194 protein-coding genes and 2 pseudogenes (2 of these 196 running past the window's edge) are annotated in these 230686 nt (G+C 69.4%); 76 read left to right on the top strand and 120 right to left on the bottom strand.

The annotated features are described in order from the left end of the window. Both C2U31_RS20175 and C2U31_RS20170 read right to left on the bottom strand, forming a co-directional pair. Positions 1-749, bottom strand: the 5' portion of a protein-coding gene (locus tag C2U31_RS20175) for a nickel/cobalt efflux transporter (protein WP_103274407.1). The gene continues 397 nt to the left of window position 1, outside the view; 749 of the gene's 1146 nt are visible here — the first part of the coding sequence; the start codon lies at positions 747-749; its stop codon lies beyond the left edge, outside the window. A 14-nt stretch (positions 750-763) separates the two neighbouring features. Further along, positions 764-1051 (bottom strand): metal-sensing transcriptional repressor, encoded by a 288-nt coding sequence (locus tag C2U31_RS20170; protein WP_304562600.1) that lies wholly within the window; start codon positions 1049-1051, stop codon positions 764-766. 150 nt (positions 1052-1201) lie between these two features. Here C2U31_RS20170 and rpiB point away from each other — a divergent pair, with 150 nt between their 5' ends. Continuing rightward, positions 1202-1639 (top strand): ribose 5-phosphate isomerase B, encoded by a 438-nt coding sequence (gene rpiB, locus C2U31_RS20165; protein ID WP_103274406.1) that lies wholly within the window; start codon positions 1202-1204, stop codon positions 1637-1639. 282 nt (positions 1640-1921) lie between these two features. On the opposite strand, the gene C2U31_RS20160 is transcribed toward rpiB, so the two are convergent. Genes C2U31_RS20160 through C2U31_RS20145 form a run of 4 tightly spaced genes read right to left on the bottom strand, consistent with a single transcriptional unit; the run spans position 1922 to position 6983 of the window. Beyond that, positions 1922-3094, bottom strand: coding sequence for an iron-containing alcohol dehydrogenase (locus C2U31_RS20160; protein ID WP_103274405.1), 1173 nt, complete (start codon positions 3092-3094; stop codon positions 1922-1924). Positions 3095-3105: 11 nt separating this feature from the next. After that, complete coding sequence (locus C2U31_RS20155; protein ID WP_103274404.1) at positions 3106-4113, bottom strand: alpha/beta hydrolase; 1008 nt, start codon at positions 4111-4113, stop codon at positions 3106-3108. Further along, positions 4110-5585 carry an NAD(P)/FAD-dependent oxidoreductase gene (locus tag C2U31_RS20150; protein ID WP_103274403.1) on the bottom strand — a complete coding sequence of 492 codons (1476 nt, stop codon included), beginning with the start codon at positions 5583-5585 and terminating at the stop codon, positions 4110-4112. Before C2U31_RS20150 ends, C2U31_RS20155 begins: the two co-directional genes overlap by 4 nt. Before the next feature lie 21 nt (positions 5586-5606). After that, on the bottom strand, positions 5607-6983 hold the full coding sequence (locus tag C2U31_RS20145; RefSeq protein ID WP_103274402.1) for an MFS transporter: 1377 nt from the start codon (positions 6981-6983) through the stop codon (positions 5607-5609). 194 nt (positions 6984-7177) lie between these two features. On the opposite strand from C2U31_RS20145, the gene C2U31_RS20140 reads away from it, so the two are divergent. Then, positions 7178-8119: a helix-turn-helix domain-containing protein gene (locus tag C2U31_RS20140; protein WP_103274401.1), complete on the top strand. Its 942-nt coding sequence runs from the start codon at positions 7178-7180 to the stop codon at positions 8117-8119. A gap of 75 nt (positions 8120-8194) precedes the next feature. On the opposite strand, the gene C2U31_RS20135 is transcribed toward C2U31_RS20140, so the two are convergent. After that, positions 8195-8806, bottom strand: a complete 612-nt coding sequence (locus C2U31_RS20135; protein WP_103274400.1) for a glutathione S-transferase — start codon at positions 8804-8806, stop codon at positions 8195-8197. Positions 8807-9551: 745 nt separating this feature from the next. On the opposite strand from C2U31_RS20135, the gene C2U31_RS20130 reads away from it, so the two are divergent. From C2U31_RS20130 to C2U31_RS20060, 15 genes are read left to right on the top strand one after another with little or no spacing between them, the layout of a single operon-like run. Further along, positions 9552-10262, top strand: a complete 711-nt coding sequence (locus C2U31_RS20130) for a hypothetical protein (protein WP_158658417.1) — start codon at positions 9552-9554, stop codon at positions 10260-10262. Positions 10263-10267: 5 nt separating this feature from the next. Then, positions 10268-11956 (top strand): hypothetical protein, encoded by a 1689-nt coding sequence (locus C2U31_RS20125; RefSeq protein ID WP_103274398.1) that lies wholly within the window; start codon positions 10268-10270, stop codon positions 11954-11956. Beyond that, a complete protein-coding gene (locus C2U31_RS20120; protein ID WP_103274397.1) occupies positions 11937-12893 on the top strand; it encodes a class 1 isoprenoid biosynthesis enzyme in 957 nt (318 codons plus the stop codon). Before C2U31_RS20125 ends, C2U31_RS20120 begins: the two co-directional genes overlap by 20 nt. Positions 12894-12908: 15 nt before the next feature. Then, positions 12909-16058 carry an SAM-dependent methyltransferase gene (locus C2U31_RS20115; RefSeq protein ID WP_103274396.1) on the top strand — a complete coding sequence of 1050 codons (3150 nt, stop codon included), beginning with the start codon at positions 12909-12911 and terminating at the stop codon, positions 16056-16058. Positions 16059-16100: 42 nt separating this feature from the next. Further along, positions 16101-16436: a hypothetical protein gene (locus C2U31_RS20110; RefSeq protein WP_158658416.1), complete on the top strand. Its 336-nt coding sequence runs from the start codon at positions 16101-16103 to the stop codon at positions 16434-16436. Continuing rightward, the gene (locus tag C2U31_RS20105; RefSeq protein ID WP_103274394.1) at positions 16433-17236 is read left to right on the top strand and encodes a cupin-like domain-containing protein; all 804 of its coding nucleotides are present in this window, start codon (positions 16433-16435) and stop codon (positions 17234-17236) included. Before C2U31_RS20110 ends, C2U31_RS20105 begins: the two co-directional genes overlap by 4 nt. Further along, complete coding sequence (locus tag C2U31_RS20100) at positions 17233-19263, top strand: AMP-binding protein (RefSeq protein WP_158658415.1); 2031 nt, start codon at positions 17233-17235, stop codon at positions 19261-19263. The genes C2U31_RS20105 and C2U31_RS20100 overlap by 4 nt, the downstream gene beginning before the upstream one ends. Then, the gene (locus C2U31_RS30820; protein WP_199770860.1) at positions 19260-22067 is read left to right on the top strand and encodes a phospholipase D-like domain-containing protein; all 2808 of its coding nucleotides are present in this window, start codon (positions 19260-19262) and stop codon (positions 22065-22067) included. The genes C2U31_RS20100 and C2U31_RS30820 overlap by 4 nt, the downstream gene beginning before the upstream one ends. A 24-nt stretch (positions 22068-22091) precedes the next feature. Then, positions 22092-25292, top strand: a complete 3201-nt coding sequence (locus C2U31_RS20090) for a PQQ-binding-like beta-propeller repeat protein (protein WP_158658414.1) — start codon at positions 22092-22094, stop codon at positions 25290-25292. After that, on the top strand, positions 25279-27117 hold the full coding sequence (locus C2U31_RS20085; RefSeq protein ID WP_158658413.1) for a carbamoyltransferase C-terminal domain-containing protein: 1839 nt from the start codon (positions 25279-25281) through the stop codon (positions 27115-27117). The genes C2U31_RS20090 and C2U31_RS20085 overlap by 14 nt, the downstream gene beginning before the upstream one ends. After that, on the top strand, positions 27114-27791 hold the full coding sequence (locus tag C2U31_RS20080; protein ID WP_158658412.1) for a glycosyltransferase family 25 protein: 678 nt from the start codon (positions 27114-27116) through the stop codon (positions 27789-27791). The genes C2U31_RS20085 and C2U31_RS20080 overlap by 4 nt, the downstream gene beginning before the upstream one ends. Continuing rightward, on the top strand, positions 27788-28312 hold the full coding sequence (locus C2U31_RS20075; protein WP_103274389.1) for a hypothetical protein: 525 nt from the start codon (positions 27788-27790) through the stop codon (positions 28310-28312). The genes C2U31_RS20080 and C2U31_RS20075 overlap by 4 nt, the downstream gene beginning before the upstream one ends. Then, positions 28309-29517 (top strand): cytochrome P450, encoded by a 1209-nt coding sequence (locus C2U31_RS20070; RefSeq protein ID WP_103274388.1) that lies wholly within the window; start codon positions 28309-28311, stop codon positions 29515-29517. Before C2U31_RS20075 ends, C2U31_RS20070 begins: the two co-directional genes overlap by 4 nt. Then, positions 29514-30515 (top strand): hypothetical protein, encoded by a 1002-nt coding sequence (locus tag C2U31_RS20065; RefSeq protein ID WP_103274387.1) that lies wholly within the window; start codon positions 29514-29516, stop codon positions 30513-30515. Before C2U31_RS20070 ends, C2U31_RS20065 begins: the two co-directional genes overlap by 4 nt. Beyond that, a complete protein-coding gene (locus C2U31_RS20060) occupies positions 30515-31024 on the top strand; it encodes a hypothetical protein (protein WP_103274386.1) in 510 nt (169 codons plus the stop codon). Before C2U31_RS20065 ends, C2U31_RS20060 begins: the two co-directional genes overlap by 1 nt. Before the next feature lie 52 nt (positions 31025-31076). On the opposite strand, the gene C2U31_RS20055 is transcribed toward C2U31_RS20060, so the two are convergent. Then, positions 31077-31421: an antibiotic biosynthesis monooxygenase gene (locus tag C2U31_RS20055; protein WP_103274385.1), complete on the bottom strand. Its 345-nt coding sequence runs from the start codon at positions 31419-31421 to the stop codon at positions 31077-31079. 103 nt (positions 31422-31524) lie between these two features. Next, entirely contained in the window at positions 31525-32160 is a 636-nt protein-coding gene (locus tag C2U31_RS20050) for a glutathione S-transferase family protein (protein ID WP_103274384.1), read from the bottom strand. A gap of 105 nt (positions 32161-32265) precedes the next feature. Here C2U31_RS20050 and C2U31_RS20045 point away from each other — a divergent pair, with 105 nt between their 5' ends. Further along, a complete protein-coding gene (locus C2U31_RS20045) occupies positions 32266-33303 on the top strand; it encodes a pyruvate dehydrogenase (protein ID WP_103274383.1) in 1038 nt (345 codons plus the stop codon). 55 nt (positions 33304-33358) lie between these two features. Here C2U31_RS20045 and C2U31_RS20040 read toward each other — a convergent pair whose 3' ends face one another. The 10 genes from C2U31_RS20040 to C2U31_RS19995 form a co-directional block, all read right to left on the bottom strand. After that, positions 33359-34339, bottom strand: a complete 981-nt coding sequence (locus tag C2U31_RS20040; protein ID WP_103274382.1) for a tripartite tricarboxylate transporter substrate binding protein — start codon at positions 34337-34339, stop codon at positions 33359-33361. Positions 34340-34428: 89 nt separating this feature from the next. After that, positions 34429-35229, bottom strand: a complete 801-nt coding sequence (gene hpaH / locus C2U31_RS20035) for a 2-oxo-hept-4-ene-1,7-dioate hydratase (protein ID WP_103274381.1) — start codon at positions 35227-35229, stop codon at positions 34429-34431. An 82-nt stretch (positions 35230-35311) separates the two neighbouring features. Beyond that, positions 35312-35725, bottom strand: coding sequence for a nuclear transport factor 2 family protein (locus tag C2U31_RS20030; RefSeq protein WP_103274380.1), 414 nt, complete (start codon positions 35723-35725; stop codon positions 35312-35314). A gap of 32 nt (positions 35726-35757) precedes the next feature. Continuing rightward, positions 35758-36984, bottom strand: a complete 1227-nt coding sequence (locus C2U31_RS20025) for an NAD(P)/FAD-dependent oxidoreductase (RefSeq protein ID WP_103274379.1) — start codon at positions 36982-36984, stop codon at positions 35758-35760. Continuing rightward, positions 36981-37301: a non-heme iron oxygenase ferredoxin subunit gene (locus C2U31_RS20020; protein WP_103274378.1), complete on the bottom strand. Its 321-nt coding sequence runs from the start codon at positions 37299-37301 to the stop codon at positions 36981-36983. The genes C2U31_RS20025 and C2U31_RS20020 overlap by 4 nt, the downstream gene beginning before the upstream one ends. Positions 37302-37303: 2 nt before the next feature. Beyond that, on the bottom strand, positions 37304-38575 hold the full coding sequence (locus C2U31_RS20015) for an aromatic ring-hydroxylating dioxygenase subunit alpha (RefSeq protein ID WP_103274377.1): 1272 nt from the start codon (positions 38573-38575) through the stop codon (positions 37304-37306). Between the two features lie 22 nt (positions 38576-38597). Beyond that, positions 38598-39089: an aromatic-ring-hydroxylating dioxygenase subunit beta gene (locus tag C2U31_RS20010; RefSeq protein WP_103274376.1), complete on the bottom strand. Its 492-nt coding sequence runs from the start codon at positions 39087-39089 to the stop codon at positions 38598-38600. A gap of 40 nt (positions 39090-39129) precedes the next feature. Next, the gene (locus C2U31_RS20005) at positions 39130-40230 is read right to left on the bottom strand and encodes a cupin domain-containing protein (RefSeq protein ID WP_103274375.1); all 1101 of its coding nucleotides are present in this window, start codon (positions 40228-40230) and stop codon (positions 39130-39132) included. Positions 40231-40285: 55 nt separating this feature from the next. Then, positions 40286-41284, bottom strand: a complete 999-nt coding sequence (locus tag C2U31_RS20000; RefSeq protein ID WP_103274374.1) for an ornithine cyclodeaminase family protein — start codon at positions 41282-41284, stop codon at positions 40286-40288. Then, on the bottom strand, positions 41277-42152 hold the full coding sequence (locus C2U31_RS19995; protein ID WP_103274373.1) for a fumarylacetoacetate hydrolase family protein: 876 nt from the start codon (positions 42150-42152) through the stop codon (positions 41277-41279). Before C2U31_RS19995 ends, C2U31_RS20000 begins: the two co-directional genes overlap by 8 nt. A gap of 210 nt (positions 42153-42362) precedes the next feature. Here C2U31_RS19995 and C2U31_RS19990 point away from each other — a divergent pair, with 210 nt between their 5' ends. Further along, entirely contained in the window at positions 42363-43094 is a 732-nt protein-coding gene (locus C2U31_RS19990) for a GntR family transcriptional regulator (protein ID WP_103274372.1), read from the top strand. A gap of 30 nt (positions 43095-43124) precedes the next feature. Here C2U31_RS19990 and galE read toward each other — a convergent pair whose 3' ends face one another. Together galE and C2U31_RS19980 are read right to left on the bottom strand one after the other, a co-directional pair. Beyond that, a complete protein-coding gene (gene galE, locus C2U31_RS19985) occupies positions 43125-44153 on the bottom strand; it encodes a UDP-glucose 4-epimerase GalE (protein WP_103274371.1) in 1029 nt (342 codons plus the stop codon). A gap of 239 nt (positions 44154-44392) precedes the next feature. Further along, entirely contained in the window at positions 44393-45325 is a 933-nt protein-coding gene (locus C2U31_RS19980) for an AraC family transcriptional regulator (protein ID WP_103274370.1), read from the bottom strand. 153 nt (positions 45326-45478) lie between these two features. Between C2U31_RS19980 and C2U31_RS19975 the strand changes: the two genes are divergently transcribed. Further along, positions 45479-46549 (top strand): MBL fold metallo-hydrolase, encoded by a 1071-nt coding sequence (locus tag C2U31_RS19975; RefSeq protein WP_103276471.1) that lies wholly within the window; start codon positions 45479-45481, stop codon positions 46547-46549. A gap of 57 nt (positions 46550-46606) precedes the next feature. Here the strand turns inward: C2U31_RS19975 and ilvA are convergent, their stop codons facing one another. Then, on the bottom strand, positions 46607-48229 hold the full coding sequence (gene ilvA, locus C2U31_RS19970) for a threonine ammonia-lyase, biosynthetic (protein WP_103274369.1): 1623 nt from the start codon (positions 48227-48229) through the stop codon (positions 46607-46609). Between the two features lie 406 nt (positions 48230-48635). On the opposite strand from ilvA, the gene C2U31_RS19965 reads away from it, so the two are divergent. Both C2U31_RS19965 and C2U31_RS19960 read left to right on the top strand, forming a co-directional pair. Further along, positions 48636-50864, top strand: coding sequence for an NADP-dependent isocitrate dehydrogenase (locus tag C2U31_RS19965; protein ID WP_103274368.1), 2229 nt, complete (start codon positions 48636-48638; stop codon positions 50862-50864). Between the two features lie 352 nt (positions 50865-51216). Beyond that, positions 51217-52590, top strand: a complete 1374-nt coding sequence (locus C2U31_RS19960; protein ID WP_199770859.1) for an MATE family efflux transporter — start codon at positions 51217-51219, stop codon at positions 52588-52590. An 18-nt stretch (positions 52591-52608) separates the two neighbouring features. Here the strand turns inward: C2U31_RS19960 and C2U31_RS19955 are convergent, their stop codons facing one another. The 3 genes from C2U31_RS19955 to C2U31_RS19945 form a co-directional block, all read right to left on the bottom strand. Then, positions 52609-53244, bottom strand: a complete 636-nt coding sequence (locus tag C2U31_RS19955; RefSeq protein WP_103274367.1) for a VTT domain-containing protein — start codon at positions 53242-53244, stop codon at positions 52609-52611. A 315-nt stretch (positions 53245-53559) separates the two neighbouring features. Beyond that, entirely contained in the window at positions 53560-54360 is an 801-nt protein-coding gene (locus C2U31_RS19950; RefSeq protein WP_103274366.1) for an ABC transporter permease, read from the bottom strand. Further along, positions 54351-54965 (bottom strand): ATP-binding cassette domain-containing protein, encoded by a 615-nt coding sequence (locus C2U31_RS19945; protein ID WP_103274365.1) that lies wholly within the window; start codon positions 54963-54965, stop codon positions 54351-54353. The genes C2U31_RS19950 and C2U31_RS19945 overlap by 10 nt, the downstream gene beginning before the upstream one ends. Before the next feature lie 473 nt (positions 54966-55438). On the opposite strand from C2U31_RS19945, the gene C2U31_RS19940 reads away from it, so the two are divergent. The 13 genes from C2U31_RS19940 to C2U31_RS19880 all read left to right on the top strand — a co-directional run bounded on the left by C2U31_RS19940 (position 55439) and on the right by C2U31_RS19880 (position 71833). Next, positions 55439-56839 (top strand): lysine N(6)-hydroxylase/L-ornithine N(5)-oxygenase family protein, encoded by a 1401-nt coding sequence (locus tag C2U31_RS19940; RefSeq protein WP_103274364.1) that lies wholly within the window; start codon positions 55439-55441, stop codon positions 56837-56839. Between the two features lie 17 nt (positions 56840-56856). Then, positions 56857-57462: a GNAT family N-acetyltransferase gene (locus C2U31_RS19935; protein ID WP_103274363.1), complete on the top strand. Its 606-nt coding sequence runs from the start codon at positions 56857-56859 to the stop codon at positions 57460-57462. After that, positions 57459-59315, top strand: a complete 1857-nt coding sequence (locus C2U31_RS19930) for an IucA/IucC family siderophore biosynthesis protein (RefSeq protein ID WP_103274362.1) — start codon at positions 57459-57461, stop codon at positions 59313-59315. The genes C2U31_RS19935 and C2U31_RS19930 overlap by 4 nt, the downstream gene beginning before the upstream one ends. Before the next feature lie 10 nt (positions 59316-59325). Beyond that, positions 59326-60156, top strand: a complete 831-nt coding sequence (locus C2U31_RS19925; RefSeq protein ID WP_103274361.1) for a siderophore ferric iron reductase — start codon at positions 59326-59328, stop codon at positions 60154-60156. Between the two features lie 32 nt (positions 60157-60188). Beyond that, entirely contained in the window at positions 60189-61352 is a 1164-nt protein-coding gene (locus tag C2U31_RS19920; RefSeq protein ID WP_103274360.1) for an aromatic ring-hydroxylating dioxygenase subunit alpha, read from the top strand. 159 nt (positions 61353-61511) lie between these two features. Continuing rightward, on the top strand, positions 61512-62642 hold the full coding sequence (locus C2U31_RS19915; RefSeq protein WP_103274359.1) for a WD40 repeat domain-containing protein: 1131 nt from the start codon (positions 61512-61514) through the stop codon (positions 62640-62642). 259 nt (positions 62643-62901) lie between these two features. After that, entirely contained in the window at positions 62902-63879 is a 978-nt protein-coding gene (locus tag C2U31_RS19910; RefSeq protein WP_103274358.1) for a helix-turn-helix transcriptional regulator, read from the top strand. A 219-nt stretch (positions 63880-64098) separates the two neighbouring features. Beyond that, positions 64099-65286 carry a multidrug effflux MFS transporter gene (locus C2U31_RS19905; protein WP_369869791.1) on the top strand — a complete coding sequence of 396 codons (1188 nt, stop codon included), beginning with the start codon at positions 64099-64101 and terminating at the stop codon, positions 65284-65286. Positions 65287-65498: 212 nt separating this feature from the next. Beyond that, complete coding sequence (locus C2U31_RS19900) at positions 65499-67724, top strand: TonB-dependent siderophore receptor (protein WP_103274356.1); 2226 nt, start codon at positions 65499-65501, stop codon at positions 67722-67724. Between the two features lie 21 nt (positions 67725-67745). Beyond that, complete coding sequence (locus tag C2U31_RS19895; protein ID WP_103274355.1) at positions 67746-68840, top strand: ABC transporter substrate-binding protein; 1095 nt, start codon at positions 67746-67748, stop codon at positions 68838-68840. Positions 68841-68919: 79 nt separating this feature from the next. Continuing rightward, entirely contained in the window at positions 68920-69909 is a 990-nt protein-coding gene (locus C2U31_RS19890) for an iron ABC transporter permease (RefSeq protein WP_103274354.1), read from the top strand. Continuing rightward, the gene (locus tag C2U31_RS19885; RefSeq protein WP_199770858.1) at positions 69906-70985 is read left to right on the top strand and encodes an iron chelate uptake ABC transporter family permease subunit; all 1080 of its coding nucleotides are present in this window, start codon (positions 69906-69908) and stop codon (positions 70983-70985) included. Before C2U31_RS19890 ends, C2U31_RS19885 begins: the two co-directional genes overlap by 4 nt. Next, entirely contained in the window at positions 70982-71833 is an 852-nt protein-coding gene (locus C2U31_RS19880) for an ABC transporter ATP-binding protein (protein ID WP_199770857.1), read from the top strand. The genes C2U31_RS19885 and C2U31_RS19880 overlap by 4 nt, the downstream gene beginning before the upstream one ends. Before the next feature lie 9 nt (positions 71834-71842). On the opposite strand, the gene C2U31_RS19875 is transcribed toward C2U31_RS19880, so the two are convergent. The 3 genes from C2U31_RS19875 to C2U31_RS19865 form a co-directional block, all read right to left on the bottom strand. Further along, on the bottom strand, positions 71843-72496 hold the full coding sequence (locus tag C2U31_RS19875; protein WP_103274351.1) for a hypothetical protein: 654 nt from the start codon (positions 72494-72496) through the stop codon (positions 71843-71845). A 423-nt stretch (positions 72497-72919) separates the two neighbouring features. Beyond that, on the bottom strand, positions 72920-73798 hold the full coding sequence (locus tag C2U31_RS19870; protein WP_103276469.1) for a TauD/TfdA family dioxygenase: 879 nt from the start codon (positions 73796-73798) through the stop codon (positions 72920-72922). 17 nt (positions 73799-73815) lie between these two features. Next, complete coding sequence (locus tag C2U31_RS19865) at positions 73816-74784, bottom strand: tripartite tricarboxylate transporter substrate binding protein (RefSeq protein ID WP_103274350.1); 969 nt, start codon at positions 74782-74784, stop codon at positions 73816-73818. A 91-nt stretch (positions 74785-74875) separates the two neighbouring features. On the opposite strand from C2U31_RS19865, the gene C2U31_RS19860 reads away from it, so the two are divergent. The 3 genes from C2U31_RS19860 to C2U31_RS19850 all read left to right on the top strand — a co-directional run bounded on the left by C2U31_RS19860 (position 74876) and on the right by C2U31_RS19850 (position 76663). Then, positions 74876-75523, top strand: a complete 648-nt coding sequence (locus tag C2U31_RS19860) for an IclR family transcriptional regulator (protein WP_103274349.1) — start codon at positions 74876-74878, stop codon at positions 75521-75523. A gap of 115 nt (positions 75524-75638) precedes the next feature. After that, positions 75639-76124, top strand: a complete 486-nt coding sequence (locus C2U31_RS19855) for a hypothetical protein (RefSeq protein WP_103274348.1) — start codon at positions 75639-75641, stop codon at positions 76122-76124. A gap of 2 nt (positions 76125-76126) precedes the next feature. Then, entirely contained in the window at positions 76127-76663 is a 537-nt protein-coding gene (locus C2U31_RS19850; protein ID WP_103274347.1) for a hypothetical protein, read from the top strand. Between the two features lie 20 nt (positions 76664-76683). Here the strand turns inward: C2U31_RS19850 and C2U31_RS19845 are convergent, their stop codons facing one another. The 11 genes from C2U31_RS19845 to C2U31_RS19795 form a co-directional block, all read right to left on the bottom strand. Then, positions 76684-77436 carry an amino acid ABC transporter ATP-binding protein gene (locus C2U31_RS19845; protein WP_103276468.1) on the bottom strand — a complete coding sequence of 251 codons (753 nt, stop codon included), beginning with the start codon at positions 77434-77436 and terminating at the stop codon, positions 76684-76686. Positions 77437-77455: 19 nt separating this feature from the next. Next, positions 77456-78109: an amino acid ABC transporter permease gene (locus C2U31_RS19840; RefSeq protein ID WP_103274346.1), complete on the bottom strand. Its 654-nt coding sequence runs from the start codon at positions 78107-78109 to the stop codon at positions 77456-77458. A 112-nt stretch (positions 78110-78221) separates the two neighbouring features. Next, entirely contained in the window at positions 78222-79013 is a 792-nt protein-coding gene (locus C2U31_RS19835) for an amino acid ABC transporter substrate-binding protein (RefSeq protein ID WP_103274345.1), read from the bottom strand. A gap of 137 nt (positions 79014-79150) precedes the next feature. After that, positions 79151-80218, bottom strand: coding sequence for a nitronate monooxygenase family protein (locus tag C2U31_RS19830; RefSeq protein ID WP_103274344.1), 1068 nt, complete (start codon positions 80216-80218; stop codon positions 79151-79153). A gap of 243 nt (positions 80219-80461) precedes the next feature. Beyond that, positions 80462-80668, bottom strand: coding sequence for a hypothetical protein (locus C2U31_RS19825; RefSeq protein ID WP_158658411.1), 207 nt, complete (start codon positions 80666-80668; stop codon positions 80462-80464). A gap of 220 nt (positions 80669-80888) precedes the next feature. Further along, positions 80889-82409 carry an MDR family MFS transporter gene (locus tag C2U31_RS19820; RefSeq protein WP_158658410.1) on the bottom strand — a complete coding sequence of 507 codons (1521 nt, stop codon included), beginning with the start codon at positions 82407-82409 and terminating at the stop codon, positions 80889-80891. A gap of 10 nt (positions 82410-82419) precedes the next feature. Continuing rightward, a complete protein-coding gene (locus tag C2U31_RS19815; protein ID WP_103274341.1) occupies positions 82420-82956 on the bottom strand; it encodes a cupin domain-containing protein in 537 nt (178 codons plus the stop codon). After that, positions 82937-83620 (bottom strand): maleylacetoacetate isomerase, encoded by a 684-nt coding sequence (maiA, locus tag C2U31_RS19810; RefSeq protein ID WP_369869679.1) that lies wholly within the window; start codon positions 83618-83620, stop codon positions 82937-82939. Before maiA ends, C2U31_RS19815 begins: the two co-directional genes overlap by 20 nt. A gap of 31 nt (positions 83621-83651) precedes the next feature. Beyond that, positions 83652-85547 (bottom strand): FAD/NAD(P)-binding protein, encoded by a 1896-nt coding sequence (locus tag C2U31_RS19805; protein ID WP_103274339.1) that lies wholly within the window; start codon positions 85545-85547, stop codon positions 83652-83654. Further along, a complete protein-coding gene (locus tag C2U31_RS19800; RefSeq protein WP_103274338.1) occupies positions 85547-86440 on the bottom strand; it encodes an N-acyl homoserine lactonase family protein in 894 nt (297 codons plus the stop codon). Before C2U31_RS19800 ends, C2U31_RS19805 begins: the two co-directional genes overlap by 1 nt. Beyond that, positions 86437-87867: a KamA family radical SAM protein gene (locus tag C2U31_RS19795; RefSeq protein WP_233772430.1), complete on the bottom strand. Its 1431-nt coding sequence runs from the start codon at positions 87865-87867 to the stop codon at positions 86437-86439. The genes C2U31_RS19800 and C2U31_RS19795 overlap by 4 nt, the downstream gene beginning before the upstream one ends. Positions 87868-87981: 114 nt before the next feature. On the opposite strand from C2U31_RS19795, the gene C2U31_RS19790 reads away from it, so the two are divergent. Together C2U31_RS19790 and C2U31_RS19785 are read left to right on the top strand one after the other, a co-directional pair. Further along, the gene (locus tag C2U31_RS19790) at positions 87982-88836 is read left to right on the top strand and encodes a LysR family transcriptional regulator (RefSeq protein WP_103274337.1); all 855 of its coding nucleotides are present in this window, start codon (positions 87982-87984) and stop codon (positions 88834-88836) included. 144 nt (positions 88837-88980) lie between these two features. After that, positions 88981-90006: a hypothetical protein gene (locus tag C2U31_RS19785; RefSeq protein ID WP_103274336.1), complete on the top strand. Its 1026-nt coding sequence runs from the start codon at positions 88981-88983 to the stop codon at positions 90004-90006. Between the two features lie 27 nt (positions 90007-90033). On the opposite strand, the gene C2U31_RS19780 is transcribed toward C2U31_RS19785, so the two are convergent. Then, positions 90034-90564, bottom strand: coding sequence for a CbrC family protein (locus C2U31_RS19780; protein ID WP_103274335.1), 531 nt, complete (start codon positions 90562-90564; stop codon positions 90034-90036). Positions 90565-90686: 122 nt separating this feature from the next. Here C2U31_RS19780 and C2U31_RS19775 point away from each other — a divergent pair, with 122 nt between their 5' ends. Continuing rightward, positions 90687-91547 (top strand): TlpA disulfide reductase family protein, encoded by an 861-nt coding sequence (locus C2U31_RS19775; RefSeq protein WP_103274334.1) that lies wholly within the window; start codon positions 90687-90689, stop codon positions 91545-91547. Between the two features lie 108 nt (positions 91548-91655). Here the strand turns inward: C2U31_RS19775 and C2U31_RS19770 are convergent, their stop codons facing one another. The 5 genes and pseudogenes from C2U31_RS19770 to C2U31_RS19750 form a co-directional block, all read right to left on the bottom strand. Then, positions 91656-93101 (bottom strand): DUF6138 family protein, encoded by a 1446-nt coding sequence (locus C2U31_RS19770; protein WP_103274333.1) that lies wholly within the window; start codon positions 93099-93101, stop codon positions 91656-91658. Between the two features lie 63 nt (positions 93102-93164). Next, on the bottom strand, positions 93165-93479 hold the full coding sequence (locus tag C2U31_RS19765; RefSeq protein ID WP_103274332.1) for a hypothetical protein: 315 nt from the start codon (positions 93477-93479) through the stop codon (positions 93165-93167). Further along, the gene (locus C2U31_RS19760) at positions 93476-94576 is read right to left on the bottom strand and encodes a thiolase family protein (RefSeq protein ID WP_103276466.1); all 1101 of its coding nucleotides are present in this window, start codon (positions 94574-94576) and stop codon (positions 93476-93478) included. The genes C2U31_RS19765 and C2U31_RS19760 overlap by 4 nt, the downstream gene beginning before the upstream one ends. Positions 94577-94662: 86 nt before the next feature. Then, positions 94663-95676: pseudogene (locus C2U31_RS19755) on the bottom strand (MFS transporter); the annotation flags it as partial. A 45-nt stretch (positions 95677-95721) separates the two neighbouring features. Then, on the bottom strand, positions 95722-97296 hold the full coding sequence (locus tag C2U31_RS19750; RefSeq protein WP_103274331.1) for an ATP-dependent acyl-CoA ligase: 1575 nt from the start codon (positions 97294-97296) through the stop codon (positions 95722-95724). A 136-nt stretch (positions 97297-97432) separates the two neighbouring features. Here C2U31_RS19750 and C2U31_RS19745 point away from each other — a divergent pair, with 136 nt between their 5' ends. Both C2U31_RS19745 and C2U31_RS19740 read left to right on the top strand, forming a co-directional pair. Beyond that, a complete protein-coding gene (locus C2U31_RS19745) occupies positions 97433-98353 on the top strand; it encodes a LysR family transcriptional regulator (protein WP_233772428.1) in 921 nt (306 codons plus the stop codon). Between the two features lie 101 nt (positions 98354-98454). Next, on the top strand, positions 98455-99357 hold the full coding sequence (locus C2U31_RS19740; RefSeq protein ID WP_103274330.1) for an MBL fold metallo-hydrolase: 903 nt from the start codon (positions 98455-98457) through the stop codon (positions 99355-99357). Positions 99358-99534: 177 nt separating this feature from the next. Here the strand turns inward: C2U31_RS19740 and C2U31_RS19735 are convergent, their stop codons facing one another. Then, positions 99535-99879, bottom strand: coding sequence for a DNA-binding protein (locus C2U31_RS19735; protein WP_103274329.1), 345 nt, complete (start codon positions 99877-99879; stop codon positions 99535-99537). Between the two features lie 134 nt (positions 99880-100013). Continuing rightward, a complete protein-coding gene (argC, locus tag C2U31_RS19730) occupies positions 100014-100943 on the bottom strand; it encodes an N-acetyl-gamma-glutamyl-phosphate reductase (protein WP_103274328.1) in 930 nt (309 codons plus the stop codon). 177 nt (positions 100944-101120) lie between these two features. Between argC and C2U31_RS19725 the strand changes: the two genes are divergently transcribed. The 7 genes from C2U31_RS19725 (at position 101121) to C2U31_RS19695 (ending at position 108446) form a co-directional block, all read left to right on the top strand. Next, a complete protein-coding gene (locus C2U31_RS19725; RefSeq protein ID WP_103274327.1) occupies positions 101121-102017 on the top strand; it encodes a LysR family transcriptional regulator in 897 nt (298 codons plus the stop codon). A 74-nt stretch (positions 102018-102091) separates the two neighbouring features. Further along, positions 102092-103228 carry an HPP family protein gene (locus tag C2U31_RS19720; protein WP_103274326.1) on the top strand — a complete coding sequence of 379 codons (1137 nt, stop codon included), beginning with the start codon at positions 102092-102094 and terminating at the stop codon, positions 103226-103228. Between the two features lie 86 nt (positions 103229-103314). Then, entirely contained in the window at positions 103315-104763 is a 1449-nt protein-coding gene (locus C2U31_RS19715; RefSeq protein WP_103274325.1) for a sensor histidine kinase, read from the top strand. After that, positions 104760-105401, top strand: coding sequence for a response regulator transcription factor (locus tag C2U31_RS19710; RefSeq protein WP_103274324.1), 642 nt, complete (start codon positions 104760-104762; stop codon positions 105399-105401). Before C2U31_RS19715 ends, C2U31_RS19710 begins: the two co-directional genes overlap by 4 nt. 582 nt (positions 105402-105983) lie before the next feature. After that, on the top strand, positions 105984-107021 hold the full coding sequence (locus C2U31_RS19705) for a cytochrome P450 (protein WP_158658409.1): 1038 nt from the start codon (positions 105984-105986) through the stop codon (positions 107019-107021). 16 nt (positions 107022-107037) lie between these two features. Then, on the top strand, positions 107038-107784 hold the full coding sequence (locus C2U31_RS19700) for a trans-aconitate 2-methyltransferase (protein WP_103274322.1): 747 nt from the start codon (positions 107038-107040) through the stop codon (positions 107782-107784). A 170-nt stretch (positions 107785-107954) separates the two neighbouring features. Continuing rightward, positions 107955-108446 carry a heme-binding protein gene (locus tag C2U31_RS19695; RefSeq protein ID WP_103274321.1) on the top strand — a complete coding sequence of 164 codons (492 nt, stop codon included), beginning with the start codon at positions 107955-107957 and terminating at the stop codon, positions 108444-108446. Here C2U31_RS19695 and C2U31_RS19690 read toward each other — a convergent pair. The 3 genes from C2U31_RS19690 to C2U31_RS19680 all read right to left on the bottom strand — a co-directional run bounded on the left by C2U31_RS19690 (position 108439) and on the right by C2U31_RS19680 (position 111824). Further along, positions 108439-109611 carry a YeeE/YedE family protein gene (locus tag C2U31_RS19690; RefSeq protein ID WP_103274320.1) on the bottom strand — a complete coding sequence of 391 codons (1173 nt, stop codon included), beginning with the start codon at positions 109609-109611 and terminating at the stop codon, positions 108439-108441. The two genes, C2U31_RS19695 and C2U31_RS19690, sit on opposite strands and share 8 nt — an antisense overlap. Continuing rightward, on the bottom strand, positions 109611-110537 hold the full coding sequence (locus tag C2U31_RS19685) for a sulfurtransferase (RefSeq protein WP_103274319.1): 927 nt from the start codon (positions 110535-110537) through the stop codon (positions 109611-109613). The genes C2U31_RS19690 and C2U31_RS19685 overlap by 1 nt, the downstream gene beginning before the upstream one ends. A gap of 96 nt (positions 110538-110633) precedes the next feature. Beyond that, a complete protein-coding gene (locus C2U31_RS19680) occupies positions 110634-111824 on the bottom strand; it encodes an MFS transporter (RefSeq protein ID WP_103274318.1) in 1191 nt (396 codons plus the stop codon). 146 nt (positions 111825-111970) lie between these two features. Here C2U31_RS19680 and C2U31_RS19675 point away from each other — a divergent pair, with 146 nt between their 5' ends. The 3 genes from C2U31_RS19675 to C2U31_RS19665 all read left to right on the top strand — a co-directional run bounded on the left by C2U31_RS19675 (position 111971) and on the right by C2U31_RS19665 (position 116138). Continuing rightward, positions 111971-112858: a LysR family transcriptional regulator gene (locus tag C2U31_RS19675; RefSeq protein WP_103274317.1), complete on the top strand. Its 888-nt coding sequence runs from the start codon at positions 111971-111973 to the stop codon at positions 112856-112858. Positions 112859-112969: 111 nt separating this feature from the next. Further along, the gene (locus C2U31_RS19670; protein WP_103274316.1) at positions 112970-113935 is read left to right on the top strand and encodes a helix-turn-helix domain-containing GNAT family N-acetyltransferase; all 966 of its coding nucleotides are present in this window, start codon (positions 112970-112972) and stop codon (positions 113933-113935) included. 106 nt (positions 113936-114041) lie between these two features. Then, positions 114042-116138, top strand: coding sequence for a PhoX family phosphatase (locus C2U31_RS19665; protein ID WP_103274315.1), 2097 nt, complete (start codon positions 114042-114044; stop codon positions 116136-116138). Positions 116139-116240: 102 nt separating this feature from the next. Here C2U31_RS19665 and C2U31_RS19660 read toward each other — a convergent pair whose 3' ends face one another. Next, the gene (locus C2U31_RS19660) at positions 116241-117134 is read right to left on the bottom strand and encodes an alpha/beta fold hydrolase (protein WP_103274314.1); all 894 of its coding nucleotides are present in this window, start codon (positions 117132-117134) and stop codon (positions 116241-116243) included. Between the two features lie 10 nt (positions 117135-117144). Beyond that, positions 117145-117792: a pyroglutamyl-peptidase I gene (gene pcp, locus C2U31_RS19655; protein WP_103274313.1), complete on the bottom strand. Its 648-nt coding sequence runs from the start codon at positions 117790-117792 to the stop codon at positions 117145-117147. Between the two features lie 138 nt (positions 117793-117930). Between pcp and C2U31_RS19650 the strand changes: the two genes are divergently transcribed. Continuing rightward, complete coding sequence (locus C2U31_RS19650) at positions 117931-118857, top strand: LysR family transcriptional regulator (RefSeq protein ID WP_103274312.1); 927 nt, start codon at positions 117931-117933, stop codon at positions 118855-118857. A 22-nt stretch (positions 118858-118879) separates the two neighbouring features. Here the strand turns inward: C2U31_RS19650 and C2U31_RS19645 are convergent, their stop codons facing one another. Together C2U31_RS19645 and C2U31_RS19640 are read right to left on the bottom strand one after the other, a co-directional pair. Next, positions 118880-119758: a hypothetical protein gene (locus tag C2U31_RS19645; protein WP_103274311.1), complete on the bottom strand. Its 879-nt coding sequence runs from the start codon at positions 119756-119758 to the stop codon at positions 118880-118882. Between the two features lie 60 nt (positions 119759-119818). Further along, positions 119819-120676 (bottom strand): hypothetical protein, encoded by an 858-nt coding sequence (locus tag C2U31_RS19640; protein ID WP_103274310.1) that lies wholly within the window; start codon positions 120674-120676, stop codon positions 119819-119821. A 139-nt stretch (positions 120677-120815) separates the two neighbouring features. Between C2U31_RS19640 and C2U31_RS19635 the strand changes: the two genes are divergently transcribed. Beyond that, positions 120816-121229: a hypothetical protein gene (locus C2U31_RS19635; protein WP_103274309.1), complete on the top strand. Its 414-nt coding sequence runs from the start codon at positions 120816-120818 to the stop codon at positions 121227-121229. 27 nt (positions 121230-121256) lie between these two features. Here the strand turns inward: C2U31_RS19635 and C2U31_RS19630 are convergent, their stop codons facing one another. From C2U31_RS19630 to C2U31_RS19595, 8 genes are all read right to left on the bottom strand, one after another. Then, positions 121257-122042, bottom strand: coding sequence for an SRPBCC family protein (locus tag C2U31_RS19630; protein ID WP_199770856.1), 786 nt, complete (start codon positions 122040-122042; stop codon positions 121257-121259). Continuing rightward, the gene (locus tag C2U31_RS19625; RefSeq protein ID WP_233772426.1) at positions 122042-124411 is read right to left on the bottom strand and encodes a xanthine dehydrogenase family protein molybdopterin-binding subunit; all 2370 of its coding nucleotides are present in this window, start codon (positions 124409-124411) and stop codon (positions 122042-122044) included. The genes C2U31_RS19630 and C2U31_RS19625 overlap by 1 nt, the downstream gene beginning before the upstream one ends. Continuing rightward, entirely contained in the window at positions 124408-124911 is a 504-nt protein-coding gene (locus C2U31_RS19620) for a (2Fe-2S)-binding protein (RefSeq protein WP_103274308.1), read from the bottom strand. The genes C2U31_RS19625 and C2U31_RS19620 overlap by 4 nt, the downstream gene beginning before the upstream one ends. Then, positions 124908-125789: a xanthine dehydrogenase family protein subunit M gene (locus C2U31_RS19615; protein WP_103274307.1), complete on the bottom strand. Its 882-nt coding sequence runs from the start codon at positions 125787-125789 to the stop codon at positions 124908-124910. The genes C2U31_RS19620 and C2U31_RS19615 overlap by 4 nt, the downstream gene beginning before the upstream one ends. Positions 125790-125795: 6 nt before the next feature. Beyond that, positions 125796-126791 carry a 4,5-dihydroxyphthalate decarboxylase gene (locus C2U31_RS19610; RefSeq protein WP_103274306.1) on the bottom strand — a complete coding sequence of 332 codons (996 nt, stop codon included), beginning with the start codon at positions 126789-126791 and terminating at the stop codon, positions 125796-125798. A 114-nt stretch (positions 126792-126905) separates the two neighbouring features. Continuing rightward, positions 126906-128234: an MFS transporter gene (locus C2U31_RS19605; RefSeq protein WP_103274305.1), complete on the bottom strand. Its 1329-nt coding sequence runs from the start codon at positions 128232-128234 to the stop codon at positions 126906-126908. A 94-nt stretch (positions 128235-128328) separates the two neighbouring features. Next, on the bottom strand, positions 128329-128892 hold the full coding sequence (locus C2U31_RS19600) for a 3-phenylpropionate/cinnamic acid dioxygenase subunit beta (RefSeq protein WP_103274304.1): 564 nt from the start codon (positions 128890-128892) through the stop codon (positions 128329-128331). Next, a complete protein-coding gene (locus C2U31_RS19595; protein WP_103274303.1) occupies positions 128877-130220 on the bottom strand; it encodes an aromatic ring-hydroxylating dioxygenase subunit alpha in 1344 nt (447 codons plus the stop codon). Before C2U31_RS19595 ends, C2U31_RS19600 begins: the two co-directional genes overlap by 16 nt. 324 nt (positions 130221-130544) lie before the next feature. Here C2U31_RS19595 and C2U31_RS19590 point away from each other — a divergent pair, with 324 nt between their 5' ends. The 3 genes from C2U31_RS19590 to C2U31_RS19580 are packed head-to-tail and all read left to right on the top strand — an operon-like array spanning position 130545 to position 133438. Beyond that, a complete protein-coding gene (locus C2U31_RS19590; RefSeq protein WP_103274302.1) occupies positions 130545-131498 on the top strand; it encodes a PDR/VanB family oxidoreductase in 954 nt (317 codons plus the stop codon). A gap of 39 nt (positions 131499-131537) precedes the next feature. Beyond that, complete coding sequence (locus C2U31_RS19585) at positions 131538-132428, top strand: alpha/beta fold hydrolase (protein ID WP_158658408.1); 891 nt, start codon at positions 131538-131540, stop codon at positions 132426-132428. A gap of 14 nt (positions 132429-132442) precedes the next feature. Further along, positions 132443-133438 carry a VOC family protein gene (locus C2U31_RS19580; protein WP_103274300.1) on the top strand — a complete coding sequence of 332 codons (996 nt, stop codon included), beginning with the start codon at positions 132443-132445 and terminating at the stop codon, positions 133436-133438. 48 nt (positions 133439-133486) lie between these two features. On the opposite strand, the gene hcaB is transcribed toward C2U31_RS19580, so the two are convergent. The 4 genes from hcaB to C2U31_RS19560 all read right to left on the bottom strand — a co-directional run bounded on the left by hcaB (position 133487) and on the right by C2U31_RS19560 (position 138606). Further along, positions 133487-134302: a 3-(cis-5,6-dihydroxycyclohexa-1,3-dien-1-yl)propanoate dehydrogenase gene (gene hcaB, locus C2U31_RS19575; protein WP_103276462.1), complete on the bottom strand. Its 816-nt coding sequence runs from the start codon at positions 134300-134302 to the stop codon at positions 133487-133489. A 181-nt stretch (positions 134303-134483) separates the two neighbouring features. Next, entirely contained in the window at positions 134484-135398 is a 915-nt protein-coding gene (locus C2U31_RS19570) for a LysR family transcriptional regulator (protein ID WP_103274299.1), read from the bottom strand. Positions 135399-135543: 145 nt separating this feature from the next. After that, positions 135544-136356 carry a 2-keto-4-pentenoate hydratase gene (locus tag C2U31_RS19565; RefSeq protein WP_233772425.1) on the bottom strand — a complete coding sequence of 271 codons (813 nt, stop codon included), beginning with the start codon at positions 136354-136356 and terminating at the stop codon, positions 135544-135546. Between the two features lie 150 nt (positions 136357-136506). After that, entirely contained in the window at positions 136507-138606 is a 2100-nt protein-coding gene (locus tag C2U31_RS19560; RefSeq protein ID WP_233772424.1) for a TonB-dependent siderophore receptor, read from the bottom strand. A gap of 431 nt (positions 138607-139037) precedes the next feature. On the opposite strand from C2U31_RS19560, the gene C2U31_RS19555 reads away from it, so the two are divergent. Then, entirely contained in the window at positions 139038-140213 is a 1176-nt protein-coding gene (locus C2U31_RS19555; RefSeq protein WP_103274297.1) for a hypothetical protein, read from the top strand. Positions 140214-140324: 111 nt separating this feature from the next. On the opposite strand, the gene C2U31_RS19550 is transcribed toward C2U31_RS19555, so the two are convergent. The 7 genes from C2U31_RS19550 to C2U31_RS19520 form a co-directional block, all read right to left on the bottom strand. Further along, positions 140325-141023 (bottom strand): class I SAM-dependent methyltransferase, encoded by a 699-nt coding sequence (locus C2U31_RS19550; protein ID WP_103274296.1) that lies wholly within the window; start codon positions 141021-141023, stop codon positions 140325-140327. Positions 141024-141581: 558 nt separating this feature from the next. Next, positions 141582-154136, bottom strand: coding sequence for a filamentous hemagglutinin family protein (locus C2U31_RS19545; RefSeq protein ID WP_103274295.1), 12555 nt, complete (start codon positions 154134-154136; stop codon positions 141582-141584). A 209-nt stretch (positions 154137-154345) separates the two neighbouring features. Further along, positions 154346-155296 (bottom strand): FecR domain-containing protein, encoded by a 951-nt coding sequence (locus tag C2U31_RS19540; RefSeq protein ID WP_103274294.1) that lies wholly within the window; start codon positions 155294-155296, stop codon positions 154346-154348. Between the two features lie 2 nt (positions 155297-155298). Then, positions 155299-155817 (bottom strand): RNA polymerase sigma factor, encoded by a 519-nt coding sequence (locus tag C2U31_RS19535; protein WP_103274293.1) that lies wholly within the window; start codon positions 155815-155817, stop codon positions 155299-155301. Positions 155818-155857: 40 nt separating this feature from the next. Continuing rightward, positions 155858-156505 carry an STN domain-containing protein gene (locus tag C2U31_RS19530; protein WP_158658407.1) on the bottom strand — a complete coding sequence of 216 codons (648 nt, stop codon included), beginning with the start codon at positions 156503-156505 and terminating at the stop codon, positions 155858-155860. 155 nt (positions 156506-156660) lie between these two features. After that, positions 156661-156990 (bottom strand): SH3 domain-containing protein, encoded by a 330-nt coding sequence (locus C2U31_RS30605; protein ID WP_158658406.1) that lies wholly within the window; start codon positions 156988-156990, stop codon positions 156661-156663. Positions 156991-157066: 76 nt separating this feature from the next. Further along, a complete protein-coding gene (locus C2U31_RS19520; RefSeq protein WP_103274290.1) occupies positions 157067-158470 on the bottom strand; it encodes a hypothetical protein in 1404 nt (467 codons plus the stop codon). Between the two features lie 181 nt (positions 158471-158651). Between C2U31_RS19520 and C2U31_RS19515 the strand changes: the two genes are divergently transcribed. Next, the gene (locus C2U31_RS19515) at positions 158652-159128 is read left to right on the top strand and encodes a DUF2946 family protein (protein WP_158658405.1); all 477 of its coding nucleotides are present in this window, start codon (positions 158652-158654) and stop codon (positions 159126-159128) included. A gap of 129 nt (positions 159129-159257) precedes the next feature. Next, positions 159258-161339 (top strand): TonB-dependent copper receptor, encoded by a 2082-nt coding sequence (locus C2U31_RS19510; RefSeq protein ID WP_103274288.1) that lies wholly within the window; start codon positions 159258-159260, stop codon positions 161337-161339. Positions 161340-161535: 196 nt separating this feature from the next. Here the strand turns inward: C2U31_RS19510 and C2U31_RS19505 are convergent, their stop codons facing one another. From C2U31_RS19505 to C2U31_RS19480, 6 genes are all read right to left on the bottom strand, one after another. Then, entirely contained in the window at positions 161536-163065 is a 1530-nt protein-coding gene (locus C2U31_RS19505; RefSeq protein ID WP_103274287.1) for a hypothetical protein, read from the bottom strand. A gap of 108 nt (positions 163066-163173) precedes the next feature. Further along, positions 163174-164022 carry an ABC transporter permease gene (locus C2U31_RS19500; RefSeq protein ID WP_199770854.1) on the bottom strand — a complete coding sequence of 283 codons (849 nt, stop codon included), beginning with the start codon at positions 164020-164022 and terminating at the stop codon, positions 163174-163176. Then, complete coding sequence (locus tag C2U31_RS19495) at positions 164019-165209, bottom strand: ABC transporter substrate-binding protein (RefSeq protein WP_103274286.1); 1191 nt, start codon at positions 165207-165209, stop codon at positions 164019-164021. Before C2U31_RS19495 ends, C2U31_RS19500 begins: the two co-directional genes overlap by 4 nt. A gap of 34 nt (positions 165210-165243) precedes the next feature. Next, the gene (locus tag C2U31_RS19490; protein ID WP_233772423.1) at positions 165244-166059 is read right to left on the bottom strand and encodes an ABC transporter ATP-binding protein; all 816 of its coding nucleotides are present in this window, start codon (positions 166057-166059) and stop codon (positions 165244-165246) included. Further along, the gene (locus tag C2U31_RS19485; protein WP_103274284.1) at positions 166056-167186 is read right to left on the bottom strand and encodes an acyl-CoA dehydrogenase family protein; all 1131 of its coding nucleotides are present in this window, start codon (positions 167184-167186) and stop codon (positions 166056-166058) included. The genes C2U31_RS19490 and C2U31_RS19485 overlap by 4 nt, the downstream gene beginning before the upstream one ends. Continuing rightward, entirely contained in the window at positions 167183-167740 is a 558-nt protein-coding gene (locus C2U31_RS19480; RefSeq protein ID WP_103274283.1) for a carboxymuconolactone decarboxylase family protein, read from the bottom strand. The genes C2U31_RS19485 and C2U31_RS19480 overlap by 4 nt, the downstream gene beginning before the upstream one ends. Before the next feature lie 198 nt (positions 167741-167938). Here C2U31_RS19480 and C2U31_RS19475 point away from each other — a divergent pair, with 198 nt between their 5' ends. Further along, entirely contained in the window at positions 167939-168847 is a 909-nt protein-coding gene (locus C2U31_RS19475; RefSeq protein ID WP_233772422.1) for an AraC family transcriptional regulator, read from the top strand. A gap of 24 nt (positions 168848-168871) precedes the next feature. Here the strand turns inward: C2U31_RS19475 and C2U31_RS19470 are convergent, their stop codons facing one another. The 3 genes from C2U31_RS19470 to C2U31_RS19460 form a co-directional block, all read right to left on the bottom strand. Continuing rightward, positions 168872-169696, bottom strand: coding sequence for an alpha/beta fold hydrolase (locus C2U31_RS19470; RefSeq protein ID WP_103276459.1), 825 nt, complete (start codon positions 169694-169696; stop codon positions 168872-168874). Between the two features lie 11 nt (positions 169697-169707). Further along, a complete protein-coding gene (locus C2U31_RS19465) occupies positions 169708-171003 on the bottom strand; it encodes an O-acetylhomoserine aminocarboxypropyltransferase/cysteine synthase family protein (RefSeq protein ID WP_103274281.1) in 1296 nt (431 codons plus the stop codon). Positions 171004-171207: 204 nt separating this feature from the next. After that, on the bottom strand, positions 171208-172344 hold the full coding sequence (locus C2U31_RS19460; RefSeq protein WP_103274280.1) for an aminotransferase class V-fold PLP-dependent enzyme: 1137 nt from the start codon (positions 172342-172344) through the stop codon (positions 171208-171210). A 211-nt stretch (positions 172345-172555) separates the two neighbouring features. Here C2U31_RS19460 and C2U31_RS19455 point away from each other — a divergent pair, with 211 nt between their 5' ends. After that, positions 172556-173599, top strand: coding sequence for an amino acid ABC transporter substrate-binding protein (locus tag C2U31_RS19455; protein WP_199770853.1), 1044 nt, complete (start codon positions 172556-172558; stop codon positions 173597-173599). A 55-nt stretch (positions 173600-173654) separates the two neighbouring features. Next, positions 173655-175853 (top strand): ABC transporter permease subunit, encoded by a 2199-nt coding sequence (locus C2U31_RS19450; protein WP_103274279.1) that lies wholly within the window; start codon positions 173655-173657, stop codon positions 175851-175853. Positions 175854-175863: 10 nt separating this feature from the next. Here C2U31_RS19450 and C2U31_RS19445 read toward each other — a convergent pair whose 3' ends face one another. The 16 genes from C2U31_RS19445 to C2U31_RS19370 all read right to left on the bottom strand — a co-directional run bounded on the left by C2U31_RS19445 (position 175864) and on the right by C2U31_RS19370 (position 194555). Next, positions 175864-176580 carry an SDR family oxidoreductase gene (locus C2U31_RS19445; protein ID WP_103274278.1) on the bottom strand — a complete coding sequence of 239 codons (717 nt, stop codon included), beginning with the start codon at positions 176578-176580 and terminating at the stop codon, positions 175864-175866. Positions 176581-176685: 105 nt separating this feature from the next. Continuing rightward, entirely contained in the window at positions 176686-177129 is a 444-nt protein-coding gene (locus C2U31_RS19440; RefSeq protein ID WP_103274277.1) for an SCP2 domain-containing protein, read from the bottom strand. Beyond that, positions 177126-178022: a U32 family peptidase gene (locus tag C2U31_RS19435; RefSeq protein ID WP_103274276.1), complete on the bottom strand. Its 897-nt coding sequence runs from the start codon at positions 178020-178022 to the stop codon at positions 177126-177128. The genes C2U31_RS19440 and C2U31_RS19435 overlap by 4 nt, the downstream gene beginning before the upstream one ends. Beyond that, the gene (locus C2U31_RS19430; protein ID WP_103274275.1) at positions 178019-179035 is read right to left on the bottom strand and encodes a peptidase U32 family protein; all 1017 of its coding nucleotides are present in this window, start codon (positions 179033-179035) and stop codon (positions 178019-178021) included. The genes C2U31_RS19435 and C2U31_RS19430 overlap by 4 nt, the downstream gene beginning before the upstream one ends. Positions 179036-179144: 109 nt before the next feature. Next, complete coding sequence (locus tag C2U31_RS19425; RefSeq protein WP_103274274.1) at positions 179145-179807, bottom strand: response regulator transcription factor; 663 nt, start codon at positions 179805-179807, stop codon at positions 179145-179147. A 168-nt stretch (positions 179808-179975) separates the two neighbouring features. Then, a complete protein-coding gene (locus C2U31_RS19420) occupies positions 179976-181913 on the bottom strand; it encodes a type IV pili methyl-accepting chemotaxis transducer N-terminal domain-containing protein (RefSeq protein WP_103274273.1) in 1938 nt (645 codons plus the stop codon). 92 nt (positions 181914-182005) lie between these two features. Continuing rightward, positions 182006-182527 carry a molybdopterin-guanine dinucleotide biosynthesis protein B gene (gene mobB, locus C2U31_RS19415; RefSeq protein ID WP_103274272.1) on the bottom strand — a complete coding sequence of 174 codons (522 nt, stop codon included), beginning with the start codon at positions 182525-182527 and terminating at the stop codon, positions 182006-182008. Next, positions 182524-183183: a carbonic anhydrase gene (locus C2U31_RS19410; RefSeq protein ID WP_103274271.1), complete on the bottom strand. Its 660-nt coding sequence runs from the start codon at positions 183181-183183 to the stop codon at positions 182524-182526. The genes mobB and C2U31_RS19410 overlap by 4 nt, the downstream gene beginning before the upstream one ends. 1 nt (position 183184) lies before the next feature. Further along, positions 183185-184273: a GTP 3',8-cyclase MoaA gene (moaA, locus tag C2U31_RS19405; protein ID WP_103274270.1), complete on the bottom strand. Its 1089-nt coding sequence runs from the start codon at positions 184271-184273 to the stop codon at positions 183185-183187. Next, positions 184270-185034 carry a peptidylprolyl isomerase gene (locus C2U31_RS19400; RefSeq protein WP_103274269.1) on the bottom strand — a complete coding sequence of 255 codons (765 nt, stop codon included), beginning with the start codon at positions 185032-185034 and terminating at the stop codon, positions 184270-184272. Before C2U31_RS19400 ends, moaA begins: the two co-directional genes overlap by 4 nt. 30 nt (positions 185035-185064) lie before the next feature. Next, positions 185065-185748 carry a respiratory nitrate reductase subunit gamma gene (gene narI, locus C2U31_RS19395; RefSeq protein ID WP_103274268.1) on the bottom strand — a complete coding sequence of 228 codons (684 nt, stop codon included), beginning with the start codon at positions 185746-185748 and terminating at the stop codon, positions 185065-185067. A 21-nt stretch (positions 185749-185769) separates the two neighbouring features. Further along, the gene (gene narJ / locus C2U31_RS19390; protein WP_103274267.1) at positions 185770-186417 is read right to left on the bottom strand and encodes a nitrate reductase molybdenum cofactor assembly chaperone; all 648 of its coding nucleotides are present in this window, start codon (positions 186415-186417) and stop codon (positions 185770-185772) included. A gap of 15 nt (positions 186418-186432) precedes the next feature. Continuing rightward, positions 186433-187998 (bottom strand): nitrate reductase subunit beta, encoded by a 1566-nt coding sequence (narH, locus tag C2U31_RS19385; protein WP_103274266.1) that lies wholly within the window; start codon positions 187996-187998, stop codon positions 186433-186435. Beyond that, positions 187995-191735 (bottom strand): nitrate reductase subunit alpha, encoded by a 3741-nt coding sequence (locus C2U31_RS19380; protein WP_103274265.1) that lies wholly within the window; start codon positions 191733-191735, stop codon positions 187995-187997. The genes narH and C2U31_RS19380 overlap by 4 nt, the downstream gene beginning before the upstream one ends. Positions 191736-191879: 144 nt before the next feature. Next, on the bottom strand, positions 191880-193265 hold the full coding sequence (locus tag C2U31_RS19375) for a NarK family nitrate/nitrite MFS transporter (protein ID WP_103274264.1): 1386 nt from the start codon (positions 193263-193265) through the stop codon (positions 191880-191882). Between the two features lie 24 nt (positions 193266-193289). Further along, positions 193290-194555, bottom strand: a complete 1266-nt coding sequence (locus tag C2U31_RS19370) for a nitrate/nitrite transporter (RefSeq protein ID WP_369869677.1) — start codon at positions 194553-194555, stop codon at positions 193290-193292. 264 nt (positions 194556-194819) lie between these two features. Between C2U31_RS19370 and C2U31_RS19365 the strand changes: the two genes are divergently transcribed. Next, entirely contained in the window at positions 194820-196067 is a 1248-nt protein-coding gene (locus tag C2U31_RS19365; protein ID WP_103276457.1) for an NnrS family protein, read from the top strand. An 85-nt stretch (positions 196068-196152) separates the two neighbouring features. Here C2U31_RS19365 and C2U31_RS19360 read toward each other — a convergent pair whose 3' ends face one another. Then, positions 196153-197403, bottom strand: coding sequence for an FAD-dependent oxidoreductase (locus C2U31_RS19360; RefSeq protein ID WP_103274262.1), 1251 nt, complete (start codon positions 197401-197403; stop codon positions 196153-196155). A gap of 116 nt (positions 197404-197519) precedes the next feature. Here C2U31_RS19360 and C2U31_RS19355 point away from each other — a divergent pair, with 116 nt between their 5' ends. Continuing rightward, the gene (locus C2U31_RS19355; protein ID WP_103274261.1) at positions 197520-198437 is read left to right on the top strand and encodes a LysR family transcriptional regulator; all 918 of its coding nucleotides are present in this window, start codon (positions 197520-197522) and stop codon (positions 198435-198437) included. Positions 198438-198485: 48 nt separating this feature from the next. Here the strand turns inward: C2U31_RS19355 and C2U31_RS19350 are convergent, their stop codons facing one another. Both C2U31_RS19350 and C2U31_RS19345 read right to left on the bottom strand, forming a co-directional pair. Then, entirely contained in the window at positions 198486-198848 is a 363-nt protein-coding gene (locus tag C2U31_RS19350; protein WP_103274260.1) for a hypothetical protein, read from the bottom strand. Positions 198849-199037: 189 nt separating this feature from the next. Next, positions 199038-199823 carry an SDR family NAD(P)-dependent oxidoreductase gene (locus C2U31_RS19345; RefSeq protein ID WP_103274259.1) on the bottom strand — a complete coding sequence of 262 codons (786 nt, stop codon included), beginning with the start codon at positions 199821-199823 and terminating at the stop codon, positions 199038-199040. 92 nt (positions 199824-199915) lie between these two features. Between C2U31_RS19345 and C2U31_RS19340 the strand changes: the two genes are divergently transcribed. Further along, a complete protein-coding gene (locus C2U31_RS19340) occupies positions 199916-200782 on the top strand; it encodes a LysR family transcriptional regulator (RefSeq protein ID WP_103274258.1) in 867 nt (288 codons plus the stop codon). Between the two features lie 14 nt (positions 200783-200796). Here C2U31_RS19340 and C2U31_RS19335 read toward each other — a convergent pair whose 3' ends face one another. Next, the gene (locus C2U31_RS19335; RefSeq protein ID WP_103274257.1) at positions 200797-202170 is read right to left on the bottom strand and encodes an MBL fold metallo-hydrolase RNA specificity domain-containing protein; all 1374 of its coding nucleotides are present in this window, start codon (positions 202168-202170) and stop codon (positions 200797-200799) included. Positions 202171-202354: 184 nt separating this feature from the next. Between C2U31_RS19335 and C2U31_RS19330 the strand changes: the two genes are divergently transcribed. The 6 genes from C2U31_RS19330 to C2U31_RS19305 all read left to right on the top strand — a co-directional run bounded on the left by C2U31_RS19330 (position 202355) and on the right by C2U31_RS19305 (position 206715). Then, entirely contained in the window at positions 202355-202822 is a 468-nt protein-coding gene (locus tag C2U31_RS19330; RefSeq protein WP_233772421.1) for a CBS domain-containing protein, read from the top strand. Further along, the gene (locus C2U31_RS19325) at positions 202819-203340 is read left to right on the top strand and encodes a flavodoxin family protein (RefSeq protein ID WP_103274255.1); all 522 of its coding nucleotides are present in this window, start codon (positions 202819-202821) and stop codon (positions 203338-203340) included. Before C2U31_RS19330 ends, C2U31_RS19325 begins: the two co-directional genes overlap by 4 nt. A 163-nt stretch (positions 203341-203503) precedes the next feature. Continuing rightward, positions 203504-204601, top strand: a complete 1098-nt coding sequence (locus C2U31_RS19320) for a PAS domain-containing sensor histidine kinase (protein ID WP_103274254.1) — start codon at positions 203504-203506, stop codon at positions 204599-204601. After that, a complete protein-coding gene (locus C2U31_RS19315) occupies positions 204598-205251 on the top strand; it encodes a response regulator transcription factor (protein ID WP_103274253.1) in 654 nt (217 codons plus the stop codon). Before C2U31_RS19320 ends, C2U31_RS19315 begins: the two co-directional genes overlap by 4 nt. 162 nt (positions 205252-205413) lie before the next feature. Beyond that, on the top strand, positions 205414-206148 hold the full coding sequence (locus C2U31_RS19310) for a helix-turn-helix domain-containing protein (RefSeq protein ID WP_103274252.1): 735 nt from the start codon (positions 205414-205416) through the stop codon (positions 206146-206148). Between the two features lie 138 nt (positions 206149-206286). Further along, a complete protein-coding gene (locus C2U31_RS19305; protein ID WP_103274251.1) occupies positions 206287-206715 on the top strand; it encodes a hypothetical protein in 429 nt (142 codons plus the stop codon). Here C2U31_RS19305 and C2U31_RS19300 read toward each other — a convergent pair. Beyond that, on the bottom strand, positions 206700-207920 hold the full coding sequence (locus tag C2U31_RS19300; protein WP_199770852.1) for an MgtC/SapB family protein: 1221 nt from the start codon (positions 207918-207920) through the stop codon (positions 206700-206702). The two genes, C2U31_RS19305 and C2U31_RS19300, sit on opposite strands and share 16 nt — an antisense overlap. A gap of 196 nt (positions 207921-208116) precedes the next feature. Between C2U31_RS19300 and C2U31_RS19295 the strand changes: the two genes are divergently transcribed. Then, complete coding sequence (locus C2U31_RS19295; RefSeq protein ID WP_103274249.1) at positions 208117-208575, top strand: universal stress protein; 459 nt, start codon at positions 208117-208119, stop codon at positions 208573-208575. Positions 208576-208617: 42 nt separating this feature from the next. Here the strand turns inward: C2U31_RS19295 and mnmH are convergent, their stop codons facing one another. From mnmH to C2U31_RS19215, 16 genes and pseudogenes are all read right to left on the bottom strand, one after another. Beyond that, positions 208618-209730, bottom strand: coding sequence for a tRNA 2-selenouridine(34) synthase MnmH (gene mnmH, locus C2U31_RS19290; protein ID WP_103274248.1), 1113 nt, complete (start codon positions 209728-209730; stop codon positions 208618-208620). Positions 209731-209860: 130 nt separating this feature from the next. Continuing rightward, a complete protein-coding gene (locus tag C2U31_RS19285) occupies positions 209861-210718 on the bottom strand; it encodes an oxaloacetate decarboxylase (RefSeq protein ID WP_103274247.1) in 858 nt (285 codons plus the stop codon). 67 nt (positions 210719-210785) lie between these two features. Continuing rightward, positions 210786-212183, bottom strand: coding sequence for an FAD-dependent oxidoreductase (locus tag C2U31_RS19280; protein WP_103274246.1), 1398 nt, complete (start codon positions 212181-212183; stop codon positions 210786-210788). Then, positions 212180-212799: pseudogene (locus tag C2U31_RS19275) on the bottom strand (cysteine hydrolase family protein). The gene C2U31_RS19280 and the pseudogene C2U31_RS19275 overlap by 4 nt, the downstream one beginning before the upstream one ends. Positions 212800-212863: 64 nt before the next feature. Then, entirely contained in the window at positions 212864-214912 is a 2049-nt protein-coding gene (locus tag C2U31_RS19270) for a hydantoinase/oxoprolinase family protein (RefSeq protein ID WP_103274245.1), read from the bottom strand. A 2-nt stretch (positions 214913-214914) separates the two neighbouring features. Continuing rightward, the gene (locus tag C2U31_RS19265) at positions 214915-216594 is read right to left on the bottom strand and encodes a hydantoinase B/oxoprolinase family protein (RefSeq protein ID WP_103274244.1); all 1680 of its coding nucleotides are present in this window, start codon (positions 216592-216594) and stop codon (positions 214915-214917) included. Positions 216595-216612: 18 nt separating this feature from the next. Beyond that, the gene (locus C2U31_RS19260) at positions 216613-217143 is read right to left on the bottom strand and encodes a 3-isopropylmalate dehydratase (RefSeq protein ID WP_103274243.1); all 531 of its coding nucleotides are present in this window, start codon (positions 217141-217143) and stop codon (positions 216613-216615) included. Further along, positions 217140-218468 (bottom strand): 3-isopropylmalate dehydratase large subunit, encoded by a 1329-nt coding sequence (locus C2U31_RS19255; RefSeq protein WP_103274242.1) that lies wholly within the window; start codon positions 218466-218468, stop codon positions 217140-217142. Before C2U31_RS19255 ends, C2U31_RS19260 begins: the two co-directional genes overlap by 4 nt. Before the next feature lie 2 nt (positions 218469-218470). After that, positions 218471-219181: an ABC transporter ATP-binding protein gene (locus C2U31_RS19250; protein ID WP_103274241.1), complete on the bottom strand. Its 711-nt coding sequence runs from the start codon at positions 219179-219181 to the stop codon at positions 218471-218473. Further along, positions 219178-219942, bottom strand: a complete 765-nt coding sequence (locus C2U31_RS19245; RefSeq protein ID WP_103274240.1) for an ABC transporter ATP-binding protein — start codon at positions 219940-219942, stop codon at positions 219178-219180. The genes C2U31_RS19250 and C2U31_RS19245 overlap by 4 nt, the downstream gene beginning before the upstream one ends. Before the next feature lies 1 nt (position 219943). After that, positions 219944-220930: a branched-chain amino acid ABC transporter permease gene (locus C2U31_RS19240; RefSeq protein ID WP_103274239.1), complete on the bottom strand. Its 987-nt coding sequence runs from the start codon at positions 220928-220930 to the stop codon at positions 219944-219946. Beyond that, positions 220927-221802, bottom strand: a complete 876-nt coding sequence (locus tag C2U31_RS19235; RefSeq protein WP_103274238.1) for a branched-chain amino acid ABC transporter permease — start codon at positions 221800-221802, stop codon at positions 220927-220929. The genes C2U31_RS19240 and C2U31_RS19235 overlap by 4 nt, the downstream gene beginning before the upstream one ends. Before the next feature lie 4 nt (positions 221803-221806). Further along, positions 221807-223012, bottom strand: a complete 1206-nt coding sequence (locus C2U31_RS19230; RefSeq protein WP_103274237.1) for an ABC transporter substrate-binding protein — start codon at positions 223010-223012, stop codon at positions 221807-221809. Positions 223013-223032: 20 nt separating this feature from the next. Further along, positions 223033-223830, bottom strand: a complete 798-nt coding sequence (locus C2U31_RS19225; RefSeq protein WP_103274236.1) for a GntR family transcriptional regulator — start codon at positions 223828-223830, stop codon at positions 223033-223035. Positions 223831-223980: 150 nt separating this feature from the next. After that, positions 223981-225327, bottom strand: a complete 1347-nt coding sequence (locus tag C2U31_RS19220; protein ID WP_103276456.1) for an amino acid permease — start codon at positions 225325-225327, stop codon at positions 223981-223983. Positions 225328-225648: 321 nt separating this feature from the next. Further along, complete coding sequence (locus C2U31_RS19215; protein ID WP_103276455.1) at positions 225649-227067, bottom strand: PLP-dependent aminotransferase family protein; 1419 nt, start codon at positions 227065-227067, stop codon at positions 225649-225651. Positions 227068-227253: 186 nt separating this feature from the next. Here C2U31_RS19215 and C2U31_RS19210 point away from each other — a divergent pair, with 186 nt between their 5' ends. Together C2U31_RS19210 and C2U31_RS19205 are read left to right on the top strand one after the other, a co-directional pair. Beyond that, positions 227254-228906 (top strand): ABC transporter substrate-binding protein, encoded by a 1653-nt coding sequence (locus tag C2U31_RS19210; RefSeq protein ID WP_103274235.1) that lies wholly within the window; start codon positions 227254-227256, stop codon positions 228904-228906. 86 nt (positions 228907-228992) lie between these two features. Next, positions 228993-230471 carry a M81 family metallopeptidase gene (locus C2U31_RS19205; RefSeq protein ID WP_103274234.1) on the top strand — a complete coding sequence of 493 codons (1479 nt, stop codon included), beginning with the start codon at positions 228993-228995 and terminating at the stop codon, positions 230469-230471. An 18-nt stretch (positions 230472-230489) separates the two neighbouring features. On the opposite strand, the gene C2U31_RS19200 is transcribed toward C2U31_RS19205, so the two are convergent. Further along, positions 230490-230686: the end of a LysR family transcriptional regulator gene (locus tag C2U31_RS19200; protein ID WP_103274233.1), read on the bottom strand. The gene runs 715 nt beyond the window's last position; the window shows 197 of its 912 coding nt (coding positions 716-912); its start codon lies off the right edge, out of view; the stop codon is at positions 230490-230492.

The raw sequence follows: 230686 nt of genomic DNA, 5'->3' as shown, positions 1-230686 counted from the left end.
ACATCCAATCCGCGCAACGGTTCGTGAATGTGATCGTGCTGGTGGTTATCTGGCTCCAGGAACGCGACGTCATAGCTGTGGACGCGGCCACCGTGAGTCAACGCCAGGCGTGCAATGAACTCATGAGGTTCCGGTACCTGTTCCAGTGACTCCAGGTAGCCATCCTTCTGCACGAACAGGAACACCTGCTGACGGCCATCGGTTCGTTCGGTTGTCAGCGTCACATCCTCTGCCTGACAGTGACTCCCTCGCAGGTTGGTCAGACGCCACCGAGGAGGTACGCCGTCCTCGAACACTTCGAGGGCGACGCGGCCGTGCCCGGTGTCGACCTCGTATCGCTCCAGACCGTGGGTGTGCCCGTCGTGCTCATGATTGTGATGGGAGTGGTCGTGCGCGTCGCCATGCTGTTCCCGCCAGGTTCGCCAGAACATCCAGGCCGCGATCAGCACGATGACCGCGCCCGAGGCCAGCTGGAAGTAAGGCTCCAACGCCTCGGCAGCCACGCCTCGCCATAAATACATGCCGCCCAGTCCGATGCCCCACACGATCAGCGTGTGCGAAATGGTCGCGGTGACGCCCAGCAGCACGGCCTGCCACACCGTCCCCCGGATCGCGACGATGAAGGCGGCCATCATCGTCTTGGAATGGCCGGGCTCCAGGCCGTGCAGGGCGCCCAGCAGGATGGCGCTGGGAATGAAGAGCCAGGCGTGCGATGCACCCTGGGCAAGCAGCTTGGCAAACGACAACATGGGAGAAATGGCCCCTAGAGGTACTTGGTGATCTCTTTGAATTCGTCGATGGTGCGCTGCTTGTCCACGTCCAGATCGCCCACGGCGTCTTGCAGGCAATGATCGATGTGGTCCTGGATCAGGATCTTCTTGGCCTGCGAGATTGCCTTTTCGACGGCATGCAGCTGTTGGGCCAGATCAAGGCAGGGACGATGCGCTTCCATCATCTGCAGGATGCTGCCCAGATGGCCTTGTGCCCGCTTGAGTCGCTTGGCGACGGCATCGTGATGGTGGTGGGGATTGGTTTTTTCCATGTCGCGCATCATATCCCCCCCGGGGGGATATGAACAGGAAGGCCATGAGGCTGGCATGGGATCGGAGCCTGGGATGCACCAGCGGCGAGCCGGCTGGAACGGGCACGCCACAATACAATCCACGCTCCAGAAGACACCACTGAACCAGCGAGACCAGTCATGCAGATCGCCATTGCGTCCGACCACGCCGGATACGAACTGAAGGAACAGCTCAAGAGCGCATTTGGCGACATCGATTGGCTGGATCTGGGCACGGATGGCGAAGCGTCGGTGGACTATCCCGATTTCGGCTTTGCCATGGGCGAGGCGATCACTGGGCGGAGAGCCGCGCAGGGCATCGTCATCTGCGGATCCGGCATCGGCATTTCCATTGCCGCCAACCGGTATCCGGCGGTGCGGGCGGCCTTGTGCACGGACGCCACCATGGCGCGCCTGAGCCGCCAGCACAACGACGCGAACGTGCTGGCGCTGGGCAGCAGGATCGTCGGGCTCGAGGTCGCGTGCGATTGCGTCCGGGCATTCCGGGATACGCCATTCGAAGGCGGACGCCATCAAAGACGGGCGGACAAGCTGGGAAGCGTGAATAAAGCGGATTGAAGCGGCGCCAGCCCGACGGGGAACACGGGGACTAAGCCGGCAAAGCGCGGCTGCAGGGAGGCACTGCCCGGAATCCGCATAATTCGTACTTTACATAATACACATTATGCGCATTACGGGTATAAACAATAGAGACGGGATCCTGTCAGCGTTCCACGCTTTCGACCCGCGATCCAAACGCTGTCTCCATCTCCCTACGGATTCGCCGCCCGGATCCCCGGCGAGCCAGGATCCGCCGCCCGACCAACGCCAAGGAATCCACAATCGCTCGTCCCGTGCCGGCTACCCGCCGACCGGCTCGAACGCCGCCGCATAGATCGCCAGCGCATCGGCTTCGGTCACTTCCCGAGGATTGTTCACCAGCAATCGCGTCTGCCGCATGGCATCGCTGGCCATCCGCGCCAGATCTCCCCGCTTGACGCCGACCTCGCCCAGGCTGCGCGGAATCCCCGTGTCGACAGCCAGCCGTTCAAAATAGCCGACCAAGGCAGCCGTCCTGGCCTCGTCGCTGCCCGTCACGCCCGGAACCACTACCTCGGCGATTTCGGCATAGCGCCTGCTGGCGGCCGGCGCGTTGAATTTCAGCACGGGCGCCAGCACCAGCGCGTTCGACAACCCATGCGGAACATGGAAAATGCCGCCGATGGGATATGCCAGCGCATGCACGGCCGCGACCGGCGAATTGGCGAAGGCCTGGCCGGCGAACATGGCGCCCAGCAGCATGGCGCTGCGCGCTTCTTTATTGCCGCCGTCCCGGCACGCGGTCAGGATATGGCGGGACAGCAGCTCCAGCGCCTTGATGGCCAGCATGTCCGACACCGGGTTCTTCAGATGCGCCGAGGTGTAGGCCTCGATGGCATGCACCATGGCGTCGATGCCGGTATAGGCCGTGGCGGCGCCGGGCAGTCCCAGGGTCAGTTCCGCGTCCAGAATCGCCAGATCGGCGTACAGCTGCGGCGCGACCACGCCCATCTTGGTGGTTTCCCCGGTCGTCACGATGGATACCGCCGTCACTTCCGAACCGGTGCCGGCGGTCGTCGGCATCTGCACCAGAGGCAGGCGCTGGCCGGATACTTTCCCGACGCCATACATGTCCGCCAAGGGCTGCTGGCCCGCTAGCAGCACGGCCAACAGCTTGGCCACGTCCATGGACGAGCCGCCGCCCAGGCCCAGCACCACCTCCGCGTCTGCCTGGCGGGCGCGCTCGGCGGCGTCCAGCACGACGGATTCCAGAGGATCGGCGACCACGTCGTCGATCACGGTCACCTGCCAGCCATGCCTGGCCAGGTCGGCCAGGGCCGGCGCCAGGAGGCCGCTCTTGTGCAGGAAGCCATCGGTGACGACGCACAGCCGGACCTGCGCCGGATACTGCTTGCGCAGCAAGGCGCCGAGCTGGCGCGCCGCGCCGAATTCCGAAATGATGGTCGGGACAGTCTGGAATTGGAAAGCGTTCATAGGACGATGCATCAGGAGTTATGCAGCAAGGTTTCACGCAGGAACGCGGCGGCCCGGATCAGCATGACGCGCCCGGTATCGATACGGCCCGCCGACGTGATGATGCCATGCGCGTGCGCTGGCAGGTGGTGATGTTCGACACGCGCGCCGGCCGCGATGGCTCGCGCGGCGTAGGCCACGCCCTCGTCCGCCAGGGGATCCAGCCCGCAACTCAGCAGGAACAGGGAAGCGTTGGACGGGCGCGGCGCCAGGAGTGGAGAAAGAAGCGGAGAAAAAAGCGAGGGAAAACGCGCGTCGTCCAAGGAAGTACCCGGTCGCAGGTAGTGGTCGCGGAACCAGTGCATCGAGTTGGCGGTCAGTGGGAATCCGGCGACGATGCGTTGGTACGAAGCCGTCTCGCCACGCAGATCGGTCACGGGATAGAACAGCACCTGCGCCCGGACGATGCAAGCCCGAGGCAACAGAACCTGCGTGTTCGCCAGGACCGCGGCCAGGTTGCCGCCGGCGCTGTCGCCCGCCAGGCCCAGCCGCGAAACATCCACGTCCAGGCTCGCGGCATGATCGACCAGCCAGCGCAACGCGGCGGCGCAATCGTCCAGCGGTGTTGGAAACGGATGCTCGGGCGCCAGACGATAGTCGACGGCGTACACCGCGGCTCCGCTTTCCCTGGCCAGCGTCCGGCAGATGGCATCGTGCGTGTCCAGGTTGCCGATCACCCAGCCTCCGCCGTGCATGAACAGCACTGCCGGCGGCTTGCCCGATGCGTCGCGGCGATACTCACGCACGCGCAGGGTCGCGCCTGGAACCGGCACCTCATGATCGCGGACGACGGCGCAATCGGCGCGCGGCAGGCCATTGGCCTCGCAGCCGCGCAGGTAGTTGTCCCGCGCGGTGGCCAAGGGCACGTCCTGAAAAGAAATCTCGCCGCTTTCCCGATAGGCCTGGATCAGGTCCCGCGCATCCGGGGCGATCGAGGATAGCGGGACGCGCTCGACGTCCTGCTTGCGCCGTTCGCTCATCGCGCCGTCTCCGCGCGCAGCCACAGATAGTCGTCCGCGTTCCAGCGCACGGCCGCCTGGTACTGATCAGCGGTCCCGGACCAGTTGTTGATGACCTTGCCCGCCGCGTTCTTGTACCAGCTGGAGCAGTTGGCGGAAAACGCCGACGTGGTCATGTCCGCCTGCAAGCGCTCGTTGTAGCGGGCGTACACCGGCGGCTTGACGCTCAGCGCCGCGCCCTGCTCCTGCCCTGCCCTCAGCGCCTCGACGATGTAGCGCTGCTGGATTTCCAGCATGGTGATGATCGAGTTGTGATTCAGATTGGTGTTGGGCCCGTAGATCAGGAACATGTTCGGGAAATCCGGCACGGCCATGCCCAGATAGGCGGCCGCGCCCTCTTCCCACGCCTGCGACAGGTTCGCGCCCGCCGCGCCCAGCACGGCCAGATCGCCATGAAAAGCCTGGCTGGCGAAGCCAGTGCCGAACACCACCGCGTCGAACGGCAGCTCCTCGCCATCGGCCGTCACGATGCCTTGCGCGTAGAAGCGCTTGATGGGCCGCGTTTCCAGCGTCACGTTGGGCCGCGTCAGCGCGGGGTAGAAATCGTCGGAGCGCAGGATGCGCTTGCAGCCCAGCTCGTAGTCCGGCGTCAGCTTGGCGCGCAGCTGCGGGTCGGCCACCTGCGCCGCCAGGTGCGCCTTGGCGACGTCGACGCCCTGCCGCTGTTCGTCGGTGCCCATCTGCGTACGGCGAAAGCCGTTTTCGCGGAACGCATGCAGATGCCGGCGCGACGCCTCAAAGGTGGCCGGATCGGCCTCGTAGGCATCCAACTGCTCCTGCGTGAAGGCCTGCTGATTGCGTGGCATGATCCAGTTCGCCGAACGCTGGAACACCGTCAGGTGCGCCACTTCTGGCGCGATCTCGGGCACGTACTGCACCGCCGACGCGGCATTTCCGACGGAGGCCACGCGCTTGCCGCGCAGTTCGACGGCGCCATTCCAGCGCGCGGAATGGAAGCTCGCGCCCCGATAGGTTTCCAGGCCGGGGAAGGCGGGAATCGACGGTTGGTTCAGCTGCCCCCACGCCGGCACGAAGTACGTGGCCGTGTAGCGTTCCCCTCCGCGCGTCTCGAAGCGCCACAGGCGGCTCTCGCCATCCCAGCGGGCCTCGGTGATCTCGTGATTCAGGCGCAGATGCGCGCGCAGGCCATAGGCGTCGGCCAGCCGGTGCATATAGCCCAGCAGCTCTTCCCGCCCCGCGTACATGCGGCTGACGCGCAGGTGCGGAAAGAACGAATAACAATAGAGGTGGGCTTCGGTGTCGCAGGCCGCGCCCGGATAATTGTTGTCCAGCCAGACGCCGCCGATATCGCCGGAGCGCTCCAGGATGACGAAATCCTCGTCGCCGTTGCGCGCCAGCTGGGCGCCCATGCCCAGGCCGCCGAAGCCGGCGCCGAGGATCAGCGTGCGGAAATGCGTAATGCGTTCACTCATGATGCTTCTACTCCAGTCGAATCAGGCGCCGTGACGGTCCTGGTGGGCGCGGTCCACCTCGTGCAGGGACACATTGCGGGTTTCCGACAGCACGGCCAGCGCCAGCAGGGACAGCACCACGGTGCCGGCCAGATAGGTCACGATGGGTCCGGTGCCGCCGTAGTCGCGCAGCAACAGGGTCGCGACCAGCGGCGCGATCGAACCGGCCACGATGGTCGCGATCTGGTAGCAGAACGATGCGCCGGCATAGCGCATCGAGGTCGGGAAGATCTCCGAGAAGTACGCCGCCTGCGGGCCGTAGCAGAGCGCCTGGAAGAACAGCCCCATGCAGATGACGCCTAGGATATGAACGTTCGAGCCCGAATCCAGGCCAGGGAAATACAGGAACGCCCAGACCAGCAAGCCGGCATAACCCAGCGCGATGCAGGCCTTGCGCCCGATGCGGTCGGACAGGTAGCCGCCGAACAGCATCGAGAAGAACTGGAAGATGTTCGCGATGAACATGATGAACATCACCGTCTGCGACGGCAGCTTGGCATGCACGGTGAGATAGGTGATGGAGAACACCACGATCACGTAATAGACCGTGTTCTCGCCCACCCGCAGCAGGATGCTGAAGAAGGTCTTGCCCGGATAGGCGGCCAGCGCGTCCTTGAGCGAGGCCGCCTTCTTGCGCGCCTCTTTCTGCCGGCGATAGGATTCCACGAAAATCGGCGCGTCCTCCACCGAACGGCGAATGTAATAGCCGACGAAAACGATGATCCCGGACAGCCAGAAGGCCACGCGCCAGCCCCAATCCAGGAAGGCCTCCTTGGACAGCAGCGAGGACAGGCCGAACAGCACGATCGAGGCCAGCACATTGCCGATGCAGGCCGCCGATTGCGGATAGCTGGCCCAATAGCCGCGCCGGTCGGGCGGCGAGTGTTCGGCGATCAGCAGCACCGCCCCGCCCCACTCCCCGCCCACGGCGAAGCCCTGGATGAAGCGCAGCAATACCAGCAGCGCCGGCGCCGCGAAGCCGATGGCCTGGAACCCGGGCAGGCATCCCATCAGGAAGGTGGAAGACCCCACCAGCAGCAAGCTGAATTGCAGCAGCTTCTTGCGGCCCAGCCGGTCGCCGAAATGGCCGAAGACGATGCCGCCCAGCGGCCGGGCGATGAAGCCGACGGCATAGGTCGCGAACGCGGCGATGATGGCGCTCAGGGGGCTGTCGACCTTGGGGAAGAACAGCGGCCCGAACACCAGGGTGCTGGCCACGCCGTAGATGAAGAACTCATACCACTCCGCGACCGTCCCGGCCATCGAGGCGGCCACGACTTTCTTGATTTCACTGTTGCCTGATTGCTGCGCGGTAATCCCGCCCGCCGGGGCGACGCCCGCGCTATTGCTGATGGCCATGCCGACCTCCTCCTGGTAACCGATTTCTTGTCTGTCTTGGGGAAAGCGCGAGCATCAAGCTTGATCGCGCTCAAGACATATGGAATAAAATCCACATAGGAGACGGGAGCGTATCGCCGGCCCCAGAGCCGAGTCTTGCATCAACGCGCAAGCGACTTGCGCCAGGCTGCAAAGACATCCTCCAGGAGAGACATATGCAGTTGGTTTTCGATGCCCGGCAGCATGCGCTGCCGCAACGGCGCGAGTTATGGCAGACGGCGCTGTGCAGCGCCTACATCGCGCTGGATGCGGAACTGCCGGGCACCAACGACTACCAGGGCAGCCTGAGCAAGGATGATTTCGGTCCGGTGTCGATCACCGACATCCGGCTGTCGCAACACGTGATCCGCCGGCGCAGGCAGCATCTGGCCCAGCTCGACAAGGACTGCTACTACCTGCAGATCCTGCAGAAAGGCCACGCGCAGCTCGTCCAGGGCAGGCACGAACTGCCGTCGAATCAGGCGGTCGCCGCGATGTTCTATTCCGGCGAGCCCTACGACCTGCAATGCCTGGCCGACATCCGCGCGCTCTATCTGGAGATCCCGCGTGAAAGCCTGAAAAGCCGCCTGGCGCGGCAGGATTTCCCCATCGCGGGCAACGTCGGCATCGGCAGCGGCGTCGGCAAGCTGGCCGCGCAGCTATGCGTCAACCTGGCGGCGGAAAGCCGCGCCATCACGCATGCCGACAAGGCCCGGCTGGGCGGCGAACTGCTCAACATCGTGGCGCTGGCGCTGGACCGCGACCCGGGTCCGGATACGGATGGCGACCCGCATCGGCAGGCGCGGCTGAGCCTGATCCAGTCCTGGATCGAGCAGCATCTGTCCGACCCTGAACTGTCGCTCGAAGCGATCGCCCGGCATCACAACATCTCGGTGCGCCTGCTGCATCATCTGTTCCGCCAGGAAGGTGAATCGCCCGCGGAATGGATCTGGAGCCGGCGGCTGCAGAAATGCCATGACCTGATCCGCTCGCCGCAGGAAATGCACCGCTCGATCACGGACATCGCCTACTCGCTGGGTTTCAGCAGCTCTTCGCATTTCAGCAATGCGTTCAAGGCCAGGTTCGGCATGCGGCCCAGCGAGGCGCGGCGCGGCTAGGTCGAGCCGGGCGAGCCGTCCCGCCACGGCCTCATGGAAAATGGGCAGCCTGCCGGCGCGGCCGTCGTTCAAGCGCTAATCGTGCGGAAATGCCTGGAACACGGGCAAGGCTTCCGCTTGTGCCGACAGCTGCGCCAGTCCGGGATGGTTCCGGGCCTGGATGGCTCCTGGCAACAAGGCCTGCGTGAACCGCCACGCCACCGCCGCCGTCACGGCGAACTGGCCAACCTTCTTCAAGGGCAGCGTCGGCGTCCATGTCTTGTGCAAGGCGGTCTCGAGCGTCGCGTAGGCCGCGTCCAACTGGCCCTGCACACGGGCCACCCAGGGCTCGTGCTGCTTCTGCGCCGGACGCAGATTTCGTTCATAGACGATCTGCACCGTCTTCTCGCAAGCCGCCAATGCCAGCCCGATGACGGCCGTGGCCTGGCGCCGCTGCGCCAGGGAATCCGGCATCAGCGTGCGTCCGCTGGCATGCTCCGCATAGTCGATGATGAGCGTGGAATCCATCAGTACCGTGCCATCGTCCAACACCAGCGTGGGCGCCTTGACAACCGGATTGATGGCCTTGAATTCGTCGAAGGCGCTGAAGACGGATAGCGGCTGATGATCGAAATCGACGCCGAGCAGACGCAGCGATATGGCGGTGCGCCGTACATAGGGGGAATCCAGCATGCCGATGAGCTTCACGTTTTCTCCGAATGGTTGACAGCCTGGGGCGCCCCTGTGAATGGGCGGACGGCATCATCGCATATCAGCGTCGCGACGCGCCAGGTCTCAGCGTATTCCCACCTCCCCTTGCCTGCCTGAATGCGGAAACCCGATTATCTCGGCGCGCGTCCGCATATCCGATTTCATTCCAATTCATTGAAAATCCATAAATCGAAAACTCCTAAGATCACATCCTCGCGGCGCAATGCGGCCAAGGTATCGGTACGTGCATATACTCGCCAGATTGCGAATCGTCGGGCTGACCTATATTTTCAAAGCATGTATATGCCAATAATTGCGCCCGCCCGCCGACGACCGAGGGACATGCGTTTCCTCTTGCTGCCCGGGACATTGCACGGGAATGTCAACGCGCCGAAGCGCACTCTGCTCTTCCGCCACATGACAGCAAGAATGCATGACTCAAATAATGGGCCATCCCGGCGCTGCACTCATGACAAAGCCTGGCCGATATAAATCGGCAATAAATCCGAAATACAGAAAACATATAAATGTCTACAGTCGCCTTTCCGTGATTCAGGGCATTCCCTAGCCGCCGATTATTTTCTCTTGCTAAATATTTTTCTTGCGAGCATTATCGGTGCCTCGTCGCAAATTCAGGCCATTATTCGATTGCTTCGGTATATAAAACCGAACGCTGTCCATTATTGCGCCCGACGTGCCCGTGACGATTCCAGAAGTCTCCCGCTTTCAAAAGAGCATGCCGATGAACGATACAAATTCGCAATCGACAGTGGGCCTCTTGAATGTCGATGCCGCCTCGGAACAGGATGATCGCTGGCTGTCCGGCTTGATGCGCGGGTGGACGCGCGCCATTGAGTTGCGCGACTGGAACGGGTTCAAACAGATGCTGAACCTGGACGAAATCTACTATTTCGGCCAGCCGACGCCGCTGGAAGATGCCGTACAGACGCTGCAGAACCAGTTCAAGAACGCCTGCGACATCGAAATCAACCAGCGCCAGATCGGCAACAAGATCCTGCGCGACGGCAGCCGTCGCATGTCCTTCGCCCTGGATCTGTACTGGACCGCGCTACCGGACTGGCAGGAACGCCAGGAGCACATCGTCGTGCATGCCGTCCTGCGCGCCAGCCGCGCCACCTGGGTGGCCGAGCAGCTCGTCATCGACCGCAACCTGGATGTCGACGGGAATGCGCCGGTCGCGCGCGCCACCGCGCCCGGAGACATCCCGGAACCCATCAGCCCCCAGGCCGGACAGGCGCAATCCCAAGGGCACGGCGGCCCCGCGCTGGAAGCCGCCGTGGACGCGAAAGCGCTCTATTTCGTCAACCCGGACACTCGCCAGGCCGAGGCCGCCGCGCCCTCGCATCCGCCACCAGCGGGCAAATCACGTCACGTCGTGTACATGCCCGTCATCATCGACGGCGAAACACTGCAGGCCATCCTCGGATCCTGACCGCCATGCGCACCGCCACGGCCGCGCCGCATTGCGATGCCATCCATGCGGCGCATATCGCGCGCGTGACCGTCGAGACACTGGTCGGCCGCCCGCTCAGCCACGCCAACACCCCGTTCGTCGACGCCTGCCTGCGCAATCTCGGCATGCTGGCCGACCGGCTGGATGGCTTACGGGGCTCGCTGGCTGCGCCGCATGGCGCGCAGGCCGCCGACCTGGCGCGGCAGCTGCGGGCGGTGGCGCTCGCGCCGGGGCAGGACGCGATCCACGCCTGCGGGCACTACATACGCGAGTCCTTTGGCCTGTATGCCGGATTGATGCGCGTGGACCGGCCCCGCACCGATGCCCCTGCCGATCCGCTGCGCGGCATGCGCCCGCGCGCGATCGTCGTGGCCATCGGCCCGGGCCTGGGCATCGGCGACGAGATCAAGCTGCGGCCGCTTTTGCAGCGGCTGGAGCGGCACTTCGCCGTTCCGGCGGATGCGATGCACGTCTTTTCGTACTGCCCGGCCATCTGGCGCACCCTGCAGGGCGACTGGCGGACAGGCGATCTCGGCAGTCAGCCCATGGCGGCGTTCGATCGCCTTACGGCCTTGCGCGACGCCCATCCCGTGGCCGGCCAGGTGCTGATGGTCTTCTGCAACTTCCTGCGCCGCAACGGACTGCGCACCATGCTGCCCTACGAGGACTGGCACGACGTGCTGGACATCTCGGTCGGCTCGGGCGAGATCTCCATCCACCGTCACGGACAGCGATCGGAGATGCACTGGTGCGGCATGGACCTGGATCATCCTTGCCTGAGCCGTGCGCTGCATCGGATGGGCAGCCACATCCTGCCGCGCGGCGATGCGCCGCTGTCCACGGCCGCGCCCTCGCCGGCCCGCCGGCCCTGGACGCGCGGCGCGCCTTTCCGAATGTTGATCAGTCCGTTCACGTCCAAGCGCTCGCCGCACACCGCCCACGACTGGGCCGAATGCGTTGCCGCCATGGCGCGCGCGCTGCCCGGACGGCGTCCGGTGCGCTGCACGGTGCTGCCCGGCCTGACGGCGGAGTGCCGCTCGCATGCGCAGGACATTGCCCGCCTGGTCAGCTATCGCCTGAACGGCCGTGGCCACGCCGAGCTTGCCCATCCCGACGGCCTGATGCTGACCGCGGACAACGCCATGGGCTACGTCGCCGGCGAACTGGCCAGGTCCGACCTGCTGCTCGGCATCGACACGTATACCGCCCACTTGGCGGCCGAGACAGGCACGCCCTCCATCGCCCTGTGCCTGGAACACAACCCGCGCTTCTGGGCGCCCTCCCCCTGGACGTTCTGGTTCAACCTCCAGACCGGGCCACAAAGCGTGATGCAGGCGGCCCGCGCCGTCACTCGCTTGCTGGATCCCGAAGCCCGCGCCGGCCTGCCCTTCGCCGGACTGGCGCACGCCGCGTCCACGCTGGCGCAATCCGGTGGCCTCGGCGCCGCCAACACGGTGGCGTTGCTGGATCAGGCTTGGCAGGCCCTGCCGCACGGCGTGCAACGCGCGCTCGAACGGCTGGACGACCGCTATTCCTGGCCGTATCGGCGGCCGCGCTTGCAGGATCACAACTCGCCGCACGAAAGGGACCTGCTGTCGCGTTCCAATTTCCTCAGGCTGCTCGGCCTGGCGGCCCCCTCTCTGTGGAGCAACAATGATCACGCTGCCCATTGATCTGCTGGACGCGACGGTGCGCACGCGCGCGGCCACGCATGCCGAGCGTCACGGCGCGGGATTGCGGGATTTCCGCCTGCGCGTCGAGGCCCAGTTCCAGGTGGAAGTGGCGCGCACGCGCCAGGCGTTCTCGGCCGATGCCACACGCGCCGGCGCCGCCGCCTTCGTCCAGCATCTGGGCGGGTACGTCGGCTGGCTGGGATGGTCGAGCTGGTGCGCCAGCCATCTGGCCATGCCGTTGGGACTGAGCGGCGACGCCGACACGCGCCGCCTCGCGGCTGCCATGCTGGTCTATGCCGGCCCACGGGTCATGGACGACGCGCTGGACAACCACCACACCTATAAGGGCAAGCGCACCACCCTGGTCGGCGCGCTGGCCCAGAGCCACCCTCAGCTCGACGACGGCCAGCGCCGCGCCTATGCCATGCTGGCAGGCACCTGGATCATGCTGGCGGGCATCGAGCGCCTGCATCGCCATGCGGGAGAAGCGGCCGCGTTGACCACGCTCAGGATCTGCGAGCGGATTCCGCCCGGCATCCTGCTGGAGGGAATGGGTTCGGGTCAGGCCAACCTGGCCGAATACCAGGAAATCCTGCAGATGAAGTCGATCTGGTACGACGAGATCCTGTACCGCAACCTGCTGGACCCCTGCCCGACGCCGCTGCGCACGACCGTGCTTCAGGCCACCGCGCACCTGTCCCGGCTGGCCCAGTACCTGAACGACATCGTCGACCATGACGCCGACTCGTCCGCCGGCCAGCCGAACCTGTGCACCTGGGTCTGCACGCCCGACGACATCCTGGATATCTGCGCGCAGGAAGTGTCGGCCATTCTGGCGCTGATGGAAGACCTGCCCGAGGAGGTTGGCGACGCATTGGCCGCCTCGTTGAACGATACCCATCGCGCCGCGCTACGCCTGAACGAAACCCAACCCTAGTCTCGGGAGCCGAGCATGTCCCTTGGATATCCTACCCGCAGCGAAGCCGATTCCGCGTGGATGGAACTGGCCCACCAGATCTATGCCGACATTCCCTCATTGAGCGACACCGCCGCCCGCGAACCGGCGACGGCGACCGGCGAGCTCACCATCATCGGATCCGGCATCGGCGTCATGGGCTTTACCCGCGACGCCGAGCAATACATCGACGACGCCGACCACGTGGTCTTCTGCGTGGCGGATCCCGCGACACAGGTCTGGCTGCGCGACCGGCGTCCCGACGCCATCGATCTATTCGCGCTCTACGACGACCGCAAGCCGCGCTATCACACCTACATGCAGATGACCGAGGCCATGCTGTACCACGTGCGGCGTGGCAGGCGCGTGGCCGCGGTGTTCTATGGCCACCCGGGCATCTTCGTGCTGTCGACGCACCGCGCCGTGGCGATCGCGCGGCGCGAAGGGCATCGCGCGCAGTTGCGGCCCGGCGTCTCGGCGCTGGACTGGCTCTGCGCCGACCTGGGGATCGACCCCGCCTACCCCGGCATGCAGACCTTCGAGGCCACCGACATGCTGTTGCGCCGGCGCGCCATCGACCCCGGCTCGCACGTGGTCCTGTGGCAGGTCGGCCTGATCGCCGAGATGGGATTTCGCCGCCGCGGCTTTCACAATCGCCGCTTCGACTATCTGGTCGAGTATCTGCGCGGCTACTACAAGCCCGATCACAAGATCGTGCACTACATCGCGTCCCGCTATCCGACCCTGCCGCCGGTAATCGAGCGCTACACACTGGACGAGCTCCTGAATCCGGAGGTTCACGCCCTGATCACCGGCATCTCCACGTTCTATGTTCCGCCGGCGCAGGCGCGCGCCGTGGACGTGGACTTTGCCCGCGAAGTCGGCCTGATCCAGCCAGGCCAGCATGTCGGCAAGCCGCGCCTGTCGCGCCCGCTGGACCGCTACGGCCCGCGCGAAATGCGCGCCATCGCGGCGCTCAAGGACTTCCGCCCGCCGGCCGACTATCACTTCCAGACCGACACGGCAGCGGCCCGCTTCCTGCTGGCCCTGTCCGAACAGCCCGAACTGCGCCGGCGCTTCGAGGCCAATCCGGAGCACGCCCTGGCCTCGTTTCCCGGTCTCAGCGCGGAAGAACGCAAGCAGCTGGCCAGCCGCCGCACCGCGCGCACCCAGCGGGCCGCGCGCGGCGCCGCCGTCAGCATCTCCCCCGGCGAGCAGTTCGTGATCGACCTGGAGACCAAGCCCGCCGTCGCCAACCAATGGATGCAACTGCTGAACACGGCCGTCAAGGCCAGTCCCAAGAACTGGCAGCCGGTCGAGGACTGGCTGTCGCAGAATTACCAGGGCCTGGCCCTGTCCGATGTGTCCGACGCGGTCGCCAGCACCCAGGCCTGGCTGCTGCTGATGTGGAACGGCGTCTACGCGACCAGCGGCAACCAGCCCCAGGCCTTGTTCGTGATGGCCGGCGCGCCGGGAGACGGCGTGGACACCAGCACCGTGACCAGCGGCACGGTCTATCTCAATGCCTCGCCGCTGTTCAAGGTGTCGTTCTCCGGCGGCCAGCTGACCTTCAGCCAGAAGGACGGCAATCCCTGCAATGGCTCGCTGACCTTCGCCAATCCGGGCGCCTCCACGCCGCAATCGGTGTCTGGCATGCTCTGGCAGGACAGCCAGGGCAAGCCCGCGTCGAACAACTTCACGGCCACGCTGCAACCGCTGCCCAGCAATCCGCTGTCTGTCTGGACGGGCGAGTACACCACCGTGTACACGGACAATCAACAGGCGGGGCCTGGGGTCGCGGTCTTTCTGCCGTCCACGGCCAATCCGTCTCCGGCACTCTACATCGACGGCCAGGAGATCAGCGGCACCACCTTCGTCAACCCGACCATCACGTGGTCGGGAGGACAGCTCAGCTTCGCGCTGAACGCCAGCACCACCGGCGCCCTGACCGTGAGCGGCAACATTGCCGGACGCCCCATCACCGGCAACACGGTGGCCAGCAGCGCGACGGGCTTCGCGGGCCAGTACGCGACCCAGCTCGTGGTGTCCGTCAAGGGCGCGAACGTATGGCAGCCGTTCTATCAGCTGGGTTTCACGGCGCCGGCCAGCGGTTCCACGACCTGCACGGCCTGGCTTGGCGCGCAGTCCTTCACCGCCCAGTTCTCCAACCGCCAGCTGACCTGGAGCAACGGCCCCTCGCAGATCCCGAACGGCCAGCTGTCGCTATCGGTGAACGCGCTGACCAATGCCGCCTGCTTTGTCGGGGTTACCTGGGCCAACGGCGCCACCAAGCCCACGTCGCCGAACTTCCAGGGCATCGCCTCGGCCAATTCCCCGGCCAACTTCGTCGGCAACTACAACACCACGCTGGACCAGCAGCCTGCACAGGTCCTGAGCATCGGCGGCGATCCCAATAGCATCCAGGTGACCTACGGCTCGGAGAAAGTGACCTACAGCTTCTTCACGGGTCAGTTGAGCGGCACCACGCCCAGCGGCTTGAAGCTGAACGCCGTATTCAAGTACGTGACCCAGGGATCGCACACCCCGCCGCAGTACGTCACGGCCTTCACCGGCACGCAGACCGTCAACAGCGCCCAGCACCAATGGGACTCCAGCCAGCTCAGCAACGACGCCCAGCAATGGCTGGGTACGTACAGCACGTTCCTGGTCGACGCCGGCAACGGCAGTCTGACCGCGGGCGGGCCGACGCTGACGCTCTCGGGGACCGCCAGCGCCTTCACCGTGCAGATCACCGTGAACGGGTCCACCACGACGCTGCAGAATCCGAAGTACCAGACCACCGGCAACACGCTGTACTGGTCGGGGGAGAACGTCAGCGGCGACAGCAGCTACAACAACGGCGCCATCTCGTTCTACCTCGATCCGCGCAAGCAGCAGCGCGCCTTCAAGGGAATCTTCTACGCCAACAAGCCCGCGCCGACCGCGATCAACTGGTATGGCACGCCCGCGGGCAACACCCCCAACCCGCCCTCGCCCGGCTTCCCGTGGTGGGGCTACCTGCTGATCGGCCTGGGCATCGGCGCCCTGGGCGTGGGCGGACTGTTGCTGTGGCGCGCCCGGGTGAGCGGCTACCAGCGGCTCGCGACCGACGACAGCATCGAAATGTGGGAAAAGAAATGCCAATGACGCCCGCCCGCCCCTAATCTGACTCATAGCCCGGACACTGACATGGCGAACACTCGACTGTTGGAAGGCGGTACCTGCCAGGACCTGGAAGACGATTTCGACGAACAATCCGAAGAATTCGACAATGCCTCGGACGATGCCAGCCTGAACAATCCAGAGGAGCTGGACATCGGCGACGATGTCGAGATTCCCGACGATCCCAACGTGGACGTCGACGTGGACGCCGATGTCGAGGCGGACATCGAGACCGAGGTCGACGTCGATGTCGACGTCGATGTCACGCTCGAAATGTTCCTGGAGGAGGATCTGGAACGCACCGAACCCGGCATCGACTTCGTGACCGGCGCGGAGGGACTCGACGGGGACGAACGTCCATGAGCGCCTATCCGGCCAAGATCCAGCGGCTGATGCGGACCTGGCGGGGCCCCTTCGACAGGGTCGAGATCCTGGAGCGCGCGCATACGCCGGACGAGGACATTCTCGCGCACTTCAACGGCGCGGCCCGGCCCGTCGTGGTGCGCGGCTACCTGGCCGGCACCCCGCTGGACGGCATCACCTTCGAGGACGTGCGGGCCAGGGCGGGCGCGCTCATGCTCGACCCGCGCTGGAAGCCCTCGCACATCTACAACACCATCGACAGCAGCGCCAATGACGCGCGGATCAGCCTGGACGACTATCTCGCCGCCGCTGTCCTGGGCGAGACGGTGCGCCAGGATCTCTATGTCCGATTCCGGAACCTGCGGGTGCCGCTGGAGTTCCGCAACGCGCTGGGCTTGCTGCGGCCGGCCTTCCTGCGTCCGCACGAGGTGCACCTGCCCTGCATCTGGATGGGCGCGGCGGGCTCGTGCTCCAACCTGCACACCGACCCGCAGGACAATTTCGTGCTGTGCGTCATCGGCCACAAGCGCTTCTGGCTGCATCCGCCCAGCGCGCTGCCGGACATCCAGGCCGAATCGGTGATGGGCAGCGCGTTCCTGCGCAGTCCGCTTGATCCCCGCGAGGCCGGCCATCCGGTGCCCACCGTGGCCCTGGATCTGTACCCCGGCGACCTGCTGCTCTTGCCCATGGGCTGGGCCCACTTCGTCGAATGCCTGGCGCCTGCCTTTACCTACAACTACTGGCTCGACCCGCGCGAAACGCCGTTCTTCGAGCGAGCCAGCACCGGGACGCGGCAATGAACCCAACACAGTCGCTGGACGCCCTGCTGGACTGGCGCGCAGAGAACCAACCCGATCTGCCCGCATTCGCCTTCATGGACAGCCGGCTCGACATCGTCGACACCGACAGCTACGCCACCCTGGCCCTCGCGGCCAGCCGGGTCGCCGCCGCCTTGCGCGCCGCTGGCGTGGCGCCGGGTGCGCCGGTGATCCTGGCCTGCGCGCCGGGCCTGGATTTCGTCCGCGCGTTCTACGGCATCCTGCGCGCCGGCGCGGTGGCGCTGCCCACGCAGCCGCCGACCGAGAAGAACGCCATCGCCAGGCTGGAGCACGTGGCCGCCGGCAGCGCGGCCACCTGGGGCATCGCCACCCGGGCGACGCTGGCCACGCGGGATCCGGCACTGCAGCCGGCATCGCTGCGCTGGCTGGCGGTGGAGGATTGCCTGGCCGGCCCGCCCGATGCCGGCCCGTCCGGCAACCGGCCGGACGCCATCGCGATCCATCAATACAGTTCCGGCACGGTCGGCGTGCCGCATGGCGTGCGGATTTCCCATCGCAACCTGTTGCACAACAGCGAGCTGATCCGTCGCGCGTTCGTGCATACCTCCAAGCAGCGCGGACTGGTCTGGCTGCCGCCCTATCACGACATGGGCCTGATCGGCGGCATCGTGCAGCCGCTGTACGCCGGCTTTCGCACGACGCTGATGGCGCCGCGCACTTTCCTGCGCTCGCCGCTGAACTGGCTGCGCGCGATCACGATGACCGGCGCGACCACCTCGGGCGGCCCCAACTTCGCCTACGAGTCCTGCCTGGCGGCCTCCGACGACGAGATCGAGCGCGCGAACCTGGACCTGAGCCGCTGGCTGGTCGCCTTCAATGGTGCGGAAACCGTCAACCCGGCCACGCTGCGGCAGTTCGCCACCCGGTTCCGCCGCTTTGGCTTCCGCATGGCGTCCTTCACCAGCTGCTACGGCCTGGCTGAGGCGACCCTGATCGTTTCGGCCAGCAGCCATCTGCACAAGCCGTCCCTGCTGGACGTGGACCGCAACGCGCTGGCCGCCGGCCAGATCCGGCTGACGACCAAAGCCGACCGCGAACACCGCAGGTTGGTCGGACTGGGCACGCCCTTGCAGGCGGTGCGCGTCATCAAGCAGGATGGCAGCGAGGCGTCGCCCTATGACGTGGGCGAGATATGGGTGGCCGGCGACAGCGTCGCCGAACCCGTGGGCGACGAGGATTCCGCCTTCCACGCACAGTTGCCGGACGATCCGGCCCAGTACGTCAGAACGGGCGACCTGGGCTTCGTCTACAAGGGCGAACTCTATGTGGTGGGCCGCAGCAAGGCCATCGTCATCGTTCGCGGCCGCAATCATCACGCCGAGGACATGGAAGCCAGCTGCCGGGCGCTGGAGCCGGCACTGGCGCAGATGGGCGCGGCCGCCTTCGGCGACGACGAGGCCGGCATCGCGGTGGTGCTGGAAGTCCCCCGCCGGCATCCCGACATGCCGGGCCTGCTGGAACGGGTTCGCGGCGCGCTGGCCGAGCAGCACGGCATCGCCGTCGACGAGGTCGTGCTGGTGCGCGAACGCAGCCTGGCGCGCACGCCCAGCGGCAAGATCCGGCGCAGCGCCGTGGCGGCCGCGCACCGGGCCGGACGCCTGAGCCCGCTGTCGTCCTGGCGCGCGCACTGCCAGGAAACGTCGCGCACCCGCCCGCCCCTGCCTGCCATGCCGGCCCTCGCCAGCCTGCCGCGCGAGACGGCCCTGGCGCAGATCCGCGACTGGCTGGCCGCGCTGCTGGCCGCGGAACTGAACATGCAGAAGGCGGACATCAATCCGGACACCCATTTCGGCGTGTACGGGCTGGATTCGTTCGCCGCGGTCAACCTCGCCATGCACATCGGGGATCAATCCCGCGTCGATCTGGAGGCCACCTTGTTCTGGGACTATCCCAATTGCACGATGCTGTCCGAGTTCCTGGTGGACCCGGCGCGGTTGGGGGCCGCCGAGCTGGCCGACGCCGCCCTGGCGACGGGAGCCGAGGCATGACGGCCCCCATCAATGTTCTGGCCATCGGCGACAACCGGGGCAACCTGGCGTTCGCCGACAGCGCCACCGGCGCCGTCCTGGGCACGGTCACACTGTCGCGCGGATACCTGTCCGCGCCCGGACTCGCCTGGAACGGCATACTCTACGCCGGGGAAAGCACCACCCAGTCGACGACGCTGCTGCACGCTTACGACCCCGCCGTTTCGCCGGTCGCCGACGGCTGGGCCAACACCGTATCGGTGAGCGGCAGCGTGGATGCCACGCCGGTGGTCATGGACGGCGTCCTGTGGTTCGCCACCAGCCAGGGCAACCTGATCAGCGTCAGCAGCCCGCAAAGCGCGTCGCCCGTGCTGGGCACGCCTGTCTATGTCTGCGGCAGCACGGCGCCGGGCAAGGTGTCGGCCCTGCTGTCGACGGGAGACCATCGCACGCTGGTGCTGGTCACCGCCAAGGGTCTGTTCGGCGCGGCCGTATCCGGCACGACGGCAACGGTGCTGTGGTCCACCCTGGGCGGGGTGGACCTGACGGTCGTGGCTCCCGCGCTGCTTGGCAACCAGCTGTTCGTGGCTTCGGGGTCGACGCTGTATGAGGTGACACTGGCGCCCAACGGCATACAAGCGCCCAAGGCCATCGAAGCCGAAGCCGCCATCGGCGTGCTGATCCCGTTGGACCAGGACCGCCTGCTGATGGGTAGCGTGAATGGCGCATACGTGCTGCTTGATACCGTAAATGAACAGAGCCTGGGCCGCTTCACCCTGTCCAGCAGCGCGGGCGCGGTGCCGTGGACGCGAGAACTCGGCCACAGCCTGCTGTCGTTCGCGACCAATGGCACGCTCACGCTCAATACGGTCAGTGTCGATCCCGACGGCACGCTGGACCCGACCCTGGCGTGGCACATGACCAGTCTCTCCAGCTTCATATCGCCACCCGTGCGGATTGGCGGGCTGGTCGCCGGCATAGGGACGGACGGCAAGCTCTACACCTACGATCTGCAGTCGCAAAACACGGTGCTGTCCGGCGCGGCCGTGCTGGCCAGCGGCGCTTCCTCGGCCGCGATGACCGCCATGGAAGTGATCCAGCGACCGAACAGCGCCAGCGTGACTTTCCTGCTCGACGGCGAAGAGTACTTCCCGACGATGCGCAACGTCTTGATCGCGGTGCTCAACGGGTCCTTCGCCACGCCGGCCAGCCTGCCCGCCGATGTCTCGTTCGAGGGCCTGATCAAGGCCATCGGCAGCGCCGGCCACAACGCCTACGTCATGATGTGGAACACATCCATCGCGTATGCGATGACCGACATCGGCAACTGGGCCAACACACAGATCGCCACGACGCTGGGCGCGGTGCTCTTCCAGAAGCTGTTCGATACCAACGGCGCATTCAAGGGCGACCATCGCCTGAACGCCCAGACCGCGCTGGGTCTCAAGGGGGCATCGAATGTGTCCGTCTACCTGGAAAACTACCAGGCGCAATGGCCGAACTGGTATCCCCTGCCTGCCGAACTCGGCTCGAACCACCAGAAGATCGTGATCGCCAGCGTCAACGGCACGCGCATCGCCCTGGTATCCGGCTTTAATACGATCACGCCCTCGTACTACGACAGCAAGGCCCACACCATGCTGGACCAGAGCGGCAACTACGACGGCGCCAGCTGGCACGATACCGGCCTGGCCCTGACCGGCCCCGCCGTCGATCTGATCGAAGCCGAATTCGACCGCCGCTGGTCCAAGGCCAACAGCAAGCCCGCGCCGTCCGGCAATACCTATGTCAAGGTGGCCAACTGGATGATCGCGCGCAACTCCATCATCGGCCCGGCCGGCACCCCGCCGCCGTATGTCTCGCCGCTGCCCTCGACCCCGCAGGTGCCCGCGCAAGTGGCCATCACCTGCAACGAACGGATGGACTTGAGCGGTTCGGCCTCCAAGCTCCAGGCGCTGCTGACGGACGTGCACCAAATCCTGGATCAGCTGATCGTCAACATCAACAAGGCCACGTCCTACATCTACTTCGAGAACTTCACCTTCACGTCCTCCGAGATCGTGGCGGCGCTGGCGGCCAGGCTGATCTCCCAGCCGGCCAGCTTCCGCGTCATCGTCATGGTGCCTCATCCGACCGTGAGCGAGTACCGCGACGACTTCACAATCGAACAGGGACAGTTGAAACTGATCCGCTATGCCTATGCCGCGCTGAAGCTCGCTTCGCAGGACTGGGACTACTACGCGCTGCAGGCCGGCGACATCATCACGAGTCAGGACACCACCTCGCTGAACTTCGATCCGCGCGGCATCGAATACACCACCGTGACCTTCACCAAAGGCGGGACAACGCGCCGGGTATGGATACACGAGGTCTGGAACATCCACGACAGCGCGACGCAACCGCAGGTCTGTTTCTGCTCCCCGGCGCGCTACTTCGCCACACCGCCGTCCGACACGGGCAAGGCGCTCCAGGGCCAGCCGGCCAACTACCGCGGCATCTACGTCCATTCCAAGCTCGCCCTGTTCGATGACCGCGTCGCGGTGGTGGGCAGCGCCAATTTCTCGCCCCGCAGCCTGCGCATGGACGGCGAAATGAGCGTCTTCATCAATGATTCCGCGACCGCCCTGGGCATCCGCCAGCGCCTGTTCCAGCACTGGGGCATGACGACGCCCTCGGCCTGGTGGAACGACGCCAACAGCTATGCGACAACCACGACGAACAGCGTTGGCGTGCTGCCGCTGCGCTACAGCGCGCTGCCCCAGAAGCCGGTCAGCTACACCTGGTCGTTCCTGACGACCTTTGTCGACCCCTCCCAATTCCTATGAGCCCCGCCGCTTGAAGGAGCGCCCGTGCCAATCGCATTCATCGGTGGGACTACGCGGCAGCAAGCCGTGCTGAATGCCGCGGCGGCCTTGCTGACCGACGCGCTGGGCTCGGCCACGACCTTGCCCGCCTCGCCCGCCTTGCAGGCCCTGTTCGGCGCCGGCACGTCGCCGGCCACCGTCAATGGCAACTACGCCGCCGTGCTCGCCCGGATCGGCACGTTGACCATCACTTTTGACCTGACCAAGCCGCTGTCGGTGCAGATGATGGACGGCATCTGCATGCAGATCGTCAATTCCACCACCACGACCGACACCGCCCAGGTCCTGGACGCCTGCTGGCAGCAGGTGTATCTGGATTCCGCGTCCGGCACCATCGCGCTGGCGGCATCGTTGATGCATGAGTTGGGCGTGGCATATGCCGGACTGCTCGATTTCGAGGGATCCTCCAGCCTGTCGGGCGCCCAGGCCCTGGCGGCCAGCGATCCGGCATCCGCCTCGGTCAGCGCGATGAACTACGTACAGGCGCTGTACCCGCTGCTGGAACTGCCGCCGCCACCGCCAGCCCCCGGCGGCATCGCGATCCCGACCGTCGGCACGCTGCTGAACTTCTATCAGACGGTCGACGGCAGCGTGCTCCCGGGCATGGCTCCGCTGGTGCAATCTCCGGTGACCGCGCCACCGCTGGGATACGGCCGCCTGGCGATGTTCGGCGAAAGCGGCGCGCAGATGTCCGCGCTGCATGCCTACGATACCTACCAGGGCCAGGACCTGTGGACCTACAGCGCGCCCATCGTCAGCGGCCCGGTGGACGCGACGCCGGTCGCCACCGGCAACACGGTGTGGTTCTGCACCGGCCAGGGAAACCTGGTCTCGGTGGACATGACCACCCCCGCCACGCCCGGGGTCCAGTCCGCGCTCACCTTCATGAACGCCGCCTCGCAATCGAAGGTGACCGCCACCCTGCTGGGCAGCGATGGCGCCACGCTGTACGCGGTATCCAGCATGGGCGTCTATGCGCTGACGCTGGGTTCGCAACCCGCCATCAAGTGGAGCGCGCGCACCAGCACCGACTTCTCCGCGTGCGGCGCCACGCTCGCCGCCGGCCTGCCGTTGGCCGCGGCCGGCAGCACGCTCTACGGCTTCAACGCCGACGGCTCCAGCTGGACGCTCGCGCGGCCCGCCGCCGTCACCCTGCTGGCCAGCCCCGGATCCGGACAGGCGCTGCTCAATGGCCAGGGCGACAGCTTCGACGTGGTGGATACCGCCACCAAGGCCGTCGCCGCCAATGTGGTCCCCCCCGGCATCACGGGCATCGATTTCTCCAAAGTGCTACTGGTGGGCGACCGGCTCGTCGTGCCCGCGCGCTCGGGCCAGCTGGCGGTGTATGCCTGGACCTTCATCGACCTGCCCGGCACCTGGTGGCAGTGCTGGTCCGTGACCTTGTCGCAGCCGCTCTCGGCCACGCCGACGCTGTGGGGCACGACGCTGATGGTGCAGGACGGCGCGGGCAATCTGTCGGCCTTCGATCTGTACACGGGCGCGCGGCGCTGGCGGCAGACCGGCACCGCGACCGCCAGCGCCGCCCTGGGCGCCAGCGCGATGGTGAACGAAGCCGACGCGGCGCTCTATCCCCAGGGCAATTTTGCCGGCACGCCCGCGCTGGTCAGCGCCCTGCCCTCGCCCCTGCCCGCCATCGCCAGCGCCATGCCCGGGCCGTCCGGCTCCTACGCGCTGCCCAGCGCCTCGGGCACGACCGGCGGCGAGATCTACCTGCCCAGCGCCGCGCTGGCCTTGTCCCCGGCGCCGACCGCGATCGCCGGCTGGGGACCGGACCAGGTCGGCGCCCTGCTGACCCAGCAAAGCCTGCCCTACAACGGCGTGACCACGCGCGCCTGGGTCAGGGCCGCCACAATCAACTGCCTGGGCACCTGGTTCGTGCGCGACAGCGCCAACGCCGTGTTTGGTCCCAACGTGGCGATGATCGACTTCAACGGCAGCTCGCTGCCGCTGGCCTCCAGCGTGACGGCGGTGGTGGCCGTCGGCGGCAATGGCTCGCCCGTGCCCGCGGGCGTGCAGACCGCCCTGGCCATGTCCGGTTCCACCGCCCAGGACACTTTCCAGCTCTATCCGGGCGATCTGGACTTCACCGAACGGGTCAACATCAACGCCGCCACGCTGGCCCAGGCCCAGGCCACGCTGGGCACGATCGTGCGCAGCCGGGGGATGACGACGCCCAATGTCCCCGGCATCCTGGCGCAGCTGGTCGAGCTGAAGTTCGGCATCTACCCCTATCCATTCCAGGCCACGGGCAGCAGCGACGTCGGCCCCAAGGGCGCGCCCATCGCCTGGACTCCGGCCCAGATCACGGCCGGCCAGATCACGGGCACGCGCACGGACACCGGGCAGTCCGCCACCATCGCCTGGGCCGACGCCAGCAGCAATCCGGGCTGGATCAAGTTCGACTGGATCTTCTCGAACCCGTCTCAGCAGATCGTGATGAACACCAGCAACGTGCTCGACCCGACCTGGCAGGATCCGGTGGGCAACATCACCACCATGGACGGCGCCCAGGACGCCTTCCTCCAGGAGATCTACCTGGACACCCGCCAGGAATCGCTGGTCGCGAGCCTGTACGCCGCGATCGGCGCCGACCTGCGCGCGTACTACCTGGCGCAGCTGGCGCTGGAAGTGAAGAAGTTCGGCACGCCGGGCAAGGCCAAGTACAACCTGGGCAAGGTCGCCAAGCGCCTCTACAACCTGACCCGCATGTCCGGACGGCTGCTGGACGCCGTCTATCTGCAAAGCCTGTTCTCGGCGCCGATCGCGCTGGTCTACCAGATATGGAGCCGCATCAAGGGCGTGGGCGAGGCCGCCACCGAAACCTCCATTCCGGTGGCTCAGATCAGCGCCCAGACCCAGGCACTGCTGACGGCCTTGCAGGCGCAGCAGGGCCTGGACGCCACCTCCAGGCAACAAGTCGCGACAGACCTGCAAGCCATCATCACGGCGCTGGCCGCCAATCCGCTGCCTTCCAATTTCGGCGCCTTGATCGACAAATGCCAGCTTGACTGCCTGACCTGGGTCAATTCGGTCTTCAACTCCATGCTGCGGGCCAATGCCGGCCTGCAGGCCTACATCGATTCGCTGGTGGCCCAGAGCGTCACCGCCGGCGACGTCGCCCGCAGCCATCCACGCATCTACGAGGGTCCCGATGACTGGTCCTGAAACCACGCCCGATACGCCCCGGCACAGCGCGGCAAACGTGCTGGGCCTTTGCTCCACCGGCCATGGCGCCGCCGCGGCCCTGGTCTCCGCCCGCCACGGGGTGCGCGCCCTGACGCTGGACCGCTACACCGGCTGCAAGCATTCGCTGCTGTTCAGCCGGCGCGAGCTGACCGACATCCACAGCGGCGAGTCCGACGTGGACCACGCCATCCGCGACGCGCTCGACTATTCATTCAACGGCTTTCCGCCGTCATTCATCTCCGAGGACGCGCTGCTGCCATTCGTGCGCCACCTGCTCGGCGGCCTGCCGCTGGGGCCGGAGGACATCGACATGATCGTCACCGCCGACTGCCACTTCGCCTTCAACTGGGGACGCGTCGGCACGCTGCTGGAATGCCTGTTCCCCAATGCCGAGGTCGTGCGCGGCCTGGAACACCACCAGATCCATCAATGGCAGGCTTACCTGCCCAGTCCGTTCGAGCGCGCCGCCGTGCTGACCGCCGACGAGAGCGGCGAGGATCTGGGGCGCATGGACGAATCGCGGATCGCCATGACCCTGAGCCATGCGCATGGCCTGAGGATGGAGGTCTTGCAGGAACACCTGCATCCCGGTAGCAGCCCCGGACTGCTGTACGCCGAATTCTCGCGCCATCTGGGGTTCTACGCGGGCGACGAAGGCAAGACCATGGGCCTGGCTTCCTATGGCCGCGACACGCTCTACCGCAAGCTGCGGCCGGCGCTCGGGCTGCACGAGGACGGCTCGTTCTCCTTCCCGCCGGCGGCCGAATACCTGCCCCAGGTCGCGCGCTACGCGCCACGCCGCGAGGATGGCGCGCTGCTGCCCGGACATGCCGACATCGCTTTCGCGATCCAGCGCATGATCGAGGAGATCATGCTCAACGCGGCCGGCGCGCTGCGCCGCCGCCTGCCGGACGTGGACGCCATCTGCCTGGCCGGCGGCGTGGCGCTGAACAGCTGCGCGAATCAGCGCATCGCCGACGAGGCGGGGTTTCGCCAGCTCTACATCGCGCCCAACCCCGGCGACAACGGCCATGCGCTGGCCTGCGCGCTGTATGGCGCCCAGATCCTGGCGGGACATCCGCGCGCGCCGGTGGCCACCGACTACCTCGGCCCGCCCGCCGAGACTTCGCAGGCGCTGGAACGCACGCTGGCCGACCACGGCATCTCGACGCGCCAGGCCAGCGCGCAAGACATCGCGGCCCTGCTGGCCGAGGGCCGCATCCTGGGTCTGTTCCAGCATGGTTCAGAGCACGGGCCGCGCGCCCTGGGCAATCGCAGCATCCTGGCCGACCCGCGCAGCCCGGCCATGACCCATATCGTGAACGCCCGCATCAAGCATCGCGAACTGTTCCGGCCGTTCGCCCCGGTGGTCCTCTACGAGCAGGCGCGGCAATGGTTTGACCTGGGCGAGGCCGGCGATGACGAAAGCCCGTTCATGCTGCGCGTGTTCCCCGTCCGGGAAGCGCTGCGGGACCAGCTCGGCGCCATCACGCACGTGGATGGCACCGCGCGCGTGCAGACGCTGCGCCGTGAACACAATCCGTGGCTGTACGAGATCATCGAGGCGTTCGGCGCGCTCACCGGCGTGCCGGTGCTGCTGAACACGTCGTTCAATCTGGCGGGCAAGCCCATCGTCGAGACCGCCGCCGACGCGATCGAATGCTATCGGTCCTGCGGCATGGATGGCCTGCTGCTCGGGCAGCGGCTGACGCTCAAGCCGCAAGCCACGGCCCACCCGGATCCGCAGGCGTCCGAGGAATTCGACGAGCTGCAGCGGCTGGTGTCGCACCTGAGAGCCGCATGATGGCGGGCCATTTGGGGCTGCCCTGCGGCGTCTATTGCATCAGCCTGCCGCGCAGCGGTGCGCGCCGCCGGCATATGGAAAGGCAATTCGGCCGCCTGGGCTGGCCGGCGACCTTCGTCGACGCGGTGGAAGGCGCGGATCTCGACCTCGACGCCATGCGAGGCGCCGGCGAGCTGCATCCGCAGAATGAAGGACTGTCCGGCCCCATGTCGCACGCGGAAGTGGGCTGCGCGCTGTCCCATGCCCACGTCTGGCGCATGCTGTGCCAGTCCGACCGGCGCTATGGACTGGTGTGCGAAGACGACCTCGTGCTGCCGCCCTCGCTGGATCTGTGGACGCTGCTGCGCGGGCTTCCTGGCGATGGCGACCTAGTCTACCTGCATTATCTCAACGACGAGACGCTGGCCTCGATCCGGCCCGCCTTCAATCCCGAGCGGGACACGCCCGTTCGCCGGGCTGGCGCCCTGTCGGTCTACGAGGCCTGGTCCTGTGGCGGCGCCAGTTGCTATCTGGTGACCCAGCGCGGCGCCCGCAAGCTGCTGGAACATCTGCGCGGCATGCGCTATCCCAGCGACGGCTTGCTGGCCAGGCTGACCGCCAGCGGCCAGCTGCGCGCCTACGCGCTCTGGCCACGGCCGGTGGCCATCCACCCCTTCGAGTCAACCATCCGATGACGACCCTGGACGCCCCGGTGGCCCACGTGGGCAGCGATGCGCTGTCGCCACAATTGCGCGCGCTCGCCGCCCGCCTGGTGGGCGCCGCGCCCACCGACATGACCGACGTGGTCCGCTCCCTGCGCGCGCAGGCGCCGGTGCCCGCCGCGCGGGCCTTCCGCTGCCGGCTGGAACCGCAACTGTGGCGCGATATCGGCGCCCTGGCGAGCGGACAGACCCGCGCCACGGCGCTGGCCCTGGTCGACCTCGCCAGGGCCATGCTGGCGCTGGACCCGCACGCCCGAGAACGCACGCGCACCTACAGCCGGCGCTGGCGCATCCAATCCTCGGAAGACCTGCGCGCCATGCTCGCGCGCATCGACAGCGTGGCGGAAGCGGCGATCTACCTGGCCAGCTTCAAGCCCCGCGGGCTGATCGTCACGCTGCCGTTCGGACTGGCCGCCGAGATCCTGCTGCGGGCGCACGGCGAACGGCCGCGCGACGATGGCGCCCTGCTCGACTGGCTGGAGAACGGATCATGAATGACATGCGCTTCAACCCCTTTGCCAAGGATTTCTCGGCCGCGCCCTATGCCCACTACCGGGACTTGCGCGAGCAGGATCCCGTGCACAGGAGCGCCATGGGCATCTGGGTGCTGACCCGCTATGCGGAAGTCAGCCAGGTCTTGCGCGATCCTTCATACAGCTCGGAAGTCTCGCGCTGGCCCGGTTTTGCCCAGCGCTACCGCTCGCGCCCCGGCGTGGCGTGGCTGCTCACGCACTCCGTGCTGAACCGCGACGAGCCGGATCACAAGCCGCTGCGGCGGGCCATCATCCAGGCGTTCAGCCCGGCCAGCGAAGGACGCCTGGCGCGGATGATCGATGACATCCTGGACCAGCGGCTGAACGCGCTGGACGGCGACCAGGATTTCGATGCCGTCGGCGACTTCGCGCTGCCCGTGCCCGTCAGCACGGTCTGCCGCGTATTCGATGTCGCCTCCGCCGACCAGGCCCGGGTCAAGGCCTGGTCCAACCAGGTGGCCTCCTTGATCGAACCGCTGCCCGCGGCCCCGGTGCTCGGTGATGCCGCGGCCGGCATCGCCGCGTTCAAGGAATATCTGCGCGAGAAAATGGAATGCCCCGAGGATGCCGGACTGGCGGGCGATCTGATGCGTTCCATGCAGGAGCATCCCGTCGGGCTCGAGGACGCGCTGGCCAATCTGGTGCTTATGTTCCCCGCCGGACATGAGACCACCGTCAATCTCATCGGCAACGGCCTGCTGTTGCTGCTGCGCCATCCCGAGCAGCGACGCCTGCTGCGGGAGCAGCCCGATCTCTGGCCCAAGGCCATCGAGGAAATATTGCGTGTCGAATCGCCCCAGCAGATCGCCTGGCGGGTGGCGACGCAGGACCACGAACTGGCGGGCAAGCGGATTGCCGCCGGCGACCAGCTCATGCTGGTGCTGGGCGCGGCCAACCGGGATCCCGAGGTCTTCGAGGATCCCGAGCGCTTCGACATCACCCGCACGAACAACAGGCACGTGGCCTTCGGCCTGGGACGCCATGCCTGCCTGGGCGGCTGGTTTGCCCGCATGCAGGGCCAGCGCGCGCTGCAGGCCATCGTCGCGCGCTTTCCCCGCCTGTCGCTGGCGGGCGCGCCGCTCTGGCATCCCACGGTCAGCTTCCACGGTCTGCGGCATCTGCCGGTGACGCAGACTCCCGCCTTCCCCAACGGAGGACAGCAATGAAGCGCTTGCGCGTGCTCATCATGACCGGCTTCGAAACCCTGACCGGCTTCATGCTGCCCATGGAACACCGCTCCATCGTCTGGGGGCTGGACGAGCAGAACATCGAATGGCACCTGTACAACCCATGGAACCCGCTGCCCCGGCTCGACCGCTATGACGCGATGTACGTCTCGGTCTACCGATACTACAACCGCAACTATGTCTACTACGGCGCGCGCCGGGAAGCGGAACTGCTGGCCCGCGGCTTTCCCGTCATAGGCACTGTCGAGAACGCGCACAGCCTGCATTCCTTCTACCTGAGCCGCTGGGCCGATGCCGGCATCGAATGCGCGAAGTACCAGCATTTCTCGGCCTTCGAGGACATCACCGACCTGACGTACCCGCTGGTGCTGCGGCGCGACGGCATGCATCGGGGGTCGGGCATGTATCTGGCGCGCACGCCCGAGGACGCGCAGCGCACCATCGAGACCCAGCGCCGGCTCGCCCTGCAGACCTATCCGGACGCGAAGGGCATGCTGCCCCTGAATCTCGCCATCGAGTTCGTCGAGACCGAGCGCTCCGGGCTCTACTTCCACAAATTCCGCAGCTATGTCGTGGACGATGAGGTGATTCCCGCCCACTTCATGCGCTCGATATCCGCCTTCGTCAACTACAAGGATGCGGCCCTGTGGGCGCAGACCTGCTCGATGGACGAGGTGTTCCGCCTGGAGGGCGAGCCGCATCCGGAACGCGTGTTGGCGGCGGCCCGGGCGGTGGGCCTGGACATCATCGCGCTGGACTACAGCCGCCTGCCCGACGGGCGCTACGTCTTCTGGGAAGGCAATCGGGTGCGCGCGACCGCCGGCGACTCGCACGTGGCCTGGCTGGGCATCCGCGACACCGACATGCGCTACGGTGCCTCGGTCGCCCGCCTCATCCGGCGCCGTGCCCGCCAAGCCGACCCGGCCAGGCCGGCCGTGCCGTTCGCACAACCGGCCGCCGCCAGCTTCCTGCGCTGATGGACACGCCGCCGCCGGAGGCGCTGGCTCTGTTGCGCGAACTGCGCGGCGCCTTCATCCACGGTGACTGGACGGCCTTGCGCGCCACGTTCGCGCATGCGCAGTTCAGCATCAAGGGCAGCGCGACCACGGTCGAATCGTTCCAGCGCTTCCTGCATGTCCGCCGGTTCGTGCTGACGGATCTGGTGCTGGAACGCGTGCTGGACCTGCGGGCGCGGGACGACGCGCTGGTCCTGACCGGCCGCTACGCCCTGATCGGACAACGCGGCACGCAAGCCAGCCGCGACGGCATCATTTGCGACGCCACCCTGTCGCTGGCCCGCAGCGGCGCCCTATGGCTGGTGACCAGCCTGCATGCGGTCTGTCCGCCCGAACGCGCCCTCTGGCACAACCGGCCGAATGCCGAAGCCCCCATCGACTACGCCGACGCGTCGGCCAGCGATGGCGATGCCCTGGCCGCCCAGGGCATCGTGGCCGGCTGCCCGTGGCGCTGGCGGGCGGATGCATGATGCTCAGTGCGCCTCGCGCCCGCCAGCCCTGGGGCGCTCAAGCCGCACGAGGTCATGCCCCGGGCAGCACCAGGTCATCCACGCGATAGGTATGGAATTCGCTCGTGGACACCTCGTCGAGCCGGCGGAATTTCTCCAGGAATACCGGATCGGAAAAGAACTCGTCCACCTTGTTCGCGCCGGAAATGGCCTCGATGTTGACCACGGTCTTGCCGTCGGTGCTCTTGGACAGATTGCTCCACAGGAAGCCCTGCTTGGTGCGGGCGACGTAGTGCACCACGTCCTGGATGGCGCTGAAGGCTTGCTCCTGCTTGCCGGGATGGGCATGGATGACGTTGACGATGAAGACGGTGGGCTGGGGGCCGGCAACGAAGGCGGCGACGTGCGGGGATGTCATGGTCTGGGTTCCTTAGGGGTGATGACGGACGGCAGTGTGCGCCCGGGAACCCGTTGGAAAAAGCAGCCGGCGGGCGCAACATTGCGGACAGTTCCGTCCTCAATCACCCGCCCTGGTTTGCCCTCACCGCCGCCTGGACCGCCGGCCTGGCCTCGATGGCCTCCAGCCACCGGCCCACGTGCTCGAACGGCGCGATGTCCAGCTGCAGCTCCTCAGCCGATCTCAGCCATGAAAAGGCGGCGATGTCCGCGATCGAGTAATCCGGTGTGGCCAGATGGCGCGATTCGCCCAGCCGCCGGTCCACCACGTCCAGCAGGCGCAGCGACTCCTTGCGGTAGCGCTCGATCGCCTCTTCGTTGCCGCTTTTGGAGCCATGCAGGAACCACCAGAGCTGCCCCAGCATGGGGCCGATGCCGCCGATCTGGAAATGCAGCCATTGCTGCACCGCCAGCTGTCCGGCCAGCGTGTCCGGCTGCAGATGGCCGGTCTTGTTGCTCAGGTACGAAAGAATCGCGCCCGATTCGAACACCGTCAGCCCGGCCTCGTGGTCGACGATGGCGGGAATCTTGCCGTTCGGGTTGATCTTCAGGTATTCGGGCCGCTTTTGCTCGCCCGCGCCCAGGTCCACGGGATGACGCTGGTGTGCCAGGCCCGCCTCATGCAGGTAGATGCCGACCTTCAGGCCGTTGGGCGTATTGGCCGTGTAGAAGGTGATGGGATGTCGGTTTTCGGCTGCCATGGCGCGCTCCGGTTTGATTGCGTGAAATACTTGCCGCTACAATAGTTGCAAATGCAATTCTAATCAAAGCACGCACCGCCGTGTGCATCCGCCGAGCAAACACACATGTCCAGCCACACGCACAATGGGCCCCGACCTTCGGCCAGCACCCGCGCCGCCGCACAGGCGTGCCTGGCGCGCATGGCCGCCCGCCGTTCCGGCGCGGCGCATCAAGCACGGGAGTCGCCGGCCGCGATGGCTCGGGGACTGGCGCGCACGCTGCTCGCGGAAGCCGGGGACGCCAGCCACCTGTCGCTGGTCAAGGGCCCCGGCGCGGACGATGTGCCCGACGCGGGCCTCGCGGCGGCCTGGCCGCTGCGCTTCGGCGGCGCGGAGCCAGGCCATGAAAAACCGCTGCTGTATTTTTTGCGCGCCAGCGCCGCCAGCGCGCTGCGCGCGGCCTGCTGGGAAACGCAGGATCGCGGCATCATCCTGAACCTGGCGGAAACCACGCCGTCGCGCTGGACCAAGGGCGTGATGCCCGATGTGCCGGTCTGGCTCAATGCCTACCTGCCCTGCACGCCGTATGACCCGGCATCGGCCGACGAGGCCCGCGCGATCCTGCGGGGCGCGCTGCAAGCCCTGTATGTGGATGGTGACGCCGGCTGCTGCTACCTGACGCTGCATGGCGATGACGCGGGCGCGGATCCGCTCAGCGAGCCGGACGCGCAAGCCGCTTGGCGCGGGATGTACCGCATCGGCCCGGCGTCGGCCGACGCGCGGATCCGGCTGTGCGGCGCGGGCAAGGCCTTGTCGCGCGTGATCCAGGCGGCCGGGTGGCTGCGCCGTGACTGGGGCATAGACAGCGAGATCTGGAGCTGCCCCAGCTATACGCGCCTGGCGCGCGACGCCGGCGCCGCCGACCGCTGGAACGGGCTCAACCCCCTGATGACGCCCCGGACCTCGCATCTGGACGCCTGCCTGAACGGCGATGCGCGCCCCGTGCTCGCGGTCACGGACTACCACCAGCCCATCGCCGGCCAGATCGGCGCCCATGTGCGGGCGCCTTTCGTGGCGGTGGGCGCCGACTCGCAGGCCCGCGAGCATGCCAGGCCCGCCGACGCGCAGTGGCTCGTCGCCATGGCGCTGCGGATGCTGGGCTGATCCGGTCGCGCAGTGCGCAGGCGGTCCGCTTGCGCACCGCCTGCCCTGGCCCCGCTCAGTCGATCGACGCGCCGGCGGTCTTCACCACCTTGCCCAGCCGCTCGTATTCCTCGGCGCCGAAGTCCTTCAGGCCGGCCCGCGTGGTCGGCGACGGAATGGCGCCGCGCGATTCCAGCATCTTGCGCACCTCGGGCTTCTGCAGCACCTGGTTGAGGGCGGCGTTGAGCTTGTCCAGCACGGCGACCGGCGTGCCCTTGGGCGCGTACAGGCCGTCCCAGGCGTAGAACTCGTAGCCTTTCACGCCCGCCTCGCTGACGGTGGGAATGTCCGGATTGGACGCCACCCGTTCCGGCGTGGTCACACCCAGCGCGCGCAGCTTGCCGGCGGCGATCTGGCCCGAGACGTTGGGCATCACGTCGATCATGAACGAGATGCGGCCGCCCAGCAGGTCGGTCATGGCCGCGCCGCCGCCCTTGTACGGGATGTGCATGACCTTGATGCCCGCCATCTGGTTGAGCAGTTCACAGGCCAGGTGCGACGAGGTGCCGTTGCCGGCCGAGCCGCAGGTCAGTTCGCCCGGACGCGACTTGGCGTAGGCGATCAGCTGCTCCAGGGTCTTGAAGCGTTCATCGGCGCTGTTCACCACCAGGGCCGCGGCGATGATGGTGAAGCGCGACACCGGCTCGAAGTCGCCCGGCGCGTAGCCAGGACTCTTGTAAAGCCAGTGATTGGTGGCCTGCGTGCCGTTGGTGCCATATGCCAGCGTGTAGCCGTCGGGATTGGCGCGCGCGGCGATGGACGTGCCGATATTGCCGCCGGCGCCCGGCCGGTTTTCCACGATGATGGTCTGGCCCAGCTCGCGTCCCAGCGGTTCGGCCATCAGCCGCGCCAGCGTGTCGCCGCCGCCGCCGGCCGCGAAGGGCACCACCAGGGTGATGGCGTGGGTGGGCCAGGCCGGCTCGGCCTGGGCCGTACAGAACGCCAGCGACGCGCAGGCGGCGGCGACCGTTCCGATCAAGCTCTTGTAGGGTTTCAAGTTTGTCTCCTGTTCAATGGTAGCGCGCGCCCTGTGTAGTGGATATGTGGCGCGCGGGTTGCTGCGGGTATTCCTGGATCCGGCTTTCCTCAGACGAAACGGCAGCTGACGGCGCCCAGCGCGCCGTAGTCGACGTGGAAGGTGTCGCCGCGCTCGGCGTAGACCGGCCGCGTGAAGGAGCCGCTCAGGATGATCTGCCCGGCCTCCAGCGCCACATCGTGCTCGGCCAGCTTGTTGGCCAGCCAGACCACGCCGTTGGCCGGATGATTCAGCACGCCGGCCGCCAGGCCGGTCTCTTCGATCACGGCGTTGCGCGACATCATGGCGCCGACCCAGCGCAGGTCGGTGTCGCCGACCCGCACAGGGCGGCCGCCCATGACCACGCCGGCGTTGGCCGCGTTGTCGGCGATGGTGTCGAAGACCTTGCGCAGGCGCTTGGTGTCGGGATCGATCTGGTGCGAGCGCGCGTCGATGATTTCCAGCGCGGGAATCACGTAGCGCACGGCGTCCAGCACGTCGAACAGCGTCACGTCCGGCCCTTGCAGGCGGCGCTCCAGGATAAAGGCCAGTTCCACCTCGACGCGCGGCACGATGTAGCGGTCGCGCGGGATCTCGGCGCCGTCGCCGTACAGCATGTCGTCCAGCAGCGCGCCGTAGTCCGGCTCGTCGATCTGCGACGACAGCTGCATGGCGCGCGAGGTCAGGCCGATCTTGTGGCCGACCAGCCGCCGGCCCGCCGCGATCTTGGAGGCCACCCATTCACGCTGGATGGCGTAGGCGTCGGCGATGGTGATGTCGGGATGGTCCAGCGACAGCTGGCGCACCTGGCTGCGGCCGCGCTCGGCCTGGTCCAGGCGCTGCGCCAGCGCCTTGATGGTGGCGGAATCCATGGAAGGTTCTCCGGGATGATTGGAATTCGGGGGCTGTGATTCGATAGCTGCGATTCAGTGCCTGAGGCTCGACATCCGGCGCTCATTCGGGCGGCAGATGGCGGCGGCTGCGCTTGTCCTGCAGCCGCCAGCCCTGCGCGGTGGCCACCAGCGTGTCCTGGCATTCGCGGATCGCGACCAGCCGTGGCGCCCCGCCCTGCTCCGTCGGCCGGCTCTCATAGGCGGTCAGGAAATAGGCGACCGTGGCCCGCGATCCGTCCAGCGTGGCCAGCCGCAGATTGGTCACGACATGGCAGGTGGCGCGATCCGGCGCGCGGCCATTGAGCGCGTCCAGGATCTGCTCGCGGCCGGACAGCAGCCGTCCTTGCCGTTCCCAGCAGCCGTCTTCGGTCATCAGCGCGGCGGCGGCTTCGTGCCGGCGCGTGTCCAGCGCATGGAAAAACGCCAGCACGGTTTCTTCGCAGGCGGCCTTGGTAAGCAGGTGTTCAAGTTCCATTGCATGCTCCTTGCCCGGTTCCGGGGTCGCCATCATCCGATCTGGGCGCTGGCCAGCGGCGCATCGGACCGGCGCAGCAGCGCCGGATCCAGCACCGCGCCCTGCGCGATCCATTTACGCAGCTGGCGCAGTTCGCGCGCCGCGTTCACTGTCACGCCCGCCACGGCGCGGCCTTCCGCATCCAGCGCCACCGACAGCAGCGCGCGGGCATCCGCCTGCGGCCGCAGCACCTCGCTGGCCGCCAGCGCCGGAAAGCCGACGATCTGCACCATGGCGTCGTATTGCTCCGACCAGACCGCGCCGGTCGGCCGATACGCTTCGCCCAGGCCCAGCGCCGACAGCGCCGCCGCCGTGCCCTGATCCTGCGCGTTCTGCCAGGACTCCAGCCGCAAGCGGCCGCCGCCGGGCCGCGCGGACACGGCCACATCGCCGGCCGCGTATACGTCCGGTGCCGACGTGCGGCAACGCTCGTCCACCAGCACGCCGCGATCGCAGGCAATGCCGGCGTCGCGCGCCAGCGCATCGTTGGGCGTGAGGCCCACGCCCAGCACGATCGCGTCGGCGGCGATCGAGGAGCCATCCGCCAGCTCCGCCACGGGCCGGCCGTCGGCCGATCCGCCCACGGCGCGCAGGCCGGCGTTCAGCCGCAGCGCCACGCCGTTGGCCGCGTGCAGCGTCGCCAGATGCGCCGACACGCCCGGCTGCACGCTGCGCGCGCACAGCCGCGCCTCGCGCTCCAGCACCGTGACCTTGCTGCCGGACTGGCGCGCCGTGGCGGCAACCTCCAGCCCGATCCAGCCGCCGCCCACGATCAGCACATGCCGGTCGGGGCCCAGCCGGGCGCGCAGCCGTTCGGCGTCGGCCCGCGTGCGCAGCACATGCACGCCGTCATGGTCCACGCCCGGCAGCGCCGGCACCGTGGGCCGGCCGCCGGTGCAGAGGATCAGCTTGTCGTAGGCCAGCGCCCGCCCGTCCGACGTATCGACCCGCTTGTCCGCCAGACGCAGCCGCAGCGCCGCGACGCCGGACTCGAACTCGATGCCCATCGACTCCAGCTTGCGCGCGGCGAACAGCTCGGTGCTTTCCGCCAGGGCCTGGCCGGACAGCACCGCCTTGCTCAGCGGCGGCCGTTCGTAGGGCGCGTGCGGCTCGTCGCCCAGCAGCACGATGCGGCCGTCGTAGCCGCGGTCGCGCAGCGTGGTGGCGGCCCAGCCGCCCGCCTGGCCGGCGCCGACGATGACGATGGCGCCGGCGTTCACGCGGCTTCCGCCTTCAGGTAGATGACATCGCCGTCCACCTTCACCTCGTAGCGGCGCAGGTCGGTCGTGACGGGCGGGCATTTCGGCTTGCCGCTGCGGATGTCGAACACGCCCTGGTGCAGCGGGCATTCGATGGTGCCGTCCTCGAGGTAGCCGTCGGCCAGGCTGGCGTTGCCATGCGGGCAGCGGTCCTGCGTGGCGCAGATCTCGCCTTGCAAGTCATAGAGACAGACACCCTCGCCGTCCAGCACGACGCGCAGGGTATTGGTGTCGGGCGAGATATCGCCCACTTGGGCCACGCGTTTCCAGGTTTCCATGCTCACAGCCCCATCGCCTTGCGGTAGTAGTCGTAGAACGAACGGATCAGCACCTCGGTCACCATGTAGTCGGCCGGCTCGGTGTCGCGGCCGCCCATTTCGACGATGCCGCGCGCTTCCGGGTAGCCGGTGACGCCGATCTGCACCTGGTTCAGCATCTCGCTGTCGTCCATGGACACGAAGCCGGCCGGCCCCAGCAGGTTGGCGTGCTTCAGGCGCAGGCGCGTCATTTCCTCGTCGTCGTCCTCGTAGCCGTAGTAGGTGAACACCAGCTCGTGCTCGGTGGGGCTGCGCGGAATGACGTGGCGCGTCTTGAGCGAATTGGCCTGGATGCCGAACTGCGCCGCCGGGAACACCCAGGCGCCGCCGACGCGTCCGCGATTGAACTCGGCGCGCGGCGTGACCGTCTCCAGGTCCAGCAGCTCCAGGTCCTCGCGGAAGCGGCTCATCTCGGTGGTGGCCTCGGTCTTCTTCTTGCCTTCGTTGTGCGACACCATCACGCTGTGCGCGCCGCCGCCGGTCGGAATGCACTCGGACTTGGAATCCGCGCGCCACAGGCCGAAGGTGATGTAGAAGGTGTGCAGCAGGGTCGCGTGGTACGGATCCTTCAGGTTCTCCAGGTACATCTTCCAGTTGCTGGGGATCAGCTGGCGGCTGTAGCCCAGCAGCTTGAGCGGCTTGCCCGGCAGCATGTGATCGATCTCCGCCAGCACTTCCGGACCGCAGTAGTCCTCGAAGCTGGGCGCGTCCTCGGCGAAGGTGGCCCAGACCGAGCCGCCGCGATTGACGCTGCGCAGCTTGCGGATGCCGTTCTGCTTGGGATCGAAGTCGCGCGGCATGCCGCCCTTGCCCAGCGCGCCGCGCCGGAACGGCACGCCCTGCAGATTGCCTTCCAGGTCATAGTTCCATTGGTGGTACGGGCAGGTGAAATCGGCCACCTTGCCGGTGTTCTGCCAGCAGATCTGCGCGCCGCGATGGGCGCAGCGGTTCTCCAGCACGTGGATATCACCGTTTTCACCGCGCACCATGATGACGGGACGGTTGCCGATCCAGTTGCGCTTGAAGCAGCCGGTCTCGGGCACTTCGCATTCCAGGCCCACGTAGTTCCAGGTCTTGCCGCCGAAGAACACGTCCATCTCCTTCTGGAAGATGGCCGGATCGGTGTAGACCCAGTTGGGGATGCGCGTATAGCCTTCCTTGGGCCAGCGGCGCTCGATATGGACGGGGGCCGCGGCGGGCGCTTCTTGCCGCGTGGCGGCGTCGGGACAGGTCATGACGGATTTCCTTGCGGCGGATTCAGATGGGGACGATGAGCGAGGTGCGCACGCGGTAGTTGTCGTAGACGCAGTCGCGGCGGCTGAACGCCAGCCCCTGCGGCGTCACGCGCAGCTCGTCCAGGTAGCGGCCGACCATGTTCAGCGTGGGCTCGCGGTCGGACAGCGACTCCATCACCGCGAAATTGGCCTGCGCGACGATGCGGTCGCCATCGACCTCGGTCACGCGCACGCCGCTGATGAAGTGGCGCAGCGCGCGCGGCTCGAACATGGTGGTCTCGCGCAGCGCGGTGACCCGGTCGCGCACCATGTTCTTGTTCATGCAATAGATCAGCCCCAGCGGCAGGCCGGCGTCGTGGTTCTCGCGCGAGAGCACGCGGTAATGGCAGTCCTCGGTGAAGAAGTCGGGCCATTGCTCCAGCCGGTCCTCGTCCAGGCAGTGGGCGTAGTCTTCATAGAAATCCCGCAGGCGCGCGCGCAGCGCCGGGGCGTCGGAAAGCTCGGTCAGGGTCATGTCGGATCCAGGGTTCATGTCGGTGTCGGCGCGGCGGCGCTCAGGACGCGGCGGCCAGCTGCGCGCGGTTGCTCTCGAAGCCGCTCTGGCTGCCCAGCGCCAGGATGGGCTCCTGCATGCGCTCCTGCCAGATCAGCGATTCCATGGCGATCTGCAGCGGATGGTCCTGCACGGTCAGCGCGGACGTGGTCTCGGTGCCGGAATGGTGCGAGTGCATGGCCCAGCCCGGCGCCGACAGGATCAGGTCGCCGGCCTTCCAGTCCAGCCGTTCGCCGCTGACCTTGCTGTAGCCGTTGCCGCGCAGGTAGTAGTTGATGGCCGACGAGCTGTGGCGATGCGGCACGTGATGGTTGTCCGGCGGCGAGGACGAAATGGTGGCGAAGAAGCTGTGCGTGGTGCCGATGCGCCGCTCGGTGGCCGGGTTGTAGAGCACGAACAGGCGTCGGCCGTTGTAGCCGCGCGCGATGTCTTCCACCGTCGGCAGGTGACGCGAGACCTCGGCCCAGGGCCAGTGCAGCGCCTTGGATTCCAGCACGTCGATATCGATCAGCCACTCATAGCCCATCAGCCAGGCGCCTTCCGGCGTGATCTGCTCGCGCAGCGCCAGGTCGCGCGAGCGCGCGGCGCCCGGAGCGCGGGCCGGCACCGGCTTGGTGTTGGCGTCGGCCGGCGGCACGTCGCCCTCGAATTCCTCGACGTAATGGATCTCCAGCTTTTCCAGCAGCGGCGCGTTGGAGTACGACAGGCGCACCCACGGTTCCTTGCCTTCGTTGCGGTAGGAATGCACCTGCATGGCGGGCGTGTTCCAGACGTCCCACCGGCCGGCGCGGATATCGCGGCCCGCCACGGTGGCCACGCCCTCGCCGCTGATGCAGATCTCCAGCATGTTGGAGTTCTTGCGCAGGTTCCAGGTGCGCTCGCCGGGGTTGACCACGTTGATGGTCACGTCGGTTCCCGGCGCCAGGCCCAGGCCGGGCGCGCGCGCGTTCGGATGCACGATGAGGGAGGCGCGGCGGCCGTTGTCCGGCTTGGGCGCGTCGATCAGGCGGGCGATTTCCAGGTCGATCGCCTCCTTGGGGATCACGATGGACGGCCACTTGTCCTGTTCGCGGGGCGCGGCCCCGCTGACGTCGATGAACATGCTTGTCTCCTGTTGCCGCCGGCGCTCGCGCCGGCTGTCTCATTGAATGTTGGTGTCAGCCCTGCGCCAGCAGCAGGTTCTCGCGGGTCTGCGGCGGCAGCGCCACGCCCAGGCCGCGCGCCAGCGCCTGCTCGTACACCACCGTGGCCATCGCCAGGTCGGACAGGCCCATGCCCATGCCCTTGAACAGCGTCAGCCGCGCATCCGGGGCGCGCGTTTCGCCGGCCGCCAGCACATCGCTCAGCCGCGACACGCCGGGCCAGGACGGCGCATCGACGCCGTAGCGCTCGCGCAGCTCGCGCGAACCGCGCCTGGCGTTCTCCAGGTCGTCGACCACCACGCGGTCGGCGCGTTCGAACACGTCCTGCGCGAACTCGGCCTTGGCCGGCAAGATCGCGCCCACCGCGTTCAGGTGGCGGCAGTCGGCCAGCTGGGCCGCATCCACGAAGGGTTCGACGGCGCGCGTGATCAGGGTCACGATCTCGGCATCGGCCAGCGCGTGCGCCAGCGTGGGGGACTCCTCGATCTCGAAGGCGTATCGGGCCGAGGCCGCCGCGACGAAGGCGCGGCGCTTTTCCGCCGTGGGGCTGTACACGCGCACCCGCCGCAGTTCGCGCACTTCGGCCAGCGCCGCCAGCTGCGTCACGGCCTGCGGTCCGGTGCCGATCAGCGCGGCGCGGCTGGCGTCTTGCGGCGCCAGGGCGCGGGTGGCCACGCCGCTGATCGCGGCGGTGCGCAGCATGCCCAGCGCGCGCGCCTCGATCACCGCGCGCAGGAATCCGGTGCGGGCGTCGAACAGGCTGAACACCGAGCCGCCGCCCGCCTTGGTATGGACCCAGGTCTTGAAGCCGGCGTAGCCGCCCTCGCCCGTCTGTACCGAGCCCAGCGCGTGCATCGAACTGCCATCGCCCCAGGTCGCCAGCGCCTTGGGCAGGTTGCGGGCCTCGTCGCGGCCCTGGGCCACCAGCATGCCGTGCAGCGCGTCGATGGCGCGGCGCATGTCCAGCACCGAGACCACGTCGCGTTCCGTCAGGTACAGCAGCGCATCAGCCATGCGCGTCTCCTTGTTCTTGATGTGCCGGGGCGGGTTCGTCCGCCACCCGGTTGACCAGCGTGCCCACGCCTGGAATGTCCACTTCCAGCGTGTCGCCCACGGCCATGAAGCGCGGCGGCTTGCGGCTGGAGCCCACGCCCTCCGGCGTGCCGGTGGCGATCACGTCGCCCGGCGACAGGGGGGTGAAGGCGCTGACGTAGGCGATCAGCTCGGCGATGGGAAAAATCAGGTCCGAGACCTCGCCCTGTTGCAGGGTCTCGCCGTTCAGCCGCGTCATCACCCGCAAGCGCGCCGGGTCGCCGATCTCGTCGGCGGTGACCAGCCAGGGGCCCAGCGCGCCGCTGCGCTCGAAGTTCTTGCCGGGCGTGACCTGGGCGTTGTGCTTCTGGAAGTCACGCACCGAGTTCTCGGCCATGCAGGTGTAGCCGGCCACGTGCGACAGCGCGTCGCGCGCCGCGATGTGGCGCCCTGCCCGGCCAATGACCACGGCCAGCTCGCCTTCATAGTCGTAGCGGTCGGAGGCGCGCGGCTTCCACATGTCTTGGCCGTGGCCGACGAAGCTGTCGGCGTAGCGGATGAACAGCGAGGGATGCGCCGGCAGCTCGCGGCCGGCCTCCAGCACGTGGCGGCCATAGTTCAGGCCCACGCACAGAATCTTGCGCGGGTTGGGCACGGGCGGCAGCCATTGCAGGCCCGCCAGGGGCGTACAGGGCATGCCGGCGCGGTCGGCCTCCCGGGCGATGCGCCCGGCGCCGTCCTCCAGCGCGGTCCGCAAGTCGGGCCACACGCCGGACAGGTCAACGACCTCCTCGCCGCGCACCACGCCCCAGGCCTGGCGGCCCCTCTGCTCGAAGCTCATCAGCTTCATCTTGTCTCCTGTCGGTTCGGACTGAAGGCATGCATCCGTACCCGGTTTTGCATGCAATCCTGGCTTTTTCTGACGCCCATTCGTTGTTTTTATAAATTATTGCATGCAATTTTGAGAAATCGCAAGGGCAGATCAGATATTTATCGACAGATTGCATGCAATTTCGCGGGTACACTGAATCCTTCCCCGACCACCCCAGGACCTTGCCGCATGGCCGCACAGATCGACAAAGTCATTTCCGAACTCCGCGACATGGTGCTGTCCGGCGCCCTGCAGCCCGGCGAGCGCGTGGTGGAGCTGCAGTTCTCGGCGCGGCTGGGCGTATCGCGCACGCCGCTGCGCATCGCGCTGACCGAGCTGGAAAAGGAAGGCCTGCTGGAACGGCTGCCGTCGCGCGGCTTTCGCGTGCGCGCCTTCACGGTGGACGAGATCGGCGACGCGGTGGACGTGCGCGGCGTGCTGGAAGGCATGGCCGCGCGGCTGCTGGCCGAGCGCGGCGCCCCGCCCGAGGTGCTGGCGCAGTTGGAGCAGGCGGTGGAAGAAGGCCGCCAGCTGCTGGCGCCGGCGCGGCTGGATCCGAACACCACGGTGGACGCGCGCGCATGGGGCCAGATCAACCGGCGCTTTCACGAAATCCTGTGCGAGGCCGCCGGCAACCGCGCGCTGCTGTCGGCGCTGGAACACAACAACAAGACGCCGCTGGCCGGCCCGGCCGCGCTGACGCTGCCGTCCACCCCCTCATTGCTGGAAACGCCCTTCGTGCTGCGCGCCCAGGCCGACCACGAAGACCTGCTGCGCGCCATCACCCGGCGCGAGGCGGTGCGCGCCGAGAACCTGATGCGCGAGCACGCCTACCGCAGCCGCGAGAACAAGCGCGTGCTGCTGGAATCGTTTCGCGGCGCGCTGGCCGCGCGGCCGCTGCTGGCGGACGCCAGCGCTTGAGATGAGCGTCCGGCTCGCGTCCCGGCTGGGCTACGCGGACCGATAGCCCGCCGGATTGCGGCTCTGCCAGCGCCAGGCATCCTCGCACATGCGGTCAAGATCAAGACTGGCCTCCCAACCCAGCAAGGCGCGGGCCAGTCCGGTCGCGGCATAGTAGACCGCCACATCGCCGGAACGGCGCTCCGTGAATTCATAGGGCACCTGCCGGCCGCTGGCGCGCTCGAACGCGGCGATGACCTCCAGCACGCTGTACCCGCGTCCGGTGCCCAGGTTGACCGTGAAGCCGCTCGGCCCGCGCTTGAGGGCCGCCAGCGCCGCGATATGACCGCGCGCCAGATCGACCACATGGACGTAATCGCGCACGCCGGTGCCGTCCGGCGTCGGCCAGTCGCGCCCGAACACGCGCAGCAAGGGCAGGCGTCCCGACGCCACGCGGGCCACGAAAGGCATCAGGTTGTTGGGAATGCCCGACGGATCTTCACCGATCAGGCCGCTCTCGTGCGCCCCCACCGGATTGAAATACCGTAGCGTGGCAATGCGCCAGGCCGGGTCGGACGCGGCCAGATCGGCCAGGATCCGCTCGCCGGCAAGCTTGGTCTGCGCATAGGGGTTGGTTGCCGAAAGCGGCGCGGTCTCGTCCAGCGGCACCGTGGCCGGATCGCCATACACCGTCGCGGACGAACTGAACACCAAGGTCTTGACCTGCCGCGTCCGCATGACCTCAAGCAGATTCAGCAGGCTGATCAGATTGTTGCGATAGTAGGCCAGCGGCGTGCGGACGGAATCGCCCACGGCCTTGTGCGCCGCGAAATGGATGACGCCGTCTATGCGATGCGCGTCGAACAGCTGCTCCAGCGTTTCAAGGGAACAGGCGTCGCCGCGCACGAAGGCCAGCTCGCCGCCGGCGATGCGGCGTATGCGCGCGATCGCTTCCGGATGGCTGTTGATCAGGCTGTCCAACGCCACGACCCGGTAGCCTTGCGCCAGCAGTTCCACGCAGGTATGCGAACCGATGAAGCCAGCGCCGCCGGTGACAAGAATCGTCTCGGTCCCAACCATGAGTCTGCTCCATGAGTGGATGCCCCATGCAGGACATCGCCCTTTCTTGGCCGGCAACCCGGTCAAGCCAGATGAAGCGATTATTGGCGCCGGACCAGGACGCCGAAAAGCCGCCAAAAGTAGCGGTTCCCGACCCATGCCCTAGGCCTGATGGACGATGCCTGGATCCTTCGCGCTAGGCCGTCCGGCTGACATGCGATGACGCCATCGGACGCCGGCAAGCCGCTACATGCGCACCCTCAGACCGTCAGCGGCAGCGCCCCGCCCCCGCGCCGGTACTGCGACGGCGCGCACAGCATGGCGCGCTTGAACGCCGTGCTGAAGGCGCTTTCGGATTCATAGCCCAGCGAAAACGCGATGGCGGAAATGCTCTCGTCGCCGCTGCGCAGCCGTTCGGCCGCCGTGTGCATGCGCCAGCGCGTCAGGTAGTTCATCACCGTGGTTCCCGCCAGCGCCTTGAAGCGCTGCGCGAAGACCGTGCGCGACACGCCGGCGACGCGGGCCAGCGCCTCCAGCGTCCAGCCGCGTCCCGGTTCGGCGTGGATGGCGCCCAGCGCCGCGCCGATCCTGGGATCCGCCAGCGCCGACAGCCAGCCCGCCGGTGCGCCGCAAGACAGCGCGCCCAGGTGGATGCGCAGGATCTGCACCAGCATCAGATGGACCAGATGGGTCGATACCAGCGCGCCGCCGGGACCCGGACTACGCAACTCCGAGGCCAGCTGCTCCAGCGCCCAGCGCAGCACGGCTGCCTGCGGCGAAGCGCCCGGCACTTTGATCAGGGGCGGCAAGGCGTCGAACAGCAGCGCCGCGTGATGGCTGTCGAAGTTCACCTTGCCGCTGACCAGGAACTGCTCGCCGCCGCCGTTGTGGACGGCGATGCCGTCGCGCACCACGGCTTCCAAGAGATGGGAGGGGTCGTCCGGCGCGAGCGCCAGGTCCGACGCCATCACGAAGCGGCATCCCCGGTTCACCAGGAAGCAGTCGCCCTCGTCGAAACGGATCGGCGCGTCCTGCCCCGCCACCCTGCCCCAGCACGATCCGCGCAGGGCGGCGGCGAACTTGATGCCGTCGTGCGCAGGAAAAGCGAACGACCACTCGCCCGCCACGTCGAAACCCGCGTAAAGCTGGCTTTGCGGTTTGAGCAGAGAAAGCACGTCTGACAAAGGATCCAAGACAGATTCCGTACGATCAACAAAGAAATAACGACTTTAAAGCATGGATCGTTCCCCATCCAGCCCTTAAGCTCTGGGCAATCCGGGGCGATCCGCCGGCCGCCCAGGCCGCCGGCCCGCCGCCCCGCCCTGTATACGGAGTTGATGGTCTCGATGCGCAATCCCTTTTCCTGTGCCGCCACCGGCGACTACGCCAGCTCGCCACAAGCCAGCGGCGGCCGCTTCCGCAACGCCACGCCCAAGCCCACCAAGGCGCCGGCGTCCAGCGCCCGAATCATGTGGGATTTCTTCTTCAACAAGCCGGCCAACACCACGCCGCCCGCGCCGGTGCCCGTGCACCCGCTGACGCGCGAGGCGCTGCGCCTGGCGCCGGACCGCAGTCTGTACCGGCTGGGTCATTCGACGGTGTTGCTGCGGCTGCGCGGCGGCTGGTGGCTGACCGATCCGGTGTTCAGCGAGCGCGCCTCGCCGGTGCAGTTCCTGGGACCGAAGCGCTTTCATGCCCCGCCGATTTCCCTGGCCGAGCTGCCGCCGCTACGCGGCGTGATCCTGTCGCACGATCACTACGACCACCTCGACCGCCGCGCCATCAAGGCGCTGGCGAGCAAGACCGAGGTATTCCTGTCGCCGCTGGGCGTGGGCGACCGCCTGGCCGCCTGGGGTGTGTCGGCGGACCGGATCCGCCAGTTCGATTGGTGGCAAGACGTCGAAATCGACGGCCTGCGCCTGACGGCCACGCCGGCCCAGCATTTTTCCGGACGCAGCCTCGCCGACAGCAATCGCACGTTGTGGTCGTCCTGGGTGATCGAGGACGACGAGCTGCGCGTCTTCTTCAGCGGCGACAGCGGCTATTTCGACGGCTTCGCCGAAATCGGCCGGCGCTTCGGTCCCTTCGACCTGACCCTGATGGAAACCGGCGCCTACGATCCGCAGTGGCCCTACGTGCACATGCAGCCGACCGAAACCGTGCAGGCCCACCAGGATCTGCGCGGCCGCTGGCTGCTGCCGATCCACAACGGCACTTTCGATCTGGCGATGCACGCCTGGGATGATCCGTTCCAGCAGGTGGTGGCGCTGGCCGCGCCGCGCGGCATCCAGGTCACCACGCCGATGATGGGCGAACGCATCGACATCGCCGCGCCGCACGCGGGCCAGCGCTGGTGGCGGCAGCCGCATGCCGCGGGCGCCGGCCAGCAACCGCGCATGGGCGATTCGCGCGCCTAGCGCCCCCTCTCTCCCCCGCGCGATCCGGACCGCCACGCCATGGCGGTCCGCCCGTTTTCAGGCCAGGAATTGCCGGTAGGCCGGGTTGTCGGTTTCCTCGGAATGGGCGTAGCCCAGTTGCGCCAGGAAGGCGTCCAGCGCCGTCGCGTCCGCCGGCGGCGCCTGGATGCCGACCAGGGCCGAGCTGAAATCCACGCCCTGGTTGCGGTAGTGGAACAGGCTGATGTTCCAGTTCGGCGCCATGGCCGACAGGAATTTCATCAACGCGCCCGGACGCTCCGGGAACTCGAAACGGAACAGACGCTCGCCCGCCGCCAGCGGCGAGCGGCCGCCGACCATGTAGCGGATGTGCTGCTTGGACAGCTCGTCGTGGCTCAGATCGCGCACGTCGAAGCCTTCGTCCTGCAGGGACCGCGAGATGTCGGCGGCCTCGCCCCGCCGCGCGATCTGCACGCCGACGAAGATATGGGCGCGGCGCTCGTCGGCGATGCGGTAGTTGAACTCGGTGACGTTGCGCTGCCCGATCACGGCGCAGAAGCGGCGGAAGCTGCCGCGCTCTTCCGGCAGCGTGACGGCGAAGGCCGCCTCGCGCGCCTCGCCCACGTCGGCGCGGTCGGCCACGAAGCGCATGCGATCGAAGTTCATGTTGGCGCCCGAGGTGATGGCCACCAGCGACCGGCCGCTCAGCCCTTCCCGCTCCACATAGCGCTTCAGGCCCGCCAGCGCCAGCGCGCCGGCCGGCTCCAGCACGCTGCGCGTTTCCAGGAACACGTCCTTGATGGCGGCGCAGACCGCATCGGTGTCCACCAGGATCACCTCGTCCAGGTACTCGCGGCACAGGCGGAAGGTTTCCTCGCCCACCAGCTTGACGGCGGTGCCGTCCGAGAACAGACCGACCTCGGCCAGATTCACCCGCTCGCCCGCGCGCAGCGATTGCGCCATGGCGCAGGAATCCTCGGTCTGCACGCCGACCACGCGCACCGCCGGATTGACGGCCTTGACGTAGGTGGACACGCCCGCCGCCAGGCTGCCGCCGCCGATGGGCACGAACACCACGTCGGGCGCCGACGGCATCTGGCGCAGGATCTCCATGCCCACCGTGCCCTGGCCGGCGATCACGTAGGGATCGTCGAAGGCCGGGATGAAGGTCAGCGCCTGCCGCCGCGCCAGCGTCTGCGCGTGGGCGTAGGCGTCGCTGTAGGAATCGCCGGCCAGCACCACCTCCACCGTCGGCCCGCCGTGGGCGCGCACCGCGTCCACCTTCACCTGCGGCGCGGTCTGCGGCACCACGATGGTGGCGCGCACGCCCAGCCGGGCGGCCGAGATCGCCACGCCCTGGGCGTGGTTGCCGGCCGACGCCGTGATCACGCCCCGGTCCAGCGCGGCCTGCGGCGTGTTGCGCATCTTGTTGTAGGCGCCGCGCACCTTGAACGAGAACACCGGCTGGTTGTCCTCGCGCTTCAGGTACACCGCGTTGCCCAGCCGGGCCGACAGGCCGCGCGCCGGTTCCAGCTCGGTTTCGCGGGCGATGTCATAGACGCGGGCGGACAGGATCTGGCGCAGATAGTCCAGCTGCGAGGGCTGGCCCTGGGCGAATCCGGCCGCGCCGGACGGGGCGGCGAGATCGGCGGAAACGGAGGAAAAAGCGGGGGAAACGGTGGCGGTCGGCGTGTCTGGCATGCGGGTTCTCTGTGTTTGCCCGGAACGGCGGACACAAAAAACCCGCCTGTCTGGGCGGGTGGCTGTGACTGAATGCGGTCGCTGGCTAACCCACCATTTCGGGAATGATGGAAATAATAATCAGCGAGATGCTGGCGACGCGTGCATTCATGGGACGTACTTTCCGCCAAGCCCGACCGTTTGTCAAATGGACGCCCGGCGCCCGCGCCGCTGTCCTCCGAGCCTGCCACGGTATTACAATGTTCGATTAGTGACTGCGGCACCCACCTGGACGGTCGAGCAACTTGACCGTGACAAAGGCCGGGCGGCAGCCATGTTTGGCCACTCTCGACAACACTACCGGCTAGCGCCGCACAGCATGCCCAGGTCCGCGCCCAGCGCGAGGCGCCGGGCAGATTCAAGGATCATGTCTCTTACTCCGAAGATTATCTATACCTTTACCGATGAAGCTCCGGCGCTGGCGACCCGTTCGCTGCTGCCCATCGTCCAGGCCTTCGCCAAGTCCGCCGGCATCACCGTCGAAACGCGCGACATCTCGCTGGCCGGCCGCATCATCGCCGTCTTCCCCGACTATCTTGAAGAAAGCCAGAAGCTGGGCGACGCCCTGGCCGAACTGGGCGCGCTGGCCGTCAAGCCGGAAGCCAACATCATCAAGCTGCCGAACATCAGCGCCTCGATGCCGCAGCTGAAGGCCGCCATCAAGGAACTGCAGGCCCAGGGCTACAAGCTGCCCGACTACCCGGATTCGCCCGCCAACGACACCGAGCGCGACGTCAAGGCGCGCTACGACAAGGTCAAGGGCAGCGCCGTCAACCCGGTGCTGCGCGAAGGCAACTCCGACCGCCGCGCGCCGCTGTCGGTCAAGAACTACGCCCGCAAGCACCCCCACAAGATGGGCGCCTGGGCAGCCGACTCCAAGTCGCACGTGTCCCACATGAATGAAGGCGACTTCTACGGCACCGAGAAGTCGGCCCTGATCGCCGAAGCCGGCGACCTGAAGATCGAGCTGGCCGCCGCCGACGGCGCCGTCACCGTGCTCAAGGACAAGACCCCGGTCAAGGCCGGCGAGATCATCGACGCCGCCGTCATGTCCGTCGCCAAGCTGAAGTCCTTCCTGCAGGCGCAGGTGGACGACGCCCGCGCCAAGGGCGTGCTGTTCTCGGTGCACCTGAAGGCCACCATGATGAAGGTCTCCGACCCCGTCATCTTCGGCCACGTGGTGTCCGTGTTCTACAAGGACGTGCTGGCCAAGCACGCCGACGCGCTCAAGCAGGCGGGCTTCGACCCCAACAACGGCATCGGCGACCTGTACGCCAAGATCCAGAGCCTGCCCGCCGAGCAGCAGGCCGCCATCACCGCCGACATCGACGCGGCCTACAAGACGCTGCCCGCGCTGGCCATGGTCAACTCCGACCGCGGCATCACCAACCTGCACGTGCCCAGCGACGTGATCGTCGACGCCTCGATGCCGGCCATGATCCGCGACTCGGGCAAGATGTGGAACGCCGCCGGCGAACTGCAGGACGCCAAGGCCGTGATCCCGGACCGCTGCTACGCCGGCGTCTACCAGGCCGTGATCGAGGACTGCAAGGCCAACGGCGCCTTCAATCCGGTCACGATGGGCAGCGTGCCCAACGTCGGCCTGATGGCCCAGGCCGCCGAGGAATACGGCTCGCATAACAAGACCTTCGTCATCCCGGCCGCCGGCACCGTGCGCGTCACCGACGCCTCGGGCAAGGTGCTGCTGGAGCAGGCCGTCGAGGCCGGCGACCTGTGGCGCATGTGCCAGACCAAGGACGCCGCCGTGCAGGACTGGGTCAAGCTGGCCGTCACCCGCGCCCGCGCCACCAAGACCCCGGCCGTGTTCTGGCTGGACGAGAACCGCGCCCACGACGCGCAGGTCATCGCCAAGGTCAAGCAGTACCTGAACGACCACGACACCAGCGGCCTGGACCTGCGCATCCTGGATCCGGTCGAAGCCACCAAGTTCTCGCTCAAGCGCATCCGCGCCGGCCAGGACACCATCTCGGTGACCGGCAACGTGCTGCGCGACTACCTGACCGACCTGTTCCCCATCATGGAGCTGGGCACCAGCGCCAAGATGCTGTCGATCGTCCCGCTGATGGCCGGCGGCGAGCTGTTCGAGACCGGCGCCGGCGGTTCCGCGCCCAAGCACGTGCAGCAGTTCGTCGAAGAAGGCTTCCTGCGCTGGGATTCGCTGGGCGAGTTCATGGCCCTGGCCGAATCGCTGGATCACCTTGGCCGTACCTATAAGAACGCCAAGGCCCAGGTGCTGGCCAAGACCCTGGACCAGGCCACCGCCAAGTTCCTGGACGAGAACAAGTCGCCCGCCCGCAAGGTCGGCGGCCTGGACAATCGCGGCAGCCACTACTACCTGGCCATGTACTGGGCCCAGGCCGTGGCCGCCCAGACCGAGGACGCCGCGCTGGCCAAGCAGTTCGCCAACGCCGCGATGGAATTCGGCGAGCGCGAGACCCGCATCCTGGACGAGCTGAAGGCGGCCCAGGGCAAGCCCGTGGACCTCGGCGGCTACTACCAGCTGGACGAGGCCAAGGCTGTCGCGGCCATGCGTCCCAGCGCCACGCTGAACCAGATCCTGGCCTCCATCGGCTAAGCCTCTGCCCTGCCCGGCGATCCGCGTTGCGCGCGGATGCGCCAGCAAAGAGAACGGCGGTCCCGCGAGGGGCCGCCGTTTTTTTGTCCCGCTTCACCGCCCGGCCGCCTCCGATCCGGGTGCCCCGTGCCGCCGCCACGGCTGCCCAGGTCTACTTCAAATATTTTTACCCGGACATATTGATTTGATTATTTTGTCCGGGTAATATTTGCACCTGCCTGCCCGGCCCGATTGCGCGCCACTGACGCGCCGCCTCCCGGACAGGCGGACCAACCACTTCCCCACGGACCCATGACCTTCCGCCGGAACCCTTTCCGTCGCGGACAGGCCCCGTATCGCCCAAGGAAACGCGATGACCCAGGCAACCACCTTGCCTCCCTTGCAAGCCCCGCCCTTATGGAAAGCCTATCTGGCCATCCTGGCGCCCATGATGCTGACCAACACGCTGCAGGCCGCCGCCGGCACCATCGACGGCATCTATCTCGGCCAGATGATCGGCCTGGAAGCGATCGCCGCCGTCTCGGCCTTCTTTCCCGTGTTCTTTTTTCTGCTGGCCATCATCATCGGCCTGAGCGTCGGCGCCACCGTGCTGGCCGGCCAGGCCTGGGGCGCCCGCAATCCGACCCGCGCGCGCGCCGTCGCCGGCACGGCCCTGGCGCTGGTGCTGGCGGTGGGCCTGATCGTCAGTGTGATCGGCGGCCTGACCGCCCCCATGCTGCTCAAGGCCCTGGACACGCCGCCCGAGATCCTCGATGACGCGGTGCGCTACGCCCGCGTGATGCTGGTCGGCGCGCCGCTGATCTTCCTGCTGTGGCTGGCCACATCCATCAGCCGGGGCGTGGGCGATGCCGTCTCGCCCATGTGGGCGCTGATCCTGGCGACTGGCGTGGCGCTGTTGTGCACGCCCGCGCTGATCGCCGGCTGGGCGGGGCTGCCCAGGCTCGATGTCCTCAGCCCGGCCGTGTCCACGCTGCTCGGCTTCACGCTGGCGCTGGGCTGGCTGGCGTGGCGCTGGCGCCGCCGGGGCCATCCCCTGGCGCCCAATGCAGCCCTGCTGCGCGAACTGCGCTTCGACCCAGCGCTGACGCGCTCGATCCTGAAGATCGGCGTGCCGGCCGCCCTGCAGATGCTGACCATGGCGGCGGCCGAGATCGCGCTGCTGGGGCTGGTGAATCGACACGGCGCGCAGGCCACGGCGGCCTATGGCGCGGTGACGCAGCTGATGAGCTGGCTGCAACTGCCCGCGATGTCGCTGGGCATCAGCGCCACCATCCTGGCCGCCCACGCCATCGGCGCCGGACGCGGCCACCGGCTGGGCGCCATCGCCCGCACCGGGTTGATGATGAACGTGGCGGTGACGGGCCTGTTCGTCTGCGCCGCCTATGCACTGGCGCCCTACGCCATCGGCCTGTTCCTGAAGGACGGCGCCGCCGCCGCGCAGGCCGGCGAATTGCTGCGCATCGTGGCGTGGAGCGTGGTGGCGCTGGGCTGCGCGTCCGTGCTGTCGGGCGTGATGCGCGCCAGCGGCACGGTGCTCGTGCCCGCCACGCTGGGCGTGCTGGCCATCGTGGGCGTGGAACTGCCCGCCGCCTGGTGGCTGGACGCGCGCATCGGCCTGTCCGGCATCTGGTGGGCCTACGCCCTGGCCTTCATGGCGATGCTGGTCCTGCAGTCGGGCTACTTCATGCTGGGCTGGCGCCGCCGGACGCCGCAGCGCCTGGTCTAGCCAGCCCGGCGCCTGGCGTCAGCGCTGCTGCGCCAGGCGTCGCACCTGCAGCCATTGCAGCGCGACGGGGATCAGCGACAGGCCGATGATGATGACCGAGACCCAATGCAGGTTGGCCCGGACCCAGGGAATCGAGCCCAGCCAATAGCCGGCCAGCATCATCGAGCTGCACCAGACGACGCCGCCGACCACGTTGTAGGCGTAGAAGCGGCCGCGCGGCATCTGCGACAGGCCGGCCACGAAAGGCGCCAGCGTGCGCACGATGGGCACGAAGCGGGCGACGGTGATCGTCATGGCGCCGAAGCGCGCGAAGTATTCCCGCGCGCGCTCCATGTGCGCGGGCTTGATCCATCGGCTGTGCGCCAGCTTCTGGCCCCAGCGGGAAGAACCGATCGTGTAGTTGAGCGCGTCGCCGGCGATGGCGGCGGCCGTGATGATGGCGATGGAGGTCAGCGGATCGATGCCCGCCAGCCCGAGGAAGGCGCCCGCCGCGAACAGCAGTGAATCGCCCGGCAGGAAGGGCATGATCACCAGTCCCGTCTCGACGAAGATGATGAGGGCGATGATCAGGGTGCCCAGCACCCAGTTCTGCGCCAGCAGGGCCATCAGGCCGTTCTCGCTGGTCAGCCACGCAAACATTTCGGTAATGCTCATCAATGTAACGATCCCGTTTTCATGCCGGTCAGGCCGGCGTTATTTGCCTACTCCCCCCGGGGCCAGACGACTCCCGAGGAAGCGGCAGGCCCTGGCGATCCCGCATCGCATGGCGCGCTGCCGTCTCCGCTGAAGGAAGGCGCGCCACGGCGCGGCGCACCCGCCTGAGCGAACGCGGCGCGGAGGCATTTCCGCGCCGGCGCATTATCACCCGGCGCGCGTCGAGTTTTCATTGAATTGGTGACCGACCGTAGCAGGCCGGGTGGCCGGGCAGACGCGGCGGGCGAAGCCCGCCCCGCCCGTCGCCGCATGCACTCAATCGGGCATGCGCAACCTGTCCAGCCGCAACCGCCCGCGCCCGTCGCTCAACCGCCGCATGGCGCCGTAGGCAGCGCCCATGGCCGCCATGCCGCTGGCCCCGCACAGCAGGAACATCAGCAGGATCTGATACTTGGCCGCCTCGACCGGATCCATGCCGGCGATGATCTGGCCCGTCATGATGCCGGGCAGCGTGATGATGCCCGCCGCCGACATCTGGTTGATGCTGGGCAGGATGCCGCGTCGCACCGACTCGCGCAGCACCGTGGCGAAGGCCAGCCGGGACGGCGCGCCCAGCGAGATGCGCGCCTCGATCGCCAGCTTTTCGCGCGACGCGCCGGCCAGCATGCCGTCCAGCGCCAGGCTGGCGGCATTGAGCACGCTGCCCAGCACGATGCCGACCAGCGCGATCACGTAGCGCGGGTCGTACCAAGGATCCGGCCGCAGCGCCGTGTTGAGAATGAAGAGCGCCGTCACCAGCGTGGTGGCGCCGACCGCCGCCGCCCCGACCCAGCCGTTGCCGTGCCCGGCCAGCCGCGCCTTGGGCCGCGCCGCGACCTCGCGCGCGGCCAGGCCCATCATCGCCGCAGCCACCAGCGCGGTGAGCCAGGGCGCGGCATGCGCGAACACCAGCTTCAGGATGTGGCCCACCAGCAGCAGCTGGACCACCGTGCGCGCCGCCGCCCACAGCGTCTGGCGTTGCATGCCCAGGCGCAGCGCGAAGGAAATGGCCGCGCACAGCAGCACCAGACAGGAAGCGACCAGCAGGTCCGTGGCTTGCAGCCGTATCACGTCCATAGCGTCTCCAGCTTGCCCTGCCGCATCCGCCACGCGCGCCGGCAAAGGCGTCGCGCCTGTTCCTCGCTGTGCGTCACCAGCAACGCCGCGCCGCCTTCGTCCAGATAGCGGCGGACCTCGGTCTCGACACGCGCGGTGGCGTCCGGATCCAGGGCCGCCGTGGGTTCGTCCAGCAGCAGCGCGCGCGGCCGTTTCACCAAGGCGCGCGCCAGGCCCAGGCGCTGGCGTTCGCCGGTGGACAGCTCGCGCACCAGCGCCTGCATTTTTTCGGGCGCCAGCCCCAGCCGCTCCACCAGCCCGACGGCGGCGGCAGCGTCGTCAAAGTGCGCGGCCACGCGCTCTTCCCACCAGCCCGCCTCGGCCTGGCAATAAATGACCTGGCGGCGCCATTCGTATCCCGCCATGCCCGAACGCGGCGCGCCGTCGAGTTCGACTTCGCCCTCGCCCGGGTCCAGGTCGGCGACCTGACGCAGCAGCAAGGACTTGCCCGAGCCCGACGGCCCCATCACCGCCGCGCACTCGCCGGGCGCCAGCGCCAGATCGACGGCGGCCAGCCTGGCGCTGCGCACCGCCTTGAGCGCCAGTCGCGGCCGCATGTCAGCCATGCGCGCGGCCCTCGTCCCCCGCCGCGCCGGCGACGGTGTGGATGCGCGCCGCGCGCGGCTTGATATGCCTGGATTCCATCCTGATTCCCTTTCGTCCCGCCGTTGCGCCACCGGCGCGCAGCCGCGCCACGGAACAGTTCGCGGGCATTGTCCCACACGCGCCGGGGCGCAGGCCACGCCCCTATGCCGACCGCCACCCTGCATATGCCGGGCGCTCGCAAGCCGGCGCGGCGCGTGTCAGCACAAACCCGTATTTGCTAGAGTTGCGTCATTGCAAATGAAAATCACACCCATGTGCATTACAAGATATTGCAATTCCGGCAAAGGCAGTCCCCCGCTGATCGCGCGCGCCCTCCGGCAGGTCTACCTGTGCCGGCCCATCCCGCCCGATTGACCCCGGTCCCGGGCGCTTCCCTTCCCCGTGCCGTACGCAGCGCACGCGCAACGCAGACTCAGCAAAGGCGACTCCAATCATGAATCGAGAAATCTATGACTTCGTGGCTATCGGCCTAGGCCCCTTCAACCTCAGCCTGGCCTGCCTGTCCGCGCCGCTGCCCGGCGTGCGCGCGCTGTTCCTGGAGAAAAAGCCCGGCTTCGACTGGCATCCGGGCATGCTGATCGAGGCCTCCACGCTGCAGAACCCCTTCCTGGCGGACCTGGTCAGCCTGGCCGATCCGCGCAGCGAGTACAGCTACCTGAACTACTGCAAGCAGACCGGCCGCATCTATTCGTACTACATGCGCGAGAACCACTATCTGAGCCGCGCCGAGTACAACCGCTATTGCCAATGGGTGGTGGCCCGCCTGCCCAATCTGCGCTTCAACAGCGAAGTACAGGGCGTGCTGCACGATCCGGACAGCAACACCTACCTGGTCACCGGCCAGCACGCCGCCACCGGCGAGCGCTTCATGGTCCGCTGCCGCAAGCTGGTGCTGGGCCTGGGGTCGCAGCCGTCCCTGCCCGCCTGCTGCGACCGCCGCGCCGCGCCCTATATCCATAGCGCCGACTACCTGCGCAACAAAGCGCAGCTGCAGCAGCGCGACGCCATCACCATCGTGGGCAGCGGCCAGAGCGCGGCCGAGGTCTTTCACGACCTGCTGCGCGACAGCGCCGGACACGACTACAGCCTGGCCTGGATCACGCGCTCGCCGCGCTTTTTCCAGATGGAGAACACCAAGCTCACGCTGGAACTGATCTCGCCCGACTACACCGAGTATTTCTACGATCTGCCCGAAGCGCGCCGCCGCCAGATCCTGGCGCAGCAGAGCAGCCTGTACAAAGGCATCAACGCCTCGCTCATCAACCAGATCTACGACCTGCTGGACGAGAAGATCCACGACGGCGACCGGCGCTACACCCTGCTCACCAATTCCGAGCTGCGCGCCTGCCGCTACGACCGCGCGCAAGCGCGCTATCACCTGGAATTCCAGCACGTCGACTACGCCCAGCCCTTCAGCCACGTCACCGACGGCCTGGTGCTGGCCACCGGCTACGCGCACAGCATCCCCGCGTGCATCAACCCCATCCACGACCGCATCGCCTGGAACGAGGACGGCAGCTACCGGATCGGCCGCAACTACGCCATCGACCACGACGGCGGCGAGATCTACGTGCAGAACACCGGCCTGCTCAGCCATGGCGTCACCAACCCGGACCTGGGCTTCTGCTGCCACCGCAACTCGCTGATCCTGCGCGAGCTGACCGGCGTGGAGCACTACCCGGTCGAGGCCCACACCGCGCTGCAGGAGTTCCGCCCGCCCGCCAGCGGCGTGCTGGCGCATCGCCAGGACCGGCGCGCCGCCGGCAAGCGCCTGCATGCCGCCGCGACCGAGCTGATGCCCATGATGGACGGCCATCGCGCCGCCACCGTATGAATCGCGAGGGAACCACGATGATGACCATGATGGCCACCTTCCTGGGCGAGATCGACCGCCACGCCCGCGAATGCTACGACGAGGGCGCCGGCCTGACGCTGCGCCCGCTGGACCCCGAGGCCGACGCGCCGCTGCTGCAGCGCTGGTTCGCGATGGACTACGCGCGCTTCTGGTCCATGCAGGACCACAGCGTGTCGCAGGTGCGCGACTTCTACGCCGCGCTGTGCGGCAGTGGCCATGCCCAGGCCTGGCTCGGCTCGCACCAGGGCCGCCCCGCCTTCCTGGTCGAGTGCTACGACCCCGCCCACGACCAAATTGGCGAGCACTACCCCGTGCGTCCGGGCGACATCGGCATGCACATCTTCATCGGTCCCCCCACGCAACGCATTCCGGGCTTCAGCCGCGACGTCTTCGCCCTGGTCATGCGCTTCCTGTTCGACCGGCTCAACGCCGCCCGCGTGGTGGTCGAGCCGGACGCCAACAACGCCAAGATCCATGCGCTGAACCTGGCCATGGGTTTCGTCTACGCCGGGCAGGCCCGGTTCCGCGAGAAAACCGCCAGCCTCGCCTTCTGCACCCGCGCCCAATTCGAGCAGGCCCAACTTCAGGAGTCCACCCTATGAGCCACCCCGCCACGCAACATCCGTCCCAGGTCGCCAGCCACCTTGAACCCGAGGTCTGGGCCAAGGTCAACCGACTGCTGGTGCGCAAGGCCATCTCGGAATACGCGCATGAATGGCTGCTGGAGCCCGAGCGCCTGGGCCCGTCCGACAGGCCCGGCTTCGACCGTTACCGCCTGGCGCTGGCCGAAGGCGCCGAGTATCGCTTCGACGCGCAGATCATGGCCATGCGCCACTGGCGCATCCCGCCCGAATCCATCGCCAAGACCGTGGCCGGCGCGCCCGCGCCGCTGGACGCGCTGCAATTCGTGATCGAGGTGCGCGACCGCCTGGCCCTGCCCGCCGACCGCCTGCCCATCTACCTGGACGAGATCACCAGCACGCTGCACGGCAGCGCCTACAAGCATGGCCGCGCCGCCCTGGGCGCCGCCGAGCTGGCGCTGGCCGACTACCAGACCATCGAGACCTCGATGATCGAGGGCCACCCCAGCTTCGTCGCCAACAACGGCCGCCTGGGCTTCGACGCCGAGGACTATCACGCCTACGCCCCCGAGGCCGCCGCGCCGATCCGCGTGATGTGGCTGGCGGTGCACAAGGACAACGCGCACTTCGCCTGCCTGTCCGACATGGACTACGACAGCCTGCTGCGCGAGGAGCTGGGCCAGGAGACCGTGGCCGCCTTCACCGCGCGGCTGCGCGACCAGAACCTGGACCCGGCCGACTACTACTTCATGCCCTCGCATCCGTGGCAGTGGTTCAACAAGCTGTCGCTGGCCTTCGCCCCCTATGTCGCCAACCGCAAGATCGTGTGCCTGGGCGAAGGCTCGGACCAGTACCTGGCGCAGCAGTCGATCCGCACCTTCTTCAACATCAGCCAGCCCGCCAGGCGCTATGTGAAGACCTCGCTGTCGATCCTGAACATGGGCTTCATGCGCGGCCTGTCGCCGTACTACATGTCCGGCACGCCGGCCATCAACGAGTACATCCACGGCCTGATCGCGTCCGACCCCTGGCTGCGCGCGAACGGCTTTTCCATCCTGCGCGAGGCGGCATCGCTGGGCTTTCGCAACTACTACTACGAAGCCGCCATCCCGGTGGACACGCCGTACAAGAAGATGTTCTCGGCGCTGTGGCGCGACAACCCGCTGAACCTGATCGCGCCGGGCCAGCGCCTGATGACCATGGCCGCGCTGCTGCACGTCGATCCGCAGGGCCGCGCGCTGCTGCCCGAGCTGGTGCGCGCCTCGGGCCTGCCGGTGGACGCCTGGCTGCGCCGCTACGTCGACGCTTACCTGACGCCGCTGGTGCATTGCTTCTACGCCCATGACCTCGTGTTCATGCCGCATGGCGAGAACGTCATCCTGGTGGTGCAGGACCATGTGCCGGTGCGCGCCTTCATGAAGGACATCGCGGAGGAATCGTCGATCCTGAATCCTGACGCCGCGCTGCCCGAGAACGCCCGCCGGCTGGCCGCCGACGTGCCCGAGGAATACAAGCTGCTGACCATCTTCGTGGATGTGTTCGAAGGCTACTTCCGCCACCTGAGCCACATCCTGGCCGAGACCGGCCTGATGCACGAGGACGCCTTCTGGGAACTGGTGGCCGGCCGCGTCGCGGCCTACCAGGACGCGCATCCGCAGCGGCTGGCCAAGTACCGCCAGTACGACCTGTACGCGCCGGACATGATCCATTCGTGCCTGAACCGCCTGCAGCTGGCCAACAACCTGCAGATGGTCAACCTGGCCGATCCCATCGGCAGCTTCCAGATGGCCCCCAACCTGGTCAACCCGATCGCGCGCTTCCGCCCGCGCTGGCTGGACCAGGCCGAGGCGGACGCCGTCCGCGCCGCCGCGTGAGGAGGCCCCGGTGAGCCGCGAGCTGGATGAACTGCTGGCGCTGACCGCCACCCTCGTGCCGGGCCTGGAAGGCCGGGTCGAGGACCCGGTCGAGGAGCGATTCGAAAGCGGGTTCCGGAGTCCGGCGCAACGCGCGGCTGACCGCCGGGCGGCAGCCCCGGACGGCGTTCGGCCGGCGTCCGGCATCCGTCCCGGCGCCGACAACGCCGCCGCCATCCGCGACCTGCGCGACTGGTGGCTGGAGCGCCATCCCGAGGCCGGCCCACACTATCTGGCGCTGCGCTGCTGGGGCCTGCTGATCTGGCAGCCCGTCTACCTGGGCATGATCGCCGCGCACCGCAGCGCCATCGCGCCCGACCTGGGCCGGCTCGACCAGCCGGTCGTCAACGGCTTCATCTGCGGCTACAGCATCGGCCGCCACGACCCGCTGCGCGGCTGCCTGCGGCAGCGCATGGACGCCATCGCCGCCCAGCTGCGGCAGATCTGCGCCGCGTTCTACCGCGAGCTGACCCAGGTCTTGAGCCTGAATCCCCGCGCCGCCGCCTGCATGCAGGCCGATTGCGTGCTGTCGGCCCTGCTGGCCGCGCGCAGCGGCGAGCCCGCCGCCGCCAATGCCTGGGCCCGCGAGACCGCGGCCGACTGGCTGGCGCGGCTGGGCATCGCCGGCCGCAGCGGCTACCTGGCCTATCAGCGCGACGGCCTGCCGGTCATCGCCGTGGACCGCCAGGTCTGCTGCCATCACTTCCGCAGGCGCGACGGCGACTATTGCAGCACCTGCCCCAAACTGGATACAGCCGAGCGCATCGCGCGCTTGGACGCCGAAAGCGCCGTGCCCGCCTGAGCCGGCCGCGCCCAGGCCCTAGGAGTCGCATCATGACGGACATCGCCAGCCTGGCGCATGTGCAGCAGGCGCTCAGCCCGCTGCACGTGCGCGCCTATTTCGACGAAGAGCTGTTCGCCCGCGAGCAGGAAACCATATTCAAGCAATCCGCCATCTACGTCGGCCACGAGAAAGGCGTGCCCGAGCCCGGCGACTGGCGCCGCCTGCCGCACGAGGAAGGCGGCCGCGTGCTGGTGCGCAACCCCGGCGGCGTGGAGCTGATCTCCAACGTCTGCCGCCACCGCCAGGCCCTGATCCTGGGCGGCCAGACTGGCGCCGTGACCGGGCCGGGCAATCCCGCCGGCAACCTGACCGCCACCGGCGGCAACATCGTCTGCCCGCTGCACCGCTGGACTTACGACAACCGAGGCCAGATCCTGGGCGCGCCGCAGTTCCCCAGCACGCCCTGCCTGAACCTGCCGCGCTTCCCGCTGAAATCCTGCCACGGCCTGCTGTTCGAGGGGCCGCGCGATCCGCTGGCCGACCTGGGCCGGCTGTTCAGCCGGCCGGAGTTCGACTTCAGCGACTACGTGCTGGACCATGTGGAAGTCCATCAATGCAACTACAACTGGAAGACCTTCATCGAGGTCTACCTGGAGGACTACCACGTCGGCCCCTTCCATCCCGGCCTGGGCCGCTTCGTGACCTGCGAGGACCTGTCCTGGGAATTCGCCGAACAATACAGCCTGCAGCGCGTCGGCGTGCACGACTCGCTGGAGAAGCCCGGCTCCGACGTATACCGCGACTGGCACGACACGCTGATGCGCTATCGCGGCGGCTCGGCGCCGGACTACGGCGCGATCTGGGTGACCTACTTCCCCACCCACATGATCGAGCTGTATCCGCACGTGCTGGTGCTGTCCACGCTCTATCCCAAGAGCCCGCAGGAAACCATCAACATCGCCGAGTTCTATTACCCCGAGGAAATCGCGCTGTTCGAGCGCGAGTTCGTCGAGGCCCAGCGCGCCGCCTATATGGAAACCGCCGTCGAGGACGACGAGATCGGCGAACGCATGGACGCCGGCCGGCTCGCCCTGCTGCGCCGGGGCGTGTCCGAGAGCGGCCCGTACCAGTCGCCGATGGAGGACGGCATGCTGCATTTCCATGAGTGGTACCGGCGCGTCATGGGCGAGCGCATCGGCAATTGCGCGGCCTGATCCTGCCCCGCATGCCGGCGTCCGCCGTTCCCGGGAGCCATGGCGGCGCGCCGCCCTACAATCGACGGAACCGCCAGCGGGCCACGCAGCCCGCTGGCGACCCGGCGGCGCCATGCGCCCGCCCTCTGCCGCCACGCGGCATACGCGCAAGAGGCCCGCATGATCCGTATCCGCAGCTTCCACGATCCCGCCACCGGCAAAGTCTGGGGCACGCGAACCGACGGGATCAACGTGACCATCTTTTCCGGCATGCCGGGCAAGCTCAAGGAAACAGACAAACCGCAGGCGGATGCGGCTTGCGCCCGTCGCTACCTGGACAAGGAAGAAGGCGCGCGCCTGCGCAAGGGCCTGGTGCTGGTCGCGCCCGCAGCCGCGTCGGGCGAGCCCATCATGCTCAGGCATCTGGGCGGCGGCTACACCGGCGCCCTGGCCATCGCGGAACTGGACGGCGGCCTGCTGCTCAACCGCTACGACGATGCCCGGCAAGGCGACGAAATCTGGCGCCTCGCTCCGGACGGCAGCGCCGAGCGCCTTGCCTTTGCCGGGCCGAATACCTTGTTGTGGCGCATGCTGCCCGTGGCGGGCCAGGAGCGAGTCCTGCTGCTGGCCGACCACCAGATCCGCGCCTGGACGCCGGCCACCGGCCTGATCGAGCCGCTGACCCGGGCCAACGGCAAGCCGGCAAGCTTCCTGGACTGCCAGGGCGCCGTGGCGGCTTGGCACGAGCAGCCTGAACTCGTGGTGCGCGACCTGGCCGCCGGCAAGGATCTGCTGCGCCTGGCCATCGAGCCGGAGCTGTACGGCGGCCACACGCCCCAGCTGGCGGGCGCGCTGTCGGCGGACGGCGCCCTGCTGGCGTACTGCGTGCAACCGGGCCGCATCCAGGTTCTGGACATCGCCGGCGGCACCCGGCAAGCCATCATCGAAGGCGACTTCAAGATGGTCGGACAGTTGGCTTTCACGCCCGACCGGCGTGCGCTGATCGTCAAAGAGAACTATGGAGGATGGCGGCTGCTGGCCTTCGATCTGGCCAGCGCCGCGCCCCTGGCCGACTGGCCCGAGGCGGCCGACCCCGGCGGCAGCAACTTCGCCGTGGACGCGGCGCGCGGCCGCATCGCTTTTCACATGCGGGGCCACGTCCACGTGCATGAGTTGGCCACGATGCGCCCCCTGAGCCAGATCGCAATCGACCAGATCGTCAAGCGCGTCGCCCTCACCTGGACAGCCGATGGCCGGCTGGGCACGCGTACGGATCTGGGCTGCGTCGGTCTCTACGCGGCATCGACGTAGCGCGCGGGCGCCTGCCACCGGTTCCAGGCGCACAAGAGCCGAACGTTGTACAAGCTCTCGACAAACGAGAGAATCGACCGCTTGGTTCACCATATCGGTGGCCGCAAATCATTCTGTTTGGCGCAGTTCGACAACGGTCAACGGTCGATCCGGCATGCAAATTAATAAATAGCAATCTGTGCTATTCTCATTTGCATCCTGTCTCGGATCTCCCCAGCCACGGCGCGCCCATGGCCGTCGGCTTCAACCAGCAGCGCGGATGACGACCTTGACCCCACCCAATGCCCCCACGGCCAGGTTCACCGTCGCGGATTTCAACCGCATGGGCGGCCCGGCCGGCTTCAGCTACCGCCTGCCCAAGCTGGGCACGCCGCGCGCCGACCACGACGCCCTTTGCATCGCCGAGGGCCGCGTCGAGGAACACCAGATCCGGCCCGGCGTCACGCTGGTCGTGTCCGACCTGCAGGTGCACCATCACTACGAAGCCACGTCCTTCATGACGCCGCGCTTCTCCGCCATCATCATGCTGCAGGGCCAGGCGCGCGCGCAGCTCGACCGCCAAAACGACGTGCCGCTGGTCGCCCATAGTGGCATCAGCGCCTTGTATGGCGACAGCGCATGCATGACCGGCATCCATCCGGCCGGCCAGCGCCTGCGCAGCGTCAACCTGTCCTTGTCCGAGCCCGAGGCCGCCGGCGACGAGCGCGCCAGCGAGATGATCTGGAAGGCGCTGCGCTCGCCGGCCGGCCTGCGGCTGCGGCGCTGGCAGGTGCAGAACCATCTGCTGCTGGCCATCGAGCACCTGCTGGACTGCGGCTGGGACCACCCGCTGCGCAACCTGCTGCGCGAGGGCGTGGGCGCCCAGCTGCTGGCGCATGCGCTGGCCTCGCTGGACCAGGCGCCGCCGGCCGATCAGAGCCTGTCGCAGCGCGACCGGCAACTGCTGGAACGCGTGCGCGAACGGCTGCACGACGCGCCCGGCGAGGACCACACGCTGGAGGCGCTGGCCAAGCTGGCCTGCATGAGTCCCAGCACGCTGCGCGCCAAATTCCAGGCCGCCTACCGGCAATCGGTGTTCAGCTGGCTGCGCGAGCGGCGGCTGGAAGTGGCCCGCCAGCATCTGGCCCAGGGCTGGAGCGTGCAGCAGGCCGCGCATTTCGTCGGCTATCGCCACGCCACCAACTTCGCCACGGCCTTCCGCGAGCGCTACGGCGTGGCCCCCAGCGAACTGAACTGAATCGGCGCGCGGACGCGATGGCGGCCTCTTCCCCATCCCCGCCGTCCGTATTCCCGCGCTTTGCCGCCTGCTTCCGGCGGCAGCCATTGCTCCGCCGGCATTGCGCATTCCCGGCGCCGGCCCGGCTGGGCCACCATGATGCGACGCCGCCCAATCCGGGCGGCACTTGCCATGGAAGCGCCCGTGTCCCGCCCCGTTCCCCTGCCTGCCTTCCCGGTCATGGTGCTCATGCTGGGCCTGCTGTCCTGCGTCGCGCCCGCGACCATCGACGCCTACCTGCCTGCCTTCGGCGCGCTGGGCCGGGAATTCGGCGTGCCGCAGGACACCGTGCAGCTGACGCTCGGCGTCTATATGTTCTGCTATGCGGCCATGCTGCTGCTGCATGGCACGCTGTCCGACTCGCTGGGCCGGCGCCGCGTGGTGCTGACGGCCCTGGTCTGCTACGTGGCCGGCGCGCTGCTGGCCGCCGCCGCCCCGGACTTCGGCTGGCTGCTGGCGGCGCGCGCGCTGCAGGGCCTGTCGGCCGGCGCCGGCATCGTGGTGGGCCAGGCCATCGTGCGCGACTGCTACGAGGGCGCGGTGGCGCGCCGCGCCATGTCCTACCTGATCCTGGTGTTCAACCTGTCGCCGGCGCTGGCGCCCATCGTCGGCGGCTACCTGGCCGCGCACCAGGGCTGGCGCGCCGTGTTCCTGCTGCTGGCGGTACTCGCCACGGCCGCGCTGGCGCTGTGCGCGCTGCGCCTGCCCGAGACCCTGGCTCCGGAACAGCGCCAGCCCTTGTCCTGGCGCGGCCTGGCCCGGAACTACGGCCGGGTGCTGGGCGACGCGCGCTTCGTGTCGCTGGGGTTGGCCTTCAGCCTGGTCTTCGCCGCCCAGGGCTTCCTGATCGGCGCCGCGCCCGACTTCATCACCAACGTGCTGGGCTTGCAGGAAACCGACTTCGCCTACCTGTTCGTGCCGCTGGTGATCGGCGCCATGCTGGGCGCGCTGTTCGCCGCGCGCAAGGCCGGCAGCTGGAGCGACGCGCGCGTCACCGCGCTGGCCTATCTGCTGATGGGCGGCAGCTGCCTGGCCAACCTGGCCTATGTGGCGGCGGCGGGCCGGCCCGCGCTGCCCTGGGCGGTGATCCTGCCCGGCGTCTTCACCTGCGGGCTGGCCATGTCGGTGCCCGCCATGACCTTGCGCATCCTGGCGCGGGTGCCGCAGCTGTCCGGCACCGCCGCCTCGGTGCTGGGCTTCATGCAGATGCTGACCTTCTCGCTGGTCAGCGGCTGGTGCGTGCCGCTGGTCTATGGCCAGCCGCTGCGGCTGGCGCTGGCCATGCTGGCCTGCGTGGCGGCCAGCGCGCTGGGCTGGGCCTGGCTGCACCGCAAGCCGCAGCCGCTGGCCGAGGCCGAGCCGGGCTGAGCGGCCGATCCCTGGCCGCACGCTCGCGCGCGGCGCTATTCCACGCGGCGCCATCCCTTTACTGCTTCGCGCCCGTTCTGGCGGAATCCCGGCAGCGTTTGCCATATGGATCGCGTCATCGGGCATACATCAGCCCATACGTAAAAATCAATAATTCTCATTACCAGATTTTTCCGTTTCGCTCGTTGCCTATTTCGCCGGAGTTCGTTGCCATGTCGTCCGCTTTGCCCACGCCCGCCGCGCCGCCGCGCCGGGCGCGCCCCTTGACCCACGCAATTCAGACGGCCTTGCTCTGCTCTGCCCTTGCCCACCAGAACGCCAGCGCCCAGGTCGCCGCCGAGACCCAATCCGCGCCGGGCGGCGTGGCCCAGATGCCAGCCGTGACCGTGACAGGCGCCAGCCTGGGCGGCACCACCGAAGGCACAAATTCCTACACCACCGAATCCATGAGCACCGCCACGGGCCTCACGCTGGCGCCGCGCGAGACGCCGCAATCGGTCAGCGTGGTCACGCGCCAGCAGATCGAGGACCAGGGCCTGCGCGACACCGCGGCCATCCTGTCCTCGGCGCCCGGCATCTCGATGACGCGCAGCGACAGCAACCGATATTCGTTTTCGGCGCGCGGCTTTGCCATCGACAATTTCCAGTTCGACGGCCTGGCCGCGCCCATCCTGAGCCAGTGGAACTATGGTTCCACGGACATGGACGCGGCCATCTACGACCGCGTGGAAGTGGTGCGCGGCGCCACCGGCCTGATGACCGGATCCGGCAACCCCTCGGCCGCGGTCAACTTCATCCGCAAGCGCCCGCTGCGCGACTTCGCCGCCTCGGCCAACGTCAGCGTCGGCAGCTGGGACTATCTGCGCGGCGAGGCCGACCTGTCGGTGCCGCTGACCGAGAACGGCAAGATCCGCTCGCGCTTCGTCGCCGCCTACAGCCAGGGCGACAGCAACGTGACCTTCCTGGACTCGCGCCGGCGCACTTTCTACGGCGTGGTCAGCGCCGACCTGACGCCCGACACGGTGCTGACGGCCAGCGTGGAATACCAGCGCAGCATCAGCAACGGCTTCGGCAGCGGCTTCCCGCTGTTCTACAGCGACGGCTCGCGCACCGACTTCAACCGTTCGGTCGCCAACAACGCCCGCTGGGCCCGCCAGGACACCGAGACCACCACCTATTTCGTCGACCTGACCCACCGCTTCGCCAATGACTGGAAGCTGCGCGCGGCCTACAGCCACAACGACGGCGAATACCGCATGAAGCAGGTCTACCGTGGCGGCTACCCCGACCGTGTCACCGGCGCCATGTCGCAGCGGCCCAACTTCGCCAACTACGACGGCGTGCGCAAGCGCGACGACATCCACCTGTCGCTGAACGCGCCGTTCCAGCTGTTCGGCCTGCGCCACGAGATCGCCGTGGGCTGGATGAGCATCGACGACCACAGCGACATCCAGCAATACGCCATGGTCGGCCCCGCGCCCGCCATCGGCAGCTACTTCAACTGGCGCCAGGACCATATCCAGGAGCCGGCCTGGTCGGGCGCCAAGTCGCCCGCCGACGACGTGCGCACCAAGCAGACCGGCACCTACGTGGTCGGACGTTTCGCGCTGGCCGAACCGCTGCATCTGATCGTGGGTGGACGCTGGAGCGATTGGGACACCAACCAGGTCTCTTTCGGCCGCGCCAGCAAGTACAAGATCAGCAAACAGTTCACGCCCTACGCCGGCCTGATCTACGACATCAACAGCACCTACACGGCCTACGCCAGCTATACCGAGATCTTCCTGCCTCAGAACGCGCGCGACACCAGCGGTTCGATCCTGCCCCCCATCGACGGCAAGAGCTATGAGATCGGCCTGAAAGGCGCTTATCTGGAAGGCCAGCTGAACGCGTCCGCCGCGCTGTTCCAGACCCGCCAGAACAATCTGGCCCAGGTGATCCCGGGCTCCAGCGTGCCCGGCTTCCCGACCATGCAGGCCTCGCGCGCCGTGTCCGGCGCCAAGGTCGAGGGCATCGACCTGGAGGCCACCGGCCAGCTCATGCCGGGCTGGAACGTCAGCGCCAGCTACACGCACTTCACCGCCAAGGACGCCAGCGGCAAGCCCATCAACACCAGCCATCCGCGCAGCCTGCTCAAGCTCTACACCACCTACCGCCTGCCGGGCGATCTGCACCGGCTCACCGTGGGCGGCGGCGTGGACTGGCAGAGCCGCATGTACCAGTCTGCCGCCAGCCCGCGCGGCAATGTGGACGTCGAGCAAGGCAGCTACGCACTGGTCAACCTGATGGCGAAGTACGACTTCAACAAGCGCGTCTCGGCCACGCTGAACGTCAACAATGTGTTCGACCGCAAGTACTACGACCAGATCGGCTTCTTCAGCCAGGGTTGGTGGGGCGCGCCGCGCAACGTCATGCTGACGCTGCGCGCGCAATATTGATCGAGGGAGCGGCAAGGCAGGATGCGTTTTTCTTTCCCAGCATGGAGGCAGGCGCTGCGACGAGGCGCGGCGGCCTGCCTGTGCGCGCTCGCGCTGGCCGGCTGCGACCGGCCGGCCGGCGGCGCGAGCGACACCTCTGAAGCGCCGGCGGCCACATCCGCCGCTCCCGCCCCCGATCCCGCCGCCGCTTTCCCGGTGACGCTGCAAGGCGCGCTCGGCACGGCCATCATCAAGGCTCCGCCCAAACGCGTCGTCACGATCGGCCTTGGCGCCGATGATCTGGCCGTGTCGCTCGGCATCGTGCCGGTAGGCGTCAGCCGCGCCGACTGGGGCGGCGACGCCCGACACTACTGGCCCTGGGTGCGCGCCGCCATCGAGGCCAGCGGCGCGCCGCTGCCGGCCCTGATCACCGAATACCCGGAACTGGACGTGGAACAGATCATCGCCTTGCAGCCCGACGTGGTGCTGGCGCCGTTCTCCGGCATGAGCGCCCAGGCCTACGCGCAGCTGTCGCGCTTCGTGCCCGTGGTCGCCTATCCGGAGCATCCCTTCCTGACGCCAGTGGACACGCAGATCGACCTGATCGCCGCCGCGCTGGGCAAGCGCGCCGAGGCCGATGCGCTCAAGGCCCGCATCGCACACTCGCTGCAGCGCGTCGCGCGCGACAATCCGGAACTGGCCGGCAAGACCTTCGCCTACGTGCGCGCCGACCTGGGCTCGGGCAATTTCGCCGCCTATGTCGCGGGCGATCCGCGCGTGGACACGATCAGCGCCATGGGCCTGACGCTGGCCCCGTCGGTGCGCCAGCTGCGCGCCAGCACCGGCCACTTCGCGCACTACCTGGGTTTCGAGCATGCCGACCGGCTGGCCGACGTCGACATCCTGGTGTCCTGGTTCTACAACGACGCCGAACGCGACAGGACGGCGGCCATGCCGCTCTATGCCGCCATTCCGGCCGTCAAGCGCGGATCCTACGTGGCCCTGAGCGATCCGTCGCTGGTCATGGCGTCCTCGTCCGGCGCGCCGCTGGCGGTGGACTGGATGCTGGACCGGCTCGCGCCGCAACTGGCCGCCGCCGCATTGCGCGCCCGCCCCGGCAAGCACGCGAGTCCATGATGCACCGGCATGCGAAGGTCACGTTCGCGATGCACCGGGCTGACTCGCGGCAGGCCGGCATCTCGCGCAAGGCCGCCCCATGACGGCACGCGCGCGCTGCGGCGTGCTGGGCCTGTGCGCCCTGCTGCTGGCCGCCTGTACGCTGGGCAGCCTCTGGCTGGGTTCCAAAGACCTCGCGCCCGCCGACGTATGGCGCGCGCTGACCCGGCCCGACGACAGCTACGCGGCGCTGGTGCTCGCCTCGCGCGTGCCGCGCACGCTGCTCGCCTTCCTGACCGGCTCGGCGCTGGCCGTGGCCGGCGCGCTGATCCAGACGCTGACCCGCAACCCGCTGGCCGACCCCGGCCTGCTGGGCGTGAACGCCGGCGCGGCCGCGTCCATCGTCACGCTGGCGCTGGTCACGGGCGCCCTGCCAGCCCATCCGTTCTGGGCCGCGCTGCCCGGCGCGCTGGCGGCCTCGGCCGCCGTGTACTGGCTGGGCGCGGGCGGACGCGGGCTGATGCCGGTGCGCCTGATCCTGGCCGGCGCCGCCATCAACGCCGTGCTGTACGCCTATGTGCAGGCCATCGCCCTGCTGCGCAGCGACATCTTCGACGTCTACCGTTTCTGGGCCGTGGGCTCGCTGGCCGGCCATTCCCTGGCCGCCGCCAGCCGCGCCGCGCCCTATGTCGCCGCCGGCCTGCTGCTGGCCCTGGCGCTGGCGCGGCCGCTGAACCTGCTGGCGCTGGGAGGCGGCATGGCGCGCGCCCTAGGCCTGTCGGCCGGCCGCCACCGGCTGGCCGGCCTGCTGTGCATGGCGGTGCTGGCCGCCGCCGCCACCGCGGCCTGCGGCCCGATCGCCTTCGTCGGGCTGGCCGTGCCGCACCTGGCGCGCCGGCTGGCCGGCCCCGACCTGCGCTGGCAACTGGCGTTCTGCCTGCTGCTCGGCCCGGTCCTGATGCTGGCCGCCGACATCCTGGCGCGGCTGCTGCGCGCGCCGGCCGAGCTGCTGACCGGCGTGGTCGTGGCCTTCATCGGCGCGCCCTTCCTGCTGGCCGCGCTGCGTCGCGATCAGGGGGCAGCTCGATGAGCGCGCCTCCCGCCCACGACGCCTGCGGCGAGGTACGCGCGCGTCCCGTCCGCGCCGCGCCAATGCTGCGCGCCGGCCGCTGGCTGGCCGTGCCGCTGCCGCCGCGCGCGCTGGCCTATGGCGCGGCGCTGATCCTGTTGATGCTGCTGTCGGTGGCGCTGGCGCTGACCCTGGGCGCGCAGGGCCTTTCATGGCGCGAGCTGCCCACGGTGCTGGCCGGCGGCGGCACGCCGGTGCAGCAGTGGCTGGCCTACACCCTGCGGCTGCCGCGCGCGCTGGCCGCGCTGGGCGCGGGCGCGGCGCTGGGCCTGTCGGGCGCGCTGTTCCAGAGCGTGACCCGCAATCCGCTCGGCAGCCCGGACGTCATCGGCCTGACCGCCGGCGCCTCGGCCGGCGCCGTGGCCGCGGCCATGGTCTGGCCGGGCCTGCTGCCGGTGGCATGGGGCGCGGCCGTCGGCGCGCTGCTGGCCATGGCCGCCGTCTGGTTCGGCTCGGGCGCCGGCTTCGCCGCGCCGCAGCGCATGGTCGTGGCCGGCATCGCCGTGGGCGCGCTGGCGCTGGCCTTCGTGCAGTACGCGCTGTCCAACCTGCGCCGCGAGCAAGCCCACCTGGCCGCCACCTGGTTGAACGGCAACCTGGCCGGCAAGACCTGGAACGACGCGCTGCTGATCGCGCTGGCCTGCGCCGTGCTGCTGCCGCTGGCGATGGCCCTGGCCGCGCGCCTGCGGTTGCTGGAGATGGGCGACGAACTGGCCCACGCGCTGGGCGCGCGGCCCAGGCGCACGCGCGGCGCGGCCACGCTGATCGCGGTGCTGGCCGCCGCCGCCGCCGTCAGCGTCGCCGGCCCGGTGGCCTTCGTCGCCCTGGCCGCGCCGCAGATCGCCCGGCGCTGCGTGCGCGCCAGCGGCCCCTTGCCGCTGGCCTCCGCGCTAACCGGCGCGGCGCTGCTGGCCGGCGCCGACCTGCTGGCCCGCCACGCCGGCGCGTCCGGCCTGCCGGTGGGCGTGCTGACCGCCGGCATCGGCGGCGTCTACCTGGCCTTCCTGCTGCTCATGGAATGGAAGAAAAACGCATGACCCCCGCCCCGCTCCCGCCCGCCGGCTCCCACCCCGACCCGCAGGCCGCGCCCGCGCTGGCGCTGCGCGACGTGACGCTGGCCTATGGCGCCCGCAAGGTGCTGGACGGCCTGTCGCTGACGATCCCCGCCGGCGCCTTCACCGCCGTCGTCGGCCCCAACGGCTGCGGCAAGTCCACGCTGCTGCGCGTGCTGGGCGGCGCGCTCGCGCCCACCCGGGGCCGCGCCCTGCTCGACGGCGCCGATCTCGCCGGCCTGCGACCCAAGGCGGTCGCGCGGCGGCTGGCCTACCTGCCGCAGGATCCGCAGGCGCCCGAACTGATCACCGTGCGCGACCTGGTCGCGCGCGGCCGCTATCCGCATCAATCGCTGCTGCGACTATGGAGCGAGGCCGACGCGCTAGCCGTCGACGCCGCGCTGGCCGATGCCGAACTGACCGAGCTGGCGCAACGCCCGATGCAGACGCTGTCCGGCGGCCAGCGCCAGCGCGTCTGGCTGGCGCTGGTGCTGGCCCAGGACACCGGCATCCTGCTGCTGGACGAGCCCACCACCTTCCTGGACATCCGCCACCAGCTGGACCTGCTGGACCTCTGCGCCCGCCTGCACGCGGCCGGACGGACCCTGGTCGTCGTGCTGCACGACCTGAACCTGGCGTTCCGCTACGCCAGCCGCGTCGTCATGATGCGCGAAGGCCGCATCGCGGCCCAGGGCGCGGCCGATGAGGTGGTGACCGAGGCGGCGCTGCGCCAGGTGTTCGACCTGGACTGCCGGGTGATGCCCGATCCGGAGACCGGCAATCCGATGATCGTGCCGCGCCGGGGCGGTCCGGGGCAACGACGCTACGAATAAGCTTCCGCGTCAGAGTTTCAATACGTCTCGTGCCAGTATTTCAGAACAAGCTGTTGCCGCCTTGCCTAGATAGTCTTTGAGCAGAGCCGCCTTATCCTCCAGCAATTGATCCTTGGTAGGCGGATTATTGTCATCGCCCTGCACACTCGAGCATGCCGATTCCGCCACGACCGTCTTGCTCGAGGTATCGATCAGTCGCAACCTGGCGTTATAGAACACCCGATATCGCGCCCAGTTCGCGGGGTAGTAGCTGAACATCCAGCTGAGCGTCTTCACGTCCAAGACAAAATCGCCGCCAGGATTTGCCGCCAAGATGCTGGCAATATCGTCTTTCTTGGTCACCGTCGTCGAATCCATGACCGTCGCACGCTTGGCGGTCGCCAGCTTGTCTTGCAAGACCGCCGAAATGGCTATCGCTGGATCCTCGATCGCATTTTCCTTCACGATCGTATTGCCTTCGGAAACCGCTGCCATCGCTCCCAGCATTGCGAACGCGGCCTTACCCGCGGTGAATGCGGCGAAGTCAGGCTGCCCATATCGCGTCGAAGTGACTGATTTGCCTTCCAGCTTGTTCAACGACTCTTGTGAAATCGGGGCATGCTTGACCGTCGTGCAGGCCCCAAGACTCACAGCAAACGCAATGACAATACCGATACGGAACATCGAGATTTCTCTTTTCAGTGTGTTGGATGATGGGTAAGCGCCTGGACCTGAGCATGCAGCCACAGTCGCGACGAAGACTGAACATTGCAGTGAAATGGCGGCGTCGATTACAGCACACGTTGCGGCGATCCAACCTATTTGATTGGAAGGATTAGTTCTTTCGCTTCACAAGATCTGGCATGCGCTATTGCCGACCATGCGGGCGATGGCCCCGATGGCATATCGAGCGCGGTCGATGTGGATAAGATGAGAGAAAGGGACCAAACACGGGTCAGGCAAGCGGACACAAGGAAAAAGCCGCCTGGGCGGCTGTCCGCCATAGCTTTCCCAGCTTCCACTCCGGGATCGCCGTTGTCGCGGCGATGCCCGAAGTATAGGGCTGGCCATGCAGCGCAATGTCCGAAGGCGGACAAATCGCTACACCTACAGCGCCACCCCCACCGGCCGATCCCCCGATATCGTCGTCCGGTGCATCTCGCGATCAAACCCGTCGTAGTCATTCATCGCCAGGTGCTGGGTGCAGCGGTTGTCCCACAGCGCCAGCGCGCCCTCGCTCCAGCGGAACCGGCAGGTGAATTCCGGACGGGCGGCGCGCTCGTACAGGAATTGCAGCAGCGGTTCGCTTTCCTCCTGCGTCATGCCGTCGAAGCGCAGCGTGTAGGTGCTGTTCACGTACAGCGCCTTGCGGCCGGTGGCCGGGTGCACGCGCACCACGGGATGGATGACTTCCTGGACCGCGCGGTCGTCGGTGCGCACGTCCATCTTGTGCGCCGGATCGCCGTTGTTCACCACCGCCCCGCCCGAGCCATAGGAGCGCACGGCGCTGTGCACGGCGTTCAGGCCGTCCAGCATCTGCTTCAGGCGGTCCGACAGCGTGTCGTAGGCGCGGTACATATTGGCCCACATGGTGTCGCCGCCATAAGGCGGAATCACGCGGCCGTACAGCGCCGAGCCCAGCGGCGGTTCCTGCGCGTAGCTCATGTCGCTGTGCCAGAGGCCGCCGAACAGGCGGCGCTTGGTTTCGGCCTTGCCCTTCATCACGGGCAGGATGGCCGGATAGCCGTCCAGTGCGCGCACGAAAGGAACTTCCAGCAGTTCGCCGAAGCGGGCGCTGAAGTCGATGTGCTGCTGCGGCGTCAGCCGCTGGCCACGGAAGAAGATCACCAGGTTCTCATGCAGCGCGCGGCGGATTTCCTCGAACACGTCGGCGGGCAGTTCGCGCGACAGATCCACGCCGTCGATCTCGGCGCCCAGCGCGCCGGCGATGGGCCGGACCTGCAGATGGCGATACGGATTGCTCATGACAGTCTCCTCCAGGTTCATTGGACTTTGATCTGGGCGCTGCGCACCAGCGCGCCCCACTTGTCGGTTTCACTGGCGATGTAGCGGCCAAAGCCGGCCGGCCCGTCGGCGACGACGATGCCGCCCATGGCCGCGATCTGCTCGCGCACGTCGGGCATGGCCAGCACCGCCAGCAGCTCCTGGTTCAGTCGTTCGACAATGGGTTTGGGCGTGGCGGCCGGCACCAGCACGCCGAACCAGCCCGAGATCTCGTAGCCCGGCAGGCCGGCCTCGGCCATGGTGGGCACGTCCGGCAATTGCGGCGAGCGCGTGGCGCTGGTGATGGCCAGCGCGCGCAGCTTGCCGGCCTTCACCAGCTGCAACGCCGAAGGCATGTTGTCGAACATCATCGGCACATGGCCGGCCACGGTGTCGTTCAGCCCCGGCGCGCTGCCCCGGTACGGCACGTGGGTCAGGCGGACGCCGGCGGTGCTGGCGAACAGTTCGCCGGCCAGGTGCAGCGAAGTGCCGGTGCCCGGCGTGGCATAGCCCAGCGGCGCGCCGGCTCGCCTGGCGTAGTCGATCAGCTCCTTGACGGATTTCACCGGCAGCGCCGGGTTGACCACCAGCAGATTCGGCACGCTCATCAGCATGGTGACCGGCGCCAGGTCGCGCTGGGGCTTATACGGCAGGTCGGGATACAGCGCGGGGTTGATCGAGATGGGGCCGATATTGCCCATCACGATGGTGTAGCCGTCGGCCGGCTGCTTGACCGCGTAGTCGGTGCCCAGGTTGCCGCCGGCGCCAGCCTTGTTCTCGACGATCACGGTCTGCTTCAGCCGCTCTCCGAGTTTGTGGCTGACCAGCCGGGCCAGCATGTCGGTCGAGCCGCCCGGCGGGTACGGCACGATCCATTTGACGGGCTGGGCGGGCCAGGCCGTCTGCGCGCCGACGGGACAGGCGGCCACCGCCATCCCCGCCATCAGCGCAAGCGCGATGCGTTTCATATTTGTCTCCTTCCCTGGCCGCGGGTCTTGCCGTCGGCATCGTTTATGGATATAGTTCACTAGGTGAACATATAGATCACTAAATGAACGAATGAAGAATAATAGATCGATCCAGAGGTGTCTAGCGATCCTGCGCGCCTTCGGCGGCAACGGCCGGCCTACGCTGGCGGACCTGGCGCGCGCGGTGGACCTGCCCCACCCCACGGTGCTGCGTTTCCTGCTGACGCTGGAGGAAGAGGGATACACGGCGCGCGAGGACAGCCGCTGGCGCCTGACGCCGCAGGTGTTCGAGCTGGGCTTCGCCGCGCTGGACAGCCTGGGCGTGTCCGGCGCCGTCGAGGAAACCTTGCAGCAGCTGGCCGAGGCCTATTCGGGCACCTCGAACCTGGGCGAGGCGCATGCCGACGGCGTGATCATCATCGGCCGCGCCATGGCGCCGGCCGAACGGCGCCGGCTGGTGGTGATGAACCTGCGCGTGGGCAGCGTGCTGCCGCCCGCGAGCGCGCTGGCCGGCGCGCTGCGCCTGCCGCCCGGCGAATGCTGCACGCTGGACTATCCGGACAGCAATCAGGTCTCGGTGGCCGTGCCTGTGCCGGGGACCGGCGCGCGCGTGCTGTCCATCGGCATCTCCACCGGCGTGCAGGAAGCGCCCGGGGAACGCATTCGTGATGAGATCGTGCCGGCGCTGCAGGACGCCGCTGAACGCGTCAGCCGGTTGATCCGATTGGCGCCGGTGTAGGCGCGCGGGGCTTGAACGCAGACTTGGCCATCGCAAGGCCACCACCAAGCCATCGCAAGCTTGGTAGCATGGCGTGCCTCGTCCTTTCCTGGCGCAAGGCCAACGCGGAGCCCGCATGCAGCACAACATCCATGAACGTCTACTCGCGCATCTGGCCGATCTGGGCTGGACCGTGGCGCGCGGCGCCGATCCCGCGACGCCGCCGCCGGGCGCGCATGCCGCGCACCGGGATTTCCTGGGCCGCTATGCCCTGCTGTGCCGCGCCGACGAAAGCGTCTGGTTCCTGTCGGCCGCCGACTACGCCGGCACGGCCGACAGCGCCTTTGCCTGGGATGAGTTCAAGCACCTGAGCCTGGACGCCGCGCAGGATGACGAGGACCGGCAAGGCATACATACCTTCTGGGACCGTCACCTGCCCGTGCTGATGAGCGTGGCCGGCGACTACGAATTCCTGGCGATCGACCAGGACACCGGCGCCGTCGTGCATGGCATCGAACCCGAGTTTGAAGCAGTGACGGTCGTGGCCGACAGCTGGGCGGGTTTCTGCGAAGCCGTCATCGCGGGCCGCGTACTGCCGGCGCTGTTCAAGCAGGCATCCTGAACATGGGCAACAAGCAAGCCCGCGCCCTGAGCCGCCCCAAGGATCACGCCGTCCAGGCCGTTTGCGATCGGTTTGAACTGTCGGTGAGCTACGCGCCACCCAGCCTGCGCCTGACGCTGCGCACCGACCTTTCCGCCAGGACGCGGGTCGAGCTGGAGATCACGCGCCTGTTCCTTGAGCAAGGCGGTCAGCACTGGTACTGGACCATGCTGGAATTGGCCGCGCCGGTTGCGCCGCTCGGCGACGGCACGATGGGCCTGACGCTGGAATACAGCGTGGACGAGCTCGACGCCAAGGGCCTGGCATCCTATCGCTCGCTGAAGCGCAGCATGGGGTTGCGGATGGCGGCGGCGCCGTCCGTGGAGACGCGGATCGCGTTGAACGCGCCGGCCAGGGAACATCAGTTCGGGCTGTGCAATCGGGGCTTGTCCGGCCTGGCGGTCAGGATCGACCCGTCGCGGCATTACCTGGAGCAGGAAGCGACCATCGCCCTGCCCTTGAGCGCAGCGGCGATGGCAAAGCTCGATATCGCTTCCTGATCCGGGATCAGGGATCCGACCTACAGCATGTGCGCCAGGAACTCGCGCGTGCGCGCCTCGCGCGGGGCGCGGAAGAATTCCTGGGAATCGGCCTGCTCGACGATGCGGCCGTCGTCCATGAAGACCACACGGTGCGCGACTTCGCGGGCGAAGCCCATTTCGTGGGTGACGACCAGCATGGTCATGTGCTCGTCGGCCAGCTGCTTCATGGTGCGCAGCACCTCGCCGGTCAGCTCGGGATCCAGCGCCGAGGTCGGCTCGTCGAACAGCATGATGTCCGGTTCCATGGCCAGCGCCCGCGCGATGGCCACGCGCTGCTTCTGTCCGCCGGACAGCCGGCCCGGATAGTTGTCGCGCTTGTTCAGCAGGCCGACCTTGCGCAGCAGTTCCTCGGCCTTGGGCACGATGGCGTCGCGCGGCATGCGCTTGACGGTCAGCGGCGCCTCGATGACGTTCTGCAGCACCGTCATGTGCGGGAACAGGTTGAACGACTGGAACACCATACCCATCTTGCGGCAGATGCGGCGCACGTCCGCGTCAGACGCGTACTGGCTGCGGCCGCCGGCGGCGGCCTGGGCCAGGAACTCGCCCTCGACGGCGATGCTGCCCTCGTCGATGGTCTCCAGGTGGTTCAGGCAGCGCAGGAAGGTGCTCTTGCCCGAGCCGGACGGCCCGATCACCGCCACCACCTCGCCCTTGGACAGGGTCAGCGAGACGCCGTCCAGCACGCGGTTGGCGCCGAAGGACTTGACGATGCCGTCGGCCTGGATCATGACGGGACGATCCATGGGATTACTGGTCGTACTTGGCATAGCGCTTTTCCAGATGCTGGAAGAACCACGTCAACACCAGCGTCATGATCAGGTAGAAGGCGGCGGCCACCAGGAAGGGCGTGGTGGTGAAGTCCCGCTGCACAATGCCCCGCGCCGTGCGCAGGATGTCGTTCAGGGCCAGCACGTAGATCAGGGAGGTGTCCTTGACCAGCGTGATGGTCTCGTTGCTCATGGGCGGCAGCACGCGCTGCACCATCTGCGGCAGCACGATGCGGCGCATGGTCTGCAGATAGCTCATGCCCAGCACCTTGCTGCCCTCGTACTGGCCACGGTCCACCGACTGGATGCCGGCGCGGAAGATCTCGGCGAAGTACGCGGCGTAGTTCAGCGCGAAGGCCACCACGGCGGCCGGGAAGTCCGGCAGGCGCACGCCGATCACCGGCACGAAGGGCAAGGCGAAATAGATGAACAGCATCTGCAGCATCAGCGGGGTGCCCCGCATCAGCCAGATATAGCCGTTGACCAGCTGGCTCAGCGCGCGCCACCGCGAGATGCGCGCCAGCGCCAGCGCCAGCCCGAGCGGCACGGCCAGGGCCAGCGTGATGAAGAACAGCGTCAAGGTGACTTTCGCGCCTTGCGCCAGGGGCCCCAAAAGGGAGAGTACGTAGTCCATGCAGGGGAAGGTTCGCGCCGCGCGGGGCGGACGCAGAGTCGTGGACGGGCGCGCGCCGGGCGCGCGGGCGCCGCGCCCGCGACCACAAGGCCGGCGGGCGCGTCCGTGCCGTTTACTTGATGATGTTGGCGCCGAACCACTGGGTGGCGATGCGGCCGGCGGCGCCGTCCTTCTTCATCTCGCCCAGGGTCTTGTCCAGCTTGGCCAGCAGGTCGGCGTCATCCTTGCGCACGCCGACCCCGTAGTCCTCGGTGCCGAAGTTCTCGTCCAGCACGCGGTATTCACCGGCGCGCTTGCTGATCAGGTAGCGACCCACCACTTCGTCCACGACGATGGCGTCCAGGCGGCCGGCGGCCAGGTCCATCAGGGCCGTGACGTTGTCGCCGAACTTCTTGACTTCCTTGATGCTGCCGGCGACCGGATCCTTGGCGATGGCGTCGGTGGCGCTGCTGCCGTCTTGCGCGCCGACGACCTTGCCGGCCAGGTCGGCCTTGAGCTTGATGGGCGAGGCCGTGCCGACCACGATGATCTGGTGGTTGGCCATGTAGGGCGCGGTGAAGCTGATGTTCTTCTTGCGCTCTTCGGTGATGGTCAGGCCGTTCCACAGCACGTCGACGCGCTTGCCGTTCAGCTCGGCTTCCTTGGCGCTCCAGTCGATGGGCTTGAACTCGACTTCCATGCCCAGGCGCTTGCTGGCTTCCTTGGCCATGTCGATGTCGAAGCCGACGATCTGGTTGTTCGCGTCGCGGAAACCCATGGGCGGGAAGTTGTCGTCCAGGCCGACGACGACCTTGCGGGCCTGCGCCGGGGCATTGGCGGCGGCCTTGGGCGCGTTGTCGCTCGGGCCGCAGGCGGCCAGCAGCGAGCTGGCGGTCACGAGGAGAACAGCAGTCAGTTTTTTCATGGTTTTGGAAGCGCGCGGGGCGCGAGAATGAAGAAGCCGGTGGCTGGGTAGGTGCAGCGAGGCGGTATTTTAGCCCCCATTGATCGGGCTGCGGCCGATTGGGGGCCGTAACGGGGAAAACCAGACCCCGGCCACGCTCAAACGCCCATGGCCTGCCCCAGGCGCCCCGCGCAGGCCAGCGCCTCGTCCCACAGCCGGCGCGTCAGCGCGCCCGCGTCTTCCTCGCGCGCCAGCGCGCCGGCCTCGCCGGCCCACAGCAGCGAGAAATCGCCCTTGCCGGCCTTTTCGAACGCGGCCTTCAGCGGATCGACCGCGCCGGTCGCCAGCGGGAACACCGGCGCCGCCTTGCTCATCGGCCCCTGCTCGCGCATGAAGCGGGTCAGCAGCCCGCGCGCGGGCCGGCCGGTGTACAGATTGGTCAGGCGGGTGGTGTCGTCGCGCGCCTCGCGCACGGCCTGGCGATGGATCTCGGAGCGGCCAGCCTGCGGCGTCAGCAGATAGGCCGTGCCGATCTGCACCGCGCTGGCGCCCAGCGCGAAGGCCGCCGCGATGCCGCGCCCGTCGGCGATGGCGCCGGCGGCGATCACTGGCACGCGCACCGCGTCCACCACCTGCGGCAGCAAGGCATACAGGCCCGGCTGGGCATGGATGTCATCGGTCAGGAACATGCCGCGATGGCCGCCGGCCTCGGCTCCCTGGGCGATGATGGCGTCCACGCCGCGCGCGTCCAGCCAGCGCGCTTCCTCGACCGTGGTGGCCGAGGACAGGATCATGGCGCCGCTGCGGCGCACGCGCTCCAGCAGGTCCTCGGGCGGCAGGCCGAAATGGAAGCTGACCACGGCCGGACGGGTATCCTCGACGACCTCGCACATGGCCTCGTCGAACGGCGCGCGGCCCGGCCCGCTGCCGGCGGCCGACAGGTCCAGCCCGGCCTCGGCGTAGTACGGCGCCAGGGTTTCGCGCCAGCGCGCCTGCGCGGCCGCGTCCGGCGCGGGGGCGACATGGCTGAAGAAATTGACGTTGAACGGCGCGCCGGTGTGCGCGCGGATGTCGGCGATCTGGGCGCGCAGCGCGTCGGCGCCGAGCGCCGCACAGGCCAGCGAGCCCAGGCCGCCCGCCTGGCAAACGGCGACGGCCAGCGGGCTGAAGGAGCCGACCATCGGCGCTTGGATCAGGGGCAGTTTCGACGGCAGGGATTTCTTCATGGTCGGGTCCGGGAATCAGGGGCTCGCCCTTCGAGGGCGGGAATGCATGAGCCGCTCAGCGTACTCGGCGAAATGCGCAGCCGTAAGCATGCCAGACTTGCGATCGTCCGGCTCGTGGACTCCGGCGCCCATCCCGTCGCCGCGTCCCCTGCCCCCGCAGCCCTGGCCAGGGGTGGATTTCGTGCGGGCGTATCTGCGGGACAGCACACTGGCGCCCCGCCAGCGCGTGCGCGCCGATGCCGGTCAGCATGATGCCACCGGCCTGCCGCCCCTGGCCGAGCAGCCAGTTGCTGATCGCGCCGCCCAGCACCACGCCACCGAATTGCCGGCGAACAGGTAGCTGAACTGCGACGTGCTCAAGCCGAAATGCCCGGTGAACACAAAGGCCGAAGCGCTGATGTAGTTGAATAGCGAGCCCAGCACGAAGCCGCCCGCCAGCGTGTACGCCATGAAGACCGGATGCCGCAACTGCCGGCCATAGGCGCGCAGGATGGCGCCGGCGTTGAGCGGCGCTCAGGAGGCAGCCATTCCACCGTCGGCGCCGGCGCGGTCAGCAGCAGGATCAGGCCGGCGCCGATGAGATCGCCGTGGCGCGTGGTGGTGGTCGCGCCACTCATGCCTTGCACTCCGGCCCCAGCGCGTGCGCCAGCGCGTCGGACAGCACGCGCCGCTAGCCCGCGTCCGCCTGGACGCCGGACTCCGGCTCCGCTCTTTCAAAGCGCGCGGCGGTCTTGCGGAATGGAATGACCGGCAAGCGCGTCAGCGCCGCCCAGGCCAAGGCCAGTGTCAGGGCGCACGCGCCGAAGAATACGCTGAAGGCGTGCACGGCTTCCTGCGCCGCCGCGTCGCCCGCCACCGTGCCCTGCGCCGCATGCGCCGTCTCGAGCTGGCTGCCCAACGGCCCCAGCAGGTGCAGCACCACCGCGCTGAAAACGGCCACGCCGATCGCCCCGCCCACCGCGCGGAAAAAGGTGTGCACGGCGGTGGCGATGCCGATATCGCCCGCCGGCACCGAGTTCTGCGATGCCACCATCATGGGCGGCAGGCTCGCGCCGATGCCCACGCCCAGCAGGAAGGAAAGGCCAACGACGGCAGCCAGGGCAAGCGTGCCCGCCGCCACCGCAAGCACCAGGAACGCGGCCGTCGCCACGGCCAGGCCCACCAGCGGCGACAGCTTGTACCTGCCGGTGAAACGCATGTATTGCCCCGACAGGTACGACCCCAACACCACGCCGAACAGCGGCGCCGTGAGCAGCACCCCGGCCTGGCCCACCGTCTTGGCGCGGCACAACTGCAAGTAGAGCGGCAGATAAATGCTCAAGGCCATGTTCACCATCGTGATGAGAATGGCGCCGATCGAGGTGACGACGATGATCCGGTTGCGCAGGATGGAAATCGGCAGCAGCGGCTCGCTCGCGCGTTTCTGCCAGGCCAGGAACAAGGCGCCAAGCACGACGCTGGCGCTGAACAGCCCCAGGATCACCGGCGAGTCCCAGGCATGCTGGCGGCCGCCCCAGGCCAGCGCCAGCAGCAGGAACACGGTCGCCCCGACCATCAGCAGCGCTCCCGGATAGTCGATGCGATGCTGGCGCCGCCGCGCGGACAGATCGGCCAGCGTGAACCAGCTGAGTACGATGGCCAGCAGGATGAGCGGCAATTTGAACCAGAATATCCAGCGCCAGGAATAGTATTCCGACAACAGCCCGCCCAGCACCGGCCCGGCCAGGCTGGAGACGGCATAGGTGCCCGAGATGTAGAGCTGGTAGCGCCCCCGCTCGCGGGGCGACAGGATATCCGCGACGATGGTGTTCGGCAGCGCCATCAGGGCGCCGCCGCCCAGGCCCTGAATCGCCCGGCCGCAAATCAGCATGTCCAGATTCACGGCCAGGCCGCACAGCAGCGTGCCGGCCAGGAACAGGCCGAGCGCGGCCACGACCACGCTGCGCCGTCCATGGATGTCACTCAGCCGTCCTGCCAGCGGCGTGCTGGCGATCGAGGTCAGCAGGTAGGCGGTCACGACCCACGACACGTTGCCGAAGCCGCCGAACTCGGCGGCGATGGGCACCAGCGCCGGCGCCACGATGGCCTGGTCGATGGTGCCCAGCAACATGACGAGGATCAGGCCGGAAAAGATGATGTGCACCTGCCTGGGGCTGTAGCGCTCCGGCGCGTCGGGGGCGGCGTGGGTCACGATGCGGACCTCATGCCGGCGTCGCGGCGAGGGCTTGCCGCTGCCCGGCGCTGGGCGGCTCGGCATAGATGTGGCGCGTGACGCCGCCGTCTTCCCGCACCAGCGAACCCAGCGCCGCATGCTGGGGCAGGTTCTGCAATCTGAGCAGGATCAGGCCGGTCCCGGCATCCGGATTGCCGATCGCGTGCGGACACCATGCCGGCACGAATACCACGTCGCCCTCGCCGGCCGGCCGCTGCTCGGAAGAGGCCCCCAGGCTGAACGCCGCCCGGCCCGACCGGACGATGTACAGATGCCAGAACGAGTGCCGGTGCGAGGCGGTGGTCTCGCCGGGCGCCAGCGCCTGGATCACCAGCGACAGCCCCGGCGCGACGGCGCCGCGCTCGGACGCGCCGCCCAGCGCCAGCGTGCCTTGGGGATTGCCCGGCCAGGCGCTCAAGGCCGTTTCGATCTCGGCCCATTTCCAGGCAACGGGATCGACGCGCGCCTGCGCCGTCTGCGCGAGATAGTCAGAATAGGCAATGATTTCACCGTGCGTGGGGCGCATGTTCTTGCTCCTGGGTATCCTGGACTGTCGGGTTCAACACATGATCGGGGTGGGCCTGCGCGAAGGCCGGCAGGCGCAGGCAGGCGTCGGAGATGCGGGAGATCGTCGGCCATGCCCCGAGCTCCAGGCCGTTGCGGCCGGCGGTGTGCGCCTGCGGCACCAGCGCGATATCCGCCAGCGACGGGCGGTCGCCATGGCTGAATTCGCCGGTCGACGGATCGCGGGACAACAAGGTTTCCAGGGCATCGAAACTCTGCCCTATCCAGTGGTGCTGCCAGGCCCGGACCTGCGCATCGTCATGCCCCAGTCGCTGCTTGAGATAGGCGCCGACTCGCATCGAGGCCAACGCATGCGTATCCGCGGCGATCACCTGGAACAGCGCGCGCACCCGGGCCGCGCCGGCCGGATCCGGCGGCAGCAAGGAAGGCTGGGGGAATCGCGCCTCCAGATACTCGATGATGGCCAGCGATTGCGTCAGGATCCGGCTCCCGTCCTCCAGGGCCGGCAGCAGGCCCTGTGGATTGATCATCAGATAGGCTGGCGCTCGATGCTCCGCCAGGCTCAGGTCGTGAGTGACGGTCCGGTACTCGACACGCTTCAGATTCAGCGCGATCCGCACCCGGAACGACGCCGACGACCGTTGAAATCCGTGCAGTGTTATCAAGAACATCTCCCGATCAGAAAGGGACGCGGCCTCATGCCGCGACCCGCGACGCCAGCAGACTCGCGGCATACAGGTCCGGCGCTGGCCGGGCAGGCTTCGTCGCGGCGACGCCGATCGTGGCGATCAGCTCGCGCACGCACTGATCGGCGTCGCGTGTCTGGCGCGAGGCGATGCGCGGGCGCGGCAGCGCGTGCGTATAGAAATGCGGGCCCTCGACCGGGAAGCCGACGATCCAGATGCGCGCCTCCGGCACGCCGTCCGCGCCGACGGGATGCAGCTGCTGATCGATCTCTATGCCGCCCGGGTGATATCCGCCATTCAGGTAAGGCCGGACCAGTCCCCGGCCCAGCAGGTTGTCGGACAGCGGCGACGCATCGGTCAGCGGAGAATAGGCATCCAGCCTGGCCACGATGAGCACGTCCGCCTGGCTGGTTTCCACGCGCTCGCCATAGCGCGCTTCGATGCGGAACCGCGCGCCGGCCTCGTCCGCACGCAGCCGGGCGCCCGGTCCGCCTGCGATGTCGATGATCCCGGCCGCGTGCAGCGCCAGGTATTCGAGATTGCGACGCCTGGGCGGACCAAAGGAAATGCGGTTGGTGACGGCGTTGAACTCTTCCACGAAGTAGCGGTGCGACGCGGGCGTCAATCCGCCGTACTCCACGGCGCTGCGCAGCGCCTCGCGCGTATCGCGCAGCACGTCCGTGGCCGCCTTCACCGGACTGCCCAGATTGCCCGCCTCGGCCTCGCGCAGGTCGGCGCGCACCAGCGCATCGAAAAAAGCCCGGAACTCAGCCAGCGACGCGAACTGACGCTTGCGCAGCGGCCACAGGATGTCCTCGATGGCGTCGCGCTCGGCCTGGCTAGGCACGAACGTGGCGGCATCCACGTCGCGACCCGTGGCGGCGGCGCGGTACGCGTAGGCCATTTCCTGGATGATCAGGGGCAGCACGTCCTCCTGGAAATCCAGCCGGCCGTCGCCGCTGGCCGCGATCCGTGCCTGCCGACGGGACTGCACGGCCTGCGGCGTGAAATAGCGCGCCTGGTGCCGGCCGGTAAGTCCTTTCTGGTTGATGCCGCGCGCGGCGAAAGGCAGGCAGTTGCGCGAGAACAGCAGCAGGCCGGGCTCCTTGCCTGAGCGCTGGTAGCGCAGGTCGCCGGCCGCGTCCTCGACGTAGCGACCGCCGCGTCCGGCGGTCAAGGCCGCGATGACGTCGTGCGCGGTCAGTCCGAATCCCTGTATGCCGACCGTGGCCGTGGCGGGAATCTGCGCCAGCGCGTGTATCGGATACGGCGACGGGTAGTACTCCAGGCTCGGATTGACCCGCTTGCGCCGCTCGACGAACGAGAGGAATTGGCGGTCTTCGGCACTGGGCTTGCGGTAGCCGTGGCCCGTGGTCAGAAAGACATAGTCGGCTGCCCGCCTGGCACCGTTTTCCAGCGCCAGCTCGAAGCCACCGTCGTGCCGGGCGATGTCCACGACGCGGGTCTTGTGGTGGTACACGCCGACATGCGCCGGCAGCAGGCCGACCACGCGCCGATAGACCCAGGACAGGTATTCGCCCAGCAGGCTGCGCGGCAGATGGTCGGCGTCGGTGATGGCCCGACCCGAATCCTCGAAGGTGCGCAGGTATCGATCGCCATGCCGCCGGTAGCCGCTCAGGTGCGCCCATTGCACCAGGGACAGCCCTTCCTCGCCACCCGCGACGCTGCCCGGGGCGAACATCGTCACCTGCGAAGCCACGGTATTGATGAGCAGATGGTCGGACTGGCCGGCGGGATGGACGCCCTGACCGCAGTCGCCCGGTTCGAACACCTCGATGTCCAGGCGGCTTGCTTCCGGCAGTGAATGCGCATGTTCCAGGATGCGCTCCAGCACCGTCAGGCCCCTGGGACCCATGCCCACGATCGCCACGGCTATTGCTTTCATCAGAGTTCGCTCCCAAGTCCATGCGCCAACGGAACCGCGAAAGGCCGGCCGCCGCCCGTGGCGACTTGCGAGCGCTCCGCGTAGGTGTCGAGGGGATGCCGGTGCAGCGCCACGATCCCGTCCGCGCCGCGCACGGGCGGAAAGCGCGCCAGCACCGCCGGGTCATGCCCGGGAATGATGTGCTCCGGCCCGTCCGCCAGTTCCTCGATGCGGCGATGGCCGTCCAGCATCCGGCCCACGTCGAGCACGATGGGAAACGGCCGGCGGGCGCGCAGGTTGTCCCAGTAATGCGCGGCATCGCTGGCCAGCACCAGCCAGCCTCTCTCGGTCGCGACGCGCACCACCTGCAGGCCTGCCGTGTGCCCGCCGATCAGGTGCAGGCTGACGCCGGGCGCGATCTCGGCATCGCCGTCGTGGAACACCAGCTGGCCGGCATGCAGCCGCTCGACGGCCTGGGCCACGTCCCGAGCCTCGAAGGGGCTGCGCATCGCCGCGTGGCACATGCAGCGACCCGTGCAATACGCCATTTCCTTTTCCTGCAGATGCAGGCGCGCCTTGGGAAACGCGGCGATATTGCCCGCGTGGTCGTAGTGCATGTGGGTCACGACGATGTCCTCGACGCTCTCGGCGGCGATGCCGATCTGCTTGAGCAGATCCACCGGCGAGGCCAGATAGCGACGCCCTCTCCTGACAGCCATGTCCGCCGAGAACCCGGTATCAACCAACAGGGTCCTGGCCGGATTGCGGATCACCCACACATAGAAGTCCAGCGGCATCGGGGCATTGTCATGCGGGTCCTCGCCCAGATAGTTCGCCGCGCTGCGCCGCTCCGCGTGCGTGGCGTATCGCAATGCGTAGACCTCATAGAGCGCGTCCGCCGTCGGGCCGCTCATTCGATCACCTCCAGGTCGCTGGGCGCGTGCCTGTCCGAGCGCGACGCGCCGGCCGGCACAATGGGAATCGTCGGCGACGGGGCGACGCCGTCCTGCTGGAAGAAAAAGCGCTTTTCCCCGAACGCCGGCTGCAATTCGTCCAGCCAGGTTGCCAACGGATCGAACCGGGCGTAGAACGGGCGGCGCACCCACTCCGGATTTCGTGCCTGCAGGAACTGCAGGGCGAAGACCTTTTCGCCGGCCAGATCGACAATGCCGTCGACCAGCACCTTCCCGGGAAAGGCGCTCATGGACGGCCCGCGCACTGTGCGCGCCAGTCCGGACACCGTGCGGTAGGCCTGCTGGAAGATATCGTAGGCGCGCGCCAACGGCAGCTTGAAATAGTCGCTGGGCCCGGTGTCGCGCTCCACGAACATGTAGTACGGAACCGCGCCCAGCCGCACGCCGGTGGTCCAGAGTTCCGCCCAGTCCGCCGGATTCTCATTGATGTGGCGTATCAACGGCGCCTGGATCCGCACGGTGGCGCCGGTGGCGATGATGCGGCGCAGCGCCTGCTGCGCGATCGGATGCCGTAGCTCGGCCGGATGGTTGTAATGGCCCATCAGGGCCAGGTTCCTGCCGCTGCGCACGACGGTTTCGAACAGCCGCAGCAGATCATCGGCATCCTTGTCCGTAACGAACCGCTGCGGCCAGTAGGCCACCGCCTTGGTGCCGATTCGGATGTTCTGGATATGCGCCAGGTCCGGCGCCAGCAAGGGCTCGATGTAGTCGGTCAGCGACCGGGCGTTCATGACCAGCGGATCCCCGCCCGTGATCAGCACGTCCGTCACTTCGGCATGACGCCGCAGGTAGGTGGCCAGATCGGCGGACGCCCGGGCGTCGAACTTCAGCTCTTCCATGCCCACGAACTGCGGCCAGCGGAAGCAGAACGTGCAATAGGCATGGCAGGTCTGCCCGGCGCTGGGAAAGAACAGCACCGTTTCTTTGTACTTGTGCTGCACCCCGGCCAGCGGCACCCCGTCCAGTTGCGGCACGTTGTGCGTCATCTGGCCGGCCGGATGCGGGTTCATGCGCATGCGAATGGCATGCACGCGCTGCTGTATCTCTGCTTCGGACGCGCCCGCCGACAGCAGGTCGCGTATCGCGGCGTACTCCGGCTCGCGCAACATGTCCCGATGGGGAAAGGTCAGCCGGTAGATGGGATCGTCCGGCACATTGTCCCAATCGATCAGTTCCTCCAGCACATAAGCATTGACGCGAAACGGAAGGACCCGGGAAACCACCTCGACCGCTTCGCGCAGATCGGCGCCCAGCAGATTCCACTGCGGCGCCTGCCTTATGGTTTGCCTGGTGTACGGCTTGAACTTCCATGCTTGCTCGCCCGGCATCATCAACCTCGCTGCGTTCATGTGGGCGAACGTGGGCATCGCGCTTTCCGGTGGGCCGTTCGCCTGTCACCCACGTCGGCAATCTAGCAAGTCTCATCACACATAAACAGTTATGATCCGATATATCAACCATTTCTATAATTAATAGATACCATGCGCCCACATCTGGATCTTTCCGCGGTGGAGGCCTTCGTCCTGGTGGCCGACTTGCGCAGCTTCACGCACGCGGCCGAAGCCCTTGGACTGACCCAGGCCGGCGTCAGCCTCAAGCTGCGGCGGCTCGAAGGCGCGGTTGGACGGCGCCTGCTGGACCGAACGCCCAGGCAGGTGCGCCTGTCCACGGATGGCGAGGCCTTCCTGCCGCACGCCCGCACCCTGCTCGCCGCGCAAGAGCTGGCGCTGATGACCCCGCCCGAACCAGAACGCGAGCTGACCATCGCGATCAGCGACCATGTGGCCGGCCCCGAGCTGCCCGAGATCCTGGCCCGGGTGCACGCCTGCGATCCCGCGCTGATGCTGAAAGTGCGGGTCAACTATTCGCGCAACGTCATCGCGCAGTTCGACGACGGCCTGGCCGACGTGGCCGTGGTCAGGCGCCAAGGCAAACGTCGCGATGGCGAGCTGCTGTTCGAGGACCAGTACGGATGGTTCGCCAGCGTCGGCGCCAGGCTGGACGGCAAGCTGCTGCCCTTGATCACCGTCACCGACGAATGCGGCGTGGGCGAAACCGCGACCCGGCTCCTGGCCGCGGCCAAGACCCCCTGGATTGACGCATTTCTTGGCGGCGGCGTCGCCACCGCGATCGCCGCGGCCCGTTCGGGCATCGGCGTGCTACCCCTGCCCCGGCGGCTGGCGACGGCCGGGCTGGTCGATGTGGGCGGCGCGCTGGCGCTTCCACCCTTGCCCGGCGCGCAGATCATGATGCACGCCAGGCGATTCGATGCCCAGACCACGGCGACGCTGCGCGTGTTGGCCGCGGCCTTTCGCAGCGCGGCCGCCCGGCCCTGAGTCACCGCGCCTCCATCCGCCTGGTCGCGGCGGTAGATAAACTAAGCAGATTTGCGTATTTCGGCGCCAGGCCACGCCGGCCTATAGTCCGTCGGCGGAATTTTCCTTCGCGATGAACGAGATCCCCGAACGGAGTTCGTGAAGATGAAGCGACAACGCAGTCTGCAACCCCACCCCCGATCGTCCGCCGCCGACGCCGACCACAGCCTGGCGGTGCGCGGCACGGATCTTCAGAAGGCCATGGAACACGTCGCGGCCATCGCCGGCGACAACCCCGTCCATGCCTTCGAGACCGCCATGCATGCCGTGACCAGCCAGCTCGCGCAAGGCGCGGCGTCCGGCGGCGCCCCGGCATATGCTCCTGGCCCCATGCATGGGCCGGGTCGGGCCGGACTGCTGCACCGGCGCGCCGGCAGCAGCATGGATTGCTTCGCCGATGTCGCCATCGCGCGCATGGAATCGGGCTGGGCCTTGAACGCGACCGACCTCCTGGGCATTTCCGCCAATCCCGGCGAGATGGGCGAGTGGTATGTACTCACGCCAGGCGAACAGGGCGGCAGGCGGGCCTTTCGCATCGACGCCAACGCGGCCGGACTGCGTTTGCACCCTGCCCCGCCTGCCGCCCGCAGCACGCCGTTCAACGCGCACCTCCTGTCATTGGACAACGTGCGCGTCGCGGACGACGACGCCTGGGACCTGGGTCCCGCGCAGGCGCCCAGCGAAACCTTCATGCGCCTGGTGTCCGTCTATCGCGCCATGGCCGCCGCGCTCTGCTGCGGACTGGGACGCGCCACCCGCAGCATTCTGTCGGCGCCGGCGATTCCGGCCACGGCACGCGGCGCCGTTCCCGCGGCGCGGCAGGCGCGGTCGGGCCAGCAGCTAGGCAAGATCGACGCGTTGCTGCTGACCAGCGATATCGTCATGCGCGGCATCGCCAGCGACCTGGCGCGCGAGCGACCTTTCCCCCAGGCCAGTTCGACCCGGCTTCACCGCCTGGCCGTAGACAGCTCGCTGGCGGCGGTATCGCTGGCCTGGCGCGGCGGCATCCGAGAGACGCACACGGGCTTTGCCTCGCTGCGCCGCTATCGACGCGATGCCCTGGCGGTCGCCGCGCTGATGGCCGTGCTGATGGCCGTGCTGGACGGCGTGGACGTTCCCACGCCGGCATGATCCGCCAGCCGGCGCGCTAAGCGTCCGCTACGCCGCGTCGGCGTGCGCGCGATGCGCGCCGCAGTGCAGGCAGCGGAACAGATATCCGCCGATCACGGCGCCGTTCTCGGTGATGTCGGGCAGCACGTCCTCGGGCCAGCCGTCGTCCAGGATCGCGGCCTGGGCGTCCGGCATGTCCTTGAGCCGGTCCCAGCCCACCGGCCCCAGGTAGGCGCAGGCGTCGCCGCAGCAGATCTGCCAGCGCTCGCAATGCCAGGACAGGTAGCCGGGCGTGCGCAGATTGAGTTCTTCCTCGACCGACGCCGGCACCTCGCCTTCTATGTCGCCCACGAACTCGGACCCGAATTTCCGCGCCGCGCTGCCGTCCGCGATGCACCAGGGACACAGGTTCGCCGGCTGGTCGCCCAATCCATAGGGCTCGGTCGCGTAGGCCCAGCCGGTGCACAGGCCGCAACACGGGCACTCCAGGTCGGCGATGGCTTCGATGGCGCCGGTGGCGACGGGATCGGGGTGATAGCGGAAATGAGGCAGCTCGTGCCTGGGACGCGGACCTTGCATGTTGCGGACTCCAGCGGGATGGGCGACAGCCTGGCAGCATAGCGCATGCCGCGTCGCCGCCCGCGATGGATGATCATGCTAGGCTTGCCTGCCCGGTTCCCGCCTTCCCCGCCGCACACCTCATGACGCCCGCGATCCGTCTCGGCCCCCTGGTCTTTCCGATTGAACTCGGCGTGCTGCTGCTGTCGGCCGCGCTCGGCCTGCTGGCCTGCGCGCTGCTGGCGCGCCTGCGGCGCGTCCGGAGCGACACATCCGCCGCCGAAGCCCCCAGCGCCCGCAATACCTTGTGGAATGCGCTGCTCTGGGGCCTGCTCGCCGCGCGGCTGGGCTATCTCTGGCAGTACCGCGACGCCTATCTGCCGGAACCGCTGTCCATGCTGGACCTGCGCGACGGCGGCTGGAACGGCCTGATCGGGCTGGCGGCCGCCTGGGCCTATGCCTTGGCGACGATCTTGCGCCGGCGCGCGCCATGGCGCCTCACGCTGGCGGCGCTGGCCGTGGCCAGCCTGGTCTGGCTGGGCGGACGCGCGCTGATCGCGCCGCCGGCGCCGCAATCGCATCCCGCGCTCGCCGAACTGGTCCTGAGCGACCTGCAAGGCGCGCCGGCCTCGCTGGCGGCTTTTCGTGGCAAGCCCGCCGTGGTGAACCTGTGGGCCAGCTGGTGCCCGCCGTGCCGGCGCGAGATGCCGGTGTTCGAGCAGGCGCAGGCCGGGCATCCCGACGTGCATTTCGTGTTCCTGAACCAGGGCGAGTCGCCGCGGGCCATCGCCGACTACCTGCGCGACCACGCGCCCGGCCTGCGCAACGTGCTGCGGGACGGCCAGAGCCAGGCCTCGCGCGCGCTCAGCAACAGCGGGCTGCCCGCCACGCTGTTCCTGGACGCCGACGGCAGGCTGACCGGGCTGCGCGTCGGCGAGCTTTCGCGGGCCACGCTGCGCGAACGGCTGGACGCGCTCAAGGCGGCCAACGGCTCCGAGCCCTGAGGCAGGCCGCCAATTCAGCGTTCGCGGCGTTTCTCTTTCGAAACGAAACGGCCGATATCGGGCAGACCGCCATAGCGCCTGACCGGATCAGCCATCTCCAATGTTCTGCTACCGCCCCGGCTCATCAGCGAATATCTCCGTGTACAAGGCGCGCAGCGCCTCGGGCGCCTTGCGGATCACCTGGCCGCCGCGATCCTTGTCCGCCTGCTCGCCCCAGATCGCATGGCGCGCGGCCCGGAATGCCGCCTCGTCGACGCACTCGCCCAAGAGATTCGCGCGCAGCGCCGCGATCGAGGAAGGCGCATCGCCCGCGACGCGCCTGCGCGCCTCCAGCAACCAGCCCAGGCTGTCCGCGTTGGCGATCCGCGCCGCGTAGGTCTTGCGGTGCCGCAGATGCTGGATATTGCCAGCGCAGGCCAGCAGGTACGCGATCGCTTCCCGGGTGAAGCCATGGGCGTCGACATAGCCCTCGATGTAGCGGCCATGCATGGATTGGTGCTCGCCATCGGCCAGGGCCAGATAATCGAGCACCAGCGGCGCGTGCGCCGCGCTGGCGCAGCCCAGCGCGAATACCGCGAAGCTGCCCGGCATGGCGCAGTCCTCGGCATCGAGGTTCGTGTACCACTCGTATTCGCGCATGGCCTGCCGCGCATAGGCCTCGATGGCCGGGTGCAGCGCCGGATAGGCCGCCGCGCAGGCGAACAGCTGGTGCACGCCCTTCTTTGGCAAACCCTTGATGGGCAGGTACGTCTTGGTCGGCCCACGGAACTCGATGGCATAGGAGCGCGGGAAGTCCGTGGTCGACAGCAGGCGGTCCAGGTAGCCGAGCGCCTGCGCATAGGCGGCCTCGCTTTCTTCCTGGACGGTGATGCGGACCACGGCCAGCGCGTCATTGGCCCTCGCGCTCATGCCCGCGCCGCGAAACGCCGCCAGTTCCCCCGGCAGCTCGCCCGTGCCGTCGCGCTTGAGCCGCGCCGGCAGGTCGCTGCCCAGCTGCGTCACCTGATTGAAGATGCGCTCGGCGCTGACCGAGGCGTAGCTGGGGCCGAACTTGAGATCGCAGATCGCGACGTAGCAGGCGAAACGGAATAATCCGTCCGACACCACGGCGGGGTCTGCTCCTTCCTTGAGCACCCATTGTTCCCGCCAGTCGTTGCCCTTGTTCACGAAATGCGGATCGCGCAGGCGGCGGTCGACCCAGCGATGCAGCAGGTAGTCGATGTCATGCCAGCCCAGCAGCAGGCGCATCCGCTCGGCGAACGCCCGGGCGGACTCGGCGTCGAACGGCGCGGCGGGCGCTCCACGCGGGGGGACGGGCGTGCCGGCCGGCGATACGTCCCGCGACGCGCCGGACAGCCCTTCCAGCACATACTCCAGCACCGCCTGGCCCAGGATCTTCTGCCCATCCACGACAAAGCCCCTGATGCTTTCGCCCGAGAGCTTGCGCACCTGCGCCGTGCCGTCGTTGACCTGCGCGACCGCGCGGTCGAATGCGGCGCGCGCTTCGGGCGTCTGCCGCGTGTCTTCAAAAATCAACCAGTTCCGTTTGTTCATGAGGAGAGCATCTGCTGCGTGAAGCGCTGGACAATAGCACGCGAGGCGGGCCTGCCGGACGGATCAGGCCGGCCCGCCCCAAGGCGCATCGAAGCCGTCCTGACGCCGCGTCGACAGCGCCAGCCGCTGGCCGGCGCGCAAGCTCTCCGCCAACTCGGGCGGCAGCCTGATGATCAGGTCCGGCCCTTGCGGCAGCGCGCGCACCGTCGCCAGCAGGCGCAGTCCGCCCTCGCCGTCCGGTATCGAGGTCCAGGCCAGCAGCTCGCCCGACTCGACCGCCACGGGTTCCGCCTGCGCATGGCCGCAGGCCGGGCACCACAGCCGCGCGGGATAGACCTTGTGGCCGCAGGCCGCGCAGGCAAATACATGCAGGCTCATGCGCCCTCCCTTTCCAGTACCGCCGCATTGGCGCACATGCCGTAGCGCAGCTGCACCATGCCGTAGCCGGTGGCCACGCCCCGCCGCGCGCCGGGAATCTGGCGTTCGCCCGCCCGGCCCAGCAGTTGACGCGCTACTTCCGCCAGGCCGTGCATGCCACCGGCCGTGCCGGCCTGGCCGGCCGACAGCTGGCCGCCGGCGGTGTTGACCGGCAGGCTGCGGTTCGCCAGCCGCCGCGCGACGAAGCCCGGCAGGTCGCCGGCGTCGGTGAAGCCCAGGTCGCAGAGCTGGGCCAGCGCCATCGCCGGATAGTCGTCGTAGACGCCGACCACATCCATGTCTTCAGGCCCGATGCCGGCCTCGGCCCACATCGCAGGCGCGAATTCGGCGATGCCGGTGACCAGTCCGTCGCCTTCCTGTTGATCGCCGTTGTAGCGCGCGCCGCTGGCGCGCAGCGTCACATGCACGCCCGCGGGCCGCGCCGACAGCACCAGCGCGCAGGCGCCGCTGACCACGGGCACGCAATCCAGCCGACCCAGCGGCGGCGCGACCAGGGGCGCGTCCAGGTACTGCCGCAGGCTCAAGGGCTGGCGATAGGCAGCGTTCGGATTCCCGGCCGCCCATTGCCGCTGCGCCACGCACAGCGCGCCGTAGTCCTCGCGCCGCAGGCCGGTCCGCATCATCTGGCGCTGCGTCAGCATGGCGAACAGCGGGTTCGGCCCCACGCAGCCCAGCGGACTCAGGTACTCGCGCGCGCTGCGGTTGTAGTCGCTGACCAGGCCCTGAAAATCCGCGCCGGCGAAATGATCGCCGGCCGCCAGCACGATAGTGCGGGCCTGCCCGGCTTCCAGCGCCAACCAGGCCTGCCGCAGCAGGTTGATGGCGCTGGCGCCGCCCATCTCGTCCTGCATGCACCAATTCAGCTTCAGGCCCAACCGCCAGCCCAGGTCGATGGCGCGGTCCGGCCGCAGGCTGAACGAGGCCACGCCCAGGCCGTCCACCTCGCCCGGCGCGACGCCGGCGTCGGCCAGGGCCAGGCCGATGGCCCGGGCCAGCAGGCCGGCCGTGCTGCAACCAGGCTCGGGATGGCGCAGCATCGGCGTCTCGCCGACGCCGACGATGCCGGGTCTGGATCCGGCTCCGGATTTGATCGCGCCGGCGCTCACGCGCGCTCCTTGCCTTCCGGCTCGCGCGTCTGCACCAGCCAGAAGAACGGGAACGCCACCAGCATCAGCCCGGCCGCGCCGATCAGGTAGACCGCGCGCCGCCCGATGCGGTCCGACAGGTGGCCGAACCAGACCAGCGTGCCCAGCTCCACGAACATGGACGCCAGCACGCCGCCCAGCATCAGGTCGTTGGGGATTCCCAGGAACTTGCCGTAGGCCAGCGCGAAGGCCAGGAAGATGTACGAGCCGCCGTTCTCGGCCACGCGCAGCCCCATCGCCGTGAACACCTGGCGCGGATAGCGGCGGAACACCTCCACCGCCGGCATGCCGCGCTTGGCGCTGCGCGAGGCCTGCACGAATTCCTCGCTTTCCGGGATATGGCGGCGGATGTACAGGCCCACGCCGAAGATCAGCACGCTCAGCAGGAACGGCAGCCGCCAGCCCCAGCTCATGAACTGCTCCTGCGGCAACTGCTGCGCCAGCATGAAGACGCCGGACGACAGCACGAAGCCGCCGGCCACGCCCAGCTGGCTGAACGACGAGAAGTAGCCGCGCCGCCGGCCGCCGACGGCCTCGCTGATGAGCAGCACGCCGCCGCCCCACTCGCCGCCCGCGGCCGCGCCCTGCATCACGCGCAGCGCCACCATCGCCGCCGGCGCCCACAGGCCGGCCTGCTCATAGGTGGGCAGCAGCCCGATCAGGAAGGTGGCCACGCCCATCAGGCCCAGCGTCCATTCCAGCGCCAGCTTGCGGCCGTAGCGGTCGCCGATGTGGCCGAAGATCACGCCGCCCAGTGGCCGCGCCAGGAAGCCCACCGCGAAGCCGGCGAAGGCGCCCATGGTGCCCAGCAGCGGGTCGGTGCCCTTGGGAAAGAACAGCTCGCCGAACACCAGCGCCGCCGCCGTGCCGTAGATGAAGAAGTCGTACCACTCCATGGCGTTGCCCGCCACCGAGGCCACCACCACGCGCCGCGTGCGCCGCTTGCGCGCGGCTTCCTCGCTGGCGGCCTGTTCCGCCAAATTGTCTGCCATCGTCATTGCCGCCCCTTGTGTATGTTGTGTAGTCCCTGCACCGCCCTAGCGCGACACCTTGTAGCCCGCCTTGTCGCGGTCCCAGGTGTCGGCCGTCACGCCTTCGTCGCGCAGCTTGAACTTGCGAATCTTGCCGTTCTCGGTGCGCGGCAGTTCGTCCAGCGCGCGCAGATAGCGTGGCACCGCGAAGTACGGCATGCGCGGCTGACAGAAATCCAGCAGCTCCGCGTGCGCCACCTTGCTGCCCGGCTTGTAGACCAGCGCCGCCATGACCTCGTCCTCGGCCAGCTCGGATTGCACGGCGTAGACCGCCACGGCCGCGATGGCCGGATGCGCCAGCAGCACCTGTTCCACTTCGTAGGAAGAGATGTTCTCGCCGCGCCGGCGGATCGCGTCCTTCATGCGGTCCAGGAAGCGGTAGTAGCCGTCGGCGTCGCGCACCACCCGGTCGCCGGTGTGGAACCACAGGTTGCGCCAGGCCTCGACCGTCTTGTCCGCCATGGCGAAGTAGCCGGTGGCGATGGCGTAAGGCGGGCGCGCCCGCAGCAGCAGCTCGCCGGGCTGGCCGTCCGGCACCGGCGCGTCGTGCTCGTCGGCCACGCAGGCCTCGAACTCGGGCGCGACCCGGCCCATGGTGCCCGGGCGCTGCTCGGCCAGCACCCCGCCCAGCGCGAAATTGGTCTCGGTGGAGCCGTAGCCTTCCAACAGCGCCAATCCGGTGCGGCGCAGGAATTCGCCGTGAAAGCGCTCGGGCACGCCCGGCGCCAGCGCGATGCGCGCGCGGTGGCGGCGTTCGGCCGGCGCGGGCTCGCGCGCCAGCAGCATGGGCACCATCGCGCCCAGCAGGTAGGTCACCGTGGCGCCGGTCTGCTCAAGCCGGTCGAAGTATCGGCTGACCGAGAAACGCTCGTCGCAGACGATGGACGCGCCCGTCACCAGCGCCTGGAAACAGGCGTTCAACGCATTGGTGTGGAACAGCGGCAGGCTGGTGTAGAGCACGTCCTCGCCGCGGATCTCCAGGTTGCGCGCGGCGATCAGGCCCCACCACCAGAATTGCGCATGCGGACAGCACACGCCCTTGGACAGGCCGGATGTGCCGGAGGTGTACAGGATGGCCAGCATGTCGCCCGGCCCCAGGTCGGCCGGTTCGACGCCTTCGGGCGGCGCGGCGGGCGCCGCCCGGGCCGGCGCGGGCAGCGCCAGCCCCGCCGGCGGCGCATCGCCGTCCAGCAGCCAGATCTCGCGCAGGGCCAGGCCGTCGCCATCCACCGTCGCCAGCCCGGCGCAGGAGGCCGCATCCGCCACCAGCAGCACGCAGGCGCTGTTCTCCAGGATGTGACGCAGCTGCATGCCCCGCGACGCGGTATTGATCGGCACCGCCACCGCGCCCAGCCAGCCGCAGCCCAGCACCACCGACAGGAACTCGATCCGGTTGCCCGCCATCAGCGCCACGCGGTCGCCCCGGCGCACGCCATGGGCGGCCAGCAGCGCGGCCCAGCGCGCCGCGTGCGCCGGCGCCTCGCCATATTCCAGTGTTCCGCCCGGCGCCTGGACCCAGGCGCGCGCGCCCTGGCGCGCGGCCTGGTCCATCAGCATCGCCGGCAATGTCTGCGCATGCATGCTCGTGTTTCCCCTTGTTGGCGTCGGTCCGCGACTGCCTGCCGACTGTTGAAAATAGTCTAGGTATCAACTATTTATACGTCAAATTTATGATTATTATTTTTCTTATAAATCAGACTGATATGAGAGGCAACGCTTGGACTTTGACCTGAACCTCATGCGGGTTTTCCTGACCGTGATGCAGGAGCGCAGCGTGACCCGCGCGGCCGAGCGGCTGCATCTGACGCAACCCGCCGTCAGCTACGCGCTGGCGCGGCTGCGCGAGAAGTTCGACGATCCGCTGTTCCTGCGCACCGCCGCCGGCATGCAGCCCACGCCCGTCGCCTTCGCGCTGGCCGGGCCGATCGGCCAGGGCATGGACGCCTTCGCCGACGCGCTCAGCCTGCGGCACCGCTTCGATCCCGCCACCAGCGCGCGGCGCTTCACGCTGTCCATGTCGGACATCGGTGAAATGGTGTTCCTGCCGCTGCTGATGGAACGGGTGCACGCGCTGGCGCCGCGCCTGCAGATCGAAGTGGTCGAGGTGCCGATGGAAGCGCTGCCCCAGGCGCTCAAGGACGGCGGCGTCGACCTGGCCATCGGCAACCTGGCCGGACTGGGCCGTCATACCCGGCATGCCGTGCTGTTCAGCGAGCACTATGTCTGCATGGCGCGGCGCGGCCACCCGGTGCTGTCGCGCGGCCTGACGCGCGGCCAGTTCAAGCGGCTGGACCACATCCTGGTGGCTTCGCGCGCCAGCGCCCACCGGCTGCTGGACGACGTGCTGGCCGAAGTCGGATTGCTGCGCCAGCCCTATCTGACCCTGCCCCATTTCACCGCCGCCGCCGAGATCGTGCGCCGCACGGACCTGACCGTCACCCTGCCTCGCCGCGTGGCGCTGTGGTTCAACCGCGAGCGCGACTTCGAGGTCCGCCCGCTGCCGCTGGCGCTGCCCGAGCTGACGGTGACGGTGCACTGGCATGCGCGCTTCGACAGCGATCCCGGCAGCTCCTGGCTGCGCCGGCTGGTGGTGGAAACGCTGGCGGACCGTGAGCCGCCCGATCCGGGCGGCATTTGATCGATCCGTGCAACAGACTCTGGCCCGGCTTGCGGTTTATCCGGATGCGGCGCGCCCCTAGACTGTCATCCATCGACTGACCGAACCCAAAGGAACCCGCCATGACGTCCCCCCTCGCCCTCCGCCCCGCCCCGCTGCGCCGCCTGCTGGCCGGCGCCGCCCTGGTCCTGCTGGCCCTGCCGGCCGCCCAGGCCGCCGAGCAGGCGCTGCATGTGACCCACTACAACCCCGGCGCCGCCGCGATCTTCCCGGTTTCGTCCACGCTGGTGACGGGCGAGCGCGAAGCCATCCTGATCGACGCCCAATTCGGCAAGTCCCAGGCCGCCAAGGTCGTGGACATGATCCGCGCCAGCGGCAAGAAGCTGAGCACGATCTACATCAGCCACGGCGACCCCGACTTTTATTTCGGCCTGGACACCGTGCTGGCCGCCTTCCCCGACGCCAAGGTGGTCGCGTCCGAGCCGACCGTGCGCCACATCAAGGAAACCGTGGACGGCAAGCTGGCCTACTGGGGCCCGAAGCTGGGCGCCGACGCCCCGGCCCGCACCGTGGTTCCCGAGGTGCTGGCCGGCAACAGCCTGACGCTGGAAGGCCGCAAGCTGGAGATCAACGGCCTGGACAGCGCACAGCCCGACCGCAGCTTCGTCTGGATCCCTTCGCTGCGGACCGTGGCGGGCGGCGTGGTCGTGTTCGGCAACCTGCACGTCTGGATGGCCGACACCCAGACGCCCAAGTCGCACCAGGACTGGCTGGCGACGCTGGCGCGCATCGAGGCGCTCAAGCCCAAGACCGTGATCCCCGGCCACTACGCGCAAGGCGCGCCGCTGACCGTCGAATCCGTGCGCTACACGGCCGGCTACATCCGCGCCTTCGACGCGGCCGCCGCCCAGGCCAAGGACAGCTCGGCGCTGATCGCGGCCATGAAGGCGAAGTACCCGCAGGCCGGCGAGCCGGCCTCTTTGGAGCTGAGCGCCAAGGTCGCCAAGGGTGAAATGAGGTGGTGACCCCCCCCCCCCGAAGCGCTGCGCGCTTCCCCCCCAGGGGGGCGCCGCCACGGACCGGCAAAGCCGGCTCCGTGCGGCCCCGGTCTGGGGAGGCAGGGGCTGGTTGGGTGGACTCGGTCTGAGGGCTGAACCGGGGCACATTTCGCGCGCCGCTTGCCTTGTCGCGCGCGCCACGCGTCAGGTGATGGGCGGGTCTTCCGGCTGACGCGTGGCGGCGTCGGGCGTTGCGGCGGGCAGCGCGTGTATGGAGATTCCCAGGTCCAGGGCCTGCAGGATGGCGGTCAGGCCGCTCAGGGTGGGATTGCCCTTGCGCGACAGCATGCGATAGATCTGGGTCGAGTTGAGCTTGGCGCGCTCGGCCACGATCTGCATGCCGCCACGCGCCATGGCCAGCTGGCGCAGGATTTCCAGCGCGCTGGCGAGGTCGCCCGAGGCGATATGGGTGTTGATGGCTGCCAGCGCCTGCGAGGGCTGGCTGCGGTAACGCTCGGACATGTACTCATCGGGAGACTGGCCAAACATGATGCAAGGTCCTTCCGTGTCGATTGCCGGACAGCCCGCCACGCAGCCGCGCGGCGGGCACAAGCTCAGAGCTTAGCCCGCCCGCCCCCCTGCCCGGGCCGTCCGACCCGCAACATCGGACAAGTCTTACTTCTTCAGTGCCGCGCCAGCATCAGATCCAGGTTCTGCACCGCCGCGCCCGACGCGCCCTTGCCCAGGTTGTCGAACACGGCGGCCAGCAGCGCCTGTCCCTCGGCGGCGTTGCCGTGCACCGACAGGCGCAGGTCGTTGGTGCCGTTCAGCGCCTGCGGCTCCAGCCGCGCCTGCGCCGCCGATTCCTCCAGCGACGCGACCTGCACGTGGCGCGACCCGGCATAACGCTCGGCCAGGCAGGCCTGCAGGGCGGCGAGATCCGCGCCGGCCGGCAGCAGCCGCAGTTGCAGCGGCACGGTCAGCACGATGCCCTGGCGGAACGCGCCATACGACGGCAGGAACACGGGCCGCTGCGTCAGGCCCGCATGGCGCTGGATTTCCGGCGTGTGCTTGTGCGCCAGGCCCAGACCGTAGACCTGGAACGGCGGCTGCGCCGCCGCGTCCGGCCCTTCGTAGGCGTCCACGCTGGCGCGGCCGCCGCCCGAATAGCCCGACACCGCCTGCACCGCCAGCGGATAGTCGGCCGGCAGCAGGCCGGCCTCGACCAGCGGGCGCAGCAAGGCGATGGCGCCGGTCGGATAGCAGCCGGGATTGCTCACCCGCGACGCGCCGGCGATGCGTTCGTCCTGGCCGGGCGTCATTTCGGGAAAGCCATAGACCCAGCCCTCGGTGGTGCGATGCGCGGAACTGGCGTCGATCACCTGCACCTTGGGATTGCGGATGGACGCCACCGCCTGCCGCGCCGGCTCGTCCGGCAGGCACAGGATGGCGATATCGCAGGCGTTGATGGCCTCGGCGCGGCGCGCGGCGTCCTTGCGCTCGGCCGCCGGCAGCGTCAGCAGGCGCAGGTCGTCGCGGCCCTGGAGCCGTTCATGGATCTGCAGGCCGGTGGTGCCTTGGTCGCCGTCGATGAATACGAGGGGTTGCGTCATGGCGCGGTGCTTCCTGGTGATGGGATTGCGGTGGACGGGCCGCCCGGGTCTCGGATGCTTGCTGCGCTCCGTCATCCCCGGGTCGGCGTGATGGCATCCATCTTCGGCCAGGCGCCACGATTATCAAAGTCGAATATCATGACTGCCTGATTCAGTTTTTCTGAATAAGGATCCGTCATGCGGGAAATCAACCTGGACCGGCTGCGCACCCTGGTCGCCATTGCCGACCTGGGCTCCTTCGCCAACGCCGCGCGCGCCCTGCACCTGGCGCCGCCCACCATCAGCCTGCACGTGGCCGACCTGGAGGCGCAGGTAGGCGCGGCGCTGCTCACGCGCACGCGCGGGCAGGTGCGCCCCACCGCCATCGGCGAGACCCTGCTGGCCCGCGCCCGCCGCCTGCTGGCCGACGCCAGCCAGGCGCTGGACGACGTGCAGCGCCAGGTCCAGGGGCTGGAGGGCCGCGTGAGGCTGGGCGCGTCCACCGGGGCCATCGCCCACCTGCTGCCGCAGGCGCTGGAGACGCTGGCGCGCGACCACCCCCGCATCGATGTGCAGGTGGCCGTGCTGACCTCGCAGGAGACCTTGCTGCGGCTGGCTGACGGCACGCTGGACGTGGGCCTGGTGGCGCTGCCCCAGCCGCCCACGGACGGTCTGGTGCTGCGGCCCTGGCGGCGCGATCCGGTGCTGGCCTTCCTGCCCGCGTCCTGGCAGGCGCCAGCCCGGTTGACGCCCGCCTGGCTGGCCGAACGTCCGCTGATCCTGAACGACGCCAGCACGCGGCTGTCGCGCCTGACCGCCGAATGGTTCGCCGCCGCCGGCCTGAACCCGCGCGCGCGCATCCAGCTCAACTACAACGACGCCATCAAGAGCCTGGTGGCCGCCGGCTACGGCGCGACGCTGCTGCCCCATGAGGCCACCGCGCCGCAGCCCGACCCGCGCATCGCCATGCGGCCGCTGCGTCCCGCGCTGTGGCGTCCGCTGGGCATCGCCCACCGCGCCGGCGATATCGAACTGGCCACCCGCCACGTGCTGGACGTGTTGTGGGCGCTGCGCGCGGCGACGATTCCGGCATAGGTTCATGGCCGCCCCTGAAGGCGTGCTAAATTTTTGCCCCGCGACCCCGCCCTGCGGGCCGCGAGGAGAGAAAGTTGGATGTTGCATTCAAGCGCTGGCTGGCATCGTTCGCGCCGGCGCCCGTGGGCGCGAGCGCCCGCGAAAAGATTTACGGCGCGCTGGGCGCGCTGATCGGCCTGTTCTGCACCGAATGGGTGGGCCGCCACGCGCTGGGCGGGGCCAATCCCTGGTTCATCGCGCCGATGGGCGCGTCCGCCGTGTTGCTGTTCGCCGCGCCCGCCAGCCCGCTGGCCCAGCCCTGGTCCATCATGGCCGGCAATCTGGTGTCCGCGCTGATCGGCGTGACCTGCGCCCGCGCCATTCCCGACCCGGGTCTGGCCGCCGCCGCCGCCGGCTCGCTGGCCATCGCCGCCATGTTCACGCTGCGCTGCCTGCATCCGCCCAGCGGCGCGGTGGCGCTGACCGCCGTCCTGGGCGGCCCGGCCGTGGCCAGCCTGGGCTATGGCTTCGTGCTGTGGCCGGTGGCGCTGAACTCCGTGATCCTGCTGTCCATCGCCGTGGCCTTCAACGGCGCGCTGCGCCGCAACTATCCGCGCCGCCACGCCGAGCCGGCCGCCTCGCATCTGACGCGCGACCCCGCGCCCAGCGCGCGCCTGGGTTTTTCCCGCGCCGACCTGGACCAGGCGCTGAGCCAGCGCGGCGAGCTGCTGGACATCAGCAAGGAAGACCTGGAAGACATCGTGATGGAAGCCGAGCTGCGCGCCAGCGTGCGACGCTTCGGCGATGTACGCTGCGCCGACATCATGTCGCGCGATCTGGTCTCGGTGCAGCAGAACGATCCGCTGGACTATGCCATCCGCCTGTACGGCAAGCACCGCTTGCAGACCCTGCCCGTGCTCGACGCCGCCGGGCGCTATGCCGGCATGATCGACCAGGCCGACGTGCTGGCGCGCAAGGCCAGGCTCGCGCCGGTGCATGAGGGCCCGGACCTGCTGGTCATGGATTGCATGCGCTCGAATGGGCCTTTCGCCACGCCGGAACTGCCGGCCGTGGAGCTTGCCCGTCCCATGGCGGACGGCCTGCATTGCGTGCCGGTGCTGGACCAGGACGGCGTGCTGCGCGGCCTGGTGACACAGTCCGACCTGGTCGCGGCGTTGTACCAGATGACCGTGGCGACGCCAGCCGGGGCGGTTGGCCGCCCGAACGCCTGAGCGCCTGCCTGGCGAGCGGCGCGGGCACGGCGCCTCCGTAGCCTTACGGATGCCGGCCCGCCTGCGCCGCGAGGCATAATGCCCCGGTGAAATTCCCTGCGCGCTACGGCGCATTGCTCTGCTGGTTGCTGCTGTTCGGCCTGGGCGCCGCCTGGATCGGGCGGCAGGACTATCTGCGCCAGTACGACGCCTTTTTCCAGGGCACCAGCATCGCCCAGCGCATGCTCAGCCAGAAGACCGTACAGCACGAGGCGGTGCTGGCCACGCTGGCCGCCCTGTCGCATCCGCCCGCGCCCGAGCGCCTGTATCCCAGCCTGCGCCCGTCGCTGCCGCAGCTGCTGGGGCTGGGCCAGCTGCGCGACGGCGCCTGGGCCGGCAGCCTGCCGCCGCCCGCCGGCCTGGACGCCGCCGTGGCGCAGGCGCGCGCGCAGGGTCGTCCCGTCACGCTGCCGGTGGACGCGGCGCGCTACTGGCTGGTGGCTCCGTCCAGCTGGAGCCTGCTGCTGGACGCGCGCCAGCTGCTGCAGGACGGCGACTTCCCCGACGCGCTGGCCAACCTGAGCCTGTCCATCGGCCCCGAGCCGCTGCGCCTGCTGGCGCGCCAGGACGCCGGCGCGCACGGCTGGACGCTGTCGCTGCAGAAACCGCTGGGCGCCGCCAGCCAGCCCTTCGCCCTGCGCAGCGAACGCGTGCTGACGCCCGCTTCCTGGCCCTGGGCGCAATGGCTGGCCTGGGCCGCCGCCAGCGCGCTGCTGGTCGCCGGCGCCGCCGCCTGGCGTCGCGGCCGCGCCGAGGCCCTGCGCCAACGCGAGCAGGCGCGCGTGGCGGCCATGGAACGCCTGGGCACGCTGGGCGAGATGGCCGCGGGCATCGCCCACGAGCTGAACCAGCCGCTGACCGCCATCCTGGCCCAGACCCGCGCCGCCGAACGCATGCTGGACGACGAAGACGAACGGCCCGCCGTGCGCGAGGCCCTGCGGGCCAGCGCCGGCCAGGCCCGCCGCGCGGCCGACATCATCGCCCGCATGCGCGCGCTGGTGCGCCCCAGCGCGCCCGCCGCGCGCGAGGCGCTGGATCCCGAGGCGCTGGCGAATTCGCTGCGCTTCCTACGCGAGCAGGAGCTGGCGCGCCAGGGCGTGCGCCTGGCGTGGCGCAACGACGCCCCCGGCGAACGCCCGCTGGGCGACCGCGTGGCGCTGGAACAGATCCTGCACAACCTGGTGCAGAACGCCGTCGACGCGCTGGCCGGCATGCGCGCCGGCGCCGCCGGCCAGGGGCTGATCGAGCTGAGCGGCGCGGTCGATGGCGACCACTACCTGCTCAGCGTGCGCGACAACGGCCCCGGCATCGCGCCCGAGGCGCTGCCGCGCCTGTACCAGCCGTTCTACACCACCCGCGCGCAAGGCATGGGCCTGGGCCTGGCGCTGTGCGAGACCCTGGCCGGCGCGATGGATGCGCGCATCGAGGCGCGCAACCTGACGCCCGCCGGCGCCTGTTTCACCGTGCGCCTGCCGCGCGCCGGAGTCCGCCCATGACCACATCCCCGCCTGCCCACGCGCACGCCCAATCCCCGCTGGTCTACCTGGTCGACGACGACGACGCGGTGCGCGACGCGCTGGCCCTGCTGCTGCGCAGCGTCGGCCTGCGCAGCGTCGGCCATGGCGATCCCGTCGCCTTCCTGGATTCGCTGCCGCCCCAGGCCATCGGCTGCGTGGTGCTGGACATCCGCATGCCGGGCATCGGCGGCCTGGACGTGCTGTCGCGGCTGGCGGAGCAATCGGACCTGCCGGTGATCATGCTGACGGGCCACGCCAACGTCGACCTGTGCCGCCGCGCCTTCAAGGGCGGCGCCATCGAGTTCCTGCAAAAACCGGTGGACGACGATGTGTTCCTGGACGCGGTGCAGGCCGCCGTGCGCGCGCACGTCGCCAGCCGCGAACGACTGTCGCTGACGCAGGCCGCCAGCGACCGCCTGGCGCGCCTGTCCGGACGCGAGCGCGACGTGGCCGCGCGCATCGTCCAGGGCCTGAGCAACAAGGAAATCGCGCGCGAGTTCGAGCTGTCGCCGCGCACGGTGGAAACCTATCGCGCCAATGTCTACGCCAAGCTCGAGGCCGACTCGCTGGCGCAGCTGATCCGCCAGTACGCATCGCTGCTGGATCAGGGCCTGTAGTCACGAAAGCTGAGCAAGCCGCGAAAAGAAAATGCTCATCGGCCCACCCGCGCCGATGCTGCGCGGCGCGCGTAGCACGCGCCCACCCAAAGCTTTGTCTTACGCCCCTCTGAACACGATGCCGCTTGACCCAAAAATATTGCTGATGCTAGCTTTTGCGCGGGCGATGAATCGCAGTGACCGGTGCAGTACATCCGCTGTCGTTTCGTCTCCCACCCTACGACTCGACTACTACACTTAACGGAGAAGGCTATGATCAAATCGATAAAGAAGCAGCTCTCGCGTTTCAGCCGTTCGTCGAAGCTCAAGGCCGCCGCTTGGCGGCCTTACCTCATCTAGCGTGAAGAAAGAACGCCGGGGTTCAGGCCCCGGCGTTCTTTTTTGGCCGCACGTCCACGCCCGGCAGCGGGATAGCGCCTTTCCGCCCGTCTCATCATCCTGACCGCCAACCGCTCTCCGAGCGGCATTGGCCGTGGTTCGTCGCGCCTCGTTCCTGTCATGCCGCATCCATCCGGACCGCCATGACAGCACTGGATTCCCGCTCGCTCGCGAGCCGGGACGGTCTACACGCGGATGTACGAAATGGACAATAGAACGATCCACTATCACAAGGAAATACGCCGGCTGTTCGACGACCCCAGCCAGCGCGGCGTGTTCCGCATCGACGAGCAGACCGTGGGCGTGACGGACGGCCCTCTGTCGAAAGCCATCCTGGCCGCGCGGCCCATGTACGATTTCGAGCGCATCGTCTTCAAGCCCATCCTGGGCCAGCCGATCGCCAAGGCGACGTTCTCGGCCGTGATGCGCGCGGTCGGGCAGGACGCGCGGCGCGTCGCCGAAAGCCCGCCCGAGCCCGGCCCCAGGCTGGCCGGGCGCTGGCCCGACGCCGGCTACCTCTATCTGCAACAGCGCCTGTACGCGTCGGACCCCTGGCCCATCTACGCCCTCACCCATCGCGTCGCCAACCGGACCGGCTGGCTCAAGCCGCTGGTGGACGGCCTGTCGTCGCGGTTGATGACCCGGCTGCTGCATCGCTGCGCGCCCATCCATTCCTCGGCGCTGGCGCAGCTGGTCAACGAAGCGCCCGACGCCCACGAGCGACGCCGGGCCGTGACGCTGTACCGGCGCACCGCCCGTTCCATGTGCATCACGGTCGCCTGCCTGGTGACGAACGCGCTGTGGCTGGCATCCGCCCGCGACGCGCGCGAACGGCCGCGCGACTGCATCACCGAAACGCTGCGGCTGATGCCGCCCGCCTGGATGTACCACCGCAACGCCTGCCAGGAATTCACCGCTGTCGACGCGCGCATCCGCGAGACCGACGACGTGCTGGTCATTCCGCTGATCACGCAGCGCGATCCCCGCCACTGGCCCGACGCCGACGCCTATGAACCCGACCGCTGGCTGGGCGTGAGCAACCCAGAAGCCTCCGATCATTACCTGCCGTTCGGCCATTCGCACGACCGCTGCTGGGCGCGCGAGCTGGTCCTGATGCTGGCCGAGCACACCATCAGGCAGATCGCCATGCAGGACCACTGGACCGACAGCCGGCAGACGTCGGTGCAAGTCCCCCTGAAATCGCTGCTGTGCCCGACGCGCGTGAACGTCGTCGCCGTCTGAACCTGGAGAATCCACCGTGCAATCGATCTACACCGACGCCTCCGTGTACAAGCTGCTCACGCCGCAGGATGACGCGGAACACGCCTTCATGTGCCGGCTCGCCGGCGACGCCGCCAGCATATTGGAGCTGGCGAGCGGCTGCGGCAACCTGGCGGCGCGCCTGGCGCAACGGGCCGACGTCACGGGCGTCGACGCCTCGCCGGAGATGGTGGCGCTGGCCACGCAGGCGCACGGCGACAGGCCCGGCCTGTGCTTTGTCCAGGGCGATATGCGCACGCTGCGGCTGGAACGCCCGTTCGACCTGGTCATGGCCGTCGACAACGCGCTGCAGCACGCCTGCACGGACGAGGCGCTGTACGCGGCGCTGGACTCGATCAGGGCGCACATGGGACCGGGCTCGCGCGCGCTGTTCCAGACCGGCCTGCGCGAGCCCGAGACGCTGGACACGCTGAATCATGCACGGCAGAAGGTCGGCAGCGCGATCGATGCCTGCGGCGTGACCTTCGAGATCTATGGCACCTCGACGTTCGACCCCGCCACCAAGGTCAACCATCGCGTGTTCGAGATCCACAAGGATGGCGCCAAGGTGGCCGAGCGCACGCTGACCATGCGCATCCTGGATTCGGCCGCGCTCCAGCAGGCGCTGGCGCGCGCCGGCTTCAGCATCGCGCGCGCGTTCGACGAGTCGGGCCAGGAAGTCGAGCCGCAAGCCCGGCCTGGCCCCACGCACGCCGTGCGCACCTACGAGTGCCGCGCCGGATAGGAGCGCCCCGCGCGCCTTGACATACTGGCGACGGCAGGCCATCCGCCGGCCCCGCCAGGCCCGCCTCCGTAGCGCTACGGAGGCCCGGGCGTAATCGGGCGTATACCGGCGCGCGGCGCTTTTGGCCACACTGTCCGCACCTGATCACACAACGTAGAAAGGACGCAGACATGACCCGATTCCCGCTCGCCGCGCTGGCCCTCGCCTCCACGCTGGCCGCCGGCATGGCCCAGGCCGCCGTGCTCACCGAAAGCAATATCTCCACCGCCGACGCGCAGAAGCTGGCCACGGCCAGCGTCGCCGCCTGCCAGGCCAAGGGCTACAACGTCAGCGCCGCGGTCGTCGACCGCGCCGGCGTGCTCAAGGCCTTCGTGCGCGCCGACAACGCCGGCCCGCACACTGTCGAGGCCAGCCGCGCCAAGGCCTTCACCTCGGTCTCGGCCAAGTCGCCGACGCTGGCCATGATGGAAAACGCGCAGAAGAACCCCGGCGCCGCCAACCTGACGGACATCCCCGGCTTCCTGCTGCTGGGCGGCGGCGTGCCGGTCAAGGCCGGCTCCGCCGTGATCGGCGCCATCGGCGTGGCCGGCGCGCCCGGCGGCCACCTGGACGCGGAATGCGCCGACGCGGCGCTGGCCGAGAACGCGGCGCTGTTCAAGTAAGGCCGCGCGCGGGGGTCAGCTTCAACCCCGCCCAGATCCCCGCGTAGCAGCAGGCCCCGAAGACCCACCCCGACAAGGCCCCCGCCATCACGCCCGACAGCAGCGTCCCCACGGTGCAGCCCAGCGCGGTCATGCCACCCCAGCCCATCAGCACGCCACCGGCGAAGTTTCGGCCGATCTGCGCCGCCGACGGCAGCCTGGGCTTGAACGCCCCCGCCGCCAGCGCGGCGGCCCAGGCGCCCGCCACCAGCGACAGCACGAACACGCCGTTGTTCGACAGCAGCGCCTGCTTGACCGCCGTGGCGCAACCGGCGAAACCATCCAACCCCGCCAGCCGCGCCGGCAGCCAGCCGGCATCGAAGGCCGCCGTGCGCGCCAGGCTGCCCAGCTCGGCGGTCACGCCCAGCGGCGCGACGCGCAGATAGGCGATGACGGCGATGAAGGCCACGGCCAGCCCGCCTGCGGCGGCGGGCCAGCGCAGCCGCAGCGCGACCTGCCACGCATCGGCCGTGGCGTCGCCGGCATCGCGCGCGGCGACCTCCGACCGCGACAGACGCGCGATCCCCCACGCCAGCGCCGCCAGCGCCGCGCATTGCAGCAGCGCCGAGCCGCCATAGCCCAGATGACGCGGCAGCCAGATCACCGGCGCCTGCTGGATCAGCGACAGGTACAACGTGTTCCACGAGGCAAAGCCCAGCGCGAAGCCGACCGCCGCCCCCAGCAGCGCGAAGGGCGAGCCCGGCGCGCCCTCGCCGATGCGGTAGAAGTGCGCGCTGATGCAGGATCCCGAGATCCGCATGCCCAATCCGAACACAAACGCCCCGACCGCCAGCGCCACGCTCACCGGCCCGATATGCGCGCCCGGCGGGAGGCGATCGGCGCCCGGCACCGGCAGAAAGGCGCCGAACACCGCGTGATAGCCCAGCGTGCCGGCGGCCAGCGCGATCAGCACCGCGTACAGCCCCGAGGCCTCGCGCCGCTGGATGAAGTCGCGCGCGATGCAATAGAAGCAGAAGCGCGAGCGCTGCAAGACCACGCCGAAGGCCGCGCCCAGCAGCGCCGACAGGGACAGCGCCCGCCCGACCTCGGGCAGGCCCGACAGCCAGCCTGCCCACAACAAGACGGCCGCCAGCACGCCGGCGGCCGCCGTCAGGCCTGCGCGCATCAGGTCTTTCCCCAGACCGTGCCGGCCGGGTTGCTGATGGGCGAGCCCACGCTGTTGCCATACTCGGTCCACGAGCCGTCATAGTTGCGCGTCTCATAGCCCAGCAGCTTGCTCAGCGCGAACCAGGAATGGCTGGAACGCTCGCCGATGCGGCAGTAGGTGATGACCGGCTTGCTGCCGTCCACCCCGGCGGCCTGGTAGATGGCCTTCAGTTCCTCGGCGGACTTGAAGGTGCCGTCCTCGGCCACCAGCTTGCTCCAGGTCACGTTGACCGCGCCCGGCACATGGCCGGCACGCACCGCCAGCTCGGGCACGCCGTTGGGCGCGAAGATCTTGCCGTTGTATTCGTCGGCCGAGCGGATATCGACCAGCACGCCGGGCTTTTCCTTGCGCGCCACGGCCAGCACGTCCTGCAGCCGCGCGCGCAGCGCCGGGTTGGCGTCCTTGACGCGGGCGTTGCCCGGCGCGTGCACGGTGGCGCTGTTGGCCAGCGGCCGGCCCTCGGCCTCCCATTTCTTGCGGCCGCCGTCCAGCAGCTTCACGTTCTGGATGCCGTAGATGTCGAACACCCAGGCGCCCCAGGCCGCGAACCAGTTGTTGTTGTCGCCGTACAGGATGGTGGTGGTATCGGCGTCGATGCCGGCGCGCGCCAGCAGAGCCTGGAACTGCGCGGGCGGCGCGATGTCGCGGCTGACGGTGTCGACCAGGTCGGTATGCCAGCTGACGTTGGCCGCGCCCGGGATATGGCCGCGCTCGTACAGGCCGGGATTCACGCTGACCTCGACCACGCGCACCTTGGGGTTCTTCAGGTTCTGTTCCAGCCAGTCGGTGCTGACCAGGAACTTGGCGTGTTGCGCCGTCGCGGGCGCGGCGGCCAGCAAGGCCAGCGCCGCGACCGCGCCGGCCAGCAGATTGCGTAGGGACATCGGGTTCTCCTTGTCATGTCGGGAAGGCTTCCCTCTCGAACCGCGACGATATCGGCGGCGCGGGCGCGCGCGAACGACAGAGTTTTTATATCCTGATTACTCATTCAGGCATTCGTCAGCAACACTGACCGGCGTGCGTGCCTGCCACAGCAGCAGCGCCAGCCCCAGCAACGCGAGCAGCCCGCCGGCCAGTCCGACTCGGGCCACCCCCGACAGCCCCAGTGTCAGGCCGCCCGCCCAGGCGCCCAACGCGATGCCGGAATTAAAGCCCGCGATGTTCAGCCCGGCGGCCACGCCCTGCGCCTGCGGCGCGCGCAGCCTGGCGATGCCCATCAGCCGGGCCTGCAGCGCGGGCACCGCCGCATAGGTGAACAAGCCCAGCGCAGCGACCGCCACGCCCATCGCCACCGGCGAACGCGCGCCCGCCCACATGCCCAGGGACGCCGCGCCGATGCCCGCCACGATGGCCACACTGGCGCGCTGCACGCCGAGGCTGTCGGTCAACCTGCCGCCCAGCGCATTGCCGATGGCGGCGAACAGCCCGTAGGCCAGCATGTACATCCCCACGGCGCGGACATCAACGCCTGTCGTGTCCAGCAGGAGCGGCGCGACGTACGTATAGGCCGAGAACGATCCCGCGTAGGCCAGCACCGTCACCGCCGTGGCGGCCAGCAAGGCCGGATGCAGCAGCGTCTTCAGCGCCCGCCCCGCCGACCCCGCGCCGCGCGCCGCGTCCGTAGCGGGCTGCGCTTTCATGCCCCACAGCAGCCCCGCGCATCCCACGCCGCCGCAAGCCGCGATCGCCGCCAGCACGAGCCGCCAGGAGATCGTCTCGCCGATATAGGCACCGACCGGAACGCCGATCGCCATCGCGGCCGTGAAGCCCGCGAACACCACGGCCACGGCGCGGCCGGCCTTGGCGTCTCCCGCCAGCTGCGCGGCGGCGGCGGACGCGACGGCGAGAAACAGGCCATGTCCCATGCCGGCGACGAAACGCGCCGCCTGCATGGACGCCAGGTCGGGGGCCAGCGCGGCGGCCAGGCTGCCCGCCGCAAACGCCAGCATCGCCGCCAGCACGGCGCGCCGGCGCGGCCAGCCGGCCGTCACGGCGCTCAACACCGGCGCGGCGAAGGTCGCGCCCAGCGCGTACAGCGTCACGGCGCTGCCCGCCTGCCCGACGCCGACCTGCAGCCCCCGGGCGATGGCGTGCGCCAAGCCGATCGGCACGAACTCGGCCAGGCCCAGCGCGAATGCGCTGAGCGCGAAAAGATAAACCACGAACGGCATGATGGACCCTCTGAGGATGAAGCGTGAATCAAGACACGCGCACACTCTAGGCAAGCGCCAGCGATAGATAAAATGATGATTTCATGCCCTCAGGCCAATTTTTCTTATGGCTGGGGCCACCACGCGCCGCCCGGCGGCACGACGCCATGAGCCACCTGGATCATCTGCATACCTTCATCGAGGCCTATCGGCTCTCATCTTTCTCGCGGGCCGCCGAACGCCTGGGCATGACCCAGCCGGCAGCGTCCCTGCACATCCAGGCGCTGGAAGCCTTCGTCGGCAAGCCGCTGTTCCTGCGGCGGGCGCGCGGCGTCACCCCCACCGACGCCGCCCATGAACTGGCGCGCGCCGTCGGCCCCATGCTCGACGGCTTGCAGGCCCGCCTGGCCAGCTACAAGCTGGGCGGTGACCTGTCCGGCACGCTGCACATCGCCGGCCCCGCCGACTTCATCGCCGCGCGGCTGGCCGACGGACTGGCGCCGCTCATGGAGCAAGGCCTGCGGATCCGCGTGCACACCGGCAACCGCGAACGCATCTACGGCCTGCTCGGCGACGCCAGCGCCGACCTGGCCGTCACCGCGTCCCTGCCCGACGAGCGCGCGCATGGCTACGCCAGACTGCTCACCGAGCGGTTCCAGCTGGTGCTCGCGCCCGCGCTGGCGGCCAGCCTGGACAAGCGCGCCCTGGCCGCCGGACTGGCATCGCTGCCCCTCATCGCCTACGACGAGGACCTGCCCCTGGTGCGACCTGTCTGGAACGCGATGTTCCGCCTGCCCCCCGCCTTGCAGGCGGCCATGACCATCCCGGACCTGCGCATCATCCAGGACCTGGTGATCGCGGGCCACGGCTGGTCCGTCCTGCCCGACTATCTGTGCGCGCCTGCCCTCAAGGCCGGCCGCCTGGCCGCCCTGGCCCCGCGCCGCGCGGTCGCACAGCGCAATGATCTGTACCTGGTCTGGAACAAGGGCGCGATGCGCAATCCGCGCACTGTCCACGCGCGCGACGCCATCCTGCGCCTGTTCGATTCCACCTGAAGACCGGCCGCCGGCTCCGGGCGGCCCCTTGCCATTGCACGACGCTGGACGCGGCCGGAACATTAGTTGTACGATACAACCAATCCTGCATCGCCCCACCATGGAGCCGCCATGAGCACCGACCCATCCCTCGTCGAAGACATCCGCGCCGCGTCCCGCAGCATGGTCCGCGAACTCGGCTTCATGCAGTCCACGCTGGCGGCCAGCGGCCATTCCGCCTCGGCGGTGCACACGCTGCTGGAGATCGACGCGCGCGGCGCCATGACGGCGGCGCAGCTCGCGCCCTTCCTGGGCCTGGACAAGTCCAGCATCAGCCGCATGCTGGCCAAGCTGATCGAGGCCGGCGAGCTGGAGGAAGCCGTGGCCGGCGACGACGCCCGCGTCAAGCAGCTGTCGCTGACCCGGGCCGGCAAGCGCAAGGTGGACCAGATCCACGCCTATGGCCGGATGCAGGTCAACACCGCGATGGCGCGGCTCAATCCCTCGCAGCGCCAGGCCGTGGCCCAGGGTCTGGGCGCCTATGCCCAGGCCTTGCAGGCCTGCCGCGAAAACGACGAGGCGTTCCGGCCCGGCGCATCCAATCCGATCACGATCCACGCCGGCTACCAGCCCGGCATGATCGGCCGCATCACCGAGATGCACGCCGCGTTCTACGCGCGCCACGCGGGCTTCGGCCAGTTCTTCGAAAGCCAGGTCGCGACCGGCGTGGCCGAATTCGCCGGCCGGCTCAACCAGACCGGCAACCATGTCTGGCTGGCGCTGCTGAACGACCGCATCGTCGGCTCGGTCGCCATCGACGGCCAGGACCTGGGCAACAACCACGCGCACCTGCGCTGGTTCATCCTGGACGACGGCTGTCGCGGCAGCGGCGTGGGCCGCCAGCTGTTGGCCGAGGCCGTGGCCTACTGCGACCGGCTCGGCTTCGCCGCCACCCGGCTCTGGACCTTCAAGGGACTCGATGCGGCCCGCAAGCTGTATGAATCGGTCGGCTTCCAGCTGGTGCGCGAGGAAGCCGGAGAGCAATGGGGTTCGACGGTCACAGAACAGCAGTTCATCCGCCCGGCCCCGCTGTCCTAACGCTTTCAGTTTGCTGTCATTCCCGGGCAATGTTCCCGAACGATGATGCTCGCAGGCAGCGCCGAGGTGGCGTCTGTCACACGAATGACACATCACGGGAACACTGATGAGCACTCCGGATCTGGACGACATCCCGTCCAACGCGTCCACCGCCCCCCATTTCAACGACGTGGTGAGCCGCGTGCTGTCGCGCCGCGGCTTCCTGAAGGCCGGTCTGGGCGCCGGCGCGGTCGGCTTCATGGGCGCGGGCCTGACCGCCTGTGGCAGCGATGACGATGATGATTCTCCCGCCAAGCCCACGACGCCGGGCAAGCCCACGCCGGAGCAGCCCAAGCCGGTCGACCTGAACTTCAAGGCCGTGCCCGTGAGCACGGCCGACACCGTCGTGGTGCCCGAGGGCTACCAGTACGCCGTGCTCAACCGCTGGGGCGATCCGCTGTTCGCCGGCGCGCCCGCCTTCAAGGCCGACGCCAGCAACGGCGGCGCCGATCAGGCGCGCCAGATCGGCTACAACCATGACGGCATGCACTTCTTCCCCATCGACGGCACCGACAGCGCCACGGGCAGCAGCGTCGAAGGCCTGATGGTCACCAACCACGAATACACCACGCCGGAGTACTTCTACCCCGTGGGCGTGGTGCCGGGCAACGCCCAGTGGAACCTGGACTGGGTGCGCAAGTCGCAGCACGCGCATGGCGTGTCGGTGCTGCACATCCGCCTGAACAACGGCAAGTGGGAGCCGGTGCTGGATTCGCCGTTCAACCGCAGCGTCAACGCCAATGTCGCCATGCAACTGGTCGGCCCGGCCGCCGGCAGCCGCCTGGTCAAGACCAACGCGGACCCGTCCGGCACGCGCTGCTTCGGCACCTTCGGCAACTGCGGCAATGGCTACACGCTGTGGAACACCTACCTCACCTGTGAAGAGAACTTCACCGACTACTTCGGCATCAGCAACGCCGCGCCCGCCTCGGTGAACTACCCCGACACCGAGTACCAGCGCCACATGGAGCGCTACAAGGGCACGGGCAAGACCTCCAGCAGCTCGTACCGCTGGGACTACTTCGACGACCGCTTCAACTGGTCGATCGAGCCCAACGAATACAACCGCTGCGGCTGGATCGTGGAGATCGACCCGTTCGATCCGAACTCCACGCCCAAGAAGCTGACCGCGCTGGGCCGCTTCAAGCACGAAAACGCCGCCATGACGCTGGCCGACGACAAGCGCGTCGTGGTCTACATGGGCGACGACCAGGCCAGCGAGTACATCTACAAGTTCGTCTCCGACGGCAAGTACGACCCGGCCCGCCCGGCGCTGAACCGCCTGCTGCTGGACAAGGGCACGCTGTACGTGGCGCGCTTCCTGGACGGCGCCGCGCAGGGCGACGCCATGGGCGTGGGCGAATGGATCCCGCTCAAGCTGGACACTCCGGCGCTGGCCGGCGGCACGCTGGGCGCGCTGTTCAACCAGGACATGGGCGAACTGCTGGTCAAGACCCGCCAGGCGGCCGACGCCGTGGGCGCCACGCCGATGGACCGTCCCGAGTGGATCACCACCCACCCGGTGACGCGCGAGGCCTACGTCACGCTGACCAACAACAGCTCGCGCGGCAGCGGCAACGACCGTTACCCTGGCACCAAGCACCCCGGCCCGAACGACGCCAATCCGCGCGCCAACAACGTCTACGGCCAGATCGTGCGCTGGCGCGAAAAGAGCGGCGACCCGGCTTCGCTGAGTTTCGAATGGGACATCTTCGTGCTGGCCGGCAACCCCACGCTGTATCCGCGCACCGACCTGCGCAGCGGCTCGGCCAACGTCACCGCCGAGAACACCTTCAACAGCCCCGACGGCCTGGCTTTCGACAAGCGCGGCCTGCTGTGGATCGAGACCGACGGCAACTACTCCAACACCGGCGCCTACGCCGGCCAGGGCAACAACCAGATGCTGGTCGCCAACACGGGCAGCAAGGAAATCCGCCGCTTCATGACCGGCCCGGTCGGCTGCGAAGTGACGGGCCTGACCTGGACGCCGGACCTGAAGTACCTGTTCATCAACATCCAGCACCCAGGCGAAGGCCCGAGCGTGACGGATGCGCAGAACAATCCGCTGATCGCCTCGAAATGGCCGGACGGCGCCAGCGCCACCCGGCCGCGTCCGGCCACGGTGGTGATCTGGAAGCAGGACGGCACGGCGGTGGGCAGCTGAGCCTGGATCGCGGTTGATCAAGCGGGAACGCCGGAGCGCAGGCTCCGGCGTTTTTGTTGGCGCGTTCCGCCTGGCGCCGATCGCATCGCCCCGGTCGCCGCGCTATCCCCGCAGGAACGCCAGCATCCTGCGCGCCAGCTCGCGCGGCTGTTCTTCCGGTATGTAATGGCCGCAGTCGCTCAACACCCCGCCCTGCAGGTCGCGCGCCAGCGGTTTCAACGCCTCGTACAGATTGGGCGCGCTGCCCCGGTCGCCGCCCAGCGCCAGCACCGGCACCGTCAACGGCGCGTCGCGCAGCTCGCGGTTCTGCAAGGCGTCCTGGTGCGCCGCCCGGTAGTAGCCCAGCATGCCGCGCAGGCCGCCCAGCGTCTGGTAGACGCGCTCGTACTCGTCGATGTCGGCGGCGCTGAACACGCCGGGCTTGTTGGCCGTCTTGCGGCTGAAGAACCACTCGATCAGGATGCGCTCGCGCCCCTGCAGCAGCGCCTCGGGCAGATCCGGCACCGAGTTGAACAGGAAGTGCCAGCTCTTCCAGTTGTCCGGCCCCAGCTCGATGGCGGGCTTGAGCGTCACGCCGGGAATGTTGGCGTCCAGCAGCACCACCCGCTCCACCTCGTCGGCATGGCGCGCGGCATACGGATAGGCGATCCAGGCGCCGATATCGTGGCCGGCGAGCGCATAGCGCGTCAGTCCCAGCGTGTGGAACAAGGCGCGCAGCCGCTCGCCGGCGGTGCGCGTGTCATAGCCGTCCAGCGGCTTGTCGGAATCGCCCTGGCCCGGCAGGTCCACCGCGTACACGCGGAAGTGCGGCGCCAGCAGCGGCATCACCCGCCGCCACGCGTACCAGCTCTGCGGAAAACCGGCCAGCAGGATCAGCGCCGGACCCTCGCCGCCCTCCACCACGTGATAGCCCAGCCCGTCCACCTCGACCCGCGCATGACGGAACGGCGCGCCGTCCAGCTCGAACGCGGCCGCGTCCGCATATCCCTTGCTCATCGCGCCCCCTTCAGTTGACCGCGCCGCCGACGACGCGGATGTCGGTGCGCACCTCCAGCGCGGTGGCGATCAGCAGCCGCACGCCGGCCACCAGCGTATCCAGCGCCATGCTGGGCTGACCGGGATGCGCGGCCGCCATTTCCGGCAGGTACGGCACGTGCACGAAGCCGCCGCGCAGCTCGGGCCGCCGGGTGGCGATGTAGTGCGAAAGACCGTAGAAGATGGCGTTGCAGTTGTAGGTGCCCGCCGTCAGCGAGGCCGAAGCCGGCACGCCGGCCTGGCGCAGCGCGCGCACGATGGCCTTGACCGGCAGCGTCGAGAAGTACGCGCCCGGACCGCCGGCGATCACCGGCTCGTCAATGGGCTGGCGGCCGGCATTGTCGGGAATCCGCGCGTCCACCAGGTTGATGGCCACCCGCTCGACCGACACGTCGGACCGGCCGCTGGCCTGGCCCAGGCACACCACCAGGTCCGGCCGCGTCTCTTCCAGCGCGCCGTGCAGCCGGTCCAGCACCTCGCTCAACACGCAAGGCAGCTGGCGAGCAACCACCGTGGCGCCGCCGATGACGGCGCCGTCGAGCCGGCGCGCCGCCTCCCAGGAAGGGTTGATGGTTTCCCCGTCGAAGGGTTCGATACCGGTGAGCAGCACGGTGGGCATGGCGTGGTCCTGAAAGCGGATGAGAAAGAAGGCAGTGCCGCGCCGATCCGGCCAACAATCCGGCGCGCAGCCATGTCATCCTATGCCGGGCCTGCCAAATTGTTGAAATCGATATTCAGTATTCGTAATATTGATGGCATGAATCTCGCTGCCATAGACCTGAACCTGCTGGTCGCCTTCGAGGCCCTGTACGACACCCGCAACGTCACGCTGGCCGGCCAGCGCATCCATCGCGCCCAGCCTTCCGTGAGCAGCGCGCTGGGGCGGCTGCGGCGGCTGTTCCAGGACGAGCTGTTCCTGCGCACGGCCGAGGGCATGCAGCCCACGCCCAAGGCCGACGCGCTGATGCCCGCCGTCAGCGCGGCGCTGGACCAGATCCGGCAGGCGCTGGCGCAGGGCGCGCCCTTCGATCCGGGCTCGGCGCAGGGCCGCCGCTTCACCATTGCCGCCAGTGATTACGCCGATGTGGTCATCGTGCCGCACATCGTCGCCGCGCTGCGGCGCGACGCGCCCGGGGCGGACCTGCGCGTGGCGCGGCTGGACCGCGCCCAGCTCTATGAACAATTGGACAATGGCAGCGTGGACCTGGCCATTGGCGGCCATCTGGCACCGCCCAAGCGCATGCTGTCCGAACGCCTGTACGACGAGAGCTTCGTCTGCATCGCCGACCAGCGCCATCCGGCGCTGCGCGGCCGCAAGCTGGACCTGGAACGCTATCTGGCCCTGCCCCACGCCCTGTTCACGCCCAGCGACGACGGCTCGGCGCGCGGCGTGGTCGACGCCAGCCTGGCGCGCCTGGGCCGCAAGCGGCGCGTGGCCTGCACCTTCGCGCACATCGTGGCGCTGCCGCACGCGGTGCGGGGCACCGACCTGATCGCCACGCTGGCGCGCCGCGCCGCCGCGCGGCTGGCCGGCGACGGGCTCACGCTGCGGCCGCTGCCGGCCGAGGTGGACCCCGGTCCCTTCTCCATCGACATGGTGTGCAGCCGGCGCGCGCCCGGCGACGCCGCGCTGGCCTGGCTGCAACAGCGGGTCCGCGACGCCGCGCTGCGCTTGCGGGACTAGCGCCCGCCAGCCGCAGCCCGCCCTAGGGCTGGCCGCTACCTTCGACGAAGGCGCGGTCCATGGACCGCAGCGCCTCGGGTATCACATAGCCCTTGCCCTCGAACCTGAGCGTGTGCCGGATCTTGTCCTTGCCGACGGTGCGCTCGCCGCAATCATCGCCCTGGGTTTCGAACAGGCGCCGCTCGCGCGCCTCGGTCAGCGACAGGTCGCGGTAGCCCTGGCTGCTGCCGCTGCCCAGGCCCACCGTCACCTTGCGCTCCTCGACATCGCCGGCGCAGCGGGTGTCCCAGTCGCCTCGGGTCCCGCTGACCACCATGCCGTCCAGCACCATCTCCAGTTCCCGCTCGCCCATCACGAACAGCCGCAGGCTGGATTCTCCATACAGACTGACGCGCGAGCCCGCGGCGCGCGAGATCCGGATGCCGAAGGCGCGCCGGTCCGGCATCAGGTCATAGCGGGCGGTATCGAACGTCAGGCTGGTCAGGGCCACCGCGTCGTCCATCATCAGCCCCTTCAGCCGGCGCTGGCGCAGCGGCTTGAGCGTGGCGCGCTCCAGCACCAGCACGTCCAGATCGCCCTCGTGGCCGTCGGCGGCCTCGGCCTCCGACTGGTCACGCATCAGCGGCACCGCCACCAGCAGCAGGTCCGGATTGGCCGGCCAGGCCTTGCAGGTCAGCCCGAAGGGATCGCCCGCCGCCACGTTGGCGACCAGGATGACGGCGTCCGTGCCGGGCACATGCACGCGGCCGCGCGCATCGGGCGCCTGAACGCCGGGATAGAGGGCGCGGACGATGTCCGCGTCGTCCGGGCAGGCGTCGGGCGCGGCTTGCGCGGCGCCGGCAAACAGGGTCGAGAGCGCGCCAAGACAAAGCGCGGCGGCCAGGGGACGCGCAAGGCTCATGGCCGATCCGAAACAGGCCACGGCACAACGCGGGAAGAGGCGGCCTGCGTGGAACACGGTTCAGTTACCCGGGCGCCGGTCCGGCGCGCGCAGCGACTCGGGAATCGAATAGGTCTTGCCGTCGAAGGCCAGCGTGTGGCGCGCCGTCGTCTTGTCCGTCACCCGATCCACGCACTTGGCGCCCTGCGGCGCGTAGACCCGCGATACGCGCGTGTCGGTGGCGACCAGATTCTGATAGCCCGCGCTCTTGGCCGCGTCGACGGACAGCGTCACGTCGCGTTTTTCCTCGCGGCTGTCGCACTCGTTCTCCCAAGCGCCTTGCAGCCGGCTGACGAGCAGGCCGTCCAGTACCACATGCAGCTCATGCTCGCTCATCACGAACAGCCGCAGGCTGGTCTCGCCCTGCATGCTGCCGGTGGACGAGGCGCTGCGCGTGACGCGTATGCCGAACGCCCGCTCGTCCTGCGACAGATCGTAGCGCGCCGTGTCGAACACGACGCCGGTCAGGCGCACCGCGTCATCCTTCATCAGGCCGGGCAGCCGGCGCTTGCGCAAGGGCTGCAAGGTGGCGCGCTCAAGCACCAGCACGTCCAGGTCGCCGTCATGGCCGTCGGCCGCCTTCGCGCCGGACAGGTCGCGCATCACCGGCACGGCGGCCAGCAGCAGCTCGGGCTTGGCCGGCCAGGCCTTGCAGGTGACCGCGAAAGGATTGCTGCGATTCCCGCTCTGCAAGGCGATGAAGTCGCCGCTGCCGCTCAGGCGGATGCGGCCCAGCTTGTCCGGCGCCGAGGCGTCCTGGTAAGCCGCGGCCACGATGCCGGCGGCCTCGGGGCAATCCGCGGGCGCGGCATGCGCGGCGCCCGCCGTCAGCAGAGCGGACAGGGCAATGGAGGACAAGCAGCGCGACATGGTGATCATGATCTGAGGTCAGTGGCTGAACGAGCAGCCAGTGTACCGTCAGCGTCGTCGCCGTTCATCCTGTGCGAGCGACAGGCGTCAGCCGCGACCAGGCTCCAGGCTTACACTGGCCAGGTTGCATCTCCCGCTCCCGCCAGCCATGTCCAGCCGCACGCCTCTTTTCGCCCCGCCCAGGAAGCAGCGCGCCCCGCGCCCCAACTCGCTGCTGTGGGTCTTCGACCCGCTGGAGCGTGATCCCGGCTACCTGCTCAAGAAGATGTTCGGCTGTGACGCCGCCTACCTCGACGGCCGGCTCTGCCTGGTGGCGGCCGATCGCGATGCGCCCTGGGACGGGCTGCTGGTCGGAACGTCCCAGGCGCATCATGCGTCGCTGACCGGCGACATTCCAAACCTGCAACCCCATGCCGTGCTCGGGAAATGGCTGTACATCCCGCAGCAGGACGAATCGTTCGAAGCCGTCGCGCAACAGCTGGTCTCGCTGACGCTGGCGCGCGACCCGCGCATCGGCGTGGCGCCGTCGCCCCGGCCGTCGCGACGGACGCGTCCCGGCTGATCCCGACCGCGTCCATCGCTCGCCGGCTCATCGCCCCCTGCCGAACAGCCGGGAAATTCCATATCCGATCCGCGCCCACACGGCCCGCAGGCCGATGCTGAGCATGTTCAGTTCGGCGGACGGCCTGGGCTCTCGCCCCGGCCGGCTGGCGATCCCCCTGGACTGGACCTGCGCCAGCACCGCCTGGGCCTGGGCCAGCACCGCCTGCGCCTGGAACAACAGCGCCTGCGCCTGCGGCGATCCGTGGCCGGCGTCAAACCCTGGCGCCGTGGCCTCGCGCGGCGACGCCCCTCCCGCATCCGCCGCCGCGCCGCCCGGCCGCTCGTCGCCAGCCATTGTGACGACCGCCGCGCCGCCAGCCCCCTGTGTCAGCATGACGCTCAGATTGCGCTCGAACTCCGCCAGGATCCGCCCGGCGACCTCGGTGATCATGCCGCTGCCCCGGCCATACTGCGCCACCGAGCCGGACAGTTCCAGCCGGGTCGTCACCGCGACAGCGGTGCCGCCCGCCGCCGGCTCGAGCGCGAAGCTGAACTCCGAGCTGACCGCGCCGCGCCCCTTGGGATCGCTCCCCGAACCGCGCAGCCAGGCGATGTGCGCGGCGTCGTCCTGGCGCAGCAGCTCGGCCTGGCCGTCGAAGGCCAGCTTGATCGGTCCCAGCCGCAGCGTCACGGAACCGCTGTACTTGCCGTCGCCCGAGGCCCCGGTCAGCCGCGCGCCCGGCAGGCAGGGCAGGATGCGCGGCACGTCCAGCATGAGCGCCCATGCGTCCTCCAGCGGCAAGGGCACATGAAACCGATTCGTGAACTCCATCAGCAATCTCCAGGGATTGAACCGCGCCCCTGGTCGATCAAGGCCAGAAGACGCATCGGCGTCAGCGGAAACTCCGCGATCCGCACGCCATGGGCGCGCAAGGCATCCTCGACCGCGCCGATCACGGCGGCGGCCACCGGCACCGTGGCGCATTCGCCTATGCCCTTGACGCCCAGGGGATTGAGCGTGGTGGGCGACGGCTGGAACAGCACGTCGATGCGGGGCAGCTCCGGCGCCGTCGGCAACAGGTACTCGGCGAAGGTCGTGGTGATGGGCTGCGCTCCCGCGTCATAGCCCATCCACTCGAACAGGGCGTTGCCAATGCCATGCGCCACGCCGCCGTGGACCTGCCCGCCGGCCAGCGCGGGATTGATGATGCGGCCGCTGTCGTGCACGGCCACATAGCGCAGCAGATGCACCGCCCCGGTGCCGGGATCGACCTCGACCTCGCAGGCATGCGAGGCGCCGGCGTAGGATTGGGCGTCGCAATAGAAATGCGCGGTCTCGTCCAGCCCGGGATCGTCGCGACCCGGCAGCGCGTATCCCGGCACGCCCTTCCACAAGGTGGCCAGCCGCGCCAGCGAGACCGCCCGGCCGTCCGGCGTCTTGATCTCGCCATCGGCCAGCAGCAGGCAGTCCTCCTCGACGCCCAGCAGCGCGGCGGCGCTGCGCAAGGCCTTGGCGCGCACCCGGCTCGCCGCCAGCGTCACCGCCGATCCCGCCATCATGGCCTGGCGGCTGGCGAATCCGCCCATGCCATGGCTGACGAACGCGGTGTCACCGGCCCGCACCTGGACGGCCTGCGCCGCCACGCCGAAATGCGCCGCGCACAGCTGCGCCAGGGTCGTCGCGATGCCCTGCCCCATGGCCAGCGCGCCGGTATAGACCGAAATCTGTCCGGACGGCGCGATACGGACCCGCGCGGACTCGAACGGCCCCCGCCCCGTCGGCTTGACGCCATTGGCCAGGCCGATGCCACGGCACAGGCCGCGCGCGGCCGCCTCGCGCCGGCGCGCATCGAATTCCGCATAGCCGATCTCGGCCAGCGCGCGCGCCTGCAGGGCCGGAAAATCGCCGCTGTCGATCGTGAGCGGCACCCCGGCCCTGGACTTCAGCGGCTTGACATAGGGGATCTGGTCCGCCGGAATCAGGTTGCGCCGGCGGCATTCCGCGCGGTCGATGCCCACGCCCTGCGCGATGCGGTCCAGCATGCGTTCCATCACGAATGCCGCCTGCGGATAGCCCGCGCCGCGCACGGTGGCCACGGGCACCTTGTTGGTATGGACCACGCTCACCTGCAGCCGACAGGCCGGCACCAGGTAAGGACCGGACAGGGACGATGCCGAGTTATACGGCACGTTGGTTCCCTGCGGCGTATAGGCGCCGTGGTCATGCACCATCTCGCCGCGCACGCCCAGGATCTGGCCGCGCGCGTCGGCGGCGAACTCCACACTCCAATACTGATCGCGCTCCTGGATCGCGCTGAGGAAATGCTCGCGCCGATCCTCCACCCATTTGACCGCCCTGCCCAGCTTGCGCGCGACGGCGGGCACGACGATCTCCTCCGGATAGATCATGAACTTCGCGCCGAAGCCGCCGCCCACCTCGGGCGCGATCACGCGCAGCTGGTCCTCGGGCTGGCCCAGCATCAGCGCGATGGCGTAGTGCAGCTCATGAGCCATCTGCGTCGAGGACCAGACGGTCAGCGCGTCGCCGGCCGCGTCCGGCGCCGCCAGCACGCCGCGCCCTTCCATCGGATGCGCCGCGCCGCGATGCGTCCAGAAGCGCTCGGCGAACACCCAGGCCGCCCCGGCGAACGCGGCCTCGCAATCCCCGTGTTCCAGCGTATAGCGCTGCAGCAGGTTCGACTCCAGCTCGCTGCGCACGCGCGGCGATCCCTCCTCGAGCGCGGCTCGGCAATCGGCCACGGCCGCCAGCGCCTCATACTCCACCCAGGCGACCGCCGCCGCGTCCTCGGCCTGGCGCCTGCTGTCGGCCAGCACCACCGCCACGGCCTCGCCGGCGAACGCGACTTCCGACCCGGCCAGCACGAACGGCGTCGCGTTGGCCGGCAGGTCGGCCAACGCGAATCCCAGCGGCATGCGCCATTCCGTCAGCTCGCCATAGAGATCCGCCGCTGCGTAGGCGGCCGTCACGCCCGGCATGGCTCGCGCGGCGGACAGGTCGATCGACACGATGCGGGCATGCGCGTGCGGGCTGCGCACGAAGCAGGCGTGCAATGGCGTCGCCACCGGAATGTCGTCCAGGAAGCGCGCCTCGCCCCGCAGCAGGGCCGCATCCTCGATCCGGGGCGTGCCTTCCCCCATCCCGCCGGCCGCGCCGGGTTCGACCGGACCGTGGCCGCTCATGCGCCACCCCCGCGCATCCGTCGCGCCGCCAGCAGCACCGCGTCCACGATGTTCTGGTAGCCGGTGCAACGGCACAAGTGACCGGACAACACGTCACGGATCCGCGCCTCGTCCGGATCCGGTTCATGGGCCAGCAACTCCGCCACCGACATCAGGATCCCCGGCGTGCAGAAGCCGCACTGCAGGCCGTGCAATTCATGGAAGGCCTGCTGGATCGGATGCAGGGAACCGTCGGGCCGCGCCAATCCTTCCACCGTGCCGATCTCCCGCCCCCCGGCCTGCACCGCCAGCATCAGGCAGCCGCGCGCCGAACAGCCGTCCACCAGCACGGTGCAGGCGCCGCACACGCCATGCTCGCAGCCCACGTGGGTGCCGGTCATGCCCAGCTCGCCGCGCAGGAAATCCGCCAGATTCATCCTCGGCTCGGCGCGTCCCTGCCGGGATGCGCCATTGACGCGCAGCCGGATGGGCAGCGCCTGTGCCTCGTCGTGCCTGCTCATGGCGGCCCCTCTTCGTGAGCGCAGGCGCGCGCCAAGGCCAGCGCCAATGCGCGGCGCGCCAGCACCGAGGCCAGGCGCTGGCGATACCAGGCGGGCACCTGGCTGTCGCCCGTCGCGACGACCTCGCCGCACAACCGCGCCGCCTGGTCCAGATCGTCCTCTACGCCGTGGCTGCCCGTCAGCGCCGCTTCGACCGCAGGCATGCGCAGCGGCGCGGCGGCCACACCGCCCAGCGTCAGCGAAACGCGCGCCAATCGTCCCGACGCATCGAGCGCGACCAGCGCCGCGACCGAAACGATGGCGAAGTCCCCACAACGGCGGGCGAATTCGAGGAAGGCATGGCCATGTCCGGCGGGCCAGGGCTGGACGCGGATGCTCGTCAGGATCTCATCGGCTTCCAGCGCCGGCGTCATGTAGCCCGCGAAGAAATCCGCCATCCGCAGCCGCCGCTCGCCGCGCACGCTGGCCGCCGTCAGCTCGGCGTCCATCGCCAGCGCCACGGTCGGCAGTTCGGCGGAAGGATCCAGCTGGCACAGGCTGCCGCCCACGGTGCCCCGGTTGCGGGTCTGGCGATGCCCGACCTGCAGGATGGCTTCGCGCCACAGCGGCAGGCGCCGGGCAACCAACGGCGAGAACTCCACATCGCGCTGCCGCGTCATGGCGCCGATCTCGATGCCGCCGTCCGATTCGCGCAGATAGGCCAGTTCCGCCACCCGGTTGATGTCGATGAGGCAATCGGGAAAGGCGAAGCGCATGTTCAGCATGGCCACGAGCGACTGTCCGCCCGCCAGGACGCGGGCGTTCTGCTCCCAGGCCAGCAGCCGCAGCGCTTCGGCCAGCGTGTCGGGCGCCAGGTAGCGGAAGGCGGGCGCTTTCATGATCGCTCAGATCTTCGACAGGTCCAGCGCCGACGGCGCGAACAATTCCTCGGGCGCCACGCGCCGCTTGGACAGGCCCTGTTCGAAGTGATAGCGCGAGAACGTGTCGATGGCGTGGCGGTTGGCCTCCAGGCCATAGGGCCAGAAGTCCTGTCCCATCAGCGCCCTCGCCTCGTCCAGGTGATGCACCATCCAGGGCAGCGTCGCGGCCAGATGGCAGATCTCGCCGAGATCGCGCACGGCCAGCTCCTTCGCCTTGATGAAGGCCTTGTAGACGCTGACCGGCAGCCAGGGATGCGCGGCCGCGAGTGATTTCCGGATGCCCACCATGTGCATGATCGGAAAGATCCCGCTGCGGCGGAAATAGGCTTTCTCGGCCTCGATGTAGTCGTCGCCGTACAACCTGCCCACGTTGGGCGCGCCCCGCAGGAAGCAGGATGGCGCGCGCGCGCCGATATAGCCGTCGATCTCCCCGTGCTCCAGCATGCCCGACAGCGTCTTGTCGGCGGGAATCTGCCGCAGGTCGATTCCAGGCCCCAGATCGATGGGCGCGCGCTCGCCGCGTCCGGGCTCCTCGACGCCGCCCCGGCGCCAGCCGATCTCCTCGGGCCGGACGCCATGCTCGTCCTGCAGGATCCCTCGGATCCAGACGTTGGCCGTGATCTGGTACTCCGGCACGCCGATGATCCGGCCGCGCAGGTCCTGGGGCGTGGCGATGCCCCGGTCGGTGCGCACGTAGATGCCCGACTGGCGGAACACGCGCGAGATGAACGCCGGTATGGCGACATAGTCGTTGTCGCCCCGCGCCGTCGTCATCATGTGGCTGCTCATCGAGATCTCGGTCACGTCGAACTCGCGATAGCGGAAGGCGCGGTGGAACGCCTCTTCCGGTTCGAGGGCGACGGCGGCGACCTCGCAGCCCTCGATGGGCGCCCGCCCATCGAACAGGGCGCGGGTACGGTCATAGTTGCCGCAGGCGAGACTGATACGCAAGGTGTTCATGTGAATGCTCCGCTGGGCCTTCCGGCCGCTCCGTTCCTGTCTGTCAGATCGAATGTCCCGGGCCGCCGTCGACCCGGATGTCCTGTCCCATGATGTCGCCGGCCTCTTGCCGGCTCAGTCCAGCGGCTTGCCTCGCAGATCGCGCAGGCCGAACGCCGCCAGCCCGCTCAGCGCGCAGAGCACGGCGATGTAGCCGTTGAACAGATCCGGCCAGCCCTTGCTGGCGAACCATGAGCCCAGATACGGCGCCGTGCCCCCGAACACCGCGATGGAGATGTTGTACGGCGCGCCCCAGCCTATCGCCCTGACCCGGGTCGGGAACTGCTCGGCGAAGCCGGCCGCGACCGCGCCGCTGCCCAGGCCGATCAGGGCCATGGCGGCGCAGGTCACCCAGGGCAGCGATCCGGCATCGGCCATCACGTAGCGCATCATCGGCGCGAGCAGCGCCGCGAAGACCAGCCACGACACGCCCAGCACCAGGCGGCGACCGATCCGGTCGGACAGCGCGCCGCTGATGGGCATGCACAGCGTGTAGACGATCAGGCCCAGCGTGCTCGCCGAGAAGGTGGTGGCCGCGGACACAAGGCCCTTGGCGCGCAGGATGTTCGGCACATAGCCAACCCAGATATAGAGCGCCATGGTCGGACCGATGGCCACCAGGAACAGCCTGAGCATGCTGGGCCAGTATTCGGCCGCGACCACGCGCAGGCTGCCGCGATCCTTCTTCCGCGTGGTCTTGGCGACCTGCAGGAACAGCTCGGATTCCGCGGCCGAACGCCGCATGTACAGTCCGAACAGACCCAGCGCCGCACCCAGCACGAACACCAGCCGCCAGCCGACGCTCTCCATTTGCGCCGGCGTCAGCAGCTGCGTCAGCAAGGAACCCGCCAGCGAGGCCGACAGCGTTCCCAGGCCGACGCTGATGTAGAAGAAGCTGCCGCTGAAGCCGCGATGCCGCGCGGGCGAGGCTTCGACGATATAGCTGCCGCCCGCCGAGGTCTCCCCGCCCATGGCCAGCCCCTGCAGCAGGCGCGCGGCGATCAGCATCGCCGGAGACAGCCAGCCCGCCTGCGCGAACGTGGGCACGACGGCGATCATCAGGCTGCCAGCCGCCATCAGGAAAATCGTCGCGGCCAGCGCGTTCTTGCGTCCGTGGCGATCGGTATAGATGCCGAAGATGAAGCTCCCCACCGGACGGACGAAGAAGCCGACGGCGAAGATCGCGAAGGTCGACAACAGCCCCGCCAGCGGATCGCCCGCCGGGAACACCTGGCGCGAGATATAGCTCGCGAACAGCGCATAGGCGAACCAGTCGAAGCACTCGACGAAGTTCCCCACCGCACCGACCATCACGGAATGATTGAGCGTTGACGGCCGACGCTCGCCGTCGCCCGGCTCTTGCACGGCCCGGTCCGCCCCCGCCGCAGTCGCGGTATTGTCCATGTCCCTTCCCCCTTGCACTGAAACAACACTTGAATGCTTATCGATGCCCGCGGCGATACCGGCCCGCGACAATCGGGCCGGACGAACCGTCCTGTCAGAAAAAGACGCTCAGGTTCGGACTGCCGATCACGGTGTGGTCCAGGTAGATTTCCCGGCGCGCCACCTGAAACCCATCGGAGGTCTGCCGCAGGACATCCTTGCGGCAGCCGAACCAGAGATCCTGCATGCTCTCGAGCCGAGAACGGTGCAGCACGAAATTGCTTTCGACGCGCAGTCCGCCATCGCCCAGCCTTCCGACGACACGCACATTGCTGACGACGTGCCGGGTCCGGGAATGCGGCTCCTCCGCCCAGGCAAAGCCGGTGCGCAGCTTGCGCACGCGGACGATCATCAAGGCCTTGGTTTCGTCGAACAGGGCGCCCTCGCCCGGACGGCTGAACTCCCCGGCCTCCTGCCCGGCCGCCCGCGTCTCGCGCACCGGCATCCAGTAGCTCAGGTCATCGGCCAGCAGTTCGAGCCAGTCCTCGAAGCGCCGCTCGTCCAGCAGGGCCGCCTCGCGGTGGTAGAACTGCTCGACCTCGTGTTGCAGCAACAGGGCCTGTATCCCCGCCATCAGCCCCGGCTGCGCGGCGCAGGCCGCGTTCAGGTCGTCGCGCATCGAAAGTGATCCGTGGGTTGGGTGTGGGCGGCGCGCAGCTCGGGCCAGGACGCCGCATCCATGAATTCGGCCCAGCAGTGATACAGCCACAGCTGCGCGTGCTCGTTGACCAGATCCTCGATCAGGGGAGGACTGTCGCCCAAGCGCGTCAGGCGTGCCCGTCCGAGTTTCATCGCGTAGTGCAGGTCGCGGTCCCGCGCGGCCAGGCTGCGCGCGCCGTGCGTGCTCTGGTCCCAGTTTTCCCCGTCATCCTGCTCGAACATCCCGGCGGGGCCGAAATGCCGGTTGGAGGAACGGATCTGCATGCGCCGCGTCTCTTCCGACGCATTGCGATCCACCAGGACCGTCTTGCGAACCTCCATCCTTCCGGGGCCCCTGGGATGCCGGACCATCAGATCGCGCGACCCGCTGTTGACGAAGAGATTCGGGAACACGTTCATGTTCGAGCGCTGCACCCGGGAACGCACCGGCCCGAGCCGCGCCTGGATGGCGGGGTCGAGCCGCCAGGCCGCCAGCGGCGAGCCCAGGTCCACTTCATTGGCCTCGGCGAAGTCGGCGTTGAGCCCGTGTCCATAGGCCGTCAGCAAGGTGATGCCCTTCTGTTCGCGCGTCGGCGCATACTGCGCCAGCGACTGCGCGCCGTTGCCGCCCAGATGCCCCGCCAGCATGGCCGAACGATGGGTCCAGGCGGCGTGGTACATGTCGCCGATCGCGTTGTCGGCGGCGAACTTCCAGTTGCCCTCGATGTTCCAGCGCACCACGCCCGGCGCCGCGACCAGATCGCCCTGGTCCAGCAGCAGGTCCAGCCCCCAGCGCATGTCGCCCAGGAATTCCTCGAGCGATGGCGCTTCCGGGTCGAAAGTGCCGAACACCAGGCCCTTGTAGCTGTCGATCCGCGCCACGCGCACCAGGCCCAGCGAGGGCTGGTCGATGTCATCCTTGTACAGTTCCGTCTTGCCCGGAACGCCGATCAGGTTGCCCTTGGTGTTGTATGCCCAGCCGTGATACGAACAGACGAAGCTCCGGGCATTGCCCCGATCCACCCGACAGACGCGGTTGCCACGGTGCCTGCAGGAATTGACGAGTCCATAGAGCTGGCCATCGCGGTCGCGGCACAGGATCACGGCCTCCTCGCCCATGTAGACGTGAACGAAATCGCCGGGATCGGGAACCTCGCTTTCGTGCGCCAGATATAGCCAGGCCCGCTTGAAGATGCGGTCCAGCTCCGCCCGGTAGATCTCTTCGTCGTGGAAGATCCGCCGCGACACCAGCCCCGCCTCGGGCCTGACGTACTGGCGGTATTTTTCCCTGCTCGCAATGGCATCCATATGCTGGTCCACACCCGTCCGATTGCGGCCTCATGCAAGCTGGACGCCGCCGGCCGATACTCGCGACGTCCCGGCATCTAAGCTAATGGCCGGGCGCGGCTCCTGTCCAAGACAGAATATTGACCGCAGGCATGCCGCAATGCGCTCGCGCCCCGTCGTGCGGCGCAGCAAGACAGATCGGATCGTTCCAGAACATCAAGGTCTGGCAGGCATCGCGCAAATGTATTCGACCTGCCCGCGAGCCCCTGCCTAAGATGCCTACGCTCCATGCCGGCATCCACGAGCGCCGGCGCGGCCCTTTCACGGCACCATGAGATCAGCACCATGACCCACGCCGCTCCCGAGCGCCTGCCGCTGCGCGTCCATGCCTTGCGGCGGATCGCCGAGACCATCATCGAACTGGACCTGCGCGGCGAAGGCCGGGCGCCAGCGCCCATCGAGGCCGGCGCGCACCTGGATCTGCATCTTCCGGGCGGCCTGACCCGCAGCTACTCGCTGACCAATCCCGGCGACGCCAGCGGCCGGTACGTGCTGGCGGTGGCGCTGGATGCCGCCAGCCGGGGCGGCTCCGCCTACATCCATGCCCGGCTCCGCCCCGGCGACACGCTGCAGGCCAGCGGCCCGCGCAATCATTTCCCGCTGGCGCCCGGCGCGGCCCCCAGCCTCCTCATCGCCGGCGGCATCGGCATCACGCCGATCTGGGCCATGATCCAGCGCCTGGCAGCCGAGCAACGCGACTGGCGGCTGCTCTATGCCGTGCGCTCGCGCGCCCGCGCCGCCTACCTGGATATCCTGCTGCAACGCTATCCGGACCGGCTGAGCCTGCACGTCGACGAGGAAGCCGGCGGCGCGGCCGATCTGGCGGGATTCCTGCGGACCGCGCCGGCGGACGCGCAGCTGTATTGCTGCGGGCCGGCGCCGATGCTGGATGCGTTCGAATCCGCGACGGCGGACCGGCAGCCGTCCCAGGTCCATCTCGAACGCTTCAAGGGCAGCGGCGATGTCGCCGCCGGTGGATTCACCGTGATCGCCGCGGCATCCGGCGGCAGCCATTTCGTGGCCGAGGGCAGCACCATCCTGGACACGCTGCTGGACGCCGGACTGGATATTCCGCACTCCTGCGCCGATGGCATCTGCGGCACCTGCGCGACCCGCGTCATCGAAGGCATCCCGGACCATCGCGACACCTTGCTCAGCGCCGCAGAGCGCGAGGCGAACAAAAAAATGCTGATCTGCGTTTCCGGCTGCAAGGGCAGCCGGCTGGTGCTCGATCTGTAGTCCCGGGCCAATGCGGCCCGACACACCAAGGAGAGAATGATGTCCCTATGGCTGAACGCGCTGGGCGCCAGCGTGCGCTTTCATGACGTCAACGGCGTGCGCACCCGTTGCCTGGAGGCCGGCGAAGGCCAGGCCGTGCTGCTGCTGCACGGCATAGGCGGCCATGTCGAGGCGTTCGCCAAGAACGTGGTTCCCCTGGCGCAGCGCTATCGCGTCATCGCCGTGGACATGCTGGGCCACGGCATGACGGACAAGCCGGACGGCGACTACATGCCGCCGGACTACGCCGCCCACATCCTGGCCCTGATGGACACGCTGGGCATCGCCCGAGCCCACATCGTCGGCGAATCGCTGGGTTCCTGGGTCGCGTACTGGATGATCCAGGCCGCGCCGTCGCGCGTGCTGTCCTGGACCTGCTGCGTGGGCGCCGGCCTGCAGGTGGACGGCTTCGACAACCTGCGCTCGCCCGGCGTGGCGGAACTGCGCAAGCGTTCCAGCCAGGCATCGGCGGCGCCGACGCGCGACAGCATCCGCGCACGCCTGGAGTGGCTGTTCCACGAACCCGGGCGCTTCGTCAGCGACGAACTGGTGGAAACGCGGCTGCGGTTCTGGTCCAACCCGGCCATGCTGCGGATACAGCCGATGATCGCCGGCATCATGGATCCCGAACGCGGGGGGCAGTTCTACATCACCGCCGAACGGCTCGAGCGCGTCGCCACGCCGACGTACTTCCTCTGGACCGAATTCAATCCCACCACGCCCTGGCAGGCGGCCGAGACGGCCAGCCGGCATGTCCGGGGATCGCGCCTGGACATCATGCCGAACTGCGGACACTGGCCGCAGTACGAGGATCCGGACGGCTTCCACCAGCGCCTGCTCGGCTTCCTGGACTCGGTCGCCGTGGGCGCCGATTGCACGCCGGCTTCTTGAACGAAAGGCCGATCATGCTACTGCAAAGCCTGGGCTATGTCGGGGTGGAAACCACCCGCCTCGACGAATGGCGCGTCTTCGGCCCGCGCATCATGGGTCTGGAGGTGGCGGACGCCACCGCCTCGTCGCTGGCCTTCCGCATGGACGACCGCAAGCAGCGCATCCTGGTGGACCAGGGCAGCGCCGACGGCGCCGTCTTCTACGGCTGGGAGGTCGCCGACGGCGACGCGCTGGAACGGCTCGCCGCCAGGCTGGACCGGGCCGGCGTCCGGGTGGAGGCCATGTCGCGGGCGGCCGCCGACCGGCGCCAGGTGGGGCGCGGCCTGTGCTTCCTCGATCCGTCGGGCAACCGCCATGAAGCCTTTTGCGATCCCGCGCTGGCGGATCGCGCATTCCGGCCCGGCCGCGCCATGTCGGGCTTTCGCACCGGTCCGCTGGGCATGGGCCATGTCGTGCTCATGGCGCAACGCATCGAAGACCTGCTCCCCTTCTATGTCGACGTGCTCGAATTCCGCCTGAGCGATTACATGCTGCATCCCTTCAAGGCCTATTTCTTCCACACCAACGCGCGGCACCATAGCCTGGCGCTGGCCGAGACCGGGATCAGCCGCAGGCTGCATCACCTGATGGTGGAGACCTACAGCCTGGACGATGTCGGCCAGGGCCTGGACCTGGCCGACGCCGACGACTGCGTCAGCGTCAGCCTGGGACGCCACAGCAACGACCTGATGACCTCGTTCTATGCGCGTACCCCGTCCGGCTTCATGGTGGAGTACGGCTGGGGCGGCCGCGACATCGCTCCCGACGCCTGGCAGCCGGTCGAACTGCGCGACGGTCCCAGCCTCTGGGGCCATGAGCGCGCCTGGCTGCCGCCCGAGGGGCGCGCGCAGGCGCTGGCCATGCGCCTGGACGCCGCGGCGCGGGGCGTGCGCGGCCCGGTCCAGGTTCTGCCCGGCAATCACCACGTCATGGAAGGCGCCTGTCCCTGGTGGGATGCGCTGCGCCGCTGAACCGCCCAGGATGGCCGGGCGGGAACCCCGCCCGGCACCCGTTCGGCGCTAGGCCGGCGCCACGCCCGAGGCGGGACGGATGCCGCGAATGTCGATGCCGCCATCGCACGCGATGATGCTGCCCGTGCAGACGCGGGCGGCGGTCCGGGACGCCAGGTACAGGTAGGCCCCCACATAGTCCTCGGCGACAGGATAGAAGTTCAGCGGCAGCATCGCCGCGATCTCGGCCTCCCGGCTCGCGGGATCGACCGGACGATCCCGCGCCGGCTGCCGCGACAGGGAATCCGGGCTGCGCAGATCGGAAGCCATTGCCGTCGGGGCCACGCCGTTGACGCGTATCGCCGGCGCCAGTTCGTAGGCCAGCTGGCGCAGCAGGCCGACAGCGGCGTGCTTGGACGCCGTGTACAGGGGACCGCCGCCGCCGGTGTGAAAGCTGGCGTTGGACAGCGTGAAGATCATGCTGCCCCGGCTTTGCAGCAAGGCCTGCGCCGCCGCGCGCGCGCCCAGAACCAGCGAACGGACGTTCACCGAAAAGACCTCGTCAAAAGCCTGGCCGATCCGCTCGGGCTCCAGCTGCAGCAGGCCGGTACGGTTGTCCCAGACGCCCGCATTGCCGATGAAGACGTCCAGCCTGCCGTACCGCGCCAGCGTCTCGTCCACGGCCCGCTGATTGGGATCCAGACGGGAACAGTCGCCTTCGACCACCACGATGTCGGGATGCGATTCACGCAGCGCGCCGGCCTTGGGCGGGGATTTTTCCAATACCGCGATCCGCGCGCCTTCCGCATGAAAGCGTTCCACGATCGCGCGTCCCAGGCCCGATCCCCCGCCTGTGATCAAGACGACTTCACCTCGAATATCCATCTGCGTCATGTCCTGTGTCGCGCAAGGCGGACCGCTACCGGGGTCCGCCAGGCATGCCGCCGGCGCCGCGCCGCGCGGCCCATGCGGCAATGCAGGAACACCTTAATGCGCGCCCCGCGCGCCGGTCCAGAAGTCTCTCGGCTCGCCTGCCATGCCGAAATGATCTGGCGCGCGCGGGCCGCTAAGCGCCGGCGCGCGACTTGCGCGCTTCCTCGCCGACCTCGCTCACGAGCTTGATGACGGCCTGCGTCGCGCTGGACAGATCGCCGCCCAGCGGCCAGACCAGCCGCAGCGTACAGGACCAGTCTGGCTGGAAGATCGGCCGGATCGCCAGTTCCCCGCGCTGGACCCGGCTGCTGACCACGCTGGCCGGCAGGATGGAATATCCCAGCTTCTGCGCGATCAGATCGCTCATGATCGAACCGGATTCCACCTCGAAGCGCACATGGACCTGCTCGCCAAGCTCGCGCGCCTTGTCTTCCAGCAGCGCGCGCAGCCGGTGCGGCGCCGCCGGCACCACCAGCGGCTGGCGCAGCGCCTCGGCCAGCGTGATCGGGCCATCCTCGGGCCGCAGCGCATCGGCATTGCCGACGAAGACGAAGGGCTCTTCGTACAGCACCTGTCCGGGCCTGCCCGTGGTCTCGTCGCTGCCGTCGAACACGCAGGCCAGATTCAGCCGGCCGTCGTCCAGCCATTCCTCCAGCGTATGGGACAGGCCTTCGACCATGTTCAGGTTGACGTCCGGGAGTTCCTGGATCGCGCGCCGGGCGATGATGCCCGTGATCCCTTCCATGACATTCGGCGGCACGCCCATGACCACCCGGCCATGCGGCGGACAGCTGAAGTCGCGCATGACCTGCTTCAGGGCCGAGGCCTGCGCGAGCAGCGCCCGCGCCTGCGGCAGCAGGAATTTTCCGGCGTCGGTCATCATGACGCCGCGCGAATGCCGCACGAACAGCTGCTGTTCAAGATCCTCTTCCAGCTTGCGGATCTTCAGGCCCAGCGCCGGTTGGGCGATGTGCAGCAGCTCGGCCGCCTTGGTGAAATTCTTCAGCTCGGCGATGGCGACGAACGCCTGTAATCGTCTCAGGTCCATTTCCGGCCCTGCCTCCCCCCACAACGCGGCTGTCGACGCGACGGCTTCGCAGACCTTTTTTCAACAGCCTAGGCCGGATCCCGCCCGTCAGCAAGACAGGGGTATCACCAAGGCCCCTGCCCCGTCCCGGCGCCCGGCGCCGCCCTCAGGATCCGGCCCCGCCCAGCTCGAAGCCCACGGTTCCCAGCCCGGCAATCCGCGCCATGACCCGGTCGCCCGGCCGTATCGCGCACATCGGTCCGAGCGCGCCGGTCATCACGATATCGCCGGCCCGCAACGGCGTGCCCAATTGCCGCATGCGCCGCGCCAGCCAGACGGCGGCATTCAGCGGACTGCCCATGCACGCACGCCCGTCACCCCGGGAAGCCGGCGCATCGTTGATCGTCATCTCCATGACGCACCCGGCGAAATCGAAGCCGTCCGCCCGGATCGCCGGCGTGCCCAGCACGAAGCGGGCGCTGGACGCGTTGTCCGCGATGGTGTCGACCAGGGAGATCTTCCAGTCCCTGATCCGGCTGTCGACGATTTCGATGGCCGGCAGCACGAAGGCGACGGCGCGCAATACATCCGCGACATTGGGCTCGTCCAGGTCCAGGTCGCTGCCCAGCACCAGCGCCACCTCGGCCTCGACCTTCGGTTGCAGCAGGCCGTCGGGCGGCAGGATTGCGCCGTCGCCCACGATCATGTCAGACAACAGGGCGCCATAGTCCGGCTGGGACACGCCCAGCTGGCGCTGCACCGCCATGGAGGTCAGGCCGATCTTGCGGCCGATGAGCCGCTGCCCACGCGCGATGCGACGCTCCACGTTCAATTGCTGCACGGCATACGCGGCCTCGATATCCTGCCCGGACAGCAGGCTGGAAACCGGCTCGCACTGCGCGCCGGTCATCTTCGCGTCGCGCAGCCTGCGCGCGGCCTCTTCGATGGCGAAGGCCGGATCGATGGCATGTTCTGTCACTCGGGTTCCCCTTTTCGATGGCTGACATCGGGAAGCCGAATATCGATGCTTCCGATGTCCACCCCGCCAAGGTAAACCTGATCCGGGCGCGCTGTGCGTGCTTATATGGACTGGTGAAATAGCAAATCGGTATGGCGCGGGCCGGACGGATCAGAAGCGATAGGTCACGCTGCCCACCACCGTGCGCCGCGTGCCGTAGAAGCAGTCGCCGCGCGCGATGCAGGTGCCCACGTATTCCTTGTCGAACAGGTTGGTCACGTTCAGCGCCACGCGGAACGGGCCTCGGTCATAGGCCAGCACCGCGTCGTACAGCGTCACGCCCTCGACGCGGTTGTTGCCCACGCCGTCGAAACTGTGGCCGTTGTAGCGCACGCCCGCGCCCGCCAGGAAGCCCGGCACGCCGAAGGCGCTGAAGCGGTAGTTGGCCCACAGCGACGCCATGTTCGACGGAATGCTGGCCAGCCGCTGGCCCTGGTCGGCGGCCGTGCCCTTGGTGATCTTGGGATTCAGGTAGGTGTAGGTGGCCACCAGGTCCATCCGGCCCAGCGAGGCCATGGCCTCCAGTTCCAGGCCGCGCGTGCGCGCCTCGCCGACCTGCACGGTGTCGGCCTGGCCATTGACCACGCCGGCGACCTGGCGATTCTTCTCGATCATGTCGAAGACGCTGGCCGTGACCGTCAGGTTCTCGCCCGGCGGCTGGTACTTGACGCCCGCCTCCCACTGCTTGCCGCGCAACGGCTTGTAGGCTTCGTTGGCCTTGTTGAAGCCGGCCACGCCCTGGAACGACTCCGCGTAACTGATGTACGGATTCAGGCCCATGGCCGAGCGGTACATCAGGCCGAAGCGCTTGCTCAGCTCGCTGTCGTCGCGACTGCCGGACGGCGTGCCGTCCACGGACGACCTGGAACTGTCGTGGCGCAGGCCCAGCATCAGCAGCCATTGGTTCCACTCCATCTGGTCCTGCAGGTACAGGCCGGTCTGGTTGGCGTGCGAGTCGGGCACGCGCACGGTGGACGTCGGCGGCGTGTAATTGCCGTAGACCGGGTTGTACACGTCGATGAGCGCGGCCGAGCCGCCCACGCCACGGCGGGCGGCGAGCTTGGATCGCTGGTAGTCGATGCCCGCCAGCAGCGTATGCCGCAGCGCGCCGGTGGCGAACTTGAACTGGCCCTGCGTGTCGACCACGAACTGGTCGAGCGTGGGCTGGTTCAGATAGATCGTGCGGCGCAGCAGCGTGTCGCTGCCCGGCACCCAGCCATGGCCGGCGCCATTGAAGCCGGCGGTGTAGACGCTGCGGTAATCGACCTTGCTGTGCGTGTAGCGCAGGTTCTGGCGCACCGTGACGGTATCGTTGAAGGCGTGCTCGAACTGATAGCCCAGCGAGCGCTGCTCGGCGGTGTACTTGTCGAAGCCCGGCTCGCCGACGAAGAAGTCCTGCGGGATGCGCCCGCCCGGCTTGCCGTACAGCGTGCCGCGCCAGGGCAGGAAGCCCAGCATGGTGCCGCTGTCGTCCTTCTGGAAATTCGCCAGCAGCGTCAGCGAAGTGCTGGCGCTGGGCCGGTACGTCAGCGATGGCGCGATGAAATAGCGGTCGTCCTTGACGTGCTTGATCGAGGCGTTGCTGTCGCGCCCCAGCGCCACCACGCGGTACAGCCATTTGCCTTCTTCATCGATCGGGCCGGTCAGGTCGGCCTGGATCTGCTTGCGCTGGTAGTTGCCGTAGCTGATGCCGATCTCGCGCGCGGCCTCGGCCTGCGGACGCTTGCTGACCTGGTTCAGGATGCCGCCCACGGCGCCCTGGCCGTACAGCATGCCGGACGGCCCCTTCAGCACCTCGATGCGCTCCAGCGCATAGGGATCGGGACGGGTGTTGTTGTAGAAGCCGACGGAATTGAGCAGGCCATCCAGGTACTGGGTGGAATCGGCGCCACGGATCTTGACCGAATCGCCGCGGTTGTCCACGCCGAAGGCGGCGGCGGTGACGCCAGCGGTATAACCCACCGCCTGCTGCACCGATTGCGCGCCCTGCAGTTCCATGCGGTCGCGCGTGATCACCGTGATCGACTGCGGCGTTTCCATCAGCGGCGTGTCGGTCTTGGTGGCGGTGACGGCGCGCCTGGCCACGAAGCCCTGCACCGGGCCGGTCGGGGATTCATTCACCTCGGTCGCCGTCACGGTGACGGCGGGCAATTCCACCTGTTGCTGCGGCTGCTGGGCCAGCGCCGGGGCGACCGCCCCCGCTCCCATCATCAACATCGCCGCGCCCACGGATTGGGCGCGCCTGGGGCTAGGGCTGGGCCTGGTGCCAGTCGCCATCGTTGTTCCTTTCTTGATCTTTAACAGATAAATACAAATGCAAGGCATTCGCATTTGCGACTGAATTGTGTAATAAAGCTTTCATTCCGCGCAAGCGCAAAATCCAATCCGGACTTCCCCGCGTTGCGGCAACGACACAAACCGGCCGCTACAGACCGTCAAATGACACGCGCGCGTCAGGCGCCATGACTACAATCCGCCCCGCTGCGATCGGGGCCCGGCTGCGCGAGGGGGGTATTAACCCTGTATTACCCGCTACTACCGCGCCAGCCCCGGATCTGCAATCATCAACTGTCCCGCCGACCGCCGCGCCACTGGCCGCCGTCGGCGATTCCCGGGTTCAACGCTGCATTCCAGAGCCTCACATGTCTCACGTTCAGCACTCCCCCAGCCGCCCGGACCTGGGCGGCATCCATCTCATTCCCGCGGACGCCGCCCAGACCGGCGCGGCCCGCCAGCAACTCCAGGACTTCCTGGCACGCTCCCGCCTGCGGGACATCACGATCTGCACGGACCTGGACGGCGCCGCGCCCGGCTGCCGGGCCAGCCTGGCGCCCGCCTTCGCGGCGCAACACCTGCCCGATCACGACACCACCGGCCTGGCGCAATCGCTGGGCCTGGACAGCGGCGCCGACGAAGGCGCGCTGGAGCGCGAGATCCTGCTGGCCATGCTGGGCAGCCCGGTCCCTTTCCCCTTCCCGTCCGTGCCCGAGCTGGAGTCCGCCGTCCGCATCCGCCGCCGCATCGTCCAGGCCGCGCGCAAGACCGCCCTGGCCTTCGACACCGAGCACGCCGAGCGCCCCGAGGGCTATTGGACCTACGACGAAGAACGCGGCTTCACCATCCTGCCCGGCCGCTCGCTCATCGAAGGCCTGCGCCGCGCCACGCAGCCCGAGGCCTCGGGCCAGCTCTACGCCTTCTCGTGCTACCGCGCGACCGAATACGTCACCGTGCTGGGCATCGCCCAGGAGCTTGAAGAGGCCAATCCCGCGCTGGCGCGCGACCTGCAGCGCCAGTGGGAAACGCGCGCGGTGATGTCCGGGCGCTTTCACGACACCTTCCTGCACGAATACGGCTCGCTGGCCGAGCCGCTGCCGCAGCGCTTCTACGTGCCGGGCGACCGGCTCTGGTTCCGCAATCCGGACTCCGCTTCGTCCGACGTGGAAGGCTATGAAGGCTCCTGGGTGTTCTACCTGGGCGGCGGCCTGTTCAATAATTTCTGGGAACGCGACCAGCCCTTCACGCTGACCTCCAAGTGCGTGGAGATCCATCACTGGCAGCATGCCTTGCGCGCCGACGCCCGGGGCAAGGGCTATATCGACGAAGACCGCGTCAAGACGCTGGTGCGCCAGACGCTGGCCGATCCCGACGCCACCGCCGCCGTGCTGGCGCGCATGATGCGCATCCGCGATCCGCAGGGCGTGTACGAGGAAGGCGGCTGCATCGACGCCACCCGCGAACGCGTGCGCTGGGTCACGCCCGGACATAGCGATATCTCGCTGCCGGACTTTCCCGCTTCGGCGCGGGCCCGCGCGGCCTGAGGCGGCACGCCGCCGGCTACGAGACGGCCTGCGCCGGCGGCGAACTCAACGCGCACGACAGCGCCGTCGCAACGAGAAAGCCAGGCTCATCGGATAGCCACGGCGCTCCATTCACGACATCGCGAGGGGAGCAAGCTCCAGAGGAGCATCCCACCCTTGCACCGCAGGCCGGCTCCCGGCCGCCGGCCTGTCGTGAGCGGTCTTTCCAGCGAAGACATACAGGTGCTTGTAGGCGTCGTCCACCATGTGCCGCGACTCACGGACGCCTTCGATCGGCGGCGCGAACTCGTCGAACATATCCTCATCCAGCGTCACCGGGAACGGCACGATATCGGCGCGCGCATTGAAGCCCAGCACGAACAATCCACCGGGCTTGAGCACCCTGTGGCACTGCGCCAACAAGATTTGCAGAGCATGCGGCGTATTCACGCCAAAGCCCAACAAGCCATTGGCAACGACGATATCGAACGTCTCCTCGCCGTAGTGTCTCGCCATGTCCATCACATCGCCGACGATGTGCCGCCCCGGAGGACCATATTTGGCGCGTTCCGGTCTGATATCAATCGAATGAAAATCCACGGCATGCAGCAATCTGGGATAGTGCCAGTTGTACCGGTCCATCCCTAGAAAAAGCAGCCGGTGTCTCTGGTTCGCCGCGCGAGCCAGGCGGTTCACATAACTGAAAATCTCGTTTTCCATGAACGCCCGGCTCGGCGTCTCCAGTTTGAAATCGATATTGCATCGCTCGGCCAGCACTGGCGACAGCCTGAAGATAACCTTGTTCAATTTATGCGTGAGTCTGCTGCGCATGGCCTTTCTCCACATTTCACGAATCCGGAGTGGCAAGAACGCGGCACACACAAACCGGCGCGGTCCGCCGGCACGATCATGATTCGCTCGGGAAAACCATCGCAGATCCGCCGCCACGCCACTCCCACGTCGTCGTCGCAAGACCAATTCAATCGGTCAGTGCGCGAACAAGCCGGATTCTCGTGAACACGGTCGCTGGCAGCAAATTACATTTCTGACGGTATCGCAGCGCGTTCAAGCAGCGATTTTCGGCTTCTGAGGCGAATATCCGCCTAAACGCCTTCAATCGCCCTCAAGCCGCTGACAACCCTTGATCTCGGGTCCGGAAGGAGGCGGATGCCGGCGATACGGAAATTAATCTGGCTGCAATCTTGTCGTAATTTCCAAGGCATCGGTTTCGGAAAACACGCAAGGCAAGCGCCCTGCCCGAATGCCTGCGAAGCCGATGGCTGCGGCCTGCGGCCCATCAGCGCCACAGAAGCGCTATTCAATGCCGAAGCCAAGACAAACAGGGCGGCCCGCAAGGGCCGCCCTGTCTGCCATTCAAGCCGGGCCGGTTCAGCCCCCTTCGGCCGTCAATCTGGCCAGGTTGCGCTGCTCGGTCTCCGTCAGCCGGCCCAGCTCTGCCTGTCCCAGGTCCACCTGCCCCAGCACCTGCACCGGTGCGTCCGGCGCATAATGCGCCGCGTCGGCGCGCGTGGCGCCCGGCGCGGCCGCGCCAGCCGATCCGCCGGCGGGCGCCTGCGTCGCGCCCTCGGCGCCCTCATTGCCGAAGCCCAGAATCTGCACCGAGATGATCGACGGCTGCGACTGGCGCGCCGCATTGCGCGAGCGGCTCGCCTCGCTCTCGGCCGAGGCCGCCGCCGCGCCCGACGCCGCGCTGGCCGAACTGAGCGCCGAGGTGTTGACCGCCGCCGTCACCGGCACCCCGCTGCTGTTGCCCTGGGCCTGGATGTTGGCCGCGTTGACCACGTGCAGCGCCGCCACGTTGACGTTGCCCGAGCTGCGCACGCCGGCCTCGCCCGGATCGATCGTGCCCAGCGGCGCGATCAGGTCCACGTCGCCGCGCGGCACTTCCGGAATCGGATTCAGCGTGGCGATGCCCGCGCCCGCCGCCGGCGTCTGCGGCGCCATCACCACATTGCCCAAGGCATCGTAGTCGCGGCGCGGCGGGGTGTAGACCACCGTGGTCTTCGAACCCCGGCCGGCGTTGATGTCGCCCTCGGCCGACCAGGCCAGGATGTCGCCGCCGAAGGTCGTCATCACGCGCGACAATCCCAGCAGCAGGCTGCCCTTGGAATAGACCTGGATGTCGCCCTGGCCCTGCGTGATCAGGCCCGCGCTGCCCGGCGGCGCCACGCCCTGCACGCCCACCACGATCTGGCCGCCGGGCGCCAGCGCCTGGATCGAGCCGCCGCCGACGCTACGCACGCCGGACGGTCCGAACATCGAGATGCCGCCCTCGCGCGCCGCGCCTTCCGGGAACAGCGCCGCGATGGCCTGGCGGCCGCGCAGGTACGAACCCGGACGCGGTCCTTGCAGGTCGTTGTACTCGCGCCCGCCGGCCCGCAGCTCGGCGAAGTACACCGAGCGCAGGAAGGCCTGGCGCAGGGCCAGCGGCAGGGCCTCGAAGCGCGCCAGCACGTCCTGGTCGCTGCCCGTGAAACCGTCGCGGGCGCGCAGCCAGTCGGCCAGCTCGCGCTCGTAGGTATGAACCACCTTGCCGGGCTGGCTCGTCAGGGTCTGGCCGGCCACGGCGCGGTTGGCCGGGTCCAGGTAGCGTTTGCCCAGCGCGTCGTAGTCGGGTCCGGCCGCGCCGGCGCCCGCCGTGATCGCGATATCCGCGCCCGGCCGCTTGTCGCCGCGCAGCGCCGGGCCGACGCTGACGATGCTGGCGCGGTCTTCCTGCACCAGATTGCGCCCGGTCACCACGTCCAGCAGGCCGGGGCCCGCCACCTTGACGTCGGCATACCAGATATCGCGGCCCGCATGCAGCAGCGAGACATCCGACGGGCCGTTGTGCAGGAACACGCCGCCCAGGCCGGCGATGTCGCGCCCCGCCAGCGCCTGGACCGGCGCCGCCGCGCGCAGCCAGTTGAGGATGCTGCGGTTGGTCTGCGGCAGGTACTGCACGGACATGCCCGAGCTGAGCCCGACCAGGTCGCCCTGCACCGCATAGAAGCGGATCGGTTCCGATCCTTCCGCGCGCGGGGATCGGGCGCCCGGCGTGTCCGGCCCGAAAGCGAACAGCGGATGCGCGTCCTTGGTCGGCGCGACGGGCCCGTCCGCGCGCGGTACCGGCGAACCGTCGATGCTGTTGTTGTGCGATCCGCGCTGCAGGCCGCCCGCCAGGTCATAACCGGCATAGGCCGGCATGAACGGCGTGGGCAGCGGCGTGTCCGAACCGGACATGCTGACCGGCGTGCCGCCGCCATAGATGGACTGCTGCGCCAGGAAGCTCAGCTCGCCGCTGGCCGAGGGCGCCAGCAGCAGGCCGCCGGCGGGCGTGCTGCCGGGCGAACCGCTCTTGGCGGAACGGCCGTAGTAGATATTGCCGGAGGCCGCCGTCACGCGCAGGATCGATGGATACACGATCACGTCGTCCCCCCGGATCACGGCAGCCGAGCCGGCGGCCTCGTGGCTCAGCGAGGTATCCGGCGTGACATTGCCGCCCGCGCTCAACAGATTGATGGCGGTGGCCGGCGTCCACAAAGAGAACCAGCTCTGGCCGCCGCCCACGGACAGGCCATTGCCCGGCGTCTGGATGGAGGTATTCAGGACGCGCACGCGGCCGGCATCGGACACGCCGGACAGCACCAAGTCGCCCAGGGTCTCCAGATAGACGGCGGAGTCGCCCGGCACCAGCGTGATGCCGCCGCTGGCGCTCGACAGCGTCGGCACGAAGGGATTGATTGGCCTCGGATCCATGGCGTCGCCCGTCAGGCCGGGCTGCGCGACGGCGTCCCGGCGGAACAGCTGGCGCGAGCCGCCGATGGCGCGTGCCTCGATCTGGATGGCGCCGCGCAGGTTGGTCACCATGCCGTCCAGGTCGGGCTTCTGGCGATTGGTCCGGTACTGCGTGGCGTACTGCGAGGCGTCCAGGTCCGGGTTCAGGGCGCCGCCCAGCCGCAGCCTCAAATCGCCGCCTCCGGTCAGCACCAGGCTGCCGTCGGGCGCGACGCGGCCGGTGCCGCCCACGGCCGCGACCAGGGCGCGGCTGCGCGGTTCCGGCGCGCCATAGTCGCCCAGGCCGCGCGCCGCCACGATGCCGGCGTCGCCGCCCGCGGCGATGCTGAGGTTGCCGCCGCCCAGCGTGCCGAAGCCGGTGAAGCCGACGATGTACGGATGGCTGCTGGCCCACATATTGGTGGCCATGGGCACGGCATAGGCGCCGAAGTTGATCCACCATGAGGCCGGCAAGGCGTCGGACCCTTGCCGCCACAGCCAGTTGCCGACGCTGGCGCTGGGCGTCTGCGGGCGGTTGGGCGGCGCGAACTCCGTCCAGGCGTCCCCGGACACGGAGCCGCCCACGACGATGTCCACGTTGCCGCCGCGCTCGGGATACCAGGCACGGTACGCGCCGTTGGCCGCGCTGTAGTCGTCCTGTTGCGGACCCAGCAGCGAAGCGCGCTCGGCGCCCTCGGCCGGATCGAAGATGTGCCTGCCGCGCGGCTGCGCATACGGATCGCCGCCGTCGGCGCGGCGCAACGCCGTCGATGGCGTGCCCGCCGTATAGAAGCCATAGGGCGTGTCCATGCGCAGATCGCCGGCCGCCGCCGCGCCCAGGTCGCCGGCGCCGGTGCGCACCACGCTGAACATGGGCGCCAGCAGCTCGGCCGACGCGATGTCGCGGATCGGCAGGATCTCGACGTTGCAGACGCCCGGGATCGTGTCGCAGAAGACGACCAGTTCCTCCTGCACCGGCGTGCCCACTTCCGTGCCGAACATGTCGGAGCCGGCTTGCGTCCAGGTGCGCTTGATGCGCTTGGGATCGGTCACGCAAAGCCCGGCGAAGAGGTCGCAATCGCTGACCCAGTCCGGGTCCACCGGCTCGCCCACGGGGTAACCGAGATCGTTGGGCGCGTACACCAGTCCAACGCCGCCCGGCACGATCTTCATGCGAGTGGAGGCGTGGGAGTCGGCCAGCACCAGCGAACCGCGCGACGCCGGATCGACCGCGCGCGGATCGGCCGAGCCCAGGTCGGCACCGGCCGTCAGCTGCAGGCTCCAGCTGGTGGCGCCCTGCGGCAGCATCGGCGCCAGCGCCCAGTTGGCGCCCTGGAACTCGCCCCTCTTCGGCCGCAGGTTGACCGGCTTGTCGTCGGGCAGCTCGATCTTGGTCATGGCCGGAATCAAGGCGCCGCGCGCCAGCGCCAGCACGCCGCTGGCCGTCATCGGCGCGGGCAAGGCCACGCCCTTGGGCCAGGTCAGCGCCGCCGCCAGCGTCTCGGCGCGCAGCACCGTGCCGGCGCCCAGCTTCATGCCCGGCGCGAGCGTCACGTCGGCCGTCGGCACCGTGCCGGCGCGCCAGGCCACCGAGCCGTCGCCGTGGTACACGTCCGCGCCCAGCACCACCCCCGCCGGCAGCACATAGTTGCCGGCCAGCTCCACCGCCACCGGCAAGGCGATGCCCTTGGGCAAGGTGACGCCCTCGGCCGGCAGGTCGTAGTTCAGCACGGCGCCCTTGGGGAACACGGTGCCCTTGTCCAGCGACACGCCGTCGATGGGAATCACGATATCGCCGCCGAACGGCGTGTTGCCGCTGTTCTGCGCATTGCGCCACTCGAACAGGTACCAGCCTTGATCGTCGGGCGTGGACGGCGGCGGGGCGAAGCCGTCGTTGATGCTGCCGTGAATGGTCAGGTCGCCGGCCGCGCGGATGTTCAGCACGCCCGGTTCGCCGAAGCCGCGCCGCGCGGGATCGTTGCGGTCCGAGCCCGGGCCGTAGCGCAAGCCCGACAGGTCCAGGTCGCCCACCACCGTCAGGTTGCCGGCGGGATTGATCAGCGGATCGCTGACGATGTCCACGCCCGGACGCAGGCGGTAGCCGTCCAGACCCGCGAGCCGCGCGCGCAGCGCACCGTTGCCCAGCGCCGCGTTGATGAAATCCTGGCTGTCGCGGTCGATGCGGATCAGCATGTCCTGCGTGATCAGCTGGGGCTTGCTGCCGGACACGTCCGGCGCGCTCGCCAATTCTGCGTCGGCATACTCGCGGAACGCGTTCACCGCGATGAGGGACGCGCCCCGCACCTGCGGCCGGCCCTGCACCTGGATCGCCACATCATCGGCGCCCGCGCCGTCGCCGCGCGTGCCTGCGCCGCCCACGCGACGCGCGTTCAGGTCCAGCGTGCCGCGCGCGCGGCCGTCGTTGCCGGCGGCCTCGGTGCCGGCGCGCAGGTCGATGCTGGCCGACGGACCCAGCGTCAGCGTGCCCAGGCTCGACGTCAGCGAGACCTGCGCGCGATTGGGGCTGTCGATGATCTGGCCATGGCTGTCGCGGCGCAGGCCCGCGCCGTGCGCGTCCAGCGCGCCCAGCAGGTTCAGGTCGCCCTTGGCCGCCAGGCGGATGATGCCGGGCTGGAAGCCGCTGGCATCGATGCGGCCGGCCACGGTCAGGCTGCCGCCGTCCACCGTGATGCTGACCTGGCGCGCGCGCACTTCGTCGCCCACGATCAGATCGCCCTGCTTGATCTGGAAACGGCGCGCGCCATGGACCTGGCCCGCGTTCAGGCGCGTGTTCAGTCCGGCGAAGTCGGCCAGCGTCTGCGCCCGCAGCGTGATCTCGGCGCCGTCATAGGGCACGCGCGTGCCGCCCGCGTCGTACAGGCCGGACGCGCCGCCCAGGATGGAACCGCGCAGGTCGATCCGGCCGGCGCCGGCGCCCAGCGCCGTCGCGGCCAGCGTGCCGCCGCGCTGCTTGCGCGCCGACAGGTCGATGACCGAGCCGGCCTCCTGGTCGATATTGCCCACCGCGCTATCCAGCGTCAGGTCGCCGCCCCAGGTGTAGCGCGCCTGGTCGTAGAACAGCACTTCGCGGCCAGCCAGGTCCAGGCGCGATTGCGCGCCCAGGCGCAGGTCGCGCTCGGCCTTGATCTTCAGCTTGCCCGAGGCCAGCGCGATCGCGCCGTCCAGGTCCACCGAACCGCCCGCCAGCGTCAGCTGCGCGCCCAGCGCGCCGGCCTGCCCGGACAGCGCCGCCGCGCCCTGCGGCCGGCGCAGCGTCAGGCTGCCGCCCGCCGTGTAGGCCATGGACGAGCTGGCTTCGCCCGTCAGCAGCGGCGTCACGATGTTCAGGTCGCCGCCGCTGTAGGCATACCCCTTGCCCGCCTGGTACGCGCCCTGGCGGTGATAGGCCTTGAGCGTGCCCTGGCCATTGGCGGTCACGCGCTCGCTGGCCAGCAGGTCGACGCCGGCGAAACCCAGCGCCAGGCGTTCGGCCGACAGCCAGTTCACGGGCTGGGTGTCCGGGCCGTAGCCGAACACGATGCGCTCGGCGGCCAATTGCAGCCGGCCGTCGCCCAGCCGGTCCGCGATGGCAGCTCCCGGTATCGCCGGATCGTACTGGCCCGAAAGATGGGAGGGACGCGCGGACACGCCGGTCCACACCAGTTCGCGCGAGCGGATCGTCGCGGTGTCAGCCGCGCCGCCATAGCCGTAGATGGCCGGCGCGCCCAGCACCAGCCGGCCCACGCCCTTGCCCTGCGTGGCGTCCAGCGTCACCGAGCCAAACACATTGACCGAATCGCGCGCATTCAGGATCAGGGTCTCGACGGCGGGAATGCCGGGGCCGGCATTGCCCTTGAGCAGCTTGTCGAGCACGCGCTGGTTCAGCATCAGCCCGTTCGGCAAGGCGCCGGCGGCGGCCGCCCGCGCCAGCGCGGCCTCGTCGCCCAGGTTCAGCGTGGACATCGCCAGCAGCAGGTTGCGCGCGCCATAGCGCGCGTTGTCGGCCAGCGTGAAGGCGCGGTCGGTGGCGACCAGCAAGGTGCCTTCGGCGGCCAGCGTGGTGGCCGCGCCCGTGCAAGCGCCGCCGCAGGCCCCGATATTGATGTAGCCCGGTCCCTGCGCCATCTCCGGCGTGGCCGGCAGCAGGTTGATCGTGCCGTTGCTCAAGCCCAGCACGCCGGTCCGGCCGGCGGCGTACACCAAGCCCGTGCTGGAATCGTAGGCCGGCTTGCCACGGCCGATGGTCGAGATGGCGGCGCCCTCTTCCACCGTGATGCCGCCCCAGGTGGCGCCGCTGATCAGGAACACCTCGGCGGCGCTGAGCGCGGCCCCCCCGCGCACGGTCACATTGTTGGTGCTGGACACGAAGGTCGCGTAGTTGTCGCCCGGCTTCAGATCCAGCCGGCCGCCGACCATCATGCGCACGGGATTGAAACGGTTCAGCGCGGATGCCGACAGCGAAGCGCCCGTGTAGCCCGCCGTCCGGCCGGCGCCATCGGCCAGCAGTTCCACGTCGTTGGCCAGGACCTCCAGCGTACCGTCCACCCCGCCCTTGGCGGCCGCGAAACGCGCCACGCCGTCGAAGCCGAGCATGGGCTTGCCTTCCTGCGGCAAGACGCGCTCATAGTTCAGGCGCAGGGTGCGGGCGTCGGCCGTGATCTGGCCGCGCAGGCCGCCCTTGCGCGCCGCGTCCGCCGCCACGAAGGCGTCATGGCTCATCTCGTTGTAGTTCGAATGCGAACGCACCCGTTCACCCGGCGTCAGCAGCAGCTGGCGCGGCAGCGCGCCGCGCAGGCCGGTGTTGGAGACGCCCAGGTAGCCCGACGCCGCCAGCGAGCCCTGCGGCGTCGGCGCCGCGCCGGGCAGCAAGGTCTCCGGGCCCAGCTCGACGCGGTAGGCGCCCGGCATCAGCGCATAGGCCGCCGGCATCAACGTGTAGACGCCGGCCTTCAACCCGCCCGCGTCCTGCGTCAACGTCAGCGTCTGGCCCACGACGGGTTCGCTGCCCGCCGTGTCGGGCGCGACCGGCGCGTAGCCGCCGGCATGGCCCGGCACGATGGCGTAGATCGCATTGCCGGCCGCGCTATTGGTGAATGTCGGATTGGCGTTGACCAGCGGCGTGCGCAGGATGTCCACCGAACCGCCGCGCCCGGCCACGAAGGCGGCGCCGCGCAGCTCGCCGCCGCCGCTCAGGTCCAGCACCGCGCCCTGGCGGCCCGTCAGCGTATGGCCGGAGAACGCAATGCCGCCGGCATTCTGCTCGCGCGGTTTCAGCTGCGCGCCGGCATAGGTGTACGTCAGGCCATCCGCCGTGCCGCCATAAGGCACCATGACGCCGGCGCCGCTGACAGAAGTCAGGCTGCCGGGCATCAGCTCGACCGAGCGCGCGCGCCAGCTGTCGCTGCCACGGGCATCCTGGCCCAGGCTGATCGAGCCCATGGGCGCGCGCACGGTGCCCGCCTGGATCACCGTGTCCGCGCCCAGGCTCAGCGAGCCGAACACCGACAGCGGCGGCGCCACCGACTCCGTGCCGGGCTGGCGCAGGATTTCCAGGCGGCGGCCGGTCTCATAGCCGCCCCAGATGGTCGCGCTGGCGCCGGTGGCCGGATAGAGCTGCGCGCTGGTGATGCGCAGGTCCCCGTTGGTGCCCAACTCGGTGGTGGCGTCGCCGGACAGGCCACGGCCGGCCTGTCCGCCCAGCAGGCGCACGTCGCCACGGCTGTTGAGGCTGACCTGATCGAAGCCGCGCCGATCCACTGTCACCGGCGCGCCGGCCAGCAACGGCACCGCGCCGCGCGCGCCGAAGCCGACGCGGTCGCGGATATCGATCAGGTCCGCGTCGGCGGTGAAGCTGCCCACGCCGGGCCGCGCGGACGCACCGTCGCGCCACGTCACCGTCGGCGTGACGCCGTCGCCCCGGGCGCGCGCCGCGCCGGCCAGCCGTAGATGCGGCGCGGACAGGCTGACGGCCGTGCCTGCCATCGCGCGGTCGGTCACGGCATAACTGCCGGCATAGAAGCGCAGGCTTTGCGAGGCCGACAGGGCCACGTCGCCGTCGAAACTGAGAATCCCGTTGACCAGCAGCGACAGGTTGCCGAAGCCGCCGGCCTCGAACTGCCGCGCCGACAGGCGCGCCGCGCCATGATGCAGCGCCGGATCGAGCTGCCCCGGCTTGAGATCCGATGCCAGGCCGCTGGCCTGCGCGCCCTGCGACAGGATCAGTTCGCGCGGCCGGCGCACGCCGTCCTCGGCGTTGACCGACAGCGGGAACGTGGGCGTTTCCAGCGCCAGCGCCAGCGTGCCGCCGGCCGCGCCCGCGCCGCCCGCCCGGGCGCGCATATCGCCGTCCAGGAACAGCCCATAGCTGGACTTCAGCACGATCTGGCCGCCGTCGCCGGCCAGATCCAGCGTCCCCAGGCGGCTGCCGCGCGGCGCGTCGATGGTCAGGCGCGAGCCCGAGGTGTCCAGCACCGCGCCCGGGCGCACCACGATGGCGATATCACGGGCGCTCTCGGCGATGCCGGTCGCGTCCCAGTCCAGCGCGCCGCCCAGCAGGATGCTGCCGCCCGCCTGCGCCTTGCCGTAGCGACGGCCGTCGATGTCCACGCCGCCGGCGGCGCGGCCGGCGACGTCCAGCGTCGCCGCGCCGCCGATCCAGATGGCGCGGTTGTGCGTCCTGCTCGCGGGGTTGTCGCGCACATCGGAGGCCGGCGCGACGATATCCGCCTCGATGCGGCCGCCGGGCGCGCGCAGCGCGCCGTCCACGGTGATACGGCTGTTGCCGCCGCCCAGCAGGCGGATCGTGCGGCCCGGATCGACCGACACCAGCGCGCCCGCGCCGATATCGATGTCCGCGCCATCCTCGATGCGCTGCGAGCGCAGCGTCAGGTCCGCGCCGGCGCGCTGCGTCAGCGCGCCCTTGAGCGGGTTCTCCTGGTACACCGGCGCCAGCAGCAGCGCCGGCGCCGGCCGTTGGCCCGTGGCCTCGTTGCCCGGCTCGTATCGGTACACCGGCATGACCACGTCCAGTGTCGCGCCCTCGGCCACGCGCAGGCCGCCACGGCCGTTGATGTCGTATTTCGCGAAGCCCGCGCCCAGCAGCGACGGATCGAGCAGCAAGGGCTGGGGCTGTTGCGCGCCGACCTGCGTATGGGTCTGCCTGTAGGCCAGCGCATCGGCCGCGCCGATCACCACCTTCCCATCCGTCTCCAGCGTCAGCGTGCCGCCGCCGGCCATGCCATGGCCGCGCAGCTGCCCCGCCAGCGCCAGCGCGCCCGTGGCGCCCTCCACTTCCGGCGCGCCCGCCCGCAGCGTGACGTCGCCGCCCTTGCCCGCGCGCGTCTCGCCCCTGTGCAGCACCGCGCCGCCCGAAGACACATCGATCAGCGAGCCCGCCGCCACCGCGATGCCATGCGGCGAGTCCAGCGTCACGCGGCCGCCGTCGAGCCGGCCCAGCCACGGCGAGGCCACGCCCTTGCCTTGCAGGTCCGCCCAGCGGCCGCTCACGTCCAGCGCCGCGCCCTCGCGTAGCACGATGGCCGGCGCCTCGCCCGCCTTGGACAGCGCGCGCGCCTTGACGCTCGCGTCTGGCGACACGAAGGTGTTGCTCAGCGTGATGGCCCCGCCCCGCGCCGTGATGCCAGCCTGTGCATCGATCCGGCCCGCCGTCAGCGCCGCGTGTCCGCCGTCGGCCAGCGCCACCACCTGGGCCACCGTCAGCGCGCCGCCGGTCGCCAGATCCAGTACGCCCAGGCCCATGTCGGACAGCCGCGCGCTGTCCAGCCACAGCGTGCCGACGCGCTCGGCCGCCAGCGCGTCGCCCGCCGCCATCGCCAAGGTGATATCGGCGTAGCGGCCGAGCCTGACGTCGGTATTGAAGACGTTGACCCGGCCCAGCGCGCCGTAGTTGCCCAGCGCCAGCCCGCCGGCGCGCGCCACCGCCAACTGGCTCTGGCCGTAGCCGTCGGTCCCGGCCGCCCGCGCCTGCGTCTGGCGCGCGCCGTCATACACCGTGGCGACGATCTCGCTTTCCACCACGGCGGTGGGCGCCGACAGCACCAGCCGACCCGCGTCCCGGCCCACCGTGTAGCCGGCCTCGCGCCGCGTGCTTGGCGCCAGCACCGGGTTCAGGAAACGCCGCGTGGCCTTCTCGCCCCAGCGGCCGTGCAGGTCCTCGTAGCCCCGGTACAGGCCGGCGTAGACCCGGTCCGCCGGCGCGCTGGAGGCTTCGTACAAACGTCCGTCCGCGCCGCGCAGCCAGCTCAGGTTGATCACGCCCTCGGCCACGTCCAGCGTGCCGCCGGCCAGGTTCATCCGCGAGCCCGCCTGCGCCACCACTTCCTTGCCGCCCAGCGTCACCGTGCCGCCCTGCGCCGCCCATTCCCCGATGCCGTGGCCCAGGTTGGCCAGGTAGCCGCCCACCTCCAGCAGGCCGCCGGCCGTGTACCAGCGCTCGCCCTCGTAGCCGCCCACGCCCGCCGCCACCGGGATCAGGCTGCGCCGGTCCACCCACAGCTCGCCGTTGAACAGCTTGGCCGCGTCGCGGTTGTTGGGCGCGTCGCGCAGCTCGTTGCCCTGCACGTTGATCTTGACGCTGTTGGACGCCATCGCGATCCGCACGCCCACCGCGCCGGCCACGTCCAGCTCGGCGCCCTGCGCCACGAAGCCGCGCCGCGCCGCCGTGGCCGCGATCTGCCCGCCCGTGGCCAGCGCCAGCGAGCCGCCCTGGAACTGGATGTCGCCGCCGCTGACGATCTCGATGCGCGACTGGTCGCGCCGGTCCGACAGGCGTGACAGGTTGTCGAACGCGCCCGGCGCCTGGCGGTGGCGCAGCAGGTCCTGCTCGGCCGACTCCTTGATCAGCGCGTTGCGCTGGCTATCCAGCGCCGTGCTGCCGTCGTCATCGATCAGCACCGCCGTGACCGATTCCGGCGCCAGCACGATGCTGCCCTTGGCGTCGGAGGCCGAATTCAGCAGGTGGATGGTGCCGCGCGTGCGCGTGGTGGTCGTGGCCAGCGCCACGCCTTCCTGGCGCACCTGGCGTCCGGCCAGCGTCACGTCGCCCTCGGCCGCCACGATCAGGCCGGTGTTGCGTACCAGGCCGCCATCCTGGTTCGCCGCCAGGCGCGGCGCGATCTCGTTGCCCCGCGTGGTCGACAGGGTGTTCTCGCTGGTGCCCACGCCGCGCCGGATGATGAAGCTGTCGCCGGCGGCAAGCTGCGCCTGCCCGCGCGGCGCGCTGATCGCGCCGGCGTTGTGCACCTCGCCGCCCAGCAGCAGCACATAGCCGCCGCCCTGCGTGACGCTGCCCGGCGCGTGCGTATCGATGCGCGCGCCCGGCCTGACCTCGACCTTGCCCAGCGCGTCGGTGAAGCTGGGTTCCGAGCCTTGCGCGCCATACAGCCCGCGCTCGCGGAACTGCTCGTCGCTGATCCTGCCAGCGGCGGCCACCAGGTTGCGCACGTTGACCTGGCTGGCGCCGTCGAACACCACGCCATTGCGGTTGACGATCAGCACCGTGCCCGGCGCCTTGATCTGCCCCTGGATCTGGCTGGGACGGCCGGCCGGGTCGTTGACCCGGTTCAGCACCGCCCACTCGGCCTGCTGGCGGAAGTCCACCGTGGTGTCGCGGCCGACGTTGAATGTCTGCCAGTTAAGAATGGCGCGGTCGGCGGTCTGGTTGATGGTGACGGTGCTGCGGCCGTTCTCGGTGCTGGACTTGGGCGCCTCGGCATGGGTCCAACCACGCGTGAGCGCCTGCGTGTCGATCTGCAACCCGCCGGCGGCCAGCCCGTCCGGCACGGCCGGGGCGGCATTGCCCGCGGCCTGGCGCGCGGCGGCCTGCGCCGCCTGCTGCGCGGCGATGGCCGCCGCCGTGCGGTTCAGGTTGCCGAGCGACTGCTGCAATTGCTGGCGCGACTGCGTCTGCTGCCGCGCCGCCGTCGGAATGCCCGCCACGCTGCCGTCGGGCAACCGGCCGCTGGCCTGCGTCTGCGCCTGCGCCGCGCCCTTGGCGGCGAACCAGCCGGGGCTGAAGGCGGCCGGCGCGGCCTGGACGCCGCCGGCCGCCAGCATCAGCGCTAGCGCCTGCGCCAGCGGCGCCAGCGGCACGGCCGCTTGCCTGACGCCCGCATTCAAAGTAATCCTGCCTTGCCCGCGCTTGCTCATCGCCACCCATCTCCAAAGAACGCCGCATGCGGATCTCGCCCGCGCATGCCGCGATTGCGAGCGCCGGCGTCCCATGCCAGCGCCCTCCTTGTCTACCTAGACGGATCGACGCGGGAAAAGCAGACGGTTTTTTTGTGGTCGGACCACATTGAGAAAGATGCGCCCCTTGCGGATGGCAGGCTCTCGCCAGCGGGCGCGGCGCGGGCGAATCAACCCAGCAGCAGCACGCCGCCGGGCAAGGCGGTGGCGTCGAGCTGGAAGTTCTCGCGAATCTGCGCGATGGCCGTGTCCAGCCGCGCCAGCTCCACCCGCACGCTGACGGGCCTGGCGGCCAGCGATTGCGCCATCAGGATGACGCGGCCGGAGCGATAGCGGTTGATCTCGTCCAGCACCTCGGCCAAGGGCGCCTGCCGGAAGCGCAGGAAGCCATCGCGCCAGGCCGGCAGATCGTCGGCATCCAGCGCGCGCGCGGGCTGCAGGCCCGCCGCGTCATAGACCAGCTGCTGCGCCGCCGCCAGGGTCGCGCCGCCGCTCGCCAGCGCCACCTCGACCGCGCCGGACAGGCAGGTCACGCAGACGCTGCCGTCGGTGTGCCGCAGTTCGAAAACCGCGTCCCGCGCCATGACGCGGCCGCCGGCCGCGCTGACGGTGAACGGACTGCTCGCGCCGGCCAGCGAGATCGCGGCCTCGCCGCTGATCAGCTCGACGCCGGCGGCGCGCAGCGCGACGCTGGTGCGCGTGTTCAGATCCAGCACGGCGGCCCCCGGCAATACGACGCGGCGCTGCTCGCCCTTGGCGGTGCGATAGTCGGCGCCCAATTCGCGCCAGGACGGCCACAGGCCGAATGGCGGCGCAACCACGGCCACGCCCGCCCCCGTCGCGGCGCACGCCAGGCCCGCGCCGAGAAAGGCGCGACGCGCCGGACGCGACAGACGCCGCTCGCGGCCGCGCGCCTCGCTCAGCGCCGCCGCCGGCGCCATGCCCTGCCACAGCCGATGCGCCTCGGCGAAGGCCGCGCCATGCCTGGGGTCCGCCTGGCACCACTGGCGCAAGGCATCGGCCTGCGCCGCCGTCATCTGCCGCAGCGCGACGCGCTGCACCCACTCCCGCGCGATGCGATCGATCTCCGAGCCCGGCCGGGCGCCAAACAGGTGACGCATGGTCAACGTCCCATCCGTGCCGCGCAGAAATCGTGCGCCGCCTTCAGTTCGCGGCTGACCACGCGCGGCGAAATGCCGAAATGGCGGGCTGCGTCCTGCAAGGGCATCTCGTGCACGCGCACGGCGATCAGGATCTCGCGCCGCCGCGCGGGCATGGCGTCGATCACGCTGGACAGGGCCTCCAGCTCGGCCCGCCCCATCGCCTGGCGCGCCGGACCGGGATTCTGGTCCACCAGTTCGTCGACCAGCAGATCCAGTTCCGTGCCGCTCAGATGGCGGTGCTCCGAACGGATACGGTCCACGGCGGCGTTCGACGCCATCCGCATGACATAGGCCAGCGGCGTCTTCACCGCCTGCGTCTGCGTCCCGTCGGGCTGCGACTGTTCAAGACGCAGCCAGGTATCGTGCAGCGCCTCGCCCGCCAGATCGGCCGAGCCGAGCCGGTGCGTGAGGCGGCGCTTGAGGTCGTCATAGCGCTGCACGATCAGGTCGCGCAACGCGGAGAATCCGGGAGCGCTCATCCGCGCTCCGTGCAGGGTGCAAGGAATGCAAGCGAGCAAGCTAGGGCGCGCTGGCGCAGTCCGCCGGCTTGCGGCTCTCGCGCGGCAACACCAGCACCACGTAGGCCTTGCCCGGATCGCCGGACGGCTCGCCCACCGGCAAGCCCTGCAAGGCCGCGCGTATCGCCGCGTCGCGCGCCGCGCTGCCCGTGGAATCCAGCAGGCGCACCGAACCGATCTGCCCTTGCCGGTCGACCCGCAGCGCCAGCGCCGCGCGGTAGATGCCCGGCGCGCTGGCCGGCTGCCGGCACAGGGCGTCCAGCACGCGCTGCTGCAACTGCGCCTCGAAGGCCCGGCGATGCCGCGCCTGCGCCGACACCGCGCCGCCGGACTGCGCGCTGGGCGTGGGCCGCAGCACGAAAGCCTTGTCGCCGACCGCCTGCGCGATCAGGCCCGTGCCCTCCAGCAACAGACGCAGCGCCGCGTCCGGCGCATAGTGTCCGCGCAGCGCCGACGACCGGCGTCCAGCGGACAGGTCCGATCCATACAGCACCGAAATGCCCGTCGCGGTGTCGAAAGCTTCCAGCGCCGCGCGCAGATCCTGGGCGGGAATGTCGAACCCCTGCCGCGCATCCGAGGGCGCGACGGCCCGTGCCGCCGACGGCGCCGCCAGCGCGCCAGTCAGCGCCAACGGCAAGGCCAGCGCCATTGCCCGCGATATCCTCAACGCGCCGGACATAACCAGACCGCGACCCAAGCATGCCGTTCCTTGTCGACCTTGCCCGAAGCAAGGCGGAATTGAAAACTGGCGCATGGTAGGTCGGGCAGATGACCCCGGCGTGACAGGTGCCACGCGGGCAGGCTTCAGGCCGTCACAGTGCGCGTCTTCTCGGCCGGAATCCATCCGCTGCGGCCACGCGCCGCATCGCGCGCATGCAGCCAGGCGCCCTGGATGCCCAGCACCTCCAGGTGATCGCCCGGCGCCACGTCCAGTTCGGTCGGGTTGTAGTCCGCCGCGAGCGCGCCGTCGCGCAGCATGTGGACGTAGACATAGGTGTCGCGTCCCTGGATGCGGCAGGCATGCCAGTCGAAGAACTCGTCGCAGGGCGCCAGCAAGTCCACGGCTGTGCCCTGCGGGTAGGTCGGAAAAAGGCCCTCGTTGGCGTGGGCGGTGGTGACGATGACGTGCAGCATGAAGGCTCCGGCAAATGTTGCGGCCCGCCGCGCAATGCACCGGGCAATACCGCAGTGTAGCGGCCGCCCCCTACGCTCAATCCAGCGGATAGCGCAGGATCGCCGTCCGGCCCTCGCGCAGCGCGAGCGTCAGCACGCCCTCGCCGGCTTCGTCAAGGCCGAGCAATCCCCCTTCCTGGCCAGGCGACAGCTGGAACGGCCGCCAGTTGCGGCCCTGGTCACGGGTATGGAAATAGGCGCAGGTGCCGCCCTCGGGCGAGAACAGCAGCTCGGCGCAGGCCAGCACCATCCAGCCCTCGCGCCCGAACCAGGCCCGGCCGATACGGCTGGGCGTGCCCCGCAGCAGGGGCGCGGCGGCCACGCCATGCCATTCCCGGGACGCCGGGTCCAGCTGATAGATCTGGCCGCCCGACGCCTGGCGCAGCGCGCCGCCCGCGTCAGCACGGGATGCGCCTGACGCGTCCTGGAACGGCGCCGGCGCCGCCGCCTGCTGGATGCGGAAGGCCGGAGGCGCGCCGTCCTGGAAGGCGATCTCGAAACGGCGCGTCTCGATGAGCTGCGGCGCTTGCGCGCCGGTCTGCACGCGCACGCGCCAGCTCCAGCCGACGGCCTGCGTTTCGCCCAGCGAATACAGCGACCAGCGATATTCCAGCCGGTCCGCCTGCCCCAGTCCACGCGTCCTTTCGGCCTGCGCGTCGAAGGCCTTGCCGTAGGCGCCGGCATCCGGCCACACCTGTTCCATGATGGTCGCCGCCTGCCAGCGCCGGGCGCCATCCTCGGTATAGAGCAGCCGCTCTCCGCCGTCGCGCGATTCCAGCGCCACCGCCCGCGTCTCGCTGAGGAACAGCGCGCGCCGTTCGGGCGCGCCCAGCGCGACCTGGGCATCGTAGGACCAGCGCAGCCCCTGGTCCTCGGAACGAAAGACCCCGCCGGCGGCCTGGGGCTGATCCGAGCCGGACCGATGCAGCGCCTCGGTCACCAGGAACAACGTGCGGCCTTGCGGCGTGCTGACCAGCCCGGCGCCGGCGTCGGCGGCGATCGAGGCGCGCAGCGTGAAGACCCCGGTGCCATCGCCGCTGTAGACCAGGCTGCGCGCCCCGCTGGCCGCGAAGGCGGACACGGCCGGATCCGGCGCATCGGCCTGGGCCTGCCCGCCGTCGACCGCGCCTGTCTGCGCCATCGCGGCGCGCTGCCCGCGCGCGAGCGCCTGCAAACCCGGCTCATCGGCGTCCAGCACCTGCGCGCGCGCCAGTCCGGCCGGATCCCAGCTCGCCTTGCTCATCGTGCCGACCAGCAGCTGGCGCTCGCCGTAGCGGTACAGGTCGGCGCGCGCATGCGCCGCCAGCGGCGGGCCGTCCAGCTCGCCGATCACTTCGCTGCGCGTCAGCGCCGGCCCTTGCGGCAGCAGCTGATAGCCGCCATAGGCCAGCACGGCGGCGGCCGCGATGGCGGCCGCGCCGGCCAGCAATCTGATGTTCATTGCGCGTGGGATCCCCGTCTGTATGCGGCGGGACGTCAGGCAGGCCGGACGCCCCGCGCGTTTGCGTGACTATAGCGCGCGGCGCGCCGGCGCGCGTGCGCCATGACGCAGCGCAAGCGCGGCCTGCGCGGCTGCGCCGCCCACGCGCGTCTCAGAGCGTGTATCAGATAGAATGCGACGCATGTCCAATCCGCCGTCACGCCTCGCCACGGGATCGCACGCACGCTTCCTGCTGTGCCTGCTCGCCTTGGCGACCGTGCTGCGCGCGCTGGTGCCGGTCGGCTACATGCCGGACGCCGCCGCGCTGCGCCAGGGCCGCCTGCAGATCAGCTTCTGCTCGGCCGCCGGCGGTCCGCCCAGCGTGATGACGGCGCTGATGGACGCGCGCGCGCCATCCCCGGCCATGTCCGACATGTCCGCGATGTCCGATCCGCGCGACGGCGGACACGCCGGCCAGGCCGATGACGCCGCCCAGGAATGCCCGTTCTGGATGGTGGCGCACCAGACCCTGGACCTGCCGCCGCTGCCCTATCTGCCGGCCTTGCCCGCCGCCGCCGTGGCCTCGGTCGCGCCGCCGGCGCCGCTGTCCCTGCCGCCGCTGCCCGCGGCCGGCCCGCCGCTGGGGCCGCGCGCCCCGCCTGTCCCGTCCCTGGCCTGATCGCACGATCCGCGCGCGCCCGCGCGCTTTTCCGGCCGCCGTACCCTCCGCCTGCCTTTCGCCGCCTTGCGCCGCATTCACGGTCCACGACCCGCGCGCGCGGCGTCGGCACGCGCGCGGCCGTCCGACATGCAAAGACAGAGACGCACCGTCATGCAGAACCCGAGTTTCGAATTTCCCCGCGCCCTGGCGCTGGCCACGGCCCTGGCCGCCATCTTCCCCGCCGCCCGCGCCCAGCAGGCGCCCGCCTTCGACATGGATCCGGTGGTCATCACCGCCGTCGCGCCCGATTCGCCGCTGACCTTCATCACCAATCCCAAGACGCCGCGCCAGCCGCTGCCGGCCAGCGACGGCACCGACTACCTGAAGACCATTCCCGGCTTCTCGGCCATCCGCAATGGCGGCACCAACGGCGATCCGGTGCTGCGCGGCATGTTCGGTTCGCGCCTGAACATCCTGACCAACGGCAGCGCCATGCCCGGCGCCTGCCCGGCGCGCATGGACGCGCCCAGCTCCTATATCTCGCCCGAGACCTTCGACCAGCTCACCGTCATCAAGGGACCGCAGACCGTGCTGTGGGGTCCCGGCGCCTCGGCCGGCACCGTGCGCTTCGACCGCGACACGCCGCGCTTCACCGAGGCCGGCGTGCGCTTCGACGGCAGCCTGACTGGCGGCTCGTTCGGCCGCAATGACCAGACCGCCGACTTCACCGCCGGCAACGAAAGCGTCTACGTGCGCGTCACCGGCAACCACTCGCACTCGCAGGACTACAAGGACGGCAACGGCCTGCGCGTGCCCTCGCGCTGGGACAAGTGGAACACCGACCTGGCCCTGGGCTTCACGCCGGACGCCGACACGCTGTTCGAGCTGACCGCCGGCGCCGGCGACGGCGAGGCGCGTTACGCCGGCCGGGGCATGGACGGCTCGAAGTTCAAGCGCGAGAGCTTCGGGCTGCGCTTCGAGAAGCGCAACCTCGGCGCCACGCTGGAAAAGATCGAGGCCCAGCTCTACTACAACTACGCCGACCATGTGATGGACAACTACACGCTGCGCCGGCCCGATCCGAACGGTCCCATGCCGATGGCCATGGCCGCCGACGTGGACCGCGCCACCTGGGGCGGCCGCGTCGCCGCCACGCTCAAGCTGGCCGATGCGCTGTCCATGACCGGCGGTCTGGACTTCCAGCAGAGCCGCCACCGTGGCCGCAGCGGCACCGACACGAACTCGTATCGCAACCAGTCGTGGGAAAAGGACGCCGAATTCAGCAACGTCGGCCTGTTCTCGGAACTAACCTGGCGCGCCTCCGAACGTGGCCGCCTGATCGGCGGCGCGCGCGTGGACCGGGCTTCGGCCAAGGACTTCCGTCCCACCTCGGGCCACATGATGATGATGCCCAATCCCACCGCCGGCCAGCGCCGCGACAGCACGCTGCCCAGCGGCTTCCTGCGCTACGAGCAGGACCTGGAGAACCTGCCGGCCACCTGGTATGTGGGCCTGGGCCATGTGCAGCGCTTCCCCGACTATTGGGAGCTGTTCTCGCCCGGCAGGGGTCCGGCCGGCTCGGTCAACGCCTTCGACGCGATCAAGCCCGAAAAGACCACGCAGCTGGATGTGGGCATGCAGTACCGCGGCGACAAGGTCGACGCCTGGGTGTCCGGCTATGCCGGCTACGTGCGGGACTTCATCCTGTTCGACTACCGCCCGGGCGGCATGATGGGACCGACCTCGCAGGCTTCGAACGTGAACGCGCGCATCGCCGGCGGCGAGCTGGGCGCGTCGTGGAAGGTCGCGCCGTCGTGGACCCTGGGCGCCACCCTGGCCTATGCCTGGGGCGAGAACCGCAGCGACGGCCGCGCCCTGCCCCAGATCCCGCCGCTGGAAGCCAAGCTCAGCGCCGCTTACGACGACGGCGTCTGGTCCGCCGGCGCGCTCTGGCGCCTGGTCGCGCCGCAGAAGCGCTACGCGCTCAACAGCGGCAACGTGGTCGGCCAGGACTTCGGCCCCAGCGCGGGCTTCGGCGTGTTCTCGCTGAACGCGGGCTATGCCATCAGCAAGCAGGTCAAGCTGTCGCTGGGCGTGGACAACCTGTTCGACAAGGCCTATGCCGAACACCTGAACCTGGCCGGCGACGCCGGCTTCGGCTTCCCCGGCCACTCGCGGGTCAATGAGCCCGGCCGCAGCGTGTGGGCGCGGGTCAGCGTCAAGTACTGAAACGCCGGCGCGCGCTCCCCTTTCGTCGCCTGAACGGGCATATTCCCGCAACGACGAAAACCCTGGTTGATCCGGCCTCACCGGACAGAGCGGTCCTTCCTGCCGAGGACCGCTCCGTTCCGGAAGCGCAAGCCTGCCCCGGATTGAGCGGCCATACAGGAGTGCCGCCCCGTGAACGACATGGAAGAATGATCGCCTATCCCGCCACGGACCCGGAACACGTCACCCTGTACACCTGCCAGTCAATCAGGCTGTACAGCACATGCAGCCTGAAGCCGGGAAGATTCCACAGGAAGTAGCCGGTGTCCTCGGCCACGCCGTGCGCGTCCGGATCCCTGCCGACGCGCGGGATGATGTCCTCGAGCCGGGTGGAGAACGCCAGGCCGAAGGGCAGCGGCCCCGGGTATCCCGCGCTGTCCATGTCGCCGGCCCGGTTCACGCGGTAGCCGGCAAGAACGGTCGTGCCCACGTCCGCGCCATCGCGGAAATACAGGCTCAGGCCGTGGGACTTCAGGTAGCGAAAGACCTCATCGCCGCGCCCGGCCTCGTCCCGTGCGTCCTGGTTCCACGCCAGCGGCGCCAGGGCCGCCTGCAGTTTGGCGTCATCCACGGCCAGGCCGATGGCCGCATTCAACTTTTCCAGGTCGGGCGCGTTCCGGGATGCTTCCGATGAAGCGGCGCCGATCATCTCCAGATCGTAGCGATTCGGCCTGCGCACATGCACGATGGCGACGCGGCCGGCGTCCGCCGTGTAGCTGATGTTCAGATGCCAGTCCTTGTCGACCCAGAGTTCCGCCGGCAGTCCATGCAGCACGCGGCGGGCGATCGGGGCGGAGAGCTTTTCCCGAACCTGCGCCGGTCCGTCGGCGAAGCGCAAGCCGAAAGGAAGCTCGCCCTGGAATCCGGCGCGGCCGGAAACGCCCGGGCCGTAGAAGGCCGCCTGCTTGAGGACGAAGCCCTGCCCCGCAGCTTCGGCGGAAAACAGCCGGCCGTGGCTTTCCCGGCTTTCGTAGATCAACGCGACGCCGTGCCGCTCGTTCTCGTCGATCTCGCTCAGGCGCGCCTCGCGCAGCGTCTCGTCCGACGCGGCGCCATGGCCGTCAACGCCAGGGGCCGCATGCGGACGGTCGTGGATGCCATGCTGGTCCAGCCAAGCGCCAAAGGCGGCGTCGTCCGGCGATGCGCCCAGGAAGGACAGCAGTTCCGGGGCGGACAGCGGCTGCGCGGCCGCGCCCGGCGTTTCAGCGGCAGCAGCCTGAAGCTCGATGTTGAATTTCCTGGCGCTATGGACGTTGGGCCGGGTGAACCTGAATGTGTCGATCTTCCGCCCCTTCCCGCCATAGAACACGATGATCAGGAAGTCACCCCGGCGGTAGGTCTGGACCTCTGCCTTCGGGTCTTCGTCCAGGGCCCTACCCAGCGCCGCGTCCACCTGCTGCCGGTCCATGGCCAGCGACAGGCCGAAGGGCAGCTCCCCCAGGTATCCCTGGTGCACGTCGAAGGACTCCAGCGTGAACCCTCCGTCGCCCACGGGCTCCCGGACATTCCTGCCCATGTAGGACTCGGTGGGATCGAATTCCAGCGACACCAGCTTGTCCTGGGTGCGCACCCGGGTGGTCGAGTCGCCCTTGGGCATCTTCTTCATGCCCAGGCCCAGCATGCAATCCTGCAACGCGGCGCTTGCCGAGGTGTGGCCGATGAGCTGGACAAGCGTGCTGATGGTCATGGGTTCATGCCTGAAATGGGAATGCGCCGCCGGGGCGCCGCGCGGGGTGGGGCCATAGCGTACAGGCTATGGCCCGAATCGCGAAACGCGCCCCGTCGCGGCCTGCCCCTAACGGCTCCAGCGCCGATACAGCGCCCGCGCCGCCGCGTCCAGCAGGAAGCCCAGCAGGCCGATCAACAGCACCATCGCCATCAACTCGGGATAGGCCAGCCGGTCGCGCGTATCCAGGATGAAATAGCCCATGCCGGCCGACACGCCCAGCATCTCGCAGGGCACCAGCACGATCCACAGGATGCCGATGGCCAGCCGCAGGCCGGTCAGGATATGGCCCAGCACGCCCGGCAGGATCACGTGGCGCAGCGTTTCCCAGCGGGTCGCGGCCACGCTCTGCGCCAGCAGCAGCCAGCGCGGATCCAGGTGATGCACGCCGGCGGCGGTGTTGAGCACGATGGGCCAGACGGCGGCGAAGGCCAGCAGGAAGTACACCGGATCATCGCCCACGCCGAAGGCCATCACGGCGATCGGCATCCAGGACAGCGGCGAGATCATGCGCAGGAACTGCATGGCGGGCGACAGCGCCGCCTCCAGCCGCCGGAAGCTGCCGATGGCCAGCCCCAGCGGCACGCCCACGGCCAGCGCCAGCCCCAGGCCCACCGCGATGCGGCGCAGGCTGACCAGGATATGGGCGGGCAGGTCCGGGCCCGTCAGCAGCATGGCCAGCGCGCTCAAGGTCGGGCCGGGCGCGAAACGCCGCGCCATCGCGCCTTCGGCCGGCAGCACGGCGGTGCACAGCCACCAGGCCAGCGCCACGACCGCCAGCCCCAGCACGCCCAGGCCGGCGCGGCTCGCCAGTCCCGGCGGCCGAGTGCTGGCACGGGCGCGCGCGGCAGGCGCCACGGCACCCGACCCCGAGGCGGCCGGGGCCGCGCCCGCCGCCGTGGACGGCGTCCCGCTCACGCCTGCACCTGCTCGCTGCGGACGTAGCTCTCGGGAAAGCCGAAGCGCCCCAATCCGCCGGCGGCCTCGATGGCGCGCCTGACGTAGCGGTCGTCGACCAGCTCGGCCGCCGCGCGCGCCGGATCCAGCGTCGCCAGGAAGCCCCGGTCGGCCTCGATCAGCGTGTCGCGCAGCCGCCGCACCAGTTCCTCGGTGTAGCTCGGGAAGGGATAGGGCTGGAAGTCGATGCGTCGCTCGTCCCAGTCGCCATGGCGGATCGCGCCGCTGGCCAGGTAGCGCTCGCGGTCCTCGGGCGGCGGCGCCAGCACCTTGCTCAGGGCCGGCAGGCCGTGCGGCGTGTAGCGGTTGATGCCTTCCTTGGACAGCAGCCTGGCGGTTTCCTCGCGGTTGTCGCGGATCCAGAGCTGGGCCTGGACGATGGCGTCCACCACTTTCTGCGACCACTGCGGCCGCTGCTCCAGGTCGCGCTCGTGCATGAACACCACGCAGCAGGCGTGGTTGCGCCAGACGTCGCCGGTGAAGCGCAGCACCCTGCCCACGCCCAGCGTCTCGGCCGCCGCATTGAAGGGCTCGGCCACGATGTAGCCGGCGATGCGCTTCTGCGCCAGCGCCGGCGGCATGTCGGCCGGCGCCATCACGATCAGGTTGACCTCGCCCGCCGCCGGCGCGCCGTCCTTGCGCGACACCGGCGTCAGGCCGTTCTCGCGCAGCAGGTCTTGCAGCACCACGTTATGGATGGAATACCAGAACGGGATCGCCACGGTCTTGCCGCCCAGGTCCTTGACGCTGTTGATCTCCGGCGTCACCGTCAGGCCCGAGCCGCCGACGTGGTTCCAGGCCACCACCTTGGCCGGCACCTGACTGCCGAAGCGCGCCCAGACGGTCATGGGCGACAGCAGGTGCACCACGTTGACCTGTCCCGAGATGAAGGCCTCGATCACCTGCGCCCAGCTGCGCAGCAGCGTGGGCTTCTCGGCCTTGACGCCGGCCTTGTCGAACAGGCCGTTGTTGTGCGCCACCAGCAGCGGCGCGGCGTCGGTGATCGGCAGATAGCCGATGCGCACCGGCGCGTCGGGCTCGGCCTGGGCGCGCGCATTGAAGGCGGACAGCAACGACGCCGCCCCGCCCGCGCTCAGCAGCGCCGTCAGTTTCAACCAGTCGCGACGCGACATGTGTTCCAGGCACATTCCTAGGCTCCTTGTGTCTTGCTCTGATGAGGGGTCAAACAGGTACCGCCGGTTCGGACGCCGCGCGTCCGGCCCGCAGCGCGCCGCGCAGGCGGGACAGGATTTCCAGGCGCAGCGCGCCCATTTCGGGCAGCAGGTCGGCGCGCGGCTGCGGCAGGTCCACGGCCCATTCGCCCAGCACGCCGCCGGGCGCGCCGCCCAGCAGCACGATGCGGTCGGCCAGCAGCAGCGCCTCGTCGATATCGTGGGTGATCAGCAGCGCGGCGGCGCCGACGTCGGCCACCACCTTGCGCAGCAGCGTCTGCATTTCGGCGCGCGTGACCTCGTCCAGCGCCCCGAACGGCTCGTCCAGCAGCAGCACCGCCGGCTGGCGGGCCAGGCAGCGCGCCAGCGCGGTGCGCTGCGCCATGCCGCCGGACAGCTGGGCCGGCCGCAGCTGGCGGGCGTGCGACAGGCCGACTTCCTCGATGGCCAGGTCCACGCGCCGCGCGCGCTCGCGCGCATCCAGCGCCGGCTGATGCTTGAAGTCCAGGCCGAAGGCCACGTTGCGTTCCAGCGTCAGCCAGGGCAAGAGGCCCGGATCCTGAAACGCCACGGCCACGCGCGGATGCACGCCGGCCAGCCGCTGGCCTTCCATGTCGAGCGCGCCGGCGCTGGGCGCCTGCAGCCCGGCCAGCACGCGCAGCAGGCTGGACTTGCCGGCCCCGCTGGCGCCCAGCACGGCCAGCACCTCGCCGCGCGCCAGGTCCAGGTTCACGTCCTGGAACACGGCGGCGTCGGCGCCCGGATAGCGCAGCGTCAGACCGCGCGCGCGCAGCACCGGCACGCGGCCGCTCATGTCGCCGCTCATGCCGCCGCCTCGGCGGCCAGCCGGGCGCGGCGCTTGGCCAGCTCGGTCTTCAGCTGCACCAGGCTGGGCGTGACGATGGGCAGGAAGGCGGCCTCGCGCCAGCGCCGCGCGAAGCCATCGCCGGCCGGCTTCAGGTAGGCCGCGCCGCCGCTGGCCTGCAGCTCCAGCTGCACCGCCTGCTGCGCCGCCTCGGCCAGCGCGATGCGGACCTCGAACAGCAGCCAGGGCTCGGCCACGTAGCGGCCCTCGCGCACGCCGGCGATGAGCTGGTCCGACAGGTATTCGACCTGGGCCTGCAACTGCGCCAGCGGCTCGGCCAGGATGCCGCGCGCGCCCTGCCCCTGCCCCGCCGTCGCGGCCTGGCGCAGCGCGCGCCGGGCCAGGCCGATGGACAGGCCGCATTGCAGCCCGGCGAAGGCCGGCCGCGCCTGCGGCAGGTACTGGCGGGCATCGGCGTGGATCAGCCAGCGCGGGCTGATGCGCACGCCCTTCACTTCCAGCGCCGCCGTGTTGCTCGATTGCAGGCCCAGCAGGCGCAGGTCGGCGCTGCGCGTCAGGCCGGCGATGCCCTGCGGCAGCGCCACCACGGCCGGCGTGCCGTCCGGCGCGGTCACGGCCGCCGCCACCAGGAAGCCGTCCGGGCGCAGATTGGTGACCCAGGGCATGCGGCCGTCCAGCACCCAGTCGTCGCCATCCTGGCGCGCCGAGATCTGCAGCGACTCGATGCCGCTGAGGAATTTCATGGCGTTGGACAGCGCCGTGGCGCCGGCCAGCTCGCCGCGCAGCAGCGGGCCGGTCCAGTCGCGCGCCAGCGCCTGGTTCGGGCTGTGCAGCAGGTATTCGATGAAGACGCGCTGGCCCCAGGCCACGAAGGCCGCCGCCACGGAATGCTCGGCCAGCTGCGACACCGCCTCGATGGCGTCGCCGGCATCGCTGCCTTCCAGGCCGCCCTGGCTGGCGGGCACGCCCAGCCGGAACACGCCGGCCTCGGCCAGCCTGGGCAGGACCGAGGCGGGATCCTCGGCGCCTTCGTCCAGCGCCTGGGCATGCGCGTCCAGCCAGTCGCGCAGCTCGGCCGGCAGCCAGGAACGGGCGCCGGTATCGGTAAGCGCCTGCGTCGCCGTCATTGCTTGGGGCTCCAGGCGTAGTCGGCCAGTTGCGTGTTGAGCGGCGTCTGCGCCAGGTTGTTGCCGAAATTGCAGATGGTGGCCAGGCCCACGCCGACGATCACTTCCAGCGCGTTGCCGTCGGTGTAGCCGGCCTCGCGCAGCGCCTGCAGCTCGGCGTCGCTGACGCGGCCGCGCGTGTTGATGACGGCCTCGGTGAAGGCGGCCAGCGCCTGCAGCCGCGCGTCGGGCAGCGTGCCCTGGGCGCGCAGCGCCTCGACCACCTCGGGCGAGAGCTTGGCCTTGTTGCGGGCCAGCGCCGTATGGCCGGCCACGCAGAAGGTGCAACCGTGGCGCGTGCCGGCCACCAGTTGCACCACTTCGCGCTCCTGCAGCGTCAGCCCGGCGCGGGCGTTGATCTGCGACAGCGTCTGGTAGGCCTCCAGGGCCGCCGGCGCATTGGCCAGCACGCCCAGCAGGTTCGACAGGTAGCCGGCGCCCTGTTCGGCGGCGCTCAGGGCGGGACGGACGGCTTCGGGCGCGCTTTGCGCGGTATGGATGGTCAGACGGGCCATGGGGATCTCCAGGTGCGGATGGCAAAACCGTATTGTGCGTATGCCCGGCGGCGGGCGACAATGCCCGCTGATCGCAACTTGATGCTCGAACTTATCGACTTTCAGCTATGCACTTATAACCCGGGCGCATGGCGCATCATCCTCTCAAACTGCTATTGCGCCGCGACCATATCAGATGGTCCGGCGGTCCACAACGCCTTGTCCCAACCCGCCCACGACCGATCCGCCGCCGACGCGCTGCTGCTGTCCAGCCTGGACGTGCGCTCCAGCCTCTATCACCTGGGCCAGTATTGCGGCGCCTGGAACGCCAGCACCAGCGGCCGCGCGCGCGCCAGCTTCCACCTGATCCTGCACGGCGATTGCCGCGTGGACCTGGGAACCGAAAGCCTGGCGCTGGCCGCCGGCGACGGCATCTTCTTCCTGCGCGACCTGCCGCACACGCTGATGCCCGCCGGCGCCCCGCCCGCCGCCCCGTCCCGGGGCATGCAGCCGCTGGAACCGCGCCAGCCCGATGGCACCGGCCTGGCCTGCGGCTTCTTCGAATTCCGTTCCGGGCTGGACGGCCTGCTGGCCGACGCCCTGCCCGATTATCTGCTATTGCGCGCCAGCGACGCGCGCTATGCCGCCGCGCGCGGCGTGTTCCAGCTGATCCTGGACGAGACCGCCGATCCGGCCGCCTCGCCGCTGGTGGTGGAACGGCTGACGGACCTACTCATCTTCTTCATGCTGCGCCATCTGGCGGCGCGCGATCCGCAAGCGCACGGCCTGCTGGTGCTGGCGCGCGACCCGGCCATGGCCGGGCTGCTGCAGGCCATCCTGGCCGAGCCGGCGCTGCCCTGGAGCCTGCAGGACATGGCCGACCGGCTGCACATGTCCAAGGCCACCTTCCACCGCCGTTTCACGCTGCACAGCGGCACCACGCCCGCCCAGCTGCTGCAGGCACTGCGCATGCGCGCCGCCCGCAGGCTGCTGGAACAAGGCGCGGGCATCCAGGAAGCCGCCGAGCGCGTGGGCTACCAGTCGCAGGCGGCCTTCAGCCGCGCCTTCCAGCGCGCCGAGGGCATGGCGCCCTCGGCCTGCCGCAAGCGCCAGGCCGGCGCCGTCTGAGCGGAAGGGCCGGCCCTTCCCGCCTCAGGACAGGCCCAGCAGCAGGGCCGAGAGCTGATCCGGATGCGTGATGTGCGCCTCGTGCGGCGCGGCCAGGTCCACCCAGTTCCAGCCCGGCTGCGACTTGACCAGCTTGCGCGAGGCTTCCAGCACGCCCAGCTCGGGCTGGGTGCAATGGATGTAGGTGCGCGGCCGGCCGTTGCCGATCGGATGCTTGAGCGTGAGCGGCGTGGTGTAGCTGGCCAGCGGATGCGCGGTCAGGCGGCGCTTGACCCAGGCGTGGTCGGCGCTGCCTTCCTTGAAACCCCAGGCCGCGGGAATCGGATCCGGGATCGGCACCGCCAGCCCGTCGGTGGCCTTGGAGGCCGCCGCGATGCGCGCGTCGGCGTCGGCCTGCGGATAGACCGAGAACGCGTTCTGGCCGCTTTGCAGCACGATCGCGTCGAAGTACACCAGGTGCGCCAGCCGTTCCGGGATCCGATCGGCCACGCCCGTGATCGGGATGCCGCCGAAGCTGTGGCCCACCAGGATCACGTCGTTCAGCTCCTCGGTCTGGATGACCTGCACCAGGTCCTCGACGAAGGTATCGATGGTGATGCTGCGGGACAGCAGGTGGGCGCGGTCGCCCATGCCGGTATAGCTGGGCGCGTACACCCGGTGGCCTGCCGCCGCCAGGCGCTCGGCCACCGGCCGCCAGCACCAGCCGCCATGCCAGGAGCCATGCGCCAGCACATAGGTCTTGCCGCCGGCGTCCTTGCCGGCGGCGCCCTGCCTGCCGGCCGCCAGCGCGGGCGCGGCGGCCACGGCGGGCAGGCCCGCCACCAGCTTCAGCAGGGTTCTGCGTTGCATCATCGCCATCGTCACACCTGCGCCAGGGCCTGGTCCAGATCGGCGATCAGGTCGTCGATGTGTTCGATGCCGATCGACAGGCGCACGGTTTCCTCGCGCACGCCGGCCTTTTGCAGCTCTTCGGGATTGAGCTGGCGGTGCGTGGTGGACGCCGGGTGCGTGGCCAGCGACTTGGCGTCGCCGATGTTGACCAGGCGGGTGAACAGCTGCAGCGCGTCCTGGAAGCGCGCGCCGGCCTCGCGGCCGCCCTTCACGCCGAAGGTGAACAGGCCCGGCGCCTTGCCGCCCAGGTACTTCCGCACCAACGCATGGTCGGGGTGATCCGGCAGGCCGGCATAGTTGACCCACTCGACCTTGGGATGCTCGCGCAGGAAGCCGGCGACCTTGACCGCGTTCTCGACGATGCGATCCACCCGCAGCGCCAGCGTCTCGATGCCCTGCAGGATCTGGAAGGAATTGAACGGCGAGATCGCCGCGCCGGTGTTGCGCAGCGGCACCACGCGGGCGCGGCCGATATAGGCGGCCGGGCCGAAGGCCTCGGTATAGACCACCCCGTGATAGCTGATGTCGGGTTCGTTCAGGCGCTTGAAGCGGGCCTTGTGCTCGGCCCAGGGGAACTTGCCCGAGTCGATGATGGCGCCGCCCAGGCTGGTGCCATGACCGCCCAGGTACTTGGTCAGCGACTGCACCACGATGTCCGCGCCGTGCTCGATCGGACGCAGCAGGTACGGCGAGGGCACGGTGTTGTCGACGATCAGCGGCAGGCCGTGGCGGTGCGCCAGCTCGGCCAGCGCGGCGATGTCGGTGATGTTGCCCAGCGGGTTGCCGACGGACTCGGCGAAGATCGCCTTGGTGCGTTCGTTGATCTGCTTCTCGAACGAGCCGATATCGCGCGGATCCGCGAAGCGCGTGGTGATGCCGTACTGCGGCAGCGTGTGGGCGAACAGGTTGTAGGTGCCGCCATACAGCGTGCTGGACGAGACGATGTTGTCGCCCGCCTCGGCGATGGTCAGGATCGCGTAGGTCACGGCGGCCTGGCCCGAGGCCAGCGCCAGCGCGGCGATGCCGCCTTCCAGCGCCGCGACGCGCTGTTCCAGCACGTCGGTGGTCGGGTTCATGATGCGGGTGTAGATATTGCCCGCGACCTTCAGGTCGAACAGGTCGGCGCCGTGCTGCGTGTCGTCGAACGCGTAGGCCACGGTCTGGTAGATCGGCACCGCCACCGCGCGGGTGGTGGGGTCGGGCCGGTAGCCGCCATGCACGGCCACGGTTTCCAGACGCCAATTGGGTTTCTTGCTGTCGCTCATCTGCTTCTCCTCGGAACGATTGCGTTGATGCGAAAGGTTTTCCTAGTGTGCTGTCCCGTAGGTACGTCCGCATGACGAAATTCATCCATAGGCGTCAGGGCTAGGCGCAAACCGCAGTGATACCCGTAGGTATCACGAGGATTTGCAACGACGCCATGGCGGCTAGGGGTGGATTTCGTGCGGGCGTATCTACGGGACAGCACACTAGACCCATCCGCGCGCGGCGCGCAGGATGCGGTCCACATCCTCGTGGTTGTTATAGGCGCCCAATGACAGGCGCACGTAACCATACTCCACAATGCTGGCCACCACCCCGGCCTCGGCCAGATGGGCCAGCGCGGCCGCCGGATCGGGCAGGCGCAGCGCCGTGGTGGTGCTGCGCATGGACGCGTCGGCCGGCGACACCACGTCCAGGCCCAGGCCGCGCAGGCCGTCGGCCAGCGCGCGCGACAATTCCAGCGCCCAGGGCTCGATGCGCGCCGGGTCGGCCTGCTCGATCAGGTCCAGCGCCCCGGCCCAGCCGGCGATGCCGGGGTAATTCAGATTGCCGGTCTCCAGCCGCCGCGCGTCCTGGCGGTCGGGCGCGGCGACGCGCCACTCGAGTCCGGACTTGTCCAGCGACAGGCCGCCGGACGGCCCCAGGTACGGCGGATCCAGCGCGTCCAGCAGCGCCGGCGACAGATGCAGGAAGCCCACGCCCAGCGGGCCGAGCAGGCCCTTGTGCGCGCCGCAGGCGAACGCGTCCACGCCCCAGTCGTCGACCCGCGCGCGCAGCAGGCCGGCGCCCTGTATGCCGTCCACCACCAGCCAGATGTCGCGCGCCGCGCAGCGCCGGCCCAGCTCCGCGATGTCGCTGCGCAGGCCCGTGGCGTACTGCACCCAGGACAGCGCGACCAGCCGCGTGCGCGCATCCACGCGCGCCCAGATGTCGTCCACGGTGTAGCGATGCCCGCCCGACGAGGCCACGCGCACGTCCACGCCGCGCCGTCGCAGGCTCAGCCACGGCAGCGCGTTCGAAGGATGCTCCTGGTCGTCCACCACCAGGTTGTCGCCTTCGCGCCAGGGCAGGCCCTGGGCCACGGTGTTCAGCCCCTCCGTCGTGTTCTTGGTGAAGGCCAGCCGGCGCGCGTCGCCGCCGATCAGCCGGGCCAGGCGCGCGCGCAGCGCGTCGGCATCGGCCAGCCAGCCCGGCTTGTCGCTGCGCGCATGGGCGATGCCGTCGAAGAAATCGGCCACCGCCGAGGCCACCCTGGGCGACAGCGGACTGGTGTAGGCGATGTTGGCGTAGACGCGGTCCCGGGTGATGGGAAAGAACTGCCTGAACTCATCCTGCCAACGCATGCGCCATCTGCTCCACAACGATAAAAACCGGCGCCAGCGCCGGCGGGCCCGCCACGTGCAACGGGCCTCGGATGCAGGGAATTGTAGGGACGTGAACACGATAACGATAAGGCTTAGTGCTCATATCCATATGACGAGACAGTCGCTCGATTCCCACGCGGCCACACCTAGAATGCATGCCTTTCTTGCATACGACGAATACAGGACAGGTATGAAGGCACGACGCATCGGCATCCATTTCCTTATCAAGGCCACGACGGTCGCGGCGGCGGCGCTGGCCATGGCGGGCGCGGCGCAGGCCGGCCCCACGGTGGACGCCATCAAGAAGCGCGGCGAGCTGGTCTGCGGCGTGAGCCAGGGCTCGGCCGGCCTGTCCATCGCCGACGCGCAGGGCCGCTGGACCGGCCTGGACGCCGACCTGTGCCGCGCGCTGGCCGCCGCCGTGCTGGGCGACGCGTCCAAGACCCGCTTCGTGCCGCTCAGTTCGCAGCAACGCTTTCCCGCGCTGCAAAGCGGCGAGATCGACGTGCTGAACCGCAACACCACCATCACCTCGGGCCGCGACGCCGGCCTGGGCATCGTCTCGGCCGGCATCGTGTTCTACGACGGCCAGGGCTTCATGGTGCCGAAGAAGCTGGGCGTCAAGAGCGCCGCCGAACTGGACGGCGCGCAGGTCTGCGTGCAGCCGGGCACCGTCAACGAACAGAACCTGGTCGACTACTTCAATAAGCACAAGCTGTCGTACCGGCCCGTCGTGATCGAGAACCTGGTGGAGCTGGAACAGGCCTTCTACGCGGGCCGCTGCGACGTCTACCTGTCGGACGCCTCCACGCTGGCCGCCAGCCGCGCCGCGCGCGCCGCCAATCCGGATGACTTCGTGATCCTGCCCGAGCGCATCAACAAGTCGCCGCTCGGCCCCTTCGTGCGCCAGGACGATCCCAACTGGAGCGCCATCGTGCGCTGGACCGTCAACGCGCTGGTGGCCGCCGAGGAACTGGGCGTCACCGCCGCCAACGCCGACAGCCAGGCGCAGGGCGCGGACGCGCAGGTGCGCCGCCTGCTGGGCGCGGAGCCCGGCATCGGCAAGAGCTTCGGCCTGGACGAGCAGTGGGCGCGCAACGCCATCAAGGCCGTGGGCAACTACGGCGAGGTCTGGAACCGCAACCTGGGCGCGGCCACGCCGCTGAAGCTTGAGCGCGGCCTGAACGCGCAATGGAACCAGGGCGGCCTGCTGTACTCGCCGCCGTTCCAATGACGCGCGCTGGCGCTGCCCGGCGCGCGCCGGCGGCGCGAATCGGACGCGGCGCGCCATGAGCGCGCTCGCCCTGCCGGCCGCGCCGCGCCGCTGGCCCGCCGCGCTGGCCTGGATCCTGGGCCTGGGCGGGCTGGCCGCGCTGCTGGCCCTGCAGATCGAATCCGTACAGGCCGCGCGCGGCGTGCACGGCGGCTTCGGCTTCCTGTTCCAGGCCTCGGGCTTTCGCATCTCGGAAAGCCTGCTCGACGTGCTGCCCGAGGATCCCTACTGGATGTCGCTGGCGGCCGGCCTGGTCAACACGCTGACGGTGGCGCTGGCCGCCCTGCCCCTGGCCACGCTGCTGGGCGTGGCGCTGGGCCTGGCGCGCCTGTCGCCCGAGCCGGTGGCGTCGCGGCTGGCGGCCGTCATCATCGCGCCGCTGCGCAACACCCCGGTGCTGTTGCAGCTCTTCGTCTGGTACGGCCTGCTGCTGCGCCTGCCCGACGCGCGCCAGGCCTGGGAACCGCTGCCGTCGGTGCTGCTGTCCAATCGCGGACTGGCGCTGCCGGCGCTGCACGGCTGGCTGCCACAAGCGGCGAGCCTGATTGTCGCCATGTTGATCGCGGGCTGGGCGATTCGACGCCGGCGGCTCGCGATGGACGGCCCCACGCATCGTAGACGCGTTCTGCTCATCCGCGTCGCGCCCTGGCTGGCGCTGGCCGGCCTGCTGCTCGCCTGGACCCTCCTGCCCGCGCCCATCGTCGAACTGCCAGTCCGGCGCGGACTGGGCCTGCAAGGCGGCTGGCAACCCAGCATCGAATTCGCCACACTGGTCATCGGCCTGTCGGTGTTCCATGCCGCCTATATCGCCGACATCGTGCGCGCCTCGGTGCGCGCGGTGCCAGCGGGGCTGGTCGAGGCCGGACAGGCGCTGGCGCTGTCGCGCCCGGACATCCTGCGCCTCGTGGTCGCGCCCAATGCCGCGCGCGTGGCGCTGCCGCCTTACGCCAACCAGTGCCTGGCGCTGATCAAGAACAGCACGCTGGCCATCGCCATCGGCTACCAGGACCTGATGGCCGTCATCAACACCGCCATCACGCAGACCGGCCTGGCGCTGGAAGGCATCTCGCTGGCGCTGGCGGCCTATCTGGGCCTGGCCCTGGCGCTGGGCGGCGCGCTGTCCGCGTGGAACGCCCGCTGCGCCCGGCATGGTCCGGGCGATCTGCACGGCGCGCGCCTGGGCGAACGGCCGGCATTGCTTGCCGCCCTCGCGGGGCAAGGCGGCGGACGCTGGACGCGGCGACTGGCCAGGACGGCCGTGCTGCTGGCGGCGCTGCTCGCCGCCGGTTCGCTCGCCGACTGGGCCTTGCTCAACGCCGTCTGGCGCGGCGACGCGGCGGCCTGCGCGCAAGCCGCCGGCGCCTGCTGGGCCGCCGTGGGCGAGAACCTGCCCCTGTTGCTGTTCGGCGCGATGCAGCCGGCGCATCGCGGCCCCGCCCTGGTTGCCTGCGCCGCGCTGCTGCTGGCGGTCGCCGTCGCGCTGGGCGCGGGCCGGCTGTCCGGACGGATACGCGCCGGCGTCGCCATCGCCGCACTGGCGCTTGCCGCCGGCGCGCTGTCCGGCTGGCCCTGGGGCGGCGAGGCCATCGGCCCGCTGCGCTGGGGCGGCCTGCTGGTCACGCTGATCCTGGCGATCGCGGCGCTGTTGGCCGCCGTGCCGCTGGCGGCCGGTCTGGCGCTGCTGCGCCGCTCGTCCAGTCCCGCCGGCTCGTTCGCCGCCGCCACGCTGATCGAGGCCGTGCGCGGCGTGCCGCTGGTGACGCAACTGCTGTTCGCGTCCTTCGTGCTGCCCATGCTGCTGGGCGGCGGCGTGTCCAAGTTCAGCATGGCGCTGGCCGCGCTGACGCTGCACACCGCCTGCCTGCTGGCCGAGGTGCTGCGCGGCGCGCTGCAGGCCATCCCACCGGGCCAGATGGCGGCGGCCCGCGCGCTGGGCATGGGCTCCGCCCTGGCCTACCAGGCCGTGATCTGGCCGCAGGCCCGGCGCATCGCCGCGCCGGCGGCGCTGGGCGTATTCGTGGGCGCGGTCAAGGATACCTCGCTGGTCAGCATCATCGGCGTGTTCGACGTGCTGGGCGCGGCCAAGGCCGTGGTGGCCGGCACGGCCTGGCGGCCCTATCACGTCGAGGTCTACCTGGCGGTGGCCGCGCTGTACTTCGCGGCCAGCCTGGCGCTGTCGCGGGTGGCGCGGGCGATGGAGACGGGGCGGCTCTGAGCGGCCGGCCTCAGAAGCGTTCGTCGAGGATCGCCGGCAGCACCAGTTCCCGCACGAAAGCAGCATCGGACAGGCTGAGCAGCGCCCGCACCATCGCCACCACATCGTGCACCGGCGCCAGCGTGCCCTCGCCGCGCCGGCTGGCGTCATCGCGCGCCACCGCCAGCCCGTCCTCGGTGTTCAGGTAGCCCAGCTGCAGGCAGGTGACCGCCAGCCGCTGCGCCCGGAAACGCTCGCGCAGCGCGTCGGCGATGCCCGACAGCGCCGCCTTGGAAGCGCCGAACGCCACTTCGGGCCGGCCGCTGCGCGGCAATCCGGAGGTCGAACCGGTCAGCACCAGCTGCGGCTTGGCGCGACCCAGCAGGCGCGGGATCAGCCGTTGCAACAGCAGGATCGTGCCGGTGATGTTGATGTCCAGCAGCCGCGCGATCTGTTGCGGCGAATCGGCCAGGAAGTCGTAATCGTCGGTGAAAGCCTTGTCTTCCCACACGCCGACGTTGTAGAGAATGGCGTCCAGTTCGGCCGGCGCCTGGTCGGCGATGCGCGCGGCGGCGGCCTCGGGGTCGGACAGGTCCGCCTCGATCCAGCGCAGCGCGCAGGACGGCGCCACCGTCAGGTCCGTGGGCGCCTTGCGCGATACGCCGATGATCATTTCCGCGTCCTGCCCCAGCCCTTCGGCCAGGGCGCGGCCCAGGCCCTTGCTGGCGCCCACGATCAATATCCTCATGCTGTGCTCCGTTGCGGTGTCGGCCCGAGGATATAGCACGACTGGCGGCGCGGACGCGTCAAGCCCCCGCGCCGCCAGCGGTCATGCCAGCCGCCCATCCCGGCCTCAGGCTTGCGGCCTCCCCAGCGCGCCCAGCTTGTCCAGCCAGGCCGGCCGCGGCGAGGCGTCCAGCCAGTTCTTCACGATCAGGCCCAGCTCGGTGTCGCCGGATATCCGCAGCCGGCGCTGGAAGAACAAGGTGTCGGCGTCCATGTCCGCGCGCATCAGCGCCAGGAAGTCGGCCAGCCTGGCGCCCAGTTCAAGCTCGGCCGGCGCGCCGTCCCACACGGGGCGGAACGCGCCGCCGCGCACGGCGAAGCAGCTGCGCAGGCCCAGGTCCTCGACGGTGATGGCGAAGCGCCGGCCATCCAGCTCGGCCGGCGGCGCCAGCCATTTGAAGCGACGCGCCAGCTCCAGCCCGGCGGTGAAGTGCAGCGACACGAGCGGCGCCGGCAGCTTGCGGCCCAGCCGGGCCAGCAGCGCGGGCGGCGCGGGCAGGCTCAGGTTCATGCCGGCTCCCGCAACAGGTCGATGCCCGCGTGGCCGTAGTAATAGCCGTTGCAGCGTTCCATGCCGGCGGGCGGCGCGACCTCGGCCGCCGGCGCGCCATGGCGCGTGGCGTCCAGCGCCGCGATGGCGGCCTGCGTGCCGGTCGATTGCGGACTGACGCGCAACACGCGCGCGCCCATCACGGCCAGCTCCATCGCCTGGTCCAGCAGGTCCAGGCAGGCCGCCGACTGCACCTGGATGCCGTTGATGGCCAGGAAGTCGCGCGACTCGCGCGTGCGCAGGTCCAGGCCGTCGGGATGCTCGATGCAGCGGAAGCCGCAGTCGTCCTTCTTCAGCCGGAAATGGCGGGCGGTGAAGCAGCGCGCCGAGAACGCCAGCGCCATGCGGCCCCACACCATGACCTCGCACTCCAGCGCGGCGGGTTTTTCCGCCAGCAGGCGCGCCAGCGTGGCGCTGTCCATCTCCAGCGGCGCGACGAAGCGCACCGCGCCACGGCTGGCCAGCCAGTCCAGCGTGCCGCCGTGATAGGCGTTCATGTGCGGCCCGGCCACGAAGGGACGGCCGCCCAGGTGGCGCAGCGCGCCCACCTCGCCGGCCTCGATCAGGAAGTCCTGCTGTTCGCACAGCTTGCGCAGCGCGCCGGCCTCGGAGCCGGTCTCGATCAGGGTGCGGCCCGACAGCACCACGGTCTTGCCGGTGGCGCGCAGGTCGCGCGCCAGGTCCAGCCAGTCCTCGGCGCGCAGTTCATGGCGGCGGCTGCACACCGTCTCGCCCACGTAGATGATGTCGGCCGGGCCGTCGGCCAGGTCGGCGTAGAAGTCCAGCGTCTGCTGGCGCGGCCAGTAATACAGCAAGGGGCCGACGGAGATGCTAAATGCCGGGGTTGCGTTCATTTCCATGGACGTTCGAATGCGCCTTGGGTGACTTGGGAGCCCTCGGCATGGCGCGCCAGCATGGCGTTCCATTCGGGGCGCGGAGAGAAGCGCGCGGCGTCGGCGTGCGCGCTGTCCAGCGCGGCGCGCAGCGTGGACACCACCTGCGTCACATAGGCCGGGCTGCGCTGCCGCCCTTCGATCTTGACGGCGGACACGCCCATCTCGGCCAGCCGGGGCAAGAGGCCGATGGCGTTCAGGCTGGTGGGTTCCTCCAGCGCGTGGTCGTCGGCGCCATCGACCTTGAAGCGACCCTTGCACAGCGTCGGATAGGCGGCTGGCTCACCCGGCTCGTAACGGTCGATCAGGATGCCGTTCAGGCGCGCGTCCATGCGGCCCTTGTCCTCCACCCAGCGCACCGCGTGCGCGGGCGAACAGACGCCCTTGTTGTTGGGGGAATCGCCGGTGGCGTAGGACGACAGCAGGCAGCGGCCCTCGGCCATCACGCACAGGCTGCCGAAGCCGAACACCTCGACCTCGACGCTGACCTGTCCGCAGATGCGGGCGATCTCGGCCAGCGTCAGCACGCGCGGCAGCACCACGCGCTTGATGCCGAACTGCTCCTTCATCAGCTCGATGGCGTCGGCGTGCGTGGCCGAGCCCTGCACCGACAGGTGCAGCCGCAGGTCGGGATAGCGGTCGCTGGCATAGCCCAGCAGGCCCGCGTCGGCCATGATGACGGCATCCGCGCCCAGCGAATGGGCCGCGTCCACCGCCGCGCGCCATTCCTCGCCGCGCCCGGCCTGCACGAAAGTGTTGATGGCGAAAAGGACCTGCCGCCCGCGCGCATGGGCCAGCTCGACGCCGGCGCGGATGTCGTTTTCGGTGAAATTCAGCCCGGCGAAGTTGCGGGCATTGGTGGCGTTCTTGAGGCCCAGGTAGACCGTGTCCGCGCCCGCTTCGATAGCGGATTTGAGCGCGGCCAGGCTGCCGGCCGGAGCCACCAGTTCCATGGGTGAGGTTCGCGTTTGCATGCCGGCCAGTCTAGGGGCCGGTGCCGGGCGCGGCCTTGTCGCAGATCAAACGGCGGCGGGCCGGCGTTTGCGGCGCATCAGTCCGCCGGCGGGCGCGCGCGCCGCGCGCTCATTCCTCGACGTGCAGCCCGTGTTCCACCGCGTACACGGCGACCTGCACGCGGCTGGTGAGGTTGAGCTTCTTCAGCACATTCTGCACATGGATCTTGACCGTGCTCTCGCTCACGTCCAGCTCGCGCGCGATGACCTTGTTGCTGGCGCCGCGCGCCAGATACTGCACGATCTGCGTCTCGCGCGCGGTCAGCCTTTGGCGCTCGCCCTGCCCCGCCGGCTGCGCGCCGGCCTGGGCCTGGCCACGGAACTGCTCGACCAGCTTGGCGGTCATGCTTTGCGCGATGACCGGCTCGCCGCCCGCCGCGCGCCGGATCGCGCTGGTGAGCGCCTCGGCGTCGATGTTCTTGACCAGATAGCCGCGCGCGCCGTCGCGCAGCGCCTGCCCCAGCTCGTCGGCCTCTTCCGAGACGGTCAGGATGATGACCGCACAGGAAGGCAGGTCCTGCACCAGCAGCTGCAGCGTTTCCAGGCCGGACAGGCCCGGCAGGTTCAGGTCCAGCAGCACCACGTCGGGCTTGAGTTCCTTGGCCCGCTTCAGGCCCTCGACGCCGTCGCCGGCCTCGGCCACGATCTCGAAATCGGGCTGGCGCTGCAACAGCAGCCGCAGGCCCGAGCGAAACAGCGTGTGGTCATCGACAAGAAGGATTCGGATGGACATGTTATTGCATCGTTCAGTTATGGAAAGCACCGCCCCCCCGTCTCGCAGGCCGTGGCTCAGCTCCGCCGGGTCGCGCGGAGCCGGCTTTGCCGGTCCGCGGCGACGCCCCCTGGAGGGGGGCCGCCCAGGTGGGAAGCGCGCAGCGCTTCGGGGGTGGGCCACCTCCCTCTAGGCGGCCTGGCGTTCGGCTCCGGGCAGGGTCAAGAGGACTCGCGTGCCCTGACCCGGCCGCGATTCGAGTTTTATCACGGCGCGCATCCGCGCCGCGCGTTCGCGCATGATGTGCAGGCCCACATGCGCCTCGCCACGAGCGGCCACTTCCTCGGCGTCGTAGCCCTGCCCGTCGTCGCTGATGTCGAGCACGAAATCGCGCCCGTCCTCGACCTCGACGCGCACGCGCGCGGCCTCGGAGTGCTTGCGCACGTTCGACAACGCCTCCTGCAGGATGAACAGCACCTGCAACTGCTGGTCCGGCGCCAACGGCGCGCCCTGGCGCTCGCCCACTGCCAGCTCGGTATCCATGCCGGTCTGGCGACGGAAGCGGTCCACGGTGTCCTCGATCGCCACGTATAGATCGCCCTGCGACAGCTTGCTGCGGAAATTGGTCAGCAGCTCGCGCACATCCTGGTAACTTTCGTCCACGCCGGTGCGCAGCAGCGGCAGGATTTCCTCGACCTCGGCGGCGTCGCCGCGCTTGACCGCGCCGTCCAGCATCTGCAATTGCAGGTTCAGGAAATTCAGGCCCTGCGCCAGGCTGTCGTGCAGCCCCTGCGCCACCAGCCCGCGCTCCTGCACCACCGCCAGCTGCCGCGCCTGGGCGCTCAGGCGGCGGTTGTCCAGCGCCACGCCCAGGTGCTGGCCCAAGGTTTCGAGCAGCTGCGATTCGGCAGGCGCGAGCTTGCGCTGGCTGCGGAAATGCAGCGAATACGAGCCCAGCACCTCGTCGCGCGCGACGATGCGGAACACGGCCACGCTGGCGAAGCCCTCGCGCTGGCAGTTCAGGTCCAGGCCGGGCGGCGCGTGGCGGAAGTCCTGGATCACGATCACCCCGGCCTGGCGGGTGGCGACGCCGCAATAACAGTCATCCACGCGCATGCAGTGCTCGGACTCGACCAGCGCGTCCGACAGTCCGACCGACACCATCAGGTTGAGCTTTTCGTTGTTCGGGTCGAGCGCCCGGATGCTGCCGCCCTCGGCGTCGAATTGCAGCATGACGCGCCGCAGGAAGCCGTCGCACAGCGCCTCGATCTCGTTGGGCTGGTTGAGGAAGGCTGCCATGTCGTAGAGCGCGCCGATGTCGCGGTTCTGCGCCGCCAGCTGGGCCGTCTTCTGCTCCACCCGCTGCTCCAGCCCGGTGTACAGCCCTTGCAGCTCGTCGGCCATGCGGTTGAAGCCGCGCGCCAGCACGCCGAATTCGTCGCGGCTTTCCACCGGCAGCCGGGTGCTGAACTCGCGCGCCGCCATGCGCTGCAAACCGTCGCGCAGGCGCAGCACGGGCGAGATGATCCACAGGTACAGCAGATAGATCATGGCCAGCGTGCCGGCGCTGGCGATCGCCGCCAGCACGCCCTGCGACAAGCGCAGCATCGTGGTCTTGCCGGCGTTGTCCTGCTCGATCATGCGCACCAGCGTGTCGGCCTTGGCCACGAACTCGGGCAGCGTCTCCAGGTAGTAGGCGGCGTCGGGCCGGCCGAGGGCGCGCAAGGCCGAGGGCTTCATGATCTCGCGCCAGTAGCCGGCCACCTCGCTCCACTGCCTGCGGATGCCTTCGTCATTGGGAATGAACAGCGGCCTGGCCGGATTGCCCTTGGCCAGCCGCGCGATGGTCTCGTCCATGAGCAGGATCTGCTCGTCGGTGCGCGCCTTGCGCCCTTCCTGCGGCCGCATCAGCTCCACCGCCACGCGGTTGGCGCGCATGCGCAGGCTGCCGGTATCGTTGATGGCCGCGCCCGCGCCCTCCAGCTGCCAGGACAGCCACAGCGTCCAGCTGATCATGGACAGCACCACCACCAGCGCGGCCAGCGACGTGGCGATGATGCGCGTGGACAGGCGATGCCGGGGTGACGGCAGGCCGCCGGGGTCGGTTCTGGAATCGATAGGGGTCATGAATGTCTTGCTGGCCGGGCCGGCATGGCGCCAGTGTAGTCCTTCGGCGGCCGGTTACAGGTCGGGCCTGCTCCCACCCCGGCGGGAAAAACCTAGGCTTTCCCCGGCGCCAGCCCCAGTGTGCGGCAAATGAACGCCGCCACCGCGTCCGGCTCGTTCAGCGGCAGGCATGGCAGCGTCGCATCTGGCGTCATTTCCAGCGCCGCGTCCGTGACCACGGCCAGGAAGCCGGCGTCCTCCGCGTGCAGCGCCGGCTTGCCCAGCGCCGGCCGGTAGACCTCGATGCGCGGGATGGCGGCCTGCTTGAAGCCCTCCACCAGCACCAGGTCGGCCGGCGCCAGCCGTTCGAGCTGCTGCGCCAGCGTGGGTTCGGGTCCGCCGCGCAACTCATGGACGATGGCGTAGCGGTACGGCGAGGCCACCATCACCTCGTGCGCGCCGGCCTGCCGAAAGCGCGCACTGTCCTTGCCGGGCGGCTCCATCTCGAAATCGTGGTGGCTGTGCTTGATCACGCTGACCGCCAGTCCGCGCGCGCGCAGCAGCGGCAGCATGGCTTCGATCAGGGTGGTCTTGCCGCTGCCGGAACGGCCGGCGATGCCGAAAACTGGGGTCATGCAAGCTCCGTGAACAAGGGGCAGACGATGGGCAGGAAGCCGTCCGCGCGCTGCGAGTATGCCAGTAAAGCGCCCGCCACCAGGTCGAAATACCAGCCATGCAGGGTCAGCGTGCCGGCCTCCAGCGCCCGCCGCACGCTGGGCAGCGACTCCAGGTTGCGCAGCGAGATCAGGATGGACGCCTGTTCGCAGGCGCGCCGGCGCTCGGCGTCCGGCGCGTCCGGCATCTGGTTCAGCACGCGCTGGCGGGCCGGCTCGGCGATATCCATCCAGCGGTTCAGGTAGTCCGGCTCGCCGGCCGCGCCGGCGGGCCGCTCCATCAGCGCACGGATGCCGCCGCAATGCGCGTGGCCCAGCACGATGATGCGGCCCACCTTGAGCTGGTCCACCGCGAACTGGATCGCGGCCAGCACGCCGTGATGGCCCTGGTCGCGGTCGGCCGGCGGCACCAGGTTGGCGACGTTGCGCACGGTGAAGATGTCGCCGGGATCGCAACCCAGCAACATGGCCGGGTCCACCCGCGAATCGCAGCAGCCGATCAGCAAGGTGCTGGGGTGCTGGCCGTCGCGCAGGTTGCGGTAGAGCGAGGGCGCGGCCTCGTAGTACTGGTACTGGAAACGCTGGAAACCGTCGATGAAGCGTTCGATATCGCGCATCTCAGCCTCCCGTCTGCGCCATGAAGCGCAGCACGCGCTCGGGCCGGGCGTTGAAGTCGTGCCGCTCCGGCTTGGCGGCGATGCCGGCCAACAGCGCGCCGCGCAGCTCGGCGTCGCTGGCGCCGGCGCGCAGCATGCGGCCCAGCGGCACCTGGTCTTCCTGGCCCAGGCACAGGTAGAGCGTGCCGTCCGCGCCCAGCCGCACGCGGTTGCAGGCGACGCAGAAGTGACGCGACATGGGCGTGATCACGCCCAGCACGTGGGTCCGGCCGTCGGCGGTCCAGTAGCGCGCCGGGCCGGCGCCGCCAGACGCCAGCGCCGGCACCAGGCCATGACGGGCCGCCAGCCGCGCGCCCAGCGCGTTCAGGTCGACATGCTCATGGGCGCGGCCGCAGTCGCCCATGGGCATGGGTTCGATCAGGCGCAGCACGAAGCCCTGCTCGCGGGCATAGGCCAGCAGCCGCTCTACGTCATCTTCAGGCGTGGCGGCATGCACCACGCTGTTGAGCTTGACCGGCGCGAAACCGGCCTCGCGCGCCGCGCGCAGCCCGTCCAGCACATCGGCCAGGCAGTCGCGCCCGGTGATGGCCTGGAAGTCGGCGGCGTCCAGCGTGTCCAGGCTGACATTCAGGCGCTGAACCCCAGCCTCACGCAGTGAGCGCGCATGGCGCGCCAGCCGCGTGCCGTTGGTGGACAGCGACAGGTCGCTCAGGCCCGGCATGGCCGCGATGGCCGCCGCCAGCCCGGCGACGCCGCCGCGCGTCAGCGGCTCGCCGCCAGTCAGGCGCACCTTGCGCACGCCGTTGTCGACGAACAAACGCACCAGCCGCGCCATTTCCTCGTGGCTGAGCCAGTTGGCCGGAATCTCGGCGCCCTTGTAGTCCTTGGGCAGGCAGTAGGTGCAGCGCAGATCGCAGCGGTCGGTGACGGAGACGCGCAGATAGTCGATGCGGCGGCCATGGCCGTCGATCAGACCGGCGCCCGCGCGCGCCGACGCGGGCCAGGACGGGGCGCCGGGCGCGACGGCAGAGGCCTTGACGGATGCAGCAGCGGATTCAGAAACAGACTCAAGAACAGACGGGGGCTTCATGGCGCGCTCCCGCCGCCGAACACGCGCTCGGGCTCGCCGTCGTCCAGGTCGATGCCCTCGACGCTGGCGCGCCCCACCAGCAGCTTGATGTACTGACGCCAGGCCGTGTCCCGGCTCACCGAGGACAAGGCGTGGGCGATCTGCTGCGCCACCTGCTCATAGGCCAGCATGCGCCCCTCGATGCGGCGCGTGACGCGCACGATGTGCAGGCCGTGGCGGGTTTCCAGCAGCTGCGGCAGCAGCCCGCCGGCGGGCAAGGCGAACACGGCGCGCTCGAACTCCGGCACCGTATCGCCGCGCCCGAGCTGGCCCAGGCTGCCGCCGACCGCGGCCGACGGACAGTTGGACTGCTCGCGCGCCACCTCCGCGAAGCGCGACGGATCGGCCATCAGCTCGTCCAGCACCACCCTGGCGTGGGCGCGCAGCATGTCCAGGTTCACGCCGGGCGTGACCTGGAACAGGATATGGTCGGCCTCGATCAGCTCGCCCACCATGAAGCGCTCGGGATGGGTCTGGTAGAAGCGCCGGCAGGCGGCCTCATCGGCCTGCGGCGCCCTCGCCTCGCTGGCCAGCAGCGCGCCGATGGCGACTTCCTCGTCCTCGGCGTCCAGCCCCTGCCGGCCGGCCTCGTCCAGCAGCACCCGGCGCAGCACCAGCGCGGTGATGGCGCTGCGCATCGGGTTGCCGGCGTCGGCGTGGCGCGGCAATTCGCGTTCCAGATCGGCATCGTTCAGTTCGACGCCATTGACGATGACAGGCATGTTCGACTCCTTCGTGTTCCGGGACGCGGCTCAGCGCGGACGCACCAGCTGCCAGGCTCGGCCCAGGTAGCCCAGCGAGGCGAAGCCGCTCCAGACGTGCACCAGCCGGGTGAAGGGAAAGATCACGAACAGCGTGAGTCCCATGAACAGGTGCGCCTTGAACACCGGCGAGACGCCGGCGATATGGCTGGCGGCGTCGCCCTGGAAGGTGACGATGTGCTGCGCCCAGGTCATCAGGCTGACCATCACCTCGCCGTCCATGTGACCGGCGGACAGCGCGATGGTCGACAGGCCCAGCAGCAGCGTGACCAGGATCCAGAGCAGCAGCAGCTTGTCGCCCGGCTTGGTGGTGGCGGCGATGCGCGGATCGCTCATGCGGCGGTGGATCAGGATCAACAGGCCGATCAGGCACAGCCCTCCCATCACGCCGCCGGCCACCATGGCGACCATCTGCTTGAGCGAATGCGACACGCCCAGCGTGTCCCAGACCACCACCGGCGTCAGCAGGCCGACGGCGTGGCCGAAGAACAGGCCCAGGATGCCGACGTGGAACAGGATGTTGCCCAGCCGCAGGCGGCCGTGGTGCAGCAGCTGCGAGCTGTCGGTCTTCCAGGTGTATTGCTCGCGCTCGAAGCGGACCAGGCTGCCCAAAAGAAAGACGGTCAAGGCAATGTAGGGATAGATGCCGAAGAAGAACTGGTTCAGGGTGTTCATGATGCGTGTTCCTGGCAGCGGTCAGCGGGCGGCCGTCCCGCGGGGGTAGAAATGCACCGCGTGCGCGCCGCCCTGGGCGGCCGGGCGCAGCAGCGGCTCGATGCCGTCCGGGCCGGCGCCGAAGGTCTCCATGGCCTCGTCCATGTCGCGCACCGGCGCCTCGGTCTGCTCGCGCGGCGTCACGCCGGACAGGTCGCGCAGCACGGCGAAGACGCAGGCATAGGGGCTGTCGCCGCGCGCCAGCCGCGAACCGATGGCGGCCAGCACGTGGATGGCCTCGTCCAGCAGCGCCTGGGCCTGGTTGGCGTCGATCACGCCCAGGAACTCCAGGAACAGCGGCACATGGTCCGGCAGTTCCGACACCACGGGTTCAAAGCCATGGTCGCGGTAGGTCTGCAACAGGTCCACCATGGCCTGGCCCCGGTCGCGGCTTTCGCCGTGCACGTGCTCGAACAGGTGCAGCGAGTGCGAGCGGTTGCGGTCGAAGGTGGCGACGTAGGTTTCCTGCAGCGGGATCAGGGCCTGGCCGCCCAGCCAGGCGGTCAGGGGTTCCAGCGTCTCGCCGGCCCAGGGGTGCTCGGCCAGCGCGGCGTCGATCTCGGGCAAGGCGTCCAGCAGCTCCTGCTCGGGGTAGCTGAGCAGCGCGGAAAGCAGTCGGTACAAGCTCATCGTGTTCTCCTTTGCTCAGGCCGCGGCGGCCTTCTTGCGGGACTTGGGCATGTCGATGAAGATCTCGCTGCCCTGCGGCTTCTTGCCGAACAGCGAGCCCTCGGACACGCCGCCCGAGCAGCCGTTGCCGAAGGTGAAGCCGCAGCTGCCCTTCTCGTTGAAGCTGTCCTCGACCATTTCCTTGTGGCTGCTCGGCACCACGAAGCGGTCCTCGTAGTCGGCGATGGCCATGATGCGGTACATGTCCTGCACGGTGGCGTCGTCCAGGCCGACCCGGGCCAGCAGCTCGCTGTCCAGCTCGCCGTGCACGGTCTCCGAGCGCTTGTAGGCGCGCATGGCCAGCATGCGCTCCAGCGCCAGCAGCACCGGCTCTTCCTTGCCCGCCGTCAGCAGGTTGGCCAGGTAGCGCACGGGGATGCGCAGGCTGGACACGTCCGGGATCATGGCGCTCTTGCCCACGGTGCGGGTCGGCATCTTGCCGGACTCGGCGGCCGTCTGGATCGGCGACAGCGGCGGGATGTACCAGACCATGGGCAGCGTGCGGTATTCCGGGTGCAGCGGGAAGGCCACGCGCCATTGCACGGCCATCTTGTAGACCGGCGACTTGCGGGCGGCCTCCAGCCAGGACTCGGGAATGCCCTGCTCGCGCGCGGCGGCGATCACCTCGGGCGAGTGCGGATCCAGGAACAGGTCCAGCTGCGACTGGTACAGGTCCTGCTCGCTGGCCACGGCGGCGGCGCGCTCGATCTGGTCGGCGTCGTACAGCATCACGCCCAGGTAGCGGATCCGGCCCACGCAGGTCTCGGAGCACACGGTCGGCTGGCCGGCCTCGATGCGCGGATAGCAGAAGGTGCACTTCTCGGCCTTGCCGCTCTGCCAGTTGTAGTAGATCTTCTTGTACGGGCAGCCGGAGATGCACATGCGCCAGCCCCGGCACTTGTCCTGGTCCACCAGCACGATGCCATCGTCCTCGCGCTTGTAGATAGAGCCGGACGGGCAGCTGGCGACACAGGCCGGGTTCAGGCAGTGCTCGCACAGGCGCGGCAGGTACATCATGAAGGTGTTCTCGAAGGTCGAGTACATCTCCTTCTGCACGCCCTCGAACAGCTGGTCGCGGCTGCGCGCGCTGAACTCGCCGCCCAGGTCGTCTTCCCAGTTCGGGCCCCAATGGATCTTGTCCATCTTCTTGCCGGTCAGCACCGACACCGGACGCGCGGTCGGCGGCGTCTGCGACAGCGGCGCGTTCTTCAGGTGCTCGTAGTCGTAGGTGTAGGGCTCGTAGTAGTCGTCGATCTGCGGCAGGTTCGGGTTGGCGAACAGATTGGCCAGGATGCGCAGCTTGCCGCCCTGGCGCGGTTCCAGCTTGCCGCTGGCCGTGCGGTTCCAGCCGCCCTTCCACTTGCCCTGGTTCTCCCATTCCTTGGGATAGCCGATGCCGGGCTTGGTTTCCACGTTGTTGAACCAGGCGTACTCGACGCCGTCGCGGCTGGTCCAGACGTTCTTGCAGGTGACCGAGCAGGTATGGCAGCCGATGCACTTGTCCAGGTTCAGCACCATGCCGATTTGGGCGCGTATCCTCATGATTGCTTCTCTTCTTGTTGCGTTTCAACCAACGGGCCTTCAAGCCAGTCCACTTTCTTCATCTTGCGCAGCACCACGAATTCATCGCGGTTGGCGCCCACGGTGCCGTAGTAGTTGAAGCCGTAGGCCTGCTGCGCATAGCCGCCGATCATGTGGGTGGGCTTGAGCACGGTGCGGGTGACGGAGTTGTGGATGCCGCCGCGCTTGCCGCTGGTCTCGGCGCCCGGCACGTTCACGATCTTTTCCTGGGCGTGGTACATCAGGCACATGCCCACCGGCACGCGCTGGCTCACCACCACGCGCGCGGTCAGCGTGCCGTTGACGTTGAAGACCTCGACCCAGTCGTTGTCCACCAGGCCGGCCTGCCTGGCCTCGGCCTCGGAGATCCACACGTGGGGACCGCCCCGGCTCAAGGTCAGCATGCGCAGGTTGTCCGAGTAGGTGCTGTGGATGCCCCACTTCTGGTGCGGCGTCAGCCAGTTCAGCACCAGCTCCTTCTCGCCGTTCGGATAGCGGCCCAGCATGGGCGCCACCGTCTTGGTGTCGATGGCCGGCTTGTAGACGCAGAAGCCCTCGCCGAAGTCCAGCATCCAGCGGTGATCCTGGTAGAACTGCTGGCGGCCGGTCAGGGTGCGCCATGGGATCAGCTCATGCACGTTGGTGTAGCCGGCGTTGTAGCTGACCTCCTCGCTTTCCAGGCCCGACCAGGTCGGCGCCGAGATGATCTTGCGCGGCTGCGCCTGGATATCGCGGAAGCGGATCTTGTCATGCTCGCGGCCGATCGCCAGGTGGGCGTGCTCGCGGCCGGTGATCTTGCTCAATGCCTCCCAGGCCTTGACCGACACATGGCCGTTGGTCTCGGGCGCGAAGGTCAGGATCATCTCGGCGGCGTCGATGGCCGTGTCCAGGCGCGGACGGCCTTGGCTCACGCCCGGCTCGCTGACGCTGTCGTTCAGGCCGGCCAGCTCGCGCACTTCGTGCTCGGTGTTCCAGTTGATGCCCTTGCCGCCGTTGCCCAGCTTGTCCAGCAAGGGGCCGACGGAGGTGAACTTGCGGTAGATGTCGTTGTAGTCGCGCTCGACCACGACCATGTTGGGAGCGGTCTTGCCCGGCACCAGGTCGCACTCGCCCAACTTCCAGTCCTTGGGCTCGAAGGGCTGGCCCAGTTCTCCCGGCGTGTCGTGCATCAAGGGAGCCAGCACCAGGTCGCGGCGCTTGCCCAGGTAGGGGCCGCCGATCTCGCTGAAGCGCTTGGCCAGCAGCTTGTAGATCTCCCAGTCCGTCTTGCTTTCCCACAGCGGCTGCACCGCCTCGCTGAGCGGGTGGATGAACGGGTGCATGTCGGACGTGTTCAGGTCGTCCTTTTCGTACCAGGTGGCGGTCGGCAGCACGATGTCGCCGTACAGGCAGGTCGTGCTCATGCGGAAGTCCAGCACCGTCAGAAGGTCCAGCTTGCCCTCGGCGGCGTCGTCCTCATAGGCGACCTCGACCGGCTTGATGGCGTCGGCCTCGTCGCCGAACACGGCGTTCTGCGTGCCCAGCAGGTACTTCAGGAAGTACTCGTGGCCCTTGCCGCTGGAGCCCAGGATGTTGGAGCGCCACACGAACATATTGCGCGGGAAGTTGGCCGGATCGTCCGGGTTCTCGCAGGCCATCTGCAGCGCGCCCGACTTCAGGCCCTCGACGGCGTGCGCCACCGGGTCCTTGCCGGCGGCCTCGGCCTCGGCCACCAGGTCCAGCGGATTGGTGCGCAGCTGCGGCGCCGACGGCAGCCAGCCCATGCGCTCGGCGCGGGCGTTCAGGTCGATCATGCTGAGTTCGCCGTACTTGCCGCGGTCGGCGGTGGGGCCCAGCACTTCCTGCACGTTCAGCTTCTCGTGACGCCACTGGCTGGTGTGGGCGTAGAAGAACGAGGTGCCGTTCATCTGGCGCGGCGGGCGCGCCCAGTCCGAGGCGAAGGCCAGCGGCGCCCAGCCGAACTGCGGCCGCAGCTTTTCCTGGCCCACGTAGTGCGCCCAGCCGCCGCCGCTCTTGCCCACGCAGCCGCACATCATCAGCATGTTGATGATGCCTCGGTAGATCATGTCCATGTGGTACCAGTGGTTCAGGCCGGCGCCGACGATCACCATGGACTTGCCCTGGGTGTCGTGCGCGTTCTGCGCGAACTCGCGCGCCACCTGGATCACCTGGGCGCGCGGCACCGAGGTGTGCTTTTCCTGCCAGGCCGGGGTGTAGGGCACGTCGTCGTCATAGGACGTGGCGACATTGCCGCCGCCCAGGCCGCGATCCAGGCCGTAATTGGCCATCTGCAGGTCGTACACGGTGGCGACCAGCGCGTCCGTGCCGTCCGCCAGGCGGATGCGGCGCGCCGGCACATTGCGCGTCAGCAGCTCGTCGTGCTCGCCGCCGAAGTACGGGAAGCCCACGCCCACGACCGCATCGGCCTGGTCGATCAGGGACAGGCGCGGCGTGATGTCGCGGCCGCTGCCGCCGTCGCGCGCTTCCAGGTTCCAGCGGCCGACCTTCTCGCCGCCGTTGACCGCGCCCTCGCCCCAGCGGAAGCCGATGCTGCCGTTGGGCGCGACCAGATCGCCACTGTCCTCGTCATAGACCAGCGTCTTCCAGTCGGGATTGTTCTGCTCGCCCAGCGCGCCGTCCAGGTGCGAGGCGCGCAGGAAGTGGTCGGGCACATGGCGGCCGTCGCGCTCCTTGAGCAGCACCAGCATGGGCATGTCGGTGTAGCGGCGCACGTAGTCGCGGAAGTAGTCCGAGGCGCCGGACAGGTGGAATTCCTTCAGGATCACATGGCCCATGGCCATGGCCAGCGCGGCGTCGGTGCCCTGCTTGGGCGCCAGCCAGATGTCGCCGAACTTAACCATTTCGCCGAAGTCGCTGGACACGGCCACGGTCTTGGTGCCCTTGTAGCGGACCTCGGTGTAGAAGTGCGCGTCGGGCGTGCGGGTCTGCGGCACGTTCGAGCCCCAGACCATCAGGTAGGTGGAGTTGTACCAGTCGGCCGATTCCGGCACGTCGGTCTGTTCGCCCCAGACCTGCGGGCTGGCCGGCGGCAGGTCGCAGTACCAGTCGTAGAAGCTCAGGCAGGCGCCGCCCAGCAGGCTCAGGTAGCGCGCGCCGGCCGCGTAGCTGACCATGGACATGGCCGGGATCGGCGAGAAGCCGATCAGGCGGTCGGGGCCGAACTTCTTGATGGTGTAGGCATTGGCGGCGGCGATGATCTCGGTGGCCGTGTCCCAGTCGGCGCGCACGAAGCCGCCCAGGCCGCGCACGGCCTTGTAGCGCTTGGCGCGGACCGGATCCTGGCTGATCCATTCCCAGGCCGCGATCGGGTCCATGGTCTTGCGGGCCTCGCGCCACATCTCGATCAGGCGGCCTCGGATCATCGGGTACTTCACGCGCTGAGCCGAATAGACATACCAGCTGTAGGACGCGCCTCTGGGACAGCCGCGAGGTTCGTGGTTGGGCAGGTCCGGGCGCGTGCGCGGGTAGTCGGTCTGCTGCGTTTCCCAGGTGATCAGGCCGTTCTTGACGTAGACCTTCCACGAGCAGGAACCGGTGCAGTTCACGCCGTGGGTCGAGCGCACGACCTTGTCGTGCTGCCAGCGCGCGCGGTAGGCGTTCTCCCAGCGGCGGTCCTCGTTGACCGTCTCGCCGTGCCCGTCCGCGAAGGTGGATTTCACCCTGGACATGAACTTCAGGCGATCCAGAAAATGACTCATTGTTGCTCTCCAAGAGCGCCGGCCCGGCCGGCGCATGCTGCTTGCTCTGCTTGCGAATCCACTTTAGGCCCGGGGCGCCGCGCCCGCCATTGCCCGCAGGCACAGGTCGGGCACGGCAGAATGACTAGTCACCCCGGTCATTGCTCAGCACGGCACCGGCGCATTGCGGCGCGCGTACTGCCACCAGGTGATCAGCACGCAGGTGGCGTAGAAGGCGATGAAGCAATAGAGCGCCGCCTGCGCGCCGCCGGTCAGCTCCAGCGAGGTGCCGAAGCTGCGCGGGATGAAGAAGCCGCCATAGGCGCCGATCGCGCCGGAGAAGCCCAGCACCGCCGCCGATTCCTTGGCGGCCTCGGCCAGCGCCTGCTTGCGCCCGGCCTCGCCCCGGCCCTCGGCGGCCTGGGTACGCTCGCGCAGGAAGATCACGGGGATCATGCGGAAGGTCGAGCCGTTGCCCACGCCGGTCAGCGCGAACAGCACGATGAACATGGCCAGGAAGCCGTTGAAGTCGCCGCCCTGCCCGTTCACCGGCATGAACATCATCACGCCAAGCACCGCCGCGATCATGCCGACGAAGGTGAACAGCGTGACGCGCGCGCCGCCCAGCTTGTCCGACACCCAGCCGCCCAGCGGCCGCGTCAGCGAACCCACCAGCGGCCCCAGGAAGGCATAGGCGGTGGGATCGACCTGCGGGAACAGCGTCTTGGTCAGCATGGCGAAACCGGCCGAGAAACCGATGAAGGAGCCGAAGGTGCCCACGTACAGCCAGCACATCAGCCAGTTGTGCTTGCGCTTGAAGATCACCGCCTGGTCGGCGAAGGACGCGCGCGCGTCGGCGATGTCGTTCATGCCGAACCAGGCCGCCAGCGAGGCCAGCGCGATCGGCAGCACCCAGATGAAGCCGGCGTTCTGCAGCCAGATATTGGTCGCCGCGCCCTTGACCATGGCCTGCTGCGGGTCGCCGCCCAGCGCGCCGAACATGCCGGCCGAGATCGCCACCGGCACGGCGAACTGCACCAGCGACACGCCCAGGTTGCCGATGCCGGCGTTCAGGCCGGTGGCCAGCCCCTTCTTTTCCTTGGGAAAGAAGAAGCTGATGTTGGCCATGCTGGAGCTGAAGTTGCCGCCGCCCAGGCCGCACAGCAGCGCCAGGATCAGCAGCGTCGGATAGGAGGTGGACGGATCGCGCAGCGCGAAGCCCATGCCCAGCGCCGGGATCAGCAGCGAGGCCGTCGAGATGGCGGTCCACTTGCGGCCGCCGAACACCGGCACCAGGAAGGAATAGAAGATGCGCAGCGTGGCGCCCGACAGCGCGGGCAGCGCCGTCAGCCAGAACATCTGGTTCTTGGACAGCATGAAGCCGGCGCGGTCCAGGTTGACCACCACCACGCTCCACAGCATCCAGATGCTGAAGGCCAGCATCAGCGCGGGGATGGAGATCCACAGGTTGCGGTTGGCGATGCGCGCGCCGGTCTGTTGCCAGAAGCCGGGATTCTCCGGCTCCCAGCGCTGCAGGACATGAGTGGACATAGGGTTCTCGCTAGAAGGGAGGAATCAGGCCGGCTGGCGCCGGGCGATGGCCGCGCTTTCGGGCCGGAAACTGAAGTGCATGAAGATGAGCGACACGCAGACCGTGCCGTACAGCAGCATGAAGGCGCTGGAGCGCACGCCGGTCAGGTCCAGCAGCACGCCGAACAGGATGGGCAGGATGAAGCCGCCCAGGCCGCCGGCCAGGCCGACGATGCCGGACACCGCGCCGATGTTCTGGCCGAACTCGTCCGAGATGAACTTGAAGACCGAGGCCTTGCCGACGGCCATGGCGATGCCGACCACGAACAGCAGCACGGTGAAGGGGATGGGACCGAGCGCGATCTCGAAGCTGCGCGGACCGGCGGCGGTCATGATGGTGAACTGCGTCTGCGGGTAGCTGAGCAGGAAGAACGCGACCCAGCACACCCACATCACCCACCAGGTGGTCTTGTAGGCGCCGTAGCGGTCCGAAATCCAGCCGCCCACCGCGCGCAGCACGCCGCCGGGCAGCGAGAAGCAGGCCGCCAGCAGCGCCGCCAGCTTCATGTCGAAGCCGTATTCGCCGATGTAGTACTTGGTCATCCACAGCGCCAGCGCCACATAGCCGCCAAACACCACCGAGTAGTACTGGCAGTAGCGCCACACGCGCGGATCCTTGAGCATGGCGAACTGTGCCTTCAGGCTGGCGCCGCCGGTGACGCGATGCGCCGGATCGGACGACGAAAACAGCCAGAACAGCACCGCCGTCACCAGCAGCGCCACCGCGTATACCTGCGGCACGATGACCCAGGCGCCGCCGGCGGCCGCGATCAGCGCCGGCGCCACGAACTTGGTGATGGCCGAGCCGGAGTTGCCGGCGCCGAACACGCCCATGGCCAGGCCCTGCTTGTTGCGCGGAAACCAGCGCGCCACATAGGGCGTGCCGACCGAGAACGAGCCGCCCGTCAGGCCGACGAACAGCGCCAGCACCAGGAAGTGCCAATACTCGGTGGCATAGGACAGCAGCCAGATCGGCACCACGGCCAGCAGCATCAGCACGAAGAACACCGGACGGCCGCCGTAGCGGTCGGTCCAGATGCCCAGCGGCACGCGCACCAGCGAGCCGGTCAGCACCGGCATGGCGGCCAGCAGGCCGAATTCCGTCTCGGACAGCCCGAGCTGCTGCTTGATGGGGATGCCCAGCACCGCGAAGATCATCCATACCGCGAAGCAGATGGTGAAGGCGAAGGTGCTGGAGACCAGCACGCGCATGGGCGCGCCGGGCCGGGTATGACTGGGTGATGCTGTCATGGTCGTTCTCGCTTTGCTGACGGATCTATCCGACGAATACATGCGCTCAGACTAGGGATACCCCGCCGCGCGCGCCATTCGCCGGCCGACCATCCGGCCGCGCCGATGTGACTAGTCACCCCCTGCCCGGAAGCCGGGTTTGCGCCAGATCAAATCCGCGCGCTGGCATGGCTTGTGGGCTAGCATTAATATGCATTTGAAATACACCTTAAAAGCCGGCCCTGCCGGTTCCATGCACAGGGCGCCACACGGCGCATGTCCACCATGAGCAGCCTGCTTTCCATCGACGAACCCGTCCGAGCCCCCGCCCGGCCCCGCCCGCAATGGCGCGCCTTCACCGAAATGGGTTTCCGCCCGCTGTACCTTGCCGGCTGTGCCTGGGCCTTGATCTCGGTGCTGCTCTGGGTCCACGCGCCTTCGCTGCTGCGCGGCGAATTGAACGGGCTGGCCTGGCACGCGCACGAGATGCTGTGGGGCTTCGTCGCCACCATCGCCGTGGGCTTCCTGCTCACGGCCGGCGCCAACTGGACCGGCCGCAATCCGCTGCGCGGCAACGCGCTGGCCGCGCTGTGCCTGGTGTGGCTGGCCGCGCGCGCCGGCTACCTGGTTCCCGGCCGTCCGGCCTTCCTGCTGGCGGGCATCGCCGACCTGGTCTTCTTCCTGTGGGGCGCGGCGGCGCTGGGGCGCTCGGTCTGGCTGACGCGCAACAAGCGCAACTACGGCGTGCCCTTGCTGCTGGCCGCGCTGGCATCCGCCCATCTGCTGTACCTGACGGCCGCCGTCTCCGGCGACTACCTGGGCCTGATGCGCTACTTCAACGCCGGCCTGCTCAGCATGGCCGTGCTGACCCTGCTGATCGCGCGCCGCGTGCTGCCCTTCTTCGCCAAGCGCGCCGTGACCGGCCTGGACATTCCGCCGCATACCCGGAGCGGCCACTGGCAGCTCGCGGCCGGCGTGGCCGCCATCGTGCTGCTGCTGGCCGGCGCGCCCAAGGGCGCCGCGCTGGCGCTGGCCGCCAGCGGCCTGATCGCGCTGGTCCAGTGGCTGGCCTGGAAACCCTGGACCGCGCGGCGCGTGCCGCTGCTGTGGATCCTGTACGCCGGCTACCTGGGCCTGAGCATCGGGCTGCTCGTCGGCGCGGCGCAACTGGCCGGCCTGGTCGTGCGCGTGGCCTGGCCCGCGCACGTGATCGGCGTGGCCGGCTTTTCGGTCATGATCCTGGGCATGGTCACGCGCACCGCGCTGGGCCACCTGGGCCGTCCGCTGCAGACCGACCGCAGCATGGTGCTGAGCTACGCGCTCATCATCCTGGCCGCGCTGCTGCGGCTGGCGGCGCTGCTGCCGTCGAGCGCCGTGACGGGCTTGCTGCACGCCTCGGCCACGGCCTGGGCGCTGGCCCTGGCGCTGTATTTGTGGCGTTTTTTCCCGATGATGATCCGGCCGCGCGCGGACGCGGGCGGCCAGGCGACGCCGGTGATGCGGATCAAGCCGGTGGTGGCGCCGCGCGGTTGAGCGCGCGGGTTCGCGCCGCTACCCGCGTCGCAATTCAGGCCTCACTCCCCTCGGCCGCCCAGCCAACTCGTGGCCGACGTTACCGCTACCGTCCCGCGCCGCTGCCGGCAACGGTGGCCGCCCCGGCTTCGGCCAGCGCCAACGCCGGCAAAGGCAGGCCCCGCCCCCAGCCTTGCGCCAACGCATGCACGCCTTGCAGCGGATCGCTAGCGCGCACGCGCGCGTCGCGCTCGCGGCAAGCCTGCGGGTCCGTGATGAACAACTCTCGCGCGAAGTACCGCGCCTGCCGCGTGATGGCCTCGGTTTTCTCCCGCCGCAATCCGCCGAACCGTTCCAGCGCCTGCTCCAGTTCCGCGCCCGGACCCATGGCCGGATCCTCCAGGCAGCGCGCCAGATGCCAGGCATCCTCCAGCGCCTGGCAGGCGCCCTGTCCCGACGTGGGCAGCGGCGCGTGCGCGGCGTCGCCCACCAGCAGCACATTGCCGCGATGCCAGCGGGCCAGCGGTTCCAGGTCGTGCACCGCGATCAGGCGCAGGGCCCGCGGCGGCGTGGCATCGATGACCGCGCCTATGGGATCGGGCCAGCTCTCGAACAGGCGGCGCACCTTGCGCCACTCGCCGTCCTGCGCGGCGGCCGCCGACGCGCGCGCCTGCTCCAGCGTCTGCGCCTGCGCGCCCGCCCAATAGACCTTGCGCCGCCCCAGCGCCACGATGCCGACGCGCTCGCCGTGCCCCCAGTAGTCGTGGATGGCAGCGCCGTCCACCAGATCGCGCGAGCTTTCGGCCACGCCGATCCAGTTGACGAAGCCTTGATAGACCGGCGCGTTGCCGCCCGCCACATGGGCCCGCGCCACCGAGGACATGCGTCCGTCCGCGCCGATGATCAGGTCCGGGCGCGCATGCCCGCCATCCGCGAAGTGCACCACGGCCCGGCCATCCGGATCGTTGGCGATGGCCGTGGCCTCGCGGCCGAACGCCACCGGCACGCCCGCCTCGCGCGCCCGCCGTAGCAGCACCGCTTGCAGGTCCGTGCGCAGGATGGCGCAAGTGGGATATCCCATCAGGCGATCCAGCGGCTCGATATCAAGGCCGCCCAGCGACCTGCCCTGGGCGTCGTAGCGATGCATGGCGGCGGGCGTGCCGCCCAGCGCCAGCACCTCGTCCAGCAATTCCAGATCCGCCAGCACGAAGCCGGCATTCGGCCACAGCGTCACGCCCGCCCCCATCGTGGCCGGCGCCGGGCGGCGCTCGTAGACGCGGGGTTCATGTCCCCGGCGCGCCAGCGCCAGGGCCGTGGCCAACCCCGCCACGCCGCCGCCCAGAATCGCGATATCCATGCTTGCCATCTCCCGTACAGACGCGCTCTTGCGCAAAGCCGTCATGCTAGATTCCGCCACTCTTGATAACCAGAGTGCGAAAATGCAGTTCTCTATGACCTGAAACGGGATAATCCATGCCCAGCAAGCTGGACCTGAACACGGTGCGCGTCTATGCGGCCGTGGTCGATGAACAGAGCTTCGCCGGCGCGGCGCGCCAGCTCCAGCTGCCGGCCTCCAACGTCAGCCGCCACGTCGCCGCGCTGGAACGCAGCCTGGGCGTGCGCCTGCTGGAACGCAGCACCCGCCACCTGCGCATGACCGAGGCCGGCCGCCTGCTATACCAGCGCGCCAAGCCCCTGCTGGACACGCTGGCAGCCACCGCCGAGGAACTGGGCGCCGGCGAACAGGCATTGCGCGGGCCGCTGCGCATGTGCATGCCCGGGGAAGCCCCGCTGCTGCTGGGCCCGATCATCGCGGAATTCTGCGCCAGCCATCCCGGCGTCGAACTGCAATGCGACACCCGCATGGCCGGCGAACAGGCGCTGCGCGAGGACATGGACCTGGCCATCGTGTTCCATCGTGGCGACCAGGACGACAGCACGCTGGTCACGCGCGAACTGGCCAGCCTGCCCAGCCTGGTCGTGGGCGCGCCCGGGCTGATCGCCCGCGCCGGCATGCCCACGCGCACGGCGCAGCTCAAGACGCTGCCCTGCATCACGACCTTGAGCGCGCTGCAAGGGCAACCCTGGCGTTTCGTGGACGCCGCCGGACGCATGGTGAAGGTGCCGGTGCGCAGCCGCTACCGCGTCAACAGCGGCGCGCTGGCGCTGGCGGGCGCGCGCCAGGGCATCGGCTATGCAATCCTGGCGGCCGGTCCCTGCCAGGAGGATCTGGCGGCGGGCCGGCTAGTGGAGGTGCCGCTGGAATTGCGGCCGGCGCCCTTGCAGCTGCTGGCCGTGTATGGCCATCGGCATTCGGCCAGCGCGCGTGTACGGACCTTGCTGGACCTGATCAAGCTGCGCTTGGATGAGATGACGCCGGCCCAAGCCTGAGCGCGGCAACGCCCTCGCGCGGGTATTGCCCGCATGGGGCGCCGTGGATCACCACGGAAATGGCGGCTCGATCCTGAACTCCAGTCCGGCCCCGGCAAGCGTCTCCTGCATCGGCGCGACCTCGTATGCCAAGCCTGTAAACGCCAGCCCCGCGGGCGCTCGCAGCAGTGCTCGCGCCTGCGGCAGCGCAAGGCCCGTCAGGCTCGCCACCGCCTGTACGTGCGCGCTGTTGTCGACGTCACCCGAGATCACGGTCACTCGGTAGGAAGTCGCATCGTTCAGGAAGTCCGGCAGGCAGGTGGTGAGCAAAGCCCAGGAGCAGAGTGTGCAGAACATGCCCTGGCTGGCGCCTTGGCGTCGGACTTCCAGGAGTCCGCCGCAGTCGGGGCAGATGGAGTCGGAGATGTTCATCGTGCTGTCTTTCCTGGAAAGAACCTGCGCCATGTTCCCTGGGCGGGTCGTATCGCTGTTGTACGTCGCGGCGCCGCCCCCCCGACCTGGAACGAGCGACAACTATCCCCCATCTCCGTGTCTGACGCAAAGGCATCATCACTCCCCCTGGCCACCGCCGCCTTCCTTTCCCGCGACAGCCGCGCCCCCTCAAACCATCACCCTCCCCCCCGCCACATCCAGCGTCACCCCGGTGATCCACCCCGACGCCGACGACAGCAGGAACAAGGCCGCCGCCGCCACATCATCCGGCTCGCCCAGGCGCCCCAGCGGAAACGCCGGCAGCATGGCGCGGCGCTGCGCATCCGGCATGCGCAAGGCGGTCCGCTCGGTCAGCACCGCCGACGGCGACAGGCAATTGACCCGCACGCCCGCCGGCCCCGCTTCCACGGCGGCATGCCGCGTCAGCATGATGACCCCAGCCTTGGCCGCGCCGTAGCCGGCCGGCGCGCCCGAGGCCACGCGGCCGCCGGCCGAGGCCATTGTCACCGCGCTGCCCGCGCCGCGCGCCATCATGCCCGGCAGGAAGCATTGCAGCGTGAAGAACGTGGACGTCAGGTTGTTGTCGAGGCTGGAGCGCCAGTCCTGCTCGCTGATCTCGCCCAGCGGCTGCGGCCGGCCCGTGCCGCCGCCGGCGAAGGCCGCCAGCAGGTCCGGCTCGCCCCAGGCCTGGCGCAGTTCCCCGGCCATGCGTCGCGTGTCCGCCAGGTTGGCGCAATCGGCGGGCGCCGCCATGGCCTGGCCGCCGGCGTCCCGGATCGAGGCGACCACGGCCTGGATCGCCGCCTCGTCGCGACCGTTGACGGCCACTTTCGCGCCGCTGGCGGCCAGGGCCCGGCACGTCGCCGCGCCGATGCCGCGCGAGCCGCCGGTCACCAGCGCGACCTTGCCGCGCAGGTCGGGATAGAGGGAGATCGTGGATGAATGGGTCGTCATGGCCTGCGCTCCGGTGTAGGGAAAGACGCAGCGTAGAAGCCGCCGTGGCTATACTCAATTCATCGTTTTTTCGCTGATCCATAAATTTATTTATGTCATATCTGCTCTATCTGCGCAGCTTCGTCAGCGTCTACCGGCATAGCTCGATCTCGCGCGCCGCGTCCGCGCTGTCGCTGACCCAACCCGCCGTGTCGCGCCATGTGAAGCTGCTGGAGGGGCGCCTGGGCGCGACGCTGTTCACCCGGCTGCCTCGCGGGCTGGCGCCCACGCCGGCGGCGGTCGAGCTGGAGCGGCAAGCCGGACCGCACCTGGACGCGCTGGAGGGCATGCTGGACGCGCGGGGCGCAGGCGGCGCGCTGGCCGGCGTCGCGCATGTCGGCGCCACCAGCGGCTTCATCGCGCTGCTGCTGCCGGCGTTGGCCGGCCTGCATCGGCGTGGCCTGCGCGTGGACCTGCGCGCCATGCCGCCGCCCGCCCTGCTGTCGGCGCTGGCCGAGCGCGTGATCGACGTGGCGGTGACGCCGGCGCGGATTCCGCACAAGGGCGTGGAATACCAGCTGCTGCATGAGTGCCCGCAACGGCTGGTGTGCGCGCCGCAGTGGAGCGGCAGGCTGCCGAAAAGCGCCGCGCCCCGGGGCCTGCCGCTGATCGACCAGCAAGGCCCCGCCGCGCCGCTGACGCCCTACTGGAAGCAGGTCTACGCGCTCGATCCCGAAGCGCCGGCGCTGGTCCTGCCCGACTATCAGACCGCGCTGGACGCGGCCCGCGCCGGCGCCGGACTGGCCGTGGCGCCTGAATGCCTGTGCCGCGACGCCTTGCGGGCCGGGCAGCTGGTCGCCGCGCCGCAGGCCCGGCGTCCGCCGTCTTTCGCCCTGTACGCCGCGCGCGCCAAGGGACCGCTGTCCGAGCGCGCGCGTTACTGCCTGGAACGATTGACCGAGGCGGCGGCGCGCTGGTAGCGCGGCCCCGCCGGTCAGCCCAGCTCCGCCACGTCGTTCTGCTCCACCGCCCGGCAGCGCCAGCCCAGCTCGTCCTTGATGCGCAGGCGCAGCGCGTCGGCGGCGCCGGGCTCGCCATGCACGATGAAGGTTTCCCGGGGCGCGCGCTCGAACCCGCGCAGCCAGCGCAGGATCTCGTCGGCATCCGCGTGCGCCGACAGCATCGGCAGGCTGTCGATCTCGGCGCGCACGGGCACATAGCCGCCATGGATCTTGACCGTGGCGGCGCCGTCCAGCATCGCCGCGCCGCGCGTGCCCTCGGCCTGGAAACCGGCGAACAGCACCGTGCTGCGCGGATCGGGCAGGTAGTGCTTCAGATGATGGATCACGCGCCCGCCGGTGGCCATGCCGCTGGCCGACACGATGATCTTGGGCATGGGCGAGCTGTCCAGCGCCTTGGACTGTTCCACCTCGGTCACATAGGTCGCCACGCCGAACGCCGCCCGCGCGTCGGCCGCCGACAGGCGTTGGTCGCCGGCGTGCCGAAGATAGACATCGACGGCGCCGCTGGCCATCGGGCTGTCCAGGAACACCGGCAGGTCGCGGGCGATGCGCCCCGCCTGCTTGAGTTGCCAGATGTAGTAGAGCAGCGCCTGCGCGCGCCCCACCGCGAACGCGGGTATCACCACGGTGCCGCCGCGCCTGACCGTGCGCGTGATGACGGCTTCCAACGCGTCGGCCGCCTGCTCCGCGCTGTGCTTGCGGTTGCCATAGGTGGACTCGACGATCAGATGATCGGCTTGCGCCACCCCGCCAGGCGGCGGCATCAACGGATCGCCGTAGCGGCCCAGGTCGCCGGAAAACACCAGGCGTCCGCCGGGATGGCGGATCTGGACGATGGCGGCGCCCAGGATATGGCCGGCCGGGGTCAGCTGGACGCCGCAACCGCCCGGCAGGTCCGTAGCCGTGTCGAAGTCGACCGGCCGCAAGGCCGCGATCGCGCGCTGCGCGTCGGCGACGGTGTAGAGCGGCAGCGCCGGCTGGTGACGGGACAGTCCGTGCCGGTTCAGGTAGTCGGCGTCGGCTTCCTGCAGATGGGCGCTATCCAGCAACAGCAGGCGGCACAGGTCCAGCGTGGCGGGCGAGCAAAGAATCGGTCCCCGAAATCCATCCCGCACCAGCCTGGGCAGGTAGCCGGAATGGTCCAGGTGCGCGTGCGACAACACCACCGCGTCGATATCCGCCGGCGGCACGGGAAACGGCGCCCAGTTGCGCAGCCGCAGCGGCTTCACGCCCTGGAACAGGCCGCAATCGAGCAGGATGCGGCGTCCGCCGGCTTCCAGCAGGTGACGCGAGCCGGTCACCGTGCCGGCGGCGCCCAGGAAACGCAGGGTCGGAGAGATGGGCATGGATCCTCCTTTGAGCGGCTTCCAGCTTCGCATGCGCAGGCCGCGCGCGGCGGGCCGGGCGAACCGGCGCTTGACCTAGATCAAGATGCGCGGATCCGGCGGGATCAACATGGAAACAACCGGCGCGTGCACACAGCGTACGCCCCCTTCCCCCGGGAGAACAAGCATGCTAGCGAGCGAACTCATGACCAAGCAACCATATTGCGTCAGCGCCCGGACGCCCGTCTCCCAGATCATGCGGGCCATGGTGGACCTGGACATCAGCGCCGTCATGGTGATCGGCGACGACGGCACGCTCATCGGGCTGGTCAGCGAAGGCGATCTGGTGCGACGCCAGGACAGCGTGCACCAGAAAAAGCTGGACCATTGGCTGGCCCAGCTGGCCGAGGGAGAGGCGCTGAACCTGGAGTTCCTGCACAGCCTGCAGCTGGGCGAACGCGCCGCCGCGTCCGTGATGAGCAGTCCCGTCATCACGGTGGACGAGTCGGCGCCGCTGGCGCGCATCGCCGACCTGCTGCTCAAGCATGCCATCAAGCGCGTTCCGGTCACGCGCGAAGGCCGGCTGGTGGGCGTGGTCAGCCGCCGCGACATCCTGCGCGCGCTGCTGGCCCAGGAAGGCCAGGACCACCCCGCCCGCTCGGAGGCCCTATGAACCGCATCGGCATCGTTTTCTATTCCCGCAGCGGCACCGGCCGCGTCGTGGCCGACCGCCTGGCGGAGCTGACCCGCTGGCCGGTACACGAAGTGCGCGACGCCGCGCCCAGGATCGGGCTGTACGGCGACCTGCGCTGCATTGTGGACAGCGTGTTCAAGCGCAAGCCGGCCTTCCGCTATGCCGGGCCGTCCCTGGACTCCTACGACCACGTCGTCCTGATCACGCCGGTGTGGCTGCGCTCGCTGGCGGCGCCCATGCGGGCCTTCCTGGACACCGAGCGTCCGCTGCTGCCCGCCTACTCGGTCATCTGCGTGATGTCGGGCTATGGCGGATTTCGCGCGGTGGACGATATCGCCACCGTGACCGGCGCCAGGCCCCGTTCCATCCTGCTGCTCAAGCAATACGATGTGCTGGCCGGCGAAAGCGACGCGGCCCTGTGCCGCTTCAAGCGGCAGATCCTGACGGCCGGCCAGGCCAGCGACTGGGCGGATCCGGTCTTGCCGGCGGTCGACTGAGCGCGGCGGCCCCGGACAGGCCGTCCGCGCGCACGAAAACAGGGACGCGGGCAAGTCGGCCGTTTGGCGCAATGCATCGCGCCTGTGGCGCGGCCCGCGCGGATGTGCTGCAATCCTTCAATACCCGCGCCGGGCCGGCGCCCGCACATCCCGATCTCCGCCCATGAAGCCTATGGCCAACGCGCCACCGCTTCTCGACATCATCCAGTCCGCCACGGAACCCATCATCACGGTCGACGCGCAGCAGCGCATCGTGATGTTCAACTCCGCGGCGGAGCGCGTTTTTCTCTGCAAGGCGGACCGCGCCATCGGCGCCAGTCTCGACATCCTGATCCCGGCGCGCTTTCGCGACATCCACGCCCGGCACGTCGACCGCTTCCGCGAAACGGGCGTGTCCGAGCGGAAAATGGGGTTGGGCTCCCCGCTGTGGGGCCTGCGCGCCAACGGGGAAGAATTTCCCATGGAAGCGTCGATCTCGCAGACGCACAGCGCGGCGGGCGTGTTCCTCTCCATCTTCCTGCGCGACATCACTGAACGCGAGCGGGTTTCCCAGGCGCTGCTGGCCTCGCGCGACGAGCTGACTCGCCTGTCCAACGCTCTGCTGCATGTGCGCGAGCAGGAAAAAAAGCACATCGCCCGGGAACTGCACGACGACCTGGGCCAGAGCCTGACCGCCCTGACCATGGAACTGGCCGAGCTGGAAACCCGGCTGCCTCCCGACGACGCCGAACTGCGCGGCCGGGTGGAAGCCATCCGTCACCTGACCGGCCTGACCTTCACCTCGTTGCGGCGCATCGCCGCCGACCTGCGGCCCATCATGCTCGACGATCTCGGACTGGCGGCGGCGGTGGAATGGCTGGTGTCGAACTTCGTCTCGCGCTACGGCATCGACACCGACGCCCAGATCGAGGTCGACCAGGGCGAACCGTCCAAGCTGGTGGCGACCGCCCTGTTCCGCACGGTCCAGGAAGCGCTGACCAATATCGCCAAGCACGCGCAGGCCACGAAGGTGCGGGTGCAGCTGTCCTGCAGCGCCACGCTGTGCACGCTGGTGGTGCAGGACAACGGCGTAGGCGCCACGCCGGCCAGCCTGGCCCGCAAGCTGCCGCACGCGCTGGGCCTGCAGGGCATCCGGGAACGGGTCAGGCTGCTGCATGGCGATGTCAGCATCAGCACGCCGCGCAATGGCGGCTTCCGCCTGAAGGCGGCCTTGCCGGCGCAACCGCCACAGCCGGCCCTGCCACACTGGGAGGACACATGATCGCGGTCCTGCTGGCGGACGACCACACGCTGGTGCGTGAAGGCCTGTGCCGACTGCTGGAGCGGGCCGGCGGCATCGCGGTGCAGGGCCAGGCCAGCAACGGCGGCGAGGCGCTGCGCCTGCTGGCCCAGCGCCCCTGGGACCTGCTGGTGCTGGACATGTCGATGCCGGGCCGCGACGGCGTGGACCTGATCCGCCAGATCCGGCGCGACCATCCCGCGGTGCCGATCCTGGTGCTGACCATGCACGGCGAACAGCAATACGCCGTGCAGGCCATCAAGGCCGGCGCCGCCGGCTACCTGACCAAGGACTGCGCGGCCGCGCAGCTGGAGCAGGCCGTGCGCAAGGTAGCGGCCGGCGGCCGTTACCTGAGCCCCTCGATCGCCGAAAGCATCGCCTTCGAACGGCACGGAGACAGCAACGCCGAGCCGCATCTGCTGCTGTCCGACCGCGAATCCGCCGTGTTCCGGCACCTGGCCCGCGGGCTGAAAAACGCCGACATCGGCAAGCTGCTGTGCCTGAGCGTCAAGACGATCAGCACCTACAAGAGCAGGATCCTCGTCAAGATGCGCCTGCGCAACCAGGCCGACCTGATCCGCTACGCGCTCAAGCATCGCCTGATCGATGCGGACGACGACGCCGGGAACTGAACCGCGCGGACGCTGGCGCCATGTAGGACTTTTCCTACAGGCGTAGGCCGGTTTCCCCGAAAACCAGCGCCAAGCGCCGATAGCGCCGGCCCCGCGCAACGCGCATACTTTTTCCATGCCCCGACAGGCTCAGCGGCCTGCGCGCCCCGGAGAGATGCCACCATGGACATGCCCACATCCGCCCTGCCGATCGCCGCGCCCACGGGCGCCCCGCTGGGACGCCACGAGTGCGAATCCTGTCCCATGGCGCGCGTCTGCCATCCGGCCTGCGCCGAGCCCGCCATGGCGCAGGGCGAGCGCGGCCGGCGCCTGCTGCGGCGCGGCGAGGCCCTGTTTCGCGCCGGCGACGCCCTGCAGTATCTGTATCAGTTGCGCGCCGGCTCCCTGAAGATCCGCGTCACCAATCACGCCGGGCTGGAACAGATCACCGCGTTTCCGGCCTCTGGCGCCCTGCTCGGGCTCGACGCCATCGAAAGCGGCTTCCATGCCTGCGACGCCATCGCGCTGGAAGATTCCCTGCTATGCGCCCTGCCCTATGCCCAGCTGGTCGCCAACTGCGGACTGGACCCGCTGGCCGCGCGCCAGTTCCACCGCCTGATCGCGCACGACATCAACCATTGCCAGCGACTGTTGCTGACGCTGGGCCGCATGAGCACCGACGAGCGCATCGCCAGCTTCCTGGTCGAGACCTCCGAGCAGATGGCCGCGCATGGCTATTCCGCGCGCGAGTTCATCCTGAAAATGACGCGCGAGGACATCGCCAACTACCTGGGCATGGAGATCGAGACGGTGAGCCGGGTGTTCTCGCGGCTGCAGGCCGCCTCCCTGCTGCAGGTCAGCAAGCGCCACCTGAAACTGCCCGACATCGACGCGCTGCGCCGCATGAGCAGCGGCTGAGCCAGGGGAACCGCCCCGCGTGGAACCCGCTAGTTGAGTTTGGTCAACATCCGCCGGCTGGGAAATCCTAAGCTGGGATCGACGAGCCGGCGCCGCCATCGCGACGCCGGCCCTGCCCCCGCTCCAGAGGACATCGCCATGCAAGTCGAATACACCCCCTACGCAGCCCTGTACAAGTACGCGCTCAACAGCCTCGTGGCCAACGCCTCGAGCTACTACGAAGCGCTACGGCAGTTGCGCACGCTGCAGCTCAAGACCGACAAGGAAATGCAGGCCTTCGCCCAGAAGGCCGCCGCCGATATCGACGGGGCCGGCTCGATGACGGCCCTGCTGGCCGTGCAGCAGCAGCTCATGACGGACCTGATGGAACGCGAACTGGCCTATTTCCGCGACCTGGAAAAAATGACCCGCGACATATCCAGCTCGGCCTCGGCCGCCCTGATCAGCGGCCAGAACCCCTGGCAGGAACGGATGGCGGAAATCGCCGAAGGCGCCGCCCGCTTCCTGGCCCAGGCCACCCCAGGCGCCGTGGCCGGCGCCGACCGTCACGCTCAAACCGCCGCGTAGCCCGCCCAGGCGGCGGCGATCATCAGCAACAGCCCGGGAATCACCTGGACCGCGTAGCGGCGGCCGCCGCTGATCACCGCGTACACCGCCTTGCTAGCCGCGTTGGCCGACAGCGCCGCCAGCACCGGCACCACCGTCTGCGCCGGGTCGATCCTGTCCGCCGCCGCCAGCGCGGCCACCGACGCCGCCGCCGCGTGCGTGTCGACCAGGCCGCCCAGCACCGCCGCCACCGTGATCCCGCGCGGCCCCAGCCAGGCGTCCAGCGCCGCCGCCGCGATCAGGGCCGCCGCCGCCACCAGCGCCAGCGTCAGCGCCGCCTGCAAGGTGAAGGGCCGTCCGGCCTGGATCGGCGCGGTCGTCTTCTGCCGCATCGCCTTGAACAGCAGCAGCAAGGCATAGGCCAGCGCGGCCGCCCCGCTGCACGCCAGCGGCAGCGCCAGGGCCTGCAAGGCCGCGGGACTGATCGCCGCCAGCACGGTGGCCATCAGCACCAGCGTGGACACCGACGACAGGACCGCGCCCGCCACCGCCGGCCCCATCAGCAGGGGCTCGGCGGCGACGCGCTGGCCCATGGTGCCGACGGTGAGCGTGCTGGAAATGAAGCCGGACGCGAAACCGGCCAGCGGCAGTCCGATGCGCGGCCCGAACAGCCGCAGCGCCACATGGCCACCCGCGCTGATCGTCATGACCAGCAGCGTGAACTTCCACAGGGTGCGCGGATTCAGCGCGTCGAACGGCCCCAGGTACGTGTCTGGCAACAGGGGCAGCACGACCAGCGCGCCCGCGGCCAGGATCAGCGCGTCGACCAGCTCGTTGCGGCTCAGCACCGTGCGCACGAAGCGGTGCAGGCGGGATCGCGCCGCCAGCAGGATCGCGACCGCGACGGCCAGGCCGGAGGCCAGCGCCGGGTCGTGCAGGCAGAGTCCGCCCAGCGCCAGCGTCAGCAGCAAGGCGGCCCGCGTGGCCATGCCCTGGCCCGCGTCCGGCGCCCGGGTCAGCAGCAGCAGGGCCAACCCCACCTCCGCCAGCCCCAGCAGCACCGGCCCGCCCAGGTGCACGGAGACCGCGCCCAGCAGCGAGGCCAGCGCGAAACTGCGTATGCCCGCGGCCGGGCGCGACAATCCTGTCCGCTTGCGCCGCTCGCGCTCCACGCCGATCAGCAGGCCGATGCCCAGCGCGACGGCGAATGGAAGTGGACTCTGCATGTTCATGTGCCCGCGATGACGAGGTGCCGGCGGCGTCGCCGGGATTCCCATTGTCCCCCCGAGGCGGCCCCCGCGGCTATCGGTTATGCGGGCGACTCCGATGGCGGCGTCCGGACCGCGATTTATTGACGGCCGTCAACATGGCCCGCGCCCGCCGAACTACCGTAAAGCAATCCCCGTCTCCTGGAGCACACGCATGTACCAACGCATTCTCGTACCCGTCGACGGCAGCCCCACGTCCGACCGCGGCCTGCAGGAAGCCATCCGCCTGGCCCGGCTCACGCATGGCGAGCTGCGTCTGATCCATGTGATCGACGAACTCTCGTTCGCCCTGGGCATAGACAGCTATGGCTACTATGCCGGCGAGCTGCTGGACCTGCTGCGCAAGGACGGCGCGGCGATCCTCCAGCACGCCGCCGACACGGCGCGCGAGCACGGCGTCACCGTGGACAGCGTGCTTTATGAAAACCTGGAGAAAACGGTGCAGCAGCGCGTCATCGCCGAAGCCGAAATGTGGAAGGCCGATCTCATCGTGATCGGCACGCACGGCCGGCGAGGCGTCAGCCGCCTGGTGCTGGGCAGCAGCGCCGAGAACATCCTGCGCAGCGCGCCCGTTCCCGTGCTGCTGGTGCGTTCGTCGGACCACGCCGCCTGATCCCGGGCCCGGGACGCCGGCCTGCCCGGATGCGGCGGCGCGTCATCGCCGTGCCGGCGCCGCGGCCTGTTGCGCCAGGTACTGCGTCACCGCCGCCTGGTCCCCCGCGAACACGATGCGCGAGGCCTTCTGCTGGCGCTGGTAGACATACATGGGATCGTAGTATTCCGACAGCAGGCCCTCGATCCAGCCCAGGTGACCAGCCACGCCCAGGCCCAGCGCCTGGCCGCGCAGCGCCTCGTCCATGATGGCCGCCAGGCGCTTGTGGCGCTCGCCGCCCAGTCGCCTGGCGATGTTGTCCAGGCTCTGGCGCAGGCGTTGCGCGAACAGGGCCTGGCCCTGCTCGGCGCCGTGGGCCGCCACGAACTCGGCGCCCAGGTCGATCACGTAGTCGCGCAGGATGCGCTGCTTGCGATTCTCCAGGCTGTCCTCCAGCCACACCAGGCCATGGCGCTGCATGCCCTGGTACAGCGCGGGCGGCAGGCTGCAGCTGCCCACGGCCTGGCCTTCGTCCTCGACCACGAAGCGCGCGTGTCCGGCGGCGCGTTTTCTCAGGATGTCGATCGCCAGCGCATTGTCGAAATTGATCTGCGTGGGCTGGCCGCTCACGCGCTTGCCGAAGCTGGAGCCGCGATGATTGGCGTGCCCTTCCAGGTCCAGCGCATCGTCCAGCCGGCGCAGCACCTCGGTCTTGCCGGTGCCGGTCATGCCGCCCAGCACCAGGAAATCGCATTCGGCGATGGCCCGGTCCAGCGTGTCCAGCAGGAAGCCGCGCATGGCCTTGTAGCCGCCGGTCACGCGCGGATAGGCGATGCCGGCCTCGTCGCGCAGCCATTGCTGCACGATCTGCGAACGCAGGCCGCCCCGGAAGCAATACAGGTAGCCGTCCGGATGCGCCTTCGCGAACGCGGCCCAGGCGTCGAGACGGGCCGCCTTGACGGCGCCGCCGACCAGCCGGTGCCCCAGCTCGATGGCGGCCTGCTGGCCGCGCTGCTTGTAGCAGATGCCGACCAGCTCGCGCTCTTCGTCGGTCATCAGCGGCAGATTCACCACGCCGGGAAACGCGCCCTTGGCGAACTCGACGGGCGCGCGGGCGTCCATCATGGGCACGTTGTCGAGGAAGAGATCGCGGTAGTTGCTGGTGTCTGCGCGCATGGCCGTCAAACCGCGCGCGACGATGCGGGCGGACAGGGAAACCAGGGGATTCTAAACCAGACGCCCGACCCGCCCTTGCGCCGCGCCAGCCTGAGCGTGGCCGGCCCGCAACCGCCGCGCGCGCGGCCGCTCAAGCCTCGTAGCGCTTGCCCGCCGCCAGCAGTTCCGGCGTGCCGATCATCGCGTTCAGGCCGTCGAAGTCCAGCATGCGGTCGCGCCAGGGCGTCGTGCTGCCGTGCTGGCGCAGGCTGCCGTAGTAGCCCGCCAGCGTGTGGGCCACCGCGCGCGCCGTGCCGCCCGGAAAGATGACGATGCCGAATCCCAGCGCGGCCAGCTCCTGCGCGCCCTGCACCGGCGTCTTGCCGCCCTCGACCATGTTGGCCAGCAGCGGCGCGCGGCCGGCGAAGCGTCCGCAGGCCGCCCGCATCTGCTCGCCGCTGCGCAGGGCCTCGATGAACAAGGCGTCCGCGCCGGCTTCCAGATAGCGCTCGGCCCGTTCCAGCGCCGCGTCCAGCCCTTCCGAGGCCAGCGCGTCGGTACGCGCCAGGATCAGAGTCTCGCGCGATTGGCGCGCGTCCACGGCGGCGCGCAGCTTGCCGCACATCTCGGCGGCCGGCACCACGGACTTGCCGTCCAGGTGGCCGCAGCGCTTGGGAAAGGTCTGGTCCTCCAGCTGGATCATGGCCGCGCCGGCCCGCTCCAGGCCGCGCACGGTGCGCTGCACGTTCAGTGCATTGCCGAAACCGGTGTCGGCGTCGACGATGATGCGCGCCCGGACCCGTTCGGCGATGCGCGCCAGCGTGTCCTCGACCTCGCTGTACGTGGTCAGGCCCACGTCGGAACGGCCCAGCCGCGTATAGGCGATGGACGCGCCGGACAGGTACAGGGCCTGGAAACCGGCCTGCTCGGCGGCCAGCGCCGACAAGGCGTCGTACACGCCGGGCGCGAGGACCGGGCCCTGGGCCAGCTGCTTACTCAAGGTGTTCATGCCTGGATGCCTCCATGAACGTGGATGCCTGTATGAAAGTCATGCGCATGCCTGTGGCCGCGCGACGCTACGGAGTCGGCTCATCGGCCAGCGCCGTGCCCGCGATCCCGGCGGCCGTCGCCGCGGCGATATGGCCGCCCGCGATGGCGCTGAGCAGGCCGTTGCCCGACAGATAGCCCGCCACATCGTTGCCCGACACGCCGCGCGCCGCGCCGCCCGCCGCCAGCAGATTCGGGAACAGGCCGCCGTCCGCCCGCCGCACGCGGCAGCGGGCGTCGATGTCGAGGCCGCCCTGGGTATGGAACAGCGCGCCGGTGACCTTGACCGCGTGATATGGCGCGGACAAGGCGCGCGTGAAACGGCGTCCGTGGACGTCCCGTGCATCCCTGGCTACCGACCGCAGCGTGTCGGCCAGCGCCCGCGCATCGCAGCCGATCAGCGCGGCCAGCGCCGGCACGTCGTCGGCGCTGCGCAGCGCGCCCGCCGCGCGCGCTGCCTGGAAATCGGGAAAGTCGCGCACCAGCGCCAGCGCCTGGTCGTCGAACACGTTCCAGGCCACGCCATCCGGCTGCGCCAGCACGCGCACGGCCGCTTCCGAATAGCCCTGGGTCTCGTCGTGAAAGCGCCGGCCCAGCCGATTGACCTGCACGCCGCCATCCATGATCACGGCCCAGGACACCAGCGCGCCCTGCGGCGTGGCCCAGGAGCCGTGCCCCTGATAGGCGCCCATATCGGCCAGGCCCGCGCCCAGCTCCCGCCCCCAGCGCACCGCGCTGCCATCGTTGCCGGCGTGGCCGCCATAGACCGCGTCCGCCATGGCTGGCAGATGCTCGCGCACCATGGCGGCGTTGCCGCCGAAGCCGTTACAGGCCAGGATCAGCGCATCGCAGCCGATGGATTCACGCGTGCCGTCCGGTCGTTCGCAGATCACGGCCGTGATCCGGCCCTGGCCGTCATGCCGCAGCTCGCGCGCCAGTGTGCGCGTCAGCACCAGCGCGCCCGCGTCCGCCGCCGCCTGTCCCAGCGCGGCCATCAGCGCCTGGCCCGAGCGCTGGCGCAGCGTGTGCATGCGGCGGGCGCGATGACCGGGGTACAGGAAGCCGTCCAGCAGCTCGAAGCGCAGCCCGGCCTGTTCCAGCGCGTCGATGGCGGCCGGCGCGGCCCGGGCATAGGCTTGCACCAGATGCGCGGCGGCGGCGCCGCCGCTCTTTGCCAGGATGTCGGCGGCGAAGTCGTCCACGCTGTCCGCCACGCCGGCGGCGCGCTGCACGCGCGTACCCGCCGCCGGAATGAAGCCGGACGACAGCGCGGTGGACCCGGCCGGCACGGCGTCACGCTCGATCACCACGCATTCCACGCCCGACCGCGCCAGCCGGATGGCGGCGGTCAGGCCGCAGGCGCCGCCGCCGATGATGAGCACGGGCAGCGACAGTTCCGGCGCGGGCTGCGCGTCCGGTCCGTTCATCGGACGATTCCCGCGATGAAGTCCTCGCAGGCGCGCAGGTCCGCCACGCTGCGCAGATCGGCCAGCGCGGCGTTGTGCAACGCCGGCGTCGGCGCGGCGCAGCCGTCAGCCAGCACGGTGACGTGGTAATCCCGCATGTGCGCGTCGCGCGCCGTGCTGGCCACGCCGCCGTTGGTCACGATGCCGCAGATGGCCACGTGCTCGATGCCGGCACGCCGCAGCACCCAGTCCAGCTGCGTATTGAAGAAAGCCGAATAGGCGACCTTCCAGACGGCCACGTCGACCAGGCCGTCCAGCTCGGCCACGCAGGCATGGCCCGGGCCGCCGGCTGCGAAATCGCCGCGCCGCAGGAAAGGCCGCAGCCGGCGCAGGTGTGGCGAGATCATGGGTTCGCCGGCCGCGTCGGGCCACAGCGTGAACTGGCTGGCGGCGACGAAGCCGCCGGCGGCCTTCAGGGCGCGCGCCACCGGCGCCACCCGGGCGGCAGCGCGCGCGCCTCGGCCGAGACGGCGCCGCCACGATCATAGGCGCCGCCGGGCGCGAGGAAGTCGTTCTGCAGGTCGATGACGATCAAGGCGGTGGATCGGGCGTCGGACATGGTGTGCTCCTGTTTCATCGCCGGACCGTTCCGGGATGGAAGACGCCGCCCCCGCAGGGGCGCCGGGCATCGTGTGTAGGCGTCATGGCTGGCGGCGGATCAGCAGATTGCCCAGGCGGTCCACGCGGCCGGTGAAGCCGGGCTCGATCCAGATCGTGGTGTCGGGCTGTTCCAGGATGGCCGGGCCGGCCACTTCCGCGTCGACGGGCAGCGCCAACCGTTCGTAACGCGCCGCGTCCCACCATTGCCCGCCGTGGTAGACGGCCTGCGTGCCCAGCACGGCCGGCATCGCCCCGGCGGTGGGCGCGAGCACCGCCAGATCGAACTTGGGCCGCATGCCGATGCGCGCATAGCGCAGGTTCAGCACGCGCACCGGCATGCCGTCCAGGCTGCGGCCATAGGCGCGACGGTAGGCGGCCTCGAAAGCGGCGGCGATGCCGGTGCGCGTCAGCGCCTGGCGCTCGACCGGCACGTTCACCGTATGGCTCTGGCCGGCGTACAGCATGTCCAGCTCGATGCGCTCGCGCACGCCCTCGAAGGCCACGCCGGCCGAGTCCAGCCGTTGCTGGCAGCTGTCGGCCAGGGCCTGTACGCGGCGCGCCAGATCGGCCTCGTCCAGGCCCGCCAGCGTGGTGTTCAGCGTCTGCACGCTGTCGTGGCGCATATCGGCCATGACGCAACCCAGCGCCGAGGTCACGCCCGGAAAGCGCGGCACGATGCCCTGCAGGCAGCCGACCTCGCGCATCAGCGCGCAGACGTGCAGCGCGCCGCCGCCACCGAAGGGCATGTAGGCGAACTTGCGCGGATCGTGGCCGCGCTCGATCGACACCACGCGGATCGCGCCGGCCATCTTGGCGTTGGCCACCGTGAGGATGGCCTCGGCCGCCGCCTGCGGGTCCAGGCCCAGCGGCCGGCCCACGTGCTCGTCGATGGCCGCGCGCGCGCGTTCGGCATCCAGCCGCGCCAGCAGTCCGCCGCCCAGCGGCCGGTCGGCCGCGATGCGGCCGAGCAGCACATTGGCGTCGGTGACGGTGGGCCGTGTGTTGCCCCGGCCATAGCAGGCCGGCCCGGGATTGCTGCCGGCCGATTCCGGACCGACCTGCAGCAGGCCGCCGGCATCCACGCTGGCGATCGAACCGCCGCCCGCGCCGATGGTCTCGATCTGTATCATCGGCGCGCGCACCACCATGCCGAACTCGATCGCGGTCTGCGCCGCCAGCGAGACCTCGCCGCCCGCCACCAGCGACACGTCGAAGGACGTGCCGCCCATGTCGCCCGTGACCACGTCCGGCAGGCCGGCGGCGCGCGCGATGGCGGCGCAGGCGATGACGCCGGCCGCCGGACCGGACAGCGCCGTGCGCACCGGCACGTCGCAGGCGGTTTCGCGAGACATCACGCCGCCATTGCTCTGCACCACCAGCAGCTCGCCGTCGAAGCCGTGGCCACGCAGGTCCTGTTGCAGCCGGGTCAGGTAGCTGCCCACCACCGGTTGCAGGGCGGCGTTGAGCGTGGCCGTGGAGCAGCGCTCGAACTCGCGGATCTCGGGCAACACCTCGGTCGCGGCGGTGACGTGGCCGTTGGGCCAGATCTCGCGCACCCGCGCCACCGCGCGGGCCTCGTTGGCCGGATTGGCGTAGGCATTGACGAAGAACACGCAGACCGCCTCGCAGCCGCGCACCAGCAGCTCGCGCGCCGCCGCCTCGACCTGGTCCAGGTTGACCTCGGTGTGGATCGCGCCGTCGGCTAGCACCCGCTCGTCGACCTCCAGCCGCAGGTCGCGCGGCACCACGGGTTCGTAGCCGCCGCGCAGGCCCCAGGTCTGCGGCCGGTCGCGCCGGCGCATCTCCAGCACGTCGCGAAAGCCCGCCGTCGTGATGATGCCGGTGCGCGCCACCTTGCGTTCCAGCAGCGCATTGGTGCCGACGGTGGTGCCGTGCACGATGGTGGCGATGGCGCCCGCGCCCTCGGCCGCGCGGCCGATGCCATTCATGAAGCCGCGCGCTTCCTCGCCGCGCGTGGACGGCACCTTGATCACGCGCGCCTCGCCGGTGTGCTCATCGAGCACGAACAGGTCCGTGAACGTGCCGCCCACGTCCACGCCCACCACCAGGGATTGTTGCGTCGTCGCCATCGTCATGCCCTTCCCTTTTCCTGCGCGGCGGCCGCGCCGCTCACATAGCCCATATCGCGGTCGCGCCGGCGCGCCGCCTCGCTGCGCTGCGCCGGCGGTCCGTAGCCGCCGCCGCCCGGCGTTTCCAGCCGCACGCGTTCGCCGCGCTTGAGCGCGATGCCCAGCATCTTCGAGGTCATGGGCGGCGCCAGCCACTGCCCGTCCTGCTGATAGCGGAACACGTTCGATGCCGCCGGCTCGCCGCCGGCCACGCCCTTGGGGCTGCTGCGGCCGCGCTCGCCGAAGATGAAGGCCTCGGCGCTGTCTTCCAGCAATTCGATTTCGTAGATGGCGCCCAGGCCGCCGCGATGCCTGCCGTCGCCGGCCGAGTCGGGCCGCAGCGCCCATTGCGTGAAGCGCACCGGATAAGCGGCCTCCAGGATCTCCAGCGGCGGAATCGTCGCCGTGGAGATCGGCGCGTTGCCGTGGCTCAGGCCGTCGCCGGCGCTATGGCCGCCGTGGCCGCCGCCGAAGAAACTGAACATGACCCAGCGCTGCCCCTTGCGCGCCGCGTCGCTGCGGTAGCCGGCGATGGACAGCGCGTTGATGGTGCCGTAGGCCTGGGCCGGCGCGCGCTCGGGCGCGGCCTGGGCCACGGCGCAGAAGATCACGTCGATCATGCGCAGGATGGTCTCGGTATAGCCGCCCACCGGGCGCGGCCGTTCCGCCGAGATCAAGAGGCCGTCGGGCAGCGTCACCGTCACCGCGTCCAGCACGCCGGCATTGGCCGGCACGTCCGGGAACACGTGCTTGAGCGCCACGTAGCAGGCGGCCACGGCGGTGGCGCGCGAGATATTGACCGGGCCGGCGCAGGCCGGCGAGGTCTCCGAAAAATCCAGTTCCAGCCGTTCACCGCTCACGCGCAGCCGCAGGGCGATGGTCAGCTCGGCGTCCTTGACGCCGTCGTTGTCCAGCGTGTCGCGATAGCGGTACTCGCCGTCCGGCAGGCTGGCCACGTGGTCCAGCATCAGGCGCCGGGCGCGCTGGCGCAGCGTGTCCAGCGCGGCCCGCACGGTGTCGTCGCCATACTCCTGCAACAGGTCGTCGAGCCGGCCCGCGCCCAGTTCCAGCGCGGCCAGCTGGCCGTTCAGGTCGCCCCACAGGCTGTCGGGCAGGCGCGAATTGGCCTTCAGGATGGCCAGCACGTCCTCGTCCAGCTCGCCGCCGCGCACCATGCGCACCGGCGGGATCTGCACCGCCTCCTGCCAGCACTCGGTCGCGGCCGGGTTGTAGTTGCCGGGCACCGCGCCGCCGACGTCATGCCAGTGCGCGGCCGAGGCCAGGTAGCAATACAGCTCGCCGCCCCGGAACACCGGGCGCACCAGCTTGAAGTCGTTGGCGTGGGTGCCGCCGTCGTAGGGATCGTTCAGGATCCAGACGTCGCCATCCCGCATGCCGCCGCGCCCCTGGGCGGCGCGGGCGGCGGCCTGGACCGCGAATGACATGGCGCCCACGAACACCGGCAGGCCGGACTTGCCCTGCACCAGCGTGGCGCCGCTGGCGGCGTCGTACAGGCCGTGGCAGGCGTCGTGCGCCTCGGCGATGATGGGATTGAAGGCGCTGCGGTACAGGGTCGCGTCCATTTCATCGGCGATCTGTTCCAGCCGGCCGTTGAGCACGGCCAGGGTGACGGGGTCTAGCATGATGGCAGTTCCGGTTCGTCAGGATTCGGTGGCATTGCCCGGAGCCTGGCCGGCCTGTGGCCGCGCTCCTTTTTGCAGCGCCTTCAGTTGATTGAGCAGGCCGCCGGCCCGCACCATGTCCAGCAGGAAGTCCGGCAGCGGCTCGCAGGCCAGCGCCTCGCCGTCCCGGCGATGGATGCGGCCGGCGTCCGGGTCCAGGCTGACGCGTTCGCCCTCGACCAGCCGGGCGGCATGCGGGCAGGTCAGCAGCAGCAGGCCGACGTTGAAGGCGTTGCGGAAGTACAGGCCGTTATAGGACGGCGCCACCACCGCCGCCACGCCCAGCCGGACCAGGGCGGCGGCGGCCTGTTCGCGCGAGGAGCCGATGCCGAAGTTGGGCCCGGCCACCAGCACGTCGCCGGGCCGCACGCCGGCGGCGAAGTCTGGCCGCACGCGCTGCAGGCAATGGCGCGCGATCTCGTCGATGCCGAACTTCATGTAGGCGCCCGGGGCGAGCGCGTCGGTGTCGATATCTGCGCCTACCCGCCAGACGCGGCCGTGCTGGTTCATTGCAGCACCTCCCTGGGATCGATGATGCGGCCCGTGGCCGCCGCGGCGGCCACGCTGTAGGGCGAGGCCAGGTAGACCTGAGCGGTCTCGGAACCCATGCGGCCCTTGAAATTGCGCGCCGTGGTCGAGATCACCGTGGCGCCGTCGGGAATCGAGCCGCCGTAGCCGGCGCAGGCGCCGCAGGACGTGGGCAGCAGCTGCGCGCCCGCCTCCAGCAGCGTCTGCAGCACGCCCTCGCGCTCGGCATCGCTCTGGTCGCGCAGGCTGGCGGGCGCCACCATCAGCTTGACGCCCGCCGCCACGCGGCGGCCGCGCAGCACGGCGGCTGCGGCGCGCAGGTCGTCCAGCTTGGCGCCGGTGCAGGCGCCGATATAGGCCGCCTGCACCGCCACGCCAGCATGGACGCTCACATCCGCCGCATTGGCGGGGCTGTGCGGGGCGGCCACCTGCGGCGCCAGCGCGGCGGCGTCGAAATCGTGCCACTCGGCGTCGGCGTCGGGGTCGCTCTGCCAGTGCGCGATATCGAGCGGTCCCCGCACGCCGGCCTCGCGCAGCCAGGCCTCGGTGGTGGCGTCGGGCGCCACCAGGCCGACCTGCGAGCCCAGCTCGGCGCTCATGTTGGACAGCGTCATGCGCTCCTGCATGGACAGCGCGCGCACCGCCTCGCCGCAGAACTCCACGGCCTGATAGCGGCCGCCATTCATGCCCAGGCGGCCTATCATGCGCAGCATCATGTCCTTGGCGGTCACGCCCGCGCCCAGCCGGCCGTTCCAGCGCATCATCAGCGTGCGCGGCACGCGCACCCAGATGCCGCCGGTGACGGCCACGCCCAGCATCTCGGTGCTGCCGATGCCGAACATGTAGGCGCCGAAGGCGCCGCCGGTGGGTGAATGCGAATCGCCGCCGACGCAGAACATGCCGGGCCGCAGATGCCCGCCCTGCGGCAGCACCACGTGGCAGATGCCCTGGCTGTCGTAGACATTGGGCAATCGCTCGCGCACGGCCCATTCCCGCGCGATGCGCACGATGCGGCGCGATTCCTCGTCGGACTCGGGCACGTAGTGGTCGATCACCAGCACCACCCTGGCGGGATCCCACAGTCGGGCGCCGACTTCGCGCAACATCGGTTCCAGGCGGCGCGGGCCGCTGGAATCATGGAACATGGCCAGGTCGACGCGGCAGGTGACGATCTCGCCCTCGGCCACCGTTTCGCGCCCGCAGGCGGCGGCGATCAGCTTCTGGGCCAGGGTCTGCGGTACGGCATCCCCGCCCTCGCCCGCCCGGACCACGGCGCGCAAGGCGGCGGAAGGACTGACAGGATCCATGGCTACATCCCCAGATAGGCGCGGCGCACGTCGTCGCTGGCCATCAGTTCGGCGCAGGATCCGCTGTGGCGGATCGCGCCCTCTTCCAGCACATAGGCGCGCTGCCCGGTTTCCAGCGACTGGCCCACGTTCTGCTCGACCAGCAGGATGGACAGCCCGGCGCGGTGCAGGCGGGCGATCAGCGCGAACAGTTCCTCGACCATCAGCGGCGACAGCCCGAGCGAGGGTTCGTCCAGGATCAGCAGCCTGGGCTCGGCCATCAGGCCCCGGCCGATGGCCAGCATCTGCTGTTCGCCGCCGGACATGGAGCCGGCCAGCTGGCCCAGGCGCTCGCGCAACCGGGGAAAGGTGTCCAGCACCTGTTCCAGATTGGCCGCGCGCCGGGCGCGCGCCCGCGCATAGGAGCCCAGCTCCAGGTTCTCGCGCACGCTCAGGTTGGGAAACACGCGCCGCCCCTCCGGCACCTGGATCAGGCCGGCGCGCACCACGTCGCGGTAGTGGCGGCCGGTCAGGTCCGAGCCGTCGAAGCGCACGCGGCCGCCCCAGGGCCGGAGCAGTCCGCACAGGGTATTGTTGAGCGTGGACTTGCCCGCGCCGTTGCTGCCCAGCAGCACCACGATCTCGCCCTGGCCCACGCTCAGGTCCACGCCGCGCAGCACTTCCGTGCGGCCGTAGCCGGCCCGCAGGCCCTGCACTTCCAGCAAGCCGCTCATCGTCCCGCCTCCGCCCGTCCCGCGCCGCCCTGCCCGGCCAGGCGCGCGGCCGCGCCATGCCCCAGGTAGGCTTCCACCACCGCCGCGTCGCGCGTCACCTGCGCCGGCGTGCCCTGGGCGATGAGCCGGCCCTGCGCCAGCACCCAGACCTGCGCGGCCAGGCTCATGACCGCGCGCATCACGTGCTCGATCATCAGCACGGTCACGCCATCCGCCGCCAGCTGGCGCACCACGGGAATCATCTCGTCGATCTCGGCCGGGTTCAGCCCCGCCAGCACCTCGTCCAGCAACAGCAACCGGGGCCGGGTGGCCAGCGCGCGCGCCAGCTCCAGGCGCTTGCGCCCGCACACGGTCAGGTCGGCGGCGGGCTTGTCCAGCTGCGCGCCCAGGTTGACGCGGCGCGCGATGGCCTCGGCGGCCGCCAGCGCGTCGGCCCGCCCCGGCAGGCGCAGGTGCGCGCCGACGGCGATGTTCTCGCGCACCGTCTGCGCGCCGAAGGGCTGCACGATCTGGAAGGTGCGCGCCATGCCCAGGCGCGCGGCGCGCTGCGGCGCCATGCCGGTGATGTCCCGGCCGTCGAACAGCACCTTGCCCTGGTCCGGGCGCAGAAAACCCGACAGCAGTCCGAACAGCGTGGTCTTGCCCGCGCCGTTGGGACCGACCAGCGCGCTGATGCTGCCGGCCGGCACCGCCAGGCTGACGTCCTGCACGGCCTTCAGGCCGCCGAAGCTGATGGATAGCGCCTGTGCTTGCAGCAGCATGTCATTTCTCCAGCGCGCGGCGCGCGGGCCGCTTGAACAGCCGCGCCGCCGACTGGCCGCAGCCGCTGATGCCGCGCGGCGCGAAGGTCACGATCAGGATCAGCACCACGCCGTAGATCACCATGCTGATGCCGGGCAGCTCGCCGAACAGGTTGCGCGTCAGGTCGGCCAGCGCGTGCAGCGCCAGCGCGCCCAGCACCGGCCCCCAAAGCGTGCCCATGCCGCCGACGATGGCGCCCACCAGCGCCTCGACCGACACGGCCGGACCGAAGGCGATGGCCGGATCGATGTACTGAAACACCTGCACATAGAAGGCGCCGGCCGCGCTCATGAAGGCCGCCGACAACGCGATGCCGCCCAGCTTCACGCGCAGCGGATCGACGCCGATGGCGCGCGCCGCGTCCTCGTTGTCGCGCACGGCCTGCAGATAGGCGCCGAAGCGCGAGCGGCGCAGCCAGGCCGTGACGGCCAGCGCCAGCAGCACGAAGGCCAGGATCAGGTAGATGTAGCCATGGCGGCTGGGGAACTGCATGTTGGTCGCGACTTCGCGCAAGGGCAGCATCAGGCCCACGCCGCCGCCGGTGAAGGACACGCTGGTCGCCACGATGCGCAGCACCTCGGCGAAGGCCAGCGTGACCAGCGCGAAGTAGGAGCCGCGCAGTCCGTAGCGGAACGTCAGCCCGCCCACGGCCAGCCCCGCCGCCATGCCCAGCGCGATCGCACAGGGCAAGGCCAGCCAGGGATTCCAGCCCAGCGACAGCTGGCCCAGCGCCTGGGCATAGGCGCCCACGCCGAAGAACAGCGCATGGCCGAAGGACAGCTGGCCGCCGTAACCGCCCAGGATGTTCCAGGCCTGCGACAGCAGCGCCGCGTACAGCGACATCATGATGAAGGTCAGCAGCACGCCCGACTGCGTGAACCCGGTGATGGCCAGCACCGCCAGGCCGAAGGCCAGGATGGCGCAGGCGTCCTTGACGCTCGTGTTCATGCTTTCCCCCCGAACAGCCCCTGCGGGCGGAACAGCAACACCAGGATGAAGATGGCGAAGATGCCCATCTGGCCCAGCGAGTCGCCCAGGAACAGGCCGCCCAGCGACTCGACCACGCCGATCAGCAGCCCGCCGGCCAATGCGCCGGCGAAGCTGCCCATGCCGCCCAGCACCACGATGGTGAAGGCCACCAGCACGAAGCCGCCGCCGACCTGCGGATTGACGTAGTACGCCGGCAGCAGGAAACAGGCGGCCGCGCCCAGGCAGGCCATGCCGATGCCGAACGACAGCGCGTAGACCCGTTCCACGTCGATGCCCATGAGCCGGGCGCCCTGCTTCTCGCGCGCCACCGCGCGGATGGCGCGCCCCAGGTCCGTGCCCCGGATCAGCCACAGCAGGCAGGCGGCCACGGCCAGCGCGCCGCCGAATGCGATCAGCTTGGGCAGCGCGATCAGCGCAGGCCCGATCTCGACCGTCGACAGCGCATAGGGCGTGTCGATGCTGCGCGTATCGGACTTGAACCAGACCAGCGCGAGGTTCTCCAGCACGATGGACAGTCCCAGCGTGACCAGCAGGATGTTCTCGTCCTTGCCATGGCTGGCGCGGTTGATCACCAGCCGCTGCAACAGGTAGCCCAGCGCGAACATGCCCGCCATCACCAGCGGCAGCGCCGCGTAGGGATCCAGGCCCAGCCGCTGGTTGAGCAGATAGACCGCGTACAGCGCCACCATCAGCGCCGCGCCATGGGCGAAGTTGATGATGTGCAGCACGCCGTAGATCAGGGTCAGGCCCAGCGCCACCAGCGCGTACACGGCGCCGGTGGTCAGGCCGTTGAGCACGGCGCTGAAGAGGATGGCGGGATCCAGCGGCATCGCGTCAGGCCTTCACGGGGAACTGCGCGTCCGCCTGCCGGTACTCGGGCGGGATGATGACCTGGATGTCGCCGCCCAGGACCTGCGTCAGCAGGGGCCGCGCGCCGGTGTTCTGGCCGTCGACGAAACGGGTCGGGCCGTAAGGCATCAGATGATCGGAGAACGCGCTGGCCGCCAGCGCCTCGATGATGGCGGCGCGGTCGGCCGACTTCGCCCGTTCCAGCGCGTCCGCCAGCAGGAACATGCTGGTGTAGGTCATGAAGACTTCGTAGCTGAAGTAGGCGCCCTTCTGCTCCACCCGCGCCTTCAGCGGCGCGACACGCGCGTCCTTGGGATTGAACCAGTGGTTGCAGTCGATGATGCCGTGGGCCACGTCGGGATATTCCTTGAGGAACTTGTAGCTCGACGCCGCCCCGCCCAGCACGGAGTAGATCGCCTTGGGCTGCACCTTCTGCTGCTTCATGGCGCGCAGCAGCAGCGCGTATTCGTTGTAGTAGTTGGCCGGAATCACAATGTCCGGATTGACCGAGCGCATGCGCAGCACGATATTGTTGAAGTCGCGCGTCGGGTTCGGATGCTTGATGACCTCTTTCACCTCGAAGCCGTGCTCGGGCAGCGACTTGGACAGCAGCGCCGCCGTGCCCGCGCCGAACAGCGAGTCCTCGTGCACGATCATCACCGTGCGCGCCGGCTTGCCGGCGGCCTGGTTCAGCGCCGCCAGGTCCTGAATGGCGCGCTCGGTACAGCTGCGATAGCCCGGCCCGAAGCGAAAGGTGTTCTTCAGCCCGCGCTCGACGATCTGGTCGGCCACGCCCACGTCGACCACATGGGGCAGCCCGTAGCGCGCGGCGGTCTGCGTGGTCGCCAGGCAGATCGCCGAGGCGTAGGCGCCGACCACGGCGGACACGCCGGCCGCCGCCATTTTCTCGACCTCGGCCGAGCCCGCCTCGGGACGCGATTGCGCGTCGCCCAGCACCGCCTCCAGCGGCGCGCCGCCCAGCGACTTGATGCCACCGGCCTGGTTGATGTCCTCGATGGCCAGCAACGCGCCCAGCCGGCACTGCTGGCCCGAATAGGCCAGCGCGCCCGTCACCGGATGCAGCACGCCGATTTTCACGGCGGACGCGGACTGGCCGCGCGCGATCCAGGGCGCGGACAACAAGGCCGCGGCGGCGGCGGATCGGGTCAGGAAATGACGGCGCGTGTTCATGGCGAATCTCCGGAGTGGGATCAATGGAATTGGGCCGACAGCTCTTCGCTGACCCAGACCTTGGCGTCGATGCCGCCGACGCGCGAGAGTTGCAACTGATATTGGTAGCGGTCGGGCCGGTACAGGCCCTGCAGCAGCTGCACCGGACGTTCCTTGACGTCGCGCACCAGGCGCGTCACGGCCAGCAGGGCCGAGCCCACGGCCACGTCCAGATGCGGCGCGACCTGCGCGTCGGCCAACCGGGCGCTGATGGTCTGCGTGGCGCCGCCGAACTCGACGCCGGCCGACTCCAGCAGCATCAGCAAGGGCTGGCGCTCCAGGTCCTCGCGCGTGAAGGCGGCGACGGCCAGCGGCACGTAGGTGGTGATGTAGGACAAGGGGCCGGCCTCGGTGCTGCGCACCCGCAGGCTCTTGATCACCGGCTCGCCCGGCGCGATCTCCAGCGCCTCGGCCACCGCCGGCGGCGCGCCGACCTGGACGCAATCCAGCACGCGCACGGCGGTGCGCAGGCCCATGTTGACGATGTTCTCCATCAGCCCGGTCAGCTGCGCCTTCTGCGCCGCGCGCGGGCGCGGCGCGGTAGCGGACGCAGCCGGCGCGCTGCGCGGCCAGGTGCCCAGGCCGGGCCGGCGCGACACCAGCCCGTCGGCCACCAGCATCTCCATCGCCTTGCGGATGGTGATGCGGGCCACCTGGAACTGCGCGGCCAGCGCATGCTCGCCCGGCACGCCGTCCACGTCGTAGCGCCCTTCCTGCAACTGCTCGCGCAGCACAAGGTAGATCTGGTGGTACTTCGGCAAGGGCATCGCGGTATCCATGCCGCGAACTCTAGAAGTGTCCTAATGTATGGTCAATAGAACAAATGCGCGTATGGGTTGTTCCATCGGGAAAATACCGAGGCGATGGGCCAACCTGGCCCCGGTTGCAAAACAACAGGCCAAGGCCGGCGACCGCCGGCCCCGGCGGCTTCAGGCCCGCGCGCCGTGCAGGCGCGCGGCCCCGCCGCGTCCATGCCGCAGCAGCCCGACCGCCACCACGGCCAGCGCCGCCGCGCCGGTGGACAGCACCACCGTCCGGTACTCATCGACGAACACCATCGTGATCAGCGCCGCCACGATGAAGATGATCACCGCCCAGGTCAGCCAGGGAAACAGCCACATGCGCACCAGCGGCTCCTTGCCTTCGGCGCGCAGCTTGCCGCGCATGCGCAGTTGCGAGCAGGCAATCACCAGATAGACCAGCATGGCGACCATGCCGGTGATGTTCATCAGCGTGTCCAGCACATCCTTGGGACGCAGGAAATCGACGAAGTTGATCAGGGCCATGCACACCGCCACGGCGCAGGAGGCGATGACCGAATGCACCGGTATGCCGCTGCGCCCGCGCGTGCGCTGCAACATGGCCGGCGCGTCGCCGCGCCGGGCCAGCGAGTACAGCATGCGCGAGGCCGTGTAATGCGCCGACACCAGGCAGCTGCTGACGGACGTCAGCACCACGAAGTTCATCAGGAACTGCGCGCCCGGCACACCCAGCAGCTCCAGCGTGCGCCGGTAGGCGCCGTAGCCCGACTGGCCCAGCAGCGGATCATTCCACGGCACCAGCGCGGCGATCAGGAAGATCGAGCCGATGTAGAACAGGCAGACCCGCCACACCACCGAGCGCGTGGCGCGGCTGATCTGCTGCGCCGGATTGGGAGACTCGGACGCGGCGATGGTGACGATCTCCACGCCCAGGAAGGCGAACATCACCCCCAGCAGCGCCACCACCACCGCCTTGCCGCCGTTGGGCATGAAGCCGCCATGCGCCACCAGGTTGGCCACGCCCTGGGCCTCGCCCCAGGGCCACAGCCGCAGCACGGCCAGCGTGCCGACGACGATGAAGCAGACGATGGCCACGACCTTGATCAGCGCGAACCAGAACTCGGCCTCGCCGTAGTTCCTGACGTTGAAGAAGTTCAGCAGGATCAGCACCAGCGTGGCGCCCAGCGTGAACGCGTTGACCGACAGCATCGGGAACCACTCGTGCAGGATGATGCCCGCGACGTGCGCCTCCCAGGCCATCAGCAGCGCCCAGTAGCCCCAGTACAGCCAGCCGATGGTGAAGCCCGCCCAGCGGCCGATGGCCCGGTCGGCATAGGTGGAGAACGAGCCGGTGTCGGGATTGGCGGTGGCCATCTCGCCCAGCATGCGCATGATGAACACCACCACGATGCCGCCGGCCAGATAAGCCAGCACCGCCGCCGGCCCCGCCGAGTGCACGATGCTGCCCGAGCCGACGAACAGGCTGCCGCCGATCACGCCGGCGATGGACATCATGGTGAGATGACGCGTCTTCAGCGTCGCGCTGAGCGCGTTTTCATTGGCGCCTTGCGGCGCGCCGGCGCCGCCCTGCTCGTGCGTGTGATTCACGACGTGTCTCCTTGAGGCTGCGTTGGGCCCTGTCGGGCTTGCGTTCTTGTCCGGCCAACATAGCAGCGCCTCGCGATGACTGATGGAACCACTTGCATGCGTCGCGTGGAACCATTGGCTCGCGCTCTCTGATGGCTTGATGTCTGGCTGCCGCCAGTCCTAGGACGCAGCGAAATGTCTCAGGAACAGGCATCGTGGATCAGGGCCGCGAGACTGGCGATGCCGGCGCTACGTCCCGCCCGCCGCCCCCGCCTCGCGCAGGAAGCGCCACAGCTCCGGATCCTGCGAATACGCCACGTTAAAGCGCAGCCAGGGCAGGTCCTTCCCGCCTATGTCGAACAGCGAGCCCGGCGTCAGCCAAATGCCGGCATCCGCCGCCATCCTGGCCAGCGCGTCGGCGCCCAGCCCGGCCCGGCGGCCGGCGGGTCGCGCCCACAGGAACAGGCCGGCTCGCGGCCGCGCGCAGATCTCGAAGCCATGGGCGTCGAGCAGCGCCTCGATCTGCTCGTGCGCCCCCGCCAGCCGGTCGCGCAGGCGCGCGGTGTGCGCCGCGTGGCGTCCTTCGAGCAGCACGTGGTGGACCAGGCGTTCCATGGTCTCGGGTCCGGTCAGCCCGCTCAGCATCTTGCTGCGCGCGCAGACCCGCAGCAGCGCGTCGTGGGCCACCATGTAGCCGACCCGCAGCGACGGCGCGATGCTCTTGGAGTAGCCGCCCAGGTAGATCACGCGCCACGCGCCATCCAGTCCCGCCAGCGACGGGGACCAGCCATCCAGCAGCTCGCGCGAGACGTCGTCCTCGACGATGTGGAAATCATGGCGCGCGGCCAGCGCCAGCACCTCGGCGGCGTTGGCCGCTTCCAGGCTCGTTCCCGTGGGATTGTGCAGCGCGGTGTTGATGAACAGCAGCCTGGGCCGGTGCAGCCGCGCCACCCGCTCCAGGGCCACGCAGTCCAGCCCGGCCGCGCCGCGCGGCACCGGCACGGCGCGCACCTGCGCCAGGCGCAGGATCGGGAACAGATTGGCATAACAGGGCTGCTCCACCGCCATGGTGTCGCCCGGACGCAGCAGCGTGCGCACGACGATGTCCAGGCCTTGCGTGGCGCCCTGCGTCAGCAGGACCCGCTGCGCGTCGACCGCGATACCGCGCTCGCCCAGCCTCGCCGCGATGTGCGCGCGCAAGGGCGCGTAGCCCAGGGGATGGCCGTAGTGCGCCATACGCCGCATCGGCTGGCGGCTGATGTGTCGCAACGCGGCGCGCAGGCCGTCCTGGTTGAGCCAGTCGTCCGGCAGCCAGCCGCAGCCAGGGCTCAGGCGCGGGGGGCTGTCGGCATGGGTTTCGCACAGGCGCCACTGCGTGTCCAGCGCGGCGGGCCGGCAGACCGCCGGCGCGGCCCGCGGCGGACGCGGACGCGCGACGCGGTAGCCCAGCCTGGGCCGGGCCGTCAGCCAGCCGTCCAGGGCCAGCCGGCCATAGGCGCGGGCGACGGTATGGACGCTGACGCGGTGCACGCTGGCGAACGCGCGTATCGACGGCAGCATGGCCCCGGGCGGCAGCGCCCGCCGCTCGATCGCCCGGCGCACGGCCGCGACCACCTGTTCCACCAGCGTCGACGCGGCGTCGCCGCGCACGGGCTGGAACTCGATCAAGGATTCGGCCACCACGCACGACCTGTACAGTTGCAATTTTCCCGACTATACAAGCGCCCCGGTTTGGCCTGGGGCGTGTATTTTCAAACCTGGCGGGCGTACCCAGAATGGGCCGCATGCCGCTGGTCACATGCCTTGCAGTACCGTTTCTTGCAGGCCGGGCGGCCAACCCTGACGGGAGCCTTAATGCGCCATCGCGACCAGCCTTGCCCCCCTGTGTATCCCTGTACCGCCGCCATCGCGCGGGCCGCGCGGCCAACCTGGGCCGACGCGGCGCGCGCGCGGCTGGGAGCGGCGCTCCTGGCGCTGCTGCCGCTGGCCGCCGCCGCGCCCGCCACGGCCGAGACCACGCTCAGGGCGGTGATGCATTCGCCGCTGCGCCTGACCGACCCGCACGCGACCACGGCCTACATCACCGCCTGGCACGGCTACATGATCTACGACACGCTGATCGCCGTGGACGGGGACAACGCGCTGCAACCGCAGATGCTGGAAAAATGGGACGTGTCCGAGGACGGCAAGACCTATACGCTGACATTGCGCGAAGGCCTGGCCTGGCATGACGGCCAGCCCGTGACGGCCGAGGACTGCGTGGCCTCGATCCGGCGCTGGGCCGCCATCGACGCCATGGGCCAGAAGCTGCTCAAGTTCACCGAGCGCATCGAGGCGGTGGACGCGCGCCGCCTGCGCTTCGTCATGACGCAGCCCACCGACCTCGCGCTGCGCGCGCTGGCCAAGCCCTCCACGTCGGCGCCCTTCATCCTGCCCCGGCGCGTCGCCGAGCAGCCGCCCGGCAAGCCCATCACCGACATGACCGGTTCCGGCCCGTTCAAGCTCGTCGAGTTCAAGCCCGGCGTGAAGACGGTCTACGTCAAGAACGCCGCCTACGTGCCCCGCCCGGAACCCGCCAGCGGCCTGGCCGGCGGCAAGCGCGTCAAGGTGGACCGGGTCGAGTGGCTGGTGATGCCCGATCACCTGACCACCGCCAATGCCCTGACGAGCGGCGAGATCGATCTGGTCGAGCAGTTCCCCTACGACCTGCTGCCCATGCTGGAAGGCGATGCCGGCATCAAGGTGGAGCCGGCCACGTCCAGCCCCGCCTACTCGATGTATCGCTTCAACTTCCTGCATCCGCCGTTCAATGACAGGAAGATCCGCCAGGCCGCCATGTACGCCATCGGCCAGGAGGACGTGATGAAGGCGCTGGTCGGCAATCCCAAGTACTGGCGCACCTGCGCCTCGCTGTGGGGCTGCGGCACGCCGATGCAGGCGGATGCCGGCCAGGACATGGTGGTGCCCTCGAACATCGACAAGGCCCGCGCGCTGCTGAAGGAAGCCGGCTACGACAACACGCCCGTGCTGATGCTGCACGCCACCGACGTGGCCTCGCTGTCGCCGCAGCCGGTGGTCATGGCCCAGGCGCTGCGCAAGGCCGGTTTCAACGTCACACTGGCGGCCATGGACTGGCAGAGCGTGGCCTCGCGGCGCGCGTCCAGGGCGCTGCCGGCCGACGGCGGCTGGAGCATCCTGAACACCAATATGTACACCGCCGACCTGGCCGATCCGGTACGCACGCCCATGGCCGCGGCCGATGGCGACAAGGCCTGGTACGGCTGGCCCGACTTTCCCCAGGTCGAGGCGCTGCGCGACCAGTACGCGCTAAGCTCGGACCCGGCCGAACAGAAGCGGATCGCCGCCGAGCTGCAGCGCGTGGCCATCGACGAAGGCCTGTACGTGCCGTTGGGGCAGAGCACGCCGTTGCGGGCGTATTCCAGCAAGCTCTCCGGACTGCCGTTGGCGCCGGCCCCGGTGTTCTGGGGGGTCGACAAGACCCCCTGAGCGCCGCGCCGCCACGGTATCGCGGACGCGTCTTCCCGCCGGGCCGGCCCGGCGGCCCATTCCCTTTTTCCCTCACTGGAGGCAGCATGCGTTGGCTATTGGCAATGATCAAGCATGAGACGAACACGTTCTCGCCCGTCCCCACCCCGCTGGAACGCTTCTTCCGCGGCAGCGCCGAGCCCGTCTCGGGCGACGCGGCGGTGGCGCTGTACGGCGGCACCAACAGCGGCCTGGCCGGCTACCTGGACGTGGCGCGCGAGACCGGCGCGGACGTCACCATTCCGGTGGCCGCGGCCGCCTGGCCCAGCGGCCCCGCCACGGCCGAGACCTATCGAGCGCTGTGCCAGCCCGTGCTGGACGAGCTGGCGCGCGGCGGCTACGACGCGGTGCTGCTGGACCTGCACGGAGCCATGGTGACCAGCGACCTGGAAGACGCGGAAGGCGACCTGCTGCGCCGCATCCGCGAAATCGCGCCGGACATCCCGGTGGCGGTGACGCTGGACATGCATGCCAATCTGTACGACGACATGGTCAGGCACGCGACCGTGATATCCGGCTATCACACCTACCCTCACGTCGACATCCACGCCGCCGCCGTGCGCGCCGCGCGCATCGTGGCGCGCGCGCTCAAGGGCGAGATCCGTCCGGTGATGGCCTGGGGCAACCGGCCCATGCTGCCGCACGTGCTGCGCCAGGGCACCCATGTCGAGCCCAACCGGTCGCTGCAGGCGCGCTGCATCGAGCTGGAGACCCAGGGCCAGGCGCTGGCCGCGTCGGTGTTCGTGGGCTTTCCGCACGCCGACATCCGCGAGGCCGGCCTGAGCGCCGTGGTCTGTACCGACGCCAGCCCCGCGCAGGCCGAGCAGCTGCGCGACGAACTGCTGGACCGCGCCTGGGCGACGCGCGCCGACTGGGTCTACCGCTCCGACGCGCTGCAACCCTCGGTCGCCCGCGCCGCCGGCATCGAACAGGGCCCCGTCGTGCTGCTGGACCATTGCGACAACGCGGCCTCGGGCGGCTCGATGGACAACACCACGGTGCTGGCCGAGATCCTGCGCCAGGGACTGGACAACGTGGCCTTCTACGCCATCTATGATCCCGACGCCGCGCAACAGGCCGCCCGGGCCGGCGTGGGCCAGACGGTCACGCTCTCGCTGGGCGGCAAGATCCAGGCCCCCGCGCTGCGCCAGCCCAGCCTGCCGCTGGAGGTCACGGGCCGCGTCAAGCTGGTGTTCGACGGCCTGTACCGCAGCCGCGGCCCGATGGGGCGCGGCACGCTCAACGACACCGGGCTGACCGTGGTGATCGACACGGGCCGCGTCGAGATCGTCGTCATCTCCGGCCACCAGGAGCCCTACGACGTCAACTGCCTGCTGTCGGCCGGCATCGATCCGACGCAGAAGCGCTACCTGGCGCTCAAGAGCCGGATGCACTGGCGCGCGGGCTACGCCGACATGGCGACGGCCATCATCGAATGCGCCGGCAACGGCGTCACCACATCGGATTACAGCCAGATCGAGTTCAAGCGCGTGCGCCGGCCGATCTATCCGCTGGATCCGATGTAGGGCCGGCGGGCCAGAGCCTCACCCCTCCCTGGCCCGCAGTCCCTGTTCCAGGCGCTCCCCGAGCAGGTCCATGAACTCCCGCGCCAATCCCGGCAGCGTGCGCCCCTGCAGCGTCTGCGCCTGCACGCTGCGCTGGCGCATTTCCGGATTGCTGAATGGCACGGCGGCCAGACGCAGCGCGTCGAGCTGGCCGTCGACGGTCAGGTAGCCGGACA

Origin of the sequence: Achromobacter sp. AONIH1 (assembly GCF_002902905.1) — a bacterium.
Classification (GTDB): Bacteria; Pseudomonadota; Gammaproteobacteria; order Burkholderiales; family Burkholderiaceae_B; genus Achromobacter.
Note: the sequence above shows the minus strand (reverse complement) of the source record. Positions and strands in the feature narration are given on the sequence as shown.

Excerpts from the sequence above, each read along its gene's own strand:
- C2U31_RS20170 (WP_304562600.1), bottom strand. The coding sequence starts at position 1,051 with ATGCGCGACATGGAAAAAACCAATCCCCACCACCATCACGATGCCGTC.
- rpiB (WP_103274406.1), top strand. The coding sequence starts at position 1,202 with ATGCAGATCGCCATTGCGTCCGACCACGCCGGATACGAACTGAAGGAA.
- C2U31_RS20160 (WP_103274405.1), bottom strand. The coding sequence starts at position 3,094 with ATGAACGCTTTCCAATTCCAGACTGTCCCGACCATCATTTCGGAATTC.
- C2U31_RS20155 (WP_103274404.1), bottom strand. The coding sequence starts at position 4,113 with ATGAGCGAACGGCGCAAGCAGGACGTCGAGCGCGTCCCGCTATCCTCG.
- C2U31_RS20150 (WP_103274403.1), bottom strand. The coding sequence starts at position 5,585 with ATGAGTGAACGCATTACGCATTTCCGCACGCTGATCCTCGGCGCCGGC.
- C2U31_RS20145 (WP_103274402.1), bottom strand. The coding sequence starts at position 6,983 with ATGGCCATCAGCAATAGCGCGGGCGTCGCCCCGGCGGGCGGGATTACC.
- C2U31_RS20140 (WP_103274401.1), top strand. The coding sequence starts at position 7,178 with ATGCAGTTGGTTTTCGATGCCCGGCAGCATGCGCTGCCGCAACGGCGC.
- C2U31_RS20130 (WP_158658417.1), top strand. The coding sequence starts at position 9,552 with ATGAACGATACAAATTCGCAATCGACAGTGGGCCTCTTGAATGTCGAT.
- C2U31_RS20125 (WP_103274398.1), top strand. The coding sequence starts at position 10,268 with ATGCGCACCGCCACGGCCGCGCCGCATTGCGATGCCATCCATGCGGCG.
- C2U31_RS20120 (WP_103274397.1), top strand. The coding sequence starts at position 11,937 with ATGATCACGCTGCCCATTGATCTGCTGGACGCGACGGTGCGCACGCGC.
- C2U31_RS20115 (WP_103274396.1), top strand. The coding sequence starts at position 12,909 with ATGTCCCTTGGATATCCTACCCGCAGCGAAGCCGATTCCGCGTGGATG.
- C2U31_RS20110 (WP_158658416.1), top strand. The coding sequence starts at position 16,101 with ATGGCGAACACTCGACTGTTGGAAGGCGGTACCTGCCAGGACCTGGAA.
- C2U31_RS20105 (WP_103274394.1), top strand. The coding sequence starts at position 16,433 with ATGAGCGCCTATCCGGCCAAGATCCAGCGGCTGATGCGGACCTGGCGG.
- C2U31_RS20100 (WP_158658415.1), top strand. The coding sequence starts at position 17,233 with ATGAACCCAACACAGTCGCTGGACGCCCTGCTGGACTGGCGCGCAGAG.
- C2U31_RS30820 (WP_199770860.1), top strand. The coding sequence starts at position 19,260 with ATGACGGCCCCCATCAATGTTCTGGCCATCGGCGACAACCGGGGCAAC.
- C2U31_RS20085 (WP_158658413.1), top strand. The coding sequence starts at position 25,279 with ATGACTGGTCCTGAAACCACGCCCGATACGCCCCGGCACAGCGCGGCA.
- C2U31_RS20080 (WP_158658412.1), top strand. The coding sequence starts at position 27,114 with ATGATGGCGGGCCATTTGGGGCTGCCCTGCGGCGTCTATTGCATCAGC.
- C2U31_RS20075 (WP_103274389.1), top strand. The coding sequence starts at position 27,788 with ATGACGACCCTGGACGCCCCGGTGGCCCACGTGGGCAGCGATGCGCTG.
- C2U31_RS20070 (WP_103274388.1), top strand. The coding sequence starts at position 28,309 with ATGAATGACATGCGCTTCAACCCCTTTGCCAAGGATTTCTCGGCCGCG.
- C2U31_RS20065 (WP_103274387.1), top strand. The coding sequence starts at position 29,514 with ATGAAGCGCTTGCGCGTGCTCATCATGACCGGCTTCGAAACCCTGACC.
- C2U31_RS20060 (WP_103274386.1), top strand. The coding sequence starts at position 30,515 with ATGGACACGCCGCCGCCGGAGGCGCTGGCTCTGTTGCGCGAACTGCGC.
- C2U31_RS20055 (WP_103274385.1), bottom strand. The coding sequence starts at position 31,421 with ATGACATCCCCGCACGTCGCCGCCTTCGTTGCCGGCCCCCAGCCCACC.
- C2U31_RS20050 (WP_103274384.1), bottom strand. The coding sequence starts at position 32,160 with ATGGCAGCCGAAAACCGACATCCCATCACCTTCTACACGGCCAATACG.
- C2U31_RS20045 (WP_103274383.1), top strand. The coding sequence starts at position 32,266 with ATGTCCAGCCACACGCACAATGGGCCCCGACCTTCGGCCAGCACCCGC.
- hpaH (WP_103274381.1), bottom strand. The coding sequence starts at position 35,229 with ATGGATTCCGCCACCATCAAGGCGCTGGCGCAGCGCCTGGACCAGGCC.
- C2U31_RS20030 (WP_103274380.1), bottom strand. The coding sequence starts at position 35,725 with ATGGAACTTGAACACCTGCTTACCAAGGCCGCCTGCGAAGAAACCGTG.
- C2U31_RS20020 (WP_103274378.1), bottom strand. The coding sequence starts at position 37,301 with ATGGAAACCTGGAAACGCGTGGCCCAAGTGGGCGATATCTCGCCCGAC.
- C2U31_RS20015 (WP_103274377.1), bottom strand. The coding sequence starts at position 38,575 with ATGACCTGTCCCGACGCCGCCACGCGGCAAGAAGCGCCCGCCGCGGCC.
- C2U31_RS20010 (WP_103274376.1), bottom strand. The coding sequence starts at position 39,089 with ATGACCCTGACCGAGCTTTCCGACGCCCCGGCGCTGCGCGCGCGCCTG.
- C2U31_RS20005 (WP_103274375.1), bottom strand. The coding sequence starts at position 40,230 with ATGTTCATCGACGTCAGCGGGGCCGCGCCCCGCGAACAGGACAAGTGG.
- C2U31_RS20000 (WP_103274374.1), bottom strand. The coding sequence starts at position 41,284 with ATGGCTGATGCGCTGCTGTACCTGACGGAACGCGACGTGGTCTCGGTG.
- C2U31_RS19995 (WP_103274373.1), bottom strand. The coding sequence starts at position 42,152 with ATGAAGCTGATGAGCTTCGAGCAGAGGGGCCGCCAGGCCTGGGGCGTG.
- C2U31_RS19990 (WP_103274372.1), top strand. The coding sequence starts at position 42,363 with ATGGCCGCACAGATCGACAAAGTCATTTCCGAACTCCGCGACATGGTG.
- galE (WP_103274371.1), bottom strand. The coding sequence starts at position 44,153 with ATGGTTGGGACCGAGACGATTCTTGTCACCGGCGGCGCTGGCTTCATC.
- C2U31_RS19975 (WP_103276471.1), top strand. The coding sequence starts at position 45,479 with ATGCGCAATCCCTTTTCCTGTGCCGCCACCGGCGACTACGCCAGCTCG.
- ilvA (WP_103274369.1), bottom strand. The coding sequence starts at position 48,229 with ATGCCAGACACGCCGACCGCCACCGTTTCCCCCGCTTTTTCCTCCGTT.
- C2U31_RS19965 (WP_103274368.1), top strand. The coding sequence starts at position 48,636 with ATGTCTCTTACTCCGAAGATTATCTATACCTTTACCGATGAAGCTCCG.
- C2U31_RS19960 (WP_199770859.1), top strand. The coding sequence starts at position 51,217 with ATGACCCAGGCAACCACCTTGCCTCCCTTGCAAGCCCCGCCCTTATGG.
- C2U31_RS19955 (WP_103274367.1), bottom strand. The coding sequence starts at position 53,244 with ATGAGCATTACCGAAATGTTTGCGTGGCTGACCAGCGAGAACGGCCTG.
- C2U31_RS19950 (WP_103274366.1), bottom strand. The coding sequence starts at position 54,360 with ATGGACGTGATACGGCTGCAAGCCACGGACCTGCTGGTCGCTTCCTGT.
- C2U31_RS19945 (WP_103274365.1), bottom strand. The coding sequence starts at position 54,965 with ATGGCTGACATGCGGCCGCGACTGGCGCTCAAGGCGGTGCGCAGCGCC.
- C2U31_RS19940 (WP_103274364.1), top strand. The coding sequence starts at position 55,439 with ATGAATCGAGAAATCTATGACTTCGTGGCTATCGGCCTAGGCCCCTTC.
- C2U31_RS19935 (WP_103274363.1), top strand. The coding sequence starts at position 56,857 with ATGATGACCATGATGGCCACCTTCCTGGGCGAGATCGACCGCCACGCC.
- C2U31_RS19930 (WP_103274362.1), top strand. The coding sequence starts at position 57,459 with ATGAGCCACCCCGCCACGCAACATCCGTCCCAGGTCGCCAGCCACCTT.
- C2U31_RS19920 (WP_103274360.1), top strand. The coding sequence starts at position 60,189 with ATGACGGACATCGCCAGCCTGGCGCATGTGCAGCAGGCGCTCAGCCCG.
- C2U31_RS19915 (WP_103274359.1), top strand. The coding sequence starts at position 61,512 with ATGATCCGTATCCGCAGCTTCCACGATCCCGCCACCGGCAAAGTCTGG.
- C2U31_RS19910 (WP_103274358.1), top strand. The coding sequence starts at position 62,902 with ATGACGACCTTGACCCCACCCAATGCCCCCACGGCCAGGTTCACCGTC.
- C2U31_RS19905 (WP_369869791.1), top strand. The coding sequence starts at position 64,099 with ATGGTGCTCATGCTGGGCCTGCTGTCCTGCGTCGCGCCCGCGACCATC.
- C2U31_RS19900 (WP_103274356.1), top strand. The coding sequence starts at position 65,499 with ATGTCGTCCGCTTTGCCCACGCCCGCCGCGCCGCCGCGCCGGGCGCGC.
- C2U31_RS19895 (WP_103274355.1), top strand. The coding sequence starts at position 67,746 with ATGCGTTTTTCTTTCCCAGCATGGAGGCAGGCGCTGCGACGAGGCGCG.
- C2U31_RS19890 (WP_103274354.1), top strand. The coding sequence starts at position 68,920 with ATGACGGCACGCGCGCGCTGCGGCGTGCTGGGCCTGTGCGCCCTGCTG.
- C2U31_RS19885 (WP_199770858.1), top strand. The coding sequence starts at position 69,906 with ATGAGCGCGCCTCCCGCCCACGACGCCTGCGGCGAGGTACGCGCGCGT.
- C2U31_RS19880 (WP_199770857.1), top strand. The coding sequence starts at position 70,982 with ATGACCCCCGCCCCGCTCCCGCCCGCCGGCTCCCACCCCGACCCGCAG.
- C2U31_RS19875 (WP_103274351.1), bottom strand. The coding sequence starts at position 72,496 with ATGTTCCGTATCGGTATTGTCATTGCGTTTGCTGTGAGTCTTGGGGCC.
- C2U31_RS19870 (WP_103276469.1), bottom strand. The coding sequence starts at position 73,798 with ATGAGCAATCCGTATCGCCATCTGCAGGTCCGGCCCATCGCCGGCGCG.
- C2U31_RS19865 (WP_103274350.1), bottom strand. The coding sequence starts at position 74,784 with ATGAAACGCATCGCGCTTGCGCTGATGGCGGGGATGGCGGTGGCCGCC.
- C2U31_RS19860 (WP_103274349.1), top strand. The coding sequence starts at position 74,876 with ATGAAGAATAATAGATCGATCCAGAGGTGTCTAGCGATCCTGCGCGCC.
- C2U31_RS19855 (WP_103274348.1), top strand. The coding sequence starts at position 75,639 with ATGCAGCACAACATCCATGAACGTCTACTCGCGCATCTGGCCGATCTG.
- C2U31_RS19850 (WP_103274347.1), top strand. The coding sequence starts at position 76,127 with ATGGGCAACAAGCAAGCCCGCGCCCTGAGCCGCCCCAAGGATCACGCC.
- C2U31_RS19845 (WP_103276468.1), bottom strand. The coding sequence starts at position 77,436 with ATGATCCAGGCCGACGGCATCGTCAAGTCCTTCGGCGCCAACCGCGTG.
- C2U31_RS19840 (WP_103274346.1), bottom strand. The coding sequence starts at position 78,109 with ATGGACTACGTACTCTCCCTTTTGGGGCCCCTGGCGCAAGGCGCGAAA.
- C2U31_RS19835 (WP_103274345.1), bottom strand. The coding sequence starts at position 79,013 with ATGAAAAAACTGACTGCTGTTCTCCTCGTGACCGCCAGCTCGCTGCTG.
- C2U31_RS19830 (WP_103274344.1), bottom strand. The coding sequence starts at position 80,218 with ATGAAGAAATCCCTGCCGTCGAAACTGCCCCTGATCCAAGCGCCGATG.
- C2U31_RS19825 (WP_158658411.1), bottom strand. The coding sequence starts at position 80,668 with ATGGCGTACACGCTGGCGGGCGGCTTCGTGCTGGGCTCGCTATTCAAC.
- C2U31_RS19815 (WP_103274341.1), bottom strand. The coding sequence starts at position 82,956 with ATGCGCCCCACGCACGGTGAAATCATTGCCTATTCTGACTATCTCGCG.
- C2U31_RS19805 (WP_103274339.1), bottom strand. The coding sequence starts at position 85,547 with ATGAAAGCAATAGCCGTGGCGATCGTGGGCATGGGTCCCAGGGGCCTG.
- C2U31_RS19800 (WP_103274338.1), bottom strand. The coding sequence starts at position 86,440 with ATGAGCGGCCCGACGGCGGACGCGCTCTATGAGGTCTACGCATTGCGA.
- C2U31_RS19795 (WP_233772430.1), bottom strand. The coding sequence starts at position 87,867 with ATGCCCACGTTCGCCCACATGAACGCAGCGAGGTTGATGATGCCGGGC.
- C2U31_RS19790 (WP_103274337.1), top strand. The coding sequence starts at position 87,982 with ATGCGCCCACATCTGGATCTTTCCGCGGTGGAGGCCTTCGTCCTGGTG.
- C2U31_RS19785 (WP_103274336.1), top strand. The coding sequence starts at position 88,981 with ATGAAGCGACAACGCAGTCTGCAACCCCACCCCCGATCGTCCGCCGCC.
- C2U31_RS19780 (WP_103274335.1), bottom strand. The coding sequence starts at position 90,564 with ATGCAAGGTCCGCGTCCCAGGCACGAGCTGCCTCATTTCCGCTATCAC.
- C2U31_RS19775 (WP_103274334.1), top strand. The coding sequence starts at position 90,687 with ATGACGCCCGCGATCCGTCTCGGCCCCCTGGTCTTTCCGATTGAACTC.
- C2U31_RS19770 (WP_103274333.1), bottom strand. The coding sequence starts at position 93,101 with ATGAACAAACGGAACTGGTTGATTTTTGAAGACACGCGGCAGACGCCC.
- C2U31_RS19765 (WP_103274332.1), bottom strand. The coding sequence starts at position 93,479 with ATGAGCCTGCATGTATTTGCCTGCGCGGCCTGCGGCCACAAGGTCTAT.
- C2U31_RS19760 (WP_103276466.1), bottom strand. The coding sequence starts at position 94,576 with ATGCTGCGCCATCCCGAGCCTGGTTGCAGCACGGCCGGCCTGCTGGCC.
- C2U31_RS19750 (WP_103274331.1), bottom strand. The coding sequence starts at position 97,296 with ATGCATGCGCAGACATTGCCGGCGATGCTGATGGACCAGGCCGCGCGC.
- C2U31_RS19740 (WP_103274330.1), top strand. The coding sequence starts at position 98,455 with ATGACGTCCCCCCTCGCCCTCCGCCCCGCCCCGCTGCGCCGCCTGCTG.
- C2U31_RS19735 (WP_103274329.1), bottom strand. The coding sequence starts at position 99,879 with ATGTTTGGCCAGTCTCCCGATGAGTACATGTCCGAGCGTTACCGCAGC.
- argC (WP_103274328.1), bottom strand. The coding sequence starts at position 100,943 with ATGACGCAACCCCTCGTATTCATCGACGGCGACCAAGGCACCACCGGC.
- C2U31_RS19725 (WP_103274327.1), top strand. The coding sequence starts at position 101,121 with ATGCGGGAAATCAACCTGGACCGGCTGCGCACCCTGGTCGCCATTGCC.
- C2U31_RS19710 (WP_103274324.1), top strand. The coding sequence starts at position 104,760 with ATGACCACATCCCCGCCTGCCCACGCGCACGCCCAATCCCCGCTGGTC.
- C2U31_RS19705 (WP_158658409.1), top strand. The coding sequence starts at position 105,984 with ATGGACAATAGAACGATCCACTATCACAAGGAAATACGCCGGCTGTTC.
- C2U31_RS19695 (WP_103274321.1), top strand. The coding sequence starts at position 107,955 with ATGACCCGATTCCCGCTCGCCGCGCTGGCCCTCGCCTCCACGCTGGCC.
- C2U31_RS19690 (WP_103274320.1), bottom strand. The coding sequence starts at position 109,611 with ATGCGCGCAGGCCTGACGGCGGCCGCCGGCGTGCTGGCGGCCGTCTTG.
- C2U31_RS19685 (WP_103274319.1), bottom strand. The coding sequence starts at position 110,537 with ATGTCCCTACGCAATCTGCTGGCCGGCGCGGTCGCGGCGCTGGCCTTG.
- C2U31_RS19680 (WP_103274318.1), bottom strand. The coding sequence starts at position 111,824 with ATGCCGTTCGTGGTTTATCTTTTCGCGCTCAGCGCATTCGCGCTGGGC.
- C2U31_RS19675 (WP_103274317.1), top strand. The coding sequence starts at position 111,971 with ATGAGCCACCTGGATCATCTGCATACCTTCATCGAGGCCTATCGGCTC.
- C2U31_RS19670 (WP_103274316.1), top strand. The coding sequence starts at position 112,970 with ATGAGCACCGACCCATCCCTCGTCGAAGACATCCGCGCCGCGTCCCGC.
- C2U31_RS19665 (WP_103274315.1), top strand. The coding sequence starts at position 114,042 with ATGAGCACTCCGGATCTGGACGACATCCCGTCCAACGCGTCCACCGCC.
- C2U31_RS19660 (WP_103274314.1), bottom strand. The coding sequence starts at position 117,134 with ATGAGCAAGGGATATGCGGACGCGGCCGCGTTCGAGCTGGACGGCGCG.
- pcp (WP_103274313.1), bottom strand. The coding sequence starts at position 117,792 with ATGCCCACCGTGCTGCTCACCGGTATCGAACCCTTCGACGGGGAAACC.
- C2U31_RS19650 (WP_103274312.1), top strand. The coding sequence starts at position 117,931 with ATGAATCTCGCTGCCATAGACCTGAACCTGCTGGTCGCCTTCGAGGCC.
- C2U31_RS19645 (WP_103274311.1), bottom strand. The coding sequence starts at position 119,758 with ATGAGCCTTGCGCGTCCCCTGGCCGCCGCGCTTTGTCTTGGCGCGCTC.
- C2U31_RS19640 (WP_103274310.1), bottom strand. The coding sequence starts at position 120,676 with ATGATCACCATGTCGCGCTGCTTGTCCTCCATTGCCCTGTCCGCTCTG.
- C2U31_RS19635 (WP_103274309.1), top strand. The coding sequence starts at position 120,816 with ATGTCCAGCCGCACGCCTCTTTTCGCCCCGCCCAGGAAGCAGCGCGCC.
- C2U31_RS19630 (WP_199770856.1), bottom strand. The coding sequence starts at position 122,042 with ATGGAGTTCACGAATCGGTTTCATGTGCCCTTGCCGCTGGAGGACGCA.
- C2U31_RS19625 (WP_233772426.1), bottom strand. The coding sequence starts at position 124,411 with ATGAGCGGCCACGGTCCGGTCGAACCCGGCGCGGCCGGCGGGATGGGG.
- C2U31_RS19620 (WP_103274308.1), bottom strand. The coding sequence starts at position 124,911 with ATGAGCAGGCACGACGAGGCACAGGCGCTGCCCATCCGGCTGCGCGTC.
- C2U31_RS19615 (WP_103274307.1), bottom strand. The coding sequence starts at position 125,789 with ATGAAAGCGCCCGCCTTCCGCTACCTGGCGCCCGACACGCTGGCCGAA.
- C2U31_RS19610 (WP_103274306.1), bottom strand. The coding sequence starts at position 126,791 with ATGAACACCTTGCGTATCAGTCTCGCCTGCGGCAACTATGACCGTACC.
- C2U31_RS19605 (WP_103274305.1), bottom strand. The coding sequence starts at position 128,234 with ATGGACAATACCGCGACTGCGGCGGGGGCGGACCGGGCCGTGCAAGAG.
- C2U31_RS19600 (WP_103274304.1), bottom strand. The coding sequence starts at position 128,892 with ATGCGCGACGACCTGAACGCGGCCTGCGCCGCGCAGCCGGGGCTGATG.
- C2U31_RS19595 (WP_103274303.1), bottom strand. The coding sequence starts at position 130,220 with ATGGATGCCATTGCGAGCAGGGAAAAATACCGCCAGTACGTCAGGCCC.
- C2U31_RS19590 (WP_103274302.1), top strand. The coding sequence starts at position 130,545 with ATGACCCACGCCGCTCCCGAGCGCCTGCCGCTGCGCGTCCATGCCTTG.
- C2U31_RS19585 (WP_158658408.1), top strand. The coding sequence starts at position 131,538 with ATGTCCCTATGGCTGAACGCGCTGGGCGCCAGCGTGCGCTTTCATGAC.
- C2U31_RS19580 (WP_103274300.1), top strand. The coding sequence starts at position 132,443 with ATGCTACTGCAAAGCCTGGGCTATGTCGGGGTGGAAACCACCCGCCTC.
- hcaB (WP_103276462.1), bottom strand. The coding sequence starts at position 134,302 with ATGGATATTCGAGGTGAAGTCGTCTTGATCACAGGCGGGGGATCGGGC.
- C2U31_RS19570 (WP_103274299.1), bottom strand. The coding sequence starts at position 135,398 with ATGGACCTGAGACGATTACAGGCGTTCGTCGCCATCGCCGAGCTGAAG.
- C2U31_RS19560 (WP_233772424.1), bottom strand. The coding sequence starts at position 138,606 with ATGATGGGAGCGGGGGCGGTCGCCCCGGCGCTGGCCCAGCAGCCGCAG.
- C2U31_RS19555 (WP_103274297.1), top strand. The coding sequence starts at position 139,038 with ATGTCTCACGTTCAGCACTCCCCCAGCCGCCCGGACCTGGGCGGCATC.
- C2U31_RS19550 (WP_103274296.1), bottom strand. The coding sequence starts at position 141,023 with ATGCGCAGCAGACTCACGCATAAATTGAACAAGGTTATCTTCAGGCTG.
- C2U31_RS19545 (WP_103274295.1), bottom strand. The coding sequence starts at position 154,136 with ATGAGCAAGCGCGGGCAAGGCAGGATTACTTTGAATGCGGGCGTCAGG.
- C2U31_RS19540 (WP_103274294.1), bottom strand. The coding sequence starts at position 155,296 with ATGCGTCACCTGTTTGGCGCCCGGCCGGGCTCGGAGATCGATCGCATC.
- C2U31_RS19535 (WP_103274293.1), bottom strand. The coding sequence starts at position 155,817 with ATGAGCGCTCCCGGATTCTCCGCGTTGCGCGACCTGATCGTGCAGCGC.
- C2U31_RS19530 (WP_158658407.1), bottom strand. The coding sequence starts at position 156,505 with ATGGCGCTGGCCTTGCCGTTGGCGCTGACTGGCGCGCTGGCGGCGCCG.
- C2U31_RS30605 (WP_158658406.1), bottom strand. The coding sequence starts at position 156,990 with ATGCTGCACGTCATCGTCACCACCGCCCACGCCAACGAGGGCCTTTTT.
- C2U31_RS19520 (WP_103274290.1), bottom strand. The coding sequence starts at position 158,470 with ATGAACATCAGATTGCTGGCCGGCGCGGCCGCCATCGCGGCCGCCGCC.
- C2U31_RS19515 (WP_158658405.1), top strand. The coding sequence starts at position 158,652 with ATGTCCAATCCGCCGTCACGCCTCGCCACGGGATCGCACGCACGCTTC.
- C2U31_RS19510 (WP_103274288.1), top strand. The coding sequence starts at position 159,258 with ATGCAAAGACAGAGACGCACCGTCATGCAGAACCCGAGTTTCGAATTT.
- C2U31_RS19505 (WP_103274287.1), bottom strand. The coding sequence starts at position 163,065 with ATGACCATCAGCACGCTTGTCCAGCTCATCGGCCACACCTCGGCAAGC.
- C2U31_RS19495 (WP_103274286.1), bottom strand. The coding sequence starts at position 165,209 with ATGTGCCTGGAACACATGTCGCGTCGCGACTGGTTGAAACTGACGGCG.
- C2U31_RS19490 (WP_233772423.1), bottom strand. The coding sequence starts at position 166,059 with ATGAGCGGCGACATGAGCGGCCGCGTGCCGGTGCTGCGCGCGCGCGGT.
- C2U31_RS19485 (WP_103274284.1), bottom strand. The coding sequence starts at position 167,186 with ATGACGGCGACGCAGGCGCTTACCGATACCGGCGCCCGTTCCTGGCTG.
- C2U31_RS19480 (WP_103274283.1), bottom strand. The coding sequence starts at position 167,740 with ATGGCCCGTCTGACCATCCATACCGCGCAAAGCGCGCCCGAAGCCGTC.
- C2U31_RS19470 (WP_103276459.1), bottom strand. The coding sequence starts at position 169,696 with ATGCAACGCAGAACCCTGCTGAAGCTGGTGGCGGGCCTGCCCGCCGTG.
- C2U31_RS19465 (WP_103274281.1), bottom strand. The coding sequence starts at position 171,003 with ATGAGCGACAGCAAGAAACCCAATTGGCGTCTGGAAACCGTGGCCGTG.
- C2U31_RS19460 (WP_103274280.1), bottom strand. The coding sequence starts at position 172,344 with ATGCGTTGGCAGGATGAGTTCAGGCAGTTCTTTCCCATCACCCGGGAC.
- C2U31_RS19455 (WP_199770853.1), top strand. The coding sequence starts at position 172,556 with ATGAAGGCACGACGCATCGGCATCCATTTCCTTATCAAGGCCACGACG.
- C2U31_RS19450 (WP_103274279.1), top strand. The coding sequence starts at position 173,655 with ATGAGCGCGCTCGCCCTGCCGGCCGCGCCGCGCCGCTGGCCCGCCGCG.
- C2U31_RS19445 (WP_103274278.1), bottom strand. The coding sequence starts at position 176,580 with ATGAGGATATTGATCGTGGGCGCCAGCAAGGGCCTGGGCCGCGCCCTG.
- C2U31_RS19440 (WP_103274277.1), bottom strand. The coding sequence starts at position 177,129 with ATGAACCTGAGCCTGCCCGCGCCGCCCGCGCTGCTGGCCCGGCTGGGC.
- C2U31_RS19435 (WP_103274276.1), bottom strand. The coding sequence starts at position 178,022 with ATGAACGCAACCCCGGCATTTAGCATCTCCGTCGGCCCCTTGCTGTAT.
- C2U31_RS19430 (WP_103274275.1), bottom strand. The coding sequence starts at position 179,035 with ATGCAAACGCGAACCTCACCCATGGAACTGGTGGCTCCGGCCGGCAGC.
- C2U31_RS19425 (WP_103274274.1), bottom strand. The coding sequence starts at position 179,807 with ATGTCCATCCGAATCCTTCTTGTCGATGACCACACGCTGTTTCGCTCG.
- C2U31_RS19420 (WP_103274273.1), bottom strand. The coding sequence starts at position 181,913 with ATGACCCCTATCGATTCCAGAACCGACCCCGGCGGCCTGCCGTCACCC.
- mobB (WP_103274272.1), bottom strand. The coding sequence starts at position 182,527 with ATGACCCCAGTTTTCGGCATCGCCGGCCGTTCCGGCAGCGGCAAGACC.
- C2U31_RS19410 (WP_103274271.1), bottom strand. The coding sequence starts at position 183,183 with ATGCGCGATATCGAACGCTTCATCGACGGTTTCCAGCGTTTCCAGTAC.
- moaA (WP_103274270.1), bottom strand. The coding sequence starts at position 184,273 with ATGAAGCCCCCGTCTGTTCTTGAGTCTGTTTCTGAATCCGCTGCTGCA.
- C2U31_RS19400 (WP_103274269.1), bottom strand. The coding sequence starts at position 185,034 with ATGCCTGTCATCGTCAATGGCGTCGAACTGAACGATGCCGATCTGGAA.
- narI (WP_103274268.1), bottom strand. The coding sequence starts at position 185,748 with ATGAACACCCTGAACCAGTTCTTCTTCGGCATCTATCCCTACATTGCC.
- narJ (WP_103274267.1), bottom strand. The coding sequence starts at position 186,417 with ATGAGCTTGTACCGACTGCTTTCCGCGCTGCTCAGCTACCCCGAGCAG.
- narH (WP_103274266.1), bottom strand. The coding sequence starts at position 187,998 with ATGAGGATACGCGCCCAAATCGGCATGGTGCTGAACCTGGACAAGTGC.
- C2U31_RS19380 (WP_103274265.1), bottom strand. The coding sequence starts at position 191,735 with ATGAGTCATTTTCTGGATCGCCTGAAGTTCATGTCCAGGGTGAAATCC.
- C2U31_RS19375 (WP_103274264.1), bottom strand. The coding sequence starts at position 193,265 with ATGTCCACTCATGTCCTGCAGCGCTGGGAGCCGGAGAATCCCGGCTTC.
- C2U31_RS19370 (WP_369869677.1), bottom strand. The coding sequence starts at position 194,555 with ATGACAGCATCACCCAGTCATACCCGGCCCGGCGCGCCCATGCGCGTG.
- C2U31_RS19365 (WP_103276457.1), top strand. The coding sequence starts at position 194,820 with ATGAGCAGCCTGCTTTCCATCGACGAACCCGTCCGAGCCCCCGCCCGG.
- C2U31_RS19360 (WP_103274262.1), bottom strand. The coding sequence starts at position 197,403 with ATGGATATCGCGATTCTGGGCGGCGGCGTGGCGGGGTTGGCCACGGCC.
- C2U31_RS19355 (WP_103274261.1), top strand. The coding sequence starts at position 197,520 with ATGCCCAGCAAGCTGGACCTGAACACGGTGCGCGTCTATGCGGCCGTG.
- C2U31_RS19350 (WP_103274260.1), bottom strand. The coding sequence starts at position 198,848 with ATGAACATCTCCGACTCCATCTGCCCCGACTGCGGCGGACTCCTGGAA.
- C2U31_RS19345 (WP_103274259.1), bottom strand. The coding sequence starts at position 199,823 with ATGACGACCCATTCATCCACGATCTCCCTCTATCCCGACCTGCGCGGC.
- C2U31_RS19340 (WP_103274258.1), top strand. The coding sequence starts at position 199,916 with ATGTCATATCTGCTCTATCTGCGCAGCTTCGTCAGCGTCTACCGGCAT.
- C2U31_RS19335 (WP_103274257.1), bottom strand. The coding sequence starts at position 202,170 with ATGCCCATCTCTCCGACCCTGCGTTTCCTGGGCGCCGCCGGCACGGTG.
- C2U31_RS19330 (WP_233772421.1), top strand. The coding sequence starts at position 202,355 with ATGACCAAGCAACCATATTGCGTCAGCGCCCGGACGCCCGTCTCCCAG.
- C2U31_RS19325 (WP_103274255.1), top strand. The coding sequence starts at position 202,819 with ATGAACCGCATCGGCATCGTTTTCTATTCCCGCAGCGGCACCGGCCGC.
- C2U31_RS19320 (WP_103274254.1), top strand. The coding sequence starts at position 203,504 with ATGAAGCCTATGGCCAACGCGCCACCGCTTCTCGACATCATCCAGTCC.
- C2U31_RS19315 (WP_103274253.1), top strand. The coding sequence starts at position 204,598 with ATGATCGCGGTCCTGCTGGCGGACGACCACACGCTGGTGCGTGAAGGC.
- C2U31_RS19310 (WP_103274252.1), top strand. The coding sequence starts at position 205,414 with ATGGACATGCCCACATCCGCCCTGCCGATCGCCGCGCCCACGGGCGCC.
- C2U31_RS19305 (WP_103274251.1), top strand. The coding sequence starts at position 206,287 with ATGCAAGTCGAATACACCCCCTACGCAGCCCTGTACAAGTACGCGCTC.
- C2U31_RS19300 (WP_199770852.1), bottom strand. The coding sequence starts at position 207,920 with ATGCAGAGTCCACTTCCATTCGCCGTCGCGCTGGGCATCGGCCTGCTG.
- C2U31_RS19295 (WP_103274249.1), top strand. The coding sequence starts at position 208,117 with ATGTACCAACGCATTCTCGTACCCGTCGACGGCAGCCCCACGTCCGAC.
- mnmH (WP_103274248.1), bottom strand. The coding sequence starts at position 209,730 with ATGCGCGCAGACACCAGCAACTACCGCGATCTCTTCCTCGACAACGTG.
- C2U31_RS19285 (WP_103274247.1), bottom strand. The coding sequence starts at position 210,718 with ATGAACACCTTGAGTAAGCAGCTGGCCCAGGGCCCGGTCCTCGCGCCC.
- C2U31_RS19280 (WP_103274246.1), bottom strand. The coding sequence starts at position 212,183 with ATGAACGGACCGGACGCGCAGCCCGCGCCGGAACTGTCGCTGCCCGTG.
- C2U31_RS19270 (WP_103274245.1), bottom strand. The coding sequence starts at position 214,912 with ATGGCGACGACGCAACAATCCCTGGTGGTGGGCGTGGACGTGGGCGGC.
- C2U31_RS19265 (WP_103274244.1), bottom strand. The coding sequence starts at position 216,594 with ATGCTAGACCCCGTCACCCTGGCCGTGCTCAACGGCCGGCTGGAACAG.
- C2U31_RS19260 (WP_103274243.1), bottom strand. The coding sequence starts at position 217,143 with ATGAACCAGCACGGCCGCGTCTGGCGGGTAGGCGCAGATATCGACACC.
- C2U31_RS19255 (WP_103274242.1), bottom strand. The coding sequence starts at position 218,468 with ATGGATCCTGTCAGTCCTTCCGCCGCCTTGCGCGCCGTGGTCCGGGCG.
- C2U31_RS19250 (WP_103274241.1), bottom strand. The coding sequence starts at position 219,181 with ATGAGCGGCTTGCTGGAAGTGCAGGGCCTGCGGGCCGGCTACGGCCGC.
- C2U31_RS19245 (WP_103274240.1), bottom strand. The coding sequence starts at position 219,942 with ATGCTGCTGCAAGCACAGGCGCTATCCATCAGCTTCGGCGGCCTGAAG.
- C2U31_RS19240 (WP_103274239.1), bottom strand. The coding sequence starts at position 220,930 with ATGAACACGAGCGTCAAGGACGCCTGCGCCATCCTGGCCTTCGGCCTG.
- C2U31_RS19235 (WP_103274238.1), bottom strand. The coding sequence starts at position 221,802 with ATGCCGCTGGATCCCGCCATCCTCTTCAGCGCCGTGCTCAACGGCCTG.
- C2U31_RS19230 (WP_103274237.1), bottom strand. The coding sequence starts at position 223,012 with ATGAACACGCGCCGTCATTTCCTGACCCGATCCGCCGCCGCCGCGGCC.
- C2U31_RS19225 (WP_103274236.1), bottom strand. The coding sequence starts at position 223,830 with ATGGATACCGCGATGCCCTTGCCGAAGTACCACCAGATCTACCTTGTG.
- C2U31_RS19220 (WP_103276456.1), bottom strand. The coding sequence starts at position 225,327 with ATGATGTCCATCGCCGGCGTGATCGGCGGCAGCCTGTTCGTCGGCTCG.
- C2U31_RS19210 (WP_103274235.1), top strand. The coding sequence starts at position 227,254 with ATGCGCCATCGCGACCAGCCTTGCCCCCCTGTGTATCCCTGTACCGCC.
- C2U31_RS19205 (WP_103274234.1), top strand. The coding sequence starts at position 228,993 with ATGCGTTGGCTATTGGCAATGATCAAGCATGAGACGAACACGTTCTCG.